Raw genomic sequence first — 230,686 nt, forward strand, 5'->3', positions numbered from 1 at the left:
AATTTCCTTTCCCCTGGACGTAGTACGGTTTATGCAGATATTCGTTTAGATGCGATTGAAATCGAACATGTCAAAGATTTAGCGGAAAACTATAATCCAGTCTATCGTAACTATACCGTGAATATTTTTGATGATTCTGGTTTAAGAATTGCTGAGGTACAAAAAACCGTATATATCCGTCGTAAAAACCCCCACCCCTTAAAACGCTAAACAAGATTAAAATCAGTCTTGCTAATGCGAAATATCAATAGGATGCCGCAATAGTACTAAGATGGTCAGATCTTTTAAGCTTAGATATGAATAGGGATAAAAAATAAGCGCATCACGTAATCAGCAATGCTAATACGTTGCGCTTATTTTTATTGAGTCTTGGGTTTAGACGCTTACTTATTTTGCTCAATAGCAGCACCAGCACCACCACCGATCGCGCCACCAATTGCAGCACCGGCATCACCGCCAAGAACACCCTTACCAAGGACTGAGCCAATACCCGCACCGATACCACTATAGGTTGCATTGCGATTTGAACCATTATTGGCTTTGCTTCCTACAGCAGCACCACCGCCTGCACCAACAGCAGCACCAACGCCATTACCTGCATGATTACCTACACCGCCACCAACAGCACCACCAAGGGCCGCTGAAGCAATACGCTTATCATTTGCTGACATGTTTTCACAACCTGTAAGCATCACAATAGGTAAACTCACACACATCATAGTCATTACTATTTTTTTCATGTTATTCATCCTTTCTATCTGAACTTACAAATGCAGTTGATTACCACTGATTGTATGAAAACACTAATTTATGGATTAAATTAAATTTTCATGTTGCCATTTGTAGTCTTTGATTATCAAAGATGCACCATCTAATTTAAATAACATTCATGTTAATAACAAATTATTAGATCGCTTTCATAAATCAAAAGATGATCATGTTGAGTGAATTATATTGGTATTGAAAGTCCCTTCTCGCTTTGGTAGAAGGCTAGGATGAGGGAAATTTCATGTTTATTTATCGTTTTAAAAAGGCGTTATGAAAAAAGCCTATCTTTGAGTAACCGCTTTCTAGTTAAAATTTTAAAAACAAGGGGTTAACCATCAAATACCTCAGAATGAATTTTAATTTTGTTTATTTAAATTTTTCTTTGAGAAAATGATAACTTGCATAAACAAGCATCAAGATTGCCAGCTGGCTGAATACCAAGAAAAGCATAAAAAAGAGTTCAGCAAAGACAACACCAAGTTGATAGTGATACAAGGATTGGAATAAATAGCCATTTCGACCTAAACCTATGGTCATATCTTGTTTCGCGAAATGCCATTGCATCATCGAAAAACTAAACCAGATAAACCCAAGAATACATACAACCACAAGCACTCCATCCCACAACTTAAACTGCGCTGTCTGGGGCGTTGTTTGAAGTGTAGTTTCACACTCTTCTTGCCAAATCATGCAAAATAAAAAAACGGCCCAAATGCTGCTCAATAGTGAAAAATATGCAGTCACCGATACAGTATAAAAAGCTAAGGGACCAAACCTTCCCGTTTGAATCTTTAATTTTTCTGTGATGAATTGAAATACATCGTGCTGCCAATTCATTTCTGGCTGAGCTGGTAAAAACATCAACAAGCAAACTGGAACGAACATGACTGCCAGTAAAACTATCCATATATTTCTAATTTTAACTGCCATTTTTAATGTTTGTGACTGAGGTCTACTCAGTATATAAAAAAAGACGCCCTAAGGCGTCTTCTTCATTTCAAAAGCTGTTTAACTTAGAAAGAATCTTCGTTTAAAGCTTGAGAGAATGCTTGATCAACTTCAGAGAAGTCATTTACAAGCTCATGCTCTGCAGCCTCTGCTTCTTGACGACGACGCTCTAAGTGGTATGCAAGACCAGTACCTGCTGGAATCAAGCGACCTACAACAACGTTTTCTTTCAAGCCACGTAAATCATCTTCTTTACCTGTTACAGCCGCTTCAGTTAACACACGTGTTGTTTCCTGGAACGATGCAGCAGAGATGAACGAGTCAGTAGAAAGCGATGCTTTGGTAATACCCATCAATTGACGTTCATACTTCGCAGGGAACTTGTTCTGAGCCAATACCGCTTGGTTTTCGCTCACAACGCGGATGTAATCCACTTGTTCGCCTTTGATAAAGCTTGTATCGCCACCGTCGGTAATGTCAACTTTACGCAACATTTGACGAACGATTACTTCGATATGCTTATCGTTGATTTTTACACCTTGTAAGCGGTAAACGTCTTGAACTTCGTTCACGATGTAGTTGGTTAATGCAACTTCACCTTTCAAACGCAAGATGTCATGTGGGTTTTGTGGACCATCAGAAATGGTTTCACCACGGTTCACATGCTCACCTTCAAACACGTTAATGGTGCGCCATTTTGGAATCAACTCTTCATAAATTTCAGAGCCATCATCTGGTGTAATCACTAAACGGTTCTTACCTTTGGTTTCTTTACCAAAGCTTACAACACCTGAGATTTCAGCAAGAATTGCATGTTCTTTCGGCTTACGTGCTTCGAACAAGTCAGCTACACGTGGCAGACCACCGGTAATATCACGAGTACGTGAAGTTTCTTGTGGCACACGACCAATAACGTCACCAACACCGATCGTCTCACCATCACGAACAGTTACGATCGTGTTTTGTGGCAAGAAGTAGAACTGTTCGCCGCCATCGGTTGTATCCAACACGATTGCAGGACGCAAATCTTTACCAGAAGCAGGACGTGCTGTTACAGGTAAAATTTCAACAGTGGTCATACCCGTTGCATCATCAGTTTTCGATGTTGCAGTTACGCCATCCGAAATTTGGCTGAAGCGTGCTTTACCAGCAACTTCTGTAACCAATGGATGTGTATGCGGATCCCAAGTTGCAACAATACCGCCACCTTCTACAGGTTGACCATCTTTAATCAAGATAGACGCACCGTATGGAAGTTTATAACGCTCACGTTCGCGACCTAAATCATCAGCGATACCGATTTCACCTGAACGTGAAACAGACACCAAGTGACCTTTGGCATGTTGAACAGTTTTAACGTTATGGAAACGAACTGTACCTTTGTTACGTACTTGTACGCTATTTGCAGCAGACGTTCGGCTTGCAGCACCACCTACGTGGAATGTACGCATGGTTAACTGTGTACCAGGTTCACCAATTGATTGCGCAGCCATAACACCGACAGATTCACCTGGATTCACCAAGTGACCACGCGCCAAGTCACGACCATAACATTTAGCACACACACCGAAAGTCGAAGCACAGTTTACAACTGAACGTACTTTAACTTCATCGACACCCGCATCTTCAAGATACGCCGCGATTTTTTCGTCAATCAATGTGTTACGTGGAAGCACAACTTCATCTGAACCCGCTTTTTTCACGTCTTCAGCAGTTACACGTCCTAATACGCGTACACTTAATGGCTCAATGACATCGCCACCTTGAATGAACGGAGTCATTACAAGACCTTCGAGCGTACCACAATCTGGCTCAGTAATAACCAAGTCTTGCGCAACGTCGACCAGACGACGTGTCAAGTAACCAGAGTTTGCTGTTTTAAGTGCTGTATCGGCCAAACCTTTACGCGCACCATGTGTTGAAATGAAGTACTGAAGTACTGTCAAACCTTCACGGAAGTTTGCTTTAATCGGTGTCTCAATGATCGAACCATCTGGTTTCGCCATCAAACCACGCATACCTGCAAGCTGACGGATCTGAGCTGCCGAACCACGGGCACCTGAGTCAGACATCATATAGATACTGTTGAATGATTTTTGCTTCTCGTCTTCACCCTGTTTGTTTTTAACAGTCGTGAATGACAAGTTGTCCATCATCGCTTTGGCAACTTGGTCGTTCGTACGCGCCCAAATATCGACAACTTTGTTGTAACGTTCACCCGCAGTTACGAAACCTTGCTCGAATTGTTGTTCAATTTCACGAACTTCAACTTCTGCTTTTTCGATAATTGCTTGTTTTTGTGGTGGAATCAACATGTCTTCCATACCCACAGAAACACCAGAACGTGTTGCTTGACGGAAGCCCAAGTACATCAATTGGTCAGCAAAGATAACTGTATCTTTCAAACCTAATTTACGGTAGCAAGAGTTAATCAACTTAGAGATGTTCTTTTTAGTCATCTCAACGTTGATTTGTTGGAAATCCATACCTTCAGGAACAACTTCCCAAAGTAAGCAACGACCAGGTGTCGTATCTACAACAATGGTTTGATGCTCACGGTTACCGTTTTCATCAATCACTGTTTGGTGTACACGTGCTTTTACACGCGCATGTAAGTCAACTTGACCTGTTGCAAGTGCACGGTTTACTTCGTGAGTATCCGCAAACACCATGCCTTCACCTTTGGCATTGATTGCATCACGTGTGATGTAATACAAGCCCAAGACAACGTCCTGAGAAGGTACGATGATCGGCTCACCGTTGGCAGGTGACAAGATGTTGTTCGTCGACATCATTAACGCACGAGCTTCTAATTGAGCTTCAAGTGTTAATGGAACGTGAACCGCCATTTGGTCACCATCGAAGTCGGCGTTAAACGCAGCACAAACGAGTGGATGTAAACGGATCGCTTTACCTTCAATTAGAATAGGTTCAAATGCTTGAAGACCTAAACGGTGAAGTGTTGGCGCACGGTTCAACATCACTGGATGTTGACGAATTACAGATGCAAGAACGTCCCAAACTTCAGGAGTTTCACGCTCAACCATTTTCTTCGCAGCTTTAATGGTTGTTGCTTGGCCAGAAGCTTGTAGCTTAGCAAAGATAAACGGCTTGAATAATTCAAGTGCCATTTTCTTCGGAAGACCACATTGGTGCAAACGTAAAGTTGGACCTACAGTAATTACCGAACGACCAGAGTAGTCAACACGCTTACCAAGTAAGTTTTGACGGAAACGACCTTGCTTACCTTTGATCATATCTGCCAAAGATTTAAGCGGACGTTTGTTCGAACCGGTAATAGCACGACCACGACGACCATTGTCCAATAACGCATCTACAGACTCTTGTAACATACGTTTTTCGTTACGTACGATAATGTCTGGTGCAGCAAGGTCAAGAAGACGTTTTAAACGGTTGTTACGGTTGATCACACGACGATAAAGATCGTTCAAGTCAGAAGTCGCAAAACGACCACCTTCAAGCGGGACCAACGGGCGAAGATCAGGTGGAAGTACTGGAAGTACATTCATCACCATCCATTCTGGCTTGTTGTTCGACTCTTTGAACGCTTCCATCAACTTCAAACGTTTAGAGGCTTTTTTAAGCTTCGTTTCTGAAGTTGTGTTCGGAATTTCTTCACGTAAACGAGAAATTTCAGCTTCAAGATCGATGTCTTTCAACAAATCTTGAACTGCTTCTGCACCCATTTTCGCGCTGAATTCGTCACCATGTTCTTCTAACGCTGTGAAGTATTCTTCATCGTTAAGAAGTTGGTACTTTTCCATTGGCGTCATGCCAGGATCAGTAACCACATAAGATTCGAAGTACAATACACGTTCGATATCACGTAAAGTCATATCAAGTAATAAACCGATACGGCTTGGTAATGATTTCAAGAACCAAATATGCGCAACTGGAGAAGCAAGCTCAATGTGACCCATACGCTCACGACGAACTTTTGCAGTTGTTACTTCAACGCCACATTTTTCACAAATGACGCCTTTATATTTCATACGCTTGTATTTACCACACAAGCATTCGTAATCTTTTACTGGACCAAAGATTTTGGCACAGAATAAACCATCACGTTCTGGTTTAAACGTACGATAGTTAATGGTTTCTGGCTTTTTAACTTCACCGTGAGACCATGACTTAATCATTTCTGGTGACGCAAGACCAATACGGATACGGTCAAACTCTACTGGAGCATGACCATCTGAATCCGTCTTTTTGCGCATGATATCGAGCAAGTCTTTCAATTTTTTTCTCCGTGTGTCGAAGCGCTTTTCAGGCTACGACTGGGTCACAAATATTGTTTTTTCACTGAATTTTAATCCCCCTTGATCCCCCTTTTTCTAAGGGGGAAAGTCCCTCTTTCATAAAGAGGGATTTAGTGAGATTCAATGGTGAAGTTTAGTCACCATTTTTCAGTTCAATGTTGATACCTAAAGAACGGATCTCTTTGGTCAATACGTTAAACGATTCAGGCATACCCGGATCCATATAATGGTTACCATCTACAATGTTCTTATAGATGCGAGTACGACCTTCAACGTCATCCGACTTCACAGTAAGCATTTCTTGAAGTGTATAAGCAGCACCATAAGCTTCTAGTGCCCAGACTTCCATCTCACCGAAACGCTGACCACCGAATTGTGCTTTACCACCAAGCGGTTGTTGAGTTACAAGTGAATAAGAACCAGTAGAACGTGCATGCATCTTGTCATCAACCAAATGGTTCAACTTGAGCATGTACATATAACCAACAGTTACTGGGCGGTCAAAACGCTCACCTGTACGTCCGTCATACAATACTGTTTGACCTGTACGTGAGATACCACCAAGCTCAAGTAACTCTTTGATCTGACTTTCTTCTGCACCATCAAATACTGGCGTAGCTAAAGGAACACCTTTACGCAAGTTACCTGATAACACCAAGATTTCTTCATCAGTTAAGCTATCAAGATCTTCTTGCTCGCCACCAACTTTGTTATAAATCTTGTCTAAGAAATCACGAAGCTCAAGAACGGTACGTTGCTCTTTCATCATCTTGTCGATCTTATCGCCAAGACCTTTTGCAGCCATACCTAAGTGAGTTTCAAGAATCTGACCCACGTTCATACGTGATGGTACACCCAATGGGTTAAGTACGACATCAACTGGAACACCATGGATGTCATGCGGCATGTCTTCAACAGGCAAGATGTTTGATACAACACCTTTGTTACCGTGACGACCCGCCATTTTATCACCAGGCTGGATACGACGTTTTACAGCTAAGTAAACTTTAACAACTTTCAAGACACCTGTTGTAAGCTCATCACCTGTAGAAAGTTTGCGTTTTTTCTCAGCAAATTTCTCATCAATCTCGTAGCTCTTCTCTTTCAAGAACACTTGAATTTGAGTTAAGCGTTCAGCGATGCCTTCGTCTGTTGGTTGAACTTCTAAAAGATCAACAAGCTCTAAACCAGACAATACATCTTCAGATAGCTTATCACCGCGCTTGGTCGTACCGCCGCCATTCGACTCTTGGCCTTTTAACAAACGGATAATACGTTCACGAGCAGCTTCTTCGAAGATTTTGAATTCTTCTTTCAAGTCTTTACGATAAGCATCAAGTTGCGCTTTCTCAATCGCTTGAGCACGTTCATCTTTCTCGATACCGTCACGTGTAAACACTTGAACGTCGATGACTGTACCTTTAACGCTTGAAGAAACACGTAAAGATGAATCTTTAACGTCTGCCGCTTTCTCACCAAAGATTGCACGAAGTAATTTTTCTTCAGGGGTTAATTGTGTTTCACCTTTAGGCGTCACTTTACCAACAAGAATATCACCCGCTGCAACTTCAGCACCGATATAAACAATACCTGATTCATCAAGTTTAGATAACGCTGCTTCACCTACGTTAGGAATATCGGCAGTGATTTCTTCCGCACCTAACTTCGTATCACGTGCAACACATGATAATTCTTGAATATGAATTGACGTTAAACGATCTTCTTGAAGAACACGTTCAGATAATAAAATCGAGTCTTCGTAGTTATAACCGTTCCAAGTCATGAACGCGACACGCATGTTCTGACCCAATGCTAATTCACCACCATCAGTTGATGGACCATCAGCAAGAACGTCACCACGGCCGACTTTATCGCCCATGCTCACAAGCACTTTTTGGTTAATACATGTGTTTTGGTTTGAACGCGTGTATTTGATCAAGTTGTAGATATCTACACCTGCTTCACCCGCGATCATTTCATCTTCGTTGACACGAATAACTACACGTGATGCATCTACAAACTCAATGCGTCCGCCACGTTTCGCGATCACACATACACCAGAGTCGTGCGCTACGTTTGCTTCCATGCCGGTACCCACAAGTGGTTTATCAGCAAGCAATGTAGGAACAGCCTGACGTTGCATGTTTGAACCCATCAATGCACGGTTGGCATCATCGTGTTCAAGGAATGGAATAAGTGATGCCGCGACAGATACAACCTGTTGAGCAGATACATCCATATGCGTCACTTTTTCAGGTGGCATACGAACGAAGTCACCTTGGTGACGTACTGAAACGAAGTCTTCTGTTAAATGTCCATCTTTATCCAATGCAGAATCGGCCTGTGCAATAACAGTACCTACTTCTTCAATTGCAGATAAATATTCAACATCATCTGTTACACGACCATCAACAACGCGACGGTATGGTGTTTCCAAGAAACCGAAGTTGTTCGCTTTTGCATAAACAGAAAGCGAGTTGATCAAACCAATGTTTGGTCCTTCAGGTGTTTCAATTGGACATACACGACCATAGTGAGTTTGATGTACGTCACGTACTTCAAAGCCCGCACGTTCACGTGTCAAACCACCAGGCCCAAGCGCAGATACACGACGTTTGTGTGTAATTTCTGACAATGGGTTGTTTTGATCCATAAACTGTGACAATTGGCTTGAACCAAAGAATTCTTTGATTGCAGCAGCAACTGGTTTCGCATTGATCAAATCTTGTGGAGACAAGTTATCTGTTTCAGCTTGGTTTAAACGCTCTTTAACAGCACGTTCAACACGAACTAAACCAACACGGAATTGGTTTTCTGTCATTTCACCAACAGAACGTACGCGACGGTTACCCAAGTGATCGATATCGTCGACTTCACCTTTACCGTTACGAATTTCTACCAATGTTTTCAGTACATCAATGATGTCATCGTTAGAAAGAATACCTTCTACTTCACGAGACTTCTGATCTGTACCTACTTCGTAAGGACGACCCAAACGACGGTTAAACTTCATACGACCCACAGGCGATAAATCATAACGCTCTGTAGAGAAGAATAAGTTATTGAATAAGTTTTCAGCCGCTTCTTTCGTTGGTGGCTCACCTGGACGCATCACTTTGTAGATTTCTACAAGTGCTTCTTCACGACCAGATGTTGTATCTGCACGTAAGGTGTCAGCAACAAAAGAACCACGATCGATGTCATTGGTGAACAGGATATTAAATTGTTTAATACCACCTTCAGCAATTCTGACCAAAATCTCATGACTTAATACAGTGTTAGCAGTAATTACTTCACCGTCTTTAAGTACGATATCTTCAGCAGTAATACGCTCATACAAATATTCATCTGGAACTGGAAGTTTAGTTAAACCAGCAGCTTCCATTTGACGTACATGGCGAGCATTAATACGTTTACCTTGTTCAACAATGGCTTTACCATCATTGTCCACGATATCAAATTGAGCCATTTCACCACGAAGACGTTCAGGCACAAGGTCAATCTGATAGCTACCCATATCAAGATATACAGGTACTTTTTCGTAGAACATATTCAGAATTTGTTCATTGCTATAGCTCAATGCACGTAACACAACAGTCGCAAGCAATTTACGACGACGGTCAATACGTACAAAGACTAAATCTTTAGCATCAAACTCAAAATCTAACCATGAACCACGATAAGGAATAATACGTGCTGAATAAAGCACTTTACCGCTTGAATGCGTTTTACCTTTATCATGGTCAAAGAATACGCCTGGTGAACGGTGTAATTGAGATACGATTACACGCTCAGTACCATTGATGACAAAGGTACCATTCTCAGTCATGAGTGGCATTTCACCCATGTACACTTCTTGTTCACGTACGTCTTTAATAGATTTCGTTTCACGATCTTTGATGATCAAACGAATTTTAACGCGCATTGGTGCCGCAAAGGTTGAGCCACGAAGAATACATTCGCGAACATCAAACTCTGGTTTACCAAGACTATACTCAACGAATTCTAAAGCAGCATTGCCCGAATAACTTTCAATAGGAAAAACTGAACGAAATGCAGCTTGGAGACCGATATCTTCGCGATTTTTTGGTGTTTTGCCGTCTTGCAAGAATGTTCTGTACGAGTCGACTTGAATCGAGAGCAGGTACGGAGCATGCATGACTTGGGGCAATTTACCAAAATTCTTACGGATCCGTTTCTTTTCGGTATATGAGTATGCCATCTGGAGTCCTCGGAAAGTAAACTAAGTCCGCCTGCAGAACGAACTTAGAAGGAATTACGCAGGTCGATATGACCACCACTTTTATACAAATGCTGCAAATTTCAGTGGTACAAAACGCTTAGCAATATTTTTAAAATGGAAAAATATTGCTAAGCGTTTGATTGTGTTTATTTATTTTTAAAATTGATGGTTTTTCTACCAATCAATCTAAAATCGAGCCGATTATTGTAACGCAAAAAGGCTGATGACCCAAGAGCCATCAGCCAATTTTTGGGGTCAAATTAAAATTCGACCCCTAGCGAAATTACTTAACAGTAACTGTAGCACCAGTTTCTTCAAGTTTTTTCTTAAGTTCTTCAGCTTCTTCTTTAGAAACGCCTTCTTTAAGATTTGAAGGAGCGCCTTCTACTAAGTCTTTAGCTTCTTTCAAGCCAAGACCAGTAACTTCACGTACTGCTTTAATTACAGCAACTTTGTTAGCACCGAAAGAAGTCAATTCAACATTGAATTCTGATTGCTCTTCAGCAACAGCAGCAGCAGGACCTGCAGCTACAGCTACAGCAGCAGCTGATACGTTGAATTTCTCTTCGAAAGCAGAGATAAGTTCAACAAGTTCAAGAACAGTTTTTTCAGCAACTGCGTTTAAGATTTCTTCGTTAGTTAAAGCCATGAGAATAACTCCAAATGGATATTGAATGGTGTGTGAAATTTATTAAGCTTATGCAGCTTCTGACTCGTTTTTCTCTTTGAGCGCTGTAATAAGGCGACCCAATTTCGAAATAGGAGCTTGAAGAACATTGGCAAGCATAGTAAGTGCTTTTTCTTGGTTCGGAAGATTCGCGATAACGCTAACGTCAGCACCTTGATAAAGTTTGCCGTCAAATGCAGCAGCTTTAAGTTCAAATGCTTTGTTAGTTTTAGCAAATTCTTCAAACAAGCGAGCAGCTGCGCCCATGTCATCTTCAGAAGTTGAAAAAGCTAGAATAGTTGGACCAACAAGGTTTTCGTCTAAGATATCAAATTGAGTACCTTCGAAAGCACGTTTAGCCAAAGTGTTACGCACGATACGTGTCTTAACACCTAACTTACGAGCTTCAACACGAAGTGTAGTCAATTGTTCAACTGTTAAACCTTGATAGTCAGCAACAACAGCAGCAAACGCGGTAGAAGCAACTTCATTTACTTCCGCAACGATCTGTTTTTTGTCTTCGATAAGAAGAGCCATTGTAAAACCTCCTAACGGTGATTTATGCAATCCACGGACTGCACTCCCAATTCGTAAATCAATCTCTTGACTTACACGCGGAGGAGGAATCAATCACACCACCGCGTCTACTCAGACTGGTATTTTAAGAAGCGAATCCGAAGACTCCCCTCGCCTGAGGTCTTTGACGCTGATAAATTTACATCTATCAATTCAAAGTCCGCCTGATGATCAACAAAGCCATGCTTTATCAATCCACAAGAAGAAAAGCTCAACCTCAATAGAAGCCATCACTCTTTCTTGCGTAAAATTTGAAGTAACACTTCAAATTTCACTCAGGACTTTAAAATTCTTTTATCGCAATATAATTATTGAAAAATAATTATTTAGAAACGTTTTGTACATCAACAACAAGACCAGGACCCATAGTTGAGCTCAAAGTGATCTTTTGGATGTAGATACCTTTAGAAGTCGCAGGTTTTGCTTTCTTAAGGTCAGCAATAAGCGCTTCAACGTTTGAACGAACAGCTTCAGCAGTGAAACCTACTTGACCGATCGCAGCGTGGATGATACCCGCTTTGTCTACACGGTAACGTGCTTGACCAGCTTTTGCATTTTTAACTGCAGTTGCTACGTCAGGAGTTACAGTACCCACTTTAGGGTTTGGCATTAAGCCACGTGGACCAAGGATCGTACCTAACTTACCAACAACACGCATTGCATCTGGAGCAGCAATCACAACGTCGAAGTCTAAGTTACCCGCTTGAATGCTTTCAGCAAGATCATCAAAACCAACGATGTCCGCGCCTTCAGCTTTAGCAGCTTCAGCAGCAGCGCCTTGAGCAAACACAGCAACACGTACAGTTTTACCAGTACCTGCAGGAAGTGTAGTCGCGCCACGAACAACTTGGTCAGATTTACGAGGATCAACACCTAGGTTTACCGCAACATCCAAAGATTCTTTGAATTTTGCAGCAGGTAGGCTGCTAAGAACTTGTACTGCTTCTTCCAAAGTATAAACTTTGTTTGCTTCAATAGCTGCAGCAATGGCTTTTTGACGTTTAGTTAACTTTGCCATGTCTTATAGCTCCACTTCCAAGCCCATAGAACGCGCAGAACCAGCAATGGTACGTACACGTGCGTCTAAATCAGCACCAGTTAAATCTGGTTCTTTAGTAGTCGCAATTTCTTCTAACTGAGCGCGAGTCAACTTACCAACTTTAGTTTTGTTTGGTACAGCAGAACCCTTTTGGATACCAGCAGCTTTCTTAAGAAGAATCGCAGCAGGTGGAGTTTTCATGATGAATGTGAACGACTTATCGTTGTACACAGTGATCACTACAGGAATTGGAAGACCTTGTTCAACTTTTTGTGTAGCAGCATTGAATTCTTTACAGAATGCCATGATGTTAACACCACGTTGACCTAGTGCAGGACCAATCGGTGGAGATGGATTCGCTTTACCAGCTGGAACTTGCAGCTTGATATAGCCGTCAATCTTCTTAGCCATTTCAAATTACCTCTGGGTACAAACGCCTTTTAGAGCTCCCCAACATTTCAAGTAACGATACCGTTACAACAACAATGCCCGATCCATAACAAATCGGGCGCTTTCAAACAGTGCAAATTAAATTGTTTTTTCGACTTGGCGAAATTCCAATTCAACTTGAGTTGGTCGATTAAATACATTAATCGTCAACGTTAAACGTGATTTTTCGTACTGAACTTCTTCCACCACACCTTTAAAGTCTGTGAATGGACCGTCAGTAACAAGTAATTCTTCACCCGGCTCAAACATCGTCTTAGGACGAGGTGCTTCACCTTTATTGTGTACACGTGCAAGAATCGCATCAGCTTCTTTTTGCGTAATTGGTGCTGGCTTTTCAGCTGTACCACCGATGAAACCTAATACTTTTGGACATTCTTTAACAATGTGCCAAGTTTCATCATTCATTTCCATTTCGACTAACACATAGCCAGGAAAGAATTTACGCTCTGATTTACGTTTCTTACCATCCTTCATCTCTACCACTTCTTCGGTAGGAACAAGGACTTCACCAAAACTATCAGCAACAGCGCTACGCTGGATTCGATCATTAAGTGAACGCATCACTTGTTTTTCATAACCTGAATAGGCATGAATAATGTACCAACGTTTCATAGCTCTCTTACCCGATAATAAACTTCATAAACCAACCGATGATATAGTCAAAACACCACAAAATAATTGCGGCAACTACAACAACGAGGAGAACTTGCCATGAAGTGGTTACTGTTTCATGTTTCGTAGGCCATGTAACTCGACGCAATTCGATACGAGAGTCTTTAAGCAAACGAACAAAGCCTTTGCCTTGATGGGTGGCGTATAATAAACCTAAAGCTACGATGATACAAGCTAAAATTACCCCAATACGCACCCAGACACTATTTGCAGGTGCCCAATACGCTGGAAGATATTGATTTGTCATCAACGCACCGCCAAATAAAGCCAATGCTATGATCCACAAAATAAAATCAAATGGAGAACTTGTCTTCACCATTTCAGCAGAATTGTTGCTTTGAGGAATTGCCGCGCCGCCCATTGCGTCACGTGATTTATCATTCGACATTTTTGTACTCGTCGTAGGTTTCGCGACTTATTATATGACCAGTTTAGCCGACATCAAGTTTTTTATTTAAAAAATGGCAGGTCAGGAGGGACTCGAACCCCCAACATTCGGTTTTGGAGACCGACGCTCTACCAATTGAACTACTGACCTATAAACAAACCGAGAGCCTAAACTCTCGGTTAGAACAAACATATTAGCGGTTATGCAGTTACTTTAGCAACTACACCAGCACCAACTGTACGACCACCTTCACGGATCGCAAAACGTAGACCTGGGTCCATTGCGATTGGGTGAATTAGTTCTACTGACATTTCAACGTTGTCACCTGGCATAACCATTTCAACGCCGTCTTGTAATTGGATTGCGCCAGTTACGTCAGTTGTACGGAAGTAGAACTGTGGACGGTAACCGTTAAGGAACGGAGTATGACGACCACCTTCTTCTTTAGAAAGTACATATACTTCTGCGTCGAATTTAGTGTGCGGCTTGATTGTACCTGGTTTAGCAAGTACTTGACCACGTTGTACGTCTTCACGCTTAGTACCACGTAAAAGAACACCACAGTTCTCGCCCGCACGACCTTCATCAAGAAGTTTACGGAACATTTCTACGCCAGTTACAGTTGTTTTAACTGTATCTTTGATACCAACGATTTCAACTTCTTCGCCGACTTTAACGATACCAGATTCTACACGACCTGTTACCACTGTACCACGACCAGAAATAGAGAATACATCTTCGATTGGCATCAAGAATGCTTTATCGATAGCACGTTCTGGTTCTGGGATATAAGAGTCAAGCGCTTCAACAAGTGAAAGTACAGCTGATTCGCCATATTGACCAGCATCACCATTAAGTGCAGCAAGTGCTGAACCACGGATGATAGGAGTGTCATCACCTGGGAAGTCATAAGTAGAAAGAAGTTCACGAACTTCCATTTCTACTAATTCAAGTAATTCTTCATCATCAACAAGGTCACACTTGTTAAGGAATACAAGAATATAAGGTACACCTACTTGGCGAGAAAGAAGGATGTGTTCACGAGTTTGTGGCATTGGACCATCAGTCGCAGCACATACAAGGATCGCACCATCCATCTGAGCAGCACCAGTGATCATGTTTTTAACATAATCGGCGTGACCTGGGCAGTCTACGTGAGCGTAGTGACGAATTGGAGAGTCGTATTCTACGTGTGAAGTATTAATTGTAATACCACGTGCTTTTTCTTCTGGTGCAGAATCGATTGCTGCGTAGTCTTTAGCTTCACCGCCGTAAGTTTTTGCACAAATTGTTGCAATTGCAGCAGTTAAAGTTGTTTTACCATGGTCGACGTGACCAATTGTACCCACGTTTACGTGTGGCTTATTACGTTCAAACTTAGCCTTAGCCATTTGCTCTTCCTCGTTTATGTCGAACACGAGTTAAACAACTCAGCATCGACAATCGTCTAAAAAACTAGACACCTAATACTTGAAAAGCAGACTAATAAGCCTGCTTTTGAGAAACTGGTGTAGAATAATCTACCAAATTGTATCTGGAGCTCTTATCGAGATTTGAACTCGAGACCTCTCCCTTACCAAGGGAGTGCTCTACCACTGAGCTATAAGAGCATCATCTTCGATGGAGCGGGAGACGAGGGTCGAACTCGCGACATGTAGCTTGGAAGGCTACCGCTCTACCAACTGAGCTACTCCCGCTTAATGTTGGTAATTACCACTTATCGAAGTAATGGTGGTGAGAGAAGGATTCGAACCTTCGAAACTTTCGTGGCAGAGTTACAGTCTGCTCCCTTTGACCGCTCGGGAATCTCACCTTTACACTTACTTTCAGTGTTGTTCTTCAACATTATAACACAAAACCTTAAGATGGTGCCGGCACACGGATTCGAACTGTGGACCTACTGATTACAAGTCAGTTGCTCTACCAACTGAGCTATGCCGGCGTTTCTTAGTGTTTCGTACGTTTCGTATCGGAACGGTGTGCAGTTTAGCAAAACTCAGAATCCTTGCAAGTGTTTTTTGCAAAAAAAACCTCAAAAACTCATAAAATCAATCCGTTTGACGATAATTCAACCGCTTTGATCACTGCGCGAGCTTTTATTTGGGTTTCATTCCACTCTGATTCAGGATTTGAGTCGACAACCAAGCCTGCGCCAGCCTGTACATAGACCTTATTTTCACGAATAACACAGGTTCTGATCGCAATCGACATGTCCATTTCGCCATGCCAGCCCAAATAACCCACTGCACCACCAAAAATTCCACGTTTTACCGGTTCAACTTCGTCAATAATTTCCATTGCACGAATCTTTGGGGCGCCTGAAAGCGTGCCTGCTGGAAAAGTTGCCTTAAAAACATCCAAAGCATCGACATCATCCAACACTTCACCTTGTACATTGGAAACAATATGCATGACATGTGAATAACGTTCGATCACCATTTGATCAGTCACTTGCACTTTACCGATTTTCGAGACACGCCCCACATCATTACGGCCTAAATCAATCAGCATTAAATGTTCCGCAATCTCTTTTTCATCAGAAAGCAAATCTTTTTCAAGCGCCAAATCTTCTTCTTTGGTTTTTCCTCGTGGACGTGTACCTGCAAGCGGACGTACAGTCGCGATCCCATTTTCGAGTCGAGAAAGAATTTCCGGTGAAGAACCTACGATATGAAACGGCTTTTGATCTAAAAGGGTCTGCCCTTGCACCAAAAATAAATACGGTGATGGATTGAGATGTCGTAATGCGCGATAAACCTGTAAAGGCTCACCATCAAAATCCGACACCATACGATGCCCAGGAACAACCTGCATCACATCACCAGCACGGATATATTCTTTAACTTTCTCAATTGACTCAAGGAATTTGTCATGCCCAGTCAGTGACTCAAAATGCGGAGCGGTATGTTTTTTAGCAACCAAGCTGATTGGCATAGCCAATAATGCCTCAATCTCATCCAGCTGTTGCTGAGCCTTGGCATAAGCCTCTGTATCATTAACATCTGCATGCACGATTAAAAACAAAGTATCTTTTAAGTTATCAAACACAATGACGGTTTTAGACAACATCATCCATAAGTCAGGCAGTCCAACGGGATCCGCCTCAGGCACATTCTTTAACCGTGGCTCAATATAACGTACTGCGTCATAGCCAAAGTAGCCCACCAAGCCGCCAGTAAAATTAGGCAGTGCGGGTAAATCTTGCTGGGTGGGTACTTTAAACTGCGCTTGAAAATCACGGATATATTGAAATGGATCTGCACATGGCTGGGTATCTATCGAGCCATCTGCCGATTTTATCGTGAGCTGTCCTGCATTACAGGAAAATACGATTGATTCACCCAGTCCAATAATTGAATATCTTGCCCAGTTTTCACCACCTTCGACAGATTCAAAAAGATAAGCTTGTTGATGCTGTTTTAAGCGTGCAAATACAGACAATGGCGTATCTGTATCGGCTAAGCGTTGGCGGTATACAGGGATAAGGTTATAACCCGCTGATTTTAGTTGTTCAAATTGCGCTAAGGTTGTCATCAGGAATTCTCTCTATTTTCGATAATACTAAGTATGGATGTCTCTGCATTTCACTTAGTGACGCCATCGAAAAGTGCGTTTGCTATTCATTCCTCTTCCCTTTTTTCGCAACAATTTAAATATACCGGAGTTAAGCCAAAAGCTCTGTTAAATCATCCACCACTTGTTGTGGCTGACAGAGTTGAATATCTTCACCGTGATTATAACCATAGCTGACCACAATACAATCAACCTCTGCACGGCGTGCAGCCTCGACATCATTACTTGAATCGCCAATCATCAAGGTTTTGTCAGTTGATGACTGATAAGTTTCAACACAATACAACAATGGTTTTGGATGTGGTTTACGCACTTCAAAACGATCACCACCTATTACATCGACAAAATAGTGATCCATTTGCAATTCTTCTAAGATTTTTCGAGCGGGCTGTTCTGGTTTATTGGTCACACAAATCAATTTCTTATTGTTTTCAATTCCCCATTCTAAAAATTCTAAAATTCCAGAGAATGGTTTGGTATCAACACAAGGTTCTGCATTGTAAATTTCCAAGAATGTATCCAAAAGCTGTTGATGCAGTACAGGATCCACTTCACCTTTTAAATACTTCAATGTACTTTCACAAAATAACGAGGTGCCTTTACCAATCCAAACCCGAACCTGTTGTTCAGTGACTTGGGGTAAGTTCAAACGCGCTAGACTTAAATTCATGGCACGATATAAATCAAATGCTGAATCAACCAAGGTCCCATCCAAATCAAATAAAATCAGTTCGCGTTGGTCTAGCTTTGCCACATTCATGATTTACACCTAAATCGAGTTTTAATTTTTAAAAACCAAAATACAAAAAACAAAGGCATGCGATTGCATGCCTTGAGTGTAGCGCATTCGCAAATTATTTAAACAATAGCCATGCAATAATTGCCAAAATGATCAAAATCACCAGTGTTGCCAAACCTAACTTTGCATTTTTCTGAGTTTCGACATGTTCTTCTGCAACAAGTTCAGGTGCTTTGACCTGCTCTACTTTTGGCTGTGTAGCCGCATGAATATCCACACCTTCTGGAATTGGCGCAGGTTTAGGGATTGCTACACCAGAAGGCATACCTTCACGATTGATTTGAACATTGCTATCACGTTCTGAAAGCTCAGGCATGCCCTGTTCATTCATCTGATCTGCCACTGTACGTTCTACTGGGGCAGCTGGTTTAATTTCAGCAGTCGCCACAGCTTCTGCAGGTTGTTGAACTGGCGTTTCTACTGAAGCTACAACCGGTTGAACTTCAACCTCAGGCGCTGCCTGTTCAGTTTGCAAAACAACAGGTTTTACTGGTGCAAGCACATTAAATTTAACACTGGCAAATTGAACAATATCACCGTCCATCAATAGTTTATCTTGATCGATACGGATATCATTCACAAAAGTACCATTGGATGACTTTAGATCTTGAACCCAAAGCGCATCTTCTTTTAATAAGAATGCGGCATGGCGACGTGAAATTTCCGCAGCTTGTAATAACAGGTCTGCATCTTGATGGCGTCCAACCAGCATATCACGGTCAATCGTGACTTCCTGCCCTTCTAACTCACCTGTAATTGCTTGTAATTTCCAAGTCATGATTATCTTCCCATTCTAATTCAAGTCTATCTTAGCATGACATTTCTACAGTGCTAAATCAGCGTAAAACCAAGCTTTATGTTGTCCACGCCACAACAGAACACACCACAATACTTTAACAAGCTATTTTAAATATCAAATAAAGCATGCGATTAGAAGCACTTGTTACGCGAAGCCCACAATGCTACTGCTTACGGATATCATTTGGTTCCTCTGCAACGGGTGTAGTCACTGCATTGCCTTGTACTGCACCTGTCTTGGCACCTGTAGGCACTTTTTGATACTGGCTTGATGGTTGTGCTGTCGGTTGTGGTTGTACCAGCTTAGGTTGCGAACTTGGTGTCGAGCTAAACGGTAGTCGTTGCTGAAAAACATCATCAACATTGGCTGGGAGTTTGGCAAAATTACCATCTTTATCCATCGCCAATTGCAGACTATACAGTTGATCATAACGTTGTTGAGATACACGGCGTATATCTGCATTATCACCAATTATCGTTGGGTGGATAAACACCAATAAGTTACGTTTAGCATTCGATTTGCCTTCCGCTCTAAATAAACGGCCTAAGCCCGGGATATCACCCAAGAATGGTATAGATTGGCGTGTATGAGCTGTATCATCTGAAATCAAGCCGCCTAACACCACAGTTTGACCATGATCTGCAAGCACAGAGGTCTTGATAGAACGTTTACTGGTGACCAAATCCGTTGCCTGCCCTTTATTTTCAGCAACTGCAGAGACTTCTTGTTCTACCTCTAAACGAATCGAACCGCCCTCACCAATATGCGGAATTACCTTTAAGGTCACCCCCACATCCTTACGTTCAATTGAGGTATATGGATTGACGGTGCCACCTGTCCCAGTACTGACTGAACCTGTAACAAATGGAACGTTTTGCCCAACGACAATATACGCTTCTTCATTATCCATTGTGACAATCGATGGTGTAGATAATAAATTTGACTTGGTATTGGCTTTTAAAGCCTGAATCACTGCACCATATAGTCTACGTGAACCGTCTGCACCTTCTTTATAATCTCCTAAGACAAGAGAAGCACCTGGACCAACAGCACCACCTAAACCAGCTGCACCACCTGATAGATAGCCTGCTGCCAATTTAGCTAAACTTGTACCCACTTTATCAAAGTTAATTAAACCTACACCACTGCTTAGATCACCCATTGCCCATTGCACACCGAGTTGATCAGTATCATTACCCTCAACCTCAATAATCGTCGCTTCAATCAATACTTGTTGACGACGTACATCGAGCTGTTGGATGGCAGCCTCTATTTCGCGCATCAGTTGTGGCTCAGCTTTAACCACCAACGCATTTTGAGCACCATCTGCAATAATGCTCACACCATTGGCATTAAAACTGGTGATATTATTTTGATTATTGTTATTTGAGTTGCTGTTTAAATTAATTGCTGGTGTTGAAATACTGCTTCCAGTGCTTGAGCCGGTATTCGATGATGAATTGTTATTATTAAAACTGTTGCTATTGCTGTTGTTAGAACTACTATTAGAAGAATTATTTGAACTAGAATTGACTGCCTGACCAGTAACCAAACCTTGTAAAATTTCAGATAAATTCTTTGCACTGGCATATTTTAATTTAAAGACTTTAAGACCGCCTAAACGATCTGCAGAAGGCACATCCAACATTTCAATCATATTGCGGATACGTTTACGCGTACCTGTATCCCCTTTAATCAAAATACGGTTGGTCCGTGCATCAGCAATAATACGAACCCTTGCCCCAGCAAAGTCTTTCGATGCGCCTGTCGAACTCATGGCATCCAATTGCTTAATGATCTCTTCAGCCTGACTCTGTTGTAAAGGAACAGCTTCAATATCATTTTGCCCAGTACCATCTAAGTTGCGAATAATGGTTTCAAGTTGATAAATATTCGCTGCACGATCAGACACAATTAACGCATTGGTGCCTTGTATTGCCGCCAAATGCGCAAATTGTGGCATTAAAGGACGTAATGCTGGGATCAAATCATTGGGGTTGGTATTTTCCAACCAGATCACCCGTGTTACAACCTGATCACCACGTGCATTATTGCGTGGGTCATAAGGTACACCCGAGTTTTTTACATTACTGTCTGGTACCAAGCGAATGGTATTCCCCGATGGAATAGCCACCACACCATTGACATTCAGCACCCCTAAAAATAGGTCATAAACTTCATTTTTATTTAGAGGTTTATTTGAAATAACCGTGACATTGCCACGTACACGGGGATCGACTGCAAAATTTTTGCCCGTAATATCTGCAACTTCGTTGATAAAAGCCGTGAGATCAGCATCGCGTAAGTTAATTTTCCACGTCTGTGCATGTGCTGCTGTACTGACCGCAACCATCATTGGTGCCGCTGCAACTAAAGCCCAAAGTGGTCGATTGTGATTCAAAAAAGCCATAACTTATTATCTATCCTAATTTTATTTGTAGTCCTAGCCACTTACAAACTTTGCTGAATGGTCATCACCTGATCACCACGCTTAATTTCAATTTTTACTTTGCCATCACGCTTTGCTTGTTCTAGCAGCTGAACATCACTCTGTCCTTGACCTACTGATTGTCCATTGAGTGAAAGAATACGATCTCCAGATCTTAGTCCCAGTTTATTTCGGAGCGCTGCGGGGGTCTGATCTGTCACTTCATAGCCTTGACCGCCACTTGCGTTAACCCCCATGTTCTTTAGGTATTCGTCCCGATTTTCATTCATCCTTTCAATCGCCTGCCCTAAAGCATTTTGGCTTGAATTTTGTTGTGGCGATGGCACAGGATTACTTGCTGGCGGGCTGGTATTTTGATCTGTAGATTGCCCTGGCATAGGCTGATACAAACTATCCAGCCCGGTAAAACGTAACTCTTTTCTGTTATTTCCATTTTGACTTAAAACAATATGATCCCAATATACTTCGGATAACTGATAACTGGTACCCTCAATTGGATCACCCACCGCATAACGATCCGCTGTTTCTTTGACTTTAATCACTGCTGAAGAAAAACGCGCAGGATAACTCACGACTACACCTTGCAAGACCATCGGAATACTGTCATCGGCAGTCGCACTAGAACCCACTTCCTCAAACAATGAAAAGCTTGAAATATTAGGAACTTGGATTTGTTGTGAGCCTAGACTCACTTGCTCTGGTTGCATGACTTGTGGTGGTGCAACCACCCACCAAAAAATCGAAGCCAGTTTCCAGCACAATGCTAAAATTAAAAGAAATAAAACAACAGGCGCAAGGTGCTCTGTTCTTTTCCAAGAAATATTTTCAAAGCGTTCTTTTATATTCATTAGAAACCACCTTGAATGAGTGGTTGTCTAGAACTAATCACAAAAGTATCTAAACCAGCCTTTCCATCATAGGAAGGCACATTGAGTAACATGCGTTGGGTTAATTGCACATCTAACATCATGCTTGGATCTAAGCTGATATTGGCCATCTTCTGGCTACGTTGATCTTGTATATCCAAAATCAGTTTACCCGCCTCATCTTTAAGTTGTGCATTTAAAGACGGGATATTCATTTGGTCTTGACGCTGACCAAAAGTATAACCAAGCTCGCCACCCCCCCAATGCAATTGACCATCTACATCACTAAATCCAGTGTCTTTTTTAAAACGTAGGGTCATATCTGAAATTTGAATTGCATTCGCTGGCCATTGCCAATTTGCAATATTCTTTAAAGTTTCTGGTGCAATCTGACCTTGCATCTGATTAATAATTATTTTTTTACCAATACCATAGCCGACAACCCCGTTTAGCTGAGTTTGCCCACTATGCACTTCAACATTTGCACCCACACGTAATAAAATCAGATCCCACGGGCGTGTTCTCCACGAAACGGACCCACGTAAATTACCCTTGCGCCAATCTGCTTGCCCTTGCCAAATATTTCCACTGACATTTTGTAAGGTTTGATTGTTCTTATAAAATTTAGAAATCAGCCATGTTGCAGGGACTTGCAAAAGTACAAAAATTAAAAAAGCGACAACTCCAGTAATCCACCACGTGATCTGTTTTGATTTTTTATTCATTCATCTTTACCATCATTCATTTATTCTTCCATGCAAGATGATGCCCTCTTGTTTATACATTATGCATAATTTTTGCATAACGCCAATTCACTCGTATAAAAAAACCAAGCAGATTTGCTTGGTTCTTTGATTTTAAGGTCTTTGAATGACACTTAGATGAAGATTAGATCAAGAAATCTTCTAATTTTGCACCTTTTTCGATTTCTGCAACCAACCAACGTGGTTGTTTACCGCGTCCAGTCCAAGTTTCAGAAGTATCTTTTTTATTGCGGTAACGCGGCTCAACAGCTTTACGCGTTGTCTTTTTACGCTTTTGCGCGCCGTATTCAATAAACTGTTCTAAAGTTAAACCAGCAGATTGCGCAATTTCAATAATTTTATTATAGGCATCTTCAACTGCTTGGTCTTTTTTACTTTCAATTAAAGCTTCTGCTTCAGCTGTTAACTTTCTTAACTCTTCAACCGATAAATTACTAATATCAGGCATCATTAACTCTCCACGTAAATTTCTTAATACTTATTTAAAATAACTTCATAGCAATAGTATTTTCATTTATTCCAATAAGCAATACATATATTCCCCAATAAACACATAAAACAACAAAAAGATTATTATAATTACCTCAAAGCGCTTATTTTTAACATCAAAATAAAGCGAATGCAAAAGAATATGCTGTCTTATGTTTTAAATATAATGATGATAACTGAGGCATTTTTATGTATTTGCCAAATCATTATGCACTGTAGCTTCTAAATCAATTATAACTTTTCGCAACTGTTGAGGAATTAATGCTTTTTTCATCGCTACTTTATCGACAAAAACAATAACTGCTTCTCCGTCCGCCACAATCTGCTGTTGTTGCTGACTGAATAATACATAATGCATGCGTATAGCACTATTTCTCATTTCTTCTACCCGCGCACCAATATGTAGCACATCTGGATAAAATACAGGTTTTAAATATTTGCATTGACTTGAAGCAACAACAGTTAAAACATCTTGGTCAAATACATTTAAACGATCAAAATATTCAATACGTGCACTTTCAATATAACGATAATACATCACATTATTTACATGACCAAAAGCGTCCATATCGCCCCATGCAACCTTTTGCTCATAAACGATCGGGAATTGTGTCAGTGGGTTCATGCTAGGTTCTCAAATTTTAAATTGAATATAATTGCTATCTTTTTCAAAAATTGAATTCAATTGTTGAATTAATTCATCATTTCCATTTAAAGTGGACTTGATTCTTAAATAATTCATTAGAATATCATTTGGATATAATGACAGAAGTTGATCTGCTTCATATTCCCGCTGTGTTGCAATATATATATGCCATTTAGCAAAGCAAAAAACAGGAATGTTCATATATTTAGATTCAAGATTTATAATCTGTTGCTCTAAATACTCATAATCTGGATTCTGTCTAAGCAACTGTTGCTGGAACCACAAATGGAATACATCTTGGTCAAATTTTTCATTAAGTATTTGAATCACCAGCTGCTGTTGTTGCTGAGCAAGTTCAGGTAAGCGGGTAATAATTTTTAGCCAAAGCACTTTTGTCTCATAAGGCATTTGATCCAGTTGCGATTCTATCTCTAAAAATTTTTGCTGTAATAGTTCAGTATCTTCAAAACTTGCTTGGTCATAACAACCTAAAAGCTGTATTAACCACTGCTGTTTAGTCGCCGTTTCTAATTGTCCAAATTGAGTTGAGTGTAAATATTGCCATGGATATTGCAGGGCAAATTGTCCCCATAATTTTTGCACGGACAATTTATAACTTTCTGAAAGCTGATTCAGCCACGGCGAAAGCTCATGTCCATTTAAAAACTCTAAATGGGTCAGCGCTTGTTGACTGTCCTGTTGGGCCAAATAAATTTCGATACGTAAAATTTCCGCCAATTCAAAAGCGGATGGAGAGCTAAGTTCTAAAGCGTTTAATGCTTCTGAATAATGCAGTTGTTTGAGTAATAAACGGGATTGCACAATCGGCTTTAATAAACCAGATTGATCAAAAATCGTTTGAATCACCTGCTCTTGTTCATCTTCACCATCTAATAACCACAACACACCAAACTGTTCAAATGGGTGCAACGTGTTAAAACTCAGTACTTGTTCTAATTTTCTTTTTTCTCGGCGAATATAACGATTGAGGAAATACCATGCCACATGCATCAAAAAACTGATGCCAACGCCAGCAAATGTTAACAACCATAAATTGGTTTGAACTTGAATATTGTGCCAGAGCACATAGACATAACCTGACCCTGCGGTATAACTCAATACACTCAGTACAGCCAGAATAATCAGGCTAATAAAGGCATAGATCAGAAAAATATGTTTCATCGATCTACCCCAAAACAGCCAAGCTATTCAGCTTAGGAATCGGCGGCTGCGATGTTTGCTTTATTTTTAATATTTTTTGCTTAATCTTCTGACTAGCAGCATCGGGTAATATATCCAATTGTTGAATCATTTGATTCAGCATCTCTTGGTATTCAGCAGTTTGCCCTTTAACTAATAATTGTTGTGCCAGTAATAATCTTAATTGGACTTCTTTTAAAATAAATTTACGGTTTGCCAATGCAGGAGTATTTGTTTCAACAATATCGACTTGAAACCATTTTTCCCAAAAGTATTGCGACTGATCTTGATCTGGTTTCAGTTGATTATTTTTCAATTCAGTGATGAGTGCTTGATCAACTTGTTTAAGTAAAGCCTCTAGTTGATCTCGCTGGGCATTTCGTTCAATCACAAAGTGTTGAATACTCTGAATATCTTGCGCAATGGTTTGATGTAGGCTTTGTTTTACTGCATCTGCCAACGCATACTGATCTAAAGATTGATTTAACTGAGTAAGATGCTCAAGTGCATACACAAACTGTTGTTGTTGCATAGCAAATTGCACCAACTCTAGTTGCTGTTTAACCACTACACTAGGATGAATACCAGCAATAGGCGTTTGAATCGAAGCGGTTTTCTTTGCCACCTCTTGAGTCGGTTCATCTGTTTGTCGTTTTACTGCCACCAATTGATCATTCAAACTGGCATTCTTTTGTTCACTTTTATGCAGCGTTTGTTGAATATCATTGAGTTGTTGTGAAACATGATAGAAGTTATAACTCAACTTAACGAGCCATCCTAAAGCGATCAACAATAAGACATAAATAAACTTCTTCATAACTTCCTTTGCAACTGCACTATGGTTTGTAGAATGGTTTCTGGCGCTAAATTTGAAATTTGAGTGCTATTCAAACAGGCCTGAGCTGCATTTTTACCATGTCTTAATAATTGATACAAACGCTCACCCAAAACTAAATAATGACAAGCACTCACTATCTCTTGATGATCTCGGGTCAAAGCCAGCCAATTGTGCCAACTGGCTTCACTGCTGATACAACTCCAATAGGGCTTTTCAAATTGCTCAATTTTGTTCACAAAATCTAAAAATTGTGCCTGAGTTTGTTGAGGAAATGCGCGGTCATATAAAACAAAGTTTAAAACATCAATATGACGCGCTTGGCATTGTTGCATCATAAATTGACGCCCACCTTCACCACGCCAAAACGCAATTCTCTTGAGCTCTTTTACCTGATTAAACAGCGGCAAGCTTAGCATGCCTTCGGATGTTTCCACCGCAGGAACATGGCTTTCCACCCCATAATCTAAGAGTCGTTGCGCAGTTTTTTTCCCTACAGCAATCCACTGAATATGCTGTATCTGCATAAGTGATAGACCCGATTGCTGAAGAAATTGCATACCAATCTGAACAGCTGTAGGACTGACCACAACAATAATTTGAGTCGATAACAGCTGTAAATAAAGTTGTTGTAATGTGTTGTTATATGGACGTGGTGTTAATGCCAATAATGGCAGATCAACCACGTCAAAACCTGACTGGCGCAGACATTCGGTTAACGGCTGAGCCCGATCGATGGGACGCGTATTAATAAATAGCATTGAAGCCTAAAAACTAAGCTTGATAAAGTGCTTTGAGTATTTCTCCAGCACCTTGTTGAAGTAGGTTTTGTGCAAGTTGCACACCTAACTGCTCTGCTTGATCTAGTGTGCCACTGACTTGGCTACATAATAGCGTTTGGCCGTCCGCACTCCCTACACGCCCTTCCAAAGACAATGTTTGATCCTTCAATGTGGCAAAACCTGCAATAGGCACTTGGCAGCCACCTTCTAGATAAGCATTAAAAGCACGTTCAGCACGGACACAGGCATTGGTTTCAACATGCATTAAAGGCATGATTAAATCCAAAATCTCTTGATCAGCTGAGCGGCACTCTAAACCCAGTGCGCCTTGACCTACTGCAGGTAAGCTAATTTCTGCTGGTAGCGTATGCCGAATACGATCGGAGAGTTCTAAGCGTTTTAAGCCTGCACTGGCAAGGATGATGGCATCATATTGACCTGCATCCAGCTTAGATAAGCGTGTTCCAACATTGCCACGTAAATCAATCACATTTAAATCAGGACGCTGTTTTAAAATCTGACATTTACGGCGTAAGCTCGATGTACCAAGTGTTGCGCCTTGTGGTAAATCTTCAAACTTTGCATAATGGTTAGAAACAAAAGCATCAAAAGGGTCTTCACGTTCACAAATGACCGCAAGCTCCAAACCTTCTGGTAATTGCATCGGCACATCTTTCATGGAATGAACGGCTAGATCTGCACGACCATCCATTAAAGCAGCTTCTAATTCTTTGACAAATAAGCCTTTACCACCAATTTTGGCCAAAGGTGTATCTAAAATTTTGTCACCTTGGGTTACAAAGGTAACCAATTCTACTTTTACATGCGTGTGTAATTGCTCTAAACGATCACGAATATGCTCAGCCTGCCACATTGCGAGCGGGCTCTGGCGAGTTGCTATTTTCAAGGTTTTCATCATTTCAGCTTTGCCAAACTTTTAAACACTCTAAACTTACCCTGCAATCGCAAAAATGCAAGTAAATTATCAAAATGATTTAAGCTTCCCATCAAACTATAAATTCTGCATCCGTTCGCGCAGTAACGGTAAGTGACGACGACTGACTGCCAAACGCTCGTCTAACTCACGGCATCGTACCTGATACTGCCCAGAGGATACCATTTCCAATCCATCTAAATAATCTAGAGAAATTAAAGCATTACGATGAATACGAATAAATCGATCTGCGAACTCTGTTTCTAAATCTTTGAGCGTTTCATCAATAAGCACACTGCCATTTTTATGACGCACGGTGACATATTTTTGATCTGCTAAAAAATAGTAAATATTTTCAACAGGAATTAGCTCCAAACCTCGATAGGTTTTTGCAGCAATTTGCTGTCTTTGCACTTTTTCTTCCATGAGTTCTTTTTTTTCTAAGTGAGTTAATTGAGCTTGAGTCAGTTTAGTGACACTCTCCAAAACCGTTTCCAAATCATCCTTGGCAATTGGTTTTAATAAATATCCTTTTGCTTGAGATTGAATGGCTTGCAAAGCATGTTCATCAAATGCCGTACAAAATACGATTGCTGGCGTCGGATTAAAATGTGCTAAATGCTGCGCACAGCTTAAACCATCCATTTCTGGCATTTGAATATCAAGCAACACTACATCTGGCTCGAACTGCTGAACCATTTCCAATGCCTGTTGACCATGTTGCGCTGTTGCAATAACCTGATGCCCAAGTTGCGACACCAATCGTGATAAGCGTTCCACTGCAAGCGGTTCATCATCACAAATCAGGATGTCCATTGCTCCTCCTTACCCAAATATATCGTCTTTATTTTAATGAATTTCCCAATCATCTATTTTTATACTGATATTGGATTACCATTGTAAATAATCCATTCCCTGCATAATTCCGAAAATAAACAGAATCGCCAAAATGTGCTTTTAGACGCTGTTTTACATTTTCTAAAGCAATTCCATGCCCTTCTCGTACTTTTATTCTATCTTGTAAAAATGGGTTGGTAATGACTATGTTGACTTGATTTTGCAATATTTCAACCAGTATGCCGATCTTGGCATCGATAATCTTTTGCTCAACCCCATGAAAAATACTGTTTTCAATTAAAGGTTGTAAGGTTAATAAGGGAATTTTGACCTGATCTAATAACAGCGGTTGTTGAATATTCCATTCCACATTTAAACGATCTCCCAAACGAATTTGCTCTATTGCAATATATTGTTGAGATAACTGTATTTCTTCTTTTAAGGTCACGAGCTTTAATTCTTGAAAACTGGCTCTAAACAATTTGGATAAATCTATCAGCATTTGTTCAGCTTTATCAGGATCAATCGCAATTAAACTCACCACGCTATTTAAACTATTAAATAAAAAATGTGGATGAATACGTGCTTGCATGGCCTGAATACGCGCATTTAATTCACTGTTTTGCTGCAATACTGCTTGTTCACGGATATACAAGTAGCGTAAACAAAATGCGCCCAGTAATACCCCATAGCTGACATGCAAAATAAGATTATGCGAAATGTCTTGGATGGAAATATTTTGTAAAGAAAAATGCGTTCCCCAATAATGAATAATATTTAAAACCAGTGTTGTACACAGCACAATCGCCTGTAAAAGGATAAAACTGAATATTGAAATAGATAAATAGGTATATTGCGATAGCCTCTTTTCAAATACATCCTGAAAAGCGGCAAAGGCCAATAATATCCAATTAATATATAAAATATATTCTAAAACATGCCAAAGATTTAAATTGCCCCATGATTGTGCTTCGGCCAATGCCAATAAAAAAGCCAATACATTACTAGAGATAAATAATTCGAATAAATACTTGCGATGCCCCATTTTGCTAAGAAAATAAGACTGATAAAAACCGCGCCCAGATTTTATTGATGAATGATTGCGCTTTACTTCGGCAAGTGAGGCTGAATTTGTTATACTGCGTTTAGTTCTACTGCTTTTTTTCCTACTGAGCCGATATGACCACATCTTCTAATTCCTCTAATCCGTCACAAGCCCAAACTTCAGGCATGTGGGGCGGTCGTTTCTCTGAAGCTACTGATGCCTTTGTTGCTGAATTTACTGCATCAGTTCAATTTGACCAACGCTTTTATAAACAAGATATTGCTGGCTCGATCGCACATGCGACTATGTTAGCAAAAGTTGGTGTCCTTACAGAACAAGAACGTGATGACATTATCAATGGTTTAAACACAATTAAAGCTGAAATTGAAGCAGGTCAATTTGAATGGCGCATTGATTTAGAAGATGTGCACATGAATATCGAATCTCGTTTAACTCAGCGTATCGGGATTGCAGGTAAAAAATTGCATACCGGTCGTAGCCGTAATGACCAAGTTGCCACAGACATCCGTTTATATGTACGTGACGAAATTGATGCGATTTTGACTTTACTGGAAAAATTACAAAAAGGCATCTTGGGCTTAGCAGCGAAGAATACTGACACCATCATGCCAGGCTTTACCCATTTACAGACTGCGCAACCTGTGACTTTTGGTCATCATTTGATGGCTTGGTTTGAAATGTTGGTGCGTGACTCTGAGCGTTTAATCGACTGCCGTAAACGTGTCAACCGTATGCCTTTAGGTTCTGCTGCGCTTGCTGGAACAACCTATCCTATTGATCGTGCTTATACTGCAGAATTGTTAAACTTTGAAGCCGTTGCTGAAAATTCTTTAGATGCAGTATCTGACCGTGACTTTGCAATTGAGTTCAATGCTGCTGCATCTTTAATCATGATGCATTTATCACGTATGTCAGAAGAAATGATTCTTTGGACTTCTGCACAATTTAAGTTTGTGAATATTCCTGACCGTTTCTGTACTGGCTCATCGATCATGCCTCAAAAGAAAAACCCAGATGTTCCTGAACTAATTCGTGGTAAAACTGGCCGTGTCTATGGCGACTTAATGAGTCTGCTCACCCTCATGAAGGGTCAACCTTTGGCCTATAACAAAGACAACCAAGAAGACAAAGAACCTTTGTTTGATGCGATTGATACAGTGCGTGGTTCATTGATGGCTTTTGCAGATATGATTCCTGCACTTGTACCAAATATTGAAATCATGCGTGAAGCGGCGCTACGTGGTTTCTCTACCGCAACAGACTTGGCTGATTACCTTGTAAAAAATGGCGTTGCTTTCCGTGATGCACATGAAATCGTAGGTAAAGCCGTGGCTTTAGGTGTGCAAGAATCGAAAGATCTTTCTGAGTTAAGCCTTGAGCAATTACAACAATTCTCAGATTTAATTCAAGCAGATGTGTTTGAAAAAGCTTTAACCCTTGAAGCATCTGTCAATGCACGTAATCATATTGGTGGTACTGCGCCTGCACAGGTTGCTGCTGCCATTGAACGCGCTTATATCCGTTTAGAAAAACTTTATGCATAAGGAGTTTTGATATGACTCGACAAGTATTTTGCCGTAAATATCAAAAAGAGTTAGAAGGTTTAGACTTTGCACCCTTTCCAGGTCCAAAGGGTCAAGTGTTATTTGACACAGTGTCTAAACAAGCTTGGCAAGAATGGTTAAAACACCAAACCACGTTAATCAATGAAAAACGTTTAAACGTGTTTGAACCAGATGCAAAAAAGTTTTTAGAAGAACAGCGTGAAAAATTTTTGGATAATGATCAATCATTGGAAATGGCGGAAGGCTTAAAGCCTGAGTAATGTCCACAGCCTCGCAAAGCAAAAATCCAAAAGTGATGTGCATCTTATGCACATCTAAAAAATCCCCGTCAGGGGATTTTTTTATTGCTCCATCGTACAAGATGACGCGATCACATGAGCTTATAAATTTAATCTTATATATATTTACTTTTCCCACGTATAAAAAAAGGAGTCTTGGAGACTCCTATAAAACTTAAAACACGGCAGTGGGTACATGCTGTGCAATCAATATACATCGATGGCATGACTTAATATTGACCAAAGATACCGAAAACGCTGACCAATCACGATAAATTCAAGCTTTCACACTACGCATCCAGTTCATTTCACTAAAGTTTTAAACAGTTCAGTAGATGTAATAAAATTCACGAAACCCAATTAGGCCACAGAATCGTTGAGCTTTTGCGTATTTTCCTCAACCAATAGCGGTTTTTTCTCTACCCATTTGGCTGGAAAATATTTTTCTATGCTGGATGATAACCAGTTTGCGATTGGCTGAGGCAATTTCACACCTAAAGGATTCTGCTCTTGCAGATCCGCAGAAGAAATCACCCGTGTTCCCATCAGATAATCAAACCAAGGCTTAGTGACACACCAATTGGCATCTTGGTTTGAGTTCATGTGGTGATCATAATGCCAAGGAATTTTCTTCATCGCCCAATCTGGCTCTAAATGTGCACGGCGATGGATATAATAATAATTACACGCACTATAAAGCGATGCAGCAACCATTCCTTTCGAAATCGGGTAGAAAATCAGACTTGCCGCACCAGCAACCACCGCCAAAGAAACGATTTCATTTTTGGTCCGCCAATTTGAAATCCCTTCTACATAGCCATCATCATGAAAATCTTGTTTACGCACTTCACGATGGTGTTCCCAATGCGATTTCATACTGCGCGGCACTGGACTGAAACGTGGTTTCCCTGGGCGATGTTGACCATGTAAAATATAGTTATGCGCAACCCATTCAAAACCATTTGCGACGACCAATCCGACTAAAAAACCTTTTAACATAATCAATCCCTCTTGCTTATTGTGAATATAAAACATGCTGGGAAATAGGTATTGACATCAAAAAGTATTTTCATTGACAAATTACGACAAACTAAAATAGTATAATGTTTAAACTACAGCTGACGTAGATCACACAATAACAAGATGTGTAAATGATGCAATTAAAGGACTATGCGGGCTCGATATATGGCGGGCTTGGACAATTACTCTATACTTTTAGTGAAGCTAAAAGTCTAAAGATCTCATCCAAACTACAACAGATTCAAAATGTTGAACGCTTTGACTATACCGTTTGGCGTGAAATCTTGGATGACATTCAATCACAAGTACAAAGCCCAGCTTTGGGTCTAGACATCTCTAAATATGTACAACCCAAACATATTGGTATCATTGCCTATATTGCACAATCTTGTGACACGCTTGGAGAGGCACTCACCCGCTACCATGATTTTCATCGATTGATTTATGATGGAAGCCCGCTGAAAGTTGAATATTATGATGAACAGCACATCTCGGTACGTTGGGAAAATCTACCCACCCATTTAACCACTCAAATTACTGATGAAATTGCGATGGCCGTGGTGATTCAGTTTTTAAGACAATTTATATCCGATGATATAACGCTGTATCAGGTTAATTTTATTCATCCTCAACCTAAAAACAGCATGCTGTATCACGCATTCTTTAAGTGTCCTGTGCTCTTTCAGCAAGAAAAAGTCGAACTGATCTTTCCCATCAGCGCACTTGCGATTTCCTTTAAACGCAGTGATCAAACCCTGCAAAAACTACTGATGCAACAAGCACAGGCCTTGCTTGAAAGCTTACCCAATGCCACCCAGTTAGATGAGCGCTTACAACAAAGTATTTTATTGGGATTACAAAAAAACAATTATCAAATCGAAGCGATTGCCAAACAACTGAATATGTCGATACGCCAGTTACAACGTCATCTACAAAGTCAGAACACCACTTATCAACAACGTGTTCAAGATGTCCGCCAATTATTGGCCTTTCAATATCTGCAAGATCCTCATCTAGGTCTGCATGAAATTGCCCTGCTTCTCAGTTACTCAGAACAAAGTGCTTTCCAACGTGCTTTTAAACAATGGACAGGCTTAACACCGCAACAATGGCGTCTTCAGCATCGAGAGTTTAAGTAATTGTGTATTAAATTTATAGATAAAAACAGCATGTTTCACCATTATCACCAGTCATTTGTTTAGCATTAAATAGCTGTAAAATATAATTTTTTAAAATAAAATCAGAACATTAGCCGATATTGATATGAATATTTTTTATTTGTGATTTTATTTTCATATTTTTAGACTATTATCTTTATACAGAAAATAAAAGTTGTATCCACCCCACGGTTATCAACTATCTAAAAATAGTCATATAACCCCATTCCGTTCAAAAAAATAATTTAGGAATCAATATGAATAAATATCTCGCAGAATTTATCGGAACCTTTTGGCTGGTGTTTGGAGGATGTGGTAGCGCAATATTTGCCGCTGCTTTTCCAGAACTGGGCATCGGTTTTGCTGGTGTTGCACTGGCATTCGGTTTAACCGTACTCACAGGCGCTTTTGCTTTAGGGCATATCTCAGGCGGGCATTTTAACCCTGCGGTCAGTGTGGGTTTATGGGTAGGTGGTCGTTTTAATGCCAAAGACTTAGCCCCTTATATTATTGCTCAAGTCATCGGTGGTATTTTGGCCGCATTTGTTTTGTATTTAATCGTACAAGGTCAGGCGGGATTCACAGGAACTGGTGGATTCGCCAGCAATGGCTTTGGTGATTTATCCCCTGGCAAATATTCTTTAGTCTCTGCATTGTTAATTGAAATCGTATTAACCGCCTTTTTCTTAATTATTATTCTCGGTTCAACAGATAAACGTGCACCTGCTGGCTTTGCCCCGATTGCCATCGGTTTAGCACTTACTTTGATTCACTTAATTAGTATCCCCGTTACCAATACTTCAGTTAATCCAGCACGAAGTACTGCTGTGGCTTTATTTGCTGAAACAGCAGCATTGAGTCAATTATGGTTATTCTGGGTGGCGCCAATTGTCGGTGCAATCATTGGAGCATTGATTTATAAGGTTGTGGGTAATGAGCCTCAATCCTAAATAGATTTTCAATGTAAAAAACCTGCTTCGGTAGGTTTTTTTACACATATAAACCAATGAATTAGAACATAACTAATTCAAAAATGGCTTAAAAATAAATATGGCCTTTAAAGAAATGGATTCTCTATTTCACCTTCGCTTTGACGCGCAAGCTGTTCTGGTAGATCACTTTGCTTCTCTAAACTTGCCACAACTTCATTGAGATAGCTCTGTAAAAGCTTAGCCGCTTTTAAGCCAGCTTGATCTTTGGTGATCTGTAAATTGCCATAAATACTGACACAATCAGTTTGATTTTCTAAGGTTAAATCATGAATTGAATGTGATTCGGTGCCATTCTCAAACGGTTTAAACATTTTTAATTTTCTCAATTTTTTTCGATCTTATTTACAGTATAAATAGATTCTCAAAAGATACTGCACCATCAGTGCTGAATTATTTCAAAATTTGTAAAATATATTGCAACAACGCTTCGACCAATTGTTTCACCAAAGCATCTTTGGTTTCAGGATCGACTTTCGGCAATTGCATATCCGATGTAGCGGTTGAACTACTTTTGGGTTGGAACTGCTTTTGCAGTGCGCTGATTTTATCCTGACTGACCTCTTCTGCACATTGACTTTCCGCATCCCAATGTGAGTATTCAATTTCTTTATTGACCTTGACCTGCTTTGCGTTCAAAGGCAATTTATACGTATTGCGCTTTTGTTCTTCGGTCAGTTGCGGAAATAAATTCATTCCCAACTGTTCTTCTAGATAGCATACGCTGACCACTTTAACCTGAAGTGAATCATTATTTGGCGCATAGTACGCACCAATGATCCCGTGTTTAGGCAAGTAAATCGCTTTATAGATTGCGGTTGGAACAATCACACCCTTTCCAATGGTTTTTAGTTTTTTGCCAGAAAAGACTGGGCCAGTGACCACATAGACATCTTTCTTTTGCTTGGTCACAATCGCGCGGGTTGCTTCTTCTAACTCACGCCAAACTTGTTGGTTATTTTTAGCAGCTTGCGGCACCATATTGGCCAAAGAAAAGCTGTCGAACTGTGATTCTTTGTTGGGCATATCGGCATTGGGTGACATATGACCACGGTCATAGCCTGAACCACGATAATCCGATAATAATGCACGATGTGTAGCGTTTACACGTGGCTCTTCATGAAAATTATCTTCACGCTTAATCTTTTGACTTAAGCGCTGTGGAGATAAATATTCTGCTGTCCATAACGGTGTTTTTGAAACACCCGAATACATTACATTAAACCCGTTAAAACATAAGGGATAACTGTTTTTCTTTAAACTTTCTTTGATTAAAACAGGTGGTTGCTCTCGATAGAACTGATTTAAACACGCCGCATTGTTTGCACCACTTTGGGTAAACGGCAGTAACTGAAAAATTTTCTCTTGGCCAAACGCAATCGCAAAACTTCCAGTAGCAACAACACCTAACACCATTTTAACTACTGAATTTTTCAACAAAGGCTTCCTAAACAAGGTTAAATAAACAATCCACTCAAAACCGATACAAATTAAGTTTTTGAATTTAAATAGCTTAACAAGTCAATAAACTGAAAGATATTGTGTCGATCTTCAACCGAGTAAAGCTTCTACGATTTGTGCTTAACTAAACAACATTCCATGTAACAATTTATTGTTTATTTCACAAAAAATGCTAGAAAATCAAATATCTTACAGATGCTTTATTGCACTTGCGGAGATGATTATGTCATGTTGCGCAGTGTTGTTCGACAGCCTTGCGACACAGTTTGTCGTATGAAATCGTTTTATACTGATGTATCACGATTAGCTAGGGAGAATTGAATAATAAAACGATTCAAACTCAGCATTCTAAAGGGTTTGATACTGTCTCAGTGCAGTATCAGCCTATCTACTTTTACGGGATCAAGAATACCGAATATAAGAATTCGTATTTTCAGGATTTAGAGAAAAAATCTTTACTAAAGATGAAGTGAATCAATGTAATACACCAACCCATAAAACCCATGGGAAAAAAAAGCCAGAAGGACTTCTGGCTTTTGATTGATATGAATTTAGATTTCGATCTGGCTACCCATTTCCACCACACGGTTTGGCGGGATTTGATAGAAATCACTCACCGGACTGGTATTGCGTTGCATCGAAATAAACAGTTTTTCACGCCATGGTGCCATTCCATCACCCACAGTATGAATCAAACGATCACGTGAGATGAAGAAACTGATATGCATCATGTCAAATTCAACTTCGAGTTGCTTATAAGCCAATTCTAGTGCATTTGGAATATCAGGTTGATCCTTAAAGCCATAGTAAACAAAAACACGTTGGAAGCGCTTATCTAACACTTCAACACGAATTCTTTCTTGGTCTGGCACATAAGGAACATCACGGGTAATCACCGTCACCATAATATTGCGTTCATGCAGGACTTTATTGTGCTTAATATTGTGCAACATCGCATGTGGAACAATATTTGGATTACCGGTTAAGAATACCGCTTGACCGGGTACAAACTGTGTTTCATCACTCAAACTGACACTTTTAATAAACAGATCCAACGGCAAGGCATCTTTTTCCAAACGGTTAAAGACAATTTCTCGCCCGGTTTTCCACGTCATCAGAATAGTAAATACGATTGCACCGATCAGGATCGGAACCCATCCGCCTGAAATAATTTTTAATGAAGTTGACCCAATAAAAATACTATCAATCACTAAAAATGGGATGGCGAACAATGCCACTTTCCACTTTGGCCAACGCCAAAAACCATATGCCAAGATTGAAATCAAAATCGTATCGCATAGCATGGTCATGGTGACTGCTACACCATAAGCATTGGCAAGATTGGCACTGTTTTGGAAAATCACAATCAATAAAAGAATCGAAACGTAGAGTATCCAGTTGATAAAGGGCAAATAAATCTGACCTTGTTCTACATCAGAAGTGTGGTGCACGGTTAATCTTGGCAAATAGCGTAGCTGAATGGCTTGGTTTGCCATTGAAAATACACCTGTAATGACCGCTTGTGAGGCAATCACCGCTGCCGCTGTGGCTAGGGCAATCATGGGGTATAAGCCCCATTCAGGTACAAGCAAATAGAATGGGTTTTCAATCGCACTTGGATTACGCAGCAATAACGCACCTTGCCCTGCATAATTTAATAACAGACAAGGCAGCACAATGATAAACCAGCCTAAACGAATCGGCAGCCGTCCAAAATGCCCCATATCTGCATAGAGTGCTTCACCACCCGTCACCGTCAAAATCACCGCACCCATGGTTAAAAACGCCACAAAGGGTTGATGAAAAATAAAGTTCAGCGCCCAATGTGGACTGAGCATGCTTAATACATAGGGGGTTTGGCTAATACTATGAATACCGATTAAACCGATAGAGGCAAACCAGGTTAAAGTGATTGGGCCAAAAAACTTACCCATGGTTCCCGTACCATGTCTTTGTACCAGAAACAGTGCGGTAAGAATCCCGATTGCCAAAGGCATCAGCCATTTGTTAAACATGGGTGTGGCAATACTCAGCCCTTCAATCGCTGAAAGTACTGAAATTGCTGGGGTAATAATGCCATCACCAAAAAACAGTGATGCACCAATAAATCCCAAAGCAATTAAATAGATTTTGCGATTATCTGCGATACGATTAGAGCGTAAGTTCAGCGCCAGCAAGGACATGATACCACCCTCACCATTGTTATCTGCTCGCATGATAATGGTGACGTATTTAAAGCTGATGGTGAGCATCATGCACCAGAAAATCAGTGACAAGATCCCAAGCACGGTCGCTTCGGTGATGGCAATGTGTGCAGTCAGAAAACATTGGCGTAGGGCGTACAAGGGACTGGTTCCGATGTCTCCAAATACCACCCCTAATGCTGCGAGTGTGATCGCAGGTAACGCGGCTTTTTTTGCAGTACTTTGCATAGATTCGTCTTCAAAAATTTAGACACTATTTTTGCGCAATCATATCACTGTGAAATTTTTTTTGCTCTAAATCAATTGTTGCTTGGCAGAAATCTTTTTTTTGGTTATTATCCCACGCCTTGGTGAAGTGTCCGAGTGGCTTAAGGAGCACGCCTGGAAAGTGTGTATACGTTTATAGCGTATCGAGGGTTCGAATCCCTCTTTCACCGCCAGAATTGAAAAAACTGCATGCCGATGCAGTGGGGAAAGGCTTAGATCTTAAGGGTTTAGGCCTTTTTTGTGTCTGAAAAATTGTATTTTAATATATGCAGTTTTTGTAGAAGTACTACATTGCTTATATATTCACGTTTTATAAATAAAAATCTAATAAAATCTATATCATAGCTGTTTAAAATTCTAGATTTTTATTTATACTCCATTATTCACTCTACCCCTGATAAAAAGAAATGATAAATGATGTTTCAAACTAAAAATTATTATCATGTTGAGTATTTAGGTGAGGCCGGCATTACACACACCTGCTTGCTGGCCCTTTGTAATCTCATACAAACTCATTCTGATCTCTCTTATGCATTACTTCTTACCAATGATCAATCGCATGCCTTGATCCTTAAAGATCAATCTGAAAGTTATTACATTATCCGTTCAGGCTTTACATCTGGTTATCCTGGCGAAGGTCCAAAAGGATTAGCGACAGCTCTAACCATATTAAATAAACATGAAATTGAAACCGAAGAAACTCTAATTACATCAAAAATGATGAAGAAGCTGAATAACTCATTACTAAGTGATGAGGATATTGATTTAATTTTTAAGCAGAAAATTATTCGTCCTATACAATTGCACGACTATATCTATCCTTTTAGAAATAAAGTTTCATCAACTTCTAGCCTAAAACGTTATTATCCTCTCGAGCTTCCCTATTCAATCATTGATGACAGAATTTTTGATTTAGCTTTGCTCTTTAAAAACGATCCAGATTCAGCGCTGTTAAAAGCATATAAACGCTTAGAAGATATTGTAAGAACAAGAACAGGACTAAGTGAACACAGCAGTAAATTGTTCTCTCAAACTTTTGCATCACCTAATGCCCCTCTTACTTGGGACTTACCAGATAAATCTGAAATTATCGGTCGTGCAAACTTATTTATTGGTGCATATCAGGCCTTTAGGAATGCACGGACACATAGAGAGAAGCCTGAAGAAAATTTAGTTCACCAATATCGTGAATTTTTATTGATCAATGAACTATATCTACTAGAAACAGAATCAAAAAATTTATAACTCAAATAAAGAAAAGGTCTTTAAGACCTTTTCTTTATTCTTATCAAGATAGTTCTTTACCATTACTTAAAATAAATGTTCGTAAAAGCTTCTCAACTTTCACATTGACTTTTAAAGTTGGGATTTTTACTCCTTCTTCTTGTTCAAAATACTGTTTAGCTTTTTCTTTATTAACATAATTCAACAGCTGCCCAAAGCGCCCAAATTCATCAATATTATTTTCATTCACATAGGCATTCATCAATTGTTTCAGTTTCACGTCACAATACCTAAAAGAATGAATAAAACATAAATGCCAATCGAGTACTGACTTATTTTTACTTATTATTATAAAGACTTAATGACTTATAAGTGAATATGATGAGTAGAGAGTGCTTTCGAGTAGGTGTAGTGGAACACTTGCAATATTATGTTTATCGCCTAATTGATCCTAGAGATGGGCAAACATTTTATGTTGGAAAAGGTAAAGGAAACCGTATCTTTAGTCATATTTATGACGAACAAATATCTAAAGAAGGTGATAGTTTATCAGATAAAATTCAACGTATCAGAGATATCAAGGCATCGGGGCTAGCAGTTCTTCATGTCATTCATCGCCATGCTTTGGATGAGAAAACTACTTTTGAAGTTGAAGGGGCATTAATTGATGCCTATTTAGGATTGTCTAATATTCAAAATGGTTCAGGGAACAGTGAAAATGGAGTCATGCATGTTCATGAAATCAACCAGAAATATGCAGCTATTGAAGCTGTCTTTGAGCATAAAGTTTTATTAATCTCAATCAATAAAGGAATTAAGAATAGCTCAATCTATGATGCTGTTAGATTTGCATGGAGAGTGAATAAAGATAGAGCTGGAAAAGCAGACGTTATCCTTGCTGTTGCTCATGGAATTATTCGTGGTGCTTATATTAATGCTACTTGGTTGGAAGCTACTACTGATAATTTTCCAATGCATTTCGTTCAAGAAACTGATTTGAACAGATTTGGTTTTATAGCTGATGAAGCTTCTGACAATATTAAATCTCTATACATAGGCAAAAAAATTCCTAAAGAATTTGAAAGAAAAAAAGGAGATATCTCCCCTATTAAATATACTTACTAGTGTACATTTAACAAACACAGTCGTTATACGAGCCAACATGTAACTCGAAAGTAAAAATGTCCGCTTTTAGAATATGCACTTTTGTGATTTTCTTAGCGGACGATTTGGACTAATACCTTCTTTCAAAAGATATGAATTACTGTTCTATCACCAGCACAAAATTTGGTAACACTACCCCTTTGTTGGTCTTTAACACACCTACACATAAATTTTCAGGCGCTGAAATAAAAGTGATACCTGAGAAATCGCCCGTTGATTTACATTTTTTCTGATCTACTTCACTGGCCGCCTCAAGATTTAATTGATGCTGTATATCTAATACAAGAACCTGTGCTAATGCGTCAAAAGCTTTATTTGCTTGTGTAAAAAAGACCGTATTATTATTTGCATCCCATTCAGTTAATGGTGCTTTTTTCTGGCTGATATAATTGTATAAACGCTTTGCAGACTTATTATTGTCAGCAGCATTTTTAAATTCAGCTTTCAATCCAAATACTGCCTTGACATCAGGTTTTTCTTTAAAAGAAAGCCGTGCAAATGGGACAATTTTAACGTCAGAAGCCTGATTTGAAGTCATTAGTTTAAGAGAAGTATCTGCTTGATTCTCCTGTAAAGCCGAGCTAATTTTTTTATTCACGATCTCATCAAATTTAATGGCTTGCTTTAAATTACTGTTAGAGATAGCTGCGCCATTATTTCGTTTATCAATCGCTGTAGCAACACCAACACCAATCAGTCCAAATGCATTTGATGCAGGGTTGGAAAGCGCATTGCTTGCATCCCCGACAGTAATTTGGCTTCCCTCAATAAAATGATCACCACCACCAGATTCCGTCATCGCTGAAATTTGTTCAGATGATACTGAAATTGTCGTGTTGCTGCCTTTTGCAGGGTATTGAATGGATTTGGTTGTTGTACACCCAGTTGCAATCATCGCAATGACGATTAAGCTTAAGAAAGACTTATTCATATGAAAACAGGCCTGAAGAATGGTTGATATATTAAAAACATGTGAATTTTTCGATATTGTTAAGGAATAATAAATAATTATTGTGACAAATGATACTGAGAATTATTCACTTTGCTCAGATAAAAATTGGTCTTATATTTGAGTACACTAATTTTTATTTTTTACTGATTAACCTTTCATTTTTTTAAATAAAATCTTTTAAATTCCCCCGTCCGAATTGGGTAATAGGAGAAATTACTTTTATTTCACTTCAAGCTATATCGTTGTTTAGGGCTTTTCGGCTTATCTGGAATGGTACGTTCAATAAGGTTTGTGTCTAACGCAGGATTGAGATAATTCTTTTGGAATGTTGCACGATGGGATAAATCTAATAACCGCATCAATTCAAACAAGCTATACTCTTTTTCCTGCATAACTGAAATTAAACGCTGAACTTGGTCGCTTACTTGTACGTCAACTTGAGCGCTATCTTGAGCGGTGTTATTTGAGTCCAATATCGCATCCAAAATCATCTGTAAAATAAACTCTATAAATGCTGCAGAATCAGTACGGTCTGTGCTGGCTTGTAAAGCCTCATAGTAGGCCTTTTGATTTTGATAAATCAGGCTCTCAACAGGAATATTTGCAAAAATAGTATTCCATCGGCTAAGTATCAATGTTTGCCAAAGTCTCCCCATACGTCCATTCCCATCAGCAAATGGATGTATAAACTCAAACTCATAATGAAATACCGAACTCTGAATGAGTGGGTGTTCTTGACTATCTTTAAGCCATTCCAGTAAATCAGACATTAAACGAGGAACCTGATTCGCTGACGGAGCCATATGCACCACTTGATCACCAGACATGACACCTACATTGGCATGACGGTATTGTCCAACATCATCAATCAAGCCTGTCATTAAAATTTGATGTGCTTGTAATAAATCTACTTCTTGGCTGGGTTGCCATTTTTGAAATGCTTCATAAGCTTTTATGGCATTACGTACTTCTTGAACTTCTTTAGGTGGTGCAATTACAGCTTTACCATTCAGAATCGCGGTAATTTGTTCTGTGCTGAGGGTATTTCCTTCAATTGCAAGCGAACCTTGAATTGTTCGGATACGATTGGCTTTTCTCAGTTTTATGTTGTGTTGGACTTCCTCTAAAGCACTCAAACGCCCTATATTCTCACTGATCTGCGCAATCAGATGAATAATTTTTGATGTGATGGTATAAGGCGGTTGATATTTCATGCCATTCCTAAACAGAAGTAAATACAAAGCACTGTTGATTAAACGCTAAAAGTTTTGTCTTTCATAGGTTATTGAATGCTTTCAGAAATGCCACCCTCTATTTAACCATAACCCTATAGTTGAAATAAAAAACAATCCTTTATCTCGACTCAGTTGGCATCACAACATCCACAGACTGACACACCTCTTGCCATTTTAGCTTAAAATCATTAATCGCTTTTTGTCGGGTTAAAGGTATCTGATAAATCGGTACACCCTTTGCATCGTCAATCATACCTTTTAACAATACCTGTTCTTTTGCAGACAATGCTTCAGGATTAAAATCAACATCATCCAACGATAAACCGTTTTGACGTAACTGCATTAACATTTCGGAGGTCTGTTCAAGTAACTGACATTCTTTAGGAGCTTCAGCATGTGCGACAGAAACCAATAATAATAAAATACTAAATCGTTTCATTCTCAATTGTTCTAGTTTTTACTTAACTTAGTTATACGATATTTGAGCTATTTTTTGAAGCAAATAGATACATATCCACTCAACTAAAAAGACAATTGACTATTTCAATTCAAACTTTCTTGAATTAGTATCAAGTGAAAAGAACTTCTAGCACGATTCAAAGGAGGTGAAATACAAAATAAAAATCATATAGATGTAACGTTCTCTTAAGATAATCATGATGCGGTACTTATTAGCGATTCAAACAAGTTAAAAGCATAAAACTGCTATTCGGGAGTGACAATGAATAACAGCGCCAATTATGTAAGACAAGTCAAAAATGCTAAACGTGGTGGATACACCCCAACTATTGCCAAAGATGTAAATAAGCATAAAATTCAGAAAGCTATCCAATTGATTGAGCAATGGAGAAAACTCGCAAACGAATTGAAACCCCAAATGCAAATAGATATGGCAATCACCCTAGAAGAATGCGCACAAGATCTGGATCATATTTTAAGGAGAAAATAAGTCTATATTTCAAAACTGATAAAGATTTATTGATTTAACCCCAAATACTCAAGGCTTACCCCTCCGTAAGCCTTTTTAATCGGAAGATTAAAGCGATTGCTAATCGTTACTCTAGTTGTCATTACTCTAATTGCCGTTACTCTAGCTATCTTTGCTATTTTGTCTGTCTACAAGTTAAAAGCGATAAAATCCTTTCTCTCTAAAAATCTAAGCATTCATAGCACACGGCATTATCAGCTTCAGGCCAATACCCGATCGCTAAAACTATAAATATTAAAGATTATTCAATTGTTTATTTTTTGGCTTGCAATCTTATAAATATTCTGTAAAATTCTCGCCACGTTGCCGGCATAGCTCAGTTGGTAGAGCAACTGACTTGTAATCAGTAGGTCCACAGTTCGAATCCGTGTGCCGGCACCATTTTTACTTAGCCTCGCTTTTTTAGTGAGGCTTTGTTGTTTCTGGCTTATGTGTTTACTTATAATTTTTTGATCTGCTTGATAGCGTCACAAATAATAAAAATCATGTTTTGACTGCGCTGAGCTGTATATATCGAACGATTCCCTCTTCAAATAACCTTTGACAAAGTTTTGCAGTCATTTGAATTTTTATTTGATCTAACCCTCCACGCTCCGTTTTCGTTCTTGTCGCAATATATTGACTAAAGCCAGCCAATACTGCTGTGGATATATCTTCAAGCGCGGATTGCTCAAGACCATGCTGTTGCAGTGCATGATTGATTTGGGTCGTGGTCATCAGTGATTTTAAATCGACATCAGCGGCTTTAAGTAGCCATTTATATTTCATTTTTTGTTTTGAATTTAAAACTGTGTCTGAAAGCATCAACGTATGAAAACCCAAACGACCTTTTGAATTTAAAATTGGAACGACTGAATTTAAAAATAAATTTAAATCGCTGTGGTAAGCCGCATCAATACACAACACCACATCAAAAGGTTGCGTAAATAAAAGCACATTTAAATTTAAAAAAGATTGGCAGTGAATGGCCTTAATCTGCGGGAGTTGTTTTTGAATTTTATCGACACACTGTTGTTGTAACTCAACCGCCTCTAAATCTTGAATTTGGTAATGTTCTAACCAGTATTTTAAACTGGCACCCTGACCACAGCCTAGGTCTAGTACCCGATCATGTTGATTAAGCTGTACCGCTTGTGCAAGCCGTTCAGCAAGTTGCTGACAGGCTTGAGGGTAAGAGGGTGTAGCTTCATCCCAATAGCCTAGATTGCTCCAAGCACACTCAGCATTATCTCCTAACATTTTTGCATCGATTGCATATTTATGTTTTGGAAGTTTTTGCTGAATCGCTTGAAGCCATTTCATTTTAAATCATTCACTTATTCAGTTATGAATTCATTAAACTTTATATGAATTCACTGGGCTTTAATAGCCAAGTTGCGGAGCCACCTCAACTTTAGGTTTTAATCCTACAAATGGCAATGGTGCACCAAAAATTTCTGCGATATGCATTGCAGAAGTTACCGCAGATTCAAGAATGGGCAAACCATCACATGACCATGAGCCACAATAGAATACTTTGCGGTTGGCGACTTTATGACGTGCTTGCAATTCGATGTTTAAAGCCACTGTTTCAGAATCCACCACAGCACGGGTTAAGGTCACTGTAGAAATGACTTTCTTCGGATCGATGCTGGTTACAGGACGCCATGTTTGGAACACTGGAGATTTACCCACCAGACTTGGTTCAATCGAGTTCAACCAAACTGTGAATTGTTGTTTGGTAAATTTACGGTCCATCATATAACTCAATACAGCCCAATCTTTACGATTTGGCGGCATCACTGATGCATCGGTATGCATAACCAACTCGCCTTGCTCAAACTTAAATTTTTGCAATAAAGCAATATCGTCAGCAAATTGTTGTTTATTTAAAAAGTTTTCTAATTTATTGGTCGGTGTTGCAACCACCACACGGTCAAATTGAAATTGCTCACCATGTGCATTTTCAACCAGAACAGCACTACCCTGTTCCTCAACTTTGGTGATTTCAGAACCGCTATGAATATCAATACCTTCAATCAATTTATCGACAAAAGCAGGCGTTCCACCATGTAAACGCAATAAAGCATCACCATCGGTTAATTGCTTTAAAAAGATTAAGAGCGGTTTTGCTGGCCATTCACCAATGGTTTTAGGGTCACAGGTGCAAATGGTATAAAGCACTGGCATTACTGCACCATGCCAAAATACCTCTTCAATGTCATTGTGATTGATAAAATCAGCAAGGGTAATATCTTGATTTTTAGATTTAAAAAATTGAGAAATGGCGGTTTTAAGCTGCAACATCCCTTTGACTAAACGCCAACCATACTGCTTAATCCCTTTACGGTTATTGATAATGGGGAAATTACCAATACGGGTACGTGATGTGGTCAACCAAGTTTCTGTTTTGTCTTCAAATAACCAACTGCATGCCATAAAGGTACGCACTGGAAAGGTTTTTATGCCAAGGTGTGTTGCAAGGCTCAGTGTATTTTTCCATAAATGCTGATTCATCACGCGCAAAGGTGCATCAATTAAACCACCTTCAAACTCAATGCTGTGACTATCCATACCACGACCAGGTAATGCTTCGAAGATGGTAATGTTATGACCTGCATCTTTAAGAATTCTTGCGGTGGCCAGGCCAGCCATACCACTACCAATCACTGCAATATCCAAAGTTATTATCCGTGCGTAACCATTTTTTTTATTATGAGCTATAGCCGATTAAATCGCGGTATTAAAAAGTTCCAGTTTTAACTTTTTTTGTTGGAAATTTTTTAGGAAAAATCTCCATTCCTCGGTGTTTATTTAATTTTAGTGGTTTTAGACCAAGCTCTTGTGCGACACTCTGCTTATACTTGATTGATATTTATATATATAAAAAAATACTGTTAAAAACATACAGATAATTTAACTATTTATTAAAAAAACATTTACAAATGCCAATTTATTAATTATTATTTACAGCATAAAAACGATAAATAATTCACATTTACAATAAAAACAAATAATTATGACAACACACACAATAAAAGAAACTACAGCATAAAAAGGATCTCTATAGTGTGGAATAGAGATCCTTTTTTTTACTTTGAATTTGCTTTTTAAGCAGATCAATTGCACCACTTGTAAAATGACGGCATACAAAAAATACTAAAACAACGGATATAAATTAACCAAATGAAATATATTGTGCTTTACTTCACATTTTTAATTAATTATGATGCGCGAATAACAAAACAGTCCAATCAAAACAAGACATAATCATCTAAAGAAAAAAACTACAGCGTAAGAGAGCTTCTGTTCAATAAGAGCAAAGCTCTTTTCTTTTTTTAAATTTCTGACCTTTTAGTGCTAAAAATTTTAAATATAAAAAAAGCGGATTTTACAATCCGCTTTTTGACTTCTCGATATCTCATACATGGCTGAACTTATAGGCTAAAGACATGAAAGGTATCCGTTATACACAAATACCTTTCATCAACATCAACTAAGCTTCCGCTACAATTTCACCAAATTTGCCATTATTGAAATCGTTAAACGCTTGCACGATTTCTTCTTTGCTATTCATTACAAATGGACCATAGCCTTGGATTGGCTCATTCAGTGGTTTACCTGTAAGGACCAAAAACTTAGCATCTTGCACTGCTTCAAGTTGAATTGCTGCATCGCCATCTTTTTCAAACATGACAATCGAACTGTCGAGCACCTTTTGTGTACCATTGAGCAACATTTCACCTTCGAGTACAACCACCAAAGTATTGTGATCAACTGGCACATGAATAATTTGCTCATGACCCGCTTTAAGCTGACCATCCCAAACATTGACTGGACTAAAGGTTGAAGCAGCACCTTGTTGTTCAGCATATTTCCCAGCAACCACACGTAAGTGGCCTGCATCATCATCAAAATGAATCACAGGAATATCTTGCGCAGAAATTGCTTGATACTTAGGTTGGGTCATTTTATCGGCCGCAGGTAAATTCACCCAAAGCTGAACCATTTCAAAGATTCCACCTTTTTCAGTGAATTCATGTGAATGGAATTCTTCATGAACCAAGCCTGCGCCCGCAGTCATCCATTGCACATCACCTGTTTTAATGGTTCCACCGCCACCATGAGAGTCTTTATGGGTAACTTCACCTTGATAGGCAATCGTTACTGTTTCAAAGCCACGATGTGGATGTGAACCTACACCGTGCTGTTCATGGCTAGGTGCAAAGGTATAAGGCGCTGCATAATCCAATAATAAAAAAGGACTAATCGCTTGACCTAAACGATCATAAGAAAACAAGTTTTTTACAGGAAAGCCATCACCGACCCAATGCATATTTTGATTGCGGTATACACCAATAATTCTTTTCATCTCAATACTCCTATCTCTAGGCTTTAATATGAATCCATTTTAGGTTTTTTAAAGTGATCAATACAGCAATCTACCAATACGCTGAATCCCAAATATAGGATATTCAACAGCCGAGGCTCAGTGTAGTTTTCAATCAATCATCTTATTTATGAGATTATTAATCTCAGTTTATAGGCTTAATTATCATGATTAAGCCACGTAACATGAAATCCATGCAAAATAATTTGTTTTGTATTTAAGCACAATTTAAATTTTAGTGACTTCAAGGATATAAAAAATGGGAAAACCTTACGTTCGTTTAAACAAAGATGATGCTGCGGTATTGTTAGTCGATCATCAAACTGGATTACTTTCTTTAGTCCGCGACATTGACCCAGATAAGTTTAAAAACAATGTTCTGGCATTGGCTGCGGCGGCTCAATATTTTAACCTTCCCACCATTCTGACCACCAGTTTTGAAGATGGTCCCAATGGCCCACTGGTACCCGAGTTAAAAGCGCTTTTTCCAGATGCGCCTTATATCGCTCGCCCTGGTCAAATCAACGCTTGGGACAATGAAGACTTTGTCAAAGCGGTAAAAGCAACAGGTAAAAAACAACTGATTATTGCGGGTGTTGTCACCGAGGTTTGTGTTGCCTTTCCTGCACTTTCTGCCCTTGAAGAAGATTTTGAGGTCTTTGTGATCACCGATGCTTCTGGAACATTTAACCCGCTGACACGTGACTCAGCTTGGGACCGTATGAGCAATGCAGGTGCACAATTAATGACTTGGTTTGGTGCCTCTTGTGAGCTACATCGCGATTGGCGTAATGATATTGAAGGTTTAGGTACGCTATTTGGTAACCATATCCCTGACTATCGTAATCTGATCAATAGCTACACACAAAACACTTCTCGAAAATAAGATAATCGTTGTCGCGAGGAATGTAAGTCTTTGCATTCCTCGCTTTTGTTTCTGCATTTTATTTGTACAAATTTTAAAATATTTTCCTATTAATGATACTATTTTATCATCAACACACCTGAGATGAAGCTGTGCACTCTTTTGATGATTACTATTATTTCTATCTGGTGGTAAAACATGGTGGATTTAGTGCTGCAAGTGAAGCCAGTAATATCACCAAGTCTAAACTGAGCCGACGTATTCTGGATTTAGAAGCCAAATTTAATGTGACTCTGATTCAACGCTCAACACGGCATTTTAAAGTCACGCCACTAGGACAAGAATTCTTTGAGGAATGTGCAAAGATTATTGAACAGGCGGATAATGCTCAGAATGTCTTATTAAAACAAGAAATTGAATTACAGGGATTGATTAAAATTAGTTGCCCACCGGTGATGATGGAACATCAAATTCGACCGATTCTAAATCAGTTTTTAAAAAAATATCCCAAAGTTCGGGTTGAATTGGCACTCACCAGTCGACGTATCGATGTGCTGCATGATGATATTGATTTGGCTATTCGTACTAACTTTTCAAGCAATGAAGACTCCAGCATTATCGTTAGAGATGTGATTAAAACCACGCACTGTTTAGTGATTAGTCCTGAACTTTTAGGCGATCGTGAAATTCAACATGTCACAGAACTTTGTGAATTTCCAACCATTGTATTAGGTACAGATAAACAGCACTATCATTGGCATTTACATCATATTCAGCAACGAGAAGAAATCGATATTCCGTTACAGCCTCGGGTCAAAAGCAATGACTTAATGGGCGCGTATTATGCGGTACTCGATGGCTTAGGCATTGCTGATCTTCCCTATTTAACGGTAGAACGAGACATTGCTTCAGGGCGTTTAATCCATCTGTTACCAGAGTGGTGTTCCAATATTGGTGTTGTACAGTTGGTCTATGCATCACGCAAAGGGCAACGCTTAGTCATGGAAAAATTGATTGAAGATTTAGTCGATGGTATTCGTGCCTACGCACCTAAACACGATGGTTATATTTTATAAAGCCAACAATCGAATAATAAAAAAACCAGAAGTTTAACTTCTGGTTTTTCAATTTTAATTCTATGCAATGATTAGATTTTACCGATCAAATCAATTGAAGGTGCAAGTGTTGCATCGCCTTCTTTCCATTTTGCTGGACATACTTCGCCTGGGTGTGCGTGTACATATTGTGCCGCTTTCACTTTACGCAGTAATTCTTGTGCATCACGTCCAATGCCACCGGCATTGATTTCAATAATTTGAATTTTACCTTCAGGATCAATTACGAAAGTGCCTCGATCTGCAAGGCCTTCAGCTTCAATCAACACTTCAAAGTTTTTTGCCAAAGCCCAAGTTGGATCACCCACCATTGGATATTGGATCTTTTTGATTTCATCTGAGTTGTCATGCCACGCTTTATGGGTAAAGTGTGTATCGGTAGAAACTGAGTAAATTTCTACGCCCATTTTTTGGAATTCAGCATAGTTATCTGCTAGATCGCCTAACTCTGTTGGGCAGACAAAAGTAAAATCAGCAGGATAGAAAAATACCACAGACCATTTACCCAAGAAGTCTTTTTCAGACACTTCGATAAATTCACCATTTTTATATGCAGTTGCGTTAAATGCTTTAACTTCAGTATTGATCAAACTCATTTGGTCTTCCTTCAATAGGTTTCAGGGATTGCTTATCTGTGAAATCACTATACGAAAAATTATTAAATCGGTAAAACTGGAGTTTTTAATAAAAGTAATCGGTATTATAGATTTATTTTTCCAATCTATTGGCTTGGTTTGATCGAAAATATTATTTCAAACTTTGCTTGACCTTTCACCGTTTACTCTATAGATTTTCTTTTTGAGTGGACTTTAAAAAATGACGTTCTCAATTCTTTTGGAGCAATTCCAAAACCTTCCTTTTGGTACAGACGCTTTTAAACAACTGAAAATAAACTGTGAATCTCAAATTGCTCATTCTGAGGCTGATTTTGAGAAAACGGCAATTTTTATGATTTATGGTTTTGCCAAAAACTATGTCTTACTTTATGAAGATCAAGCCATTACTGCTGAATTTGCGGCAAAAGCAAAAAACCAATTGCTAGGCTATATGCAGCAACTGGACACAGCAATTCAAACTCAAGATCGTGCAACCATTCTTAATCACTTAGATCAAGTCACAACGCACTATATGCAAAGCTCACGAATTTTTTAATCACAGTATCCGTGATTCAACAAGCTTGGTTATTCAACCTTGTTGTTGCTGATATACGCTTTCTAAACTGCACCAAGCCGCATGTGCCAATGCTGCTTGGTAAACTTTTGGCGTAGCTTTCACTTTACCTGACAACCATGCCCGACAATAACTTTCTGTCGATCCAACCATAAATGACAATAATAATTCATGGGGAATGTTCTCGATCACCCCATAATCGGGTTGCTGTTTCATCCAAGCCAATAAGTGCTGATTACGTAAATGATTCTGCTGTTTTAGCTGATCATGCTGAGAACTTTTAGAAATACTAAAATTGGCAGTATATAAAAATCTAGCGAAATCAGGATAATCCATCACCCAGTCTATATAGCTTGCTGTCATCACTTGAATACCCCGCTGTAGACTTTGTGCAGACAATAATGCTTGATCACGGCGTTCTGCTTGGTCTTCTATGGCTAAAATATACAGGGCGGCCACTAAACCTTCTTTATTTTTAAAATGGTGATAAATCGCTCCCACACTGGTTTGCGCACGTTCTCGGATCATTTCTATTGTTGTCGTTTCAATCCCAAATTCTAAAAAACAGGCTAATGCTTCCGTTAAAATCACACGTTTTAATTCTGCACGACGCCCACTATAACGACGTTCCAACAAACTTTGATTATTCATGTACAGCCTTTGATTTTATTTAAGCATTTCTATATGACATTTTACGCGATTCAAATCGTCTGTCGAGCCAACAACAGAATTTAATTCTGTATTAGAATAATATTCTGCAAACTAAATAATATTCTGTAAACTAAATAAGGAATACAACAATGAGCCAAACACTAAAACTGTGGAATAGATTTAAAAATAAGCCTGCTGGCAAATGGACATTTTCAAAATTATTATGCTTAAAAGCGCCTTATTTCAGCAGTATTTCACCTGTTTTTGAACGACTCGAAACGAATTATGCTGAAATTAAAATCAAAAAACACCGTGCTGTACTCAATCATATTGGCACAGTCCATGCAATTGCCATGTGTAATATGGCTGAACTTGCTGGTGGAACCATGACCGATGTAACCGTACCTTCCACGCACCGTTGGATTCCCAAAGGGATGACAGTTGAATATTTAAAGAAGGCTGAAACTGATTTAATTGCGATTGCCACACCTGTTGAAAGCAATTTTCAGTGGAATCAAGGTAGTGATTATTTGGTCAATGTGGAGGTTAAAGACACGCACAATGATCTGGTATTTAAAGCCGTGATTACCATGTGGGTTTCTGCGAAAAAGTGATTGTCTAAAACCAAATCATGAGGTTCATAAAAAAACCCTTTGTTTTCACAAAGGGTTTTGATAAAGCTTGACCGTTTTTATCAATTAAAACGGTAAGTCATCATCTAAATCCGCAGGGGCAGCAGTAGGTGCTGATGGTGTAGCTGCAGGTTTAGGCGATTGAAAACCTTGGTTTACATTGTTTCCGCCATTGCCATAGCCACCTTGTGGATTGGCATTGCCGTAACCACCACCTTGATTACCTTGATTCGCATAACCGCCACCGCCTTGGTTGTTGTTAAAACCACCTTGCTGGTTGTTATTGAAACGTGGTTGGTTATAACCACCATTGTCAGCAGCAGCGCCTTCACCTTGTTGACGGTTGTTATCAAGCATCTGCATTTGTTCGCCACGAATTTCAGTGGTATAGCGCTCTTGACCATTTTGATCCGTCCACTGACGGGTACGTAAAGAACCTTCAATATAAACTTTTGAACCTTTACGTAAATACTGCTGTGCAATCTCACCTAAACGGTTGTGCAATACAATACGATGCCATTCCGTTTGTTCTTTTCTTTCACCGGAATTTTTGTCTGTCCAAGATTCACTTGTCGCAATTGAAAATTGAGTGAGAGAACCCCCATTTGGGAAAGTTTTAGTCTCAGGATCACGACCTAAAGTACCAACTAAAATAACTTTATTTACACCACGCATTAGATGTTATCTTCCTATTCGATTCTATGTTTTACTTTATAAGAGTTATGTTTAAATGGCTACCTCTTTCCCAAACAACTGCGTTAAATGTTGTCGCGCAGCATCATCAATTTGCTGTTTATCAACTTTTATATACGCAACTTGCTGGTCAGACATAACCACAACTTCCTCAATACCACGAATTGACAACAACTGAGAAGTCCAATTATCGGTTTGTTTATCCTCAGGCAATCGTAATACGATTGATGTTAAATATCGTGGTTGAGCTAGCCCAAAACTAATGAGCAACCAAAGTATAGCAATAGCTGATAAGACACTCCAACCCATTGTTGTATTATTGAGCAAAATTAATTGTCCACCGAGTGTCCCACCAAAAAAAGCCCCTAAAAATTGGGCACTTGCATTAACACCCATTGCTGTTGCTTTGGATTGAATCGGTGCTGCTTTAGACAACCATGAAGGGAGTAAAGCTTCCATGACATTAAAGGCAATAAAGAACAATCCAAGGCCTAACAATAAGATATATTTGGATTCATAACCAAAAATCAGAACGACTAATCCCGCGATAATTCCCACAATTGCCGTTAGAAAAATGCTGCGCATTTTACGGTATTTTTCAGCCAGAATAATGCTCGGAAATGCAAAAAACAGACTGATAACCAACAAAGGCAAGTAAACAATGCCATGTTGCGCCAAAGGGATCCCAGCAAAATTGATCAATTGAGAAGGTACATAAACAAACATTGCGGTAAGCAATAAGTGCAGCGCAAAAACTGAAACATGTAAACGATTCAGATCGCCCATTTTTAAGACTTGTTTGAGCTGATGCAGATAACCTTGTTTAAAGTTTTTATGATGACGTGTGGTTTTAGGCACCATAAACAACATGAGAATTGCCAATAATCCCATGATTGTTGTTACCCAGAATAGCCCTGAAATCCCCACCAAACTGGTGAGCCAAGGCCCTAAACTAAAAGCCACAACAAAAGACAATCCGATACTCATGCCCATCACAGCCATGGCTTTGGTCCGATTCTCTTCACGAGTGACATCCGCCAACAAAGCCATAACAACCGCAGATACAGCGCCAGCGCCAGCAATCGCACGGCCAATGATGACCCCATAAATGGTTTCAGACATTGCCGCAACAGCACCACCCAAAGCAAACAGCAGTAAGCCAAAAACAATCAAAGGTTTACGACTAAAACGATCTGCCCATAAGCTAAAAGGAATTTGCAGAAGTGCTTGGCTGAGGCCATAAACGCCGACCGCTAAACCGATCAAAGCAGGTGTGGCATACTGATAAGACTGACCAACCACCGCAAACACAGGGATAATCATGAACAACCCCAACATGCGTAAAGCAAAAATACTACTTAATGCAAAGGTCGAGCGGCGTTCTAAAGGATTCATCATATCTACTGGCTTATCAAAACTGGCGAGCTAATTATCAAACACATCATCGCATATTGTGGCAACTTTGTGGAAACATTGAGCATAAAAAAGAGCACTGTTAAAGTGCTCTTGTATTGTAATCTCTTTTCTTAAAAAAGGATTAACTCTGTTGTTCAATTCGCTTGTTATATTGAATCGATGCAATGACTGCCCAAACAATAAAGGCAACACCAATCAAACCTGTTACCACCTCAGGTACATGTAAACCTGTACCGCTCGCAATCATGATAAATGCCAAAGCACCAATGGCATAATGCGCACCATGCTCAAGGTAGATATAGGCATCAAGTGTACCTTTATCGACCAAGTAGATTGTCATTGAACGAACAAACATCGCACCAATGGCCAAACCGAGCATAATAATGACAACATCAGAAGTAATCGCAAACGCACCGATCACGCCGTCAAAACTAAACGATGCATCTAAGACTTCTAGGTAAATAAAGCCACCAATACCAGCTTTGATCACACCTGTAGGTGCACCATTGGCATCATGACCCACAGCATTGCCGTCTTCATCCACTTCTGGCTCGCCACCCAGTAAATGACTGAGTACTTGTACACCGATATAAATCACGATGCCCCAGATACCCGCCATTGTAACCACAAGGCGTTTCGCTTCATCTACATTTGCAGCCATAATCAGCAATGCCACTAAAGCAAGGAATACCGACATTGCTGGTACATTGGCTAAGTTGGCTAAACGCTTTTCAATCCATTTAAACCAATGGGTATCTTTGCCTTCATCCAAGAAAAAGTTTAAAAATACCAATAACAAGAATGAACCACCAAAAGCGGCAATTTCAGCATGATGTGCCAATAATTTTTCTGAGTATTGAATTGGATCATTTAATGCCATTTTCACAACATCAAACATGCCCATATCCGCTGTGACTGCAACAATCACAACAGGAAATACCAGTCGCATACCAAACACAGCAATCAAAATACCAACAGTTAAAAAGATCATTTTCCAGAAATGATCCCAATTACGCAGTACAGATGCATTTACAACAGCATTGTCAAAAGACAGAGACACTTCCATCACAGCAAGAATTGCCGTAATGGTCAGTGCAGAGAGCATGGCTTGCACGCCTGCATTTGGACCATGGGTAAAGCCCCAATATGCAGAGATTGCCAAACACACGATCGTAAAAAATATTGAGAAACCAAAATGTTTCATCATGGGAATTCGACCTACGGAGAATAGTTTTTGAATCAGAAAACTGAAATAAAAATCGCGTTTTTAATGCGCACATTATGACGACTTTTTCACATTTATCCAAAGTTCTTTGTCATATTTTTATGCAAATACAGCCGAATTTTCTGCATTCAAATACCTAAAGCAATTTAGAGTTGTTATAGTCTTGCAAACTGAAATCATTTTATAACTTGAATCATAGCATAGGAAAATGACATGTCTTTTTCTCAAGACGTATGGCAACGTAATCTTGCTTTATATAACAAAACTTTAGCGCTTCCATTTAACCAAGAACTTGCGACAGGCTCATTAAACAAGGAAGCTTTTTGTCATTATGTGATTCAGGATGCGCATTATCTGGTGGCTTATGGTCGGGCATTGGCTGTCTGTGGCGCAAAAGCATTTGATGCTGACGATATCATCCAGTTTACCCAAGGTGCGAAAGAAGCGATTGTGGTTGAACGTAGCCTACACGATGGATTTATGAAAGATTTTGGGATTAGCAAAGCTGACTTTGAGAATACCCCGCTTACCCTTGCCTGCCATCACTACACTGCTTTTTTAACTGCGACGGCTTGGTCTGAAAGCTATCCTGTGGTTTTGGCTTCGTTACTGCCTTGCTTCTGGATTTATGCAGAAGTTGGAAAAGATATTGTGAGTAAATCTATTGCCAATAATCCATATCAAGCATGGATCGATACCTATTCAGGTGAAGAGTTTAACGAAGCAGTTAAAAATGTTTTAGCAACGATTGACCGTATTGCAGAACATTGCGATGCAGATACCCTTGAGAAAATGCATAAAGCCTATACCAAAGGCGCTGAATTAGAGTGGTTGTTCTGGGATAGCGCTTATCATCAAAGACAGTGGTTGGGCTTAGATCAGTAATACAATTTTATTGAAAATTGCCGATGTAGATAAAGATGAATAATTAAGCTACTTCATGTATCACATCTACAGCTATCCCTCATAAAACTGAGGGATAGCTTCAATAAAAAAGAGTGCCAAAGCACTCTTTACTCGTAACAGAATACATTAAACCGCTATTTTAAATTAATCTGATAAATTGCTGTACTGCCACTGACTTCATTGCCCACAATCAACATAGGCTTTGAATTTGGTGAATCTTTGGCAGAGACAAACGTCAGTCCTTCAGGACCTAAATCACTTTTCTCAATCAGAATCTGCTTGCCATCCTTGTTTAAGATCGGCTGACCTTGGGCATCTTTATAAACCTGATCCTGTTTAAAAGTACGATTATTAAAATACTGTATAAACACAGGCTTTTGTGGATTGCTAATGTCGTATACCATAATCCCACTTTGGCGCTCTAAGCCGATAAAGGCAAAGGTTTTTTTACCAATCGTACCCAGCGCTAAACCTTCAGGCTCAGGCCCTTTATTGTCACTTCGGTCATCAAAAGCCGCCGCTTCATGATCACTATTAAAATAATTTGGAAATAGCTCAGCAACTTTACGCTCAAACTCACTGCCTGAATCCCAAACTAACTTGCCTTGTACATCCCATATACTGAAAGAACGTGCGCCATAGCTATAAAGTTTACTATAGGTCAATAATCCATTGGCATCCAATTTTGGTGAGCCATCCGTGTTGGTTTGATAACCCATATTCCAAGCAATGTTTAAACGTCCTAATTGTGTATCATCACGGCACATGCCCGGATCAGTCGCTGTTGCACCACAATAGGCAAAAACTGTGGCATCTAGTTTGGCCCCTTTTACACCCGCAACAAGATTGGTCAAATGAGCAGGATAATCGCCTTTATTATTGAAACCTTTGACGTTGAATAAATGCTTCATTCGAATTGCTTCTGCAAAACCTTTACTTTGATCTCCAGCATAATAAGCTGTTGAGTCTTTTAGCCACTCACGTGAATCACCTTCATTGGCTGTGACTAAATAACTTGCCCCATTGGCTTGATAATGGGCAATTGAATCAGGTTGATACATCCCCACCAACCCCGGCCAAGCCTGAATATTAATTTTTCCATCTTTATCACTGACATCTAGCGCATTATTGGCAAGCCCATGATCTTTATAGCCTAATGGAAGAATATCAGTCACTTTTTTAGCAACGATATCAATTTTGGCAATGGCATTATTTTCTTGTAAGGTCGCCCAAGCGGTTTTCCCATCATTGCTGATGGTGATGTACTCAGGCTCTAGATCCTGAGCCACTGTCGCTTTAGGACCAAAAATGCGTACACCCGCTTTAATCAAATCGGCTTTTTTATCATTAAACGCTTTAAAATCGGCAAGGTTGGCGGTTGGTCGTTGAATATTGCTGATATCAATAATGCTGATTGAACCTTCAGGATCGATACTATAGTCATCATTGGGTTCAGCCTCATTTGCCACCAAAACAGTTTTACCATCTGGGCTAAATGTCAGCATATCAGGTAAAGCACCAACTTCGACCTTACTGATTAATTTCAAATCTTTGGCATTAAAAAAAGCCACAATACCCTTATCTGTTTTTTGTTTGGCTTGAACGGCAAGTGCCACAATGCCATTTTTAATCGCAACTGAATTTACTTCTGAATCAGCTAAAGCTTCACGTGCCGAAAGCTCACCAATATGCACAGGTGTTTCGGGTTTAGACACATCTAATACATCAACTAAACCTTTCTTGGCATTGACCACAAACACCCGTTTTGTTGTTGCATCATATGCGGGAATCTCTGCTGCACTTTCAGCAAAAATACCCGTTTCATAACGCCCCAATAAGCTTAAATTAATGCTTTCAGGTGTGGCTTCTTCAACCGTTGGCGCTGTTGTTTTATTATCATCATTACATGCCACTAAGCCAACAGAAAGCATTGCTAAACACAATGCTGAAACTTTTATGTTCATAAACAGTCCATTTTTTGTTTAATTTGGCTTAATGTATTCATCATGGGTGTAAGTTCCATGACAAGCAGATTACAGTTTTATGGCAATTTCTTGAACATTCAATTGGGTACTGCGTCTGATTCAATATAAAGCAACGATTTCATACAGATTTAGTCAGATGATTGTTTTAAAATATTCACAAAATGGGATTATTTAAGTTCTATGACGACTACGCCATCGCACAGTAAACTCCAACCTAAATTCTATTTATTGGTTTTTTTAGTTTCGATCGGCTTTTTCATGCAAGGCTTAGATACCACGATTATCAATACTGCTTTGCCTGCTATGGCAGAAAGCCTGCAAGAAAATCCATTAAAAATGCATGGCATCGTGATTAGCTATGTCTTGGCAGTTGCTGCATGTATTCCTTTAAGTGGTTGGTTGGCAGATCGCTTTGGGGTACGAAATATTTTCTTTGCAGCAATCGTGATTTTTACCGCTGCCTCATTGGGCTGTGCACTGTCCAATGACTTCAATCTGCTTATTGTATTTCGAGTTATTCAAGGTATCGGTGGCGCATTACTGGTTCCAGTCGGGCGACTCGCCATGTTAAAAATCATCCCTCGTGAGCAGTTTCTTTCTGCAATGAGTTTGATGAGCTTAGCGGGATTACTCGGTCCATTAATGGGTCCGATCTTAGGCGGTTGGTTGGTCGAATATGCCTCTTGGCACTGGATTTTTTTGATTAATTTACCCATCGGTATTTTAGGCACTTTTGTCACCTTTAAAGCCATGCCCAATGTGGCTGAAGCATCGGTAAAATCCTTTGATTTCAGTGGCTTTATTCTATTAGCAATCGCAATGGTGGGAATGGCTTTAGGGATTGAAAATATTGCCAGCAATGAAATCTCCAAAAGCCTGAGCTTAGGCTTACTTTTCGCAGGGATAATCTCAGCATTGGTCTATGCCTATCATGCCCATACCCATAAAAATGCATTGTTTCGTAGTCGACTGTTTAAAAATAAAATCTATACCATTGGTGTACTCGGTAATTTCTTTGCGCGCTTTGGTGGAAATGCGGTTCCCTTTATTTTGCCGCTGATGCTCCAAGTTGCATTTAAGATGGAACCTTTTATGACTGGGGTAATGATGACCCCAATTGTACTCGGTTCATTATTTTCTAAACCCATCATTCGCCCGATTCTACAACGTACTGGTTATCGTCCATTTCTACTGGTCAATACCTTATTGATCGGTGCATGTATTGCCAGTTTTGCCTTACATACAGCAGATACCCCGACATGGTTAGGTGTAGTGCATTTCTTTATTTTTGGTGTACTCAACTCATTACAGTTTGTGACCATGAATACCCTTACGCTTAAAGATCTCCCGCAACAGGATGCCAGTAGTGGGAATAGCTTTTTATCGATGATTATGATGTTATCAATGAGTATTGGGATTGCTTTGGCAGGTACTCTACTCAATGCATTTACAGGCTATTTTAGTGAAGCGCATATTACACAAGCATTTCACTATACCCTGATTTGCTTAGGTGCGATTAACATCATTACGGCGTTGATATTCTTTCAAATTCCCAAAGATGCGCAAATTTAAGTGTTGCAATTTTTATTCAGCCATCGTTTTTTAGAACCAAAGCACGTTAAACTGATCCATCTGGATATTTAGAAAAACCATGTCAAAATACGCTGCGAAAAAACACAAACAGCAAAAAATCACTCGCAATAGCTCAGTTTTAGCGATCGCACTTTTCTGCTGCGTCATACTCGGGACTTTGTTTTTTGTTCATAATAATGCTGCCTTGGCTGAAGCCTATCCGATTAAAGGTTTCGATGTATCACATCATCAAGGTGATATTGATTGGAAAAAAATCTCCCCGCAGCACTATCAGTTTGTCTATCTCAAAGCCACTGAAGGTGGCGATTATCAAGATGATAAATTTCAGCAGTATTGGTTAGAAGCACGTGAACGTGGTCTACGTGTGGGGGCTTATCACTTCTTTCGTTTATGTCGTGATGGTGATATTCAAGCACAAAATTTTATCAAAACAGTGCCAAATAAAAGCAATGCCTTGCCCCCTGTGATGGACTTGGAATATGACAGCAGTTGTATAAACACCTATACCAAAGAAAAATTAATCAAACACATCAAAAGTATGCATGATCAATTGCAAAAGCATTACGGTAAACAACCGATTTTTTATACCTCTAAAATCTTTTACAACATGGTTTTAACAGGTGAGTTTAAAGATACACCGATTTGGATTCGTGAATATAAAGATAAGCCTGATTTAAAAGACCAACGTGCATGGACATTTTGGCAACAGAGCAACCAAGGCAAAATTCAAGGCATCGAAAAAAATGTCGATTTAAATGTATTTTATGGTGATGCAGAACAATGGCAGCAGTTTTTACAGAAAAATAAGTTGAATTAAGCGCAATCAAGATCATTCATGACATAAGCTGTCGCATATTCTTTACAAAATTTAAATTCATCAATAGAAACAAATCAAGTTCGGTTAGAATAATCACACAGCGTTTCAACACTGTGTAATTCATGAGAAAAATCATCCATATTGACATGGATGCATTCTATGCATCTGTAGAGCTACTCGACCGTCCTGAACTAAAACACTTGCCTGTGGTGATTTCCTCACATCATCCTCGGGCTGTGATTGCTGCTGCATCCTATCCAGCGCGTCAGTTTGGATTACGCTCCGCCATGTCGATGTCACAGGCAAAAAAACTCTGCCCTCAAGTCTATGTGATTGAACCGAATTTTGAAAAATATCGCGATGTTTCTGTAAAAATTCATGAAATCTTTCAGAAATACACTGCGCTTATCGAACCTTTATCTTTAGATGAAGCTTATTTAGATGTCACTGAGAATTTACAAAATATTCCCAGTGCTACTGAAGTGGCAGAACGAATTCGAGCCGATATTTTTCAACAAACAGGGCTTACGGCTTCAGCAGGTGTGGCACCGAATAAATTTCTTGCCAAAATTGCCTCGGATTGGAATAAACCCAATGGCATTTGCATCATTAAACCGACCCAAGTTCAACATTTTATCCATGATTTACCCCTGAAAAAAATTCCCGGTGTCGGTAAAGTCACTCAGGAAAAACTGAAAACCTTAAACTTAGAGACTTTGGGGGATTTGCAAAAAATTGAAGAAAATATACTGATCCATCATTTTGGCAAATATGGTAGACAGTTGTTTTTATATGCCCAAGGTATTGATGATCGCCCAGTACAAGCCGAACGACAACGTCAGCAAATTTCCAAAGAAACCACATTTGATGATGATCTCAGCCTTGAACAGTGTTCAATCTATTGGGACAATTTAATTGAACGTGTTTGGCTCAGTTTAGAAAAAAAACACATGCAGGCTCGCGGTGTCACCGTTAAGTTAAAACTCAAGAATTTTCAGGTTTTACAGCACAGTAAAAGTTTTAAAACCGCACTTCAATCGCAACAAGAAATGGTTCAGGTCATTCAAATATTATTAAGCGAAATGCAAATTCCTGAGCATTTCCAATTCCGTTTAATCGGAGTGGGTTTGTATCAACTGACAGATCAGCAAGATGAAGCACAATTGTCATTATGGTAAACATAAATGAAAAAGACATGTGCGACTTCAGCTTAAATCTTTTACTTTATATCAGAAATAAAATCGTGAATTAATCTGGCCACTTGATTTGCGTGTACATTGGCCAAATCATGTTCCCCTTGTTCAATGATATGCAATCTGGAATGCTGAATTTTTTCATGCAAATATTTACCCACGCCCACAGGGCTAATGGGATCTGCATCTCCCCAGAGTAACAGGACTGGACACGCTATTTTGTATAATAAATCATCTAAATGGGATTGATGATCGACAAACCAATTGGGCACTGCAAATGTTTGCTGATAATTCCCTCGCCAATCCGCAACCTGAAAAGGGCTTAAATCAATTCCACCAGAGCTTGCAACCAAAACCAAAGCTTTGATCAATTCAGGTTTTTGTAATGCTGCTTGAACTGCAAAAACACCTCCCATAGATTGAGCAATCACAATACAGGGCTGTTGAATTTGGTCGAGAATATAGCCCTGTAAATCGTCAAAACTATCAATATGCGGATGCTCTGGATACCCAGCAAAACTTGGATAGGCCATCACTGTTTTTTGATGATCGGCTGAAAGCTGCTGCATAACAGGTTGCCAAAACGCTGTACTTCCCGATGCGCCTGGTAAAAAAATTAAATGCATTCACCCATCACCTTGATATACAAAATTTAATCATCACTCTTTAGTTTAGCGCGTTGAAAAGCAGGACGCTGCTGAATTCGTTCAGCATATGCAGCCAGTCGAGGGGTTTTATTTTTGGTTCGTTGTTGCATGGCAATCACGGGAAAACTCATTTGAATGTCGGCAAAAGAAAACTCACCTGCGGCATAGTCATGTTGACTAAAATAAGCTTCCAAAAAGGCTGCATGCTCTTTTAAACGAGGATTGCTAAAGCCGCCACGGACACCTTCTGAAATTTTCTTTGCAATAGGACGAATTAAAAAAGGAACATGTTTTGGCATATTGGTCATGACCAAGGTCATCAACAAATAAGGCATTAAAGAACCCTCGGCATAATGCATCCAGTAGTTATATTGCATTAAGTCTTTAGGATTCTGAGGCTTAAACTGATTTTTTGTATCATAGGTTGCTTGAAGATAATCTAAAATCACAGCAGATTCTGCAATAGTCAGGTCACCATCGGTCAATACAGGTGACTTTCCAAGCGGATGAACTGCTTTTAACTCAGGGGGTGCAGCAAAAGTAGGCAAGCGTTTATAGTGCTTAATCTGATATTCAAGTCCCAGCTCTTCTAAAGCCCAGATAATACGGAGTGAACGAGATTGATCTAGGTGATGTAATGTAATCATTGTATTGCCTCAGTTTTTATCCTTCGACTATAAATTGATCTCAACTTTTCAACAATTCTATTACTGTATTTAAATCATTTTTTTATCAACTTTGTTTATACTTTAGATTCAATATTGGTTATTCTGAGAATAAAAATGAAGTCACTTATCCCGTTAATTTTCTTCTTTATTTGTTCAAATCTATATGCATATCAACCCAAGCTTATGTTACTGGGATCTCTTGAGAATAAGGGTGAGTCCTTTATTGATGTAAATGCACATCAAAAAATTCGTGATTCGTTTAAGCAAGCTGTCATCTATGAAAAATATGCCAACCCTATTAAAGATGAGCAAGGTGCAACATATCAATCAGTTATTAAACAGCTTATTGTAGATTGCACAGGAAAAACCATCGCCATTCGGGGCGCTGATTACTTTGCAGGAAAAACATCAAACAGTAAATTAGTGAAAAAATTTGATGACATTACCTTGAGCCATGATGGTGAAACGGGAGCAGCTTTTTATTCCTTTGACGACTTAGAGTTTAAAGCCTTGAATCAAGATAAGTTCTATAACAAAATTTATGCAAACACCTGTAAATAAAATAATTTTTGAATAATCTTACTGGCAGAAAAAAAGATATTTTGTTTTTATACAAAATATCTTTTTACGGATCAGCGACAACGACCATATTTACATGGCGGTTTTTACATAGCCGTTTTTTAAATAATCGTGGTATTGATTTCCACACTACGCAATAAAGTCTTGGTCACTGGGGTTTTTTGGCAAATGTCTAACACTTTTTGATGCAACTCTTCAGACAACGGAGTGGCAAAAGACAAGCGACGCTCGACCCATTCTTTCCCCTCTTTATTGGCATTAAAATCAGCTTCAACTGTAAACTCACCCAAATCAAGCCCTTTGTGTTGCGCATACATACGCAAAGTAATCATGGTACAAGAAATTAAACCTGAACAAATAAAATCATAAGGTGCTAAGCCCTTGTCTTGCCCACCGAATGATTCTGGTTTATCGGTAATCAGTTGATGTTTTCCACTCACCACCTCACCTGACCATGGTTCTGGATAGGTTTTTACCTTTGCATTTGCAATAATTGCCATTTTATTTTCCTTTAATCTTTAAATTTTTAGTGAATGCCAGTTTAAATAAAAACTTGTAAACGCAACACTTGCGCTAAAGGATGATCAAGCACCTCTTTAACGCAAATTATTTAGTTTGAATCCCTGTCTAAAGATCGATAATGCGCAATGCAGCACATCACTTCGATGCTCGCATCTTGTCTGGGAATGCTGGTGCTTCTAAACGTGGACCATCATAATCAGGGATCGTTCCGAAACGGGCATCCTGATTTGCCCATTGCTCTGTTGCTGTTTTTAGTTCTTCCTGTGTTCTGCCCACAAGATTCCACCACAATAAAATAGGCGACTCAAAAGGTTCACCACCAATCAACAGTAAACGCGAGCCTTTTGGTAACTCAACCTCAATCTGTGAAATTCCAGGTTCAATCACCACCATATTGTCACTATTTAAATCATGACCATTTACTATTGCTTCACCTTCTAATGCCATAAATCCATATTCAAAATGAGGATTCAGTGGAATACGTGTCTTGGTTGATTCTTTTGCAAAAAAATCGATCCCCACTAATTCCGTATGCACTTTGACAGGAGATTTGGTATTCATGAATTCACCGACTAAAACTGTAAATTCGATATGGTCCTGCTCTACGAGGGGTAATTCTGGATAATGATCAAACTGCGGTGCCATATTGATCTTATCATCAGGCAATGCAATCCAAAGCTGTGCAGCATGCATTCTTGTTTCAGTATCGGGAGCAACTTCTGTATGGGAAATTCCATAACCCGCCGTCATTAGATTCACTTGTTTAGGACGAATCAATTGTTTAGAGCCGATGCTGTCTGTATGCATCATCGTCCCTTCGATCATCCAAGTGAAGGTTTGTAACCCAATATGCGGGTGCGGTCCAACATCCAATCCATCTCCCTGAGGAAATACGACTGGACCAGCGTGATCTAAAAAGCACCATGCGCCAATCATGCGTTTTTGACGACTGGGTAATGCACGTTTAATGACGGTGCCTTTGCCTATTTCTGCTGAACGGATTGGAAAATCTTGAATAAACTGATTCACATATTTTTCACAATCGTCAGAGTTAGAAATCTCGGTATAGTTGGTATTGGTCATTTTGTTATCCTAAATTTGTCCATCAGCTCAGGACGTTATTGCAACATCTACAATTTCATTTTATTTAGCTTATCGGTTTTATATACATCGACCTATAGCTATCTTAATACGCTGAATACCATGAATAGGACAATAATAGTTTGGTTTTTGTTATGCAGTTTCTGATTACAAGATCTGGGAACAATACTTTACCGAGTTAAATATTCACTTTGAAATGTTTATAGGCCCGTCATCGCATCATGATGTCTTCAAAGCCTTGATCGAATTAAGCAGAAGGTGGCGGTGTAAGATCTACAAATAAGCCTGTGAAACGGCGAACCAGAGGTAAAAAAATTAATACTGTGGGAAAGGCAATCATCCATGAAAATAGCCAGACGCTAAACCATTTTGCAAAAAATCCATCGAACCACCCCACATTTTTCCATAAATTAATCATGGAAATGGTCGCACTCATCAAAGCTGAGAGTATGAACGGCATAATCCACCCTGCATATTTTGCTGGTAATTTCGGAATTCCAGCAAAAATCATGGCAGGCTTATGTTGATCGCGTCTATTTTCGATCTTGATCTCTGGTTTTAAATCAGGCATTTTTCTTGACGTTCTGCTTTAGGTTTTTCATAAATTGTTTAACTGCGGGTTCAAAGTCTTGAAATAGCACATGATCACGGTGGGTAATCATGACTTCTAAAAAGAGTTTTAATCCTACCGCAAACGCTTTAGTGGTTTCTTCATCAAAAAACTCAGCAGCTTTTAAGCGCTCTACGATTTGGAAAATATCATCGTGATTGCCCACGTTAAATTCGATATTTTCATCGTAGGTTGACGGATGACCTTGCGCATCTGCAAGATGTTGAACAGTCACATAATATTGATGTTGTTTCATAAAATTTCTCTAACTTGTTAAATATACGGCTGGGTTTAATGTAGGGTCGTACTAAATTTAATATCCAAAACATCAATATCAAACGCTTGAAAAACCTGTTCCAGTGAAGCGATCAATGATGCTTTATTGATCTGGGTTAGGTCGGCACATTGGATATTGAGTGACTCCACTTCGGATAAATAAGGCAAAGCATATTTGGCTTCATCTCTGCCATGCAGATTTTGCGTAATCAAACCGACTTTCTCTAAATCGCTCACCACTCGATATATGGTCGATAAGCTGATCTGCTTATTTTGTACATATAACTGCTGATAAATCTGCTTTGCTGTCAGTTGTGTTTTTTGGTCCAACAGCGCTTTGAATACAATCACTCTTGCTTGGGTCACTTTTAAATTTGCATGCCGCAGCTTTTGTTGTACCTCAATACTCATGTCTCACCTAAACCTTCTATTGCCCTATTATTGCATTGTTATAAACGCCCAATTTCTACGGCGGCTTGATCAATTTTTTCAGCGACTTGTCTAACTTGTTCAGCATCAAAATCTTTACCCTTGAGCTTTAAGCGTAATGATGTTTTTAAGTTTTCCATCGCACGATGAATATCCAAATATTGGTCGTTTTCATGAATTTCGCGTCGAGTTTCCAAACGCTCTAATAAGTGTTGGATATGTGCATGCTGCTCTTTTAAATGTAATTTACCAGCATCAGTAATGTGATATTGCTTACGATCACCTTCTGTATTTTCAGCATGCACAAAACCAATTTCTTCAAGATAAGTTAGGGTTGGATAGATTGTGCCTGAACTTGGAGTATAGCCTCCACCGACCAGATCACTGATGGCTTTGATAATTTCATAACCATGCTTTGGCTGTTGCTGTATCAGATGTAAAACCAAAAGCTTCATTTTACCCGATTCAAACAACCGACCTCGTCGCCCACCATAGCCTCGTTCGGTATGCTGTTCACGATGCTCAAAATCATTTTGTGAATGATCATGTCGCTCTGATTTCATCTTTATTCTTCTCAAATCGATTAATTTATGCGTATTAAGATATATCTTAATAAGTCTTAAGGCAAGACGATAGAACAAAATCAATTATAATATTTTGATAAATAATGAATTAAATAATTTTAAATCGATCTATCTTAAAAATTTAAGATATAAAAAAGACCGATTAAAAGCCTTTAAACCGAATCTATTGGCTATTTTTATTGTTGTTATGGATTGCTTAAAGCTTGACTTAGTTACCCATTTTTTAAGCATCGTTTTTATATCTTGGGACAGCAAACTTTTAATTTTCAGATCTTTAGTCTTGACATAGAGATTAATTTACATACAATGCCATTTGTAACAAAAAATTAATATTTTTATAACAAAAGGGTCACACAATGTTTAAGAAAACTTTATTTGCTGCATTACTTGCTAGTTCTTTTGGGTCTGCACATGCATACCAGGCTGAAATCGGTGGTTCACTCGGTATTGTTGATCCAGATAAAGGGGATACATCTACTGGTTTTGCTATCGACGGAAAATATTACTTTAATCCTGTCCAAGTTAAAAACAATCCATTAAACGAAGCCGCTTTTTTAGATCGTGCAAGCAACGTAAATGGTGAGATTAGCTATATCGATTATGATCATGGTGATATCACAAGTTATGGTGTTGGTATTGAATATTTCGTTCCAAATACTGATTTTTATGCAAGTGCGACTATCGCTCGCTCTACAGATAAAGAAGATGGTTTTGAAGATTTTGACAATACAACTTACACTGCTGAAGTGGGTTATCTGCCAATCCCAGGTCTTTTGATTGCGGTTGGTTTAGCGGGCTATGACAATGATTTTAATGATGATATAGATCCAACTGTACGTGCTAAATATGTCACTCAAGTGGGTCGCTATGACATGAACTTTGAAGGTGGCGCAAGCTTTGGTGATACCGATGCTTACAGCGTAGGTACAGATTTATATCTAGATAAAACCTTGAGTGTCGGATTGGCTTATTCAGGTAGCCGTGCTGATGGGAATGATGAAGACACATTCACAATTCGTGCAAAAAAATTCTTTACTCAACAAATCAGCTTAGAAGGTTCTGTTGATTTTTCTGATGACTATAATATCTATGGTCTTCGCGCTGCTTACCGCTTCTAATTATTGGTAAACTTTAAAAAACCGCTCTCGTATGAGCGGTTTTTTATCTCTAAATTTACTGTTCTAAATGCAGCATTCTTAACTGCAAACTCACATTGCCATTAAATTGATTTTTATCCAATTCATAAACAATACGTACCCTATCTTGCATAGGATCAAAATTGAATTTATCGCGTACATTAAAGGCAATCGCATCAATCGGTTGGCCATTTTCCAAAGCTAAACGCAATTTCAGATGCACTTCTTTTAACCAACGATAATCGATGACTTTAAAACGCCCTTCAAATACCGGTGCAGGAAACTTTTGCCCCCACGGTCCCAATTGCGCCAAAGTATCTACAGTTTGCAGTTGAAATGCCTGAGCAGGTAATTCACCATCCGTCCACAACACCGCTTGGAATAGTGCATCATCTGATTGAGCAACCAACTCAGTAAACCGTTGTTTAAATTCTTCAAAATGTTGCTTTTGAATGGTCAAACCCGCCGCCGCCGCATGCCCACCAAAATGACTAATCAAATCAGGATATTGCTCTGCAACTTTTTCAATACTGTCTCGAATATGAATACCATCAATCGAACGTGCGGAACCTTTGATATGAATCCCATCTTTATCCGCCGCAAATACAATACTAGGGCGATGAAATTGCTCTTTTAAACGCCCTGCCACAATACCAATCACCCCTTGATGCCAATGTTCTTCAAACATGACCAGCGCTGCGGGCAAATGATCTTGATCAAGCTGTAGATTTTCCAGCGCTGCCAAAGCCTCTTGTTTGATCTCCGACTCAACTTGACGACGTTCTAAGTTTAAATCATTGAGCTGGCGTGCCAAAGCGTGAGCTGTCTGCGTATCGGCTGCCAAAAGACATTCAATACCAATGTCCATGGTTTCCATACGCCCTGCGGCATTAAGGCGAGGCCCTAACACAAAACCTAAATCAGAGGCTTTTAACTCAGCAGGATCACGCGCTGCAATGTCTAATAAGGCACTGATTCCTGCACGACATTGATTCTGTTGAATCCGTTTAACCCCTGCATCCACTAAGATACGATTGTTATGGTCGAGGCTAGCAACATCGGCATAAGTACCCAAAGCAACCAAATCCAAATATTGCGGCATTTTTGCAGCCGATTTTCCCTGTTTTGCCCGATGGCTACTTAACTTTGCCAATAGGTAAAATGCCACGCCAACGCCAGCCAAAGCCTTACTTGGAAATTCGCAACCTAACTGATTTGGGTTAACAACCGCTTCAGCCTGAGGCGTTTCCTTGGTCGTTAAATGGTGATCGGTGATAATCACCTGCATTCCATATGACTGCGCTTGTGCTACCCCGGCATGACTGGAAATTCCATTATCGACCGTAATTAATAGATCCGGCTGATATTTTTCAAAAGCCAAATCGGCAATTTTAGGGGTTAAGCCATAACCATATTTAAAGCGATCTGGAACGAGGTATTCAACATTGGCGCCCATTTCTCGTAAAGCCAGCATCATCAGTGCGGTACTGGTGGCACCATCTGCATCATAATCACCGACAATCACAATTTTTTTATTTTGATCTAAGGCTTGATCAATAATTTGAATGGCTTGCTCCAAACCTTTCATTTCTGGTGCAAGTAAATATTTAAGTTTTAAATCTAATTCTTGTTCAGATTGCACACCACGACGGGCTAAAATTTCAGCAATAAAGGGTAACACGCCCTGAAAGTTTTCAGGGCGTGTGATCAATGGTCGTTGTTTAATTTGTAATTTTTGCATTTATGGCATCAAACGTTGTATTGTCCAAGATCCACCTACTTTTTCATAAGTTAGGCGATCATGTAAGCGATTTGGGCGGCCTTGCCAGAATTCATAATACGTCGGCTCTAAACGATAGCCTCCCCAAAATTCGGGTTTAGCCAATTCATTTTTTTCAGCCACTTGATCATACAATGCTTGAAAACGCTGTTGTAAATGTTCACGACTTTCAATCACGCCACTTTGTGGGGTGCTGATATGTGCTGCAATTTGGCTATCACGCGGACGTTTATGATAATAATCAGTAGATTCTTGTTCAGATATTCTCTGAACTTGACCACCCACACGAACCTGACGTTCTAACTCAGGCCAATAGAATAGCAATTCTGCATAAGGATTTTCAGCTAAGTCTAAGCCTTTTTGACTGTCATAATTGGTATAAAAATCATAACCAGCCTCGGTAGCACCACGCAATAACACAGTACGCACATGTGGACGCCCTTGTGCATTTGCGGTTGCCAACGACATTGCATAGGGTTCATGCAGTTTTGCTTCTAAAGCCAAATTAAACCAATTGAGAAACTGCGCATGAGGATGAGCATCCACTTGCTCCTCATGTAGTTCACCTTTTTGATAAGTAAGACGAAGCTCACTTAAGTCTTTAATTACATCACGCATGAAGCAAAACCTTCTACAGACGATACAATATTTTAAGCCGCATTTTGACGAACAGCATCTGCCAAATGATTTGCCAAATCAGTTACTTCTTGCAGATTATCGCCTTCTACCATAACACGGATGATCGGTTCCGTCCCTGACTTACGAATTAAAATTCGCCCACGTCCTTTAAGTGCTGCTTCTACTTTATCAAACTCGGCAACCAATGCTGGCACTGCGAATGGGTCAAACATTTGTTCAAGGCGAACATTGACCAAAACATTGGGTAAAGTTTTAAAATCTGCAACCAATTCATCTAAAGCTTTATTCTGTTCGACCAATACTGTTAACACTTGTAGGGCTGCAATGATTGCATCGCCTGTTGTGCTCTTGTCTAAAGTCAAAATATGACCAGATGGTTCGCCACCAATCACCCAGTTGTTTTCTTCTAAATTTTGCAATACATAGCGATCACCCACTTTAGCACGTACAAAAGGAACTTTGGCTTTTTCAAGTGCTAACTCTAATGCCATGTTACTCATCACTGTACCCACGATACCCGCCGGTTTTTGAGATGCTTGGGTTGCTAAAATATACAGAATATGGTCGCCATCAATCAATTTACCAAAACGGTCAACCAAAACCACACGATCTGCATCACCATCAAAAGCAATACCTAAATCTGCTTGATGCTCAATCACGGCTTTTTGTAAATTTTCAGGATGCGTAGAACCACAATCCTTATTGATATTTAAACCATCTGGTTCGTTATAAAGCGCAATAACTTTTGCGCCTAATTCACGAAATACTGCTGGGCCGACGCTATACGCTGCACCATTGGCACAATCCACCACAATTTTTAAATGGCGTAAATTGAAATGATACGGGAATGTCGATTTGCAAAATTCGATATAACGACCATTGGCATCTTTAACACGCACACTCTTACCTAAGTTTGCGGTGTCTTCAATGATGATATCGTTCTCAAGCTCTCGGTTAATCGCATCTTGAATCGTATCTGGAAGCTTCTTCCCTTCATCTGAGAAGAATTTAATCCCATTATCAAAATAAGGGTTATGTGAAGCAGAAATCACGATCCCTAAGTTGGCATGCAATGCACGGGTTAAATGGGCAATTGCAGGGGTCGGCAGCGGTCCAAGTAAATGTACATAAACACCTGCAGCATTGAGACCCGCCTGTAAAGCTGCTTCAAGAATATAACCTGATAAACGGGTATCTTTACCTAAAACCACAATTGGTTTTGATTTGGGGCTAATTTGCTTTAATACTTTCCCTGCCGCAAATCCGAGTTTAAGTGCAAATTCTGGGGTAATTGGGAGTTCACCAAATTTTCCACGAATCCCGTCTGTTCCAAAATAACTCATCTTTTACCCACTTATTATGTGTTGTATAACAATCAATTTTTAACTTTTACTACTTTACACCAAAATAAAAAAGCCGTCATAAACTGACGGCTTTTTCCAATCAAAATATTACAAAAGATTAACCTACACGATAGTTCGGTGCTTCTTTGGTAATCGTTACATCATGCACATGTGACTCTTGCATACCTGCAGCGGTAATTTTCACAAATTTTGCATTTTGACGTAAATCTTCAATGGTTGCAGAACCGGTATAGCCCATAGATGAACGTAAACCACCCATCATTTGATGTACGATATTGCCCATTGGACCTTTGTACGGTACGCGGCCTTCTATCCCTTCTGGGACTAATTTTTCAGCGCCTGCTTTCGAGTCTTGGAAATAACGATCGGCAGAACCCGTTGCACCAGCCATTGCACCCAAAGAACCCATACCACGGTATGCTTTATAATAACGACCTTGGAAGAATTCAACTTCACCAGGCGCTTCTTCAGTACCCGCCATAAGTGAACCCACCATAATCGTGCTTGCACCAGCACCAATTGCTTTGGCCATATCCCCAGAGAAACGGATACCACCATCAGCAATCAATGGAATTTGGTCTTTCAATGCATTGGCAACACTGTCAATTGCAGAGATTTGTGGCATACCAATACCTGCAACGATACGTGTCGTACAGATTGAACCAGGACCAATACCCACTTTCACCGCATCTGCACCCGCATCAAGTAATGCCAAAGCAGCATCACCCGTTGCGATATTACCGCCAATCACTTGAACTTGAGGGAAGTTTGCTTTCACCCAACGTACACGCTCGATCACACCCGCAGAATGACCATGCGCTGTATCCACTACAATCGCATCAACGCCCGCTTCAACCAAAGCTTCAACACGACTTGGGGTTTCAGCGCCAGTACCCACTGCAGCACCAACACGTAAACGACCTAATTCATCTTTACAGCTATTTGGATAAGATTCCGCTTTACGGAAATCTGTAACTGTAATTAAGCCTTTTAGTGCATTGCTTTCATCAACCACCAATACTTTTTCAATACGGTGTTTTTGCAATAATGCTTGAATATTTTCTTTCGATTCATTTTCACGAACAGTCACAAGACGATCTTGTCCTGTCATGATATTGCTTACTGGTTGTTCCAAGTTCGTTACAAAACGAGTATCTCGGCCAGTTACAATCCCAACCACTTTGCCATCTTTAACGACAGGTACACCACTGATGTTGTTGGCTTGTGTAATTGCCATCAAATCACGGATCGTGGTTTCAGGTGTCACGGTAATTGGATCTTTCACCATTCCCGCTTCGAATTTTTTTACACGGCGAACTTCTGCAGCTTGTGCAGAAATATCCATGTTTTTATGTAAAATACCAATACCACCGTTTTGCGCCATTGCAATCGCCATACGTGACTCAGTCACAGTATCCATTGCTGCTGAAACCATAGGGATGTTCAGTTGAATGCCGCGTGTGAGGCGTGTCTTTAGAGAGACATCTTTTGGGAGGATAGTAGAATAGGCAGGGAGTAATAAGACATCATCGAAGGTTAGCGCTTCTTGAACGATGGTCAACATAACAGTCTCGCTGGTAATTTCCGTGAGCTATTATATACAAATTTCCGTTCAATTTTCATTTTTTATTGTGCGGATTTATCTTATTCTCGATCACACTTTATTTTTCAGTATCTTATTGAAATAAAAATGGGCTTTGAATATAAAATTATCGTGGATTTAACACCACAGTAGACTGTCGACTTACAGTCTCTGCCTTATATCCTAAATTTTCCCAATGAAGCGTTAACACACCTGATCAAAGTCTTCATCATTGCTGGGTGTAGCGACTTCTATTTCGATCAGGGGAATTAAACCATAGCCTTGTCTTGCTTTTGCACATTGTGAATCCCCAGCATGTACCTGTTTGCATGAAGAACTCCGTTGCTCATACATACTACAGCTGACTTGCTGTCCAATCTCACCCTTTAATGCCACACAACGTGGTTGCTTTTGATTGGTGCCCTGCATACAAGAATACACGGCTGTCAAAGGTTCAACATAATCTGGCGGCATGGCTTCTCCTTCTGCCCAATAAAATGAGACTCGGAAAAAGGCGCAACACGCCCCGCAAGTTAAGCACGCATCCTGTGCTGAGATTTGTGACAACATTTTTTTAAGATTCTCGTTATCAATTTAAAATTTTGGCAAGAAAATCCTAAAAAAAGTCGCACTCAAACTCAATATCTTTTTTGAATTTTTTATTGCGGACAGGTAAACACTGACTCATCCATCAAATCGACACCACATTGTAAATTTTCGATCCAGTCTAAAAACTGATGAATCATCTCTTTACCAATAAACGGCTTACCATGCTGCGGCACAATCATTTCAATATCCATTTGACGCACCATTTTCACCCATAAACGGATCACCCGATTGGTACACATATAGCGCTGATGAAAACCATGCATGGTTGGAATGTGCATTGCAAAATCTTCAATTGGTTTCGAGGCATCATCAACAATCGATGCACCCATATCACCTGAGAATAAAATTTTTGAAATTGGATCGTAAAACTGGAAATTTCCAACGGAATGTAAGAAATGCGCAGGAACCACGATAATGCGCGTTTCTCCCAATGGAATAGAGCCACCTTGGTCAGGCAATTCGATCAGACGTTCTAACCAGCCCCCTTTCATACGGTCACTCATAAATGCTGAGTTTAAATGAGGTAAAAAGCGTGCCCATAATTTAGATGCGACCACTTTGGCATCGGTATAGACCAACCAACGTGGCATTGAGGTAATAATGTCAGGGTCTTGGTGAGATGCCATGACATAGTCTAAATTTTGTAATCGGGTGTATTTATTAAGCTCCATGGTCAGGGGTACATAGGTCAAATCACCGCCTGGATCTAATACTGCTGCACGTTCATTATTTAAAATAAGAAACTGATTGGCTTGTACACCTTCACCTTTCACCAAACTGGTAAAACTTATACATTTATGAGTGCCATTATCAAACAAAACTTGCGACGTGGTGCGATCTAAAGCCATACCAGAAACCCCAAAACCTTTTTTAAAATAAATCTTTAGTTATCCCATACAACATATAAGGTTTTCTTCAAAGTTACAATAAATCTACAACCTAAGTTTAAAGATTATTTGTGTCATCATTCTCAGAATAATAAAAAACCCAACATTAAGTTGGGTTTTCAGCTTTAAAAATAGATGACTTTATTGATGTTAAATAAGCTTGGAGAATTGCGCTTAAAAAAAGTAATGCTGAACTAAAGCTGCGACACCAATAATAAAGAAGATTGCAGCTCCAATTTTATGAATCAACGCAATAGGTAATTTATCTGCCAATTTATTCCCAATAAATACAGCAGGTGCATTGACCAGCATAATCCCCAATGTCGTACCTATGGTTACCCAACCGATACTGTCAAAGCGTGCAGCAAGTGCCACTGTGGCGATTTGGGTTTTATCCCCAATTTCTGCAAGGAAGAATAATACAAAGGTTGCACCAAAGACCCCATATTTTTGCCATTTATTAATACTTTCAGATTCATCACCCAATTCATCTGGAATCAACATCCACCCGGCCATACCAATAAAGCCAAGTGACACAATCCAAAGTAACACTGTCGGGCTAAGGACCGTGGTAATCCACTGACCAAGCACTGCCGATACACCATGATTGACGATGGTTGCTAATAAAATTGCAATTAAAATAGGAATAGGTTTACGAAAACGTGCAGCAAGAAGTAATGCGAGCAGTTGTGTTTTATCGCCCATTTCGGATAAAGCGACAACCACTAAAGAGATGAGGAAGGCATTTAACATTTCAAAGTCTCTGGCTAGCAATATTTACCGATGACTTACCCCTCCTGCTAGCCAATATGAATAGTCGCCTATTCAACGCGGAGTGATAAATCAAAGGTCTTGCCAACAAAAGATAGCTGAGTAAACACCTTCAGCTAAATTGGTTCTTTGCTATGATGACCATACTCTGTTGAGTAATTATGTTGATCATCACCCATTTATCATCTCGCAGATGATAAACAGCGGCTACTCCCCAATGAAGTACAGCTATTCTACAACGCTTTATCAATCATTTTCAATTTTTAAAAATTAAAAAATTTAAAGCTCAGATAAACTTCAAAAAATATTGTGCCAAAGCATTTTTAATGCCCGCAGAGGATGAATTCAATTTCGTTTCTTCACTAATTTTCAACCCTAGATGGTTATCCTATCGTGGGGCGACATGGATGTCGCCGTTGGGCGGGGGTACAGGACGTACCCCTCGCCCATGAGCAAAAACAAAGTACGGCTTTGTTTGCAGCGCAAGGTTTGGCATCCCCCTACGAAAAGTGAAGCATCGCCTACGCAATGGTATTTAAACTTTGAATGTAAGGTGTGGCATTGCACGCTTTTTTATAATCAAATAATTTGTTTTTCATATAATTGATTTAATAAAAAATATTAATTAAGAGAAATTATATTCTTGTGCCTGAGTTTTTTGACAGATTGACTATATTGAATGATGACTTTAATGCAGGTTTGAAAATTATTGATAAAACAAAATTAGATCCATATAAAAAACCTCGCCTAAAGCGAGGTCTTCTATGATTTAGAACTTAAAGCAAGATGTTACGAATATCTGATAACAACTTGGTCAATTTATTGGTAAATCGCGCAGCATCCGCACCATTAATCACACGATGGTCATAAGACAATGACAATGGCAACATCAGTTTTGGATCAAAGCCTGAGCCATTCCATACCGGTTGCATCGTTGCAGGTGAGATACCCAAGATCGCAACTTGCGGCCAGTTCACCAATGGCGTAAATGCAGTACCACCAATTGAACCTAGGCTGGTAATGGTAAAATTTGCACCTTGTAAGTCTTTCGGAGAAAGTTTCTTATCACGTGCTTTTTTACTTAACTCACCTAATTCAATGGCAATTTGCTTAATCGATTTTTGATCAGGATTACGCAATACTGGAACAGTTAAACCATCTGGTGTCGCCACAGCGATTCCCATATGAATTTCTTTACGCAACAGCACAGACTTTTGATCATCTGCCAAGTGACCCGCAAAATAAGGCTCTTCTTTAAGTAAGAACGCCACCGCTTTTGCAATAAAGGCAAGGATCGTTAAGCTAATACCATCTTGCTTAAATTTCCCTTTTAACTCACCGCGCCAAGCTTCTAATTCAGTAATATCTGCTAAATCAAATTGTGTCACTTGTGGAATAAAATTATTTAATGACAATTGCGGTACAGACACTTGCTGTAAACGCGTCATTGGTGCAATTTCACTACCACCAAATGCACTGAAATCTGGTAATGCAGGCAATCCTGAAGCGGCTGGCACAGCGGCGGTTTGAGCTACTGCTTGTGGTGCAGTCAATTTGGCTTTAACAAAAGCAAAAACATCATCTTTCATCACACGTGCATGAGGACCAGAGGCCTCGACTTGTGATAAAACCACACCCAGTTCACGCGCAAGCTTACGCACGGCTGGACCAGCATAAACTTTGGCATTTTCAGCTTGTTGTGCTTTAGATAACTTTTCAGTACCCGCTTGAGCAACGGCCACTTCAGCTTTTGGCGCTGATGCTGTCGTTTTCGCGGCTGGTGCTGATGCAGCTTGTGATGCTTGAGCAGCTGGCTTTTCTTGTGGTGCTGGTGCAGTCTGACCCTGTGCTTCAATCGTCACCAAAGCAGTGCCCTGACTCACAGACTGATTCAATTCCACATGGATCGCCGTCACCGTACCTGCAACCGTACTTGGCACTTCTACAGAGGCTTTATCCGACTCAGCAACGCAAAGGCTTTGGTCTTTTTCAACTTGATCGCCTACGCTCACCAAGATTTCAGAAATTGTTGCTTTATCTACACCAAGATCAGGAACAGCAACTTCAACTTTACCCGATTGGGCTGGCGCTGATGCTTCTGGTGCCGCAGCTTGAGTCGGTGTTGCTGATACTTGTTGAGGTGCTTCAGCAGGTGCTGCCGCCGAAGTCGTTGCAGCGCCTACAGTTTTCACTGTAATCAGTACCACACCTTCTTTAACATTATCACCTTCTTTGACCACAACACTTTCAACCGTGCCGGCAACTGTACTTGGAACTTCAACCGTTGCTTTATCCGATTCCACTACGACGATGCTGTCATCTACCGCAATTTCGTCGCCCACTTTAACCAGAACTTCACCGACCAAAGCTTTTTCAACACCAATATCTGGCACTTGAACTTCAACTGTTTGAGATGAAGCTGGCGCGGATGCTGAAGGTGCAGCAGGCGCCACAGGTTCAGCTTTAGTTTCTACAGCAGGTTCAGTTTTTGCAGCTTCTTGAGCAGGCTGTGCTGAAGTTTCTGTCTCTGTTGCATCCGCTGATTCAACTTCGATCAACACAGCACCTTCTGAAACCTCATCACCTTCCGTAACAGCAATACTTTTAACCACACCCGCTGAAGTGCTTGGCACTTCAACAGAGGCTTTGTCTGACTCAAGTAGAACGATACTGTCATCAACAGCGATGGTATCCCCTACTTTCACCAAGATTTCTGCAACAGTGGCCTTATCAACGCCAATATCAGGAGTTTTAACTTGCATCATTATTTCTCCTCTGTCACTTCAGTATAAGCAGCAACTTCTTGTACAGATGGGTGCGCTTGCGGTAACCATGCAACTGGACGATCAACATCAAGTTCAAATGAAGAGATTGCATCTTTCACTAAACGTGGATCAACTTCACCTTCATCTGCAAGTTTTTTCAATGTTGCAACCACAATGTGTGCCGCATCTACACCAAAGTAACTACGCAAATTACTGCGTGTATCCGAACGACCATAACCATCTGTACCCAATGTTACATATGGACGGCTATCTGGAAGGTAAGCACGGATCTGTTCGCTATAGGCACGCATATGATCTGTTGCTGAAACAACAATACCATCCGTGTCACGTAATTGCTGAGAAACCCAAGACTCTTTACCATCTTCAAGTGGATGTAGGCGATTGTATTCTTCAACAGCCATACCATCACGTGCCAATTCATTGAAGCTTGTTACGCTCCATACATTGGAATGGATTTGGTATTCATCACGTAAAATTTGCCCAGCTTTAATCACTTCACGCAGAATCACGCCTGAACCCAATAACTGAACTGTGGCTTTTTCATCTTTATTGAACAAGTACATACCACGTTTGATGCCTTCTTCAGCACCTTCAGGCAATGCAGGTTGGTCATAGTTTTCATTCATGAGGGTCAAGTAATAGAACACACGTTCCTGATTCACATACATACGTTGTAAACCATCATGCACAATCACGGCTAACTCATAACCAAAGCAAGGATCATAAGCTACACAGTTTGGAATCGTACCTGCCAAGATATGAGAATGACCATCTTGGTGTTGTAAACCTTCACCATTTAATGTTGTACGACCAGCTGTTGCACCACACAAGAAGCCTTGTGCCTGAGAATCACCCGCTGCCCATGCAATATCCCCAATACGTTGGAAACCAAACATTGAGTAATACATATACATCGGAATCATTGGTAAGTTATTGGTTGAATAACTGGTACCCAATGCTGACCAAGCGCTCATTGCACCTGCTTCATTGATCCCTTCTTGCAACATGTGACCATCTTTTGCTTCACGATAGTTCATGAGCTGTTCTTGGTCTTCTGGGGTATAGTTTTGTCCATGCGCAGCATAGATACCCAACTGACGGAACATGCCTTCCAAACCAAAGGTACGCGCTTCATCAGGTACGATAGGTACAACACGGTCTTTAATGGCTTTTTCTTTTAACAATGCAGCAATCAAACGCACCATAACCATCGTGGTTGATTGTTCTTTACCACCACTGCCTTTAAGCACACCATCAAATACTGAAATCTCAGGAATCGCCAATACTTCACTGTCTTTACGACGTGCAGGTAAATAACCACCTAAAGCTTCACGACGTGCTTTCATATATTTCAATTCAGGTGAGTTTTCACCTGGACGATAGAATGGAAGCTCTTCAAGTTGCTCATCAGAGAATGGCAAATTAAAACGGTCACGTACATATTTCAATGAATCGTGTTGCATTTTCTTGATTTGGTGGGTTTTGTTGACGGCTTCAATTTCGTCAGACAAACCATAACCTTTCACTGTTTTTGCCAAGATTACAGTCGGTTGACCATTACTAGTCATTGCTGCTGCATACGCGGCATATACTTTGTATGGGTCATGACCACCGCGATTCAGATTATCAATATCCTCATCACTTAAGCCTTTCACCAACTCCGCAGCTTCTGGGTATTTACCAAAGAATTTTTCACGGGTATAAGCGCCGCCTTTTACTTGGTAGCGTTGGTATTCACCATCCAGCGTTTCATCCATACGGGCTTTTAAAGCACCTGAAGTGTCTTTATCGATCAAAGGATCCCAATGACGACCCCAAACCACTTTAATTACACGCCAGCCTGCACCACGGAACAGTGACTCTAGCTCTTGAATGATTTTACCGTTACCACGTACAGGACCATCTAGACGCTGTAAGTTACAGTTAACCACCCAGATTAAGTTGTCTAATTTTTCGCGACCCGCAAGCGAGATTGCACCTAAGCTTTCTGGCTCATCCATTTCACCATCGCCAAGATACGCCCAAACCTTACGATTTTCTTCTTTGATCAAACCACGATTCATCAAGTACTTTTGAATATGCGCTTGATAAATTGACATGATTGGACCAAGGCCCATCGAAACGGTTGGGAACTGCCAGTAATCTGGCATTAAATAAGGATGAGGATAACTTGAAAGCCCCTGACCACCCACTTCACGACGGAAATTACTCAATTGATCTTCAGTCAAACGACCTTCTAAAAATGAACGTGCGTAAATACCTGGTGCACAATGACCTTGGTAATAGATCATGTCGCCACCAAAGCTATCGCTATTGGCACGGAAGAAATGGTTAAAACCGACATCATATAGGGTTGCTGAAGACGCGAAACTTGCCAAGTGACCACCTAAGTCATCACCTGTTTTATTGGCACGTAGAACCATTGCCAAAGCATTCCAACGAATTAATGCTCGAATACGACGCTCCATATCTTGGTCGCCTGGCATCGCTGGAGATTCTTCAACTGGAATGGTATTTAAATAAGGGGTATTTAGACGCTGAATAGGTACATGCTTCGAAATTGCTTGTTGATATAATTTTTCTAATAAAAACGCAGCACGATCCGTACCCATATGCTGGAGCACTGAATCAAAGGCATCTTGCCATTCTTGTGTTTCCTGAGCGTCGCTATCACCATAATACGCCATTTCCCACTTACTCCTTGAATAGTTTTCTATATATTATATGTATCATGTTTTGGGCCTGTTAAGTTATCGTTACAGCCAAATGCAGATTGTAAGGATTATTTAGCAACTAAATAGTTGTTGACTAATTAACACTTAAAATAACAAAAAACCGCCAATAAAGGCGGTTTTTTATACAAAATAATTTTTTATTTGATGATAGTCTGAATACAGTATTTAATTCATCGCGACTACGAATTCAACCATGCATACAGAGCATCAGTCATAAGCTCAACAATCAAATGTTTAGCGTTATGGCAACATGGCTAAGTAAGAAGATGGATTTTTACGTTGACCATCTTTCACTACTTCATAATGCAAATGTGGACCTGTGCAACGACCTGTGCAACCCACGTTGGCAATATGTTCACCAGCCTTCACCTGATCACCTACACGGGCAATTAGACGTGAAGCATGCGCATAACGTGTGATATAGCCATTACCATGGTTAATTTCTACATATTGACCATAACCAGTGCCCCAACCAGACTTGGTCACAATACCAGGACCTGTTGCATAAATTGGTGTACCACTTGGTGCTGAAAGGTCTAAACCAGAATGATGTTCTGCACGACCACCCATTGTACGGCCACCAAAATCAGAGCTTACGCGCTTCATATCTGGAAGCGGATGAGTGACTAACCAAGAATATGGAGAGTTTGCAGTGTAACGAGAAGCAGAGTTTGCGCTAGAACCGTATTTTTTAGCGATACTTGCATTGTTTAACTCGATTGGTGCATCCTGGCTACGTAAAGTAATATTCATCTTTGCTGAAGCAGGAAGATCTAAATCATCTGGATTATAAGAGCCTTGAGATAAAGTCTTGGATAATTGTTCTAAACGATCTGGTGATTGAACCAAGTCTGCAAATGCAGCGGTTGCAGCGGAAGCTGCTAAAGTAAAAGCCAATAAAATACGTCGCGTGTGCATAAAAACCTCTTTAACTGTTCTTAGTCAAGTTTCTTGAGTGATCTCATCCTTGATATCTATCGAAATGAGCGCTTAAGATAAGACATAAATATGTAGGAACCATGTATGTCTGAACCCAAAAACGTCTTTCAACCAACAAGACAACACTTAAAAACAGGAAACTTATCGTTTCTTACAAAGCAAGTTGCCGAATGGCAAAAACTTACTAAATTAATTCAACCGCTACTTCCTCAACCTGAGAATTGGAGAGTTGTCTGTTATCAATACGGTATTTTGACCATCACCGGTGAAAATCAAGCCATGATTAGTCAACTCGGTTATCTTCAAAAACAGTATATTTCTCAATTGTCACAAATCAACGAACTTCGTGATTTACAAAAACTGCAAGTTCGTTTACGTATTCAAAACAGCAATACTGAAACACCCCCACAACTCCATAAAACTGTAAGAAGCATACAACCTGCAACATCTGAAATGTTACAAAATGCCGCTAGTTTTGTGAGCGACCCTAAGCTTAGCCAAGCTTTACTACGTTTGGCAAGCAATAAAAAGTAACCTAATTAGATTAAATTAAGATTAAAACTGGTTAAAATATGACAAATATCACACTTTTTATTGTTACATTATAACACAATGCCTAAAAGACAAAGACTTATGTCACATTGACAAAATGAATTGGGCACAGCTTCTCGTCATCAAATGTTACAATTTCATAGCTGCTTGGATCGCTTTTAACATTGCGTAAAAGTTGATTATTCAGTGCATGACCCGATTTATAGCCGTCAAATTTGGCAATAATTTGATGCCCAAGTAGGTATAAATCACCGACTGCATCCAAAATTTTATGTCGAACAAACTCATCTGCAAAACGTAGACCTTCTTCATTGACCACGCCAGTATCATCTAAACCAACAGCATTATCTAAGCTCGCACCCAATGCTAAATTATTGGCTTTTAAATAATCGAGATCTTTCATAAAACCAAAAGTACGTGCACCACTGACTTCATAGACAAATGTTTCTGTTGAAAAATCAATGGTCGCCGATTGATATTCTTTTGCAAAGGCAGGATGATCAAAGTCGATAGTAAAATTGATTTGAAAACCATCGTGAGGGGTAAAAATTGCGCGCTTATCTTCTATGAGTGCTTCAACAGGTTTAAGAATTCGAATAAATTTTTTCGGTGCGTCTTGTTCTACTAATTCGCCCTGCATGAGTAAATATATAAATGGACCTGCACTACCATCCATAATTGGTATTTCAGAAGCAGACACTTCTATAATCAGGTTATCTATACCCAAGCCAGCGATTGCACTGGTGACATGTTCAATGGTTCCAACCTTGGTTTCATGACTAACCAAATTGGAACACATGAATGCTTCTTGAATCAGCATAGCATCTGCTGGCAGATCGACAGGTGGATTTAAATCGATACGGCGAAATACAATACCCCCGTCCGCCACATGCGGTAAAAAGTTAATCATGACTTTTTGTCCGCTATGTAGTCCGATGCCACTCGCTTTAACGACTCGCTTCAGGGTACGTTGTTTCAACATGCTAATTCGGTCTTCATTCTCAAATCCGCTATACGTTAGCACATTTAGCCATTGATAAAAAACAAAAAAGGTAATGAATCTCACTACCTTTTTCGTTGATATTAATTATTTTTAATAATTATCAATCATTTACGCTGTTGATTTTTCAAATAATCTTGAATACTCATTGGCGTAGAACGACCGCTTGAACTTGGTGCAGCAACAGGTGCACCATCTTCTTGACGTTTATTGATCGCTGGAACGTCATCTTCATCAACCACAGTGTTGTGGCTAGCTTGCTGGCTATATGATTGCGCAACATTGCTGATATGGGTTCTGCGTTTTGCTTCAGTTGCATCACTGGCATTACGTGTTAAACCTGTAGCAATCACAGTGACACGGATTTCATCACGTGCGTCTGGATCAAATACAGTACCAAAGAACACTTCACCTTCTTCAAGGTCAACAATCTGGTTCACAACATCTGTAATCACTTCAGTTTCACGTAAAGTCACATCAGCACCGCCAGTGATGTTAATTAACACCCCTTTGGCATTCATGATATTTACATTATCCAATAAAGGACTACGGATCGCCAAACGTGCAGCTTCTTCAGCACGGTCTGGACCACTACTCTTACCTTCACCCATCATCGCATAACCACGTGTACTCATCGCAGTTTTCAAGTCAGCAAAGTCAAGGTTAATATGACCAGGACGAACAACCAGATCAAAAATACTACGTACCGCATTCAGCAACACGTCATCTGCTTTACGGTAAGCATCTTGCATAGAGATGTCACCATAAACGCTGAGTAAACGTTGGTTCGGTATAATAATTAAAGAATCAACATGTTGTTCTAATGCTTCAATCCCTTTTTCAGCCGAACGTTGACGACGACGACCTTCAAAGTTAAATGGCGTTGTCACCACACCTACAGTAAGAATACCCATTTCTTGAGCAATCTCAGCAACAACTGGTGCAGCACCTGTACCTGTACCACCGCCCATTCCAGCAGTCACAAATACCATATCCGCACCTTCAAGGTGTTGACGGATTTGCTCACGGCTTTCTTCAGCAGCAATTTGACCTACATCTGGATTAGCACCAGCACCCAAACCGCGTGTGCTTTGCTCACCAAGTTGCATTTTAAAAGGGGCATTCATGCGATCAAGGGCTTGCTTGTCTGTATTTGCACAAACAAATTTCACACCTTTAATGTCAGATTGCACCATGTGTTGTACAGCATTACCACCGCCGCCACCAACACCAAACACAGTAAAACGGGCTTGACCGTTGTTATCGGTTTGTCCATCGTCTAAAAATTCAAATGAGGCCATGACCTTTAGATTTCCTAATATAATTTGGCAGTCACTTAAGCCCGTATACTGCCTTGATCTTCAATAATAAAAATTGTTTTTAGGATGCTGTTCATTGCAGAGCTTGTCAAGTATTGGACAGAACACTTACAACTTCCTAACAATATTCCCCAAAAAACCACACCTAAAAAATACCTTTTAATTTGTTATTTAAGGCATTCCAACCATTCACAATCCGATCAAAGAATGGTCTTCCACCTTGAACTTCAGGTTCTTCAATCGCCTCTTGCATGTCACTTTGACTAAACAAAAGTAACCCTGCTGCTGTAGCATACATTGAACGACGTAAAGATGGTAAATTCTGATCATCGGTCACCACTTGTAACGGTGGATTGCCTAAGTGTGCAGAGATACCCAACATACGACGAGCCAATGTCACCATGCCTTCAATCTGGCAAACATCACCTGTCAGTACGACACCATGATACAAACTTTGTAGTGCACTACATTGTTCTAATTCGTATCGTACTTTACCCAAGATATCTTCATAACGTGCGATAATAATTTCAGTCAACTCAATACGACTAATGGTTTGTGGGCCATCAATTGCCTCAAACTGAATCATATGATCCGGTTTAACTTGGTGAATATCAACACAACCATGCAGTAGCTTAATCCGTTCAGCTTCTTCAGTTGTGGTTTGCAACACTGTTGCAATATCACGTGTGACATTTTCACCACCACATTGAATGGTATGGGCTAATGCCAAATGCCCTTCAATATAGACTGCAATATTTGTCGTTCCAGCACCAATATCGAGCAAACAAACGCCATATTCCTTTTCATCTTTAAGCAAACTGCCTTCTGCAGTTGCTAAACAAGATACCACCATTTTTTCAACTGAAATATTGGCGCCTTTCATTGCACGATCCAAGTTCTGCATAGTACTGATTGGCATCATCATCAATTGATAATGGGCTGTCATACTATTGGCAGATAAATTGATTGGGTTCTGTACCCACTCACTTGAATCATCCAGCTCAAAACCTAAAGGCACTGCACTTGCTAAGTAATGATCGGCTGTCATATGACTGGCTTTAGCAAGCTCTAATGCACGCACCACTTCAGTTGTCGTAATGGTATGTTCTGAATTTGAAATCGGCGTACGACCAATCGCATAATGGCTTTGTAATTCGGTGCTTGGAATAGAAACCCAAGCTGAATGAATACGACACTCAGCCATATCTTCAGCTTCTTGAACGGCTTGTTTAATTGCATTTGTGACTTTATCAAGGCTCACAATTTTGCCTTTATTCATTCCTTTATTGCGTGCGCTTGCCATGCCAATAACCTGAATATTATCAGGGGCATGTACTTTACCAATCAGTACTGAAACTTTATGTGTCCCAATGTCAATTGCAACAACTGAGGGAACAGCTTCATTCATCACTTTGCTACCATTATCTTCATTGTTTATGTTTGGCTATATGCCTCTTTTTCAAGCCACGTATTATGGCTGTGCAACCATCCCACCTGCAACGCTTATGTCATTACTGGTTACAACAAATTGACCATTCACAATTTTTGGTGAAATAGAATTTCTCCATTGAATTGCCAAACCATTTCGGTAGCGCAAATCAATGGCGGAAATATTCGACCAAGTAGGTTTCAAATCAGTTTGTGCCAAGTGACTTAAACGTTGTAGCTTACTCATGGTTTGATCTTGATCTACGATCACCCGTAGTCCCGAATCAAACTGCATAAACCAAGTCATACGTTCAGTGAGATAAAGCTCTTTTAAACGTAAGTTGACTGGGTGAAATAATTGATTAATTTCATTATAGCGACGCATCATCACTTTGGATTGGCTGAGCGGCCCATGAAGCAATGGCAGGTTTGAATAATTCTTCGCCACCGCTTCTGTATAGACATCTCCAGCATCACTCAGTAATCGCCCGGTTCCCCAACGAGCGATTGCATGACGTGGCATAATCCGCACGCGAATACCATTTGGCCATGCCCGTGAAACCACAACACGATCCACCCATGATACTTCTAGTGCTTTATCTCGAATCTGTTCTAAATCCGAGGTGAAATAATTATTTTTAACAACAGGTGCCAAATGTTGTGTAATCGCTTGTGATTCTACCGATGAGGTAGTACCTACCACTTGAAGTGTGGCCACCCGAGCATCGGTAATCACTTTATACAGACCATAGATTCCTGCAAATAGCACAGCAATAGCAATGACCATAAGCAACCAGCTTCCCACGTTGAGAAGCTTTTCCTGACGTGTTGGCGGCTTATCGTGTATTGATGTAATTGCCGCACGTTTGCGACGCATCGAAGCAGGAAGTTGAGCCATAAACTTAGTGTGCTTGTTCCGTGAGCGTTTGCGCTAAAATCGCAACACACAATTCATCAAAGCTATAACCTACAGCTTTTGCAGCTTTAGGAACAAGCGAGTGACTGGTCATGCCAGGTACTGTATTCACTTCTAACAACCAGAAATGACCTTGTTCATCTAACATCGCATCAATCCGCCCCCAACCACTGGCACCGACGGCTTGGAAAGCACGTAAACACAATTCTTGTAAGTTCTTTTCTTCTGACTCGCTTAAACCACATGGAATACCGTACTCCACGTCATTACGGTTATATTTTGCCTCATAGTCATAGAATGCAACATCAGCAGGCGGTTGCAAACGAATCACGGGTAATGGCAAACCATTGAGGAAAGAAATAGTGTATTCACGCCCCGTGATCCATTTTTCAGCCATCACCACAGCATCATGTACTGTAGCTTTTTCAATTGCAGCAGCAAGGTCTTCAGCTTTTTCAACCTTGCTCATACCAACACTAGAACCTTCATGTACAGGCTTAATGATTAATGGTAAGCCAAGGCTTTCAATCACTTCAGTTAAATCAGAATCTTTGGAAATAATACGATACGGCGCAGTCGGTAAATCTGAACCTTGCCAGATTTGTTTGGTCTTAACTTTGTCCATGCCAATCGCTGAACCCTGAACCCCTGTACCTGTATACGGTACATTCATCCATTCTAACGCGCCTTGGATTTGACCATCTTCACCACCACGACCATGCAATACAATAAATGCGCGATCATAGCCCACGAGTTCCGTCACACTACGCTCTTGTGGATCGAAGCCTTCAGCATTCACCCCCGAACGTAATAATGCTTCTAAAACAGCTTTACCACTATCTAATGACACCTCACGCTCAGCAGATTTCCCACCAAGCAATACCGCTACTTTGCCGAATTTAGAAGCATTTGACACGTTTAAATCCTTAAACTTATAAGTTAGTCAATTTAATTTCTAGGCTTTATTCAAATCCAAATTTAAACAAAGCCAAATCAATTATTTTAAATACAGTTGGTTTTGAGCCAATTCTACAGAAATTGCTCCCACGTTACCCGCACCTTGTGTTAATAACAAGTCATTCGCTTGTAACACTTTTTGTATCGCGTTCTGCAAATTGCCTTCCACTGGGTCAATCAAGATCGGTTCAACTTCGCCACGCAGACGAATACTCCGCGCCAAAGAACGACTATCTGCACCAACAATCGGTTTCTCACCTGCAGAATATACTTCTAACAACAACAATTGATCGACTTGTGACAACACATCTACAAAATCATCAAAACAGTCACGAGTACGACTATAACGATGTGGCTGGAACATCATCACCAAACGACGATCTGGATGGCTGGCACGTGCAGCTTTAATCGTCGCTTCAACTTCTTTCGGATGATGCCCATAATCATCTACAAGTTTTACAGTGCCTTCATCCAACTCAAACTCACCTTGAACTTGGAAACGGCGACCTACGCCACTAAAGCTTTCTAAGGCACGTGCGATCGCAGCATCAGAAACACCTTCATCTGTTGCAATACCAATCGCAGCCAGTGCATTTAGAATATTATGCAAACCCGGAAGATTAATGGTTAAACGTAATGGTTCACGACCTTTACGCAATACCGTAAAGCTTGACTGCATACCAACTTGTTCAACGTCAATTGCTCGAATATCATTGTCTTCATTAAAACCATAGGTCAGCACTGGGCGACCAATACGTGGCATGATTTCACGAATATTGGCATCATCACCACAAACTACAGCCAAGCCATAGAACGGCATTTTCTGTAAGAATTTGATAAAGGTGTCTTTAAGTACATCAAAACTACCGCCATAGGTATCCATATGATCTGCATCAATATTGGTAACAATGGCCGCCATAGGTTCTAGATGTAAAAATGATGCATCTGATTCGTCTGCTTCTGCGACAATGAAACGACTAGCACCCAACGCAGCATTAACACCGGTACGGTTTAACAGACCACCGATCACATAAGTTGGATCCATGTTTTCTTCTGCCAACATGCAGGTCACTAAACTGGTTGTGGTGGTTTTACCATGGGTTCCTGCAACCGCGACACCATGACGATAACGCATCAATTCACCCAACATTTCTGCACGGCGCACTACTGGTATACGATTTTCAATTGCTGCTTTTACTTCTAAATTTTCAGGGTCAATTGCAGTAGAAACAACCAGTACATTTGCACCTTTGATATTGTCTGCCGTATGTCCAATAAAAACTTTAATTCCGTTTTCTTCAAGTTGAACCGTTGTTTTTGATGCCTTAATGTCAGAACCAGAAACCTTATAGCCTTGGTTTTTCAATACTTCTGCAATACCACACATCCCAGCGCCACCGATACCCACAAAATGGATATGTTTAATACGGCGCATCTCTGGAATTTTAATTAGGTTTTTTGCTTTATCAGCAGGGCTTGTTGGAGACATAATCAACTCTAACTTACAAATCTTGAATTAAACCAACCACACGTTGTGTTGCATCTGGTTGAGCTTGTTGACGAGCTTTTACCGCCATTTCCATCAGTAATTGGCGGTTCATCAACGGTGTTAGTAAATCCTTTAACGAATCTGGAGTCATGCTCTGCTGCGGACAGATTTTCGCAGCACCTGTTTTCTCCAAAAATCGTGCATTGGCAGTTTGGTGATCATCCACCGCACTTGGTAATGGCACAAATACAGCCGCCACACCAGCAGTCGCCACTTCAGTGACCGTTAGTGCACCTGCACGACAAATAATTAAATCTGCGTTACTATAGGCCAGTGCCATATCTTCAATAAATTGCTGAACCTCAACCTGTATATTTGCAGGTGCATCCGCATATAAAGCCTGTGTGGCCTCTTGTTTATTTTGCCCACACTGATGAAATACTTTTAATGGAACATCAAATTGTTTTAAGGCTTGAGGTACACATTCATTCAGAGCTTGCGCACCCAAAGAACCACCGACAATTAAAATATGTAAAGGTTCAGCCGCATTTTCGCGTTCTTTATAACGAAAAGAAGGATTATAAATTGCGGTAATTTCTGCCCGTACAGGATTACCTGTTGTCACAATTTTTTCACTTTTCGGAAAAGTATCTGGAAATGCTTCGCAGACTTTTTTAGCAATTCTTGAAAGCTGGGTATTGGTAAAGCCTGCCACTGCATTTTGTTCATGAATAATCACAGGAATACCCAACAAACGTGCAGCCAAACCACCTGGTCCCGCAACATACCCCCCAAAACCAGCCACTGCATCGACATTGAGCTGTTTCATATAGCGCATTGCGCTCAAGGTTGCTTTTAAAATTTTAAAGGGTGCAGCTAATTTACGTACAATACCATTGCCACGTACACCTTGAATATCAATTTGATAGATTGGAATATCATGTTGTTTTAAAAGTCGATTTTCCATACCTGTCGGAGTCGCCAACCAAGACACTTGGCTGCCTTGTTGTTGCAATTCTTTTGCAACTGCCAGTGCAGGGAATACATGTCCACCTGTACCTGCCGCCATCATCATGATGTGTTTCGGTGTGCTTTGCTGGGGTTCGGTCACGGTCTAATTCTTCAATGCAAAAATAAATATTTAACGAATATCTTAAACAACCAATTGTAATCACAATCCGCTATGGGGAAAAGTTTATTTACTTTTTTTCACCAAGCCTTTCATTGTTTTTTTCTACTGATTTGAAAGTTTAAACTACTTTTATCATTAATCCGTTAAAAAAAGTGGAATTAAACGTTATTTTTTTATATTTCTCGATGATTTATCATTTTTATAGCCAATCGACAGCAAAAAAATAGAGCCGCGAACGACTCTATTTTTTAGTTGAGATTTAGAATGCAGTATCCCAGCTTAAATTAAACTGACTGACCTGCTTCTAGTACATTAAACAAATCATCTGCAATTGAAGTACCAAATTGATCATCAATTTCACGAATACAGGTTGGACTGGTGACATTGATTTCAGTGACATAATTTCCAATCACATCTAATCCGACAAAAACCAAACCCTTGGCTTTTAAGAATGGTCCAACTTTGGCTGCGATGGCTTTGTCATTTTCAGTCAATGGACGAGCTTCACCCAAACCGCCTGCTGCCAAATTCCCACGCACCTCACCATTTTGAGGAATACGAGCCAAGCAATAAGGTACAGGCTCACCATTAATCAGCAAAATACGTTTATCACCATCCACAATTTCAGGGATATAGCGTTGTGCCATAATTGGTTGTGTGCCATTTTCAGTTAAAATTTCAATGGTTGAACCAATATTGACGCCATCTTGATATAAACGGAAGATCCCCATTCCACCCATACCATCCAGTGGCTTAACAATAACGTCACCATGTTCTTTTAAGAATTCACGAATCAAACTTTGCTGTGAGGTCACTAAAGTGGGTACTTGTAGATCTGGAAATTGGGTCGCAAATAGTTTTTCATTACAGTCACGCAAACTTTGTGGTTTGTTAATAATCCACACGCCTTCACGCTCTGCCTGTTCCAAAATATAAGTGGTATAAACAAAGTTCATGTCGAAAGGTGGATCTTTACGCATCAACACCACATCATACGTTGCAAGCGACTCTTTGGCTTTTTCACCTAACTCATAGTAATGATCGTAATCTTCAAAAACCTGAAGCGGTGAAATCAAACCAAATGCTTTGCCTTGGTCAATATATAAATCTTGTTGTAATGCATAGCTTAACTCATGCCCTCGACGTGCAGCCGCCCATAACATTGCCATTGTTGAGTCTTTTTTCAGGTTTACACTTTCGATGGGATCCATCACAACAAGTACGCGCATATTGATGCTCTTATAAAATTTTGGATTGAATGCAGTATAGCGGAGAATCTGGTGTACTTTTTCGAAATTTCGCTAAACTCTTAGCAATTATTGTGAATATGATGATCAAAATGCAACAAGCCATTGTGGGATTTCATTTGGATGAGGAGCAACATTATGTTGCTGAACTTGCGTGTGGGCATCAACAACATGTACGTCATCTTCCGCCTTGGCAGAATCGTCCGTGGGTGTTAACAGAACAAGGACGGCAGGAAAAAATAGGCATGTTTTTAGCGTGTAAAACGTGTGATCTTCAACAAAATAGTTTATAAGTTGAATTAGTTTCTATTCGTCAATAAAAAGAGTTATTCAATGTCGAATCAACCTGACTCAGAGATTAAAAATTACTATAACAAACTTGCGCACGACTACGATAACAACCGTTTTAACAACAGTTATGGGCAATATTTAGACCAACAAGAGCGTGCTTTTCTCAAGCGTATTCTCAGTAAAACAGCACCTACACATTGTATGGATATCGGTTGTGGTACAGGTCGTTTACTCGATTATGCCGATTACGGTGTAGATTTCAGCCCTGAAATGCTGAAAGTCGCTAGAGAAAAATATCCGCATAAAATCTTGCTTGAAGGCTCTCTGACTGAAATTCCAATCGAAAACCATCAGCTCGATGTCATTTATAGCTTTCATGTGATCATGCATCAAGACCATACAACCACAGAACAGTTTCTGAATGAGGCGCAGCAAAAATTAAAAACCAATGGCAAGCTTATTTTTGATTTCCCCTCTGCCAAACGTCGACAAGCTGTAAAGCATCAACAACAAAGCTGGCATGCTGCTCATCAAATGACATTGGCAGAGATTGAAAAGCTGCTTGGCCCTCAATGGAAGCTGGTTGAAAGTCAGGGCTTTTTATTTTTCCCTATCCATCGTATTCCAACGATTTTACGCCCACTGTTTAGAAGCCTAGACAGCTTGATGTGCCGTTCATTTTTAAAAGAATATGCATCATACTTGGTTGTCGTTTTAGAAAAACAACCGTCAGTAAACAATTAGAATAAGCAGGTGGAATATGCGGCAATATTTACCCAAATCATGGAAACTGCTTTATCAGTTATTACGCAGGTATTGTCGTGAACACCTTTTCTCGAAGCTACAGTTTGCCTTAAAACATCAAACACTGTGGCAATCAGACCAGCAAATTTCAACCCAACAAAGCATCAAGATAAATCATTATTTTGAAAATAAAACCCATAACATTGATCTTGCGATTCAGAGCATAAACGGTTTGGTCATTGAGCCAAATCAAATCTTTTCATTTTGGCATTTGGTAACAGCCCCGACGTTAAACAATGGCTTTAAAACAGGGCGTAATCTGGTCAATGGAAAAATTTCAGAAGATCTGGGTGGTGGGATTTGTCAAATTTCTTGCTTGCTCTATATCAATGCGTTAAAAGCGGGTTTAACCATCACAGAACGACATTCACATTCGATTGATATTTATCAGGAACATGAGCGCTTTACCCCTTTAGGCAGTGATGCAACTGTGGTGTATGGCTATAAGGACTTACAGTTTCAAAATTGTTTAGATCAGCCACTGCAAATTCAAATTTTCAGACAGCATGACCAACTGGTCGCCAAGTTGGTTGCTCAGCAGTATTTAAAGGAATATGCACTCAAATTTATTGTTGAAGATTCTAAAACCCATCGAATTGTCCGCACCTTGCAAGATCAAAAACAGATTGAGCAAAGTATCTACTTGCTCAATTCGCATACTGCTTAAGCTTATTTTTCTTGAAATTGTTGTTGGCTATTTTCTATCAGGTATTGATGTGCAGTACGTGGATCACGCGGTAAAGCCAGTTTGACACGACAACCCAACTCGATATCATCTTTTTCAAACACAATGATTTCAGCATCTAGCTCGATCGGGCGACCAATTTCAAAATCGGTTTGATCTAGACTTTCTCCCAATAAGTCTGCATATTTCTTTTCTAAGTGCCCAATGGTTAAATCTTGAATCATGACTTTAATTGAGTATTGTTGTCTCGAACATTCAGGTTCACGTTGAATACGTGATTTCTTGATATAACTGTTCTCAGATGCTCTTAACATCAATTCATTGATTAATTTTTTCTGGGCGTGCACGTTGATATTTAAAACCAGCTCAAACTGTTCTAAACCTTTCCATTGAAATGGATATTGCCGAAAAAACATATCCCGCTCAAATTGGTAACGTTGCCAACGTCGTTGGTCGATATGTTTGACCAACATAATGCCAAGTACAGCAACTACGACGATTATCAATAGAATGAACATTAAAAATGGCACCTAATCCTTTATAGTCCATAAAAATAAGGAGCTTATGCTCCTTATCTTATCCTTTTTTTTAACTTATATACCATATTTCACACGGTAAGCTTCCATTTTTGCTAAAGCATCTTGCTCGCCTTTAGCATCTAGATAATCCATTAAGTCTTTCATGCTAATTAAAGCATGTACTGGAATCTCAAGTTCTTGTTGAACTTCTTGGATGGCAGACAATTGACCTTGCCCTTTTTCTTGACGATCTAGTGCAACCAATACGCCTGCAATTGTCGCACCTGCATTTTTAAGAATTGTGACAACTTCACGAATTGCGGTACCCGCTGTAATCACGTCATCAATAATCCAGACTTTTTTACCTTCTACTGAAGCACCAACCAATACACCGCCTTCACCATGGTCTTTGGCTTCTTTACGGTTAAAGCCCCAAGGCACACTTACACCATGTACTTGTGACAAAGCCACAGCTGTTGCTGCAACAAAAGGAATTCCTTTATATGCAGGTCCAAAGATCACTTCAACGTTGTTACATTGTGTTAATTTATCTGCATAACCTTGAGCTAAAAGCGATAATGCTTCACCATCGTTGAGTAAACCTGCATTAAAAAAATAAGGGCTCACACGGCCTGATTTTAAAGTAAACTCACCAAATTTAAGCACACCACGTGATAATGCGAGTTCGATAAAAGCTTGCGGGTTAAACTGAGCTGGCGTTGACATGAGGTGCTCCAAAATTCATACATTGAGGTTATGACTGCGCATGATACCAAAGAGTAGCTATCCAAGTGATCAAAAAATTTTAAGAGTTGTCTCAATTAACGTAAATGGCTTACGTTCATCCGTCACTAAAGGCCTACTTGAATGGATGGAAAAGTCAGATGCAGACGTGATCTGTATCCAAGAAAGCCGTATTACGCATGAACAATGGACCGATAAATTTAAACCCGAAGGTTGGTTTACCCATCTGTTTCCTGCGGAAAAATCAGGCTATGCAGGTACAGCAATTTACAGTCGCTTGCCGTTTAAATCGATCCAGAATGGTTTGGGTTTTGAACTTGCCGATAGCCAAGGTCGTTTTATTAGCGCGGAATTTGATGTCGGTTTAGCCAAACCTGTGCACATCTGCTCGCTGTATTTACCTTCAGGTTCATCAGGTGATGAAGCACAAGCTCGTAAAGATCACTTCTTAGAAGAATATCGAAAAATTTTAAAACAATGGCGTGATGAAGATAAGTCAATCATTGTATGTGGCGATTACAACATCGTGCATAAACGAATCGATATTAAAAACTGGTCAGGTAACCAAAAATCATCAGGTTGCTTACCACATGAACGTGCTTGGTTAGATCATATTTATGACGAACTGGGCTATGTCGATACATTTCGTGAAGTCCGTAAAGAAGCAGAACTGTATTCTTGGTGGTCGAATCGTGGACAAGCACGTGCGAAAAATGTTGGTTGGCGTATTGATTATCAAGCATGCTCACCAGACTGGAAAGATCGCACAGTCAATGCTTGGGTCTATAAAGATGAATGGTATAGCGACCATGCCCCTGTGATTATTGATTATCAAATTTAAACAGCCCTATGCTCAATTTTTAAATAAAAATTGAGCATTTTTGTGAACAAGTGTTCACTGATTACAAGGCAATAACTTACAAATTTTGTCGTGTTATCTTATATTTTCTTCATATCAACAAGCGCATTATACACGCACGGCACAGGGACATTGTCAGGATGACAGCAAAAGGATAGGACGCCGTAGGAAGAAAAGGAAATAAGTATTTTGAATATTTATTTTTCAAGGATGTGACATTGGACGTTGTAATGAGACCCGCATAATCAGGATGATTAGATGCGGGTTTTCTCTTTTTTTAATTTCAATTTTTTTTAGTTTCATTTTTTATTTTTAAATCATTTAGTCAGCCAGTCTGCTGCTCGCTTCAATAAAATATTAAGCGCAAATTGTTAAATTCTGATGACAGCAATCATGCCTTTTAAAATATTTTATCTATTCTTATACTGTACATATTGGCAATTTTGCTACTCTTTCTGTCAAATCAAACAATTGAATATTAGGTTAAGACATGTTGAAAATTTATGGAATCAAAAATTGTAACTCCATGAAAAAAGCTTTTGATTTACTGACTGAACTTGGCTTGAGTTATGAATTTCATGATTATAAAAAACAAGGCATAGATGCAGAGACGGTTAAACAATGGCTCGATCATATTGGGCAAGATCTTGTGCTCAATAAAAAAGGCACAACGTGGAAAAAACTCAGTGAACAAGAACAGCAACTGGCTTTGTCGAGTGAACAAGCACTGATTCAAGCGCTTACCACACACACCAGTTTAATCAAACGCCCTGTGATTGATCAAAATGGCCAATATGTAATTGGTTTTGATGAAGATAAAATTAAAGCTTTAAAACTTACAACATAAAAATAATCGAGCAACAAAAAGCCTGATCAATAGATCAGGCTTTTTGTTGCAGTGAATCAATCTGCTTAGTTTGCACGCACCCAAGTTTGGTTGCGACCTAAAGCAGAAATACCCATATAACCACGTAACTTTAACTGATTACCAGCAAGTTCACCTTTGAGTTTATAGGTCTTGCCATTTTTAGGATCTAGAATCGTACCATTGTCATAGTTTTTACCACCGACATTTTTTAAACCATTGACAATCGTCACGCCTTTCAATGATTTATTGTGGTAAGGGCCTTCACATTTGGTACAAGTATTTTCCTCACCTGGTGTTAAAATACTTTGAATTGTTGCCGTCAATGTTCCATTTTTTTGTTCAGTGAATTTCACAATTGCTTTTGGCTGTTTCGTTGTGTCATCAATTGTTTTCCAAACTGTTCCATTGAGTGGATCCGCAGCATTTGCAAGAACTGTTGCTGATAATAAGCCTAATGCAAGTACAATTTTTTTCATTGTTTTGTTTTCCCTAGTCTAATTGACACTTTATAGTATCAAAAATTTACGTCGATTTAGCAATTCTTGAATGTGACTATATAGTGTACCCTTGTAACAAATGTTGATAAATCAACAAAAATAAAGTCAAAAGTTTAACAATATGGAAGGAACATGAAGATTAACCCAGCTCTGAAACAATATCTTACAGAATCTATTCTTAAATCTAGCTTCAAATTTCCAAGTCGTTTCAATCTTCCCCCGGCAACTGCACGTTTTGGAATAGAACAACTTGCACGTGTTTTTCCACAACGTAAAGATGTACAGATCCGTTCTTTGCGCATTGCGGGGATTCGGGCAGAAGAAATTAAACCGCAAGCGCATGCGACTCAAATGATTTTTCATATTCATGGTGGAGCGTTTTTTGTCGGTTCTATCAAAACCCATCGGGCTTTTTTATCTGAAGTTGCTGCACGTACACAAATGCAAGTTTTACATGTCGATTACCCGCTCGCACCTGAAAGTAAATTCCCTGAAGCAAGTGATGCGATTTATGATATTTATCAGCAACTTTTAGATCAAGGCGTGCTAGCGAAAGACATTATTGTGTCAGGTGATTCTTGTGGAGCGAATCTGGCTTTGGCACTCGCCTTACGAATCAAAGAAGAAAATAAGCAACAACTCCCTAGCGCTTTAATCCTAATGTCACCCTTCTTAGACCTGACCTTAACAGGCGAGTCTTTACGCTATAATCAGAAGCATGATGCTTTACTGTCAATCGAAGCACTTGAATCTGGTATTGATTTTTACGTACCGAAAAACATGGATCGTTCTTTACCCCCACTTTCGCCTATTTTCGGAGATTTTGCAGGGTTGCCTCCAACCTTGGTTCAAATTGGTTCTAAAGAAATTCTTTTGTCAGATGCGCAACGTTTCGAAGAAAAAGCCAAAGCTGCTGGTGTCCAAGTCAATTACAAGCTATATACGGGAATGTGGCATAATTTCCAAATGTTTAGCCCATGGTTTGATGAAGCAAAACAATCTTTAGCAGATATTGCTGAATTTGCTCATAAAATTGACAAAGATTGATCCCAATATTGACCAAATAATGAACAACAGATGATTTTAAAAACCAAACTGTTGTTCATCTTTAAAAATAAAATAATCAATTTAAAAAATGAGCATTCACTAGAATAATAACCATACAATTCATTGAAACTATATTGCTTGTCAGATTTATGTTTAGTGCTTTTTCAAATTTCAACAGACTCTTAACCTATACTACAAAATTAATCACATTTTTTTAAATTATGTATATATCCTTCAAGTATTTACTTAAACTTTAGTTTGAGTTTAAGTCAATAAATTGCTACATTCTAGGCATCAACAATAAAAATCCAAGTGTGGATGGATTAGATTATGCGTAATAAAATTTATTCCGAAAAACGACGTAAAATTCATTCATTATTCAATCAAGTATTGAAACACTCATTTATTGCCAAATTAATATATAAAAACCAACTGAGTAACAGTTTGGAAATCGACCCACATACAGGTATTTATAATCAGTTTGCAATTAATACCTATTTAAAAGAATTACATCCTCAGACTGATTCTAACTTTGGTATCATTTTGCTTAGTGTTGATAACTTGTGTGAAATCAAGAACAAATACAATCTAAAAATTGCCCATAAAGCTTTAGCGGCTATAGCCCAAGAGTTATTACAAAATATCCGTGAAACTGACCTTGTTGGCCGCTATAGCGAATCTGAATTTATTTTAATTCTCAGTGATGTTACTCAGGATCAAGCACGTCATATCGCAGATCGTCTATCACGTTTAATTAATCATTATGATTTAAAGATCAACAACAAAGTCATCCCACTTCAAACAAGTTGTGGTGCATCTGTTTCTAAACATGACAGCATGAGTAATGCAGTGTTACAACAAGCAGATCAAGCATTATATATTGCGAAAACCAATCGTAAACCTTGTTATTCGGGCACAGGTGTTTTGTCTTAAAACATCTGTATATTTAAAAATTAATTACACCACTATTTACTTTATATTAATAATAAAATACCTGTTTATTAACAAATAAATGATAACAATTCTTTGTTTTAATAAATTTTAATCACTATAATTTAAAAAATTATTAATCAGTACTTAATGAATTACAGCTTGAAAAACCCTGGAATAATTATGAATGAAGGTATCGAATATAAGACTTAATCATTACTGGCAAAAGCTGAAACAACAATTAGATTCAAATATCATTATGAATTGGAGCAGTTTACATAAATGTATCTTGATTCTGTTCCTGACTGTTGCCCTTCATTTATCATGGATCGTATGGAAAATTTTTATCCTGTTAAATCCAGAAACTTGGCAATGGGTCAATATCTCCTTGATTCGTTCACAACTTGTGGTCAATGCTGGCTCAACCCTACTGCTTTTTTTTCTGATTGCATTTTGTTATTTCTTTCAAAATAAAAAATGGGCGAACACTATCCTCCCCCATATTGTCATCAGTATTTTTATTCTTTTAATGCTTGCTGATGGTTTCCTCGTTGGTATCTATAGTCCAGCTACTGTTTTTGCATTTGTTTGTATTTCTGGTGTGGGTTTAATCTTATTCAATAGAAAAATTATTTATCTGCAAATTAGCACTGCACTACTGTTCTATATTTCAATGATGCTTTGTACTTATTGGCGCATCATTCCGTATGCCCCAATTTTTAATACACATATATTAGAAAATAATCGGCATGATAACCCGTTCTGGGTAGGAACAATGCTATATTTTATTATTCCTATTTTAATTGTATGTTTGATTTTATGTGAGATTTTACTGTCTCAGTGGCGACATAGAGAGTCATTAATCAAAAAACTCAGTGAAATTGACCCACTGACCAATTTATATAATCGTCGTTTTTTTAATGAAAAGCTTGATGATATCCAAAATAAGCAAACCGAATATGCCATTATCTTGATTGATATTGATCATTTCAAAGAAATCAATGACTTATATGGACATCATTTTGGTGATGAAGCATTGTGTCAAGTTGCCAAATTATTATCATCTCACATTCGTCAGTCGGATATTGTGGCTCGTTATGGCGGTGAAGAATTTATTATTGCCTTACCTGAAACCTCTTTAAACATTGCTCAAGCACTTGCTGAACGCTGTCGATTGGCGATTCAAAACCAAGTGCTTGAATCCCTTGATCATCATTATGTTCAGCTGACCGCCAGTTTTGGTATTGCCACCTCCAGTGACGATGACAATATTAGTAAAATTATTCATCTGGCAGACAAAGCGCTATATCGGGCCAAACAGTCTGGGCGCAATCAAGTACAGCTCTACCGCGCTCAAATCAATGAAATAGCTTAGCAGTATTCAATAGATTAAACCTGACTGCGATATTGCTCTTCACATGCTACAAATCGAAATTCTGCTTGCGCTTCTGCTATCCATTGCTGTACAGCAGGGACGGCTAATATCTTGTCGATATAACGTTGACTGTTTGCTGATACTGCAATGCCATAACCCATAAACCGCATCACAACTGGCGCATAAAAAGCATCGACAATAGTAAACTCATCACCACATAAAAAACTGTCAGAGTCTGGTCGCTCCGACCATAATTGTTCAATCCGTTTTACATCTTGCTGTAGTTTTAAATTTTCCTGCCAAAGCTGTGCACCAATATGCTTTAAATCAGCATCTAAATTCATATCACAACAACTACGCAAAGCCATAAAACTACTGTGCATTTCAGCGGACATCGATCTTGCGCGTGCACGTTGTTTTACATCTTGAGGCCACAATTGTTTTTCAGGAAACTTTTCTGCCAGATATTCACAAATCGCCAAAGAATCCCAAACTAAAAAGCCATCGTCTACTAAAGCTGGGACTTTGCCAGTTGGGTTTATTTTTAAAATACTTTGTTTAAATTGGCTATCAAGGTCAAAGTGATCAAAAGGGATTAGGTGCTCTGTAAATGAAATATTAAAATGCTGAATCACTAACCATGGACGCATCGACCAAGTCGAGTAATTTTTATCACCAATAAACAGTTCTAACATTTTAATACTCCTGTGTTTATTGCTTATTTTGAACTCAGCATACACAAGATAAGACTATTCTAAAAGCATTTCGAAAATTGCTCGCTTTGAAAACAAATCAAGGAGTAGATCAACTACTCCTTGACGATGTATCAGACTGAATTGATTAGAATAAGAATGCCACACCTAAACCAGCTTTATAACTACGGTCTCGCCCTTCCAAATCGACACCCACACTTCCATCAAGTTGGGTACGCTCATTAACCGCATAGATCAAACCAGAGCCTAGACCATACTTATAGTTTTGGCTTTCTGTTTTTGAATAGACAAACTCAGAGAACCCTGAAAGGTTACCGGCAATTTTATAACCGACAGTAGGTACAGCGGTCACTGACCAATGCCCATCTTGCACAGCATAGTTCATGGTGATTCCAGTATTGACCAAATCGTTATACTGATAATCTAATGATGTGCCGATGCTATAAATATCATCTTCTTCACTAAAACCATCATTGCCCGTTGCAATCAAGGCTTGAGCCAAAATCGCCATGGATAATTTATCATCTTTTAAGTCGATGGCTTTTTTAATCCCAATAGAAACATCACCTAAGCCAGAGTCATCCTCTTTAATGCCTTTGTACTTGGTTTGTGTCCAAGCTGGACCCTGCCAGCCTAACTGTAACTCCATACTAGAGGTTAAACCGGTACGGAGCAGCATATCGCCATTGAGGGTTACAGTTTTTGCTTTTGCGCCATCTACCTTAGTTTCTGTATAGGTCGCACTTGGTAGACCATGCTCCCAAGCCAATTGACCCACTGGCGTGATTCCTGTTCCAAAACCAGTTCCAGGACGATCAAAAGAAAATTCTGCTGCCATTGCGCTTATACTTAGACTCGAAGCAAGGGCTAATGTGATTCTATTTAAAATTGCCATATGAAGACTCAAAATTTACGATAATTCTTTGGACATTTTCGCACCGCGACTACGTAGTAACTCTAAAGATTCTTTCTCTTCAGGTAAAGCCTGAGACCAATCTATTTGATCAAATTCACAATCAAAGAACAAATCACTGATCGAGGATAAAATGGTCTTACCTTCTTCATCTTTGGTGTTCGGGTCAACCTTATGATCTAAAAGCTTATGAATTGCAGGTACACAGGCTGCGCTTGCTGCATCCCACAGTGGACCATAGCACTCTTCAGTGTCCCACAAATAAAAGTTTGCTTTGGCACTAATTAAAGCATCCAAAATATCTAAATGCGGTTGTAAATCTTGTGCTTTTTGTTCTGCCGTTAAAGGATGACCTGCTTCATAGGCATCACAAATTTTTTCCCACCATTTAAACAATCCATCTGACCAAATTGAAACAGCTGGTCCTTTTTCAGGTTCCATAAAGTTAGGATCAAATCCATCTGCAAGCAAACGTTTGACTTGAGCAAGGTCTAAATCTTCTAAAGCCTGTATAAAGACTTGTTGTTGTGCTGATAACATTTTGATCTCACTATTCTATTCCTATACAACATTATGACGAATATTTTTAAAATAGCTTTGAAAAATTTTAATCGTGTCGCTTTTATTTTATAAATGGCATTTATTGTTCATTTATGACAAAGAAGACAATCAAGGACTGTTTTAAAACCATAAAATTGAAGACCATAAAAAAGCCCCGAAGGGCTTTTTATAAGATCATGCTTCATCTGCATCAGCAAGTTCTAGTTTTCCACCACGTGGATTTTCAATTTTTTCTAATACGTGCTCTAGGCTACGCTTTACGCGATCTATCGCACCGTGTAATGAAAGATCAATGTTTTTCGCTCGATGTTTTACCACGACTGGCTTCAAACCCGCTGCTTTGACCTCAATCATACACTGGATATCATCCGCCCCACCTTTGTCACCGTTCTCATCACTGATATGAACTGAAAACTGGGTAATACGTTCGCTATGACGTTGGAATTCTTGATTTAGCTCATCGCGTACGTAAGTAATTAAACGATCACTATTTCTAATATTTTTATCTGTACGGATTTCTATATTCATAAAAAACATCCTCTTTCTAATCAAAAAACGAGTGCAAAACTTATATTTTCGGCACACTTTGCGCCTGCTGTATAAGACAGCTTTTCACCTACAATAAATTGGAACCGTAACTCCTCTATTGCAAAGATGAACACTTTTAACGATCTGCAGATAGGTGTTCTTATACATTCAATATCAGGCCATATTGGAAAATATGCAAGTAGATTTTTAACTTTTTTATGAAAAGAATATGAAAAATGACATCTTGTTACGTTACTTTATAATTAAATGATTTAATTGATTTTTTAATGACTAATCCTGACTAAAAACATCAGCTATGTTTAATTCTTAAGCTTTTAATGGATATAAATTTTAAATCTTTGCTTTAAATATGCGACTCACGTTTTAAAACATTTCACCTCTTGATGTTTACATATTTATTTACGTTCCATCTAATTTTCGCTTTATTTTTATTTAAGAATCTGTATTCTTGAAGCGCTTTTCTTGGGGGAAAGGAAGAATTCATGAAACTTACACAAATTACGGCTATCTGCGCAATCGCTTCAACTGCAACTTTGGCTCAAGCTGCGCCTGTTTGGCAAGATTTTAGTATTACTGGTCTTTATGGTGAAAACTATGAACTAACACCAGATGAGAAACAATCTACCATTACTTTTGAGTATGCTGCCAAACTTAAATACGGTGATTTCTTTGCCTTTGCTGACCGTACCAACAGTGATGGTCAGTCGGATACTTATTTTGAGGTTTCTCCACGTCTTAGCCTAGGTGCTGTTTCTGGGAAAAAACTTGAATTAGGCCCAATTAAAGACGTATTAATTGCGACCACTTGGGAAGGTGGTAAAGATATGAACAACTACCTATATGGTGTTGGTGTTGATTTAGCCATTCCTTATTTTCAATATGCGCAATTAAATTTCTACCGTGCCAATAATGAAATCCAAGAAGATGACTATCAATTGACGTTTACTTACGGAATTCCATTTAAAATTGCATCTGAAGAATTCCTTGTAGATGGTTTCCTAGATTGGTCAACTGCAGAAAAAGATCAAGTTGCTCACTCAAGCGAGTTGAACTGGACGACACAATGGAAATGGAATGCAGGTAAACACATTTCTCCAGATACGCGTCTATATCTTGGTGTTGAACACTCTGTATGGCACAACAAATACGGTGTTCCAGGCAAAGACGAAAATAATGTCAGCGCTTTAATCAAGTACCATTTCTAAGACTGAGCTAAACCTATTAATCAAAAAGCAAAACTTTGGTTTTGCTTTTTTTATTGCCCTTAAAAATAATTCTTTTTAGAATACCCCTATCAATTTTCCATTGACCTGTATCCATGAATTTTCAGATCCGCCCTGCTCAAGCTTCTGACCTAACTGAGATTATGCGTATTTATAATCATGAAATTGCAACAGGTTTAGCAACATGGAACAGCCAATTAAAGACTTTCGCAGATTACCAACAGTGGTTTATAGAATTACAACAACAGCAATTTCCGCTTTTTGTTGCTGAAGAAACAACGACTCATGCCATTGCAGGCTATGCCGATTATGCAAGCTTTAGAGCAATCAACGGTTATCTATATACAGTTGAGCACTCTGTTTATATCGACCCAGAATTTACTCGACAAGGGCTCGGCAAACGCTTAATGCTGAAATTGATTGAACATGCTCAACAGCACAATATCCACGTTATGGTTGCTGCAATTGACCACGAAAATACTGGTTCGATTTATCTACACCAACAACTCGGATTTAAACAAACAGGTTATATGCCACAAGTCGGACAAAAATTTGGGCAGTGGCGTGATTTGGTGTTGATGCAATTAAATTTTGATTAAAATAGAGCAGTATTTATACAGCATCCGTCGTAAATTTTTTTTGTCGCTTTTTCAAAATCTGTTGTATAACCATAAACAATATTGCTGAACTTCAGAGCGAATATCGATGAATAAAATGATAATCAGTCTATTGGCACCATTTGCATTGATACTTAATACAGCAAGCCATGCTGCTGACTACGACTACGATGAACAAAATATAAAAAAGGGTTGTGCCAAACTCAGTCAATATCGTAAATTGGGACAAAAATTTTACGACCAGAAAAACTATAAAAAAGCGCTTGATCAGTTTCAAAGACAAGCATCTTGGAGTGCTTTTTGTCAGTCTGTGGGTGAAGAAGACACTGGCATTCGGGTTTCAGATAATGACATCGACATTGCCAATAATAATGTGGGTTTAACGTATAGCAAACTCAATCAACCCTTATGGGCAAGAGCGTGGTTTCAAATTAAACCCACAAAAACCAGTCAATTTAATTTAAAAAAGTTAGTAACACCAAAACCAAACAATGACTTAACAGGAGAATATGCCAGTTATGCAGGTTTTGGCGAATGGAATAATATCACCATTAAAAAACGTGATCAGAAATATCTCATTCAATTCACTGGTCTATGGATGGGTGCTCGAAGCCTACTTTATGGTCCAAATATTGGCGAATTTGAAACAGAAATCCCACTTCATGCCAAGAAAGCAAGCTATCGTTTTGAAAATTGTCAAATTGACATCAATTTCACCTATAACTCCTCTTTAGGCAATTTTATTAAAGTGAAAGAATTAAATGAACAAGCCGATTGTGGCTTTGGTATGAATGTTTCATCAACAGGCTATTATCAGAAAGTTGAGCCTCAATAATATAGGGTTTAACCACACCTCCCTTGACTCAGGGAGGTAAACAAAATGTTTTCACGATTCTGTTAAATCGCCACTAAATCACGAATCCCCTTTTCAGGCATTTCTTCACCGATGCCTTGTGCAACCACTTGACCACGTGCCATCACGGTATAGTTATCGGCCAGCTCCTCGGCAAAATCATAGAATTGCTCTACAAGTACAATCGCCATTTCGCCACCATCTGCCAATTTTCGAATCACTCGACCAATATCTTTAATAATCGAAGGCTGAATTCCTTCGGTCGGCTCATCTAAAATCAAAACTTTCGGCTCCGATGCTAAAGCACGTGCAATGGCTAATTGCTGTTGCTGTCCACCCGATAAATCACCGCCACGGCGATGTTTCATTTCGTCTAAGACAGGAAAAATTTCATATAAATGCTCAGGAACTTTACGGGTTTTTGCGCCTGAAAACTTCGCCATGCCGATCAAAATATTTTCCTCTACAGTCAGGGTTGAGAAAATATCACGCCCTTGAGGAACATAGGCCAAACCCGCGCGTACACGCTGTTCAGGGCTCATTTTAGCAATGTCTTTGCCATCCAATAAGATTTGCCCAGACTTAATCGGTAAAATTCCCATCAAACATTTTAATAAGGTGGTTTTACCCACACCATTCCGTCCCAAAACCACAGAACACTCACCAATCGGCGCAGTTAAAGTCACATCACGGAGAATGTGACTGCCCCCATAAAATTGATTGACGTCTTTTATTTCTAGCATATTGCTCCCCTTAACGTCCTAAATACTTTTCAATCACATCTTCATTGGCTTGTACTTCCGCCAAGGTTCCTTCTGCAAGAATGGCACCTTGTGCCAGCACAGTAACTTTCTCACTGATGGTGTCGATAAAGCTCATATCGTGCTCGACCACAATCAAGGTATGATTCTTTTTTAATTCCAAACATAACTCTGCTGTGCGTTCAGTTTCAGCATCGGTCATTCCCGCTACAGGTTCATCCAACAAGATCAGTTTAGGTCGTTGCATCAACAACATGCCAATTTCTAGCCACTGCTTTTGACCATGTGATAACAATCCCGCAGGCTTTTGAATAAACTCTTGTAAACGAATCTGTTGCAACGACTCATCCAAAGCCAACTGTGCATCGGGACTTAGCTTGCTAAAAAAACTTTTTTTCACGGTTTTGTCTTTTGGTGCAGCAAGGAGCAGATTTTCCATCACTGTAAAATTTTCAAATACAGTCGGTTTCTGAAACTTACGACCAATACCCGCTTCTGCAATTTGTTCAGTACTCATTTTGGCAAGATCATAGTTTTGACCAAAAAAGGCAGAACCTTCGGTAGGACGTGTTTTACCAGTGATCACATCCATCAATGTGGTTTTTCCCGCACCATTTGGCCCAATAATGCAGCGCAACTCCCCTTCTTCAATGTAAAGAGACAAATCATTTAAAGCGCGGAAAGAATCAAACCATACACTGACTTTTTCTAAGTAAAGTGCAATACCATGGCTGAAATCGGCACCTTCAGCTTTAGGACGACCATAGCCCTCACCGATTTGACCACCATGTTGCGAATTTAAGCCCAAATCTGACAATAGCTCTGACATTAGTGATCCTCCTTTTTAAAGCGCTCAAGCAATCCAATCACCCCTTTAGGGAGGAAGATGGTTACAACGATAAATAATGCACCAAGGATCAATAACCATATTTCAGGATATGCAACGGTAAAATAGGTTTTAACTCCATTGATCAGACCTGCACCTAGAATTGGGCCAATCAATGTGCCACGACCACCTGCTGCAACCCAAACCGCCATTTCAATCGAATTCACAGGATTCATTTCGCTTGGATTAATGATGCCTGCTTGTGGGACATACAATGCACCTGCAATTCCGGCAATCACCGCTGAAAGGACCCATGCCGACAGTTTGTACCACAGGGTACGATAGCCTAAATATTGCAACCGGTTTTCGCTATCACGGATTGCCCCCAACACTCGACCATAAGGCTTATTCATTAAACTACGTAAGCCGATAAAGCTCAGTAACAACACTAAGGCCGTAAGGAAACACAATGTTGCTCGCATAGAAGCAGAGGTAATATCCATCCCAAGAATGGTTTTAAATCCAGTAAAGCCATTGTTCCCGCCAAAACCTGTTTCATTGCGGAAAAACAACAGTGCAGCAGCAAAAGTCATGGCTTGGGTGATAATCGAAAAATACACACCTTTAATTTTGGAACGAAATGCAAAGAATCCAAAGATAAAGGCAATCACGCCTGGTACCAAAATCACCAAAGCCAAAGCCCATAAGAAATGCTGGGTTCCGACCCAATACCAAGGCAGCTCAGTCCAACTGAGAAAGCGCATAAAGTCAGGTAATTGCTCGCCTGCTGACTCTCGCATCAGGTACATACCAAAAGCATAACCACCCAAAGCAAAATATAACCCATGCCCCAGACTTAGAATGCCGGCATAACCCCAGACCAAATCCAAAGCCAGTGCAACCAAGGCGAGACACATGATTTTACCAATCAAAGTCACCCAATATGCTGAGAGGTGTAAGGCTGAATCTTGTGGTAACACATGAAACCACGGCAGAATCAGCATCACAGCGAAACATACAGCAATGGCAATTGCACTATAGGGTTTATCTGAAAGTAATGATGTGATTTTCATAGGCTTACTCCACAAAACGACCTTTGATAGCGAATAAACCTTGTGGGCGTTTTTGAATAAACAGAATCACAAGAACCAAGAGAATAATTTTGGCGAGCACTGCGCCCATACCAATTTCGAGAATTGTTCCACTCACACCTAAACCTAATGCGGCAAGCACAGCGCCCCAAACCTGACCAACGCCACCGACCACAACTACAAGGAAAGCATCAATAATATAGTTTTGCCCTAGGTCAGGTCCGACATTGCCAACTTGTGCCAAGGCACAGCCTGCCAGCCCTGCAAGTCCCGAACCCAGTCCAAAGGCCATCATATCGATTCGTGCAGAGCGAATACCGACAGCACGTGCCATCTGACGGTTTTGCGTCACTGCACGGACGAATAGACCAAATCGGGTTTTATTGAGCAGGTAAACCAGTAAAAGTAATACAGCGATGGTGAAGACGATGATCGCGATACGGTTATACGGCAGCATCAAACTAGGTGTAAGCGAAATCCCGCCTGAAAGCCATGAAATATTTGATACTTCCACATTCTGCGCACCAAAAATCATCCGGACCAATTGCATCAAAATAAGGCTGACACCAAAGGTCGCCAACAAGGTTTCTAACTGACGGCCATACAACGGGCGAATCACGGTTCGTTCTATCAACATGCCAATCAAAGCACTGACTAAAAACGCTGCTGGAATTGCTGCAATCAGGTACCAATCGACATAAGCACCCAAATGGGTTTTAAAGAAACTTTGCACCACATAAGTGGTATAAGCACCGATCATGATCAACTCGCCATGTGCCATATTGATCACACCGAGTAAGCCATAAGTAATCGCCAGTCCTAATGCTGCGAGCAATAAAATACTTGCGGTACTGAGGCCTGAAAAAACATGTCCTGTCCATTCACTGGCTTGAATGCGGGTTTTAATACTACTTTGCGCACTGACCAAAGCAGCCTTTAATTCTGGATTTAAGTTTGGCTGTGTTAGCGCTTGTTCGATGATCGCCAAAACATCAGGACGACTAGAATCTTTTAGGGTTTTAACCGCTTGAATTTTGGTGAGCGTATCTGGACTATTAAAATCAATTCGTGCTTTTAACTGGGCTAAACGTGCCTTCACTTTATTATTTTTTTCATTGAGATAAAGTTGGTTGATGACCTTAATATCCAGTTCATCTAAATTATTTTCCAAAATATCAATCGCAGCCAAACGCTGTGATGCATCTGGGGACTGTAACTTGATCTTCGCCTGACCAAAGCTCAAGGCTTTATGCAAGGTATTGACCAACGTCACTTGATTTAAATCAGCTGGCCAATCGGTAATTGCCTGTTCATCTGGATAACTGAACAGTTTATCGCCAGCTTTCATGATGTAGGTATTGCCCGAACTGTCGGTATAAAGCTCGTCGTTTTCGACATAGGCCACCAGCTTATCAAGCTCGTCTATACTTGCTGGCCATTGATTCAGCATCGCTCGACGCTTTGCAAAATCTGCACGTACAAATTTTTGAATGGCATCATCATGACTTGCCGCTGGCTGAGCGGATGACGATTGCGCACTATGCACAGATTCAGCAAAAATCTGTTGAATAAGAAATAATTGAGAGATCGTAAAAAAAAGTGCTGCGAGTTTCAGTCTAAGTGACATGTGCAACTCCCCCTATTTTTGTTTAAATACAATGACCTTTAAAGTTGAGTCATCAGTTAAGCCCACTATGCATATAGCGGGCTTTTGGGGTCGTAAAGCCTTTATTTAGGAATGTACGGGCTCCATGGTTCCGCTTTGATCGGTTGAGGGCTCTTGTAAACCACATCAAATTGTCCATCACCACGAATTTGTCCAATCATCACAGGCTTATGCAAGTGATGATTAGTAGCATCCATACTTAAGGTATAGCCAGACGGTGCTTTAAAGCTTTGACCTGCCATCGCTTCACGGACTTTATCTACATCCGTTGTTCCCGCTTTTTCAACGGCTTGTTTCCACATATTGATGCCAACGTAAGTGGCTTCCATTGGGTCATTGGTCACCAATTTACTGGCATTGGGTAGCTTATATTCCACTGCGTATTGCTTCATCTTATTGACGAATTCGGTATTCACTGGATTCTTCACAGACATGAAGTAGTTCCAAGATGCCAAATGCCCGACCAGTGGTTTGGTGTCGATCCCGCGTAATTCTTCTTCACCGACTGAAAAGGCCATCACAGGAATATCGGAAGCTTTTATGCCTTGGTTACCCAATTCACGATAGAACGGTACGTTAGAATCGCCATTGATGGTGGAAATAACCGCGGTCTTTTTACCCGCAGCGAATTTCTTAATATTGCCGACGATGGTTTGATAATTACTGTGTCCAAATGGTGTGTATTCTTCCATGATGTCTGCATCGGCAACACCTTTAGACTTTAAGAATGCACGTAAAATTTTGTTGGTGGTTCTCGGGTAAACATAGTCGGTACCTAATAGGACAAAACGTTGCGCCTTACCTCCCTCTTCACCCATTAAATATTCAACAGCAGGAATCGCTTGTTGGTTAGGTGCTGCACCTGTATAGAAAATATTTTTAGACTGTTCTTGGCCTTCGTATTGCACTGGATAGAACAACAGACCATTGAGCTCCTCTACAACTGGTAACACTGATTTACGAGAAACTGAAGTCCAGCAGCCAAAAATGACAGCGACTTTATCCTGAGTTATTAACTGGCGGGCTTTTTCAGCAAATAATGGCCAGTCTGATGCAGGATCGACAACAACGGGCTCAAGCTTTTTCCCCATCACCCCACCTTTGGCATTAATTTCATTGATTGCCATCAGTGCCGTATCTTTAAGCGACGTTTCAGAGATTGCCATGGTTCCAGACAATGAATGCAAGATGCCCACTTTAATTGTGTCACCGCCTGTAGCAGTTGCCGATTTATTTTCTGCTGCGGGTTTCGCTTCCGTTTTATCTGCGGGTTTTGAGCAAGCCGTCAGCGCAATGCTCCCCATCATTGCCACAGCGAGAAGTGTTTTTGAAAACATTTTTTGTTGGAACATCATCTTTTTCTCTCCAAACCTTTTGGTGCATTTTTGAATGCGCGATTTTGCTTTTACCTGACAGGCTTAATTCAATTTTTATGCCAAGTGGAGAATTTGTGATTTTATCGTTGAATATTTTTCCTGATAAAAAATAATAAAATCAAAATATTAGCTGCTATTATTTTTATATAAATTGAACACACATTGATAGGCATTAAATGCCTTTCAATCACTGGATATAGCCAGCACTTAGCAAGTGAAAATGCGAGATTAAAAGCCACACTGGTCAAATTAAGTGCGATTTTTTTTGTTTAAAATGAGCGATGAGAGTGCAAAAAATTTACCCAAAATTAAATTTTTAGGGCTTTCGGGATAAATTTTGCTTTACAGCACCAAACGATTTTTGACGGGATAATCCAATCCCTGAGATGTATGGCGTAGAGGCAAAAGAATAGGAGAAAAAAGAGAAAGATAATGCAGAAATTATTTGTACGACGAAGAATGTAATTCTGTTTGCATCAATGCGATGTTTCAGAGGTATCAAAAAAAATGATGCTCTGAGGCATCATTTTTTAAATATGAATGAGTTCAGCAATCAAACACTCAAATCAGCTAAATTACCTTTTTGCTCTAACCAGTCTTTACGATCACCTGACCTTTTTTTAGCAAGTAATTTGTCCAGTAAGCCTGTTGTGTGATGCGTGTCGTCCAAATCCAACTGCACCAAACGGCGCGTATTTGGATCTAAGGTGGTTTCACGCAATTGACTGGCGTTCATTTCACCCAAACCTTTAAATCGCGTAATTTGCGGGTTTTTAGATTTAACTCTCTTTAAGATAGCTTCTAACTCTTCGTTATCAAGCGCGTAATAAACATCTTTGGCATCATCGATACGGAACAATGGTGGCATTGCAACATATAGGTGCCCAGCATCGACCATTGCAGGGAAATGCTTGACGAAGAGTGCACAAAGCAAGGTCGCGATATGTAAACCATCTGAATCGGCATCGGCAAGAATACAAATTTTGCCATAACGTAATTCGGAAAGATCATCACTGCCCGGATCTACGCCAATCGCAATCGCAATATTATGCACTTCTTGAGAAGCCAACACCTCGTCAGAAGACACTTCCCAAGTATTTAAAATTTTCCCACGAATCGGCATGATCGCTTGGAAGTTTTTATCACGGGCTTGTTTTGCTGAACCACCCGCAGAGTCACCTTCGACAATAAACAGTTCTGATTCTTCAAGGGTATGACCGACGCAATCTGACAATTTTCCGGGCAGGGTTGGACCGGCAACAATCTTTTTACGTTCAACTTTTTTAGCTGCTTTTAAACGGCGACCCGCTTTCGCAATCACAATCTCAGCCAATTGCATGGCCACTTCAGAGTTTTGATTTAGCCAGAGTGCAAAAGCATCTTTGGCAATATTTAAAACAATGTTGGACGCTTCTCGGCTTGAAAGACGTTCTTTGGTTTGTCCTGAGAATTGTGGTTCTTGGAATTTAAGCGACAGAATATAATTGACCCCGTCCCAAACATCTTCAGCAGACAATTTGAGATTACGTGGCAACAAGTTACGTAACTCACAAAACTCACGCATAGCATCGGTAACACCTGAGCGTAACCCGTTTACATGGGTTCCCCCTTGTGCTGTCGGGATCAAATTCACATAACTTTCCTGAATTTGTTCACCACCCTCAGCATTCCAGCAAATTGCAAACTCAGCACTAGCACGTTCAGCTTCACCTGTTGCAACAAAGGCAGGATCTGGAATGATTTCACGATCTTGTAATTCATCCATCAAATAGTCGACGAGACCATTTTCAAACTGCCATTCAATTTTTTCGTCATTAATCTGGTCAATATAATTAATTTGTAGACCAGCAGCCAATACAGCTTTGGCTTTGAGATTATGTTTTAACGCTTTTAAAGCAAATTTAGGAGAGTCAAAATATTTCGCTTCTGGCCAAAAATGTACTGTTGTCCCCGTAGCACGTTTTGGCGCTTTGCCTTCCAAAACCTCTAAAGGCGCAACAGGTTCACCATGTTCAAACGCCATTTTATAAAGATTGCCGTGGCGTTGAACTTCAACTTCAACACGATCGGACAAGGCATTGACCACGGAAATTCCGACACCATGCAAACCGCCCGAAAACTGATAGTTATCGGTGCTAAATTTACCGCCCGCATGCAGTTTCGTTAGGATAATTTCAATCCCGCTTTGTCCATATTCAGGATGAATATCGACTGGCATACCACGTCCATTGTCTTCGACCGACAACGAACCATCTTTATATACCGTGACAGTAATTTTATTGGCATGTCCTGCAAGTGCCTCATCGACAGCATTATCAATTACTTCTTGCGCCAAATGGTTTGGACGAGTGGTATCGGTATACATACCTGGACGGCGACGTACAGGATCTAGACCAGATAATACTTCAAGTGATTGGGCCGTATATTGAGACACGTTGAGTTTTTTCCTTTTATTTTACGGAGTATGATAAAAATTCCAGAATCATGGGTATTTTATCTGCAAAATCTTCCATCGCATGATTACCGTGCATTTCTGTCATGATCAATGATGTGTGTGGAGCTGCACTATAATACCGTTCAGCGTCACGATAATCTAAAACTTCATCACCTTGTTGCAATAAGACCAGTATTTTGTCTGCATCTTGTACAAACGGCACGGCAATCGCTTCCAAGTAGTTAAGTTGTAAACGATCTAAAGTCCATTGTTCATTGATCTTATAGGGAATTTGTTCAATCCCAAATAAGTTACTGAACAATTGCCATGGTCGCATAGCTGGATTAATTAAAACAGCAGGCACACCATATTTTGCGACCAATTGTGTCGCATAAAAGCCACCAAAGCTACTCCCCACCAGTGCAACATCAGGCAATTTTTCAATGAGCGCTGAAATTTGATCTATAACCAGTTGCGGATGCTGGTTTAAATCAGGCAAATGCACACTATGCGATGAATAGCATCGACAATAATCATCTAGTTGTTGCCCTTTTATTGATAAAGGACTACTTTTAAAACCATGTAAATAAATAATATTCATTGAAAATAGTTTGCTTTTTTACCACCAATGTTTTAATTTTTAATGTGATTCAAATCACATTATTGTTTTAATTTGTATATGTCGGGATATTGTCCGACAAAAAACTAAAACTTAATCGCAATTATCGGTATTTTAAATAGCGTTCAGGATGAACAAGATAAGATGATTGCCTAGGGATTTATACATTGATCTACAGCAAAAATAAAGTCTTTGTTCCAGATCAATATGGATGAGGAAATAACAATGCCAAGCTTAACCCCTTTACACGAAACCTATTGTAAGTGGGATCGTTCGCCTCCAAGTCAGGCCGACGTATTAGAAGGTTTAGCGCAGTTAGTGAGTACGCCACTCAGTGGCATGGTTCAAGACTTCATCCAGTCGATTCAACGTGAAATGTTGCTGAGTATTTTTGGCTTAAGTAAACAAAAAGCCAAACGATTCCAATCCCGTCCAATTGTCGATAAATTCTATCAATTTGGTTATCACGCATTGCAAAATTATGGTAGCCACCTGATTGCTCCAATTTTACGTAAAACCATTGAACGTTTTCCAAATTTACATGATAAGCCATTGACCTCTCACATGACTTTTTTGGTCAGTGTTTTAAATGGGGTACTGGGCGATTATTTGTTGGCAACTCATAATCCGCTCGCACTGTCGCCTGTGCTCTATGATCATTATGGTTCATTACAGCAAGGTGATTTGGCTGGCCGTGTGGTGATTTTCTCTCACGGTTTATGTATGAATTATCAAGACTGGACCAATCGTAACAATGGCGGTATTGGTGAGAAACTCTTGGCGCAACGTGATCACAACACCATGTTGTATTTTCACTACAATACTGGACGCAGAATTTCAGCCAATGGACGTTCATTGGCAAATCTTTTAGAAGATTTAATCAAACGTAACCCTCGCATTACCAGCATTGATTTAATTGGGCACAGTATGGGCGGCTTGGTTTCTCGCAGTGCGCTGTTCTATGGCAAACAAAACATGCACCAGTGGTTCCACATGGTTGAGAATCTGGTTTGTATTGGTTCTCCGCATCATGGTGCGTTATTAGAACGTTTCGGATTTGCCATGCAAGAGAAAGTGGGTAATTTCCCGATTGTTAAAATGATCAGCCATATCGTCAATATCCGCAGTAATGGCATCTTAGACTTGCGTTATGGAAGTGTTCGAGATGATGACTGGGAGCATAACAATGCCCGTATTGGTTTGATGGATGACAACCGCAAACCAGCTCCGCTACCGTCGCATATCAATACCTTTTTAATTGCAGGTACCTTGGAATTTGAAAACCGCAAAAACCGCACCTTAAAAGTGATTGGCGACTATCTGGTCAGTGTTAAAAGTGCCTTGGGTGAACACCCGAACCCACGTTTCCAGTTGAAATTACCTGAATCGCATAAAGCTGTGTTTTATGGCTTAAACCATCTAGAGATTCAATATCATCCTTTGGTTTCGGAACAAATTGCCAAATGGTTTTATCCGCACCATGATGAATTGGCAGAAGAACAAATTCGCAAATATTTGATTAAATTAGAAAGTATGCAAGGGATTGTTGAGACCTAATTGCAAAAAAGCTGATCTTCAATCAGCCTTTTTTGCTATTTCACTTCAATTTGATAAGACTTGTTCTGCTGAGGATCAATCATGTCACCATATTCATCAAAGTTTGATTTTTCTGCACATTGGGTATCGATCAATAAGCGTTGATTTTTTGCAATAAAGCCTTGTTTTAATTCACAAGTCCAAGCTTTATTATAAAATTTTTGGCTGAGCTTTTTGCCTGTTAAATCAAATTGCGTCACCTCAATCAGCGACTGGGCAAGCGTTCTAGCAGGATGGCTCTGCGATACAGACAATACGTAGTATCTGCCACCATGTAATTGACAGTCTTCAATTCGACTTGAAAAATAATCTGGATCGACAATAAATTTTTTAAATGGCTGAGCACCCAATTTGATATAGGAAACATCGGCTGGAATGGTGTCATCAAATTTAGATTTAAACTGACAAGACACATCTTTACTGACCACATTGCTGGCTGGTTTTGCAGAGACTTGTGCTGTAGCCAAACAGACCAGTATGCCGATCCCGGCTAAATTTATTTTATGATTCATGATTTTGCTTGATTTATAAATAATTGAAGTTTATATGAAAAAAGAGCCAGTTTAGACTGGCTCTTAATGTTTTTAAATTAGTACTTTCTAAACAACTGCCACAGACTGATCAATGCCAATACACTGAAAAACAGTAATGACCAAACAGGTAAAGACTGTCCTAAGAAAGTCCAATCAACCATGGCACATTCGCCAGAACCCTTAAGCACATTTTCAAACACAGCCTTTAAAGGCAAAGTGTTGACCCAATAGTCCAGACCGGGACCACAACTCGGGACCTGATCTTTGGGTAGGTTCTGTAGCCACACATGACGAGCAGCAACACCAACTGACCAAGAAATCGCAGCTAAACCCAAAAAGCTATAAATGCGTTTAAATACATTTGTTTTTGGGTTATGCAAAAAGGCAATCAGTGAAATTAGCCCTAGACCAATCAATCCAATACGTTGAAATACGCATAGTGGACATGGCTCAAGGCCTTGTACATGCTCTAAATAGAGCGCAAATGACATACCAATCACACTTGCCAAAAATAAAAGACCACTTACGAAGCGATAACTACGCCATTGCATGGAACTTCCTCATTATCTAATCAATGCTTTATCTAAATTTACTCAGATAATCCTCGAAACTTATACTTGTATTTTGTTCAAGTTGCTGTTGTTCTGCGAGAGATGTTCGAGTAAGCCCCTCAAAATACGCTAAAGTTTCCGGACTTAATACATGTTGTTCGTAACTTTGGATATGTTGATTGGCCATATAGCCACCAAAATTCCATGTACCACCTTGCTCTACAGTATCGGCAATCACATGCGCTGATAGTGTTTCATCCACATCATCAATACGTGTTTGCATCACCGTCAATGCTTGACGATATAAATCTGTTGCATAGGATTGGTTGAGTAGATCTGCAAGTGGTTGCATGGCGGTGACATGCTGTTGAATCCACTCAAGTAATGGATATTCAACACCCGCTTCAATGATTTTCGCATTTGGCGCACGACCACGATTGACCACTTCAGCCTGATTTTGCTCAATAATATCTTGTTCTTCATCCCATAAATCTGGGCTTTCTTTAAGCAAGCAATACAACGCAACCACTTCCAAGAAGCCTGCTGTATCCTCATCGATGCCAATCGCACTGTATGGATTTACATCTACCGCGCGTAACTCAACATAGCCAATCCCACGATTTGACAAGGCCTGAGATGGCGTTTCCCCTGCTTGTGGCACTTGTTTTGGACGGACTAAGCTGTAGTATTCATTTTCAATTTGTAAGACGTGATCATTAATTTGAATCGGCTGACCATTGGCATCGTTTAAACCTAAATGACTAAACTGTGCATAAGGTGAATTGACTGCTTTTTGTAATTCAGCCACATAACTTTCTAAATTATTGTAATGAATACCCAATTGTTTTTGTGCAGAATTTTGATAACCAAAACGCCCCATACGCAATGCTGTGGCATAAGGTAGAAATAATGTGCCTTTGATTAAAGGCAACAATTGATGCTCACGCCCTGTCATAAAGCATTTACAGACTGAAGGGCTTGCCCCTACCAAATACATCACAAGAGGAGTTAAACGAATAAAGTTACGGATCAACCCAAGATAACGATGACTGCGATAATCTTGCAGGCTTAATGATTTAAGCGCTTGATTTCTTTCGTGTTGTTGTAATTGTTCAAATAACGCATCTGGGAAAGACACATTATAATGCACACCCGAAATCGTCTGCATACGGCGCCCATAACGAATGCCGAGCCCATGACGATATAAGGTTTTGAATTGACCAATATTGGATGTGCCATATTGCGCCAAACGGATATTTTCTTCTTTGTCATCCAGCATACATGGCATGGACAAAGTCCACAGCTTTTCATCATTTTCTAAATGACGATGAACAACAGCATGTACATCTGTTAAAAAGCTTAACGCTTCAGGAATGCTTTCTTTGGGAGGTGTAATAAACTCCATCAAAGCTTCTGAATAATCTGTGGTGATATGCGGATGTGTTAGGGCTGAGCCTAAAGACTGAGGATGATCAGCCTGTGATAAAAAGCCATTACTTTGCATACGCAGGCTTTCACGTTCGATGCCACGTAACATGCCTCTGAATAAGGTAGAATCCACCCAATTTGGTACTAAAGATTGGGAAATCGTTTCGGGTTGACTCATACTTACTCGCTTATCTTAAAGAATTTTTTAAAATAAAATGTTTTGATGCGCGCAGTATAACGTTATTTATCGATATACACGTATAAGCATCGTTGTTTTAAATGAATTATTCACTTTATTTCGGAAAAGTTTTTAACACAAACTACCTCTACAAGACATCTAAAATTTGTGATTTTATAGAAAAATTACCACTAAAGAATTGTAACTACTATGAATTATCAAGAAATTATCGATTTTTGGTTTAGTGAAGAAACTCAGCCATTTTGGTTCGCAAAAAGTGACGCATTCGATCAAACTTTGCACCAGCGATTTGCACATACCTTGGATCAAGCCAAACATTGTGAACTATGGACTTGGCGTGCCACAGCAGAAGGTCGCTTGGCTGAAATTATTGTTTTAGACCAATTCTCGCGTAATTTGTATCGAGATCATGCTGAATCTTTTGCACAAGATGCCTTGGCACTTGCGCTAGCACAAGAAGCAATTCAGCTAAATTTAGATCAGCAATTAAGCCCCGAACAGCGTTCATTTCTGTATATGCCATTTATGCACAGTGAATCAAAAATTATTCATATCCAAGCTTTACAGCTTTTTGAAGAGTTGGGCAATCCTCTCAATTTAGATTTTGAGAAAAAGCATAAAGTGATTATTGATCGTTTTGGGCGTTATCCTCACCGTAATCAAATTTTAGGGCGAAGCTCAACGGCAGAAGAAATTGAATTTTTAAAACAGCCGAATAGTCATTTTTAATCCTATTTATTTTTATCTCAACAGCTTATGCAGAAATATTTTGCATAAGCTGTTTGACCAGCGCATCAAAGCATACTGATTCATCAGAACAGCAAACGTTAGAAAACATAGCTGTGTTTAATAATGGTATTTTCAATCATTTCTGCATGTATGGACTTTAACTGCTGTTCATGCGAGTCAAAACTTGGAAATAGCGGTATGCCCTTTCCAAGAAGAACAGGCATGATAAAAACCTCTAAAGTATTGAGCAGCTTCTGTTCAATAAAAGTATTCTGCAATTGCGTTCCACCGACAATCCAGACATTGCCGTTATAATTCTGTTTGAGGTGCTCAACAAGTTCATCCACACCTAAGTTCCACCGCGAAAGCGAGGCATGAGTTAAAGCCAAATCAGGATTAGAAGTGACGATAAATCCTTTCTGGTTTGGATAAGGCCACGCCTCAGCAAAAGAACAAATCACTTCATAGGTTTTACGCCCCATAATCACAATATCGATATCTTGGATAAAATCATCATATCCACAGTCAATACTTTGAAATGGCGCTAAAAATGCTACAGACCCATCTGGTGTTGCGATATAGCCATCTGCGCTTGTTGCAATATAACCTTTAATTTGAATACTCATTCAACTCTACTCTCAACAGTCTTCATTTTTTATCATGGATCAAATACGCATAATACCGTGCTTATTGTTTAAACTTTACGTGAACAGTCATTTATCTTGTTGAGTATCATCCTGAATTAACAAAATTCTTCTTGAAATTCATTGTCAGTCCATCAATTTAGAGCAATATACTGAGGATTATAAATTCATTAAATTCCATCCAGAAGAATGGAAAGGAGAGACACATGAACAAAGTACTCATTGGTCTAACTATTGCAGTGGCGCTCACCATCACAGGTTGTGCGACGACACCAAGCAAACCACGTACCTTTGACCAACTTGGGCAATACACTACGGTTCCACTTAACGATCATAGCTATCGCATCAGCTTCCAAGGCAATAGCAATATGAGTTTTGGAACAGCTGAAGAAATTAATCTTGTTAAAGCCGCACAAACCACGCTTTTAAATGGATTTACCTATTTCAAGGTTTTAGATGACCCAAGCAATCGCACTCAGCAACCGCCTCGTAAAGCGGTAGTTTACCCATCATCAAACTACTATCCATATGGCTGGGGCTATCGTCGTCATCCAGTGTTCTGGAATGACCCATTTTATGATATGCCACAAGTGGTGACCATTGACCCTGTGCAAATTTCCTATACGATAGAATGTTATAAAGATAAAAAGTCATCGCCAAATGATGCATTTGACGCTCGTCTGATTTTGCAATCTTTAGGACAAAAATATGGTGTTAGTCCGACAGGACAAGTACTGCAACCACAGCCTGATGCGGTAACATCAACGAAATAAAAATGCAGAAATCTATTTAGGAAAATGAATGAGCGGAATTGAACAAAGTGAAGTTCTCAATGAAATTCCAAACTTAGATCGAAGCAAACGCTTTGCGACCATCGCCTTGGTGGTGGCTGTTGTCGCATGGTTTGCTTTGATCATTTCCGCCAAACTGATGCCTGAGTATGCTTGGTTTATTCATATTCTCATGCTGGGTGCTGAAGCTGGCGTGGTCGGTGGCTTAGCCGATTGGTATGCGATTACCGTGTTGTTTCGTAATCCCTTTGGGAAAATTCCCATTCCTAAATTTCTCAAAGATCACACCGAAATCATTCCACGTAATAAAGCACGTATTGCGGAATCGATGGGTAAATTTGTCCAAGAAAATTTTCTCTCCCCACAAATTGTTGAACGTAGTTTAAAAAGTATTGATCTTAGTTTTGCTGTCGGTCAATGGCTGGCCAATTCTAAAAATAACGGTCAAGTGGTGGACGTAATTCAACAGACTGTCCCTAAAATTTTCGAATTTGTCGGGCAAGACCAAATTGGACGCTTTATTCAAAACAACAGTGTGCAATGGGTTCGAAATACTCGAATGAACCAATTGGCAAGTGAAATGCTGCGTGCAGTTTTAGAAAATGATTTCCATCAAGATGTATTACAACGTGGACTAGATATTGCCCATGAATGGATGATGACCCATCCTGAAAAAACCCGTGAAATCACTCAAACCATGTTTAAAGAGCTTGGTGTTTCACGCCTTGCCAAAGGTGCCAGCTGGATTGGGATTGATGTTGAGCAACGGACCATTGATTCAGTGATTGAAAAAGTGGAATCCATGCTTGCTGATCAGGAACATCCTATTCGTCAAAAAATTGAAGAAGCTGCACATGAGCTTATGCTGCAACTGGCGGATAACAATAGTCATGCCAGCATAAGTTTAAATGAAACCAAGAATGCCCTTTTAGACAGCGAACCGGTACTCAACTTTATTACAGGTGCTGTGGTGATTTTGTGTGATGCGGCTAAATCTGACTTGCTTAAAGTAGACTCGGGCATTGCCATGAATTTACGTATCGCCATTCAACAGCTTGGTGAAAACTTGATGCAAAATCAGTCAGTACGTGAATTGCTGAATGATCGAATCAGCGGAATTGCCATCAATTTAAGTGACCAATATAGTGAGAAAGTGATTAAGTTTATTAGTCAACGTATCCATGAGTGGGACTCTACCGAAATGATCGCCAAGATTGAAAATGAGGTAGGCGGTGATTTACATATGATTCGTGTTAATGGTGTTGTGGTTGGTGCATTTATTGGTCTAAGTTTAGGTGTGATTCGTGCTGTGATTGATTTTGCGATTTAAGAATATAAAAAATGGGAGTCTAGCTCCCATTTTTTAACACTGCACTTTTATCAATTTAAATGCTGTATCAATCAATCGCATAATTGATGGTCACGACAACACGCGCAATTTTATTAATGGTAGCTTTGTCATAAGCACCGCCATAATCACTGTCATCATCAGAACCACTTTCAGGTAAAATATAAAACGCACCCTGACTTGCAGAACGCATTGCACCGACTTTTACCCCACCAACTTTTGCAAACTCATTGGCACGGCTATGCGCATTTTTAGTTGCATTGGCGATCAATGACATTTTTATTTCTTCTAGATTCGACACCAAATACTGCGGTTTTTGCTCGATGGCGATGCCTTTTTCATCTAATAAATACGCATCTTTTGCGGCTTTCTCAATCTTTTGAATATCACGACTATTTATCACTAGCGATTGCATCGCAGTATAGCCTCTAAACTCGCGAGTAAATTTTCCCTCGCCTTGATTCACTTCCTCATAATAGGGTTGAGAGCTTTTATTACCCAGTTTCATTTCTGTTGCTTTAAATCCATGCTCAATAAAGAAATCTTGTAGTGCTTTTATTTCTTGATCCAACAATTGATAGGCGGCTGAAACACTGTCGGAAGCACGACTGGTTTGCAGATGAATCTCCCAGCGCGCTAGATCTGCTTGTATGGGTTTTTCAGCCAACCCTTTGACCACTATTGAATTTTTTTCACCATTAAACTGCTTAAGTGCATAGCCCATGACACTTGCTGAGATAATGAATCCTAAACTTAGAATGAGTGCAAAGACCCATAAAGTTTTATATGTGATTGATTTATTTTCCATTATTGTAATATCGCTAAAATTATTATAAATAAGTTATAGTAAGGATCCTATGACAAGTCAACCCACTTTGACCCTATAAACAATATTGCTTTATGGTTTGCATCGCCTATAAAGATTAATCACGCCTTATAAAAATCAAAATAATTAATCCAATCATTATATGAAATCTACATGATCTGATGCAGTACTTAAAATGCGCTGCTAAAAGTGTATTTAAGCCATCTAAAATTGCTCTGAAACGAATGAAATTTCAGTTTAGATCTTGTGGGCTTAAAGAGAATAAAACTACAGGTGGAGCTATTACTGTGCCTCAGTACTACATGACTTACAACCACAAGAATGAGCGTACTGTTCGGGTTATCAAGCGAATGCTATTCAATATATTTATGATGAAAACAGTCATTTGATTGGTGAATATAATGCAGATGGTATTCCACAGGTTGAATATGTGTGGATGGATGATAAGCCTGTTGCTGCTATTTATGGTTCAGGTACTGCAACTAAAATTTATTGGATTGCAAGCGATGTTCAAAACACGCCTCGTCGTTTAATTAATGCTGCCGATGCTACAACAACGGTTTGGGCTTGGGACTCAACTACATTTGGTGTAGGACTTCCAAGTGTTCAGACGGTGAAGTTTAATCTACGCTTCCCTGGTCAATACTATGATGAGTTAACTAAACAGCATTACAATCATAACCGTTTCTATAATCCTGCTTTAGGGCGTTATGTAGAACCTGATCGTATTGGTTTAGAAGGTGGGTTGAATCCTTATATTTATGCGAATGGGAATCCTGTTAGCAATATAGATCCAAGCGGATTATATGCCTATATAAATGCAAAAAATGAATGGGTTGAAAATGGACAAAGTTTTTATTCCATTTCTGGTGGAGCATTTACTGATAAATTATCCTATAATTTTGCAAGTGATGTTGCTACTTTAGCACCTTTACCAAAATTTAGTTGGTTATCTAAATTCGATGATCTACTATTTAAGTCTGAATATGACAATGTCATTGACATGAGGGCTACAACTTTAGCTACAAATGAGAAATTATCTAAGTCATGGATTCTATCTCGACCAAAATTAGCCACTCCCCCACTCCCACCAAGTATTGCTAATCAAAACATTTTAGGAAGTAAAGTCCTACAATGGGGCAAAGGTGCTGAAGGTGCAGCTCTCCGCACTCAAAACATCACAAAATTCGAAGTAGCTACGATACAAGCTAAGGGTTTTAGTGAGCCAATGGCTAGACAATGGAGAACTTTCTACGCCAATGAGTTTTTGAGAAATGTTAATAATACAACTGCACGCAACAGAGTTCAGCTAATGAATCGTATTATCCAATTAATGGGAGAAATAAAATAATGAAAATAAAACAAAAGTTTCTTTATAAAAACTCAAGCAGTAATAAAATCAAATTAGTGCTTGAGCCCTGGGCGGAAGAATTTGAAGTTAAACCTGATTCTGAGGTTGAGATCATTATTGAAGGTGATCTTACAAAAGGATATTTGATGATTGAATCAGATAACAATAGTTTAATTATATATGGCTGGCAAGGTAGCCTTATTCAACTATATAAAGATGGAGAACTCATATACTAAAAGCAAATAATTTACAGGCTCTTAATCATTTTTTCTAAAATTAACATAATACCGCTTATGCGAAAGGCCCATGAATTGGGCATTTTGATCATTAATTTAACATAAAATCTCTTATACGAAGCCTACATCTGCCTTTAACTTATAGACCCCATCACATTCATACCAACTCAACTCCCCCAACATGTTATGTAACAAAACATTACCCCTCTAAATATTACTTTCTCTATCTTAAATTCCTACAGCACCTCTCCCTCTAACCAATAGATTGCTTCATCCTATTCAGCTCCTTAAAACGACCTGCTAAACTGCCACCAATGCATTTATAAAATTAGTCTGGTCATGATCGAAATCCACTCCAAACTCCCTGCTCAAGGCGTCACCATTTTTAGCATCATGACCACAATGGCACATCGTCTTAACGCTCTTAACTTGTCACAAGGTTTTCCGGACTTTGATGCACCACCAGCGTTGCTACAAGCACTGAGCCAAGCCACATTAGACGGTTTTAACCAATACGCTGCTGGTGATGGTTTATTAGCGCTGAGAGAACAACTGGCGCAACTTTTTTTAAAACGTGATCAATTACAACTTGATCCAGTCACAGAAATCACCATCACTCCTGGGGCAACGATTGGGATTTTTAGTGTAATTCAAGCCATCATTCATCATGGTGATGAAGTGATTATTTTTGATCCAAGCTATGACAGCTATGCACCAAGCGTGCAATTGGTCGGTGGTAAAGCCATTCATATCCCACTCAATGCGCCTGAGTTTTCTGTAGATTGGAATCAAGTTAAATCTGCTATTACAGATAAAACCCGTATGGTGATTGTAAATACTCCACACAATCCAACTGGCGCGATTTGGTCTAAACAAGACTGGCTAAATTTAATTGAACTGATTCAAGATAAAAATATTATTGTGCTTTCAGACGAAGTCTATGAGCATTTGATTTATGACGGCGAAAAACATTATTCAGCATTGTCATTTCCAGAACTCAGAGAGCGTAGTTTTGTGGTGGGTTCTTTTGGTAAGACCTTTCATGTGACAGGTTGGAAAACAGGTTATTGCATTGCGACACCAGAGCTTATGAAAGTATTCCGTCAAATTTATCAATTTGCCAACTTCTGTGGAGTAACCCCCGTACAAATGGCGCTGGCCAATTTTATGCAACAGCATCCTGAACATATTGACGGGCTATCAAGCTTTTATCAGCAAAAGCGTGACCTATTTATTTCAGGTATTGCGGATTCAAAATTTAGTTTAATTCCCTCTCAAGGCACATTCTTTCAAAATGTTGACTACAGCCAAATTCGCCCAGATTTAAATGATGTAGAGATGTGTAAATTCTTAGCGGAAGAACATAAAATTGTGGCGATTCCAGTTTCTGTTTTTTATAAGCAAGCCCCTAAAAACTTACGTTTAGTGCGTTTTTGTTTTGCTAAAAAGGAACAAACTTTGATTCAGGCCTGTGAAATTTTAAATCAAATTTAATCCCGATCCATACAGATCATCTCTGTAAAATTAAAGCCTGAGTTACTCAAATACTCAGGCTTTTTACTCAGCGTTTGTTATATTATCAATAAGATAAAGACACTCGAAATAGACAGTAGAATAAAAGATGCCAGCTCGTCCCGATATGCTTCACCAACCCAAATTCTGGAAGGTTTTTTTAATCTTCCTTGGCCCACTGATTCTAACCAATATTCTGCAAAATCTGTCTGGAACAATTAATACCATTTTTGTTGGGCAGATGCTCGGTGTAGAAGCGATTGCCGCAATTTCGGTATTTTTTCCGATTCTATTTTTATTGCTGGCTTTTGTGATTGGTCTATCAACAGGTGCAACTGTTTTGGTTGGACAAGCGTGGGGCGCCAAAGATATCGAAAAAGTGCGTACCATTGTTGGCGCATTGTTATTTATGACCCTCATTGGTGGATCAATCATTGCCTTTTTAGGGGTGTTTTTTGCCAAAGAAATTCTATTGCTTTTGGGTATAGATCCCAAAATCATGCATCTTGCACTGCCCTATGTTCAATGGATGTTAATGAGTAGCCCTTTTCTATTCATCTATATCACCTACACCTCTATTTTACGTGGTGTGGGTGACAGTACTACACCATTGATGGCATCAAGTCTGACGATCATTGTGGGCGTCATTGTAACCCCAGCCTTGATTGGCGGTTACTTTGGTCTACCTAAGCTTGGCATTATTGCTCCAGCAATTGCCAGTGGCTTAGGCTTTATTTCGACCTTAGCTTTTCTCTATATCTATTTGAATAAAAAAGATCATGCTTTAAGACCAGATTCAGCGTTAATCCAGCATATCCGCTATCACCCACAATTTAGTCGCAGTATTTTGCGTTTGGGCGTGCCGACAGGTATTCAAATGGTGACCAACTCGGTCGCAGGTCTGGTGGTGATTGGACTGGTTAACCAACATGGTGCACATGCAACAGCGGCATATGGTGCAGTCAACCAAGTGCTCAACTATATCCAATTCCCTGCATTATCGATTGCCATTGCAGGTTCCATCTTTGCGGCGCAAGCGATTGGTGCTGGGAAGTCTGAGCTGTTGGCAAAAGTGACGCGAACGGCACTGCTGAGTAATATTGTGATTACAGGTTCATTGGTACTCTTGGCCTATATTTGTTCAAAATATTTGATGGCGTTGTTTATTACAGATCCATCAGTGATTGAATTGGGTCAACAATTATTATTTATTGTGTTGTGGTCGATTATATTCTTTGGTGCAAGTGCAATTTTTGCCTCGATCATGCGGGCCAGCGGAACCGTGACTGTTCCTATGATTTTTAATATTTTATCCATCCTGCTCATTGAAGTTCCATGTGCTTATTTATTTAGTCAGTGGTTTGGTTTACAAGGCATTTGGTATGCGCTTGCACTGACCTTTTTCAGTCTATGCCTTATGCAAGGTTTGTATTACCAATTTGTTTGGAAAAAGAAAACGATTGAGATCTTAATTTAAATGAATGGATATTGAGTTCTTATTCAGCGCATAATTTCACAATGTATAAAATGAAAAAACCGTCAGCTTGACGGTTTTTTCATTTTATAAATCAATTATTTTGGTTCTAGCTTTTTACTAAACTTGGTCGCAAAACCTGTAATTTTTTGATATCCAGTCGGTAAAATACGCTGAATTAAATCCAAGGTTTTTGCATCATTCCCAATAAGTAAACGACGTTTGTCTTTTAGTACAGCATCCAACATTTGTTGAGCAGCATCTTCTGGTGGCATACGTAATAGTTTATTAAATGCTTTTGCTGATTTGTCAGGGTTCATTCCTAAAGAACGTAAACTGTCATTCATACGCGCATCATTTGCAATATTGGTACGAATGCCGCCTGGATGGACACATAGTGCCGATACACCACACTTTTCGATATCTAATTCTTGACGTAATGATTCAGTAAAACCACGTACCGCAAATTTAGATGCATTATATGCAGACTGAGTCGGTTGCGCGGTTAAACCAAACAAGCTCGAAATGTTGATGATATGCCCATCACCTGTTTTCTTGATATAAGGTAAAAATTCTTTTGTTCCGTATACAACGCCCCAGAAATTGATATCCATGATCCATTCTAGTTCGTCATAAGATGCGCCTTCTACGGTAGAACCTAAAGCCACACCAGCATTGTTAAAAATCATGTTTACAGAACCATGATTTTGCACTGTGTCCGCAGCCCAAGCTCGCATTTCTTCAACTTTGGCAACATTCACTTTCTTTGAGGTCACACGAACATTATACGCTTTGACCAGTTCAACGGTTTCAGCTAAACCTTTTTCATTCACATCACTAATGGATAAATGACAACCTGCTTTTGCCAATAAAATAGCAAGTTGTTGTCCCATACCAGAGCCAGCACCAGTAATTGCAGCGACTTTGTTTTTAAAATTTTTCATTGTCTATCCTTTTTTAAACCCGCACAAAGCATTCAGAGTGATGTGCAGCTCACTTGCTCAATATAATTTTGACAATCATTATTGTCAATATTATATTATGATTTAGCCGATGTTTTTTTATACAAAAATTCTAGAATAGGTTTCAATGGCTTTTATTGCTAAAATAAGCGCTTCTTTGTGACAATCAAATATGACACGAGTAATTTTTTACAATGAATGAACCACTTTCCACTGAAAAGAAAACTATAAATAAAGCTGCCAAAGAGCGTCAATTTAAAGGCATGTCCTTATCTGAGCGGAAACTTGCACGTCGAGAAAAGCTGATCGAAGCAGGAATTGAAGCTTATGGTACGCATGGCTTTTTTTCTGTCACCGTCAAAGATATTTGTAATGAAGCCAAGCTAACTGAACGTTATTTTTATGAGTCCTTTAAAAAAAGTGAAGAACTGTTCCAAGTCATCTTTCTACAACTGATTGAACAATTACAACAAACCGTGATGCAAGGCGTCATGCAAGCAGCACCTGATCCTAAAAATATGATCCGTGGTGGCTTAACTGCAATCTTTACCATGTTAAAAAATGATCCACGTGTGGCGCGTATTATTTATATCGATGCCATGCTGGTTCAAGAGCTGCATAATCATGCCACGATCCATGAAACGATGGGCCGTTTTGACCGATTAATTCACTCCTTTGTCACCCTGATGATGCCGCATATTGAACGTAGTGAACAAGAAATTTCCTTAGTAGCCACAGGTTTAAATGGCTATGTGACTCAAATTGCGGTTCGATGGGTCATGGGCGGATTTAAACAATCGCTTGAAGAAATTGTCTCAGCATGTGAAATTGTATTTATATCGCTGATTGATTCATTTTCATCTAAATAAGCTTTTTAGCCTGAATGACCCTGTCATAAAATCGTCACAAAACTATCAAATAGCGTATTTTTATGTTCAGTTTAAATAAATTTCTTTTCTCAAAATGGAACATTTATTTAAAAATGTCATGGATTATTCATCATATCGACGATTATTTGTCACATTTTTTTGCAAAAATTCGTCAACATCTTCTTTTTGCAATGATACTGTCATAATTAATCTTTGTAATAAGCCTGTCATAAATAAAAGACGGTACACCGTTCATACATAGGATATTGCGTTGTGAAAGATGACTATATATTAATCGTCGATGACGAACTTCCGATTCGAGAAATGATTCATACCTCATTGGATATGGCAGGTTTTCAATGCCTGCAAGCTGAAGATGCAAAACAAGCCCATCAAATGATTGTTGACCAACGGCCATCTTTGATTTTACTCGATTGGATGATGCCTGGCGGTGTGAGCGGTGTAGACTTATGTCGTCGCTTAAAACGTGATGAAAATTTGGCAGAAATTCCAGTCATCATGTTGACAGCACGTGGCGAAGAAGACCATAAAGTTCAAGGTCTTGATGCTGGTGCAGACGACTATATGACCAAACCATTCTCTACCCGTGAATTGGTTTCGCGTATTAAAGCTGTCCTTCGTCGTGCCAATGCACTCAGTGGCGAAAAAACCATTGATGCCAATGGATTAATACTTGATCCAGTGAGCCAACGCGTCAGTTTTAGTGATAATATTTTAGAAATGGGTCCAACAGAATACCGCTTATTGGCATTCTTTATGACACATCCTGAACGTGCTTATACACGTGCCCAGCTACTTGATCAGGTCTGGGGTGGTAACGTGTATATTGAAGACCGTACCATAGACGTACACATCCGCCGCTTACGTAAAGTGCTTGAACCTTATGGTGCTGATCGCTACGTACAAACTGTACGTGGAACGGGTTATCGCTTCTCTACCCGTGCAGATGTTGCTTTAGGTTAAGCATTCTCAAGGTAAATAAATTTCTATGTATGAACCCTACCCCGTCCCAGATCTTGCACGAGAACATAAAAAATTCCGTTACAGTAGCTTGTGGGAATTTGCAAAACAAGATTTACGCCTGCTTGGTTTTTTACTCATCATTGGCGGATTTATTGGTTTAGGGATAGGGTATTTTTGGATTTGTATTTCCATCGGTTTTGCTGTTTTTTTTCTGTTTCAATTACGCTCTTTATACTTGGTCAATGAGTGGATTTCGAATCGTCCTTACGACTCTCCACCCAATCTAGAAGGTATCTGGGGTGCACTGCTTTTTAATGTTTATCGTGCACAACGCCAAGAACGGGTTGTTCAAGCTGAAATGGTCGGATTGATTGATCGGGCGCAATCCTCACTGATAGCTTTAGCAGAAGCTGTTGTTTTAACGGATGAATTACATCAAATTGAATGGTGGAATCCTGCTGCGGAAAGACTGTTAGGCATTCAACCGCTAGATCGTGGTCGTAACATCTTGACTATTATCCGCCAGCCGAGCTTTATTGAATATTTTAATAATATCGACCAATCTCCAGATGGCATTAAAATAAAATCTTCGGTTTATGAAGAGCATTATGTACAGATTAAACTAACACGTTTTGGTAGTGAAAGCCGTTTGCTCGTTGCTTACGATGTCACACGTGTACATAATCTGGAACAAATGCGCAAAGACTTTGTCGACAATATTTCACATGAACTTCGTACCCCACTGACTGTACTCAGTGGTTATATCGAAACCTTTACCGATCAAGAAGATTTAAATCCGCGCTGGAAACGTGCCTTTGAACAGATGCAATCACAAACACGTCGAATGAATGCCTTGGTCAATGACTTACTCTTGCTTTCACGTTTGGAAGGCAATAAACAGGTCGCAAAAAATCAAATCATCGATATGCCGAATTTGATGAATCAGCTTTTTGATGATGCACAAGCCTACAATGTCGATTATGGCCATACTTTAAATTTAGATATTGACAGTCATTGTGACTTAATTGGTTCTGATGCAGAGCTTGCCAGTGCGTTTAGTAATTTAATCACCAATGCGATTAAATACACCCCTAAAGGTGGCACTGTTACAATCGGCTGGCATGATGACAGTGAACATGGTTATTTCACTGTTGAAGATACCGGGATCGGGATTGATCCAAAACATATTCCACGTTTAACCGAACGCTTTTATCGTGTAGACAGCGCACGAAGCCGCCAAACAGGTGGAACAGGTTTAGGGCTTGCCATTGTGAAGCATGTTTTAATGCAACATAATGCGTATTTAGAAATTGATTCTAAAGAAAATCGGGGGTCTATTTTTAGAGTGGTTTTCCCCAAAGAGCGCCTTGATTTTGCAGGTTAATATTTGATTTTTTGATTAATTCGAATGAAACTATTTCTAGATTGTGAATTTAATGGCTTTGGTGGTGAATTAATTTCGCTGGCATTGGTTGACGAGAATAATCAACATTTTTATGAAGTTTTAGAATGCGCAGACCCAATTACTTGGGTTAAAGACCATGTCATGCCTCGTCTAAATCAAAAACCGATTTCCTTAGCGCAATTTCAAAGTCGCTTACAGATTTATTTATCTCAATATACAAGTCTTGAAATTGTGGCAGATTGGCCAGAAGACTTTGCCTTGTTTACCCGTAGTCTGGTACTTTCTGCAGGAAAATGTATCCGAACACCTCCGCTGACCATGCAGTTATGGATGCAGGATCCAATCGAAACCCATGTCCCCTCTGAAAATCCACACAATGCCTTAGCAGATGCACAGGCTTTAAAGCTGTCTTATTTCAATGCCATAAGGCTTTAGACTCGGTGACTTTCTACAACAGAAAGTGCACCTCATCATAGAACACGCAAATTAAACGGTATGCCCTAAAGCTTCGCCCATCACCACAATAGAATTGGCTTTAAACTGTTCATCCCAAGTGATTTTATTCTGTTCAAACAATACAACTGCGGTTGAACCTAAATAAAAACGTCCAAGTTCAGCACCCTTTTCTAAGGCTAAATCATGCTGGTTTAACTCTAAACGCCCTGTTGGTTTTACTTTACCAGTCGCCACAGTTTCAATTCCTGCCACGATCATTGCACCCACGAGAACAACCGCCATACGTCCCAATTCGGTATCAAACAAACATACCATACGCTCATTACGCGCAAATAAACCAGGAATATTCTCTGCTGTCGTTTGGTTTACTGAAAATAACTCACCAGGGATATACAAAGTTTCTGTCAACGTTCCTGCAAATGGCATATGGACACGGTGATAATCACGTGGTGACAAATAAACCGTGGCAAATTCACCATTGATAAATGGTGCAGCCAATTGCGGATCGCCAATCAGTTTGTCTACAGAAAAACTTTGGCCTTTGGCCTGAAAGACATCACCATCTTTAATTTTACCCAACTGAGAAATTGCACCATCTGCTGGAGAAACAATACTGGTCTGATCTGCGTCAATTTCTCGAACACCGTCTTTTAAGGCACGGGTAAAAAATTCATTGAATGATTTATATTTTAAAGCATCACTTTGCTCAGCAATAGAAAGGTCTATCCCGTACTGTGCTTTAAATGCTTGAATCGCTAAATTTTTAACAATTGGATTTTCACTGGCTGCAACTTTACCAACAACACGGCTGAGTTGCTGTTGCGGAATGACTTTTTGTGCTTGGATAAAAATTTGTTTTTTTAACGTTGATGTAAGACTCACGCAGGTGATTCTCCAGTAATAATTGGACTATCGAGGCGATTGCCCCACTCGCTCCACGCACCATCATAGGCTTGAATATTCCAATCCAATAACCGACCCAAGATATAAGCCAGACCAGAACGATGATGTGACTGACAGTACACCACCACAGGCTGGTCAAATTGAAAGCCTAATTGTTCTAGACGTTGTTGCGTGCGTTCTAGAGGATGCAATTTTAAATGATTTTGACGATTAATTGCAGTACTCCATTCAAAATGTTGTGCACTTGGAATGTGACCGCCGCGTCGCGCTGCCAAACGCTGTCCCGTATATTCTTCTGAAGTTCGACAATCCCAAACTTGAATCGCTTGCTGTTCAACCTTTTGCAACAGTTTGGCATATTCAATTCGGTGTTGATCAAGATGTTGTAAATTGACAGTAACTAAGGGTTCAACTTTGCTAAAACTTTCCGCTTCAGCCGAAGTCGGATAGCCTGCTGCCAACCATGCATGAATTCCGCCATTGAGTAGGCTGGTATTATAAAAGCCAAGGCAATGTAAGTTCCAGATCAAACGTCCAGCCCAAGCACCACCTTCATCATCGTAGACCACAACATGATGTTCGGGAGAGATGTTTAAATACTCAATCAGCGCTTTTAAACCGTCCTCATCAGGCAATAACCCTGAAGCTTGTTCTTCCTGTCGAACCAACAGTTGTGGTTTAACATGTAAGGCATGTGGAATATGTAATTGATCATACACAGAGCTACGACTTAGATCGACAATACGAATTTTGTCATGCCCTAAAAATGGCACAAGTTGTTCCGCTTCTATGAGTAATTCGAAGTTAAAGGCTGATGTAGTCATACGTTTTTCTATTTTAAGACCTTGAGCACAAATGATCTTAGCACAGTGTTTTTTACCAATATGCTGATTTTTCACATTCTTTTAGCAAAAATTCAGATATCAATTTTCACTGCTTCGACAACTTCAGGTATTTCAAAGACCTGTCGTAAGTAAGCCAAGAAAGTATCGTTATCCGTCATGGTTTTTCCGGGACTATCTGAAATTTTCGCCACCGATTGACCATTACACTCCACCAGTTTTAACACAATATTGAGTGGTGTTTGCCCCATATCATTGGTCAAATTGGTACCAATACCAAAACTAACTTGAAAGCGATCTTTAAAGTATTGATACAACGCCCATGCACGTTCAATATCTAATCCATCACTAAAGGTTAGCATCTTGGTTTTAGTATCAATTTTTAGTTTTCGGTAGTGCTGATAAGCTTTATCGCCCCATTCAAATGGGTCACCACTGTCATGACGTAAGCCATCGAATAACTTGGCAAAATACAAATCAAAATCTTGTAAGAATGCATCCATACCGACCACATCGGTCAAGGCAATGCCCAAATCACCACGATATTCTTGTACCCAGGTTTCTAAAGCCGCTTTTTGAAAATCTCTTAAGCGGACATCTAGCGCTTGGAATGCTTGTAGAAACTCATGCGCCATGGTTCCAATTGGATGAATATTTAATTCCTTTGCCAAAAGGACATTACTGGTACCTCTAAACACATTGGGTACAGCTGCATGGAAGGTCTGGATCACATGTCTTTGCCAATCTAGGCTATAACGACGACGAGTACCAAAATCTGAGACTAAAAATGGAGGAGCTTGAGTGCCTTGTTGTTGTTCAAATTTCTTTAATAATTCAACTTTGGCTTGTAGACGACGTTCACCTTCAACATAAATGTCATCATTACGAATCCGGCTAAAATAGAGTTCATTGACAATCGCCAGAACAAAAATTTCAAACATCATCGCCTGAACCATTGGGCCTTCAACCCAAATGTCTAAACGACCTTGTTCATCAATACCCGCTTTAATAAAACGGCGTTTGAGTTGGAATAATTCTAAATAGTCAACAAAATCACTTTTGATAAAACGCATACTGCGTAAATATTGCAATTCATCTTCTTGGAATTTGAGTAAGCAGAGATGATCGAGCTGCTCGTTCAAATCATCCAGAATATCCGTCAGGGGATAAACCGTAGCATCTAGATTACGACAGCGAAAGTGATACACACTGTGCGTTTGAGGAAATTTATGTAGCACCACTTGTAACATGGTAAATTTATATAAATCTGTATCGAGCAAGGATTGGATGATTGGCGCCATATCTATTTTAATTTCGCTATGCTGTTTTTATTAAAGCATATTTTTCACTGAGATAACGTAATCATTTATAAGTGATGAACTATATTTTCAGTTAAGCTCAACATAAATCTCAGCAGAATTATTTTTTCAATTTATCTACTCATATGATAATTTTATAAATTCTATTCTTATTCAAAAGCTTATTAACAGCTTCAACTTTTCAGCAATGGCCTACTCGCATCAACTTACAGGGTTTTCCCTGTTAGAATAGCGCTATCGTATTTTAGTCTTATTGTTTATATGCGCGCATTATTACAAAGAGTGTTAGAAGCCAAAGTCGTTGTTGATGGTGAAACCACGGGAGAAATTCAAAAAGGAATTTTGGTTTTTCTAGGCTTAGCGAAGGAAGATAATTTTGAAAAAGGTCAAAAATTAATTGATAAAATTTTGAAATATCGTTTCTTTGATGACGAACAAGGCAAAATGGGCTGGAACGTCAGCCAAGCCAATGGCGGGATTTTATTGGTCTCTCAATTCACCTTAATGGCACAAACGCAAAAAGGCTTGCGTCCAGACTTTGGGCCAGCCATGCCGCCCGCTGAAGCCCAGGCACTGTATCAACAATTGGTTGATTATGCTCGATCACAATTTAAAAATGTTGAGACGGGTATTTTCGCAGCGGATATGAAAGTGCATTTGGTCAATGATGGGCCTGTGACCTTTAACTTGGAAGTTGAATAATTAAAAGCTGAATAATCAAAAGCTTGATCTTAATACCAATGTTTAAATCTTAAAAAGCCCGATCAGATCGGGCTTTTTAAGATTTTCGATTCGCTTAGCGTCCAATCTTCTCTTTTAAGAATTGACGTGCCAATTTAATTTTATCTTTTACTGGTTTTGGAACTTTTGGTGGAATCAGTTTAGCCACTTGGTTAAACCAGACCAACAAACTGAAATCGCCTTCCATTTTGATGCTGCCGTTTTGCATACCCGTCATAAAAGCTGTTGGATCGCCTTTTACCAAAGTTTTTACACCTTGCTCACTGTCAGCAAACTGTAAAACAAAATCAGCTTTTTGTTCAGCACCTGAAACTGTATCAATTTGACCATTGTTCACAATAATTTGGCGTGCCACGCCCAAGTCAGTACCAATCTGAATACGGAACTGACGGTCATGGGTCAATTCAATAAATTTTGGACTGGTACGAGCCAATTGTTTCATACGAAGTGCTAAACCCAATACAAGCAAATCCAGTGGATCTGTACTTGCATCAACGATTGGTAACTTCACAACTGGAATTGCAGAAAGTTTCATGACATTTAAGCCTGTTGTTTTTTAAATTAGATTCGAATTTGCTCATCCTAGCATAACTTGTCATTGCGTAGACATGGCTTTCAGAGCAAAGTATAAACTGAAAAAAAGGTATACCATTATGATATACCTTGGAATGTCTAAATTGATTTTTTTCGTGTAATTAAAGTCACTATTGTTATCTTAGCGTTCATATTGACTGAAGTTTTCACTCAAAACTTATTCATCTTCATAGACTGGGGTATGTTCAATATATTGGCGATTTGCCAATGCTTTTTGTGCACGACTGTCTTCACGCAATAAGAGAGCAATCAATGCAGACATCGCCAACATAATCGCGGTTAAATAGCTATATGCGACCGAAATATCAAAGATGTTCTGTACACTATAACGCATTGCTTCCAAGGTGCCCCAGAAGATCATGCCTGCAAACATAAACCCTAACCAATGACGATAAGGGGAAAAGAAAACGGTAGCCAACGCTGCAGCAATTAGACCGAATCCAATCAATGTTGCAAATGTTGTTGATACCATAACAACCTCCGTCAAAATGATGCCTTATAAAAAAACCGTTTAAATAGGTGTTTCACAACAATTTCAAGCTTTATAATTTTTCTTAAATCACCTTATAGAAGCTTATGCTTTGCATTATGTATAGTTTTTAAGAGAAGGAAAGCGCTGTTTTCTGCTTAAACGACACACTTTGTCGCAACATTCATTTGTCATTACATTTTTTAAGAATCCTGTTTTTCTCACAAACTAATTACCATCAATCATGCAGTGTCATTACAAAAAAATACACACAGCTTTTAATCCCTGAAAAACTTTTTTTAAGTTCTAAAACGAATATTTTTATCAAGCTGTTTTATTGAGCGCGAATGGCAGCAAAGTGATTCATTTTCAAATAAAAAATAGCGACTTAAAGTCGCTATTTGTCATGATTCTGCAATATAACCCATGTCATTTAAGCACGGGACAAATCTTTATCATGCACGCCTAAAAGATAAAGCACACCATCTAGACCTACACTTGAAATAGCTTGATTGGCATTTTGGCGAACCACAGGTTTAGCACGGAATGCGACTCCAAGCCCTGCAATTGAAAGCATCGGTAAATCGTTTGCGCCATCTCCAACCGCAATCGCTTGCTCAGGTGAAATCCCCATTTTTCCAGCCAATTCAGTCAAGAGATACGCCTTGCGCGCACCATCAACGATATGGCCTTTAACCTCACCTGTCACAACACCATTTTCAACATCAAGGATATTGGCATGCACTTCATCAATGCCCAATTTTTCTTGTAGATATTCAGCAAAGTACTGAAAACCACCAGATAAAATCGCAGTTTTATAACCCAATGATTTCAGTGTCGAGATTAACCGCTCGGCACCTTCTGTCACGGTTAGTCGTTCAGCAATTTGAGGCAATACTGTGGCATCAAGGCCTTTAAGTAAAGCAACGCGTGCACGGAAACTTTGTTGAAAATCCAACTCCCCTTGCATTGCACGTTCAGTGATTTCAGCGACTTTATCGCCCACCCCTGCTTCTTTAGCAAGTTCATCAATCACTTCTTGCTCAATCAGAGTCGAGTCCATGTCGAAGCAGACTAAGCGACGATTACGGCGATAGGCATTGTCTTCCTGCACCGCGACATCAATATTTAATTCAGCAGAAAGCCGTAAACATGCGGCACGCATCGCCTGTGCATCCAGCATTTGCCCACTCAAACCGAATTGAACACATGAACGTTTCAGTCCATCTTGGTGTCCATTACGCTCGGGACGCCCCGACAAGCGCGTCACTGTTTCAATGTTAAAACCTTGACTTGAAACAATATTGGTCACCGCTTGCAGATGTTCGGCTGTGAGCTCTGGTGCTAAAGCGGTCACGATATAACGTGTGCGCCCACCTTCACTCACCCATTGGTCATATTCTGCGCCTGAAATCGGCTTAAAACGAACAGTTAAACCAATATCATGTGCTAAAATAAGGATGTCTTTCATGGCTAAAGCTGTTGCAGTTTGATCGTTTGACGACACTACAATACCTAAAGTCAATTGATTATGGATGACCGCCTGTCCTACATCTAATATTTGCAAAGAATGTACGGACAACACTTGCATTAATCGAGTAAACTGATTGGGTTGGTCAGGTCCTAAAAATGAAATAAGAATGATTTCTCGCATGAATTGACTCGGGTCTGAGCTACAACAATTGGAAGAATCATAATCGAAATCGAAATTTTTTGCTTTGGAAGTTTACGTTGAATGCGCCAAGACAAGGGCTATTTGCTAGCCTACTTATTGTAAGTTTTGCATTTCATACCTTTTTATTGGTAGTTGCAACAACACATCAGTTGAATGAAAACCGTGCCAGCCAAGGCCAACTCATGACCAGCCAATTGGTCACGGACAGCCTATCTGAACTCGAACCCGCAAATACGGTGTCATTGGCGCTGTTGGCAAATCGCTATGCGACCAATCCAAGTGTGGCTTCGATTCGAATACTTGATGCTAAAAAACAAGTACTGGCAACCAGTGGTATGGCAAAAACGCGTCAAGGTGAAGTTTTTGTTCGTGATGCATTACAGAACGAGAAAAAAGTCGGCACTATTGAAATTACCTTGATCAAGCCAAGCATTGGTGAAATTTTACGTACCCAATGGCTGGCTATTTTAGTGTCCTTATTGATTCATACCTTCTTATGGTTGGCCTACCGTGCCATCGCTCGTCCAACACGTAGTGAATATTTGGCTCGCATCAACAATGAAGCCCGTTTAAAACATGAGATTCAACAACTGACAGAAGCACTTGAAGCTGAGAAAGCCAATCGCACGATTGCGATTGCCCAAGCTCAACAACAAGCGCAAGCCAAAGCAAAACCTGAACCCAAAACTCCTGTAACCAAGACACTGGAAAATGACCAAGAGATTTTGGCACTGAATATTCAGTACTATGATCCAAAGCAACTGATGAATACGGTCAACCAGTCGGTTTCACTGCCTTATTTTAATTTATGTCAGATTTTTCTGAATAAAAGTATTGAACTTTGCGCACAGCATTTCAAATTGAATGCAAAAGATTTCACCATTCATCAAGAATTTAATCAGAATGGTGCAATCCTGAGTATTGATGCTGAAAAACCCAATGCAGCACAATCTATATTAATGGTTGGTTCGGTATTTCAATTATTGTCAGAAGTTCTGTATAAACGTTACCGTGAAGATAAGCGCTTTGTGTTACAGACGCGTTGTGCGGTCACCACCTCAGTAGAGGCGATGCAACTTGATGCGTCTCAAGCGGCTGAGCGCTTGGTGAATCATTTAATTGCCAAAGAAATGGCATTGTATTTAAGCAATGATCAACTCAAGCATATTGGTGATTGTTATCAATTGGTTGCCTTGCCAAATCCAACCAATGTGTTGACCCGTCACTCATTTATGATCAATGGTATGAATAATGACTGTGCTGAACTTGCACAAAATATTCGTACTGAGATTTTAAAAGGTAAGAAAAATACACCGAATTCTGAAGCAATCTCAGAGAATTGAATATTTACCATCTATCAAGCCCTCCTCTTTTTTAAAGTGTGAGGGTTTTTCTTTTATTACGCTCAATTTCCGATAAGTTAATCTTATTTTTTTCGAAATGAGTGTCTGATCTTTATACTAAATCGCAATGTTTCAATTTTCTTCTCTTTTCATTGCCCTACAAGCTTGTGTATAACTATCTATCTCAAAGGAAGATGATAAGCATAGGCAAAATACGTAAAAACACGTTAGACTATGCTCCGAATGTACTCAATGAAAATGTCATACGACAGAACAAAAAGGTGAAGGTTGATGCCGCTCAATACTGTTGAAGAGCTTGTAGCAGATATCCGTGCAGGTAAAATGGTTATCCTCATGGATGACGAAGATCGTGAAAATGAAGGCGATTTAGTCATTGCTGCAACACACGTACGCCCTGAAGACATCAACTTTATGATCACCCATGCTCGTGGTCTTGTATGCCTAACACTGAGTCGTGACCGCTGTAAGCAACTCGATCTACCATTAATGGTCGACCATAATGGCGCACAACACAGTACAAATTTCACGCTTTCTATTGAAGCGGCAAATGGTATTACTACTGGTATTTCTGCCGCAGAACGTGCCCATACCATTCAAACTGCAGTTGCAGCACATGCCAAACCTGCTGATATTGTACAACCTGGACATATCTTCCCATTGATGGCACAACCGGGTGGTGTATTACACCGTGCTGGACATACTGAAGCTGGCTGTGACTTATCTCGTTTAGCGGGTTTAGAGCCTGCGTCGGTGATTTGTGAAATTATCAATGAAGATGGCACGATGGCACGTCGTCCTGATCTTGAAGTATTTGCTGAGAAACATGGCTTAAAAATTGGTACAATTGCTGATCTGATTCATTATCGTATGACCAATGAACAAACCGTAGAACGTTTGGATCAACAAAGTATAGATACTGAATACGGTACCTTTGATTTATACCGTTACCGTGAAATTGGTAATCCAGACATTCATTTGGCTTTGGTCAAAGGTGAACCGAAACAAGGGGTGACAACTGTCCGTGTACATGGTTTCAACCCTGTACGTGATTTATTGAAACTCAATAAAAAAGATGGTGAGCCTGCTTGGAACCTCGATAAAGCACTCAAAACGATTGCCGACAGTGATCGAGGGGTTTTGGTCTGGATTGGTCAACGTCATTTATCTGACTTAGGCCCTGCTTTGGCAGAACTTGGTAAGCCAAAACCAACAAAATCAAATGCTGCACTTTCACAGCAATACCAAACGATTGGTGTTGGTGCACAAATTTTACGTGATCTCGGTGTTGAAAAGATGAAACTTCTTAGCTCACCATTACGTTTCAATGCATTATCAGGCTTTAATTTAGAAGTGGTGGAATACATCACTGCTGACCAAAAAACGGGTCAATAATTTTTAATCAGACTGCATTTATTGCTCAATTAGGTTTTTAGTCGGGAAATAAAAGCAGTCGGTACAACCACTTATCTGTTAAATTATCGAGGTTGCCATGGCGATTCGCCGAATTGAAGGTTTATTACATCTCGCGAGCGAAGACCGTTACGCGATTTTAGTTGGTCGTTTTAACAGCTTTGTTGTTGAACATTTATTAGAAGGTGCAATTGATACATTGCATCGTCATGGTGTAAGCGACGATAATATCACTGTCGTTCATGCACCGGGCGCATGGGAACTTCCAGTTGTGGCTAAAAAATTAGCAGCTTCTGGTAAATTCGATGCAGTGATCGCACTTGGCGCAGTGATTCGTGGTAGTACGCCACATTTCGACTTCGTTGCAGGTGAATGTGCCAAAGGTTTAGGTGTAGTTGGTTTAGATACTGGCCTACCTGTAATCAATGGTGTATTGACTACGGACAGTATTGAACAGGCGATTGAACGCTCTGGTACAAAAGCAGGTAATAAAGGTGGTGAAGCTGCCCTTACTGCTATTGAAATGGTTAACCTGTTAAAGGCAATTTAAAGCATGTCGCAAACACTCCAAGCTACTTATGCAGCAAAACGTAAAGCACGTCGCTTTGCTGTACAAGGGATTTATGAATGGCAAATGAGCCACAACCCAGTGCATGAAATTGAAGCACGTACCCGTGTTGAAAACGCAATGCATAAAGTGGATCTCGGCTATTATCATGAGTTGCTCACAGCCGTGATCGCAAACCATGAAGCATTGGATGCTTTACTTGTTCCTGTTCTGGATCGTGAACTGAGTGCATTGGACGGTGTAGAACTTGCTACATTACGTTTAGGTGCATACGAACTCAAAGACCATCTTGAAGTCCCTTATCGAGTTGTACTCGATGAAGCCATTGAGCTGGCAAAACACTTTGGTGGTGCTGACAGTCATAAATACATCAATGGTGTATTAGATCGTTTAGCAACAAGCCTGCGTGAAGCAGAAAAGCAACAAAGCAAATAAGTTGTTTTTACATGGCTGAGTTTTCAATTATTGAGACCTATTTCAATCGTCAGCAGCAAACTGATGTTGATTTAGGCGTCGGTGACGACTCAGCTCTGCTCTCCCCGCCTTTGAATCATCAATTGGTGATTTGTACGGATACCCTTGTCGCTGGTCGACATTTTCCGCTAGAAACCTCTCCACATGCCATTGGCTGGAAATCTGTTGCTGTCAATCTGTCAGATATTGCTGCAATGGGTGCAAAACCCCACAGTATTTTACTCGCATTGAGCCTATCCCAAATTGATCATGACTGGCTAAAACAATTTAGTCAGGGTTTATATGATTGTTGCGATCAATTTGGCGTACGTTTAATTGGTGGTGATACCACACAAAGTCCACATCTCACTATTACCGTCACTGCACTGGGCTGGATTGAAACAGGCAAAGCCATTACCCGTTCTGGCGCACAAGTCGATGATTTAATTGTAGTCAGTGGCTCGATTGGTGATGCCGCTTTTGGGCTAAAACATTTAGGACATCCACTACAACAACGTCTAGATTACCCAACACCGCGCTGCGAATTAGGTGCTCTGTTAAAAGACTTGGCGTCCAGTATGATTGATGTTTCAGATGGACTTGCTCAAGATCTCGGGCATATCTTAGATGCCTCGGGTGTCGGTGCAAAAATAGATTTAAATCAACTCCCAATTCATCCAACTTTAAGGCAGCTCAGCAACAATGAGCAATGGAAATATGCTTTAGCGGGCGGAGATGATTATGAGTTATGCTTTACAATAACTATGCAAAATTATGCTAAACTTTTGCAATTAAAACCAAATGTAACCACTACAATCATCGGCCAAGTTACACAAAAATCTGGGATTGTATTTGAGAAAGATGGCTTAGACCATCCACTTCAACTTCAAGGGTACCAACACTTTGCATAAACCTCCGATTGTCTTTAAAAGTATGACATGGGCTGAACGCTTTATTGTGTTCTGCGGTGTGGGCTTTGGTTCAGGCTTAGCGCCTAAAGCACCAGGTACATTTGGCTCAGCATTTGCGCTTTTGTTTATTCCGATTTGGCTTGCAATTGGTTTTTATGGCTCCATATTGGCCATCATAATCATGTCATTGGTCGGTATTTGGATTTGTGGGAAAACCGCAGAGATTATCCATGTGCATGATGATGGGCGCATTGTTTGGGATGAGTTTGCTGGGCAATCAATCACGTTCCTGCCTTTAATTTATTTAGGACAAATGAATTGGATTTGGGCACTGGTTGGATTTGCACTGTTCCGTTTATTTGATGTCTGGAAACCATGGCCTATTCGTGTCATTGACCAAAAAGTCGATGGTGGCTTTGGGATCATGCTTGACGATATTATTGCAGGCCTCTGGGCAGCAATATGTATCGTGATTTATTTATATTTTAAAATGGCTTAAGCCAGATCTGTTAGGTGTGATATGTCTACAACTGTGATCATTCTTGCTGCAGGTAAAGGAACACGTATGCGTTCTAGTTTACCCAAGGTACTCCAACCTTTAGCAGGACGCCCACTACTCGGTCATGTGATTGAAACAGCAAAACAATTACAAGCAAAAAATATCATTACAATCTTTGGTCACGGTGGTGATCTAGTTCAAAATGCATTTGCACATGAAAATATTCAATGGGTAGAGCAAACCGAACAACTCGGTACGGGTCATGCCGTTAAAGTGACTTTACCTGTTTTGCCCCAAGATGGCATTTCTTTGATCCTTTCTGGTGATGTGCCTTGCGTACAACAAAGTACCCTACAACGCTTGGTTGATGTATCCAGTCAAACAGGCATCGGTTTAGTCACATTAACGCTTGATGATTCTACTGGCTACGGTCGCATCGTACGTAAGGATGGAAAAATCCAAGCGATTGTTGAACATAAAGATGCTTCTGATGAACAACGTCAAATTAAAGAAATCAACACAGGTATTTACTGTGTGAGCAATGCCAAATTACATGAATGGTTACCTAAACTCAGCAATGACAATGCTCAAGGCGAGTACTACCTCACTGATATCGTGGCAATGGCTTTAGCGGATGGTATGGAAATCGCATCCATTCAACCAGAATTGGCTTTTGAGGTTGAAGGCGTAAATGATCGTATTCAACTTGCAGCATTAGAGCGTGAATTTCAAAATTATCAAGCCAAATTATTGATGCAACAAGGCGTGCATTTGATTGACCCTTCACGTTTTGATTTACGTGGTCAACTCACTGCGGGTACTGACGTTCGTATTGATATTAATGTGATTATTGAAGGTCAATGTACTTTCGGAAATGGCGTTGAAATTGGCGCAGGATGTATTATCAAAAATACTCAAATTGCGGCAGGAACCAAAGTTCAACCGTATAGTGTTTTTGAAGATGCAGTGATTGGTGCAGATGTACACATTGGTCCTTTTGCACGACTACGTCCAGGTGCGAAATTGGCAGATGAAGTTCATATCGGTAACTTTGTTGAAGTGAAAAACACTTCTGTTGGTCTCGGTTCAAAAGCCAATCATTTCACCTATTTAGGCGATGCAGAAATTGGTGCGGGTTCAAACATCGGTGCAGGTACAATTACCTGTAATTATGATGGCGCCAATAAACACAAAACCATCATTGGTGATAATGCCTTTATTGGAACCAACAACTCACTGGTTGCACCGATTAAAATTGGGCATGGCGCAACCACAGGTGCGGGTTCAGTGATTACCCATGATGTAGCAGACAACAGTCTTGCATTTGAACGTGCAAAACAAATTTCGAAAGAAAATTATCAACGTCCCCAAAAGGTCAAGAAATAAGAGGATATTATTATGTGCGGTATTGTTGGTGGCGTTGCTGAACGAAGCATTACAAATATTTTAATTGAAGGCCTAAAACGTCTTGAATATCGTGGTTATGACTCTGCGGGTGTTGCTCTAGTTGATCAGGGGCAAATCTTACGTGAACGTCGTGTTGGTAAAGTTGCAAATTTAGAAGGCGCGGTTGCAGAGTCGAATATTTTAGGTTCTGTGGGTATTGCACACACACGTTGGGCAACCCATGGTAAACCAACTGAAAACAATGCCCATCCGCATATTTCTGGGCATGTTGCAGTGGTACATAACGGTATTATTGAAAATTACCAAGAGCTTAAAGATGATCTTGAAGCTTTGGGTTATGTGTTTACATCTCAAACCGATACTGAAGTCGTTGCTCACTTAATTACTGAAGCACTAAAATCATCGCCAAATTTATTAAAAGCCGTTGAAGAAATCGTACCTCAACTGAAAGGTGCTTATGCACTGGGGATTGTGCATACCGATTACCCAAATGAATTAATTGCTGTTCGTGAAGGCTCACCTTTAGTCATTGGTGTCGGTATTGGTGAGAACTTTATTAGTTCAGACCAATTGGCACTATTACCTGTGACCAACCGTTTTATCTATCTTGAAGAAGGTGATATTGCGCGTTTAACTCGTGAAACGATTGAAGTTTTTGTTAATGATCAATTGGTTGATCGTCCGGTGAAAGAGCTGGATGCAACCGTGAGTAATGCCTCTAAAGGTGAATATAAACACTACATGCTCAAAGAAATTTTTGAGCAACCTGAAGCAATTCAACAAACGATCTCTCAAGCTTTAAATGGCAATACATTACGAGAAGACTTTTTACAAAATGCTGAAATAGATTTTAAAAATGTTCAGCAAGTTCAAGTGCTTGCTTGTGGTACCAGCTACCATGCGGGAATGATTGCAAAATATTGGTTTGAACAACTGATTGATCTGCCTTGCCAAGTTGAAATTGCCAGTGAGTTCCGTTATCGCTCGCCTGTGATTGTAGATAACACCTTGTATGTTTGTATTTCCCAATCAGGTGAAACTGCAGATACCTTGGCTGCATTACGTGATACCCAAAAGCGTGCCAAAGCAAAAGGGGTGAATATCTATACCATGACGATTTGTAATGTCGCGACCTCATCTATGGTTCGTGAAACAAATCATCATTTATTAACCCTAGCTGGTCCTGAAATTGGGGTCGCATCAACCAAAGCATTTACCACACAGCTTGCGGCTTTGATGTTATTGACCCTTAAACTTGGTCAAGTTAAGCAAACCATTTCAGCTGAACGTATTGATGAAATCACTTCTGCGTTGTGGCATATCCCTAAAGTCATTTTAGATACCTTACAAAATGATGCAGAAATTTTACGTTTGTCTGTTCTGTTCAAAGAGAAACAGCATTGCTTGTTCTTGGGTCGCGGTACAGAATTCCCAATTGCGCTTGAAGGTGCATTAAAACTTAAAGAAATTTCATATATTCATGCCGAAGGTTATGCTGCGGGTGAATTGAAACATGGCCCACTGGCTTTGGTCGACAATGATATGCCTGTGGTGATTCTTGCACCGAATGATGACATGCTGGATAAACTTAAATCCAATATGGAAGAAGTCCAAGCACGTGGTGGTGAACTGTTTGTTTTTGCTGATGAAAATAGCGGTATCGTGGCTAAAGAACGCCAACATGTTGTCTATGTTCCAACGGTCAATACTTGGTTAGCGCCAATCGTTTATAGTGTACCTGTGCAATTGTTGTCTTATCATGTTGCGGTATTACGTGGTACTGACGTAGACCAACCTCGTAATTTAGCAAAATCAGTTACGGTTGAATAATCAATCAGTTACTTATTGTAGTGTATGAAATAAATTAAGTTTCATACACATATCAATAGCTCAAGCAATCCACACAAACCGTGCGATAAAATTGCATGAATGTGTGGATTTTTTATGCCTGATTTTTATAGATCCATCAATTTAAAAATAACCTGAACAAAAACCATCTTCTTAAACTTGAACCAACAAAATCCCTGAGCGAAAAATAGCCTCCTTTTTACTTCGTATCAAAGTAAATAAGCTCGAAAGTGAATCAGTTCGTTTTAAAAACTTTATTTCTATTCTGTTTTATTAAACCTAAGTGCCTTATGACATCAGATTTTTAAAATTTTTTGATTCACAATGCAATAAAAAATTAACATGAAGCTATTTGACAAAACAAACATATGAACATATATTCATATGTAAATAATCCAATTCAGAGGTCCTTATGGGACACAATCATAATCACCCCCATAATAGCCATAGTGATCACAACCACGCACATGTACCTGAAGCAACTACAGGAAATGAAAGAAAAATTCTGATTTCTTTCTTCATTATTTTCAGTTTTATGCTTGTTGAAGCTGCTGGGGGAATCATATCTGGTTCACTGGCACTGTTAGCTGATGCAGGCCATATGATGACGGATGCACTTGCATTAGGATTAGCATATGCAGCGTTTCGCTTTGGGCGTCGTACTGCGGATAAATCACGTACTTTCGGCTATATGCGCTTTGAAGTGATTGCAGGTCTGATCAATTCTCTAACATTGTTTGGGATTGTTGGATGGATCGTCTATGAAGCGATTGTACGCTTTCAATCACCTCAACCCGTACTTGCAGGACCGATGTTTATTGTCGCAATTGTTGGTATGTTGGTGAATATCTTTGTTTTATGGTACCTCACACGAGATGATACGAATCATGTAAATATCAAAGGTGCGATTCTGCACGTGATGGGTGACTTATTGGGTTCTGTTGCTGCAATTATTGCTGCAATCGTCATCTGGTACTCAGGCTGGACACCGATTGATCCTATTTTGTCTGTGCTTGTATCATTACTTGTATTGCGCAGTGCATGGTCTTTGTTTAAACAAACCATTCATATTTTATTAGAAGGTGCGCCTGCCAATGCGAATACAACAGATATCACCACTCACTTATTAAAATCCGTTCAAGGCATTCAGAAAATTAGCCATATTCATGTATGGATGATTACTTCAGGAAGAGCAATGGCAACATTACATGTCCAACCTGAAGCAGGTGTTGATATCAAGACACTCACCGAACAAATTGAACATGAATTAAAAACCAAATTTGATATTGAACATCCAACTGTCGCGATTGATTGGCAAGGTGATAGCAGCTGTAGCCTTGAAAAACCGACAAAAATTGATCCTCATGCTGGACATAGTCATTAAGATCAATATGGATCAAGCACAAAGTGCCACAAGGTCATTGATTGTTGCCTTGTGGCATCCACATTTTGAAATTCACTTTAGTTTTAAAATCGATTTAAAAAATAGAAAATTTAACCACACTGCTCTTCTGCAATATGTTTTGCCATATCAGACAGAACATGACTGACATGCGTATCAGCGATTTCATATAAGACTTGTTTGGCCTGACGCTCACTTTTCACCAAGCGTGCTGAACGTAATAAACGTAAATGATGACTAACCAAAGATTGCGACAAATCGAGTGCTTCACAGATATCGCCTACTGGACTAGGTCCACGCATACAGAATAAAAGAATTCTGAGACGTGAGGCATCTCCTAAAAGTCGAAAAGTTTCAGCCAGAATAATAATCTCGTCTTGCGATATTTCTGTTGAGCCGTCTTTAAAAGTCATATATTAATCACAATCGTTGTTCATAATTTTTCATCATAAAAGATTCTACTCTTGTGCTTCTCATAAGGACAAGACTTAATCGCGATAAAGTATTTTTCTGGAGATACGGTTTTATCAAGCTGAAATAAAAACCAATACTTTATAAAGATTGGTTGAGTTGTAGCTTCAGCTTTTTTCCACAGGCAATAATGGTTTTTCGATCGGCATCAATTGCGCCATAAGCAATCGCCATTACACGCATTTGCAGGGTAATATCATAATGCGGATAAGAGGCAGAGCGATGAAATAAACGGGCATCGATTTCCAACATTTGCGCAAAGTGATGTAATTCCTCCAGTGTATCTGCCATCAAATGACACCATTCTTGGCCTTTAAACGGAACTTTAGCACGATCAACATACACACTCATAACAAGATTCATTTTCCCTATTTCGGATTGATTATCCCATGAAATTCATCCATGATTGAATACAAATTCAAGGTATAGCAAAGCGTCATTTGATGACAAAATATAATGAAAATTTATCCAGCTACACCAATCCATCTCAAGCAACTCAATCAGCTTGCCTGCACCACATATCGCCAACATTTTGCTGATCTTTGGTCAGAACAAGGCCTACAAAACTTTCTCAATCAAAATTTTAGTTTAGAAAATTTGTCCGAATCTCTGCGAGATCCTGATCAAGTTTGGCTATTGCTTGAAAATGAACAAGCGCAAATTATTGGATATGCCAAGTTAAGTATCAACCAATATGAACCACATTTAGATATTACTGGTGCAGAATTACAGAAAATTTACTTGCTTAAAGAAGCGGTTGGGAAAAATTTTGCATCTTCACTTATGCAAAATGCGATTGATATTGCACGTGAACATCAACAAACTTCTGTATTTTTGGAAGTATTGAAAACCAATACCCGTGCAAAAAAATTCTATAAAAATTTTGCTTTTACAGAGAAATTAAGCATCGACTTTAAAACCGATTTATATGATATTGGTATGAATTTAATGCAACTCGAATTAACCTCAAGATAATGAAAAAATATCTGATTAGTGCATGTCTTGTGGGTGAAAATGTTCGCTACGATGCCAAGAACTGCCTACAACACAAGCTTAAACAACTGCTAGACAAGCAACAAGCCGTAGTGATTTGTCCTGAAGTTTCAGGCGGCTTAAGTACACCTCGGCAACCTGCTGAAATCGTAGGTGGTGATGGTTATCAAGTTTTAAAAGGGCAAGCCAAAGTAAAAGACGCCAATGGTGATGATGTTTCGGCTGAATTTATTTTGGGTGCAGAAAAAACCCTAAAACTCGCCCAATACCATCAAGTTACACATATTATTTTAAAAGCCAACAGTCCTTCTTGTGGTTCACAGATGATTTATGATGGATCATTTTCAGGGCATAAAATATCAGGCAAAGGGGTTACCGTAGCCCTACTCGAACAACATGGCTTTAGCGTACTCACTGAGGATGAGTTTTTAAAACAGTTAGCGTATGAATAAGCACTATAAATAAAAAGAGAGCCAAAGCTCTCTAAATGAAAGGTAAATTTTAAAATAGTATTATTGTTTATTTTCAGCCATTTTATCTGCTTTCGCTGCCCAATACGTGGCTAAAACAGGCCCTGAAATATTATGCCATAAACTAAAAATAGCACTTGGCACTGCGGTTATTGGAGATGCTGCAAAATGTATTGCCGCTAAGGTCACACCTAAACCAGAATTTTGCATCCCCACTTCAATCGCAACAGCTTTAGAGTCAGGATAAGATAGGTTGAATACACGACTTGCCCAATAGCCTAATAAAAAGCCTAAACCATTATGTAAAATCACCACACCCAAAATCAGCAAGCCCGATTGCAAAATTGAAGCCTTACTGGCTGCAATAATTGCTGCCACGATCACCACAATGGCAATCACAGAGATCAAAGGCATCACTTGAATATATTGCTCAGTCTTTTGTTTAAATAAGCTTCTTAAAATCACGCCCAAAATAATTGGAAAAATTACCACTTTAAGAATGTCGATAAACATTGAACCCGCATCAATCGGAATCCACTGGCTGGCTAACACATAGAATATTGCAGGTGTCAAAATAGGCGCTAAAAACGTTGAAACAGATGTACATGTGACGGATAAAGCAGTATTTCCTTTGGCCATATAGGTGATGACATTGGATGCTGTCCCTCCGGGGCAACAGCCGACAAGGATTACTCCTACCGCAATTTCGGGTGGTAAATTAAAAACTTTACAAAGAAAGAATGCCACACTGGGCATCACCACAAAATGTGCAACGACACCGATCACAACCGCTTTGGGATTTGACAAGACATTCTTAAATTCGTCCACGGTCATGGTCATACCCATTCCCAGCATGATAATCCCTAAAACCCATGGAATATATGCTTTCATCCAGACAAATGCTGCTGGAAAACATAAGGCAATAAAGGCAAACACCACAACCCATAGGGCAAAAGTTTTTTGTACAAACTGACTAAAACGTAAAATTGCTGACATTGTCCTTACCCAAGCAGATTGAGGATTTCGGCTTATCTTAAAACAAGATGTTCTAAAGCAGTAATATTTCTCAAATGATGCAAGTCTTTATGCTTATGCTGCGTTGAAAATCTCTTTTGAGATCACGCGTTTTACACCGACAGCCAGCATTTCCTGCCATGCGTGTTGTAAAGAACCATGTAAATCAATTGCTTTGGTCGCGTCCGAAATAACAAAGGCTTTAAAACCTAACTTAGCGGCATCCATGGCCGTCCATGCGACGCAGAAGTCTGTTGCAATCCCGACGATATACACCGTATCTATACCACGCTCTTTAAGATAGCCCGTCAAGCCTGTAGTGGTTTTATGATCAGCTTCCATAAAGGCTGAATAGCTGTCAATTTGAGAACGAAAGCCTTTACGAATAATCAGTTGTGCGGTTGGTATGTTTAGATCAGGATGGAATTCAGCATCTTGCGTCCCTTGTACGCAGTGTGATGGCCACAATACTTGCGGGCCGTAATCTAAGCTGATCAGGTCATAAGCTTTACGGTTGGGATGATTCTCAACAAATGAAATATGGTTTTCAGGGTGCCAATCTTGAGTCAATACAATATTGTCAAAATGTAGTGCCAATTGATTGATGGTTGGAATAATTTGCTCAGCATGGGCAACTTCTAAATTTCCCCCCGAAGTGAAACCATTTTGTACATCAACAACGATCAAGGCGCTACGCTCAGATTGCAACATTTCCCTACCCTTATATTGGCCAAATGACTATTATTTTAATCGTAAAAATTTAAATACTCGATGACTCAACATACAATAAAAAAGCCTACATTTGCGAGCATCTTATCAAAATCAATCGTGAAATCATCTAGAACGGTTCGCTAGATTCTAAACAGCGAGACTCAGCCGCCCAATAGAAAATTGTTTTCTAGCGAGGATAGATTTTACCCTGCATTTGGATTAAAACTGCATGCCGGTCATGTTTGATAAAAAAATGAAAATTAAAAAAATTGCTTGGAAATGTGAGTGATTTGTTGCTTTTGTTAAAGAATTTCCAAGCTTTGACTAAAGCATATTGTTCTGACACGCTGAATCAGTCATAATTTGCATAAGCATTAGGCAATCTTTAAGATGATTGTTTCACGCTCAAATCAAAATACTGCAACCATCCCAATCCTTGTTTACTCAAACGCATGTGGATGGAAAAATAGGATATTTTTTTAAAATGACTCAGCAAGCACAGACCATTCAAGGCTCAATTGTCGCAATCGTCACCCCTATGTTTGAAGATGGCAGCGTAGATTGGAAGGGTCTCGAGAAGCTCGTTGAGTGGCACATAGAACAAGGCACTAATAGTATTGTTGCTGTCGGTACAACTGGCGAAGCATCTACTCTTAGCATGGCAGAACACACAGAAGTAATTAAAGAAATTATCCGTGTTGCCAATAAACGTATTCCAATTATTGCCGGTACTGGTGCAAACTCGACACACGAAGCGATTGAACTCACCAAAGAAGCCAAACAACTCGGCGCAGATGCCGCACTTTTAGTTACCCCTTATTATAACAAACCAACGCAAGAAGGTTTATTCCAACACTATAAGGCAGTTGCTGAAGCTGTTGATTTACCTATCATTCTTTACAACGTACCTGGTCGTACTGGTGTAGATCTGCACAACGACACCGCGATTCGTTTAGCAGATATTCCTCAAATCGTAGGAATTAAAGATGCGACTGGCGATGTTCCTCGTGGTAAAGAGCTGATTGATGGTTTAAAAGGCAAAAACATGGTGGTGTATTCAGGTGATGATGCGACTGCGAGTGAATTGATTCAGTTAGGCGCCCACGGCAATATTTCAGTAACAGCAAATATTGCACCAAAAATCATGAGCGAACTTTGTGCCGCTGCAATTGCAGGTGATGCTGCAACAGCAAAAAGCAAAGATGACCAAGTTGCAAAATTAAACAATATTCTATTTTGCGAATCGAACCCAATTCCAGTGAAATGGGCACTTCATGAAATGGAATTAATTGGTACTGGCATTCGCTTACCATTAACTCCCCTAGCAGAACAATACCGTGCACCACTGCGTGAAGAACTCAAAGCAGTGGGTCTCATTTAATAAGAGCTTAGTATTATGCAATTACGTTTAGGTTTAACTCTTGCCATTTCAGCTTTAAGCTTGGCGGGTTGTAGTTCCCTTGGAATCAGTAATGGTTCTTTAGATTATAAAAACACGACCACTGTAGAGCCACTTAGCTACCCTGAAGGTTCAACAGTTAGACCTGCAACGCCAATGTATCCAGCTCCTATTGTTGACCCTCTTGCACTTCAGCATGCACCAAAATTTGAAAATAAACGAGGCAACCGTTACGAGGTTCCTCGTCCAGATGTTGCTCAAATCAGTGCACCTGCTGATGAAGTTTCTGCATCAACTGAAAGTGTTGGTCGTCCTCAAATTTTAACTGATGGAAATGGCAATCCACTGATCAAAATTGATGGAAATTCTGCTACAATTTGGCAGTACGCACTTGCGACCCTCAGTAGCTTAAATCATAAGGTTATCGGCCAAAGCAAAAATGCCAATGAGGCAACTGTAAAAATCGATAATTCAACTTATGTATTGAAACTTAATTCTGTAGGTTCAAGTAACACACTTGCTGTGTTTAACGCCGATAATAGCTTTGCAGACAAAGAAAAAGCTGCAGAACTATTAACCCAGATTTACCAAAACTGGCCAGCCTAGTCGTTCTAGGCAATTTTTTTTTGCAAAAGGTTCCCCCATGTTAAAACAAACCTTGCTCTATACTGGTAAAGCGAAATCTGTTTATGAAACAGATAGCGCGGATCATCTAATTCTAGTTTTCCGTGACGATGCTTCTGCATTTAATGGCGAAAAAATAGAGCAACTAGACCGTAAAGGTAAGGTGAACAACCGTTTTAATGCCTTTATCATGGAAAAACTGGCTGCAGCTGGTATTGAAACACACTTCGAAAAACTTCTTTCTCCAACTGAAGTTTTAGTGAAAAAATTGCAAATGATCCCTGTTGAATGTGTAATGCGTAATTATGCTGCAGGTTCATTATGCCGTCGTTTGGGTGTTGAAGAAGGTTTAGAGCTTGTTCCACCAACATTTGAATTGTTCTTCAAAGATGACGCTTTAGGCGATCCTATGGTGAACGAGTCTCAAGCAATTGCATTGGGTTGGGCAAATGCTGAACAATTGGCGCAAATGAAAGAATTGACTCAAAAAGTCAATGTTGTGCTGAAAGATTTATTCGCTCAAGGCAACATGCTTCTTGTTGATTTTAAACTTGAATTTGGCGTGTTCCATGACCGTATCGTTTTGGGTGACGAATTCTCTCCAGACGGTTGCCGTCTATGGGATAAAGACACCAAGAAAAAACTCGACAAAGACCGTTTCCGTCAAGGTTTAGGTGGTGTTGTTGAAGCTTATGAAGAAGTGGCTACTCGCATTGGTGTAGATCTTTCAGATATCTAATTTTAGATACTGATTCTTCAGAAACCGAGCTTTTTAGCTCGGTTTGTTATTTTAAGATGCTGATTTTTCTAATAGGTAATCATATAAATTTTCACCAGCTTTTTTCTGAAAGCGGTTTTCAAATAAAGGCACTAAAAACTCAGGATTAATTTGTGGGAAACTAATGTCCTCAAAATCTTCATCGGATGAGTCTGCATATTGAATAATGACAATAATTTCTTCACCCTGTTGGTTTTTTAATTTTCCTTGTGTTCTTAAATCTTGTAATGCTTGAATAATGGTCTTTTGATAGTGCGCTTGCAATTCGCTATATTGCTCATCTGTATAATCCTCTCCCAAGTCCTGATACAAAGCCGTGATTGCATCGTGAACACGATTATTGGCAGTACTTGAACAACTCCATTCTGAAATCCACCATGCTTCATAGACGTCTTCAAAGGTTTTTAATTGTTCTAATGTGCATCCTACATAAAAGAAACCACAGAAATCTTCAACCATTCCCAAACCAATAGCACATAAATGCTGATCTTGTGTAAGCTGCTGAATCTCAGCGAAAGCATCTTGAATGTCTTGGTAAATCACTGAATATAAATGGTCTTTGTTCATCATCATGTTCTTATCATTCACAATTTCAATGCAGAGTTTACTATCAAAGCATAAATTCTGTATATAAACCATTCGCCTATGTTGGCATTTAGCATTCGTAAAAAATTCAGCAATCGATGGCTTAAAAATACTGTAAATTATTTTTGAAAAAGCGTTGCGATGAAACTTTAAACATTAAAACTTGACCTTACAATTATGGTAAGGTTTATCTTAAGTTTAAGTCTTCTTAGAGCAGGGTGAGATATGGAATTTTATATTGAAAATATGACCTGTGGTGGTTGTGCACGTGGTGTAACCAAAGCAATTCAATCTGTAGATGAAAATGCTAAGGTGATTGCCGATCCACCAAGTCACAGTGTTAAAGTTGAAACAACAGCAACACAGCAACAAGTGGTTGATGCTTTATCAGAAGCGGGCTTTCCTCCACGCTAAGCTGATTGGATAAGGTGAAAAGGGCTATCAATTTAAGGTAGCCCTTTTGCATTAAAGCAAATATAAACTGATCAAACTGGGCTCTGTCATGGGATTTATTCGTCTGTATAGCATTGATCAAACCCAGCTTTTGCTGATGTAAATTGTTGATCATCACTATATTTCATCAACTTAATTCAATATCATCGCCTCATCACTGAGCCAATCAAAATCATACGCTTTATCAATAATTTCAAAAGATTGTGTATCAAACTTCCCATAAAACATCGCATGATAAAATCTAGATTTCTAAACTGAGAACACTTTAAATAACCATACACTTTGCAGATTTTATTCTATTTATATTTTTAAAAGTTGTTTTCTAAATAATCTCAAGCTCACTATGATCACAACAAACCGTTACAAAAAGAGCTACAAAATAGAGTTATGCGTACATTATCAAAACGATATTCATTAAGCCTGACCGCCAGCTTAGTTTTTACATTTCTGTATCCACATGCATACGCTGCGGAACAGATTCCAGCCACCCAAGAAGTTAAAAAACTTGATACCATTGTTGTCACAGGTACACGTTCGCTAAAACGTTCTAAAACAGATTCCTTACAACCGATTGATGTGATTAGTGCAGCGGAATTGACAGAACGTACAGGTTCAAGTGAGTTAGGTACGGCGCTGGCTAAAATTATCCCCTCGATTAACTTTCCTCGTCCAACCGTTGTCGATGGAACAGAACTCGTTCGCCCAGTGCAACTAAAAGGGCTTTCTCCTGATCAAGTTTTGGTTTTAGTGAATGGCAAACGTCGCCATACAGGGGCATTTATTAACCTTGGGGGCACCATTGGACGCGGTTCAGCACCGACCGATTTAAATGCCATTCCGATTTCTGCCATCAGCCGTATTGAAGTACTTAGAGAAGGTGCGTCTGCTCGCTATGGTTCAGATGCAATTGCTGGTGTCGTCAACATTATCTTAAAGTCTGATCCTAAAACAGGTGATGCAGGTATTCGCTACGGTATTTATGGCAAAGGTGATGGTGAACAAAAACAATCCTATGTTTCGGGCGGTACTCAACTGGGCAATTATGGTTATGCCATTTTTTCTGGTGAATGGCAGGACAATGAAGCAACCAATCGCGCAGGTTTAGACCTTCGTGATCCAAACGCCACTACATACGGACAAAGAACTTTTCGTTTTGGTGATCCAAAATCAGATGAAGTAAAAGCTTCTGTTAATGCTGGTTTTGACCTTAGTGATACTGTTGAATTATATGGTTTTTCAACCTATAGCCATCGTAATGCAGAAACTGCTGGGTTCTATCGTTTGAGTAATGCCTCGAACAATGTACCTGCATTATTTCCAAATGGTTATTTACCGCTGATTCGCGGTCAATTAGATGACTTTAGTGCCGTTGCAGGCTTACGTGGGGAAGTCGCAGATTGGCGCTATGATGTTTCAGCCAATTATGGCTTAAACCAATATGATGTAAATACAAAAACCATCAATGTCGATCTATACAAAGATACAGGTTCAACACCAAATTCATTCCATAATGGACAGTTAAAGAATACTCAAGCTGTTTATAATATTGATCTGTCAAAAGAATTTGAGATCTCTGCTTTTGCAAGTCCATTAAATGTCGCGTTTGGTGCTCAGTATTTAAATCAACAATATCAAATCAAAGCAGGCAATCCTGCCTCTTATTATAAAAGTGGTTCTTCAGGTTTATCAGGCTTTCGTCAAGCAGATGCCGGGAAATGGACACGTGACAGTTATGCTGGATATCTTGATTTAGAAACAGATATTACCCAAAAACTTTCAGCATCTACAGCCTATCGTTATGAGAAATATGATGACTTTGGGGACACCAATAATGCATCTCTTTCATTACGTTATAAACTTTTACCTCAAGTTGCGGTACGTGGCTCAGTTTCTACAGGCTTTCGCGCACCGAGTCTGGCACAACAATATTTCACCCAAACTTCTTCGCAATTGGTCAATGGACAGTTTGTTGAGGCTGGAACATTTCCAAGTTCTTCACAAGTTGCACAATTGCTCGGCGCAGAAGACTTAAAAGCTGAAAAATCAAAGAACTATAGCCTTGGCTTGGTATTTACCCCGACTAAAAACCTATATGTGACTTTGGATGCCTACCAAATTGATATTGATGACCGCATTAGCTTATCTTCAAATATCAATGCCAGCAGCCCCGCTGTTCGCGCTTATTTAGTATCTAAAGGGATTACCGATACCAATTTCAGCACGGTTCGTTTCTTTAATAATGCCAGTAATACCCGCACTCGTGGTGTAGATTTAGTTGCCAATTACCAATGGCAAAACCTGCCTTATGGCGAGTTAACCACATCTTTGGCTTATAATTTTAATCGCAATAAAGTCACCGATGTCGATAAAAACCCTGAGATTTTAAATGCCTTGGGTGTCAACCTCACCCGTTTGGATCGTCGTGAACAATATGGTTTATTGGCCGGAAGCACACCTGAACATAAATTCAGTTTAGCCAATGATTATAAAATTGGAAATTTTGGTATCAATACCAATATCACACGTTATGGAAGCTTCGAAACTTACAGTAACTCAGGTGCTGCCAGTGATCAGAAATTTTCTGCAAAATGGCTGTTGGATTTAGCACTGACATACCAATTAAACAATTGGAAATTTACTGTTGGGGGAGACAACATTACCAATGTTTATCCTGATAAAGATGTTTATGACATCAACAAACCTACTGGTGGAAGTTTGCAATACAGCCAGTTCTCACCGTTTGGCTTTAATGGTGCGTTCTATTACGGCAAAATTAATTATAAGTGGTAGAGGTTAAAGTTAACCAAGGGCTTCAAACCGAGTTGAATGACTCGGTTTTTTTATGTGTATCGTTATTGGGTATATCCTCAACCTGTTTAGAAACACATACACTAGAATATAATTTTTCTTCATTCATAATTTTAATTAAATCAATTTGCGTAGACGCTACCTAACTTTTCAGAGATGAACAGAGACTAGTTACAAAATTTCCTGTTGGATCAGCGAGTATCGGTAAGCTTTGGATTGCTGATGAACTTTTTTTAAGAAACTTATATACTCAAAACAAACGATATTCAGATTTAATCCAACATGATAAAAACAATTTATGCTGTCATTTTATTCTTGATCATTTTAAATCCTGCACAGGCGGAAGAGTTAAGCTGTCAGCAAGATTATCCTAAAATTATTGCGTCTGACTTAGATCAATTAGGACAAGATTTAAAGAAAAATGATTATTCATTTATGCAACAAAAAACCCATCCATCTCTGATCAATTATGTTGGTGGTGCAGAAGCTTATCAGCAGCTGCTTCAATACGCTCAAAATCTGCTTGCCAAATCACAGGTAGAAATTGTCAATGTACAATCAAAGCTGCCACTTTATAGCTATATCGTAGATCGTGAAGAAATTTGCTTTGTACCCAAAACCATCACCATGAAAGTTGCGGGTCAAATTCAAGCAGCATCACCCTCATTTATGGTCGCCATTCGTCCACTACAATCACATCAATGGACCTATCTGGACGGTGAAGGACTAAAGAATAATCCTCAGATGCTGTTTACACTTTTTCCAAATTTCCCCAAAGATGTGGAACTTCCATTTCAAACAGATGCCATAAAATAAGCTATTGGATGATGACTTTTATAGGGGCTGAAAAGATTTGATAGAAGTTTTGTGCATCGATCTGATATTTATAACCAGCCAAAACATATGCGGTGCCCTTTTCAGAGAAACTCAACTGACCATTTTTAATCTCATGTTTTGCAGAACCTGATAAAACGACAAAATTACTGAGTTGCTGATTGAGCTTCACGCCATCTTGCTGAACCAATTGCGCATTGAGTAATACCGGCTGTTCAACTTTTACTTTGACATTTTTGGGTGCTTGAATATCAACGATGTATTTCGCATAAAGTTGTGCAGAATTGGTGGTTATTCCGTAGGTCCCTGCAATATATAATTTTTTAAATGTTTCATCATTCAATGCCCAAGGCCAAAAACTGATTCCACGGTGCTTGGTCGTTTCTAAAAGATTGATCAAATCAGCACGATAAGCAGGGTTATACGTTGAATTATATTTCTGAACATCGGCATTGATTTGTTTGGCGGCAATTAAAGTATTGCGACTATTGGGCATGCTTCCAACCAATAACCCTCGGGGTATCTCAGACAATTGTGACTGTGCACGCGCAACTTGATCTGCATTAAATGAGGTCGTGACGACTTGATTTTCAACTTGGTACTTTTTAATTTCATCCTGCATTTTTGCAACCAATGCTGGATTGGCACTTTTCATTTCGATCATCAATACAAAGTTTGGATTGTGCTTAAATGTAGTGAAATATTCTGCAAGGGTCGGTATTGGATAAGCTTTGTTTTTAGATTTTAATTGCTGAACCTGCGCAAGGCTCATTTCTTCAATTTTACCTGTTGAACGCGTAGTGCGATCCACTGTTGCATCATGCATCACCACAAGATGCTGGTCTTTGGTTAAATAAATATCGTTTTCAACAATATCTGCACCCAAAGCAACTGCATGTTTTGCACTTTCTAAGGTATTTTCATCTTCTAAACTAGGTACACCACGATGCCCAATAATAAAGGGTTTACGCAATAAAGTGTTTTTTGGAAATTGTTTTAAGACACTGGCAAATAGCGTACTTTGCGTTGTAATAATCCCATTCACACCTGAAGTCAAAATACTGGCAACATCCTGCGGATCATATGCTGGTGTATCAACCCATACTGTCATTAAATGACGCTGAATAAAGCTGACACTCGATTTGTTGGCAAGGCGATGCGGAAGAACCACGATGCGTGCATAGGCCTGATTAGTACGACGCATAATTTCAGAAAAACCAACATGACTCTCCTTTAAATTTTCGTGACTTAAATCTAATGCTGTTCGAAGCGTAGGTACAATTTGATGCGCAGACTTGAGTAAATCATCACTTTTGGACAATACAGTAATATCGCTCATATCGTGAGATTTAGAGAGTAATTTTAAGGCTTCAATGCTTTTGGGATCTTTGATTTCTAAAACAGGAATGGTATTGCGCTGTGGATTGGATAAATATTGTTGTAATGTTTCAACCACCTGCCCTGTCTGATCAAGCAAGTTTAAATTGGCATCTAATTGATAATATAACTGATTGGTGGAATTTAATGGACTGCTGGTAGTTTTAACTTTTTGAATCAGCGTCGGTGCCAAACCAACATTAGTTTGAATTTCTTGCACTTGAGTGACTTTATTGGCTAAGTCTGGCAACGCACTGGTTTGTTCAGAGACTTGAATATTTTTAACTTTTAAGACTAGGCCTGTTGCTGAAAGCCCGATGCCACCTTTGGCAGATCCTTGGTCAAGTTCTACATCTTGCATCAACTGATGATTTAAATAATGCTGTACGCGTTGTCCAGAGACCACAATGCTGGCTTTATACCATTGATTTGCTTTGATGTTCTCCGAAAACGCTTTCGTTTCAGAGACCTCCCACTGCCCGTTACTTTTATGCCGACCAAACTCCGTACCATTTTTTGCAGTGGTGTCTGTTCTGAGGGTAAATTGATAATAACTGCTTGGAATCACCCCCTGAGTTTCTGTGACATCATAAATCACACTGCCCCAACGCGAGTTATTGACAGCTTGGTCTAAAGTAAATTCGAGATCAATGCGATAATTTTGCTGTTTTTCAAGATTTTGCGGTAATAAAATTGAGGTCGGACTGGCTGAATTTGCTCGACCATCAATATGAAGCATCCCATTCTCAACATAGACATTGCCCGCATTGTTGCCAGGAATACGCCAGCCTTGAGGAATTGTTTTTTGCTGAACAAAACTTTGTTGATAAAGTGTTTTAAGCTGCTGCGAAGCAAGTTTAGGCTGATTTTGGGTCGAAATTTTACTTGCAAGCTCAGCATGGCTCAACATCGGCAAAGAAATTAAAACAGCAAAAGATAAAACGGATAATTTCATAAAATTTCTAAACCATTTAGAAGCACTTTGATCAAGCGTATTTCTAAAATGATGTCAGCCTAATTTAAATTTTGCCGATATTTTAAACCTTTATATAAAATAGAACATCTATTTAAAAGATGCCTAAGCAAATAAACTTCACAACTACTGTTGCTGCTGTTCTTGTTGCCAACGACGTTGCTGTAAACGCTCACCTTCAACTTCACGCTTATTACGAGCAGACTCATATAATTTTGTGCCTTTCAATTCAGGTGGTAAATATTCCTGTAGCACAAAGTTTTCAGGGTAGTTATGAGGATAAAGATAATCCACACCATAGCCTTGTTGTTTCATAAGCTTGGTCGGTGCATTACGTAAATGGAGTGGCACAGGTAGGTTGGACGTTTTTTCTGCAAGTTCTAAGGCTTTATTGATCGCCAAATAAGTGCTGTTACTCTTTGCACTGGTTGCCAGATAAACTGCGCATTGGCCTAAAATAATTCGACACTCAGGCATGCCTATCGCTTGAACCGAGCGGAAACATTCGCCCGCTAAAAGCAAGGCATTTGGATTTGAGTTACCAATATCTTCTGAAGCAGCGATCAACATACGACGAGCGATAAAAACCGGATCTTCACCGCCTTTAAGCATACGTGCCATCCAATACAACGTTGCATCAGGATCACTACCTCGAATAGATTTAATAAACGCAGACACAAGATCATAATGCTGCTCACCTGATTTGTCATAGCGTGCAATATTCTGTTGCGCAACTTTGACCACGATCGCATTGGTCACAATATTTTCAATATCGGACTCAAAGGTACTGGCAATTAGATCGATTAAATTAAGTGCCTTACGTGCATCACCCGCAGCAAATTGAACCAATGCATCAAATTCTTCAATCTGGATATGGCGGTCTTTTAAAAATTTATCTTGTTGAATCGCGCGTAAAATGAGTTCTTGAATCGCCTCATTACTTAATCCATTTAAGGTATACACCTGACAACGAGACAGCAAAGCACTGTTGACTTCAAATGAAGGGTTTTCAGTGGTCGCACCGATCAGGGTAATTTTGCCTTTTTCAACCGCATTCAATAAGGCATCTTGTTGCGACTTATTAAAACGATGAATTTCATCAATAAACACCACCGGTGTTAATAAATCACCGCTGTCAGCAATCACCTCACGGAGCTCTTTTACCCCTGTATTTAAGGCAGATAAGCTAATAAATGTACGATCGACTGCTTGAGCCAATAACAATGCGATGGTGGTTTTTCCAACACCAGGCGGCCCCCAAAAAATAATCGAGGGTAAATGCCCTTGATCAATCATTTGACGGAGTGGTGCTGCGACACCGAGTAAATGATCTTGCCCAATAATTTCAGACAAATCACGTGGACGTAAACGTTCTGGAAGCGGAATTTGAGTGTCTGACATACTGCTTTTTTAATTGATGAATGCTGTCCTTAGTCTACTATGGAAAATCATCAATATTGCACTTTCAGCTTTAAAATAATCGATTCTGCAAAACATCCATTAATGAGGCCTGAAATACTTGACCATGACTAAGATGTGGATAAAGCATTAATTTGCCATCTACGCCTTTAGTGGCCAAATCTAAAACCAATTGACGGTTATTTTGAATCATGTCCCGATCTGCATTTGGGCTGATTGGTCCAGTTGTAGACTGAATAATGTCACCTTCCATCACCCATAATTTTTTATTTTTTAATTGCTCAGGTGGGGCTTTTTCAACGGCTTTGAGTAATCGAGAATCTGCCCATGTGAGAGATGGACTGGCTGAAAAATAGTGTGAAAACTTATTATCTATGCTTTGACTATTTAAAAGGGTATCTAAAACAAATAAACCACCATAAGAATGTCCCCATAATGCGGTACGTTGCTTATCCAGTTTTACTTGCGTATTGACCCACGGCATAATTTTTTCAAACAGCACCTGTCTAAATTGTGCACTTCCGCCTGCCATACGTTCAGGATTGCGTGGGTCAGCCGCCACTTTTCCAGATTCATCAGCAGGTGTGTAGTCTACAGACCGTGAAGCGGACTCAAACGGTAACTGGGTTTGATAGCCTATAGCCACCAACACGGGGCTGTCTTGTTCGGATAGTTTTTTTAACAGTGACTCATCTAAACGCGCCATAGCAGAGTTGCCATCTAACATGTAAACAGCAGGTAAGATCTTATTTTTATTAATATGTTTAGGAATACCGACCCAAACTTTATAATGCCGTTGTTGATCTACGGATTGAAAATTTTTTACTTGAAATTGATAATAACTGGAGCCTTGCTCCGCAATATTTGGCCCTAAAGCTTGCAAATCTGGTTTTGCATAAACATTGCAGTGAATACCGAAACTCAGGCTGATTGCACATAAACAGAATGCACTTTTTTTGAATAACCAAGATAAAGCAAACATTTTAAAACACATCAAACTGAAGAGTTTGCCTATCATATTACTATTCGATAATGATTATCAATTCATAATTGATTCAAATGATTTACCGCACCCATCTTACAATGTATTCATCAATTTCTTCTTCATTGACTTCTGTTTCGGAGATACAACGCCCAGCAGCAGATTTTCTAGCCTTAATCACATTGCTTCTTGAGCCTGTGATCAGATAGTGCCATGCCGGTAAATTTTTACCTTCATTCACCCGACGATAAGCACAACTTGAAGGCAACCAATGAATATTGGCTAATTTTTCAGGGCTTAATTGAATACAGTCAGGTACATAATCTAAACGATTAGGATAGTCAGAACACTGCGCGGTAGTACAATCGAGGAGTTTACAAGACACTTTGGTATAGGCTATTTCATGTGTGTCATCATCTTCTAATTTTACCAAACAGCACAGCCCACAACCATCGCACAACGCTTCCCACTCGGTCGGATTTAACTCAGACAGTGTATAATTCTTCCAAAACTGGGGGCGGATCTCAAAGGTCATGGCATAACATTAAAGTCATTTAAGGCGAAATAATTATATCAGTATATAAGCAGAAATTAGAAAATTTAAAACAGAACAAACCTTTACATATTGCTTTATTAATCACACTTTTTAAACACAACTTCACAAGTCCCTCAGATTTTTCTGCCTATACTGAAAAGACATAACAAAAAATATGGAGATGAATCTTATGTTTCGTTGGGCAATTATTTTCGCTGTGATCGCCTTAATCGCAAGTTTATTTGGTTTTGGTGGTGTTGCGGGAATGTCTAAAGACTTCGCAGTCATTCTTCTCGTTGTCGCGGTAATCCTCGCGATTGTTGGTTTTATTTCGAGAGGAAAAGTTTAGCTTTTCCTGATCAATTTTCATAAAAGAGAAGAACCTTGGTTCTTCTCTTTTTCATTTGAAAACGACCTTTTTCATTCATAAATTTTCACATTTCTATTGTAAATATTCGAAATTTAGTCATTTGAATCTTATATATTTATGCTTTAATCAATCTCATTCTCGCCGATACACAAGGATTAACAGATGACTCTTGCAATCAAAACTCGTGAAATTCAATATCAAGCAAAAGATGGAACAACTTTAATCGGTTATTTTGCTGCGCCTGAATCCGCACAACCAGTTGCAGGTGTGATTGTTGGTCCAGAATGGTGGGGCCGAAATGAGTATTCTGAACAACGTGCTCGAGAGTTGGCACAACATGGTTTTGCTGCGCTGGCAATTGATATGTATGGCGATAAAAAAACCACGGCTGTTGCGACTCAAGCCCATGAGTGGATGATGCAAACCTTCCAACATGAGCAGACCATTGTTGAGCGTTCAGCTGCGGCTTTGGCTGCTTTAGCAGCACAACCAGAAGTCGATGCAACGCGTTTAGCTGCGATTGGATTCTGTTATGGTGGTAAAGTGATATTAGATTTGGCACGCTCAGGTGCTGACTTAAAAGCTGCGATTACTTTCCATGCAAATTTATCTGCGCAAAAAGCAGCGGAAGCAGAAAAATTTAAAGCGCAAGTTTTAGTGCTACATGGTGAAAAAGACAGCATGGTGTCTTTGGCAGATGTCGAATCGTTTAAACAAGAAATGCAGCATGCTCAGGTAAAATCTGAAGTGATCATCCTGAAAGATGCTAAACATGGCTTTAGTAACCCACAAGCAGATGAAAAAGCAAAAGCCAATGGCGTAGATCTAGGTTATAACGCCGAAGCAGAAAAAGCCGGATTAGCAGCAATGTACGATTTATTAGATCGCACCTTGGCTTAACCTACTCTGGCTTAATTAAAATATGTTCTACGTTGATTAAGACAACAAAACGAGGGATTAGAAATGACTGAAAAAGTATGTCCTTATTGTGACTTTGAAGAATTTGATATCATTGATAAAAATGAATTTGGTGCAATTTTGCCTGAACACAACCCTTTGTCTAAAGGTCATTCAGTGATTATTCCTTTGCGCCATATTGCTTCTTTTTTTGAGGTTTCAGAGAAAGAACGTAAAAGCCTTTCCTCTTTATTGGAACTGGCACGTAACGAGCTTAAGATCCGCCATCAACCTGAAGGTTTCCATATCGCCTTTAATGATGGTCATGTGTTTGGTGAAGATCAAAGTGAACATTTCCATATTCACATTATCCCACGTTATAAAAACGAACCGCTTAAACTCGATAAGCGTTGGGGTATCATCAACGAAAACTGAGTTGTGGCTACAACGCATTTGAAAAGACGCCTTGGCGTCTTTTTTTATGCAGATTGCTGCTCAAGTTTAAGATAATTTTCCGCAATAAATTTATCTTGGTTATACTGAGCATCCAATTTTTACGCTAGATTGTTATGTCGCAATTTTCATTTTCAGATGCGCTATTGACTTGGTTTGATCAACACGGGCGCCATGATTTACCGTGGCAAGTGGCTGATGATCCATACAAAGTTTGGGTGTCTGAGATTATGTTGCAACAAACACAAGTCAAAACTGTACTGCAATATTTTGATAAATTTATCCAACGCTTTCCGACTGTCGATGATTTGGGTAAAGCCTCATGGGATGATGTTGCCCCCTATTGGGCAGGATTAGGCTACTACGCCCGTGCACGCAATTTGCATAAAGCAGCAGGCGTGGTCAGCCAGCAAGGGCATTTCCCACAAAGCTTAGAACAATGGGTGGAACTTTCAGGTATTGGTCGCTCTACTGGTGGCGCACTGATGTCGCTTGGCTTACGCCAATATGGCGTCATTATGGATGGCAATGTAAAACGTGTTTTGGCCCGTTTCTTTGCCATTGAAGATGACCTGAGTAAACCCATCCATGAACGAGCCATGTGGCAACTGGCGGAAAGTTTATGCCCAACTGAACGCAACCATGACTATACCCAAGCAATTATGGATTTGGGTGCAACCATTTGCACGCCCAAAAAGCCACTCTGCTTATACTGCCCTATGCAACAACATTGCCAAGCCCATCAACAAGGGCTAGAAACTGAACTGCCTTATAAGAAAGCTAAAAAGCCTGTTCCCGTTAGAACAGCCACAGTGTTATTAATTGAGTCAGATCAACAATGGTTATGGGAGCAGCGTCCTAACAGTGGTTTATGGGGAGGCTTATGGAGTTTACCGATTTTTGAAAATGAGCTCGCGTTTCAACAGCTTTGTCAAAGTCTAAAACTTATTTCAACTGTTGAACCTGTCCAAATCTCGCATAGCTTTACCCATTTCACATGGATTTTAAATGCGCATATTGTTCGAGTTGAATCAGACCAAAAAGAATATCTTCAGGCTGAACTTGGGGGCGAATGGTTAACACCACAAAAAGCTACACAAATGGGTATCCCTACAGCCATGAAAAAATTGATCTCAGCAGTAAAAATATGACATAGTCAGACACGGGTATTCTAAGCATATTTCAATTTTAATTTGCCCTTTTGAAACTTGAAAAAAAGGATTTCTCGTGTCACGTAGCATCCAATATTGCTTGATGGCCTTGCTTGCCATTATTTTAACTGCATGTACTACTGCACCTAAAAAGCCAAGCTCATCTAAGCCACAGCTTCCACAAGCTCAAATTAACCGCCTAAAAGCAATGTCAATGCCAACCCGATTGGCAATTCCTGTAGATGGAGTAAAACCACAAAACCTCACAGATACTTGGGGTGCATCTCGCAGTGCTGGGCGAGCACATGAAGGAATTGACATCATGGCTTCACGTGGAACCAAAGTTTATAGTAGTACTGAAGGTGTGATTGCCAGCTTAAAGAGCAATAATCTGGGGGGTAAAGTGATTTGGCTCATCGGACCAGGTGGTGTTTATCACTATTATGCTCATCTAAACGATCACAAACGTGGTCTACAAGAAGGCGATTACGTTAAAAAAGGTCAGTTAATCGGCTATGTGGGCAATACTGGAAATGCACGACATACTGCACCGCATTTGCACTATGGACTATACTTAAGAGGTAAAGGCCAAGGTGCAGTCAACCCCTACCCTTATTTACGTTAATTTTAGATTGAATCAATTTAGGAATATTCCATGTCAGAAGCATTGCTTGAGCGTTTAGTTGAATTTGCAGAATCAGGCAATCAACAAAAAATTGCCCTCAATGGACAAAATCATCAAGGCTGGATTATGGAAATCACCGATGAAGCATTAATGATCAGTACTGGCTTTGCAGACAAAGCGGGTAAAGATATTTGGGTAAATTTTAAAGATTTACAACATGCGCAACTTTCCTATTGGGACAACAAACAAGATCAATGGGTCGAATTTAAACTTTAGACAATTAAAACTTAAATCAATCAGAACAATGGTAGATCTTTTATGGCAAATAAACGCTGTGGTTGGTGTTCAGATGATCCTATTTATATTGAATATCATGATCAAGAGTGGGGTAAATCCAATCGAGATGAACAGCATTTATTTGAAATGCTTTGCCTAGAGGGGCAACAAGCAGGTTTATCTTGGATTACTGTTTTAAAAAAGCGTGAAAGCTACCGCGCCCAATTTTTTAACCACCCGATTCAAACCATCGCCAATTTTACTGAACAAGAGCTTGCACTAAAATGTCAGGATGCTGGGCTGATTCGCCATATCGGGAAATTAACGGCAATTCGTGACAATGCCATTGCATGGCAAAACATGAAAGCTCAAGACATCGATATGGTGAACTGGTTATGGGATTTCGTCGACCAGCAAGTACAACTCAATGATGTCCCTGATTATAAATTAGCACCGGCACAAACCGAAACCAGTCAAAAGCTTTCCAAAGCGTTAAAAAAGAATGGTTTTAAATTTGTTGGTCCAACCACTTGCTATGCCTTTATGCAAGCAGTGGGTATGGTCAATGACCATGAAAATGATTGTATATCCCGCTAAAAGTTTAACTGAGCAAACAGGAAGGATTCACATGTCAAATAATACGTTTCATGCTTATGCTGCCTTAGAGGCAGGTGCAGCACTTGTGCCCTATCAATTTGATGCAGGTGAATTACAGCCTCATCAGGTCGAAGTCAAAGTTGAATATTGCGGTTTATGCCATTCCGATGTTTCAGTGATTAACAATGAATGGGGAAATTCAGTTTTCCCAGTGGTTGGCGGTCATGAAATTATCGGTATCATCACTCAGCTGGGTTCAGAAGCGAAAGGATTAAAAGTCGGTCAACGTGTCGGTATCGGTTGGACTGCGGAAAGTTGTCAGCACTGTGATCCATGTGTTAGTGGTCAACAAGTGCTTTGCACAGGGGGTTCAGTTGCAACTATCGTTGGTCATGCAGGCGGATTTGCAGATAAGGTCCGTGCAGGTTGGCAGTGGATTATTCCTTTTCCTGAAGATTTAAACCCTGAAAGTGCTGGCCCTTTATTGTGTGGTGGTATCACTGTTTTTGACCCAATCTTAAAACATCAAATTCAAGCAGTTCACCATGTTGGTGTCATTGGGATTGGTGGCTTAGGTCATATGGCCATTAAAATACTCAAAGCGTGGGGTTGTGAGATCACTGCCTTTACATCGAGTTTGGATAAAACAGATGAACTTAAAGCGATGGGTGCAGACCATGTGGTCAATAGTCGCGATGCCAATGCTTTAAAAGCACAACGTGGCAAATTTGATTTATTGCTCTGTACGGTAAATGTGAGTTTGGACTGGAAAGCATATCTCAATACACTGGCGCCAAATGGCACAATTCATATGCTAGGTTTAGTCCTCGAACCGATGCCGATTCCAGCGGGTGCACTGATTGGCGGTGCAAAATCAGTGACTGGTTCACCAACAGGCTCCCCTTTTGCATTGCGTCAATTATTACAATTTGCCGCACGCAAAAACATTGCACCACAAATTGAAGTTTATCCAATGTCAAAAATTAATGAGGCTTTGGAGCGACTTCACTCTGGAAAAGCCCGTTATCGTATCGTATTAAAAGCGGATTTCTAATTTAAGTCTGACCATCCATCACGGTTTATCAAGAACCGTGAATGGAATAAGGCTGTCGGGCTATGCATTTGCTCACAAATCAGTTTAAGCCACACTCTTGGCTGACAATTCACCTCTTACCCAATCTGCCAATAACATAATTGCATCCTGAATTTCCTGAGACAATTCATGCCCTGCATTTAAACGAATACAATTGTTATAACGGTGATCCTCACCAAAAATAATCCCTGGTACAATATTGATACTGTATTGCTGTGCATAATAATACAACGCCAAGCTATCAATCTGCTCTGGGAACTGTAACCACAAGGCATAACTTCCTTGCGGTTGATTTAAACGGATCTCTACCCCATAAAAAGCATGTTGAATAAACTGTAGATATTGCGCAACTTGAGCCATCAACTTAGGGCGTAATTCACTCAAATGCTGACGATAGGCTCGGCTATAAATCAAATCGGCAAGCCCCAACTGCAATGGTGTATTGACCGAAACATTTTGTAAAATCAACTTGGCATGTAAGTGCTGTAAACGTTGTGGCAAACAGAACCAACCAACTCGATAAGAGGTCGACAACGACTTGGAAACCGATCCGCAATAAACCACATAGCCCTGTTGATCCCAATATTTAATCGGTAAAGGGCGTTTGGCATTAAAGCTACATTCAGCATAAATATCATCTTCAATCACGTAACACTGATACTTCGCTGCCAGCTGTGCGATTTTTTCTTTCTCGGCATTAGTCAAACAGAAGCCTAAAGGGTTTTGAAAGTTGGCGGTTAATAAACAGACTTTTGCGCCTGAGTTTTGCATCTCTTGTTCTAAACGCTCCAGATCAAAACCTTCGGTATTGGCAGGGATTTCAATAATTTTTCGTTTGAGCAACGCCAATAATTGCAACTGACCATTATAGTTTGGCGTGGGTACAATCACACTGTCACCGATTTGGCTAAGGCTTTGAATCATCACAGACAATGCCGGCATACAACCATTGCTGATATAAATATCTTCTTTGGCAATATAAAAACCATCTTCAGCCCAATGTGCTGACAATGCCTCTCTTAACTGAAGGTGCCCTTGGCGGTCATTATATAAAAAGTCTTCTGGCTTACTGTGCTTTAAAGCACGTTGTATTGAACGGCGTAAGGCCTCTACAGGAACTAAATTAGGCGATAACTGAATCGAACCTAAATGGATCAGTTTATTATTGATTGCTGCTTCATGAATTTGAATTTGTAAGTCTAGATTTGAAACCTCACGCGCTCTCGACTTAAAATCAGGATGGTCAGGTACAGCAATCTGTGGGGCTTTTTGCTGCGATTGAACAAAATAGCCAGACTTTTCTTTGACGTAAATCAAGCCTTGCGCTTCAAGCAATTCATAACAACTCTTTGCTGTATTGAGACTAATATTTTGCAATGCTGCAAATTTTCGCAAAGAGCTCAGACGTTGCCCAACGGCCAACTCTCCACAATAAATTTTCTGTGCAATTTGTTGTGCTAATGTTTGATATTGAAAAGCCATATCTGTACTCAAATTTTAATATTTGTTGTATCTGTATCTATAAAGTTAACAGATTTATGCTTCATTCACAGCCAATTTTTACAAACAAATTGATTTGAAAGGAGAAAAAAATGAGAACGATCGCTTTAATCAGTATTGTCTTTGGATTAACTGCTTGCCAGCCTCAGCAGGTCAATCAAGCTGCTCAGAAACAACATTTTGTATGTAAATCTTTGATTGAAGGCTTTTTAAAAACACAAAATTTAGCTGAGTATCAGCTTGATCATCTAGAACCCACCTTACACCAGACTGCAGCTGTGCGAAACTACCGCTACCATGCCAGTAGTGATCAACGGATGAAGATTAATATCCCGGTGCAAAAAGACTTGACGTTTAAATGTCTTCAGACAGCAACTGATCATTTTGAAATCCAATTGGTCAATCCACAAAAACCCAGTAGCCAAACTTTACTGAGTCTGGATTTACCACCACAAAAGACTATCGAAACTTTGACAGCTTTTGCGTTAAAAACTCAATAAATAAACGGACACGCTTTGGTAAATGTTCCTGTTGATAATACACTGCATGGATGTGTTGCTCATAAAGCTCTATTTGATCTTCAAATAGAGCAATCAAGCGTCCTTGCTTTATATCTTTTAAAATCTCAAACTCAGACAATCTCGCAATTCCATGCCCGCGTAAACACAGTTGACGGACAGTTTCACCACTGGATGCTTTGATTTTTGGTTTGACAGTAAGCCTTTCTCCATTGACTCGAATCGGCCAAGTATTTAAACGGCTGACTTTGCTAAAGCCAATTTGGGTATGATTTAAAATATCTTGCGGTGTTGCTGGATAACCATGTGTAGCTAAATATTCAGGACTGGCAACGATATATAATCGGCTTTTACACAACAAACGCGCATGTAAGCTCGAATCATTAAGATCACCAAAACGTATTGCAACATCTGTCTTATGTTCTAATAAATCGATGATCTGATCGTTACTGTTTAACTCTATTTCTATCTCAGGATACAACTGAGAAAACTCTTGCATCAACGGTGCAATCACATGTAATACAAAAGGTGTCGCGGAATCCACGCGAATCAGCCCAGATGTATCACTGTCAGATTTTAATAAAGCATCTTCTGCTTCATTGAGGTCATGCACAATTTTTCGGGCTTTTGCTAAAAATAATTGCCCCTCTTGGGTCAACTTAAGTTTACGTGTTGTCCGCTCTAATAAGGTGACATTCAGTTTAGATTCAAGTCGTTGCAAGGCTCGACTTACACCTGAAGTGGTTTGTTCAAGATGCGTTGCTGCTGCAACAATCGAACCACTATCGACAATATTAATAAAAGCCTGTAATTCTTCGAGTGTAGATTTCATTGCTGTCAGCGCTCTGTTTATTGTTGATTTCTAGTCAATAATATTTTGCATATTCCTGTATTTTTCCGCAACAATTAAAGTAGCAAAATACACTCAATCTCAGAAAATAAAGTGAAATCCAGCATGACAAACATCGTTCCTCAATTTGGTGTCGGTACTTTCCGTTTAACAGAACAAGCTGTGATTGACTCGGTCAAAACAGCCTTAGACGTTGGTTATCGTGCTGTAGACACTGCTCAAATCTATGGCAACGAAGCAGAAGTCGGTCAGGCCATTGCAGAAAGCTATATCCATCGTGATGATTTGTTTATCACAACAAAGATATGGACAGATCATTATCAAGCCGACAAACTTATTCCAAGTCTTAAAGACAGCTTACAGAAACTAGGTACTGATGCAGTCAACTTAACCTTGATTCACTGGCCAGCGCCAAGTCTCGGAATTTCTGTTGCAGAAATGATGCATAACCTGTTAGAAGCAAAAAAGCTGGGCTTAACTGAACATATTGGAATTTCAAACTTCAATATCGACTTATCGCAACAAGCCATTGCTGCTGTAGGACTTGAAAATATTGCCACCAACCAAATTGAACTTAGCCCTTATTTGCAAAATGATAAGTTGGTGAATTTTTTACAGTCACAAAATATTGATGTGACCTCTTATATGACTTTGGCGTATGGTAAAGTTTTAAATGACCCAACATTAACTGAAATTGCCAAACAGCATCAGGCTTCTAGCGCTCAAATTGCATTGGCATGGGCATTGCAGAAAGGCTTTGCTGTCATTCCGTCATCGACTAAACGTGAAAACTTAATCTCCAACTTAAAAGCACAAGAGATTCAGTTATCGGCTGAAGAAATGCAATTAATCGCGCAATTGGAACGTAATGGCCGTGAGGTTGATCCTGAAAACTTAGCACCTCAGTGGGATGTTTAATTCACTGCTGGAGTAAAAGTGATTTAAAGCAGCGCAAATCTTGGCTCAGGCTTTGATGAGTAAAGTTGGGTTGCTAGGTTTTTGCTTACTAGGCTTCGAAACAGGCTTTACCGCCTTTTGATCATGACTTAGATTGCTTCGCAAGATTATTTTCTTGCGAAGCTTTATTTTGTCAGTTCATCAAAATAGCGGGTGAAAAGTAAATGACCATCCTAGTGATTGACCAAATGCTGTTACACCCCATCATTTTCAATATGCTGTATATTTGAGATTCCTCATGAAATTAAATTTTCCCTTACTCGCATTAGCGATTGGTGCTTTTGCAATAGGAACAACTGAATTTTCCCCAATGGGCTTTCTTCCCCAAATTGCAGAAAATTTGAATATTTCAATCCCAACCGCAGGTATGCTGATCACCGCTTATGCACTCGGTGTCATGATTGGTGCACCGTTTATGACTTTATGGTTTGGACGGTTCCCACGACGTAAAGCGCTTATTCTGGCCATGATTATTTTTACCATTGGTAATATTCTTGCTGCAATTGCCCCCAATTATTGGAGCTTAATGGCCGCTCGAATCCTGACCAGTCTCAATCACGGGGTATTTTTCGGGATTGGTTCCATTGTTGCAACAAGCGTCGTACCTAAAGACAAACAAGCCAGTGCAGTTGCCACCATGTTTATGGGCCTCACCATTGCAAACATCGGTGGTGTGCCTTTAGCCACATGGGTTGGGCAGAATATTGGCTGGCGTATGTCATTTGCAGCAATCGCCTTACTCGGCGTGATTACTATGCTGTCACTATGGAAAGCCTTGCCTGAAGATAAAGCAAGCCAACGTCCTGATGTCAAAGCAGAATTAAAAGTGCTGACTCGGTTGCCTGTGGTTCTTGCATTGCTCACCACGGTGATGAGTGCAGGTGCAATGTTTACTCTCTATACCTATATTGCGCCTAGCCTACAAAACATCACCCATGCAAGCCCGATGTTTATTACCTTGATGCTGGTACTGATTGGAATTGGTTTTTCAATTGGTAATCACTTAGGTGGGAAATTTGCAGACTTGTCACTGACCAAAACATTGACCAGTTTCTTGCTGTTACTGATGGTGAGCATGTTGCTGTTCCCTATACTGGCTCAAACTCAAATTGGTGCAGCATTGGCACTGATTGTCTGGGGAGCAGCAGCCTTTGCCGTGGTCCCACCTTTACAAATGCGTGTCATGTCTGTTGCTCATGAAGCACCTGGATTGGCATCTTCGGTAAATATCGGGGCATTTAATTTAGGCAATGCTTTAGGTGCAACAGCTGGTGGAGCTGTATTGAGTATGGGCATGAGTTATGCTGCGGTGTCTATTGCAGGTGCGGTACTCACAGCTTTAGGGTTAGTGCTGGTTTTTATTCAAATGAAAATGAATAAAGCACCTGCTCAACAATATAGCCATTCAGCGTAGCGCTTAACAATCGCCACAAAGACTGCAAGTAACCTTTCTTTCTACATCAATACCTTGAGAAAGGTTACTTTCAATAGTTAAATGAGCGGAAAGATCTGCCAAGCATTATTTTTTCGAATATAGCGTTGTTTCGTCAATAAGTGATCTGCTTCAGGATTATTGATCAAACAATGCCTATTTTAAAATATCAGGCAAAGCTGTAAAGGGTTTATTCTTTGCCAATTCTGTTTTCATTTTCTGCAACATCTGATAAGGCTGCTGTTCGACCAAAATATTGGTTAAGCTTGCAGGAATGGAACCTTCTGGATTGGCGTGTCCAGAGGTGATGACTTTGACTTTATTGGCACCGAGTTTTTGAAAGGTCCAATCACCTGAATAATCTTTTAAACGAACATAGTCAGGATTTAATGCTTTACCTTGCTGAATCGCAGAATTTTTAATAAAAATACTGCCATTTGCATCTTTAGACATGGTTCCTTTAACCACCATATCGCGATCTTTTAACGGAAAGGGAAAATCTAAAACCATATAAATGCTGAATTCACCTTTTTTATCATCACGAGATAACACTTCAGCTTTGGCAACATTGGGGACCCATTTCGGTGAGTTTTTGACGTCCAATACCAAAGCAACAGCACGATCAATCGGCACGTCTAATGTTGTTTCAGCTTTATAAGACAACACAGAATTACTGGCATCCTTGTATGTCCATACCTGAATGTTATTTTTATTCAAACTCAATTTGGCATTGCTTGGTAAAGCAGCTTGTGTAGTCAGGCCAAAAGCACTGATTACACAAGCAAATAACATCACTGTTTTTTTCATTTTTGAATGTTCAAAATTTGACTAATTGTTTTAATTCTATCGCATCAGATTTTAAGCTTAAATATCATTTAAGCCTAAAACGTCTTTCATATCGTATTTTTTTGCATCTTTGCCGACAACCCAAGCAGCTGCACGTACAGCACCAGCAGCAAAATTCATACGATTCGTGGCTTTGTGTGTCACTTCCACACGCTCACCTTCGCCAATAAACATCACTGTATGTTCGCCCACAATATCACCACCACGAATCGTTTCAAAGCCAATGGTTTCACGTTCACGTGGACCTGTATGCCCCTCACGACCATAGACAGCAACTTTCTTTAAATCACGACCCAGTGTGTCAGCAACAGCTTCACCCATCATCAGTGCAGTACCTGATGGTGCATCTACTTTATGACGGTGATGTGCTTCAATAATTTCAATATCCACAGTATCGCCAAATACTTTAGCTGCCAACTCAAGTAATTTAATCGAAACATTCACACCCACTGAATAATTTGCAGCATAAACAATCGGTGTCTGAGTGGCAGATTGATTTAATAGCTCTTTTTGTTGATCCGAAAAACCAGTTGTACCAATCACCATCGCAACACCAGCAGCACTGCATAGTTTTAAATTATGTTCAGTGGCAACAGGCGCAGTAAAATCAATCACCACATCCACATCTTTGAGGATCTCTTCCAAGTTGCCAACCACTTTGATTCCCACAGCACCAATTCCTGCAAGCTCTCCTGCATCTGCACCAATTAATGTGCTTTCTGGACGCTCTACTGCAGCAGCAAGCTGAAAGCCTGCTTGTTGTACAGCTTGAATCAATGTACGGCCCATACGGCCACCTGCACCTACAATACCAATGCGTGGAGCTGCTGACATACGATCTTCCTAAATCTGAATTTGAAAATTTGGCTCTACTATAACAAAACTCGGTTCCAAGACGACGTTTCAATATAAAAAAATACTGTGATCTTTTTACTTGCTTTGGGATCTGTTGCGCTCATTGGTACAGAATAGCCTGAACGAATAAATAGATTAATTTTATAAAATATATCGGTAAAACTTTGAAAAATTTACAACTTTTCAAATCCATTTCATCAAAATGCAAGAATCCCACAGCAGACTACATGCCACGAATGAAAATAATATGGCTTATAAGGAGATCAATATGCATTCGAATAAAGTGGCTTTCGCTCTGGTACTCGGCATGATGATGACAAATGTTTGGGCTGAATCAGCGCCTGCAACAACATCAACGACAACTGAAGAAAAAACGCTTGCTCAACCCAATAGCAACACAGCATCTGAACCTCAAACAGAAGTTCGTGTCGAAGATATTGATGCACCAATCATCGAATAATAAGTACCTATTTTTCAGCGGTTGAGGGTATCTCCAATACCTTCAACCTCTCATTTTAAAAATAACTCAATTCAATTGTAATTATCATCATAAAAATTAGGCACTACAGCCAAACATCAACACTTATATTATTTTTAAATTATCTAAAAACTGCTTGAAATGTGTATTAAATTACAGCTAAAAATAACTAAAAAACAAAATTTAAATTTTTCAGATCTGTAAGGTCTGTTAATAATTCGTCTATGTTTGCGATTTTGCGTTTTTTTAACTGATACTAGGCACAAAATACCAAATCTAGTCTTTCTAAATAATGACAAACATCATTTCGCAAGATAACGATGTAGTAGCAAAAATACGCTACACTAAAAGCGCTTGGACGCAATCATAAAAAGCATATATCAAAGGAAATACCATGCAACTCAAAAAAATCATTTTAGGATTGATGATGACAACAACTGTTTCACTAGTTTGGGCCGAAGACACCACACCGCCTACCGCTCCATCATCAGAATCATCGACACCAGCAACACATCCCGCGGTGATACTCCCCCAAGATGATAATTCAATAGATGCTGCCCCGGATGACAACGAATTTGATTTATCACCATCGAATCAAGCATCAAAATAAAAAAAACGGAGCAACAAGATCTGTTGCTCCGTTTTTACATATTCAATGTTTAGCTTGCTAAATGAAAAGATCTAAACTCAATTAGTCAAATAAACGATCGAAGAAAGATTTTTTCTTCGGTGACGATTTATTGTCATCACTTTCCATCGTGGCTTGAAGTTCTTTCAATAGCTCACGTTGACGGCTGGTCAAATGTACAGGTGTTTCCACCACAATACGGCAAAGTAAGTCACCTTGCATACTGCTACGTACAGGTTTTACCCCTTTACCACGTAGTCGGAACATTTTACCGGTTTGTGTACCTTCAGGCACTTTCAAACTGACTCGGCCATCCAATGTTGGAATTTCAAGTTCTTTACCTAAAGCAGCATCTGCGATACTAACAGGTACATCCATATATAAGTCTGCACCATCACGTTGGAAGATATCGTGCTCACGTACTACGACTTCAACGTATAAATCACCAGATTGACCATCACGAATCGCTTCACCTTTACCCGTTAAGCGAACGCGATCACCATTATCAACACCTGCAGGAATAGTAACTTCAAGAGTTTGCTGACGATCTGATACACCTGAACCATGACATTTGCTGCATGGATTTTTAATAATTTTACCTTGTCCACGACAGGTACTACATGTCTGCTGAACAGAGAAGAAGCCCTGTTGCATACGCACTTGACCTGCACCATGGCAAGTCTTACAGGTTTCTACATCATTTGGATTTTTTGAACCTTTACCATCACACACATCACAAGGTGCTGGTGCAGTAAAGGTAATGGTTTTCTTAACGCCTCTCACCGCTTCTTCGAGTGTTAATTCCATGACATAACGCAGGTCGGAACCACGACGCGCACGTTGCTGACCACGGCCACCTCCGCCAAAAGCGCCACCAAAGATGTCACCAAACTGACTGAAAATGTCTTCGGCGCTGAAACCACCACCAAAGCCACCGCCGCCCATACCACCTTCAAAGGCGTTATGACCCATACGGTCGTACATGCTACGTTTTTCACCGTCAGAAAGAATTTCATATGCTTCCGCACATTCTTTAAACTTTTCTTCAGCTTCTGAGTTGTCAGGATTACGATCTGGATGATACTTCATCGCCAACTTACGGTAGGCTTTTTTAATTTCATCATCACTAGCGGTTTTAGCAACACCTAAAACCTCATAATAATCACGTTTAGCCATGATTGGCGATGCTCCACAAAATTTGATAATACTTCTATGCAGAGTAAATTGGGGGCGATGTTATTTTTTACAAGCGTGAAATGTGGTTTTTTTTAAAAAACAGCTTTTTTCTGTAAATATTTAGTAAAACCTTTGAGCCATGTATTGAGTAAATATAACCACGCAATGGCACTAAATACCACACCAGCCACAGTGCACGCTTTTACCCAAATGAAACTGTCCCAATAGAAAAAGATTAACGGAATAAACCATAGCGCAGCAAAAGCTGCCAAAATCAAAAAAATGAGAGCATTGCGCATAATCCACAACGCTTGCGCATGTATCCATACCTCTGCATTATCTGCCACTGCTACTTTACGTGCTAACCAATACGCCAACACGGCTGTAATCACCGTAAACAATGCAAGAAACATAAACAAATAAGAGCTCGTAATAAATTTACGATGCTGTTCTGGATTTGTTTGCCCCATGGGTGTTTTTGACCTCAAATTTATTGCATACCGATTTACTTATTATGCAATAAAATTTCCTATGTTATTTTCTGTTAAAGATTAAGTGCTACTATATTGAAGTTTTCAATTTTTCGCACCTAATATTCTCAACAATTTATGTATTTTCTGTAGTTTTTTTAATCTTAAACCAAGTCGCATACAGCGCTGGTAAGAAAAATAACGTTAAAAGTGTCGCAATAATTAAGCCACCCATAATGGCCACTGCCATTGGTCCAAAGAAAATACTCCGAGAAAGCGGAATCATGGCCAATACTGCTGCCAAGGCGGTGAGAATAATTGGACGGAATCGACGAACTGTAGCATCCAAAATTGCATCCCATTGATTCTGCCCTGATCGAATATCTTGTTCGATCTGATCAATCAGAATCAGTGAGTTACGCATAATCATTCCAGATAATGCAATGGTACCCAGCATCGCCACAAAACCAAAAGGCTTATTGAATAAGAGCAGGAATAAAACCACCCCAATTAAACCTAACGGCGCTGTCAAAAATACAATGAATGAGCGAGAAATACTCTTTAACTGCAGCATCAGCAAAGTAAATACCACCGCAAGGAATAATGGCATCCCTGCATTCACAGAGGTTTGCCCTTTTGCCGACTCCTCTACCGCGCCACCAACTTCTAGCAAATAACCACTAGGTAAGGTTGTACGGAGCTGATCCATTTTTTCAGCCAGCTCATTGACCACGGTTGCAGGCTGTAACTTGGTCCGAATATCTGCACGTACAGTAATGGTCGGTAATCGATTGCGGTGCCAAATTAAACCATCTTCAAATTTATATTGAAGCGTAGCGATCTGCGCCAAAGGTACGGTGGTACCTTTACTTGTTGGAACAGCAAGACTGGATAATGCTTCAACATTGACACGCTCAGCCTGATCACCGCGGATACGAACATCAATCAGCTCACGTTTTTCACGATATTGATTGATAATTGCACCCGATATCGAACTGTTTAAAAAATTCGCCAAATCTTCTGAGGTTACACCCATTTGACGGGCACGATCTTGATCAATCACCAACGAAATGATTTTACTTTGCTCACCCCAGTCCAAATGAACATTTGCGGTATTTGGATTTTCACCCACCAGTTGAGCAACTTTTTGCGCTTCCTGACGAACAATTGCAATGTCTTCACCCGATACACGAAATTGCAATGGATAGCCAACAGGAGGACCATTTTCTAATAAAGAGACTCGGATACGCACCTGCGGCAATAATTGGCGAATTTGCGTATCTAAGGATTTACGAATTTCATCACGATCATCCAGTGACGATGCTAAAACCACAAATTGTGCAAAACTGGCTTGTGGCATCTGTTGATCTAAAGGCAGATAGAAACGTGGTGTACCTGTTCCTACATAAGCAACATAATTATCAATACCCTTTTGCTTGGATAAAAATGCCTCGACTTTCTTCACGGCATCTTCAGTTGCAGTCAGTGATGCGCCTTCCTCCAATTTTAAATCAACCAAAATTTCAGCACGGTTTGAAGACGGGAAAAATTGTTGGGGTACAAACTTAAACATCACCACAGACAGGACAAAAACCCCAACCGTAATTGAAATGACGGTTTTTCTATAGGTCACGCACCAATTCACCAACTTTCTAAAGCTTTGATAAAATTTAGATTGATATGGATCAAAATGCTCACCAGTATGATGAATCACGGGCTGAGGTTCTGGTTGCTTACGTAATCTTGCAAGAAGACGCTGATACCACGGTGCTTTTTGTGGCACTTTGTTAAAATCTGGAAGTAACTTATCCCCTAGATAAGGAACAAAAACCACAGCAGCAATCCATGAGACAATTAAGGCAATGGTCACCACTTGGAAAATTGAACGGGTATATTCCCCTGTGCTTGATGCGGCTGTAGCAATAGGTAAAAAGCCTGCTGCGGTAATTAATGTTCCGGTCAGCATCGGAAATGCGGTACTGGTCCATGCAAAACCAGCTGCCTTCATCCGGCTATAGCCCTGCTCCATTTTGATGGTCATCATTTCGACGGCAATGATGGCATCATCGACCAATAACCCTAAGGCCAGAATCAATGCCCCTAGAGAAATCTTATGTAAGCCAACATCAAATAAATTCATCCCCGCAAAAGTCATCGCAAGCACCAGTGGAATCGAAAATGCCACCACCAAGCCTGTACGAAAACCAAGCGAAAAAAAGCTCACCAATAAAACGATAATGACTGCTTCTGCAAGAACTTTGACAAATTCATGAATACTGCGTTGAACAGCCACTGGTTGATCTGAAACTTTTTTCAGTTCCATACCTAAAGGCAGTGATTTTTGTAAGGTCTTAAATTCCGTTTCTAGGTTTTTGCCCAGTGCGATGATGTCACCACCTTTACGCATAGAAACCGCTAAACCAATTCCATTCTCGCCCATAAAACGCATGCGAGGTTGTGCAGGCTCACTAAATCCACGATAAACGTCAGCAACATCGCCCAATTGAATGGTTCTATTTCCCACCAACAATGGCATTTTTTTCAAGTCATCGACACTTTTTAAAGCACCACTGACTCGCACTTGAATACGGTCAGTGCCAGTTTCAAAAAAGCCAGCACTGGTCACACTGTTTTGCTTTGCCAAAGCTTCTTGGATTGCAGTAACTGGTACGCCCATTTGTACGGCTTTGGTGTTGGAAAGCTCAATCCAGATTTTTTGATCTTGTAAGCCCACCAGATTGACTTTACTGACATCTTTTACCCGTTGTAAGCGAAGCTGCAAACGGTCTGCATATTCTTTTAACGTTGCATAATCAAAATCTTTGCCTGTTAAGACATAGATATTCCCGAAGGTGTCACCAAATTCATCATTAAAGAACGGTCCCTGAACACCAGATGGTAACTGTGTTTTGATATCGCCTACTTTTTTACGCACTTGATACCAAACATCTGGAATTTGGTTAGATTTTAATGAGTCTTTTGCCATAAACATGACCATAGACTCACCTGGACGCGAGTAAGCCATAATCTTGTCATAGAGCCCTGTGCTCATCAGTTCTTTTTCAATTTTATCGGTAACTTGTAAAGAAACCTCTTGAGCTGTTGCACCAGGCCAATAGGTTTGTACCACCATGACTTTAAAAGTAAAGGGTGGATCTTCACTCTGAGAGAGTTTTGAATAGGAAAATAGCCCAACAATACCCAATAGGATCATAAAATAAAGTACTAATCCTTTATTTTTGAGTGCCCATTCTGACAAGTTAAAGGAATTAAATGGACTCATGATCATGCTCCTTTTTGAACAGTTACAGCACGATTTTCACGGTCTACCGGTTTTATTTTTTGCTTTTCACGAAGTAAATGTACCCCTCCTACAACCACCCATTGTCCAGGATTTAAGCCTTTCACGACAGTAACGCTGTCACGACCATAGCTGCCCAAAGTCACTGAAACTTTAGCAATCGTTTGGTCTGGATTCACCACCCAGATATAGGCTTGATTGTTATTTGCTGAGACGCTAGATAAAGGCACACTCAATACATTTTGAATATTTTGATTAAAGAATACCCGCGCACTTTGCCCAAGTTGAATTGCGGACTGTCCTTCTTTTAAAGCCACTTTAACCATAAATGTACGTGATTGATCGGCTGCTGGAGAAATCTCTCGAACATAGGCAGCAAATCGATCTTGAGGTTTAGACCATAAAGTCACCCATGCATTTTGTCCGACTTTAATCTCTGCAATGGCTTGTTCAGGTACACCTATCACCACTTCACGATCACCATCAATCGCCAGTTGATATGCCGCTTGCCCTGCTGAAATCACTTGCCCAGTTTCAATATTACGTTGGGTAATCACCCCATTTTTATTGGCAATCAATTGGTTATAACCCGTTTGATTGGCGCTCACATCATAATTGGATTGGGCTTGTTTTAAACTTGCCTGAGCAGCATCATATTGATTTTTCACTGAATCATACTGTGAACGACTCACGGCATTGATCGGTAAGAGCTGCTGAAAGCGTTTAAATTCATCTGCTGCAGCCTTAGCTGCAGATTGCGCACTTTCAAGTTGTGCTTTGGCTGAGTTCAATTGTAATTGGGCATCTTTCACATCAAGTTTTGCTAAGACTTGCCCAACTTTGACACGAGCCCCAACATCGACATAGCGTTCTGTAATTTGTCCCCCGACACGGAATGCCAATGCTGTTTGCTGTCGAGCTTGAACATCCCCCGCATAACTTTTTTGGTCTTCATGTGATGTTGTAGGTTGGGTCACCATCACCAAGGGAATTTGTTCCGCTTCAGGTGCTGGTTTGCTACACCCCACTATTGTTACACTACACAATACCAATAGGCTCGTGATCATTAAATTTAAACTACGCATAGGCAAGGCTCTTAATCAAATGCATTTTTTCGGGCAAAATAGAATGAGTATATTTATTTGCTCATTTTTTAATTAATATACTGCATGGTACAGTAATTGTGAATCATGTATAGAGTAATTGACCTATTTTTCTTTTTTTGGAACTTATTGTGCAAATAACAGCTGGACGTCCAAAGGACTTAGAAAAACGGAAACACATTTTGGAAGCCGCCAAAAAGCTATTTCTAAAATTGGGTTATCACGGTTCAAGCATGAATCAAATCGCCAAAGAAGCAGGCGTCACAAAGCTGACGGTATATAACCATTTTCAAGATAAAGAAACTTTATTTAGTTGTGCCATTGAAGCAACCTGTGAAGCGTCTATCGATGCTCGACCATTACGACTCAATCTTCAAAGTGATTTTTATGCACATTTTTTTCAGGCGTGTGAGTTGGCACTCACTGTCATTAGCTTACCTGAAGCCATTAAACTTGAGCATCTATTGTTAGAACTTGCCGCAGAAAAAAATCCTTTGGCTTTACAGTTTTATAATTCTTCCCATCAAAGAATGTGTGCAGTTTGGCAAGATTTTTTCCAACAAGCGGTCACACTTAAATTTATTCAAACGGATGATATTGAAAAACAAATTAATTTAATTTTGTCATTATTATTGGGTGTTCGACACCACGAGGTCTTATTGGGGATTCGCCCGATTCCTACGGAAGATGAAAAACAGCAAATCATCACCGAAAGTATTGATTTATTTATGATGAAATATAAAGCCAACTGAAATTATTTAAAAACAAAATAATGTCCAATTGTTGTTTAAGGCATACTCAATGCATATCGCATAGGCTTGTTGATATCAAAAGGGCAAAAACTAAAGCTAAATATCCAAATTAAAATTAAGCCAAAGTCGACTTCTTGCACAGTCATTTACATACTTTTGTAGGGAGTCTCTTGGATTGTGGTGGAATCACGTTATATTCGAGATAACAAGAACTGGAGAGTAACAAATGGTTCAACAAATTGATGCTCCGCTGCGTGAAGATGTACGCTTACTCGGAAACCTTTTAGGCGAAACGCTAAAGGAACATGCAGGACAAGATTTGTTTAATCAAATTGAACAAATTCGGGCTTTAGGTAAAGGCGCTCGAGATGGTCAAATTGAAGCAGAAAAACAACTTGAACAATTATTTTTAAATTTAAAAGATGATGAAATTCTGCCACTCACCCGCGCCTTTTCACACTTTCTAAATTTTGCCAATATTGCTGAACAATATCACGTTGTGCGTAGTCGTCGACAAAGTGAGTGTGATGAAAACTCACCATCCCCCAATGTGCTGGATCATTTATTTAGCAAATTCAAAGATCAGCAAATTTCAGCAGAAACGCTCTATAAACAAATTTGTGAATTAAAAATTGAATTGGTTCTCACAGCGCATCCAACCGAAGTCAGTCGTCGTACTTTAATCCAAAAATATGATGGCATTAATCATTGCCTGTCTACTTTTGATCAGCAAAAACTGACACCTAAGCAACGTGCAGATGTGTTAACCGATTTAAAACAACTGATCTGTTCTGCATGGCAAACTGACGAAATCCGTCAGCATCGCCCAACCCCGATAGATGAAGCAAAATGGGGCTTTACCACGATTGAACAGACTTTGTGGAATGCGGTTCCAAAATTCATCCGTGAATTGGATGACCTCGTTCAGGACAATTGTGCAAAAGCTTTGCCTTTGGATATTTCTCCAATTCGTTTTGCATCTTGGATGGGGGGTGACCGTGATGGTAACCCGAACGTCACCCATAACATTACTCAAGAAGTTTTGTGGTTGTCACGCTGGAAAGCGGCTGACCTTTATGTGCGTGATATTGAAGATCTTCGTTGGGAACTCTCGATTGAAGCCTATTCCAATGAGCTACTTCAAGCTTTGGGTTATAGCCATCCTGAACCTTACCGCGAATATTTGCGTGCGACCCGTGAACGCCTCAAAGCAACCCGTCAATGGTTGGCAGATAAATTACGTGGTCAGCATTCAGATGTAGATCGCAGTTTAATCATTCGCCATAAAGATGAATTATTACAACCGTTATTACTTTGCTATCGTTCACTAATGGCATGTAATTTACCTGAGATTGCCAATGGTAAATTGCTCGACTTTATCTATCGAGTAAATTGTTTTGGTATTGAGTTGCTTAAACTGGATATTCGCCAAGAGTCAGGTCGCCATCGCCAAGCTATCTCAGCAATTACCGAATACCTTGGTTTGGGTAATTTTGAGACATGGACAGAACAAGCGCGTCAAAATTTCTTATTGCAAGAATTACAAAGCAAACGCCCGTTATTGCCTAAACATTTAAATGAGCCTTCAGGTAGTCTGATTGAAAACCCAGATGTTCAAGAAGTCTTTGCAACCATGCGTACTTTGGCTGAACAACCCAAAGAAAGCTTAGGTGCTTATATCATTTCAATGGCGGAATATCCAAGTGATGTTTTGGCGGTATTGTTACTGCAAAAAGAAGCGGGAATTGAACATCCATTACGCGTTGTTCCTTTATTTGAAACCTTGAAAGACTTGGATGGTGCTGCAAGTACCATGAGTACACTGTTCAATATGCACTGGTATAAACAGCATATCCAAGCTAAGCATGAAGTCATGATTGGCTATTCGGATTCTGCCAAAGATGCTGGCTTTATGTCCGCAAACTGGGCCCAGTATCGTGCGCAAGAAGAACTGACTGCAATTGCCAAACAACATGGTGTTCAACTGACCTTGTTTCATGGTCGTGGTGGTTCAATCAGTCGTGGTGGTGCACCAACCCAACAAGCATTATTTTCTCAACCACCTGGCTCAATTTCAGGCGCAATCCGTGTAACTGAACAAGGTGAAATGATTCGCTTTAAATTTGGTCTAGAAGAAATTGCCTTACAAAATTTGGAAATTTATGCTGCTGCAACCTTAGAAGCGACATTATTACCACCACCTGTGCCAAAACAAGCATGGCGAGATTTGATGCACAGCATGACGGATTTATCTGTTCAGGTGTATCGTCAGACTGTGCGTGAAAATCCTCATTTTGTTAAATATTTACGCACCGTCACCCCTGAGCTTGAGTTACAAATGTTGCCGCTTGGTTCACGCCCTGCGAAGCGTAAAGTCAGTGGTGGAATCGAATCTTTACGAGCCATTCCTTGGGTTTTTGCCTGGACCCAAATTCGTTTAATGCTTCCTGCTTGGCTGGGTACTGGCGCAGCGATCAACCAAGTGATTGATCAAGGTCAAAAAACGGTATTGGATGAAATGTTAAAGGAATGGCCTTATTTCCAAACCTTAATTGATATGTTGGAAATGGTCCTCTCTAAAGCCGACTCAAATATTGCACTGTATTATGAATCTCATCTTACCGATGATGAAGACTTAAAAGTACTTGGTGCTGAATTACGTCAACGCTTGCATGATGCAGTACAAACCCTGTTGGCGATGAAAGGTGAATCGCAACTGTTAAGTTCCAATGATGTGCTTGATCAAGCCATGAAAGTACGTAAGCCGTATTTATTACCCTTGCATTTATTACAAGCCGAATTGATGAAACGTCGTCGTGCATACTTGGCTGAATGTCAGGCGGAACATACCCCTGTAGATCATGCACTGATGGTCAGTATTGCTGGTATTGCGGCAGGTTTACGTAATACGGGTTAAGTTCAAGTTTCTTTGAGGGGGTACATAGGTACCCCCTGCAACTTAGTGACCCTCGATAAAGTCATTTCTTTGATTATGGATATAGGCAGAAAAGCATTGGTTTCTTGTTTGGAAGCAAATATTAAAACTGCTACTCATCCAAGTATCGACTTGACTTTGTTTATAGAAAATTTCTGCAATAGGATGAAGATAATAATTAAACCCATCTGCTTGTTGCTCAAAAGAACTATAACTTCGTGCTTTGCTATACAAGTTGTTTAAATCTTGCGTTATTTCCTGAATATTTTGGTTAAAAAACCAAACGATTACATCGTTATTTTGAAATTCACGAGTTCGATAAACGCCTGTTTCATCACATTCAACAGCAAAAATTTTTGCACCTGAATCACTAAAGCTTGAATAGAGCAATTTGGATGATTGGATTTGCTCATGCTGACCAACCTCCATTTCACGAATTTGTCTGGATATATTTAAACATTCTGGTAATTTTTTAAGATCAGATTCAGCATTATTAATAAAAAGTCTTATTGCTTTATCAATGACATACATTTCACCTGTTCCCGTGATAACACCACCATCCCACCCATACAACTTTACATCGTCATATTCCTCAAAATCATTGATATTTTTATCTTTTAATTGAATGTTTTTGTTATCTACAGCAACCACTACACCATCCTCAAGTTGTATAGCAATGATAAAAGTCATATTGTTCATTTTTGTAAGATATGCTAAACATATAATATCAACAAACTAATAAATGGTATAGTCATGGCTGGTGGTTCACAAATCATCATTTCAAAAAATGGCATAACAATTAAAACACCAAATGATTTTAAAGTTTTTGCCGGGCAACATCAGTTTAAAACGGGAAGTCGTGTTAAAGCTGAAATTCCAACACTTCCTATCTTAAAAGAAGAGACTCTATTTAGTAATAAATGGGATTTTTATGATCTTTTTTACCAGACTGATTTTTCTAATGTGAAATATAAACTCATCAATAATAAAAATAACACCTATGTTTCAGGGACACTGGATCAGCATGGACGAACTCAAAGACTAAGCTCGGACCATAATGATGACTACGATATTCTCATTGGTACAGAAGAAGATTGGACCGTGTCTGTAGATGATGGTCTTGACGATGAGGACGCGTTTGAATACCTATGCCGTTCACATGACCAGCATGATCAAGAGGTTTAATGATGGATTGCTTAGCAAATATTAAATTTCTTGATGCATTAGAACAACCTATTCAAGGATTAGTCCATCAACTTTGGGTGGGGTCTTCTCTTATATCTGATCATGTTACTCCTGCCAGTGGTGAATCTGTTTGGTTTAAGCGACCTATAGGCACGATGATTGATGTGAGGATCAGGAGTAGTACATCTGGGGAATATCAATCTAAAGTCAAAATACAGCTGGTTGGAGAAAAAACAATTTTTATTGTTCGTAGCCCAAAAGTTTTACTGAAAGGCGTGAATCTTTCTACAAAGGATGTGGCAACTGGTACTTATCTAAGATCAACCTATATTGTGGCTGAAGGTGATTATTTATCTCGAATAGCGAATGATAATCAAACAACGACATCAGAATTGATCAAAATAAATAATTTAAAAAGTGATACAGATATTCATCCTGGGCAAGTGCTAAAAATCCCTGTCAAAAAAACAGCAACTCCTGAAAATAAAACTAAGCCAGTAGAAACAAAGCCTCGGCAGAAAGAAAAAACCACGATCATTGTAGTTCAGTATAAAGATACATTAACTTTAATTGCAAAGCTTACAGCTAATACGGTCGATGAAATTAAAAAGCTTAATGGGCTAAGCGATGATCATCTCCGTGAGAACCAAAAGTTAAAAGTCTATGACCGAAAAGTAGGGCTCACTCAAGCAAAAGCTAAAATTGAGAGCAAGAAAGATAAGAAGTCTACGCCACCAAAAGTAAAACAGAATGCTTCTCAAAACAAAGAAGAATCTCCTGTGACTGAAGTGGAAGCATCTGATCCTGTCAATACTAGTGGCTTATTACCAGAGGCATGTGGAGGAGAAAAGCATTATAAAAGGACTTTAGCGCGAATTGCTGAGTTACATGCTACCTACCAACCCTATGTTATTGAATTGATAAATACAGCATATGAACAGCTTGGCACCACTTGGGTTATTACAGATGGATACAGAAGCCCTGCTGCTCAAGGTTCTTTGTCTGGAGGTGTAACAAATGCAGGGCCATTACAAAGCTATCATCAATATGGTTTAGCTATAGATATTGTATCCGTGAGAGATAGTAAAATCACTTATCTTTCAGACGGCAAACAGTCTATAGCTGATAGTAAGGCATTAGGTTTAATTGGGGAGCAATTAGGCTTAGTATGGGGAGGTCGATTTAAAACAAAAAACGGGCCAGATTACCCACATTTTGAATTACATCCCAATGGAAAAACATGGCGTAACTTGAAACCACAGCTATTAAAACTGGGTGTGAGTAATTATAAGAAATTAATTTTTTAAAAGGAGACACTCTTGCATATATTTTTTAGACTTTTAACTATAGTTTTCTTTCTTATAAGCACAAATGTTGAGGCAAAACAAAAACTCTATACTGGTGAAGAAATAGCAAAAACTTATAAATTATTACAGTCAATCACAATACCCGCTATATATGAAAATGGAGTGGTACTTACTAAATATGCTAATTTTTATAAAGCAGATGGTGGAGAATGTATTATTGTTTCTAGATTAGATAATGAATCTAACTTTGGTGGGTACGAGGATGTCATATATTTTAAAAAAAGAATAATGTTGCGTAGTTCAAAACAAAGTTTTTTTTCCATTTTTTTAGATGATGATGCAAAGATAAAATCTAAAAAAATCGAATATAGCGATTATTTAAATGGTAAAGAGGTACAACAAGGCCTAAAAGAAGATTTCATTTTATATCGGGAAAAAATGAATAAAAACACATTAAATCAATGTTAAGGATGATTAAGATCAAACTATTAATAATATTATTTAATTATGCTGACACTGACTAATGTTAATTTAGAAGCAACTTCACACAAATAAAATGCCTAATTCATCAACAATTGCAAAAAAATCTCAATTTGAATGGAAAAAATTTAAGCAGTTACAAAATCCTGAATTATTCTTCTTTTTTATATCTATTTTTTTTAATACTTTGATTTTACGCACTAACATTATTTAATTATTTGACCAAATGGTACAAAACATCAATTTTCCCTAATAAATGCAAGTGCTTAGTTTGACTAAAATGATTAAAACTCTCGAAAAGAAAGCGTATGATGTGTCCAATTTGTTTTTTGAGTGCTCAATTTATGTCCAACTGGTTTCCCAAATGGCGTCCTTATTCTGGCAGCATTGATGCAAGGCCTGTCGGTACCAATGAGTATTTACCTCCTGCGCAAAGTGTCGTTTTAGGGATTCAACACGCATTTGCCATGTTTGGTGCAACTGTACTCGCACCCTTTTTAATGGGCTTTGACCCAAACCTTGCCATTTTAATGTCAGGGATTTGTACCATCTTATTCTTTATTGTTACGGGTGGTCGTGTTCCAAGTTACCTAGGTTCAAGCTTTGCCTTTATTGGGGTGGTGATTGCTGCAACTGGCTATGCTGCATCAGGTACAGGTACGCCAAATGCAAATTTAGCTGTTGCAGCTGGCGGGATCATGGCATGTGGTGTGTTGTATGCAATGTTCGGCTTGCTCGTCATGGCAACGGGGACCAAATGGATTGAAAAACTCATGCCACCAGTGGTGACTGGTGCAGTGGTCATGATCATTGGTTTAAACCTTGCGCCTGTTACGGTGAAAGGTGTCGCTGGCAATGACTTTAATATGTGGATGGCCTTGGTCACTGTACTGTGTATGGGTTCAATTGCTGTATTCACAAAAGGGCTATTACAACGCTTATTGCTCTTGGTTGGGTTGTTATTGGCTTATTTGATCTATTTCATTGTTGCAAATGTAATGGGAAATGGAACACCGATTAATTTCACGCCTATTCAACAAGCCGCATGGTTTGGTACACCCACTTTCCATTCACCTGTTTTTGATCTCAATGCAATGTTAATTATTGCCCCGATTGCTTTAATTTTAGTGGCAGAAAACTTGGGTCATATCAAAGCAGTCAGTGCCATGACTGGCGAAAACCTAGATCCACAAATTGGTAAAGCTTTTGTTGCAGATGGTATTGCAACCACGCTTTCTGGTGGTGTCGGCGCACCTGGTATGACCACCTATGGTGAAAATATTGGTGTAATGGCCGTTACCCGTGTTTATTCTACGATTGTTTTTGTCATTGCTGGTATTTTTGCAATTTTCTTAGGGTTTTCACCTAAATTTGGCGCAGTTATTCATACCATTCCAACGGCGATTTTAACAGGTGCTTCAATCGTGGTCTTTGGTTTAATTACCATTGCAGGTGCGAAGATTTGGATTGAAAATAAAGTCGATTTTTCTCAAAATAAAAACTTGATGGTTGCCGCAGTAACAATCATTTTAGGAACAGGTGACTTTGCCCTTCAATTTGGTGATTTCAACTTGGGTGGTATTGGTACTGCAACGTTTGCAGCATTGATTCTGAACTGGTTCTTTAGCTTAAAAGATAAATCATAATTATAAATTGAACCTATTTTAAGCAGCCAAAAGGCTGCTTTTTTTTATTTTATATAATGTGAGCATCTACCCACAAATAAACGTTTTTTATTTCTTGGAGCGAGGTCTTACTCGCTACATTTGGATGATCAAGTTCTTTTAACAAGTATTGAAACGCTGCTTTTTGTTCAGGATATACATCTATCGCTTGTGCCACAGTATCGTTTAAATTGCCTGGCCATCCTTCTATATTGTTCAATGTCAAAGGGAGCAGTCGTATTATCCGTTTAATTAAAGATTTTTTAAGGTTGATTAATTCTTTTGCTGTTTGATCAGATGCCTCTAATATACGTAAATAACCTTGTATATCTGCATCATAACCACTATTTATCGCCTTAATTACATCTCGATCAATCTGAACATCGTTAAAAAGCGCAGATAAATCTTCTCCATAAATATGCTGACAAAAGAATTTGATCCATGCTCCCCAACTTTGTAGGGAATGCTTATTTAAAACCTCGTCTAGAAAACCAATATCGACATCAACTTTAGGTAGAAATGGGTGTAAAACCTTAAGATTTGTGCTTATTTCAGCAATCTTTTCATTTAAATTTTTAGGTTTATTTTTAAAAATAACACAAAGGTCTAAATCTGACTGACCGATAATTGCAATGCCTTGAGCGACACTGCCATAAACATAGATACTATGTAAATCTTCGGCAAAGCTGCGACTAAAAGCGTTAATCACCTCTTCTAGCACGGGCTGAAATGCTTTTTGAATCCTCATTGATTGCAACATTCATCCATTTTTAAATTTTCTCAAACCAACATCATACTGCTTATATAATATTTATTTTGTATTTCAATATTAAAAAAGCCCAACTGTAATCAATAGACAATTGGGCTTGGGCGATTTTATCATTGGTTCTTAATGATTATTTTATAGACTGACCAACAAGGTTTTCTGTTTATTCACGTTCTAAAAAAGTCTTTAAACAAGGAGAAAAAAACAAATTCCCTTGATACATTCCCCGCAAAGTTTTGCTCATCACCATCACCCACAACATCATCAAAATTGCAGCAAATGCTAAGCCTGTATCTACAATAAAACTGAGATGTAATTGGTGACCTAAACTCAATATTGCCAAGGTAAATACACCCAGTGGGAAAGTTAGCCCCCACCAACCGAGATTAAATGGTAGCTCGGTTGCCGCATGTTTGAGTGTGGTTAGAACTGCGATTGCAACCCACCACACACCAAAGCCAAGCAAAATAAAACTTGCCACAATCCCAGCATTTTGAAAGAACACACCTAAATTTTCTAACTGAATCAATGCCAAAACTTGAGGAGCCTGAGCACCTAGAACCAAGAGTGCCAATGCACCTGTACCAATTGGCCCTAAAGCTAACCAGCTCGTAATTGCCAACTCTTTGCTCGGCAATTGATGTACAGCCAAACGTAACATCAGAATGGTGAGAATCCCAAAAGCAGGCAATACAGACATCCCCCACAGCATATAACTGGCGAATAAAATAGCCACTGCCTGTTGACTAGCATGCATATGCGCTAAAAGTAAGCCGCCTGATGTTGCTGCAACTTCACAGGCTACAATTGGCAATAACCACATTGCAGTCATTGTATGCAATTGATGATCTTGTTTATGGAACATACAAAACGGTACCAGCACCCCGATACCCACCGCTAAAACCACATCGACATACCACAACAACTGCGCAATTTGGAATGCAACATCACCATAAATGGCTATGCCATATTTTAAAAAGCCATTTAATACCGTTGCCAATCCCATTGGAATTGCACCTAAAAAGAGTGCCATTGCGGGATGGGAAAAAATCTGCTTCGCTTCTTGAGGATAGATGAGCCAGCGTAGAACATACAGTATGATAAATACAGTAAACAGTAGTGTGTTGAACTGCCATAAAATAGTTGCCAGCTGCCATAAAAAATCAGATGCAAACGGAAACTCAGGCAAGATCAGTGCAACAACCCCTGTTCCCATGGTCATGGTGAACCAGTTTGGCGTAAACTGTCGAATCACATCACCTGTTTGTTCAAGTTGGTAAAATGGCTTTTTCATCGCTTCATCCTCATTTCAGCAGATAAATTGATTATAAAAACACCTTTTAATAAATAAAATTGATTTTATTTCATAAAATGAATCAATTTTACTGATATAAAGGTATTCTCAGTCATTTTTTTCTGGATAAAAACACAACAACAAAGACGAAACTGTGAGATTATGGCAATATATAGTCCTTTCAAATTTTAAGCTTATTTTGAAACCATGCAGCTGTTACGTCTAAATGCCTTAGCACCAAATTTTCAATTGCCCCAAACCGCTGTGACGATTGGCAATTTTGATGGTGTCCATTTGGGACATCAGGCGATGGTTTCTCAACTCAAAGAAGTGGCTAAAGCCCAAAATTTAAAAACCTTGGTGATGATTTTTGAGCCGCAACCTTTAGAGTTTTTCAAAGGTTATGAAGCACCACCACGGATTTCATCACTCAGAGAAAAAGTAGAATATTTATCTGAATTGGGTGTCGATTATATTGCTATCGCTAAATTTGATAATCAATTCCGTAGCTTAAGTGCAGAAAACTTTGCAAGCCTGTTAAAAAACAAACTCAATGCGCAAAGTTTGATCTTAGGTGATGATTTTCACTTCGGCAAAGACCGTCAAGGCAATAGTGAATTTTTAAAACAATATGGTTTTGATGTCACCAATCTCAATACCATTGAATTTAATGGCGAACGTGTCAGTTCAACCCGTATTCGCCAAGTTCTCCAAGCGGGTGACTTATCACTTGCAGCAAAATTATTGGGTCGTCCATACAGCATGATTGGTCGTGTGCAATATGGTGATCAAATTGGTCGTACTTTGAATTTTCCAACCATCAATGTTCGACTTGGCCGTCATAAACCCTGTTTAAGTGGTATTTATGCCGTCGATGTTATTTGCGAAAGCATCTCATTGACACAGAAAGTTAAAGCTGAGAACCCCGATAAAATCGGTGTTGCTGGTTATCAAACAGATGCGTTATTTGGTGCGGGCCATGTGGGAACACGCCCTGCAATCAAACAAGAACATCCAGAATGGCGATTAGAAGTACATTTTCCAAATGTTTCTGCTAATCTGTATGGTCTGTTAATGCGGGTCACTTTCCTCGACTATTTACATGGTGAATTAAATTACCCATCACTTGAAGCGCTTCAGGCGGGAATTGATGATGATGTCGAGCGTTTGCTTGAGTTTCGCAAAAACACCCCCAAATTTCCTTTTTAACTTAAACTTTTATTGTAAAACGCGTCAGCAATGGTGCTGATAATATTGGATGACAACTTGCATGAGCGATAAGCAAACTTCTGAAAATGCAGTGGATTATAAAGCCACGCTAAACCTACCAGGTACTGAATTTGCAATGAAAGCAAATCTCGCAGTACGTGAAGCAAAATGGTTAGAAGAGTGGTATGCCGACAACATTTATCAGCAGATTCGTGCTTCGCGTATTGGCAAGAAAAAATATATTCTGCATGACGGTCCTCCATATGCAAATGGTTCATTGCATTTAGGTCATGTCGTCAATAAAGTTTTAAAAGACATTATTGTTAAAAGTCGCACTTTAGATGATTTTGACGCACCTTATGTTCCAGGTTGGGACTGTCATGGTCTACCAATCGAGCTCAAAGTCGAAGAAAAAATCGGTAAAGTTGGCGTAAAAGTTGACGCATCGACTTTCCGTAAAGCCTGCCGTGAATATGCATATACCCAAGTCGAATTACAGAAAAAAGACTTTGTTCGTATGGGCGTGTTTGGAGATTGGGATAATCCATATCTCACCATGAACTTCAAACAAGAAGCAGATATTGTTCGCGCGCTCGGTGAAATTGCCAAAGCAGGCCATATCGAACCTGGTCTAAAACCAGTGAACTGGTGTATGGATTGTGGATCATCACTTGCTGAAGCAGAAGTGGAATATGAAGATAAAAAATCTGATGCAATTGATGTGGGTTTCGGTGTTGTAAATCTTGCTGATTTGTCTGCAAAAGTTGGTGTCAGCGTTAGTAATCCAACAGATATCGTGATTTGGACAACGACACCGTGGACATTACCCGCGAACCAAGCAGTTGCCTTACATGCAGATATTGCCTATCAATTGGTGGAAGTTCAGTCTGAGCGTGGCACACAAAACTTAATCTTAGCCAAAGATTTAGTTGAATCTGCATGTGAACGTTACAAACTTGAACAACCAAAAGTATTGGCTGACTTTGTTGGTGCGACGCTCGAAAACTTACAATTACAACATCCATTGATTGTAGATCGTCAAGTACCTGTAATTTTAGGTGAACATGTCATCGCAACCAGTGGTACAGGTGCTGTGCATACTGCACCTGGACATGGTGTGGACGATTATAAAGTTGGCTTAATCTATAACTTAAAAGTAGAAAACCCTGTAAGTGGTAATGGTGTATATTTACCGACTGCGCCTCTTTTTGCAGGCGAGCACATTTATAAAGCCAATCCAAAAATTATTGAAGCATTAACAGATGCTGGCAAACTCTGGGCGCATCTGCCAATTAAGCACAGTTACCCACATTGCTGGCGTCATAAAACACCAATCATCTTCCGTGCAACCCCACAGTGGTTTATCAGCATGGATGCGAATGGGTTACGCCAAGATGCTTTAAATGCGATTGAAAATGACATCGACTTTGTCCCTGATTGGGGTAAAAACCGTATCAAGTCAATGATTGAAGGCCGCCCAGACTGGTGTATCTCTCGTCAACGGACTTGGGGTGTGCCGATTCCATTCTTTGTACATAAAGACACCAATGAATTGCATCCTCGTACCGCAGAGCTCATTGAAGATGTGGCGAAGCTCATCGAAAAAGAAGGCATTGATGGTTGGTATAACCGTGAAGCCAAAGCATTTATCGGTGATGATGCTGAACAGTACAATGCTGTTCGTGACACACTCGATGTATGGTTTGACTCAGGTACAACGCACTATGCAGTATTGCGTGAACGTGCAGAACTGCAAGATCCTGCTGATTTATATCTTGAAGGTTCTGACCAACATCGTGGTTGGTTCCAGTCTTCATTGCTCACGTCGATTGCGATCCATAAACGCGCACCTTATAAAGCCCTGCTTACGCATGGTTTTACCGTGGATGAAAAAGGTCGTAAATTATCGAAATCATTGGGTAACTTTATCCCACTTGAAGACATCATCAAGCAGTTAGGTGCTGATGGTTTACGTTTATATGTTGCATCAAGCGATTATCGTTATGAAATTGCCGCAAGTAACGAAATCTTTAGCCGTGTAAGTGACAGCTATCGTCGTATTCGTAATACTTTACGTTTCTTATTGGCAAACTTGAACGGCTTTAAACCATCAACAGATGCGTTACCTGTAGACCAATTGATTGCATTGGATCAATACATCTTACAACGTGCAGCAGACGTACAGAAAACCATTCAACAAGCTTATGAAGATATGAACTTCCATGTCGTCACCAATGCTTTGACTAGTTTCTGTATCAATGATTTGGGTGGTTTCTATTTAGACATCATCAAAGACCGCCAATACACCACTAAAGCAGATTCAACAGCACGTCATTCTGCTCAAACTGCGTTGTATCATTTGGTTCAAGCCTTTGTTCGTTGGATGAGCCCTATCTTAAGCTTTACAGCACAAGAAGCGTGGCCATTGATTCCAGAACAAACTGAAAAATATGTATTTACTGCGCATTGGTATGATATTCCAGTGGCATCAAGCACCAACTTGATCTCTGAAGCAGATTGGCAAACCTTAATTGAAGTCAAATCTGCGGTTAATAAACAGATTGAGACAGCGCGTAATGCGAAATTGGTCGGTAGTAACCTGTCTGCTAAAGTTGAACTTTGGGCAAATACAGACCTACAAAACGTCTTGAAGCAATTGGGCGATGAGCTTCGTTTTGTCTTGATCACCTCTCAAGCAATTGTTTATGACTACGCTGAGCAAGGTGAAGCAACAGAGCTTGAAGGCCTACGTGTTAAAGTTTCTGCTGCTGAAGGCGAAAAATGTGCACGTTGCTGGCATGTCCTTCCAGATGTGAATACACATCATGCACATCCAGGGCTTTGTTCTCGTTGTATTATTAACCTTCCTACAGGTCAAGGTGAAGAGAGAAAATATGCCTAATCCGCAAAATAAAAAGGGCTTATTACAGTTTTATCCGCATAATTTGATGTGGCTTGGACTTTCTGTCCTTGCCATTATCATTGACCAATGGACAAAAAATATTGCAAGTGCAGAGCTGACTTATGCTCAACCTGTACCTGTACTGCCCTTCTTAAATTGGACATTACTGCATAATTACGGCGCAGCATTTAGCTTCTTGTCTGATGCGGGTGGTTGGCAGCATTATTTATTCACAGGCCTTGCAGGCGTTGTATCGATCATCTTTATTTTTTGGCTTATGCGTATGCCAAAAACCACGCTGATCTTACCTGCTGCAATCGCATTGATTCTTGGCGGCGCATTGGGGAATTTAATTGATCGGGTAACATTAGGTTATGTGGTCGATTTTATTCATTTGCATTACCAAGGCAGTAGTTTTCCTGCATTCAACATTGCCGATAGTGCGATCACTCTCGGTACGATTTTATTGTTAATTGATACCTTCTTTTTAGAAAAGCATCGTATTCAACGTGCGGAAGCGCAAAATGACTGAACAAATGATTAACCCCAATGACGAAACGCGTGTTGCGGATGGCTCAAAAGTAGAACTGCATTTTTCTGTTGCTATCGAAAGTGGTGTTGAAATTGATAACACACGTAGCCGTGAAGAGCCTGTAAGCTTAGTGATCGGGGATGGCAGTTTATTGCCAGGTTTTGAAAAAGCCTTATTTGGTCTTCGTGCAGGTGACCGTCGTACTGTTAGCCTTCCACCAGAAGATGCTTTCGGTCCGTGGAATTCTGAAAATGTGCAAAAATTCGATACAGTAAAATTCGAACAACGCCCTGTTGAAGGCCACATGATTGAGTTTGAAGACAAAGCCAAACAAAGTCTATTTGGCGTGGTTAAAACTGTCGGTGAAGACATCACTGAAGTGGATTTCAACCATCCACTCGCAGGTAAAAATATCACTTTTGAAGTAGAAATCTTCAAAGTTACTCCTGCGGGTCAACAAGGTGTGAAAATTATGTAAGCCTTTGCTTATATAGTATTTAAAGCTCCTCCGGGAGCTTTTTTGTTGATACAAATACCCGCTTCAAAAAGGTCAAGACAAAGTAAAATCCACAGCAGCTTGCACATGGATCGACGTTGTATCAAACAGCGGAACAGAAAACTGAGTATCTCCAATGAGCATACAAATTTCTGTACATCCCAGAATAATGCCTTCAGCACCCTCTAATATTAGCTGCTCAACAATATGGATGTATTTCTGACGAGATTCTTCCTTGATCACACCTAAACACAATTCATCATAAATAATATTGTGAACCATCTGTCGATGCGCTTGGTTAGGCACCATTACATTGATGCCTTGTTCTTCTAACCGATGCTTATAGAAGTCTTGTTCCATGGTAAATTGAGTACCTAACAAACCAACTTTGCCAATATTCTGATTTAAAACTTCTTTTGCTGTTGCATCAGCGATATGAATAAATGGAACTGAGACCGAGCTTTCAATAGCAGAAGCAACTTTATGCATAGTATTGGTACACAGTAAGATCCCTTCTGCCCCTGCTTTCTCCAACTGAATTGCCTTCTCTTTTAAATACAGTGCTGCATCGTCCCATAAACCTTGACGCTGTAATATTTCTATCTCAGCAAAATCAACACTGATTAAAACAATTTTTGCAGAGTGTAATTTTCCTAATTTTTGTTGAACGCTTTTATTCAGCTGTTGATAGTACAAGTCTGTAGATTCCCAACTCATTCCACCTAATAAAGCAATCGTTTTCACTTTTTTTACTCGCTTAGAATTTTCATCTTTTCTAGGGTGTTTTGAGATTTCATAAATGGTTTGCGTTTTAGACTCAAATTGGGCAAGTCAGGCATATGATCAATATCAATCAAGTTACTTATGTTTCAAACCTATATATTTTCCAATACAAGCACTTTAAATATCCAGTGACTATCGTACGATATCGTCGTGATCAAGCCTTCATTGTTTCAATTTAAATCTCGTCTTACTCATCGTTGAAACAATCTACACGATATCGCATATTTGTATGATTATTCAGCTATACTTTGATCTCATTTCAGCTCTTTATGATTCGCATGCGCCTAGACTTCTTCGATTTGCAACTGTTTATCAATATCGTGGACACAGGAAGCCTCACCAAAGGCGCAGAACGCTCGTCGATTTCACTACAGGCAGCCAGTGAACGTATTAAAAAACTCGAACAACAATATGCCACAAGCCTTTTTACCCGGCATGCCTCTGGGGTCAAACTCACAATTGCAGGTCAAACTTTTGCAGAACAGGCTTTACGTCTAATACAACAAAGTAAACAGCTTGAACAAGCGATGTCACCCTTCGCAAAAGGTCTAAGCACACAGATGACTTTGTGGTGTAATTCATCTGCACAAAGTGAATATCTGCCCTTATTACTTCCTCAGTATTTAGTTGAAAACCCCCATATTCAGATTGATCTACAGGAAGCTGAAAGTAATGAAATTATTCAGACCCTTGAAAAAGGCAATGCAAAAATCGGCTTAATTTCGAGCTTTTTTAATGCACATCAATTACAAACTTTAGCCTTTTCAGATGATCCGTTAGTGCTGATTTGTCCATCAAATCATGAATTAAGCGAGCGAACAGAGCTCAGACTGGTCGATACTCTGAACTATGCCTTTGTGGGTTTAATGCAATATCACTCTCTACAGCAGTCGATTGAAAACCAAGCCAAATTGCTCAATTGTGCAATTCAGTATCGTTTAAGATTGCCAAATTTTGCTGCGATCGCTCAAGTGGTTGCGAGTGGTGTCGGCATTGCCATTATGCCCAAACGGGCAGCAATGCGACTCAATCAACTCTATGCATTTGATCAGATTGAGCTGGTTGGAGAATGGGCAAAACGCCAACTACAATTGGCTGCTCAAAATTTTGATGAACTTCCAACAGCATATCAACACTTTGCCCAATTTTTAATTTCACAAAAATCGAAACTGATTTTAGCTTAAAGACTTAAGCACCACGCTGATATTCATTTTTAAAACTAACTAAATCGCTATCATCTGCTTTGATTTTTTCAGTTTACCCAATATGGTCATAGCTTCACATTTGCGGAAAGCGTGATTAAACGACCATTTAAGTCCACGAATTAGATCACGCCAAATTGATGCAATACTGAATATAAGCCAAAAATCACCAAGCCACAGAAGAAAACTTTACGAAATTTTTGCTCTGGAATACGATAACGAATTTTTGTTCCCACCCACATTCCTATTAATGCAGGCACCAAAGCAATAAGAGATAACTGATAATCAATTGGCGTATCTTCAACAGGATTTTGATGTAAGAAAACAGCAAGGCACAGTGTTGAAACGGTAAATGCTAAACCTAAAGATTGAACCAAATCATCACGCTTTAACTGCAAAGATTGTAAATAAGGGACCACAGGAATCACCACCACTCCCGTGGCAACAGTTAAAGCACCGCCTAAATATCCAATGATTGGCGAAAGCCATTTTTCATGCGGTGCAAGATTTGGCATACGTTTGGAAAACAAACCATAGAGTCCATACAATGCCAGCATTCCCCCCAGTAATGCTTCACTATGAAAACCACCACTAGAGTGCCCTAAAGTGGGGAAAACACTCCAAATTGAACCGATCATAATCCCCAATAATAAGGGATAAAAACGGCGAACCAACCGCCATACATGACCTTCAGCAAACAATTGCCAAAAGTTGGTCACCATAGATGGAATGATCAATAAAGTTGCGGCTTGGAATGGGCTAATCACAAGGCTTAAAAGTCCCATTGAAACGGCAGGCAAACCGAGACCAATTGTGCCTTTAATCATGCCTGCAATTGCAAATACACCAATTACAAATCCCATCATGTCCGTTTTACCTCAATATTCTGAGGCAATGCTACGCCAAAGCTTTGCTTTGAAATATCACTGTTTTTAGGATAGAGCCTCAAGCAATAATTGAGGCTTGATGTTGAGTGTTTTGGTTAAGCGTTTAAGAAAAGAATTTACGATCATTTTACGTTACTCAAGTAAGCAAGCTTTCTATAATTTTTTTACCTCATTTGGATCTATTCACAATGAATATGTCGCTTGCCAGTTCTACAAAAATATTCCCCACAGCACTGATCTTAGAAAATCAGGACATGCATGATTTCAACAAAGAAATTCAACAATATTTAGAAGATTATCCAGAGACCCAGTTTATTGATATCTGCTTACATGATCTCAATGGTCATCTTCGCGGTAAGCGTATTGAAGTAAATGCCCTCCATCAATTGCAGAAAGGCTGTTACTTTCCGTTGTCTATTTATGCGATGAGCTTGGATGGTCAAGTGGTTGAAGAAAGTGGGCTGGGGAAATATATTGGTGAACCCGATCGCTTATGTATGCCCGTCTTGGGCAGTCTAAAGCCTTGTGCAGATCAACCCCATCAGCATGCCCAGCTGCTATTAACCATGAAATCCGATGATGGTTCAGATTGTGTGATTGAGCCTCGCAATATATTAAAAAGAATTTTATTGACACTGCATCAGATGCACTATTTTCCAATGATGGCTGGTGAAATCGAATTTTATTTGTCTGAAAATATCCAAGATGCCCCGTTTTCTCCCCAATCTGATCCGCTTTCTACCCAATGTTTCGATGTTGATACCCCACATAATTTTCAAACCGTTATTCAACAAATTGAATTAGAAGCAAAACGACAAGATATTGATTTAACAGGTGTTGTAGCTGAAAGTGCTTCTGGACAATTTGAATTGAATATTCAGCACAGTGACAACATTTTAAAACTGTGTGATGACATCATGTGTATTAAACGAATGATTCGTCAAATTGCGATGCAACATGGTTTAAAAGCCAGTTTTATGGCGAAACCAAATATGGCGAAAGCAGGCAGTGGCATGCACTTTCATATGAGCATACGCAATCAATGGCAAGACAATCTTTTTAAAATAGATCAGTTAAAAAATCCAAACCCCATCATGCAGAACGTGATTGCAGGTTTACTTGACTTAATGCCCGCATCCATGGCTATTTTAGCACCCAATATTAACGCATTTCGCAGATTCCAACTTGGCAATCATGTTCCACTCGAAGCCAATTGGGGCTTCAATAATCGCAATGTTGCGATTCGCATCCCCTGTTCAGATCAGGACAATCAACGCTTGGAATATCGTGTTGCGGGTGCAGACGTCAACCCTTATTTGTGTGTTGCAACCATTCTGACAGGTGTACTGCATGGCTTACATGCATCACTGGATTTACCTCAATCAATCCAACAAGTAAAAGTGATCAACTCACAGCATTTCTTACCCTCTCATCAGCTTGAAGCACTGCAATTATTTGAAAAACATACAGTCTTTAAACAATATTTTGGTTCAGATTTTATCCAATTATGGTGTGCATGTAAAAAATTTGAATATCAATCTGTCATCAATAAAATCACAAATGCAGAATTGGAATGGGGCATATAAAGGGCTAATTCAAGAATGAAAATGCCTAAATCAAAATATAGTCAACTTGTCAAAAACGCATACACAAGAATATAATTTCTCTTAATTGATATCTTTAATTAAATCAATTATATGGGAAAATAAATTGTTTGATTATAAAAAACGTTCATTGCCACATTTTGCTTTGAAAGTTTGAATAAGTTTGTGTAGGCGATGCCTAACTTTTCAGAGATGAAAAGTAACAAAAATCTTCTGTTGGATGAGAGGTACGTCCTGTACCTCCATCCAACGGCGACATCCATGTCGCCCCACGATAGGATAACCATCTATGATTCAAAAGTACAAAAAACGAATTGATAACCAATAGTTTCTAAGAGTTGATACAAGAACATAAGTTCATTTATGATCAATGACTTGATGCAAATCATTTATATGAATAATTAGGTGGTTTGGCTATAGTATGATGATCATAAATTAACAATGATCAATAAAAAATCCCTTTTATATAAAAGGGATTTTAAGCAGCTTAGACTGAATTGCCTTAAAGCTGATTATGCTTTAAGCATTGAAATAAATAACAATTTAGAAACTATTTACACACGACTTTAAAAAATGCCAGATTAATTTCATCATCATCAATATCACTTGGATCTGAATCTTGCGGATCGCTATTGATCAATTGACCATTTTTTTTATAATCTTCAACCAAAGTGATATTTGTCGTACGATCAGCACATTGGTCTAAATTATGAGAAAGTGTATAGTCACCTTTTTTCATATCCAGTTCTTCACTGTCTGCATCAGCAACAAACTTAGCCCAATAATTTACCGTTTTGTCTTTTTTCACAATACGATCGGTGTCTAGATAAAAACTACCATCCTCATCTTTGACAATAAATTTCCAATTTTCTGCAAGTGCATACTGACTCAACATTGTTGTAATGCAGATTAAAATAATTTTTTTCATACCGTTCTCTAAAATAAATATTTTTATGGGTGAAATTGAAATCACATCACCGTTATGGACGGATTTCTTTTAATTCTCTTTGGATAAAATGCTGGATCATTTCCCGATAGAGCATTTCCACCAAATCAGGGTTGGTGCCAACATCTATGGCTTTCTGACGTACTTTATTAATCACTTGTTGTACACGCTCTGGAGACTGTACGTCATCTACATTACGTTTAAATCGGACAGCTTGATCAACATAAAATTGGCGGGTTGCAATCAGCTCAATCAGTTCCTGATCCAACTGATCGATTCGATCACGTACTTGTTCTAATGATTCACATTTCTCTTTTTTAATCATCTGTTTTTTCTGCATCCTGTGCTTCTATATGATGTTGAGCGCGTTCCAACTCATTCTCGGCTTTATACTTCTGTTCTAACACATTACTAAAAATACTTTCAATCATCCAAACCCGATATAGGCTATTAAAAACGTAACGCTTTCCTTCAATGCGCAATTCTAAAACAGGAAAATCAGGTTGATGCTTCTCTGCACATTGCTGATCATTGGCTGCTAATAAAGCTTCAACATCAGTATCGGTTAGATTTTCAATCCCTAAATCATGTTGCATTTGCTGTAAATGCGGCTTGAATGATAAATCACGCCCTTTGGTCCAAACCGCTTGTAAAATGTCATACATCACATCTACACGTTGCTCTTCTGGTACGCTGTAATAAAGCTTTGCCATATTTAAGGTACTTTCAGCAGTCGGACGACAGAACGGGGTAAATTTCACTTCTGAACGCTTGGAAAGACGGGTCGCCAAACTCCAATCAAAAAAGTCCCGACCGTGATAACTCAGTGGGAATAGGTTCAATTGAATATTATAATAATTTGCGAGTTCTTCTTTGATATATGCCAATAATAACCAACTGATTGGGTCTTCTAAGGCAATATATAAATCAAGTTCAGGATGCATGGCCTGAATTTCAGCAAGCTCTTCCGCATCACTCATCAAATGCTCACGCCATTCAATGTGATTGATCAGAAAAATAGGGTTATCAATCAATAATTTTTGTTGTTTTAAACGACGAGTCAACCGTAATAAATCATCCACTGCATGATATTTACGTCCACCAAATTCAAAATAGCTTTCTAAAATTGGGCTTTGACCAAAAACACGTTCTGGAAAATTTTGTGGTTTTTGATGCTGACTAGCCATCACGAATAAAGTGCGCAATTTGCCATACTGCTGTTGCCACAGCATATGGAATACATCTTCGAGTAAATAAAGAAAATTTTGACCGGTCAGCGGTGTATTTCTAAGGATTGTTTCCGCTTGTTGTAATGCTTCTTGAGTTGGTTGTTCTGGTTTTTCATCATCATAACTAAAGCGATGTTGATTGGCTAAGATTTTGGCGTCTTCTAAACTATAATTGCGCCATTCCTCTATAGTCATGCCATTGGGGGGTTCTGCTGCGGTATTGGAAATAATCACCTTAAGTGGCTTTAAATCATCACTTAAAAGATCTTCCAATTGGGTCAGTTGCTGTACAGCAAGATAACTATAAACATCATCTAAACGCAGATAAATACTCAGTCCCTGTTCCGTAGATAACACCTCTTGACGAATCGGCTTTTGGTAAAACCAACTCGATCGGATTGGATCAAACCAACGGCGTAACAGTGACATGCGTAGAGCCTCGAAATAAGCACTGAAAAATAAAAGAAAATCTGATTGAAACTCGCTCAAGCATACCATTCATTCACGGGTGATGCTGAGAAAATTAATTCTAACCAGTCATAACAAAACTTATAACAATTTGAATCTGAATGATCAATATCCCAAAACTCGATAAAATTTAAATCGTTAGGTCAATGCAATAAAAAGCACCCAATCCATGAGTGCTTTTATTTTGTTTGGGAATCGTATTTTAACGCTTAGATTTCACGCACCGCACCTTTCGACGCACTGGTGGTATGCATAGCATAAGCTTTTAATGCTTTTGAAACCTTACGTGGACGTTCTTCAGCTGGCTGCCAACCTTTTTCGTCTTGAACTTTACGGCGTGCAACTAAGGTTGCATCATCAACAGCGAGATGAATTGTACGATTTGGAATATCGATTTCAATCAAATCACCATCTTCAACCAATCCAATAACACCGCCCTCAGCAGCTTCTGGCGATACGTGACCAATGGAAAGACCTGAAGAACCACCAGAGAAACGACCATCTGTAAGTAAAGCACATTCTTTACCTAAGCCTTTCGATTTTAGATAGCTGGTTGGGTAAAGCATTTCTTGCATACCCGGACCACCGCGTGGACCTTCATAACGGATGACAACCACATCACCAGCTTTGATTTCATGACCAAGAATTGAATCTACAGCAGCATCTTGGCTTTCAAAGACACGAGCCGTACCATTAAATTTCAGGATCGAATCATCTACACCCGCAGTTTTTACAATACAACCATCTACAGCGATGTTTCCGTACAGTACAGCCAAACCACCGTCTTTAGAGAATGCATGTTCAGCATTACGGATCACACCTTTTTCACGGTTACCATCTAAAGTTTGATAATAACGGTTTTGTGAAAATGCTGTTTGAGTCGGAACACCGCCTGGTGCTGAACGGAAGAACTCGTAAACCTCTGGATCTTCGGTACGAATAATATCCCATTTATCTAAGGCATCTTTCAACGTATTTTCGTGTACGGTATAGACTGATGTATCCAATAGGCCTGCACGATCCAATTCACCTAGAATTGACATGATACCGCCTGCACGATGGACATCTTCCATATGGACATCTTGTTTTGCAGGCGCAACTTTACACAACACAGGCACTTTACGCGATAAACGATCAATATCGTCCATGGTAAAATCAACACCTGCTTCATGTGCCGCAGCCAATAAATGCAATACGGTATTGGTTGAACCACCCATTGCAATATCTAGCGTCATCGCATTTTCATAAGATGCTTTGGTCGCAATTGAACGCGGTAATATGGTGTAGTCATCTTGTTCATAATGGCGCTTTGCCAACTTAACAATCAATTGACCGGCTTTTTCAAATAATTTTTGACGATTTGCATGGGTTGCTAAAGTTGAACCATTACCAGGTAAAGATAAACCGAGGGCTTCTGTCAAACAGTTCATTGAGTTGGCTGTAAACATACCTGAACATGAACCACAAGTTGGGCAAGCTGAACGCTCATATTGTTTTACTTCTTCATCGGTAAAACTATCATCAGCAGCAACCACCATTGCATCAACGAGATCAATCGCATGTTCTGTACCACGGATTTTAACTTTACCCGCTTCCATTGGACCGCCAGACACAAATACCACTGGAATGTTCAGACGCATTGCCGCCATTAACATTCCTGGTGTGATTTTGTCACAGTTAGAAATACATACCATGGCATCTGCACAATGCGCATTGACCATGTATTCAACAGAATCAGCAATCAAATCACGCGAAGGCAATGAATACAGCATGCCGTCATGCCCCATTGCAATACCATCATCGACTGCAATCGTATTGAATTCTTTTGCCACGCCACCCGCTGCTTGAATTTGTTCAGCAACCAGCTGACCTAAGTCTTTCAGATGTACATGACCAGGTACAAATTGAGTAAATGAGTTGACTACCGCAATAATCGGTTTACCAAAATCTTCATCTTTCATTCCTGTTGCACGCCATAAGCCACGTGCGCCAGCCATATTTCTTCCATGTGTCGATGTTTTTGAACGATAGTCAGGCATTTGTATTTCCAACATTGTTTGAGCTTGAAATGAATATCAATTCACTCTGGCTAAATAAAACTGATGATATAGCAATAAATCAGTCGAAATATGAACACATCATACTATAACTTAGCATATAACCAATGATCTTGAGCATGATCTTTTTTTAAACAAGACGTGTCTATTGATATTCCAACAAGCTTTGTAGATAAATAAAACATTAGAATTTAATATAACGCTATCGTGTTGGATAAAATACAAAACTTCTATGAATAATTTTTTATTTTTTAATAAAAAATATTTATCATTTAACAAAATTCACTAAATTTTATTTTATAAAAGGCTTCAAAAAGAAGCCCGTTCATTCATTTTTGCACAGATTATTTCTGTTTAATCAAATATAAGCCTGTACATTGTTTGCCTTCACGGTCTGTACAAAGCTCCGCTGTTTTGGCAGATATCCATTTTAAACTTAACCGGATATCAGTATTACTATAATCCACAGGCGCACCACCACAACCGGCTTTTTTGTTGTCTAGCTTAACTTTCATGGCTAAAACATCTAAAGCCTGAGCATTCTCATTTCTTAATATTGCAAAATCACCTGTCATCCGTTTTTGCTTTGTGGTGTAAGTAAATTGGTCTGGTTGAGTAAATTGATAGCTTTCGGTACATTGGGCCTTCGCATTGTACACAGTCCAAGTTCCCCAAAAATCATTGGCCAAATTCACCTGAGTTTTATCAAAGGCCTGTGTTTGCATAGCAAACCCAAAACTAAGCAACGCTAATACTATCTTCTTCATCATTTTTATACTCAATACATTCAAATTAGATTTTAGAGCCAAGTTAAGTGAATAGTTTAATTCTTTTTAAAGCATCTCATTAAAAAATTTGATTAAAGGCTTTCTTTAAAAAGTGTGTTATTGATGCTCCTAATTAGTCAACTTGGCAATCGATCTCACCTGATCGTTTATGATTTATTTCAAAACAAATCATCATTGTAGAAGCAATAACTATGAATAATTTAAAAGGCCCGATGAAGTTCATCGGGCCTTTGCCTGCAAATAAGGCTCAACCTATTTGAGGTATAAGCAGCTTCTTTTAAGCTGAATGTATTTAATTATGCATTCAGTTTTACCAAGTGATGTTTACTCGGCGATTAGGCGCTAAACACTCGACCAATTGAATTTTTTTGTTCATTCCATTGCATTTCTGATACACGTCAGTTTTATTTTCTGCTGAAAATTGAATTTGATCAGCAGGAATTCCCTGTTGTTTCAACAAATTTACAACGGTATTGGCTCTCGCTGCTGATAAACGTTGGTTATACGGAAATGAACCTAAACGGTCAGTATAACCTGCAACAAAAATTTTACTGTTCCCATCAGTTTGCTTAATCTGATCGGCAATTTTGCTAATCACTTCAGGATTTTTTACCCCACTTTTATCTGAATGATCAAAATAGAATAAAACACTGGCTGATTGACCTGTAGAGGATAGAGCCGTTTGTTCTGTCGCGGATTGGTTATTGATGCCCCAAGCCATCAGACCTTGGCACTGTTCACCTTTCCAATATAGATTTTCTGAACGGTAGTGCTTATCAAAGTCTATGCGCAACTGGCAACGTTTATATTGATTTGAGCTCGGCTCTCGAACATCCAATACGTAGTTCCAAGTTTTAACAGCAAAAAGGCCTTCAGAAAATTGTGGATTCCCCAAAACATGGCGAATCTGATCTTTGCTTAAACCTTTATCTAAACGTGCCACGTCATCATATTCATAACGATTCACTTGCTTTAAATAACTGTCTTTCACTTCAGGAAAATGAATTTCTTGGGTATTTGATGTTTCAACTTCAGCAGCATGACTCAATGACATCACAAGACCACTGAATACACTGAACATAATTTTTTTGTTAAATGCTTTCATTTTTTCTCTCTTAAAAATTTGCGAAGAAAAAGGAAGACCGTTCGATCTTCCTCGTCTCGTGATTAGTCAATTACACCACTGATACCAATACGAACACTTGGGTCGCCTTGAGATGCTGCCGCAACACCACCTGTAATCGACCAACGTCCATTGTCTGCAGTTTTACGTAAGGTCACACCTACCGCATTCTCACCACCATGGTATGCCGCACCTGCAGCATAGGTATACTTACCTGGAATATATGGTGCTGATTCAAGTGCCATTGCTGCTGCAATACCCGCATTGGCTTTTTTCTCAACATCATCAATCCGGTTATTGGTAATACGGAAAGCGTTGTCTAACTTGTTGCTGACATTGTCAATTTTGCTATTCAATGCTTGATCCGCTTGGTTCAATGCATCGATTGCACCACCGACATTGTTATACTTAGAATCACCTACATTGTAAGTAGGTGCAGTGAAGCTACCCGTAATATTGTCATAGCCTGCACCGCCACCAAGATAATTCACAACTGCTTGGTTGGTGGTATTCAATTGGCTACCGTTGACTGCATCTTTTGATGTTGCATTCACTGCCCCATCTTTAACACCTGTCACAACACGGTTACCATCTTTACCCGCCACACTCACACTGGTACCACCAGTATCTTTCGCAACTGTAACTGTTGCATCCTGACCTGCTTGTTGAACTAAGCCGACACTACCATTGTTAATATCATTTTTGATATTGCTGATATCCGTTGAGTTTTGATCAACTTGTTGCTGAACATTCCATAATTGACCACCATTTACAGCATCTTTAGACCCTTGAGTGACTGCACCATCTTTTACATTGCTAATGGTTGTGCCATTTGCACCACCACCAAGTGTGATCTTATCTTTTGATGCATCGTCATATTTAACAGCATTATTAGCTAGCTCATTGACATTGTTATTCACAGTACCAATTGCGCTATCTAACTGCCCTTTATTAACTGCATCTGTAGCATTTACAGCATTTGCCACGTTGGTAATTGTTTTATTACCCGCGTTAATACCTGCCACCGTTACACTTGGTCCACCGGCAATGGTTAATCCTGTGTTGTTTATCACAACCGCATTATTACCAATTGAGATTCCAGTATTATTGAGAACCGTATCACCTGCTTTCACAGAATCAACTGTTAAATCTTTTGCTGTTGATACTTCATAGTTGTCTGAACCATCAGCATTTTTGCTCTTATTCACAACAATATTCTGACCATTAGAAACAGTCGTTTTAGATGTTGTTGCTGCAGAGCCAATGGCTTTATCCAATGCTGTTAAAGCATCTCCAACATTCGACTGATTACCTTGTGCAACATTATAGGTTGGTCCTGTAATGGTGCCGTCAGCATTGACTTTCGCATTACCGCCCAAACCATTTACAAGTGCGTTTTGAGTGGTAACAACTTGGTTTCCAACAGCTTTTAACTGCGCTACGTTTACAGCATCAGCATCTGCGCTACCCGCTGCAACACCAGTAATTTGACGATAAATACCGCTTGCCGCATCACCAACTGCTACTGCACCAGTTGTTGATGTTGTATTGCTAATTGCTGTTTTGTCTGCACTTGTTGCAACTGACAACGCATAACCTGTAACACCTGCACCAGTCGTCGCCGCTGAGCCATTACCTAACACAACTGAACCAGCAACTGTTTTGGTCACATTGTTTCCAAGTACAAAAGTATCATCTGTAAGCACTTGGTTATTATTACCCACAGAATAACTGTTCGCACCATCCACAATGGTCGGGTCACCAATGGCACCAGAATGGTTACCTTTCACTTTATTGCCCGAACCAATACTAATTGATTGAGTACCTAATGCTTCAGCACCATAACCAATTGCAATGGATTGTTTGCCTACAGCTTTTGTATTGTGACCTAAAGCAACTGAACTATCCGCGCCACTTGCAACAATTGCATTTACACCAATCGCTGTAGAGTTTAAACCACCCGCACTTGAGTCATTAGTTGTTCCCAAATCACCTTTCGACATATCGGCATTGGTATGGAAGAACTTAATACCATCGGTATTCATCTTCTGCACTGTTTGACCAATCGTCAAACGATCTGTGGTCTCCTGACCTTGCTTATCATAGGTTAAGAACAATGAATCTTGGTTCTTATTGTCAGGTTTTGTATTTACAACTTGATCAATAATATTCACTTTGTTGCCATTACCATCCACAACTTCAGTGATGTTTTTCGTGACAGCTTGCTTCAATTGTTCTTCAGTCGCTGCTCTACCTTTAGTCGCAAAATCACTCGCTGTAAGATCTTTATTACTCAATCCTTCAATTGTGTCACTTGCCTTATTAACAACAACATTACCTACAGTCACTTTGTCGAAGTTTACGTCTTTCGCTGTTGCAACTTGATAGTTACTTGAACCATCTGCATTGGTACCAGCAGTCACAACAACATTGTCTCCAGCCGTAACTGTGCTCTTCGCTTTGGTTGCTGAATCTTTAATGCTGTTGATTGCACCATCAATTGTGTTTGAACCCGTGCCACCAATGTTGCTTGTCGTAATGATACCAGTCGTTGCATCTCTCGTGGTCAAACCGCCAATTGCATTTTTCAGACTATTACCAACATCGTACAATTGACTACCGTTGATCGCATCAGTTGATGTTGCGTTAATAGCGCCTGCTTTAACGTTGGTGATCGTGGTTCCACCTGTACCTGCAAGGGTTACGTTGTCATAGTTTGCACTACCATCAGCATTCTTGTCGTACTTCACGGCAAACTTATCAGTTTCACCTTGCGATGCATTGAGAGTATTGATTGCTTTGTTGATGCTAGTTTCTGTGTTGCCACTACCATCTTTAACCGTCAACGCTGTGTTATCTAAACCTACAATCGTATTGCCTGAACCATCTTTAACTGAGATACCATCTTTACCGATCACAGTAGAACCATTTGTACCATTGATTCCATCGTTCACTGTAATGCCAGTTAAATTATTGAGGTTTTTATTTAACTCAATCGCAACTTGACCATTTGCAACCTTCGTAGTGATGTTGCTATCTGCACCGACAACTTCAACCGCTTCACCTAACTTCTTGTTAACTGTATTGCCATCTGCTGCTTTTAAGCCAAAGCCAGTATTAGTAAGACCTGTACTTAAGCTATCTAACTGACCTTTGTTGACCGCATCGCTTGCTGCTGTCGCATCTGCTACATTTTCAACTTTGTTGCCATTCGCATCTAAACCATTTGCTGTCACTTTGCCTGCAAATACTGGTGCGTCTGCCAACTGGATATCTAGCGTATTGCCAGTGATCACTGTCTTGATGTTGCTGTTCGAACCTGCGCCTGTTAAGCCACCGGTAATGTTCAGCGTCTCTCCAAGTTTACGATCAACTGTGCCACTGTTACCCGTGAAGGTCACTGGTTTAACCACTTCAGTATTGAGGTTCGTTAATGCATCACCCACGTTGTTCGCTGTTGTGGTCGTGCCATCAGTTTTTGTAGTGACATAGCTTGGCGCGCTGATTGCACCTGTGCTGTTGTCATATTTTGATCCACCGCCCAAGTTGGTTGCAGTGCTATTACCCAAGGTATCGGTCTTACTGCTTGACGCTGTAGTCGCTGCATCCAACTGACCTTTGTTGACCGCATCGCTTGCTGCTGTCGCATCCGCTACGTTCTCAACTTTGTTGCCATTCGCATCTAAACCATTTGCTGTCACTTTGCCTGCAAATACTGGTGCGTCTGCCAACTGGATATCTAGCGTATTGCCAGTGATCACTGTCTTGATGTTGCTGTTCGAACCTGCGCCTGTTAAGCCACCGGTAATGTTCAGCGTCTCTCCAAGTTTACGATCAACTGTGCCACTGTTACCCGTGAAGGTCACTGGTTTAACCACTTCAGTGTTGAGGTTCGTTAATGCATCACCCACGTTGTTCGCTGTTGTGGTCGTGCCATCAGTTTTTGTAGTGACATAGCTTGGCGCGCTGATTGCACCTGTGCTGTTGTCATATTTTGATCCACCGCCCAAGTTGGTTGCAGTGCTATTACCCAAGGTATCGGTCTTACTGCTTGATGCTGTAGTCGCTGCATCCAACTGACCTTTGTTGACCGCATCGCTTGCTGCTGTCGCATCCGCTACGTTCTCAACTTTGTTGCCATTCGCATCTAAACCATTTGCTGTCACTTTGCCTGCAAATACTGGTGCGTCTGCCAACTGGATATCTAGCGTATTGCCAGTGATCACTGTCTTGATGTTGCTGTTCGAACCTGCGCCTGTTAAGCCACCGGTAATGTTCAGCGTCTCTCCAAGTTTACGATCAACTGTGCCACTGTTACCCGTGAAGGTCACTGGTTTAACCACTTCAGTGTTGAGGTTCGTTAATGCATCACCCACGTTGTTCGCTGTTGTGGTCGTGCCATCAGTTTTTGTAGTGACATAGCTTGGCGCGCTGATTGCACCTGTGCTGTTGTCATATTTTGATCCACCGCCCAAGTTGGTTGCAGTGCTATTACCCAAGGTATCGGTCTTACTGCTTGATGCTGTAGTCGCTGCATCCAACTGACCTTTGTTGACCGCATCGCTTGCTGCTGTCGCATCCGCTACGTTCTCAACTTTGTTGCCATTCGCATCTAAACCATTTGCTGTCACTTTGCCTGCAAATACTGGTGCGTCTGCCAACTGGATATCTAGCGTATTGCCAGTGATCACTGTCTTGATGTTGCTGTTCGAACCTGCGCCTGTTAAGCCACCGGTAATGTTCAGCGTCTCTCCAAGTTTACGATCAACTGTGCCACTGTTACCCGTGAAGGTCACTGGTTTAACCACTTCAGTGTTGAGGTTCGTTAATGCATCACCCACGTTGTTCGCTGTTGTGGTCGTGCCATCAGTTTTTGTAGTGACATAGCTTGGCGCGCTGATTGCACCTGTGCTGTTGTCATATTTTGATCCACCGCCCAAGTTGGTTGCAGTGCTATTACCCAAGGTATCGGTCTTACTGCTTGATGCTGTAGTCGCTGCATCCAACTGACCTTTGTTGACCGCATCGCTTGCTGCTGTCGCATCCGCTACGTTCTCAACTTTGTTGCCATTCGCATCTAAACCATTTGCTGTCACTTTGCCTGCAAATACTGGTGCGTCTGCCAACTGGATATCTAGCGTATTGCCAGTGATCACTGTCTTGATGTTGCTGTTCGAACCTGCGCCTGTTAAGCCACCGGTAATGTTCAGCGTCTCTCCAAGTTTACGATCAACTGTGCCACTGTTACCCGTGAAGGTCACTGGTTTAACCACTTCAGTGTTGAGGTTCGTTAATGCATCACCCACGTTGTTCGCTGTTGTGGTCGTGCCATCAGTTTTTGTAGTGACATAGCTTGGCGCGCTGATTGCACCTGTGCTGTTGTCATATTTTGATCCACCGCCCAAGTTGGTTGCAGTGCTATTACCCAAGGTATCGGTCTTACTGCTTGATGCTGTAGTCGCTGCATCCAACTGACCTTTGTTGACCGCATCGCTTGCTGCTGTCGCATCCGCTACGTTCTCAACTTTGTTGCCATTCGCATCTAAACCATTTGCTGTCACTTTGCCTGCAAATACTGGTGCGTCTGCCAACTGGATATCTAGCGTATTGCCAGTGATCACTGTCTTGATGTTGCTGTTCGAACCTGCGCCTGTTAAGCCACCGGTAATGTTCAGCGTCTCTCCAAGTTTACGATCAACTGTGCCACTGTTACCCGTGAAGGTCACTGGTTTAACCACTTCAGTGTTGAGGTTCGTTAATGCATCACCCACGTTGTTCGCTGTTGTGGTCGTGCCATCAGTTTTTGTAGTGACATAGCTTGGCGCGCTGATTGCACCTGTGCTGTTGTCATATTTTGATCCACCGCCCAAGTTGGTTGCAGTGCTATTACCCAAGGTATCGGTCTTACTGCTTGATGCTGTAGTCGCTGCATCCAACTGACCTTTGTTGACCGCATCGCTTGCTGCTGTCGCATCCGCTACGTTCTCAACTTTGTTGCCATTCGCATCTAAACCATTTGCTGTCACTTTGCCTGCAAATACTGGTGCGTCTGCCAACTGGATATCTAGCGTATTGCCAGTGATCACTGTCTTGATGTTGCTGTTCGAACCTGCGCCTGTTAAGCCACCGGTAATGTTCAGCGTCTCTCCAAGTTTACGATCAACTGTGCCACTGTTACCCGTGAAGGTCACTGGTTTAACCACTTCAGTGTTGAGGTTCGTTAATGCATCACCCACGTTGTTCGCTGTTGTGGTCGTGCCATCAGTTTTTGTAGTGACATAGCTTGGCGCGCTGATTGCACCTGTGCTGTTGTCATATTTTGATCCACCGCCCAAGTTGGTTGCAGTGCTATTACCCAAGGTATCGGTCTTACTGCTTGATGCTGTAGTCGCTGCATCCAACTGACCTTTGTTGACCGCATCGCTTGCTGCTGTCGCATCCGCTACGTTCTCAACTTTGTTGCCATTCGCATCTAAACCATTTGCTGTCACTTTGCCTGCAAATACTGGTGCGTCTGCCAACTGGATATCTAGCGTATTGCCAGTGATCACTGTCTTGATGTTGCTGTTCGAACCTGCGCCTGTTAAGCCACCGGTAATGTTCAGCGTCTCTCCAAGTTTACGATCAACTGTGCCACTGTTACCCGTGAAGGTCACTGGTTTAACCACTTCAGTGTTGAGGTTCGTTAATGCATCACCCACGTTGTTCGCTGTTGTGGTCGTGCCATCAGTTTTTGTAGTGACATAGCTTGGCGCGCTGATTGCACCTGTGCTGTTGTCATATTTTGATCCACCGCCCAAGTTGGTTGCAGTGCTATTACCCAAGGTATCGGTCTTACTGCTTGATGCTGTAGTCGCTGCATCCAACTGACCTTTGTTGACCGCATCGCTTGCTGCTGTCGCATCCGCTACGTTCTCAACTTTGTTGCCATTCGCATCTAAACCATTTGCTGTCACTTTGCCGGCAAATACTGGTGCATCCGCCAACTGGATATCTAGCGTATTGCCAGTGATCACTGTCTTGATGTTGCTGTTCGAACCTGCGCCTGTTAAGCCACCGGTAATGTTCAGTGTCTCTCCAAGTTTACGATCAACTGTGCCACTGTTACCCGTGAAGGTCACTGGTTTAACCACTTCAGTGTTGAGGTTCGTTAATGCATCACCCACGTTGTTCGCTGTTGTGGTCGTGCCATCAGTTTTTGTAGTGACATAGCTTGGCGCGCTGATTGCACCTGTGCTGTTGTCATATTTTGATCCACCGCCCAAGTTGGTTGCAGTGCTATTACCCAAGGTATCAGTCTTGCTGCTTGACGCTGTAGTCGCTGCATCCAACTGACCTTTGTTGACCGCTTGATCATCTGTAGTTGCATCAGCAACATTACTGATATTTTTGTTTGCTGCATTAATACCGCTGCTCGTAACACTTGGACCACCTGTAATCGTCAACCCACTGTTATCTAACTTGCTATTGCCTGTAATGACACTGCCAGCTGCGCCTAAGTCTAAGTTTGGATTTAACTTAACTTGTACGCCATCAGTAGTCGCAACTGTACTAATATTCGTGTCACCAGTGATGGAAACCGTATCACCTAATTTCTTCGTAGTACTCGTCGCTGCGGTATCACCTTTAAAGGTTAAGCCCGTATTATCAACTGCCGCTTTCGCTGCAACACCTTTAGCAATGTCTGTTTTAGTCGCTGCTGCAAGATCTACTTTATAGTCAGTAACATTGTTTGCATCTTTAGTTCCTGCAGTCACTGTGACAGCTGATGAACCTGCTGATGCAGTTGTACCATTGGCATTAACGGTGTAAACATCTTGACCATTTGCACCTGTAGTTTTTACGACATCTGCGATATTGCTTCCACCTGCAACTTCAGTTTTTGATGCCGCAGCTTTAGAGTCAACATAGGTTTTGTTGGTCGCATCTGTACCTGCTGTTGGAGCATTGTTGACTGTTACTTTATTTGCAGTAATCCCTGCATTGTTAATAACAGTTGCACCTGTAGTGACACTACCAGCTGTGCCTAAATCCAATGCATTCGATAACGCAACTTCGACTTTACCTGCATTTACTTTAGTCGAGATATTGCTGTTTGAACCTACAATATCAACTGCTTCACCTAACTTCTTGTTAACAGTCGTGCCGTCCTGTGCTTTTAAACCAAAGCCCAAGTTCGTCAATGTTGAACCAGCATCATCTACATACTTTTTATTGGCTGCATCTGTATTGTTTGTTGGCGCAGCAACATTGGTAATTGCCTTACCACCAGCATTAATACCTGCACTCGTAACGCTTGGACCACCTGTAATCGTCAATCCACTGTTATCTAACTTAGAATTACCTGTAGTGACACTACCAGCTGTGCCTAAGTCTAAGTTTGGATTTAACTTAACCTGTACGCCATCAGTAGTCGCAACTGTACTAATATTCGTGTCACCAGTGATGGAAACCGTATCACCTAATTTCTTCGTAGTACTCGTCGCTGCGGTATCACCTTTAAAGGTTAAGCCCGTATTATCAACTGCCGCTTTCGCTGCAACACCTTTAGCAATGTCTGTTTTAGTCGCTGCTGCAAGATCTACTTTATAGTCAGTAACATTGTTTGCATCTTTAGTTCCTGCAGTCACTGTGACAGCTGATGAACCTGCTGATGCAGTTGTACCATTGGCATTAACGGTGTAAACATCTTGACCATTTGCACCTGTAGTTTTTACGACATCTGCGATATTGCTTCCACCTGCAACTTCAGTTTTTGATGCCGCAGCTTTAGAGTCAACATAGGTTTTGTTGGTCGCATCTGTACCTGCTGTTGGAGCATTGTTGACTGTTACTTTATTTGCAGTAATCCCTGCATTGTTAATAACAGTTGCACCTGTAGTGACACTACCAGCTGTGCCTAAATCCAATGCATTCGATAACGCAACTTCGACTTTACCTGCATTTACTTTAGTCGAGATATTGCTGTTTGAACCTACAATATCAACTGCTTCACCTAACTTCTTGTTAACAGTCGTGCCGTCCTGTGCTTTTAAACCAAAGCCCAAGTTCGTCAATGTTGAACCAGCATCATCTACATACTTTTTATTGGCTGCATCTGTATTGTTTGTTGGCGCAGCAACATTGGTAATTGCCTTACCACCAGCATTAATACCTGCACTCGTAACGCTTGGACCACCTGTAATCGTCAATCCACTGTTATCTAACTTAGAATTACCTGTAGTGACACTACCAGCTGTGCCTAAGTCTAAGTTTGGATTTAACTTAACCTGTACGCCATCAGTAGTTGCAATTGTACTAATATTCGTGTCACCAGTGATGGAAACCGTATCACCTAATTTCTTCGTAGTACTCGTCGCTGCGGTATCACCTTTAAAGGTTAAGCCCGTATTATCAACTGCCGCTTTCGCTGCAACACCTTTAGCAATGTCTGTTTTAGTCGCTGCTGCAAGATCTACTTTATAGTCAGTAACATTGTTTGCATCTTTAGTTCCTGCAGTCACTGTGACAGCTGATGAACCTGCTGATGCAGTTGTACCATTGGCATTAACGGTGTAAACATCTTGACCATTTGCACCTGTAGTTTTTACGACATCTGCGATATTGCTTCCACCTGCAACTTCAGTTTTTGATGCCGCAGCTTTAGAGTCAACATAGGTTTTGTTGGTCGCATCTGTACCTGCTGTTGGAGCATTGTTGACTGTTACTTTATTTGCAGTAATCCCTGCATTATTAATAACAGTTGCACCTGTAGTGACACTACCAGCTGTGCCTAAATCCAATGCATTCGATAACGCAACTTCGACTTTACCTGCATTTACTTTAGTCGAGATATTGCTGTTTGAACCTACAATATCAACTGCTTCACCTAACTTCTTGTTAACAGTCGTGCCGTCTTGCGCTTTTAAACCAAAGCCCAAGTTTGTCAATGTTGAACCAGCATCATCTACATATTTTTTATTGGCTGCATCTGTATTGTTTGTTGGCGCAGCAACATTGGTAATCGCTAACCCGCCGGCATTAATACCTGTTGTTTTATTGATAACAACTCCACCAACTGCAACCTGATCTGCTGTAACACCTGCATTGTTAATAGTGGTATTACCCGTTTTAACGCTACCAGCTGCGCCTAAATCTAAGTTTGGATTTAACTTAACTTGTACACCATTCGCTGTCGCGACTGTACTAATGTTCGTGTCACCAGTAATGGAAACCGTATCACCTAATTTCTTAGCAGTGCTTGTCGCTGCGGTATCACCCTTAAAGGTTAAGCCCGTATTATCAACGGCTGCTTTCGCTGCAACACCTTTAGCAATGTCTGTTTTGGTCGCTGCTGCAAGGTCTACATCATATACTGTATTGTTATTTGCATCTTTTGTACCTTTAGTAACAGTTAATGCACCTGCGGTTGATGTCACGCTTGATGAATCAGCGTCTACAGTATAAATATCATTTTTATTTGTGGCATCTACAGTTTTACTAACAGTCGTATTTTTACCTTGTTGTACTACAGTCTTCGCTGCGGCTGCGGCTGTAGTCACATCTCCAATATTCGCTGCATTGGTTGATGTCGTACCACCACTGGCAAGACCTGTGATCTGTTTACTATTAAGATTTGCCCCACCATTTAAATTGCTTATACCTGTAACAGTCTGAGTCCCACCTATCGTACTATTTCCTGTAATAGCACTTGCACCATTTACTTGTAAACCTGTAGAGGTCACTGTTCCTGCAAAGTTAGGAGCATCCGCTATTTGAACACTAAGAACTGATCCTGTTACTGCCGTCTTAACATTATTGCCGCTGTATGTTCCTGCTGTTGAGCCAACACCACTAATCGTTACAGTACTTCCTAGCTTATTTGTCGTTGAACCAGTATTACCAGAAAATGTAATTGGTTTAACCACTTCAGCATTTAATGCACTCAATGCAGCACCAACATTATTAACTGTTGTTGTTGATGCATCTGTTTTGGTGATTGTATAACTTGGAGCAGTAATACCACCTGCCGCTGTACCTGCTGCAGCCCCACCGCCTAAAGCCGTCGCTGTATCTGCTGCTACCTTAGCCAACTCAGTATTAGTATTAAATAATTGGCTACCGTTAATTGCATCTGTACTAGATGCTGTAACCTGACCCGCTGCGACATTTTGTATTTGTCTTTTTATTGTACTTGAACCAACGCTCACAACACCTGTGCTCGCTGTACCCGTTGCAGTGTAAGATTTACCATTAATCGTTTGAGCGGTGCTGTTTACGGATGCTGATGTTGTCGTACTTGCTCCCAGTGCTGTACTACCAGCAATAGATGCATTTGCCCCATCACCTATAGCAACAGCGCCACTCGCAGTTGCATTCGTTCTTGCACCTAAAGCAACTGCACCTGTTCCTGCCGTTGAGACTGCAGACTGTGCACCTATTGCAACAGCATCAGTTCCAGCAGACTGCGCACCTTTAACCGCATTACCACCAATAGCAACGGCGCCACTAGCAGAAGCGGTAACTGCATTAGCAACTGATAAAACATTTCCATTAGCAGTACCTGTAGCCGTTCCACCTAATGCTACAGCATTTTGTCCTGTTGACTGGCTGCCTTCACCAAGTGCAGTACTACCTACTCCTGTTGCTCGACTCTCTACACCCACAGCCGTGCCAAAAGCATTGGCTTGGCTATTATGACCGATAGCTGTTCCTGCATTACCTGTAACTTCTGAAAACGCTCCATATGCAGTTACAGCCGAAAGACCATTACCTTTAGCATTACAACCAGCAACAGTAGAGTATGTACCAGAACCATCCGTTGCCTGGCCACCAGTCGTTCCAGGATTTATAGTACCGACAATCCCATTAGAGCCAGTTATACAATTATTTGAATCTGTGTTTATAACATTCGCAGTTACATCAGATGAAAAAGTGATCATCAAGCTAACTGTTGCTGCCCCGACAATTCCCGTTACTTTAGATGACTTGGTTTTCCCTTTTGCCAATTCAGAAACTGCAACCCATGCCGACAAAGTCGCATTCCAAATCACTTTGTAGATCTTATTCATATTACTTTTCCTTTAGGAGGTGCATTACAGCCGCTGATTTCGCATCAATAATGCATATAAAATGTACAATTTTTTTTATTTAACAATTTACATACATTTAAAGCAATAGAAAAATTGAGATATATTTCACTTATTTTGTTTTTTTAAACACATGGTCTAAACTTTTAAATAAAAAGCAAAATAATCACACATTTTATAAATTTTATACCTATAAATCAGCAATTTATATATCAATCAAAAAACATTAAGATTTATTAAATACATATTGTTCTTAAATTGAGCATGTGACAAAATTTGTCACATTTATCAAAATAATGTGAGACTTAGTTTACATTTGACAAATTGTTAAATTCCGATTAACTGCCTATGCTTATTCAGTTAACAATTTTTTACTGCGAAATTTGTCACAATAACTCCAGTTTCAATTTCTAAACCATCTGTTTATTTAGATTAAGTTAAAAATAAGATCTGTTTCTATCAATTTAAAGTGAAAAATTTTATTTTAAAAAGTGATATTTATTTTAAAAATGGATATTGGTTAATTTAGACTTACGCGAATTTTAAGGGTATTGTAAAAGGCATCTGCTGACTGTTTTCAAAGCAGATAGATGATCTGAACAAAATATACAATTGATCGTATTTTATTTTTTACATAGAAAAACCCGTATTTTCATTTGAAAACGCCACCGCATAATCAGGTTTGCTATAATTCAATTTAAAATTTAATCTGAGCATAACCTTTGAAGATCATTTTTGCAGGTACACCCGAATTTGCAGCTTCTGCTTTAGCAGCACTCATTGAAACTGATCACGAAATCGTCGCTGTGTATACTCAACCCGACCGCAAATCAGGTCGTGGACAAAAAATGACAGCTTCAGCCGTGAAACAACTTGCGCTCGCAAACAACTTACCCGTCTATCAACCACTTCATTTCAAAGCATCGACAGACGAAGGCTTAGCGGCTCAACAAGAATTAGCAGCTTTGGGCGCAGATGTAATGGTGGTTGCGGCTTATGGTTTAATTTTGCCTCAAGCCGTATTAGATACACCGCGCTATGGTTGTTTAAATATTCATGGTTCTTTGCTACCACGTTGGCGTGGTGCCGCTCCGATTCAGCGTGCCATTGCAACAGGTGACACTGAAACCGGAGTAACAATCATGAAAATGGCGGCTGGACTAGATACAGGTGATATGATCTTTAAAACAGTGTGCCCAATCACAGTAGAAGAAACCTCAGCGACTTTATATGACAAACTTGCGATTCAAGGCGCTGAAGCAATTTGCGTGGTATTAGAGTCAGAACAAAAATTACAACAATATTTAGATGCACGTGAAGTGCAAGATGAACAATTTACGGTATATGCACATAAACTCACAAAAGCTGAAGCGCAAATTGATTGGACTAAATCAGCAGTTGAACTTGATCGCAATATTCGGGCATTCAATCCTTGGCCAGTCGCCTTTACACCAATAGATGAAAGCAATAATTTACGTGTATGGAATTCTCAAATTTCAGACCTTACAGCCAATGGCGAAGCACCCGGAACGATTATTGAAATGAACAAACAAGGTGTACATGTGCTGTGTGGAGATGGTGTGATTTGTCTGACTAGCCTACAATGGCCAGGTGGTAAAGCCATTAACCCTGTACAAATTATACAAAGCCATAAACTTTCAGTAGGAAATATATTCGCATGAGCCAAATTCAATCATCTGCAAAAAATTTGAATTTGCGCGCACAAGTGGTTAAAACACTTTTAGCTGTTCAAAATGGACAGTCTTTGGCTTCCGTTTTAAACCAACATATCAATATTGTTTCTGAACGTGATCGTGGTTTATACCATGAGCTTACTTTGGGCTGTTTACGTCAGTGGTATTCTTTAAAAGCAATTACCTTACCCTTGCTCACAAAACCGTTAGACAATGAAGCACTAGAAAGTTGCTTATATTTGGGTTTATACCAGATTTTATGCACCCGTATTCCTGCACATGCGGCGATTTCAGAAACTGTAAACGCAGCGAAGCAATTAGGTTTTGAACCGATGAGTGGTTTGGTCAATGCCATCCTTCGTCGTGTTTCACGTGAAACAACTGAGTTTCAAACGGCTTTGAATAATACCCATGGTTTACCAAGTTGGCTGTTCAAACGACTTAAAAAAGATTGGGCTGATCGACTCCCTGAAATCTGTCAAAACTTAAAACAAGTCGCTCCACTAACACTTCGTGTCAATGAACGTCAAATTAGTCGTGATGAATATCTTGATATTTTAGATGAAGAACAGATCGATGCTCGTCCTTGTACACTTTCAGATGTTGGTATTGTTCTGGAACAAACGGGCAATATTACTCATTTACCAGGCTTTGAAGAAGGCGGGTTCTCTGTTCAAGATGAACATGCTCAATTGTGTGCAACACTGTTACCCAACTTAGATGACAGAGTCATTATCGATGCTTGTGCAGCACCGGGTGGTAAAGCAGCTCATATCTTAGAGCGCTTCAATCCTAAAAAATTAATTGCGCTTGATCATGATGCTAAACGATTATTGCGTGTTTCAGAAAACTTGGAACGCCTTGAATTAAATGTTGATGCAACAGTTGAAATCATCACAGCAGATGCTACAACATGGGTGCCTAAAGAGTTGGTCGATTGCATCGTATTGGATGCACCATGTTCTGCTATTGGTGTTATGCGTCGTCATCCTGATATCCGCTTATTGCGTCAATCTACAGATATTCAGCAAGTGGTCGATCTGCAAACGCAAATTTTAAAGCATATGTGGCAGCAGCTTAAAGTTGGTGGAACATTACTTTATATTACCTGCTCAATTCTGAAAGTTGAAAATGAACAGCAGATGGTCGAGTTTTTTGCTGAGCATGCAGATGCTGAAGAAATCAAGATTGACGCAAACTGGGGAATAGAACAAATTCATGGTCGTCAATTGTTGCCTGAAGCGCATCATGGTGATGGTTTCTATTATTGCCGAATTCATAAAACGGCTTAAAAAATGCATTAAAAAAGCAGGCTAATTCGCCTGCTTTTTTTTGACTCAAGTTTAAAGCGTATGGTGATCTTTTACTTCTTCCAGAACTTCATCCAGTTCTTCAGGATTTTTCATCAAATGTAGGATCGATAAAATCAACCCACCCCATAAAAATACCATTGAAATAATCATCATCACGATTGCAGAAGTATTCATTTTGACGCTCCTATCGATCTTTCATTTTGCTAAGGACTAAAGCAATAACAGCACAGAAAATCACACTGCCCCAACCAAAGAACATCAACATACTTGAACTATAGGTATCGTATCCATTTTTAATCAAGCTAAAAACTGTCATAGTTAAAGTGACCAGCAAAATTAAAGATGTGATTACAGTTAAAGTGAAATCCCAACCTTTACCAAGTTGCACGGTTGAAATACGATTCACATGATCTCGTAACTCCATCAATGCCGAACGTTTAAACCATGCTATCGAAATAATTGACAATAATGCACCACCAATAATCCCAATGTTATTGATAAAGTGATCGACGATATCCACCAGTTTAATCGAGTTCACGCTAGAGAATAAGAAAATTGAAACCAGTGCACTACCACCGCCAATGATGCTTACGGCTTTTTTACGTCCCCATTTTAACTTATCTTGCATCGCTGCAATCGGCACTTCAAGGATACTCACCATTGAAGAAATACCCGCAACAAATAAAGAAGAGAAGAACAGTAAACCGAATAAATCCGCACCAGTCCCTAAACTAGAAATGATTTTAGGGAAAGCAATAAATGCCAAGCCGATACCACCACTGACTACTTGGTCTACAGGTTTTCCAGCTGAAAATGCCATAAAGCCCAGTGCCGCGAAGATACCAATACCTGCAAGGATTTCAGTAGACGCATTGGCAAAACCAACAATGAGGCCCGAGCCTGTTAAATTGGTTTTTGGTTTAAGATACGAGGCATAAGTCACCATGATCCCAAAGCCAACAGAGAGTGAAAAGAACGTATGACCAAATGCTGCAAGCCATACTTTATAATCCCACATTGCAGCCCAGTTCGGTGTAAAGAAAGCATTTAAACCTTGGACCGCTCCTGGTAAACGCAAAGCTTGAATAACAAGAATAGTAAACAGAATAAACAGTAGAGGCATGAAAATTTTATTGGATAATTCAACCCCTTTTTTCACACCACCAAATAAGATGATCAGTGTTAATGCCCAAATTCCCACAATTGGCCAAAATAAATGACCAACAAACTGAAAATCAAAATTTGTTGATTTTGAAGTTTGTAAATAGGTATTGAAGAAGAAGTTTTCAGGATCACTTCCCCACAATTGACCTACAGAAAAATAAACATAACTGCCAGCCCATGTCAGTACGCTGGCATAATACAAACCAATAATGATACAGACACAGACTTGCCACCAACCTAAAGTTTCACCCCCTTTAAATAAAGCACGATAGGCTTTAGGAGGTGAAGAATTACTTTTATGCCCTGTCGCATAGTCTAAAAATAACAGTGGCAAACCTGCCGTAATAAGTGCAATTAAATATGGAATTAAAAAAGCGCCACCACCGTTTTCATAAGCAATGTAAGGAAAGCGCCAAATATTACCTAAACCGACAGCCGATCCAACAGCTGCGATAATAAAACCTGATCGTGATGTCCAGTTTTCACGAGATTCTGTCATAAAACACCTAATTCTGTAGATGTCCTCAAATGCTGCTTTTTTTCATTGTGATCTGCGAGCAAAAGAAGTACCAATTTTAAATTTTGTTGTTTGAATAAAACAGCACCTTTTGGGTCCTTTGTTATTATTCCAAACCAGTAACTTTGCAAACTTCTCGGTTAAAGTGCATCAACAAAATTACTGTTTAATGTTGTAACAATACTCGTTTTGCAGCGCTTTTTCTGTAATTTGTGTCCATTTTCCCATGTTTTTTTTACTTTTCGTCACACATGGTTAATTTTTAGCTATTTTGCTTGGAATTGCCTATTTCTAATTGACCCTCTTGGGTAG

Annotated in this window: 213 protein-coding genes, 7 tRNA genes and 1 riboswitch (2 of these 221 running past the window's edge); of the genes, 89 read left to right on the forward strand and 131 right to left on the reverse strand. The window is 39.7% G+C overall.

Features of this window, described 5'->3' with window-relative positions; all coding sequences use genetic code 11:
- Positions 1-210 carry the 3' portion of a PaaI family thioesterase gene (locus CQZ96_RS12370; RefSeq protein ID WP_004718468.1) on the forward strand. Its footprint begins 279 nt before the window's first position, so only the last 210 of its 489 coding nucleotides appear in the window; its start codon lies beyond the left edge, outside the window; its stop codon occupies positions 208-210.
- Between the two features lie 173 nt (positions 211-383).
- Here the strand turns inward: CQZ96_RS12370 and CQZ96_RS12375 are convergent, their stop codons facing one another.
- The 30 genes from CQZ96_RS12375 to CQZ96_RS12520 form a co-directional block, all read right to left on the reverse strand.
- Positions 384-740: a hypothetical protein gene (locus tag CQZ96_RS12375; protein ID WP_004718470.1), complete on the reverse strand. Its 357-nt coding sequence runs from the start codon at positions 738-740 to the stop codon at positions 384-386.
- A 394-nt stretch (positions 741-1,134) separates the two neighbouring features.
- Positions 1,135-1,698 carry a hypothetical protein gene (locus tag CQZ96_RS12380; RefSeq protein WP_105714608.1) on the reverse strand — a complete coding sequence of 188 codons (564 nt, stop codon included), beginning with the start codon at positions 1,696-1,698 and terminating at the stop codon, positions 1,135-1,137.
- An 83-nt stretch (positions 1,699-1,781) separates the two neighbouring features.
- Positions 1,782-5,975, reverse strand: coding sequence for a DNA-directed RNA polymerase subunit beta' (gene rpoC, locus CQZ96_RS12385; protein WP_105714607.1), 4,194 nt, complete (start codon positions 5,973-5,975; stop codon positions 1,782-1,784).
- Positions 5,976-6,129: 154 nt separating this feature from the next.
- Positions 6,130-10,218, reverse strand: a complete 4,089-nt coding sequence (rpoB, locus tag CQZ96_RS12390) for a DNA-directed RNA polymerase subunit beta (RefSeq protein ID WP_004718475.1) — start codon at positions 10,216-10,218, stop codon at positions 6,130-6,132.
- A gap of 304 nt (positions 10,219-10,522) precedes the next feature.
- On the reverse strand, positions 10,523-10,888 hold the full coding sequence (gene rplL, locus CQZ96_RS12395) for a 50S ribosomal protein L7/L12 (protein ID WP_004718477.1): 366 nt from the start codon (positions 10,886-10,888) through the stop codon (positions 10,523-10,525).
- Positions 10,889-10,936: 48 nt separating this feature from the next.
- Positions 10,937-11,443, reverse strand: coding sequence for a 50S ribosomal protein L10 (gene rplJ, locus CQZ96_RS12400; protein WP_004718479.1), 507 nt, complete (start codon positions 11,441-11,443; stop codon positions 10,937-10,939).
- Positions 11,444-11,804: 361 nt separating this feature from the next.
- Positions 11,805-12,500, reverse strand: coding sequence for a 50S ribosomal protein L1 (gene rplA, locus CQZ96_RS12405; RefSeq protein ID WP_004718482.1), 696 nt, complete (start codon positions 12,498-12,500; stop codon positions 11,805-11,807).
- 3 nt (positions 12,501-12,503) lie between these two features.
- A complete protein-coding gene (gene rplK, locus CQZ96_RS12410) occupies positions 12,504-12,932 on the reverse strand; it encodes a 50S ribosomal protein L11 (protein WP_004718484.1) in 429 nt (142 codons plus the stop codon).
- A gap of 117 nt (positions 12,933-13,049) precedes the next feature.
- Positions 13,050-13,583 (reverse strand): transcription termination/antitermination protein NusG, encoded by a 534-nt coding sequence (nusG, locus tag CQZ96_RS12415; RefSeq protein WP_004718486.1) that lies wholly within the window; start codon positions 13,581-13,583, stop codon positions 13,050-13,052.
- 7 nt (positions 13,584-13,590) lie between these two features.
- Positions 13,591-14,031: a preprotein translocase subunit SecE gene (gene secE, locus CQZ96_RS12420; RefSeq protein ID WP_004718489.1), complete on the reverse strand. Its 441-nt coding sequence runs from the start codon at positions 14,029-14,031 to the stop codon at positions 13,591-13,593.
- Positions 14,032-14,105: 74 nt separating this feature from the next.
- A tRNA-Trp gene (locus CQZ96_RS12425) sits at positions 14,106-14,181 on the reverse strand.
- 50 nt (positions 14,182-14,231) lie between these two features.
- Positions 14,232-15,422 carry an elongation factor Tu gene (tuf, locus tag CQZ96_RS12430; protein WP_004723653.1) on the reverse strand — a complete coding sequence of 397 codons (1,191 nt, stop codon included), beginning with the start codon at positions 15,420-15,422 and terminating at the stop codon, positions 14,232-14,234.
- A 144-nt stretch (positions 15,423-15,566) separates the two neighbouring features.
- Positions 15,567-15,641: transfer RNA gene (locus CQZ96_RS12435), tRNA-Thr, on the reverse strand.
- A gap of 11 nt (positions 15,642-15,652) precedes the next feature.
- Positions 15,653-15,728, reverse strand: a tRNA-Gly gene (locus CQZ96_RS12440).
- 32 nt (positions 15,729-15,760) lie between these two features.
- A tRNA-Tyr gene (locus tag CQZ96_RS12445) sits at positions 15,761-15,844 on the reverse strand.
- A 53-nt stretch (positions 15,845-15,897) separates the two neighbouring features.
- Positions 15,898-15,973 (reverse strand) — tRNA-Thr (locus CQZ96_RS12450).
- A 98-nt stretch (positions 15,974-16,071) separates the two neighbouring features.
- Positions 16,072-17,565 (reverse strand): anthranilate synthase component I, encoded by a 1,494-nt coding sequence (gene trpE / locus CQZ96_RS12455; RefSeq protein WP_105713860.1) that lies wholly within the window; start codon positions 17,563-17,565, stop codon positions 16,072-16,074.
- A gap of 130 nt (positions 17,566-17,695) precedes the next feature.
- Positions 17,696-18,364 (reverse strand): HAD-IA family hydrolase, encoded by a 669-nt coding sequence (locus CQZ96_RS12460; protein WP_004718496.1) that lies wholly within the window; start codon positions 18,362-18,364, stop codon positions 17,696-17,698.
- A 94-nt stretch (positions 18,365-18,458) separates the two neighbouring features.
- Positions 18,459-19,181: an FHA domain-containing protein gene (locus CQZ96_RS12465; RefSeq protein WP_105713861.1), complete on the reverse strand. Its 723-nt coding sequence runs from the start codon at positions 19,179-19,181 to the stop codon at positions 18,459-18,461.
- Between the two features lie 184 nt (positions 19,182-19,365).
- Positions 19,366-21,612, reverse strand: a complete 2,247-nt coding sequence (gene gspD, locus CQZ96_RS12470; RefSeq protein ID WP_105713862.1) for a type II secretion system secretin GspD — start codon at positions 21,610-21,612, stop codon at positions 19,366-19,368.
- 41 nt (positions 21,613-21,653) lie between these two features.
- Positions 21,654-22,499: a type II secretion system protein N gene (locus CQZ96_RS12475; RefSeq protein WP_105713863.1), complete on the reverse strand. Its 846-nt coding sequence runs from the start codon at positions 22,497-22,499 to the stop codon at positions 21,654-21,656.
- A complete protein-coding gene (gene gspN, locus CQZ96_RS12480; protein ID WP_105713864.1) occupies positions 22,499-23,242 on the reverse strand; it encodes a type II secretion system protein N in 744 nt (247 codons plus the stop codon). The genes CQZ96_RS12475 and gspN overlap by 1 nt, the downstream gene beginning before the upstream one ends.
- 163 nt (positions 23,243-23,405) lie before the next feature.
- A complete protein-coding gene (locus CQZ96_RS12485; RefSeq protein WP_004718506.1) occupies positions 23,406-23,732 on the reverse strand; it encodes an H-NS family nucleoid-associated regulatory protein in 327 nt (108 codons plus the stop codon).
- Between the two features lie 225 nt (positions 23,733-23,957).
- Positions 23,958-24,395: an acyl-CoA thioesterase gene (locus CQZ96_RS12490; protein WP_004718508.1), complete on the reverse strand. Its 438-nt coding sequence runs from the start codon at positions 24,393-24,395 to the stop codon at positions 23,958-23,960.
- A gap of 9 nt (positions 24,396-24,404) precedes the next feature.
- On the reverse strand, positions 24,405-25,598 hold the full coding sequence (locus CQZ96_RS12495; protein ID WP_105713865.1) for a hypothetical protein: 1,194 nt from the start codon (positions 25,596-25,598) through the stop codon (positions 24,405-24,407).
- A 4-nt stretch (positions 25,599-25,602) separates the two neighbouring features.
- Complete coding sequence (locus CQZ96_RS12500) at positions 25,603-26,433, reverse strand: hypothetical protein (protein WP_105713866.1); 831 nt, start codon at positions 26,431-26,433, stop codon at positions 25,603-25,605.
- The gene (locus tag CQZ96_RS12505; RefSeq protein ID WP_105713867.1) at positions 26,430-27,212 is read right to left on the reverse strand and encodes a uroporphyrinogen-III synthase; all 783 of its coding nucleotides are present in this window, start codon (positions 27,210-27,212) and stop codon (positions 26,430-26,432) included. The genes CQZ96_RS12500 and CQZ96_RS12505 overlap by 4 nt, the downstream gene beginning before the upstream one ends.
- A gap of 13 nt (positions 27,213-27,225) precedes the next feature.
- Positions 27,226-28,149 carry a hydroxymethylbilane synthase gene (hemC, locus tag CQZ96_RS12510; RefSeq protein WP_218619758.1) on the reverse strand — a complete coding sequence of 308 codons (924 nt, stop codon included), beginning with the start codon at positions 28,147-28,149 and terminating at the stop codon, positions 27,226-27,228.
- Between the two features lie 96 nt (positions 28,150-28,245).
- On the reverse strand, positions 28,246-28,983 hold the full coding sequence (locus CQZ96_RS12515) for a LytR/AlgR family response regulator transcription factor (protein ID WP_004818489.1): 738 nt from the start codon (positions 28,981-28,983) through the stop codon (positions 28,246-28,248).
- Between the two features lie 49 nt (positions 28,984-29,032).
- Positions 29,033-30,193: a sensor histidine kinase gene (locus tag CQZ96_RS12520; protein ID WP_228722720.1), complete on the reverse strand. Its 1,161-nt coding sequence runs from the start codon at positions 30,191-30,193 to the stop codon at positions 29,033-29,035.
- Here CQZ96_RS12520 and argH point away from each other — a divergent pair.
- Positions 30,184-31,614, forward strand: a complete 1,431-nt coding sequence (gene argH / locus CQZ96_RS12525; protein WP_171287929.1) for an argininosuccinate lyase — start codon at positions 30,184-30,186, stop codon at positions 31,612-31,614. The genes CQZ96_RS12520 and argH overlap by 10 nt on opposite strands.
- Before the next feature lie 11 nt (positions 31,615-31,625).
- Positions 31,626-31,895, forward strand: a complete 270-nt coding sequence (locus tag CQZ96_RS12530; RefSeq protein ID WP_004818487.1) for an oxidative damage protection protein — start codon at positions 31,626-31,628, stop codon at positions 31,893-31,895.
- A 378-nt stretch (positions 31,896-32,273) separates the two neighbouring features.
- Here CQZ96_RS12530 and CQZ96_RS12535 read toward each other — a convergent pair whose 3' ends face one another.
- Positions 32,274-32,912, reverse strand: a complete 639-nt coding sequence (locus CQZ96_RS12535; protein ID WP_004718523.1) for a sterol desaturase family protein — start codon at positions 32,910-32,912, stop codon at positions 32,274-32,276.
- 152 nt (positions 32,913-33,064) lie between these two features.
- Between CQZ96_RS12535 and CQZ96_RS12540 the strand changes: the two genes are divergently transcribed.
- Positions 33,065-34,072, forward strand: a complete 1,008-nt coding sequence (locus tag CQZ96_RS12540; protein WP_105713869.1) for an AraC family transcriptional regulator — start codon at positions 33,065-33,067, stop codon at positions 34,070-34,072.
- A 275-nt stretch (positions 34,073-34,347) separates the two neighbouring features.
- Positions 34,348-35,040: an aquaporin Z gene (gene aqpZ, locus CQZ96_RS12545; protein WP_105713870.1), complete on the forward strand. Its 693-nt coding sequence runs from the start codon at positions 34,348-34,350 to the stop codon at positions 35,038-35,040.
- Positions 35,041-35,147: 107 nt separating this feature from the next.
- On the opposite strand, the gene CQZ96_RS12550 is transcribed toward aqpZ, so the two are convergent.
- From CQZ96_RS12550 to CQZ96_RS12560, 3 genes are all read right to left on the reverse strand, one after another.
- Positions 35,148-35,393 (reverse strand): hypothetical protein, encoded by a 246-nt coding sequence (locus CQZ96_RS12550; RefSeq protein WP_004818484.1) that lies wholly within the window; start codon positions 35,391-35,393, stop codon positions 35,148-35,150.
- Positions 35,394-35,472: 79 nt separating this feature from the next.
- The gene (locus CQZ96_RS12555; RefSeq protein WP_228722810.1) at positions 35,473-36,495 is read right to left on the reverse strand and encodes a DNA/RNA non-specific endonuclease; all 1,023 of its coding nucleotides are present in this window, start codon (positions 36,493-36,495) and stop codon (positions 35,473-35,475) included.
- 596 nt (positions 36,496-37,091) lie between these two features.
- Complete coding sequence (locus CQZ96_RS12560) at positions 37,092-38,972, reverse strand: potassium transporter Kup (protein WP_004718533.1); 1,881 nt, start codon at positions 38,970-38,972, stop codon at positions 37,092-37,094.
- Between the two features lie 121 nt (positions 38,973-39,093).
- Here CQZ96_RS12560 and CQZ96_RS12565 point away from each other — a divergent pair.
- A tRNA-Ser gene (locus CQZ96_RS12565) sits at positions 39,094-39,184 on the forward strand.
- A gap of 244 nt (positions 39,185-39,428) precedes the next feature.
- Positions 39,429-40,256, forward strand: coding sequence for a TIGR02391 family protein (locus CQZ96_RS12570; protein ID WP_105713872.1), 828 nt, complete (start codon positions 39,429-39,431; stop codon positions 40,254-40,256).
- A gap of 43 nt (positions 40,257-40,299) precedes the next feature.
- Here the strand turns inward: CQZ96_RS12570 and CQZ96_RS12575 are convergent, their stop codons facing one another.
- A complete protein-coding gene (locus CQZ96_RS12575; RefSeq protein ID WP_004718536.1) occupies positions 40,300-40,515 on the reverse strand; it encodes a hypothetical protein in 216 nt (71 codons plus the stop codon).
- A gap of 98 nt (positions 40,516-40,613) precedes the next feature.
- On the opposite strand from CQZ96_RS12575, the gene CQZ96_RS12580 reads away from it, so the two are divergent.
- Complete coding sequence (locus CQZ96_RS12580; protein ID WP_228722811.1) at positions 40,614-41,360, forward strand: LEM-3-like GIY-YIG domain-containing protein; 747 nt, start codon at positions 40,614-40,616, stop codon at positions 41,358-41,360.
- Positions 41,361-41,496: 136 nt separating this feature from the next.
- On the opposite strand, the gene CQZ96_RS12585 is transcribed toward CQZ96_RS12580, so the two are convergent.
- From CQZ96_RS12585 to CQZ96_RS12595, 3 genes are all read right to left on the reverse strand, one after another.
- Positions 41,497-42,330, reverse strand: coding sequence for a hypothetical protein (locus CQZ96_RS12585; RefSeq protein WP_004718541.1), 834 nt, complete (start codon positions 42,328-42,330; stop codon positions 41,497-41,499).
- Between the two features lie 245 nt (positions 42,331-42,575).
- Positions 42,576-43,565, reverse strand: coding sequence for a Fic family protein (locus CQZ96_RS12590; RefSeq protein WP_105713874.1), 990 nt, complete (start codon positions 43,563-43,565; stop codon positions 42,576-42,578).
- A 139-nt stretch (positions 43,566-43,704) separates the two neighbouring features.
- On the reverse strand, positions 43,705-44,025 hold the full coding sequence (locus tag CQZ96_RS12595; protein WP_105713875.1) for a hypothetical protein: 321 nt from the start codon (positions 44,023-44,025) through the stop codon (positions 43,705-43,707).
- 282 nt (positions 44,026-44,307) lie between these two features.
- On the opposite strand from CQZ96_RS12595, the gene CQZ96_RS12600 reads away from it, so the two are divergent.
- Complete coding sequence (locus CQZ96_RS12600; RefSeq protein WP_004718547.1) at positions 44,308-44,535, forward strand: hypothetical protein; 228 nt, start codon at positions 44,308-44,310, stop codon at positions 44,533-44,535.
- A gap of 344 nt (positions 44,536-44,879) precedes the next feature.
- Positions 44,880-44,955 (forward strand) — tRNA-Thr (locus tag CQZ96_RS12605).
- A gap of 102 nt (positions 44,956-45,057) precedes the next feature.
- Here CQZ96_RS12605 and CQZ96_RS12610 read toward each other — a convergent pair.
- The 3 genes from CQZ96_RS12610 to CQZ96_RS12620 form a co-directional block, all read right to left on the reverse strand.
- Positions 45,058-45,876, reverse strand: a complete 819-nt coding sequence (locus CQZ96_RS12610) for an SAM-dependent methyltransferase (protein ID WP_105713876.1) — start codon at positions 45,874-45,876, stop codon at positions 45,058-45,060.
- 60 nt (positions 45,877-45,936) lie between these two features.
- A complete protein-coding gene (locus CQZ96_RS12615) occupies positions 45,937-47,235 on the reverse strand; it encodes an FAD-dependent oxidoreductase (RefSeq protein ID WP_105713877.1) in 1,299 nt (432 codons plus the stop codon).
- A gap of 814 nt (positions 47,236-48,049) precedes the next feature.
- A complete protein-coding gene (locus CQZ96_RS12620; RefSeq protein WP_105713878.1) occupies positions 48,050-48,925 on the reverse strand; it encodes a pirin family protein in 876 nt (291 codons plus the stop codon).
- Positions 48,926-49,202: 277 nt separating this feature from the next.
- On the opposite strand from CQZ96_RS12620, the gene ycaC reads away from it, so the two are divergent.
- The gene (gene ycaC / locus CQZ96_RS12625; protein ID WP_105713879.1) at positions 49,203-49,829 is read left to right on the forward strand and encodes an isochorismate family cysteine hydrolase YcaC; all 627 of its coding nucleotides are present in this window, start codon (positions 49,203-49,205) and stop codon (positions 49,827-49,829) included.
- Between the two features lie 131 nt (positions 49,830-49,960).
- Positions 49,961-50,884 carry a LysR substrate-binding domain-containing protein gene (locus CQZ96_RS12630; RefSeq protein ID WP_004718559.1) on the forward strand — a complete coding sequence of 308 codons (924 nt, stop codon included), beginning with the start codon at positions 49,961-49,963 and terminating at the stop codon, positions 50,882-50,884.
- Between the two features lie 71 nt (positions 50,885-50,955).
- Here CQZ96_RS12630 and ahpC read toward each other — a convergent pair whose 3' ends face one another.
- Positions 50,956-51,519 carry an alkyl hydroperoxide reductase subunit C gene (gene ahpC / locus CQZ96_RS12635; protein ID WP_004718560.1) on the reverse strand — a complete coding sequence of 188 codons (564 nt, stop codon included), beginning with the start codon at positions 51,517-51,519 and terminating at the stop codon, positions 50,956-50,958.
- 220 nt (positions 51,520-51,739) lie between these two features.
- On the opposite strand from ahpC, the gene CQZ96_RS12640 reads away from it, so the two are divergent.
- Positions 51,740-52,075, forward strand: a complete 336-nt coding sequence (locus CQZ96_RS12640) for a hypothetical protein (RefSeq protein WP_105713880.1) — start codon at positions 51,740-51,742, stop codon at positions 52,073-52,075.
- A gap of 33 nt (positions 52,076-52,108) precedes the next feature.
- Here CQZ96_RS12640 and CQZ96_RS12645 read toward each other — a convergent pair whose 3' ends face one another.
- The gene (locus CQZ96_RS12645; protein ID WP_105713881.1) at positions 52,109-52,744 is read right to left on the reverse strand and encodes a TetR/AcrR family transcriptional regulator; all 636 of its coding nucleotides are present in this window, start codon (positions 52,742-52,744) and stop codon (positions 52,109-52,111) included.
- Positions 52,745-52,893: 149 nt separating this feature from the next.
- Between CQZ96_RS12645 and CQZ96_RS12650 the strand changes: the two genes are divergently transcribed.
- Positions 52,894-53,358: a hotdog fold domain-containing protein gene (locus CQZ96_RS12650; protein ID WP_056517210.1), complete on the forward strand. Its 465-nt coding sequence runs from the start codon at positions 52,894-52,896 to the stop codon at positions 53,356-53,358.
- Between the two features lie 84 nt (positions 53,359-53,442).
- Here the strand turns inward: CQZ96_RS12650 and ssb are convergent, their stop codons facing one another.
- The 3 genes from ssb to CQZ96_RS12665 all read right to left on the reverse strand — a co-directional run bounded on the left by ssb (position 53,443) and on the right by CQZ96_RS12665 (position 56,689).
- On the reverse strand, positions 53,443-54,051 hold the full coding sequence (gene ssb, locus CQZ96_RS12655) for a single-stranded DNA-binding protein (RefSeq protein WP_105713882.1): 609 nt from the start codon (positions 54,049-54,051) through the stop codon (positions 53,443-53,445).
- 51 nt (positions 54,052-54,102) lie between these two features.
- A complete protein-coding gene (locus CQZ96_RS12660) occupies positions 54,103-55,467 on the reverse strand; it encodes an MFS transporter (RefSeq protein ID WP_105713883.1) in 1,365 nt (454 codons plus the stop codon).
- A 139-nt stretch (positions 55,468-55,606) separates the two neighbouring features.
- The gene (locus CQZ96_RS12665) at positions 55,607-56,689 is read right to left on the reverse strand and encodes a DUF475 domain-containing protein (protein ID WP_171066888.1); all 1,083 of its coding nucleotides are present in this window, start codon (positions 56,687-56,689) and stop codon (positions 55,607-55,609) included.
- Between the two features lie 234 nt (positions 56,690-56,923).
- Between CQZ96_RS12665 and tenA the strand changes: the two genes are divergently transcribed.
- Positions 56,924-57,595: a thiaminase II gene (tenA, locus tag CQZ96_RS12670; protein ID WP_004818427.1), complete on the forward strand. Its 672-nt coding sequence runs from the start codon at positions 56,924-56,926 to the stop codon at positions 57,593-57,595.
- Positions 57,596-57,750: 155 nt separating this feature from the next.
- On the opposite strand, the gene CQZ96_RS12675 is transcribed toward tenA, so the two are convergent.
- Positions 57,751-59,580 (reverse strand): choice-of-anchor I family protein, encoded by a 1,830-nt coding sequence (locus CQZ96_RS12675; RefSeq protein ID WP_105713884.1) that lies wholly within the window; start codon positions 59,578-59,580, stop codon positions 57,751-57,753.
- Positions 59,581-59,781: 201 nt separating this feature from the next.
- On the opposite strand from CQZ96_RS12675, the gene mdtD reads away from it, so the two are divergent.
- The 3 genes from mdtD to dinB all read left to right on the forward strand — a co-directional run bounded on the left by mdtD (position 59,782) and on the right by dinB (position 63,189).
- Positions 59,782-61,173: a multidrug transporter subunit MdtD gene (gene mdtD, locus CQZ96_RS12680; protein ID WP_105713885.1), complete on the forward strand. Its 1,392-nt coding sequence runs from the start codon at positions 59,782-59,784 to the stop codon at positions 61,171-61,173.
- A 79-nt stretch (positions 61,174-61,252) separates the two neighbouring features.
- Positions 61,253-62,011, forward strand: a complete 759-nt coding sequence (locus CQZ96_RS12685; RefSeq protein WP_105713886.1) for a GH25 family lysozyme — start codon at positions 61,253-61,255, stop codon at positions 62,009-62,011.
- 122 nt (positions 62,012-62,133) lie between these two features.
- Positions 62,134-63,189 carry a DNA polymerase IV gene (gene dinB, locus CQZ96_RS12690; protein ID WP_105713887.1) on the forward strand — a complete coding sequence of 352 codons (1,056 nt, stop codon included), beginning with the start codon at positions 62,134-62,136 and terminating at the stop codon, positions 63,187-63,189.
- Between the two features lie 41 nt (positions 63,190-63,230).
- Here the strand turns inward: dinB and CQZ96_RS12695 are convergent, their stop codons facing one another.
- Together CQZ96_RS12695 and CQZ96_RS12700 are read right to left on the reverse strand one after the other, a co-directional pair.
- Positions 63,231-63,830 (reverse strand): alpha/beta fold hydrolase, encoded by a 600-nt coding sequence (locus CQZ96_RS12695; RefSeq protein ID WP_105713888.1) that lies wholly within the window; start codon positions 63,828-63,830, stop codon positions 63,231-63,233.
- Between the two features lie 26 nt (positions 63,831-63,856).
- Positions 63,857-64,498, reverse strand: a complete 642-nt coding sequence (locus CQZ96_RS12700) for a glutathione S-transferase family protein (RefSeq protein WP_004718584.1) — start codon at positions 64,496-64,498, stop codon at positions 63,857-63,859.
- 135 nt (positions 64,499-64,633) lie between these two features.
- Between CQZ96_RS12700 and CQZ96_RS12705 the strand changes: the two genes are divergently transcribed.
- Complete coding sequence (locus tag CQZ96_RS12705; RefSeq protein WP_004718586.1) at positions 64,634-65,080, forward strand: surface-adhesin E family protein; 447 nt, start codon at positions 64,634-64,636, stop codon at positions 65,078-65,080.
- Positions 65,081-65,199: 119 nt separating this feature from the next.
- On the opposite strand, the gene CQZ96_RS12710 is transcribed toward CQZ96_RS12705, so the two are convergent.
- From CQZ96_RS12710 to CQZ96_RS12735, 6 genes are all read right to left on the reverse strand, one after another.
- Positions 65,200-65,598, reverse strand: coding sequence for an OsmC family protein (locus CQZ96_RS12710; protein WP_004718587.1), 399 nt, complete (start codon positions 65,596-65,598; stop codon positions 65,200-65,202).
- A 157-nt stretch (positions 65,599-65,755) separates the two neighbouring features.
- Positions 65,756-66,703 carry a pirin family protein gene (locus CQZ96_RS12715; RefSeq protein WP_105713889.1) on the reverse strand — a complete coding sequence of 316 codons (948 nt, stop codon included), beginning with the start codon at positions 66,701-66,703 and terminating at the stop codon, positions 65,756-65,758.
- Positions 66,704-66,968: 265 nt separating this feature from the next.
- Positions 66,969-67,292 (reverse strand): DUF2798 domain-containing protein, encoded by a 324-nt coding sequence (locus tag CQZ96_RS12720; RefSeq protein WP_004818412.1) that lies wholly within the window; start codon positions 67,290-67,292, stop codon positions 66,969-66,971.
- A complete protein-coding gene (locus CQZ96_RS12725) occupies positions 67,285-67,587 on the reverse strand; it encodes a DUF3861 domain-containing protein (RefSeq protein WP_004818410.1) in 303 nt (100 codons plus the stop codon). The genes CQZ96_RS12720 and CQZ96_RS12725 overlap by 8 nt, the downstream gene beginning before the upstream one ends.
- Before the next feature lie 35 nt (positions 67,588-67,622).
- Positions 67,623-68,018, reverse strand: coding sequence for a Fur family transcriptional regulator (locus CQZ96_RS12730; protein WP_056517184.1), 396 nt, complete (start codon positions 68,016-68,018; stop codon positions 67,623-67,625).
- Positions 68,019-68,056: 38 nt separating this feature from the next.
- Positions 68,057-68,599, reverse strand: a complete 543-nt coding sequence (locus tag CQZ96_RS12735) for a PadR family transcriptional regulator (RefSeq protein WP_105713890.1) — start codon at positions 68,597-68,599, stop codon at positions 68,057-68,059.
- Between the two features lie 377 nt (positions 68,600-68,976).
- Here CQZ96_RS12735 and CQZ96_RS12740 point away from each other — a divergent pair, with 377 nt between their 5' ends.
- Positions 68,977-69,738, forward strand: coding sequence for a putative porin (locus CQZ96_RS12740; protein WP_105713891.1), 762 nt, complete (start codon positions 68,977-68,979; stop codon positions 69,736-69,738).
- Positions 69,739-69,793: 55 nt separating this feature from the next.
- On the opposite strand, the gene recJ is transcribed toward CQZ96_RS12740, so the two are convergent.
- The 10 genes from recJ to CQZ96_RS12790 all read right to left on the reverse strand — a co-directional run bounded on the left by recJ (position 69,794) and on the right by CQZ96_RS12790 (position 83,827).
- Entirely contained in the window at positions 69,794-71,497 is a 1,704-nt protein-coding gene (gene recJ, locus CQZ96_RS12745; RefSeq protein WP_105713892.1) for a single-stranded-DNA-specific exonuclease RecJ, read from the reverse strand.
- Entirely contained in the window at positions 71,498-72,154 is a 657-nt protein-coding gene (gene pdxH, locus CQZ96_RS12750) for a pyridoxamine 5'-phosphate oxidase (RefSeq protein ID WP_105713893.1), read from the reverse strand.
- Positions 72,155-72,186: 32 nt separating this feature from the next.
- Entirely contained in the window at positions 72,187-73,518 is a 1,332-nt protein-coding gene (glmM, locus tag CQZ96_RS12755; RefSeq protein ID WP_004718603.1) for a phosphoglucosamine mutase, read from the reverse strand.
- A 118-nt stretch (positions 73,519-73,636) separates the two neighbouring features.
- The gene (guaB, locus tag CQZ96_RS12760; RefSeq protein WP_004718605.1) at positions 73,637-75,103 is read right to left on the reverse strand and encodes an IMP dehydrogenase; all 1,467 of its coding nucleotides are present in this window, start codon (positions 75,101-75,103) and stop codon (positions 73,637-73,639) included.
- 222 nt (positions 75,104-75,325) lie between these two features.
- Positions 75,326-75,691, reverse strand: coding sequence for a YkgJ family cysteine cluster protein (locus tag CQZ96_RS12765; RefSeq protein WP_105713894.1), 366 nt, complete (start codon positions 75,689-75,691; stop codon positions 75,326-75,328).
- An 89-nt stretch (positions 75,692-75,780) separates the two neighbouring features.
- The gene (locus tag CQZ96_RS12770; RefSeq protein ID WP_004718609.1) at positions 75,781-76,578 is read right to left on the reverse strand and encodes an MBL fold metallo-hydrolase; all 798 of its coding nucleotides are present in this window, start codon (positions 76,576-76,578) and stop codon (positions 75,781-75,783) included.
- A gap of 213 nt (positions 76,579-76,791) precedes the next feature.
- Positions 76,792-77,370, reverse strand: coding sequence for a TMEM165/GDT1 family protein (locus tag CQZ96_RS12775; RefSeq protein ID WP_004718610.1), 579 nt, complete (start codon positions 77,368-77,370; stop codon positions 76,792-76,794).
- Between the two features lie 89 nt (positions 77,371-77,459).
- Positions 77,460-77,616: riboswitch (yybP-ykoY riboswitch) on the reverse strand.
- 548 nt (positions 77,617-78,164) lie between these two features.
- On the reverse strand, positions 78,165-80,150 hold the full coding sequence (locus CQZ96_RS12780) for a 2-oxo acid dehydrogenase subunit E2 (protein ID WP_171287933.1): 1,986 nt from the start codon (positions 80,148-80,150) through the stop codon (positions 78,165-78,167).
- 2 nt (positions 80,151-80,152) lie between these two features.
- Positions 80,153-82,861 carry a pyruvate dehydrogenase (acetyl-transferring), homodimeric type gene (aceE, locus tag CQZ96_RS12785; RefSeq protein ID WP_004718613.1) on the reverse strand — a complete coding sequence of 903 codons (2,709 nt, stop codon included), beginning with the start codon at positions 82,859-82,861 and terminating at the stop codon, positions 80,153-80,155.
- A gap of 288 nt (positions 82,862-83,149) precedes the next feature.
- A complete protein-coding gene (locus tag CQZ96_RS12790) occupies positions 83,150-83,827 on the reverse strand; it encodes a M23 family metallopeptidase (RefSeq protein ID WP_004718614.1) in 678 nt (225 codons plus the stop codon).
- Between the two features lie 105 nt (positions 83,828-83,932).
- Here CQZ96_RS12790 and CQZ96_RS12795 point away from each other — a divergent pair, with 105 nt between their 5' ends.
- Positions 83,933-84,382, forward strand: coding sequence for a hypothetical protein (locus tag CQZ96_RS12795; protein ID WP_004718616.1), 450 nt, complete (start codon positions 83,933-83,935; stop codon positions 84,380-84,382).
- A 97-nt stretch (positions 84,383-84,479) separates the two neighbouring features.
- On the opposite strand, the gene lpxC is transcribed toward CQZ96_RS12795, so the two are convergent.
- The 8 genes from lpxC to gshB form a co-directional block, all read right to left on the reverse strand.
- Positions 84,480-85,382: a UDP-3-O-acyl-N-acetylglucosamine deacetylase gene (gene lpxC / locus CQZ96_RS12800; RefSeq protein WP_016539103.1), complete on the reverse strand. Its 903-nt coding sequence runs from the start codon at positions 85,380-85,382 to the stop codon at positions 84,480-84,482.
- A 125-nt stretch (positions 85,383-85,507) separates the two neighbouring features.
- Positions 85,508-86,701: a cell division protein FtsZ gene (gene ftsZ, locus CQZ96_RS12805; RefSeq protein WP_004718620.1), complete on the reverse strand. Its 1,194-nt coding sequence runs from the start codon at positions 86,699-86,701 to the stop codon at positions 85,508-85,510.
- Positions 86,702-86,864: 163 nt separating this feature from the next.
- A complete protein-coding gene (gene ftsA, locus CQZ96_RS12810; RefSeq protein WP_105713896.1) occupies positions 86,865-88,127 on the reverse strand; it encodes a cell division protein FtsA in 1,263 nt (420 codons plus the stop codon).
- A 63-nt stretch (positions 88,128-88,190) separates the two neighbouring features.
- Positions 88,191-89,045, reverse strand: a complete 855-nt coding sequence (locus CQZ96_RS12815) for a cell division protein FtsQ/DivIB (RefSeq protein ID WP_004718624.1) — start codon at positions 89,043-89,045, stop codon at positions 88,191-88,193.
- Between the two features lie 4 nt (positions 89,046-89,049).
- Positions 89,050-89,979, reverse strand: a complete 930-nt coding sequence (locus tag CQZ96_RS12820; protein ID WP_004818390.1) for a D-alanine--D-alanine ligase — start codon at positions 89,977-89,979, stop codon at positions 89,050-89,052.
- Between the two features lie 81 nt (positions 89,980-90,060).
- On the reverse strand, positions 90,061-91,509 hold the full coding sequence (gene murC, locus CQZ96_RS12825) for a UDP-N-acetylmuramate--L-alanine ligase (RefSeq protein ID WP_105713897.1): 1,449 nt from the start codon (positions 91,507-91,509) through the stop codon (positions 90,061-90,063).
- A gap of 13 nt (positions 91,510-91,522) precedes the next feature.
- Positions 91,523-92,620 (reverse strand): undecaprenyldiphospho-muramoylpentapeptide beta-N-acetylglucosaminyltransferase, encoded by a 1,098-nt coding sequence (murG, locus tag CQZ96_RS12830; protein WP_105713898.1) that lies wholly within the window; start codon positions 92,618-92,620, stop codon positions 91,523-91,525.
- A gap of 305 nt (positions 92,621-92,925) precedes the next feature.
- Positions 92,926-93,870, reverse strand: coding sequence for a glutathione synthase (gene gshB / locus CQZ96_RS12835; RefSeq protein ID WP_105713899.1), 945 nt, complete (start codon positions 93,868-93,870; stop codon positions 92,926-92,928).
- Positions 93,871-93,980: 110 nt separating this feature from the next.
- Between gshB and CQZ96_RS12840 the strand changes: the two genes are divergently transcribed.
- From CQZ96_RS12840 to CQZ96_RS12850, 3 genes are read left to right on the forward strand one after another with little or no spacing between them, the layout of a single operon-like run.
- Complete coding sequence (locus CQZ96_RS12840; protein WP_035371612.1) at positions 93,981-94,181, forward strand: DUF3565 domain-containing protein; 201 nt, start codon at positions 93,981-93,983, stop codon at positions 94,179-94,181.
- Positions 94,182-94,221: 40 nt separating this feature from the next.
- Positions 94,222-94,923 (forward strand): class I SAM-dependent methyltransferase, encoded by a 702-nt coding sequence (locus tag CQZ96_RS12845; RefSeq protein WP_105713900.1) that lies wholly within the window; start codon positions 94,222-94,224, stop codon positions 94,921-94,923.
- Between the two features lie 16 nt (positions 94,924-94,939).
- Positions 94,940-95,650, forward strand: a complete 711-nt coding sequence (locus tag CQZ96_RS12850; protein ID WP_105713901.1) for a VanW family protein — start codon at positions 94,940-94,942, stop codon at positions 95,648-95,650.
- A gap of 2 nt (positions 95,651-95,652) precedes the next feature.
- On the opposite strand, the gene CQZ96_RS12855 is transcribed toward CQZ96_RS12850, so the two are convergent.
- Both CQZ96_RS12855 and pyrE read right to left on the reverse strand, forming a co-directional pair.
- The gene (locus tag CQZ96_RS12855) at positions 95,653-96,186 is read right to left on the reverse strand and encodes a hypothetical protein (RefSeq protein WP_004718640.1); all 534 of its coding nucleotides are present in this window, start codon (positions 96,184-96,186) and stop codon (positions 95,653-95,655) included.
- 75 nt (positions 96,187-96,261) lie between these two features.
- A complete protein-coding gene (gene pyrE, locus CQZ96_RS12860; RefSeq protein ID WP_004718641.1) occupies positions 96,262-96,912 on the reverse strand; it encodes an orotate phosphoribosyltransferase in 651 nt (216 codons plus the stop codon).
- A 40-nt stretch (positions 96,913-96,952) separates the two neighbouring features.
- Between pyrE and CQZ96_RS12865 the strand changes: the two genes are divergently transcribed.
- Both CQZ96_RS12865 and CQZ96_RS12870 read left to right on the forward strand, forming a co-directional pair.
- Positions 96,953-97,771, forward strand: coding sequence for an exodeoxyribonuclease III (locus tag CQZ96_RS12865; RefSeq protein WP_004818376.1), 819 nt, complete (start codon positions 96,953-96,955; stop codon positions 97,769-97,771).
- Positions 97,772-98,279: 508 nt separating this feature from the next.
- The gene (locus CQZ96_RS12870; RefSeq protein ID WP_004718643.1) at positions 98,280-98,636 is read left to right on the forward strand and encodes a Spx/MgsR family RNA polymerase-binding regulatory protein; all 357 of its coding nucleotides are present in this window, start codon (positions 98,280-98,282) and stop codon (positions 98,634-98,636) included.
- Positions 98,637-98,701: 65 nt separating this feature from the next.
- Here CQZ96_RS12870 and CQZ96_RS12875 read toward each other — a convergent pair whose 3' ends face one another.
- The gene (locus tag CQZ96_RS12875; protein WP_004718644.1) at positions 98,702-99,133 is read right to left on the reverse strand and encodes a DUF2147 domain-containing protein; all 432 of its coding nucleotides are present in this window, start codon (positions 99,131-99,133) and stop codon (positions 98,702-98,704) included.
- A gap of 153 nt (positions 99,134-99,286) precedes the next feature.
- Between CQZ96_RS12875 and CQZ96_RS12880 the strand changes: the two genes are divergently transcribed.
- The 3 genes from CQZ96_RS12880 (at position 99,287) to CQZ96_RS12890 (ending at position 102,506) form a co-directional block, all read left to right on the forward strand.
- Positions 99,287-100,201, forward strand: a complete 915-nt coding sequence (locus CQZ96_RS12880; RefSeq protein ID WP_056517147.1) for an alpha/beta hydrolase — start codon at positions 99,287-99,289, stop codon at positions 100,199-100,201.
- A 330-nt stretch (positions 100,202-100,531) separates the two neighbouring features.
- Positions 100,532-101,134 (forward strand): GGDEF domain-containing protein, encoded by a 603-nt coding sequence (locus CQZ96_RS12885; RefSeq protein ID WP_004718646.1) that lies wholly within the window; start codon positions 100,532-100,534, stop codon positions 101,132-101,134.
- 184 nt (positions 101,135-101,318) lie between these two features.
- Positions 101,319-102,506, forward strand: coding sequence for a GGDEF domain-containing protein (locus CQZ96_RS12890; protein WP_004718647.1), 1,188 nt, complete (start codon positions 101,319-101,321; stop codon positions 102,504-102,506).
- A gap of 14 nt (positions 102,507-102,520) precedes the next feature.
- Here CQZ96_RS12890 and CQZ96_RS12895 read toward each other — a convergent pair whose 3' ends face one another.
- From CQZ96_RS12895 to CQZ96_RS12910, 4 genes are all read right to left on the reverse strand, one after another.
- Positions 102,521-103,201 (reverse strand): glutathione S-transferase family protein, encoded by a 681-nt coding sequence (locus CQZ96_RS12895; RefSeq protein ID WP_004718648.1) that lies wholly within the window; start codon positions 103,199-103,201, stop codon positions 102,521-102,523.
- Positions 103,202-103,346: 145 nt separating this feature from the next.
- Positions 103,347-104,114 (reverse strand): transporter, encoded by a 768-nt coding sequence (locus CQZ96_RS12900; protein ID WP_105713902.1) that lies wholly within the window; start codon positions 104,112-104,114, stop codon positions 103,347-103,349.
- A 15-nt stretch (positions 104,115-104,129) separates the two neighbouring features.
- Complete coding sequence (locus CQZ96_RS12905; protein WP_105713903.1) at positions 104,130-104,672, reverse strand: ankyrin repeat domain-containing protein; 543 nt, start codon at positions 104,670-104,672, stop codon at positions 104,130-104,132.
- A 195-nt stretch (positions 104,673-104,867) separates the two neighbouring features.
- Positions 104,868-105,221: an HPF/RaiA family ribosome-associated protein gene (locus CQZ96_RS12910; protein ID WP_004718651.1), complete on the reverse strand. Its 354-nt coding sequence runs from the start codon at positions 105,219-105,221 to the stop codon at positions 104,868-104,870.
- Positions 105,222-105,724: 503 nt separating this feature from the next.
- Between CQZ96_RS12910 and CQZ96_RS12915 the strand changes: the two genes are divergently transcribed.
- The 3 genes from CQZ96_RS12915 to CQZ96_RS12925 all read left to right on the forward strand — a co-directional run bounded on the left by CQZ96_RS12915 (position 105,725) and on the right by CQZ96_RS12925 (position 107,917).
- Positions 105,725-106,447, forward strand: coding sequence for an outer membrane protein OmpK (locus CQZ96_RS12915; protein ID WP_105713904.1), 723 nt, complete (start codon positions 105,725-105,727; stop codon positions 106,445-106,447).
- A gap of 113 nt (positions 106,448-106,560) precedes the next feature.
- Positions 106,561-107,064, forward strand: coding sequence for a GNAT family N-acetyltransferase (locus CQZ96_RS12920; protein ID WP_105713905.1), 504 nt, complete (start codon positions 106,561-106,563; stop codon positions 107,062-107,064).
- 106 nt (positions 107,065-107,170) lie between these two features.
- Complete coding sequence (locus tag CQZ96_RS12925; protein ID WP_105713906.1) at positions 107,171-107,917, forward strand: hypothetical protein; 747 nt, start codon at positions 107,171-107,173, stop codon at positions 107,915-107,917.
- A gap of 62 nt (positions 107,918-107,979) precedes the next feature.
- Here the strand turns inward: CQZ96_RS12925 and urtE are convergent, their stop codons facing one another.
- From urtE to CQZ96_RS12960, 7 genes are all read right to left on the reverse strand, one after another.
- Positions 107,980-108,678: an urea ABC transporter ATP-binding subunit UrtE gene (urtE, locus tag CQZ96_RS12930; protein WP_056517139.1), complete on the reverse strand. Its 699-nt coding sequence runs from the start codon at positions 108,676-108,678 to the stop codon at positions 107,980-107,982.
- 10 nt (positions 108,679-108,688) lie between these two features.
- Entirely contained in the window at positions 108,689-109,525 is an 837-nt protein-coding gene (urtD, locus tag CQZ96_RS12935) for an urea ABC transporter ATP-binding protein UrtD (protein WP_034611198.1), read from the reverse strand.
- On the reverse strand, positions 109,525-110,595 hold the full coding sequence (gene urtC / locus CQZ96_RS12940) for an urea ABC transporter permease subunit UrtC (protein ID WP_004718664.1): 1,071 nt from the start codon (positions 110,593-110,595) through the stop codon (positions 109,525-109,527). The genes urtD and urtC overlap by 1 nt, the downstream gene beginning before the upstream one ends.
- Before the next feature lie 4 nt (positions 110,596-110,599).
- On the reverse strand, positions 110,600-112,240 hold the full coding sequence (urtB, locus tag CQZ96_RS12945; RefSeq protein WP_105713907.1) for an urea ABC transporter permease subunit UrtB: 1,641 nt from the start codon (positions 112,238-112,240) through the stop codon (positions 110,600-110,602).
- Between the two features lie 101 nt (positions 112,241-112,341).
- Positions 112,342-113,631, reverse strand: coding sequence for an urea ABC transporter substrate-binding protein (urtA, locus tag CQZ96_RS12950; RefSeq protein WP_034611328.1), 1,290 nt, complete (start codon positions 113,629-113,631; stop codon positions 112,342-112,344).
- Between the two features lie 577 nt (positions 113,632-114,208).
- On the reverse strand, positions 114,209-116,089 hold the full coding sequence (gene parE / locus CQZ96_RS12955; protein ID WP_004718669.1) for a DNA topoisomerase IV subunit B: 1,881 nt from the start codon (positions 116,087-116,089) through the stop codon (positions 114,209-114,211).
- Between the two features lie 16 nt (positions 116,090-116,105).
- Entirely contained in the window at positions 116,106-116,690 is a 585-nt protein-coding gene (locus CQZ96_RS12960; RefSeq protein WP_105713908.1) for a YqiA/YcfP family alpha/beta fold hydrolase, read from the reverse strand.
- 243 nt (positions 116,691-116,933) lie between these two features.
- On the opposite strand from CQZ96_RS12960, the gene CQZ96_RS12965 reads away from it, so the two are divergent.
- Positions 116,934-118,265, forward strand: a complete 1,332-nt coding sequence (locus CQZ96_RS12965; RefSeq protein WP_004818342.1) for an alpha/beta hydrolase — start codon at positions 116,934-116,936, stop codon at positions 118,263-118,265.
- Positions 118,266-118,300: 35 nt separating this feature from the next.
- Here the strand turns inward: CQZ96_RS12965 and CQZ96_RS12970 are convergent, their stop codons facing one another.
- The 3 genes from CQZ96_RS12970 to gshA all read right to left on the reverse strand — a co-directional run bounded on the left by CQZ96_RS12970 (position 118,301) and on the right by gshA (position 120,994).
- Complete coding sequence (locus CQZ96_RS12970; RefSeq protein ID WP_105713909.1) at positions 118,301-118,816, reverse strand: hypothetical protein; 516 nt, start codon at positions 118,814-118,816, stop codon at positions 118,301-118,303.
- A 77-nt stretch (positions 118,817-118,893) separates the two neighbouring features.
- Complete coding sequence (locus CQZ96_RS12975) at positions 118,894-119,388, reverse strand: disulfide bond formation protein B (RefSeq protein WP_004718679.1); 495 nt, start codon at positions 119,386-119,388, stop codon at positions 118,894-118,896.
- Between the two features lie 28 nt (positions 119,389-119,416).
- On the reverse strand, positions 119,417-120,994 hold the full coding sequence (gene gshA / locus CQZ96_RS12980; protein WP_105713910.1) for a glutamate--cysteine ligase: 1,578 nt from the start codon (positions 120,992-120,994) through the stop codon (positions 119,417-119,419).
- Positions 120,995-121,204: 210 nt separating this feature from the next.
- Here gshA and CQZ96_RS12985 point away from each other — a divergent pair, with 210 nt between their 5' ends.
- The gene (locus tag CQZ96_RS12985; protein WP_004718682.1) at positions 121,205-121,744 is read left to right on the forward strand and encodes a DUF924 family protein; all 540 of its coding nucleotides are present in this window, start codon (positions 121,205-121,207) and stop codon (positions 121,742-121,744) included.
- 98 nt (positions 121,745-121,842) lie between these two features.
- Here the strand turns inward: CQZ96_RS12985 and CQZ96_RS12990 are convergent, their stop codons facing one another.
- On the reverse strand, positions 121,843-122,370 hold the full coding sequence (locus tag CQZ96_RS12990; RefSeq protein WP_105713911.1) for a dihydrofolate reductase family protein: 528 nt from the start codon (positions 122,368-122,370) through the stop codon (positions 121,843-121,845).
- A gap of 224 nt (positions 122,371-122,594) precedes the next feature.
- Between CQZ96_RS12990 and CQZ96_RS12995 the strand changes: the two genes are divergently transcribed.
- Both CQZ96_RS12995 and CQZ96_RS13000 read left to right on the forward strand, forming a co-directional pair.
- Positions 122,595-123,161, forward strand: coding sequence for a CC0125/CC1285 family lipoprotein (locus CQZ96_RS12995; protein ID WP_105713912.1), 567 nt, complete (start codon positions 122,595-122,597; stop codon positions 123,159-123,161).
- Positions 123,162-123,189: 28 nt separating this feature from the next.
- Complete coding sequence (locus tag CQZ96_RS13000) at positions 123,190-124,509, forward strand: DUF445 domain-containing protein (protein WP_105713913.1); 1,320 nt, start codon at positions 123,190-123,192, stop codon at positions 124,507-124,509.
- 67 nt (positions 124,510-124,576) lie between these two features.
- Here the strand turns inward: CQZ96_RS13000 and CQZ96_RS13005 are convergent, their stop codons facing one another.
- Entirely contained in the window at positions 124,577-125,335 is a 759-nt protein-coding gene (locus CQZ96_RS13005) for an SIMPL domain-containing protein (RefSeq protein WP_105713914.1), read from the reverse strand.
- A gap of 403 nt (positions 125,336-125,738) precedes the next feature.
- On the opposite strand from CQZ96_RS13005, the gene CQZ96_RS21880 reads away from it, so the two are divergent.
- The 4 genes from CQZ96_RS21880 to CQZ96_RS13025 all read left to right on the forward strand — a co-directional run bounded on the left by CQZ96_RS21880 (position 125,739) and on the right by CQZ96_RS13025 (position 129,929).
- A complete protein-coding gene (locus tag CQZ96_RS21880; RefSeq protein WP_416377028.1) occupies positions 125,739-126,704 on the forward strand; it encodes an RHS repeat-associated core domain-containing protein in 966 nt (321 codons plus the stop codon).
- Positions 126,704-126,940: a hypothetical protein gene (locus CQZ96_RS13015; RefSeq protein WP_105713915.1), complete on the forward strand. Its 237-nt coding sequence runs from the start codon at positions 126,704-126,706 to the stop codon at positions 126,938-126,940. Before CQZ96_RS21880 ends, CQZ96_RS13015 begins: the two co-directional genes overlap by 1 nt.
- Before the next feature lie 339 nt (positions 126,941-127,279).
- Entirely contained in the window at positions 127,280-128,434 is a 1,155-nt protein-coding gene (locus CQZ96_RS13020) for a methionine aminotransferase (protein ID WP_105713916.1), read from the forward strand.
- A gap of 127 nt (positions 128,435-128,561) precedes the next feature.
- Positions 128,562-129,929: an MATE family efflux transporter gene (locus tag CQZ96_RS13025; RefSeq protein ID WP_004718718.1), complete on the forward strand. Its 1,368-nt coding sequence runs from the start codon at positions 128,562-128,564 to the stop codon at positions 129,927-129,929.
- Between the two features lie 95 nt (positions 129,930-130,024).
- On the opposite strand, the gene CQZ96_RS13030 is transcribed toward CQZ96_RS13025, so the two are convergent.
- The gene (locus CQZ96_RS13030) at positions 130,025-130,870 is read right to left on the reverse strand and encodes an SDR family NAD(P)-dependent oxidoreductase (protein WP_004718720.1); all 846 of its coding nucleotides are present in this window, start codon (positions 130,868-130,870) and stop codon (positions 130,025-130,027) included.
- A 212-nt stretch (positions 130,871-131,082) separates the two neighbouring features.
- Here CQZ96_RS13030 and CQZ96_RS13035 point away from each other — a divergent pair, with 212 nt between their 5' ends.
- The 4 genes from CQZ96_RS13035 (at position 131,083) to CQZ96_RS13050 (ending at position 134,581) form a co-directional block, all read left to right on the forward strand.
- Positions 131,083-131,757 (forward strand): TetR/AcrR family transcriptional regulator, encoded by a 675-nt coding sequence (locus CQZ96_RS13035; RefSeq protein WP_004718721.1) that lies wholly within the window; start codon positions 131,083-131,085, stop codon positions 131,755-131,757.
- A gap of 273 nt (positions 131,758-132,030) precedes the next feature.
- Positions 132,031-132,741 carry a phosphate regulon transcriptional regulator PhoB gene (phoB, locus tag CQZ96_RS13040; protein ID WP_004718724.1) on the forward strand — a complete coding sequence of 237 codons (711 nt, stop codon included), beginning with the start codon at positions 132,031-132,033 and terminating at the stop codon, positions 132,739-132,741.
- A gap of 25 nt (positions 132,742-132,766) precedes the next feature.
- Positions 132,767-134,125 carry a phosphate regulon sensor histidine kinase PhoR gene (gene phoR, locus CQZ96_RS13045; RefSeq protein ID WP_004718725.1) on the forward strand — a complete coding sequence of 453 codons (1,359 nt, stop codon included), beginning with the start codon at positions 132,767-132,769 and terminating at the stop codon, positions 134,123-134,125.
- Between the two features lie 24 nt (positions 134,126-134,149).
- A complete protein-coding gene (locus CQZ96_RS13050) occupies positions 134,150-134,581 on the forward strand; it encodes a hypothetical protein (RefSeq protein ID WP_056517080.1) in 432 nt (143 codons plus the stop codon).
- Between the two features lie 51 nt (positions 134,582-134,632).
- Here the strand turns inward: CQZ96_RS13050 and asd are convergent, their stop codons facing one another.
- The 3 genes from asd to pncB all read right to left on the reverse strand — a co-directional run bounded on the left by asd (position 134,633) and on the right by pncB (position 137,648).
- Positions 134,633-135,484, reverse strand: a complete 852-nt coding sequence (gene asd / locus CQZ96_RS13055) for an archaetidylserine decarboxylase (protein WP_105713917.1) — start codon at positions 135,482-135,484, stop codon at positions 134,633-134,635.
- On the reverse strand, positions 135,481-136,329 hold the full coding sequence (locus CQZ96_RS13060; protein ID WP_035371610.1) for a sulfurtransferase: 849 nt from the start codon (positions 136,327-136,329) through the stop codon (positions 135,481-135,483). The genes asd and CQZ96_RS13060 overlap by 4 nt, the downstream gene beginning before the upstream one ends.
- 92 nt (positions 136,330-136,421) lie before the next feature.
- Complete coding sequence (pncB, locus tag CQZ96_RS13065) at positions 136,422-137,648, reverse strand: nicotinate phosphoribosyltransferase (RefSeq protein ID WP_004718736.1); 1,227 nt, start codon at positions 137,646-137,648, stop codon at positions 136,422-136,424.
- A 279-nt stretch (positions 137,649-137,927) separates the two neighbouring features.
- Here pncB and dtd point away from each other — a divergent pair, with 279 nt between their 5' ends.
- A complete protein-coding gene (gene dtd / locus CQZ96_RS13070; protein WP_004818319.1) occupies positions 137,928-138,368 on the forward strand; it encodes a D-aminoacyl-tRNA deacylase in 441 nt (146 codons plus the stop codon).
- A gap of 94 nt (positions 138,369-138,462) precedes the next feature.
- On the opposite strand, the gene CQZ96_RS13075 is transcribed toward dtd, so the two are convergent.
- The 3 genes from CQZ96_RS13075 to serB all read right to left on the reverse strand — a co-directional run bounded on the left by CQZ96_RS13075 (position 138,463) and on the right by serB (position 141,124).
- On the reverse strand, positions 138,463-138,942 hold the full coding sequence (locus CQZ96_RS13075) for an SCP2 sterol-binding domain-containing protein (RefSeq protein WP_004718739.1): 480 nt from the start codon (positions 138,940-138,942) through the stop codon (positions 138,463-138,465).
- Between the two features lie 216 nt (positions 138,943-139,158).
- Complete coding sequence (aciT, locus tag CQZ96_RS13080) at positions 139,159-139,473, reverse strand: ciprofloxacin tolerance protein AciT (protein ID WP_004818318.1); 315 nt, start codon at positions 139,471-139,473, stop codon at positions 139,159-139,161.
- 430 nt (positions 139,474-139,903) lie between these two features.
- Positions 139,904-141,124, reverse strand: a complete 1,221-nt coding sequence (serB, locus tag CQZ96_RS13085; protein ID WP_004718743.1) for a phosphoserine phosphatase SerB — start codon at positions 141,122-141,124, stop codon at positions 139,904-139,906.
- A gap of 77 nt (positions 141,125-141,201) precedes the next feature.
- On the opposite strand from serB, the gene CQZ96_RS13090 reads away from it, so the two are divergent.
- The 9 genes from CQZ96_RS13090 to CQZ96_RS13130 all read left to right on the forward strand — a co-directional run bounded on the left by CQZ96_RS13090 (position 141,202) and on the right by CQZ96_RS13130 (position 150,989).
- Complete coding sequence (locus CQZ96_RS13090; RefSeq protein WP_105713918.1) at positions 141,202-142,488, forward strand: hypothetical protein; 1,287 nt, start codon at positions 141,202-141,204, stop codon at positions 142,486-142,488.
- 291 nt (positions 142,489-142,779) lie between these two features.
- Positions 142,780-143,901: a bifunctional 3,4-dihydroxy-2-butanone-4-phosphate synthase/GTP cyclohydrolase II gene (gene ribBA / locus CQZ96_RS13095; RefSeq protein WP_004818315.1), complete on the forward strand. Its 1,122-nt coding sequence runs from the start codon at positions 142,780-142,782 to the stop codon at positions 143,899-143,901.
- 97 nt (positions 143,902-143,998) lie between these two features.
- A complete protein-coding gene (gene ribE / locus CQZ96_RS13100; protein ID WP_004718750.1) occupies positions 143,999-144,469 on the forward strand; it encodes a 6,7-dimethyl-8-ribityllumazine synthase in 471 nt (156 codons plus the stop codon).
- Positions 144,470-144,472: 3 nt separating this feature from the next.
- Positions 144,473-144,922, forward strand: coding sequence for a transcription antitermination factor NusB (nusB, locus tag CQZ96_RS13105; RefSeq protein WP_004718751.1), 450 nt, complete (start codon positions 144,473-144,475; stop codon positions 144,920-144,922).
- 11 nt (positions 144,923-144,933) lie between these two features.
- Entirely contained in the window at positions 144,934-145,851 is a 918-nt protein-coding gene (gene thiL, locus CQZ96_RS13110) for a thiamine-phosphate kinase (RefSeq protein ID WP_105713919.1), read from the forward strand.
- Between the two features lie 22 nt (positions 145,852-145,873).
- The gene (locus CQZ96_RS13115) at positions 145,874-146,350 is read left to right on the forward strand and encodes a phosphatidylglycerophosphatase A (RefSeq protein ID WP_016539097.1); all 477 of its coding nucleotides are present in this window, start codon (positions 145,874-145,876) and stop codon (positions 146,348-146,350) included.
- A 21-nt stretch (positions 146,351-146,371) separates the two neighbouring features.
- Positions 146,372-147,736: a bifunctional UDP-N-acetylglucosamine diphosphorylase/glucosamine-1-phosphate N-acetyltransferase GlmU gene (gene glmU / locus CQZ96_RS13120; protein WP_105713920.1), complete on the forward strand. Its 1,365-nt coding sequence runs from the start codon at positions 146,372-146,374 to the stop codon at positions 147,734-147,736.
- Between the two features lie 12 nt (positions 147,737-147,748).
- Complete coding sequence (gene glmS, locus CQZ96_RS13125; RefSeq protein WP_056517067.1) at positions 147,749-149,587, forward strand: glutamine--fructose-6-phosphate transaminase (isomerizing); 1,839 nt, start codon at positions 147,749-147,751, stop codon at positions 149,585-149,587.
- Positions 149,588-150,017: 430 nt separating this feature from the next.
- Positions 150,018-150,989 (forward strand): cation diffusion facilitator family transporter, encoded by a 972-nt coding sequence (locus CQZ96_RS13130; RefSeq protein ID WP_105713921.1) that lies wholly within the window; start codon positions 150,018-150,020, stop codon positions 150,987-150,989.
- 110 nt (positions 150,990-151,099) lie between these two features.
- On the opposite strand, the gene CQZ96_RS13135 is transcribed toward CQZ96_RS13130, so the two are convergent.
- Positions 151,100-151,420: an ArsR/SmtB family transcription factor gene (locus CQZ96_RS13135; RefSeq protein ID WP_004718782.1), complete on the reverse strand. Its 321-nt coding sequence runs from the start codon at positions 151,418-151,420 to the stop codon at positions 151,100-151,102.
- 139 nt (positions 151,421-151,559) lie between these two features.
- Positions 151,560-151,829: a DUF4031 domain-containing protein gene (locus CQZ96_RS13140; RefSeq protein ID WP_004718783.1), complete on the reverse strand. Its 270-nt coding sequence runs from the start codon at positions 151,827-151,829 to the stop codon at positions 151,560-151,562.
- Positions 151,830-151,934: 105 nt separating this feature from the next.
- Between CQZ96_RS13140 and CQZ96_RS13145 the strand changes: the two genes are divergently transcribed.
- Together CQZ96_RS13145 and CQZ96_RS13150 are read left to right on the forward strand one after the other, a co-directional pair.
- Positions 151,935-152,453, forward strand: coding sequence for a GNAT family N-acetyltransferase (locus tag CQZ96_RS13145; protein WP_105713922.1), 519 nt, complete (start codon positions 151,935-151,937; stop codon positions 152,451-152,453).
- Positions 152,453-152,923: a DUF523 domain-containing protein gene (locus tag CQZ96_RS13150; RefSeq protein ID WP_228722722.1), complete on the forward strand. Its 471-nt coding sequence runs from the start codon at positions 152,453-152,455 to the stop codon at positions 152,921-152,923. The genes CQZ96_RS13145 and CQZ96_RS13150 overlap by 1 nt, the downstream gene beginning before the upstream one ends.
- A gap of 60 nt (positions 152,924-152,983) precedes the next feature.
- On the opposite strand, the gene CQZ96_RS13155 is transcribed toward CQZ96_RS13150, so the two are convergent.
- Positions 152,984-153,937, reverse strand: coding sequence for a bile acid:sodium symporter family protein (locus CQZ96_RS13155; protein WP_105713924.1), 954 nt, complete (start codon positions 153,935-153,937; stop codon positions 152,984-152,986).
- Between the two features lie 93 nt (positions 153,938-154,030).
- Positions 154,031-154,666, reverse strand: coding sequence for a bifunctional nicotinamidase/pyrazinamidase (pncA, locus tag CQZ96_RS13160; protein ID WP_105713925.1), 636 nt, complete (start codon positions 154,664-154,666; stop codon positions 154,031-154,033).
- 484 nt (positions 154,667-155,150) lie between these two features.
- Here pncA and dapA point away from each other — a divergent pair, with 484 nt between their 5' ends.
- From dapA to purC, 3 genes are read left to right on the forward strand one after another with little or no spacing between them, the layout of a single operon-like run.
- Positions 155,151-156,047: a 4-hydroxy-tetrahydrodipicolinate synthase gene (gene dapA / locus CQZ96_RS13165; RefSeq protein ID WP_004718795.1), complete on the forward strand. Its 897-nt coding sequence runs from the start codon at positions 155,151-155,153 to the stop codon at positions 156,045-156,047.
- Positions 156,048-156,062: 15 nt separating this feature from the next.
- Positions 156,063-156,671, forward strand: a complete 609-nt coding sequence (locus tag CQZ96_RS13170) for a hypothetical protein (RefSeq protein WP_004718797.1) — start codon at positions 156,063-156,065, stop codon at positions 156,669-156,671.
- A gap of 37 nt (positions 156,672-156,708) precedes the next feature.
- Positions 156,709-157,428: a phosphoribosylaminoimidazolesuccinocarboxamide synthase gene (purC, locus tag CQZ96_RS13175; RefSeq protein WP_004818291.1), complete on the forward strand. Its 720-nt coding sequence runs from the start codon at positions 156,709-156,711 to the stop codon at positions 157,426-157,428.
- Between the two features lie 51 nt (positions 157,429-157,479).
- Here the strand turns inward: purC and CQZ96_RS13180 are convergent, their stop codons facing one another.
- Positions 157,480-158,040, reverse strand: a complete 561-nt coding sequence (locus tag CQZ96_RS13180) for a DUF4303 domain-containing protein (protein ID WP_016539551.1) — start codon at positions 158,038-158,040, stop codon at positions 157,480-157,482.
- Between the two features lie 237 nt (positions 158,041-158,277).
- Here CQZ96_RS13180 and CQZ96_RS13185 point away from each other — a divergent pair, with 237 nt between their 5' ends.
- The 3 genes from CQZ96_RS13185 to CQZ96_RS13195 all read left to right on the forward strand — a co-directional run bounded on the left by CQZ96_RS13185 (position 158,278) and on the right by CQZ96_RS13195 (position 162,129).
- Positions 158,278-158,466 (forward strand): heavy-metal-associated domain-containing protein, encoded by a 189-nt coding sequence (locus CQZ96_RS13185; RefSeq protein ID WP_004818287.1) that lies wholly within the window; start codon positions 158,278-158,280, stop codon positions 158,464-158,466.
- Between the two features lie 426 nt (positions 158,467-158,892).
- Positions 158,893-161,295: a TonB-dependent receptor plug domain-containing protein gene (locus CQZ96_RS13190; protein ID WP_105713926.1), complete on the forward strand. Its 2,403-nt coding sequence runs from the start codon at positions 158,893-158,895 to the stop codon at positions 161,293-161,295.
- 300 nt (positions 161,296-161,595) lie between these two features.
- Positions 161,596-162,129, forward strand: coding sequence for a hypothetical protein (locus tag CQZ96_RS13195; protein ID WP_105713927.1), 534 nt, complete (start codon positions 161,596-161,598; stop codon positions 162,127-162,129).
- A gap of 1 nt (position 162,130) precedes the next feature.
- Here the strand turns inward: CQZ96_RS13195 and CQZ96_RS13200 are convergent, their stop codons facing one another.
- The 4 genes from CQZ96_RS13200 to CQZ96_RS13215 form a co-directional block, all read right to left on the reverse strand.
- Positions 162,131-164,479 carry a glycerophosphodiester phosphodiesterase family protein gene (locus CQZ96_RS13200; RefSeq protein WP_105713928.1) on the reverse strand — a complete coding sequence of 783 codons (2,349 nt, stop codon included), beginning with the start codon at positions 164,477-164,479 and terminating at the stop codon, positions 162,131-162,133.
- Positions 164,480-164,623: 144 nt separating this feature from the next.
- On the reverse strand, positions 164,624-165,898 hold the full coding sequence (locus CQZ96_RS13205; RefSeq protein WP_004718810.1) for a replication-associated recombination protein A: 1,275 nt from the start codon (positions 165,896-165,898) through the stop codon (positions 164,624-164,626).
- Positions 165,899-165,968: 70 nt separating this feature from the next.
- Positions 165,969-166,898, reverse strand: coding sequence for an alpha/beta hydrolase (locus CQZ96_RS13210; RefSeq protein ID WP_171287930.1), 930 nt, complete (start codon positions 166,896-166,898; stop codon positions 165,969-165,971).
- Between the two features lie 82 nt (positions 166,899-166,980).
- Positions 166,981-167,433: a YcgN family cysteine cluster protein gene (locus tag CQZ96_RS13215; protein WP_004718814.1), complete on the reverse strand. Its 453-nt coding sequence runs from the start codon at positions 167,431-167,433 to the stop codon at positions 166,981-166,983.
- 190 nt (positions 167,434-167,623) lie between these two features.
- On the opposite strand from CQZ96_RS13215, the gene CQZ96_RS13220 reads away from it, so the two are divergent.
- The 8 genes from CQZ96_RS13220 (at position 167,624) to ahr (ending at position 172,856) form a co-directional block, all read left to right on the forward strand.
- On the forward strand, positions 167,624-167,782 hold the full coding sequence (locus CQZ96_RS13220; RefSeq protein ID WP_004718815.1) for a DUF1328 domain-containing protein: 159 nt from the start codon (positions 167,624-167,626) through the stop codon (positions 167,780-167,782).
- Between the two features lie 183 nt (positions 167,783-167,965).
- Positions 167,966-168,703: a dienelactone hydrolase family protein gene (locus CQZ96_RS13225; RefSeq protein WP_105713930.1), complete on the forward strand. Its 738-nt coding sequence runs from the start codon at positions 167,966-167,968 to the stop codon at positions 168,701-168,703.
- A gap of 63 nt (positions 168,704-168,766) precedes the next feature.
- Entirely contained in the window at positions 168,767-169,135 is a 369-nt protein-coding gene (locus tag CQZ96_RS13230) for an HIT family protein (protein WP_004718818.1), read from the forward strand.
- A gap of 134 nt (positions 169,136-169,269) precedes the next feature.
- Positions 169,270-170,304: an A/G-specific adenine glycosylase gene (mutY, locus tag CQZ96_RS13235; RefSeq protein ID WP_004818258.1), complete on the forward strand. Its 1,035-nt coding sequence runs from the start codon at positions 169,270-169,272 to the stop codon at positions 170,302-170,304.
- Positions 170,305-170,380: 76 nt separating this feature from the next.
- Positions 170,381-170,929, forward strand: a complete 549-nt coding sequence (locus CQZ96_RS13240; protein WP_004718822.1) for a M23 family metallopeptidase — start codon at positions 170,381-170,383, stop codon at positions 170,927-170,929.
- 30 nt (positions 170,930-170,959) lie between these two features.
- Positions 170,960-171,205 (forward strand): hypothetical protein, encoded by a 246-nt coding sequence (locus tag CQZ96_RS13245; protein WP_056517037.1) that lies wholly within the window; start codon positions 170,960-170,962, stop codon positions 171,203-171,205.
- Positions 171,206-171,247: 42 nt separating this feature from the next.
- Positions 171,248-171,802 carry a DNA-3-methyladenine glycosylase I gene (locus CQZ96_RS13250; RefSeq protein WP_004718824.1) on the forward strand — a complete coding sequence of 185 codons (555 nt, stop codon included), beginning with the start codon at positions 171,248-171,250 and terminating at the stop codon, positions 171,800-171,802.
- A 31-nt stretch (positions 171,803-171,833) separates the two neighbouring features.
- Positions 171,834-172,856, forward strand: coding sequence for an NADPH-dependent aldehyde reductase Ahr (gene ahr, locus CQZ96_RS13255; RefSeq protein ID WP_105713931.1), 1,023 nt, complete (start codon positions 171,834-171,836; stop codon positions 172,854-172,856).
- Between the two features lie 84 nt (positions 172,857-172,940).
- Here ahr and CQZ96_RS13260 read toward each other — a convergent pair whose 3' ends face one another.
- On the reverse strand, positions 172,941-174,377 hold the full coding sequence (locus CQZ96_RS13260) for a PLP-dependent aminotransferase family protein (protein ID WP_004718828.1): 1,437 nt from the start codon (positions 174,375-174,377) through the stop codon (positions 172,941-172,943).
- Positions 174,378-174,487: 110 nt separating this feature from the next.
- Here CQZ96_RS13260 and CQZ96_RS13265 point away from each other — a divergent pair, with 110 nt between their 5' ends.
- Positions 174,488-174,895, forward strand: a complete 408-nt coding sequence (locus CQZ96_RS13265) for a hypothetical protein (RefSeq protein ID WP_004718830.1) — start codon at positions 174,488-174,490, stop codon at positions 174,893-174,895.
- Here CQZ96_RS13265 and CQZ96_RS13270 read toward each other — a convergent pair.
- Positions 174,855-175,745, reverse strand: a complete 891-nt coding sequence (locus CQZ96_RS13270) for a LysR family transcriptional regulator (RefSeq protein ID WP_004718832.1) — start codon at positions 175,743-175,745, stop codon at positions 174,855-174,857. The two genes, CQZ96_RS13265 and CQZ96_RS13270, sit on opposite strands and share 41 nt — an antisense overlap.
- A gap of 123 nt (positions 175,746-175,868) precedes the next feature.
- Between CQZ96_RS13270 and dkgB the strand changes: the two genes are divergently transcribed.
- Positions 175,869-176,681 carry a 2,5-didehydrogluconate reductase DkgB gene (gene dkgB, locus CQZ96_RS13275; RefSeq protein WP_105713932.1) on the forward strand — a complete coding sequence of 271 codons (813 nt, stop codon included), beginning with the start codon at positions 175,869-175,871 and terminating at the stop codon, positions 176,679-176,681.
- Between the two features lie 277 nt (positions 176,682-176,958).
- A complete protein-coding gene (locus CQZ96_RS13280; RefSeq protein WP_105713933.1) occupies positions 176,959-178,134 on the forward strand; it encodes an MFS transporter in 1,176 nt (391 codons plus the stop codon).
- Between the two features lie 174 nt (positions 178,135-178,308).
- Here CQZ96_RS13280 and CQZ96_RS13285 read toward each other — a convergent pair whose 3' ends face one another.
- Positions 178,309-178,959 carry an START domain-containing protein gene (locus CQZ96_RS13285; RefSeq protein WP_004718837.1) on the reverse strand — a complete coding sequence of 217 codons (651 nt, stop codon included), beginning with the start codon at positions 178,957-178,959 and terminating at the stop codon, positions 178,309-178,311.
- Positions 178,960-179,016: 57 nt separating this feature from the next.
- Complete coding sequence (dapB, locus tag CQZ96_RS13290) at positions 179,017-179,832, reverse strand: 4-hydroxy-tetrahydrodipicolinate reductase (protein WP_004718838.1); 816 nt, start codon at positions 179,830-179,832, stop codon at positions 179,017-179,019.
- A 289-nt stretch (positions 179,833-180,121) separates the two neighbouring features.
- Here dapB and CQZ96_RS13295 point away from each other — a divergent pair, with 289 nt between their 5' ends.
- Entirely contained in the window at positions 180,122-180,313 is a 192-nt protein-coding gene (locus tag CQZ96_RS13295; RefSeq protein ID WP_105713934.1) for a hypothetical protein, read from the forward strand.
- A 412-nt stretch (positions 180,314-180,725) separates the two neighbouring features.
- Positions 180,726-180,941, forward strand: a complete 216-nt coding sequence (locus CQZ96_RS13300; RefSeq protein ID WP_105713935.1) for a hypothetical protein — start codon at positions 180,726-180,728, stop codon at positions 180,939-180,941.
- Positions 180,942-181,022: 81 nt separating this feature from the next.
- Here CQZ96_RS13300 and dnaJ read toward each other — a convergent pair whose 3' ends face one another.
- The 4 genes from dnaJ to CQZ96_RS13320 form a co-directional block, all read right to left on the reverse strand.
- Positions 181,023-182,135, reverse strand: a complete 1,113-nt coding sequence (gene dnaJ / locus CQZ96_RS13305; RefSeq protein ID WP_004718844.1) for a molecular chaperone DnaJ — start codon at positions 182,133-182,135, stop codon at positions 181,023-181,025.
- A gap of 92 nt (positions 182,136-182,227) precedes the next feature.
- The gene (locus CQZ96_RS13310; RefSeq protein ID WP_004718846.1) at positions 182,228-182,605 is read right to left on the reverse strand and encodes a hypothetical protein; all 378 of its coding nucleotides are present in this window, start codon (positions 182,603-182,605) and stop codon (positions 182,228-182,230) included.
- 136 nt (positions 182,606-182,741) lie between these two features.
- Positions 182,742-185,888, reverse strand: coding sequence for an efflux RND transporter permease subunit (locus CQZ96_RS13315; RefSeq protein WP_004718847.1), 3,147 nt, complete (start codon positions 185,886-185,888; stop codon positions 182,742-182,744).
- A 2-nt stretch (positions 185,889-185,890) separates the two neighbouring features.
- Entirely contained in the window at positions 185,891-186,991 is a 1,101-nt protein-coding gene (locus CQZ96_RS13320; protein WP_056517017.1) for an efflux RND transporter periplasmic adaptor subunit, read from the reverse strand.
- Between the two features lie 149 nt (positions 186,992-187,140).
- Here CQZ96_RS13320 and CQZ96_RS13325 point away from each other — a divergent pair, with 149 nt between their 5' ends.
- Both CQZ96_RS13325 and ppc read left to right on the forward strand, forming a co-directional pair.
- Positions 187,141-187,761 (forward strand): TetR/AcrR family transcriptional regulator, encoded by a 621-nt coding sequence (locus tag CQZ96_RS13325; RefSeq protein ID WP_004718853.1) that lies wholly within the window; start codon positions 187,141-187,143, stop codon positions 187,759-187,761.
- A 226-nt stretch (positions 187,762-187,987) separates the two neighbouring features.
- Positions 187,988-190,678: a phosphoenolpyruvate carboxylase gene (gene ppc / locus CQZ96_RS13330; RefSeq protein WP_105713936.1), complete on the forward strand. Its 2,691-nt coding sequence runs from the start codon at positions 187,988-187,990 to the stop codon at positions 190,676-190,678.
- Between the two features lie 42 nt (positions 190,679-190,720).
- Here ppc and CQZ96_RS13335 read toward each other — a convergent pair whose 3' ends face one another.
- Positions 190,721-191,386, reverse strand: coding sequence for a hypothetical protein (locus CQZ96_RS13335; protein ID WP_171287931.1), 666 nt, complete (start codon positions 191,384-191,386; stop codon positions 190,721-190,723).
- Positions 191,387-191,449: 63 nt separating this feature from the next.
- On the opposite strand from CQZ96_RS13335, the gene CQZ96_RS13340 reads away from it, so the two are divergent.
- The 4 genes from CQZ96_RS13340 to CQZ96_RS13355 all read left to right on the forward strand — a co-directional run bounded on the left by CQZ96_RS13340 (position 191,450) and on the right by CQZ96_RS13355 (position 195,314).
- A complete protein-coding gene (locus tag CQZ96_RS13340) occupies positions 191,450-191,881 on the forward strand; it encodes a hypothetical protein (RefSeq protein ID WP_004718858.1) in 432 nt (143 codons plus the stop codon).
- Positions 191,882-191,883: 2 nt separating this feature from the next.
- On the forward strand, positions 191,884-193,188 hold the full coding sequence (locus CQZ96_RS13345; protein ID WP_105713938.1) for a LysM peptidoglycan-binding domain-containing protein: 1,305 nt from the start codon (positions 191,884-191,886) through the stop codon (positions 193,186-193,188).
- Positions 193,189-193,200: 12 nt separating this feature from the next.
- Positions 193,201-193,656 carry a hypothetical protein gene (locus CQZ96_RS13350; protein ID WP_105713939.1) on the forward strand — a complete coding sequence of 152 codons (456 nt, stop codon included), beginning with the start codon at positions 193,201-193,203 and terminating at the stop codon, positions 193,654-193,656.
- A 356-nt stretch (positions 193,657-194,012) separates the two neighbouring features.
- The gene (locus tag CQZ96_RS13355) at positions 194,013-195,314 is read left to right on the forward strand and encodes a solute carrier family 23 protein (RefSeq protein ID WP_004718863.1); all 1,302 of its coding nucleotides are present in this window, start codon (positions 194,013-194,015) and stop codon (positions 195,312-195,314) included.
- Between the two features lie 49 nt (positions 195,315-195,363).
- Here CQZ96_RS13355 and CQZ96_RS13360 read toward each other — a convergent pair whose 3' ends face one another.
- Together CQZ96_RS13360 and CQZ96_RS13365 are read right to left on the reverse strand one after the other, a co-directional pair.
- Positions 195,364-196,080 (reverse strand): nucleotidyltransferase domain-containing protein, encoded by a 717-nt coding sequence (locus tag CQZ96_RS13360; RefSeq protein WP_004718864.1) that lies wholly within the window; start codon positions 196,078-196,080, stop codon positions 195,364-195,366.
- Positions 196,081-196,261: 181 nt separating this feature from the next.
- The gene (locus tag CQZ96_RS13365; protein WP_004718867.1) at positions 196,262-197,392 is read right to left on the reverse strand and encodes a TDT family transporter; all 1,131 of its coding nucleotides are present in this window, start codon (positions 197,390-197,392) and stop codon (positions 196,262-196,264) included.
- A 207-nt stretch (positions 197,393-197,599) separates the two neighbouring features.
- On the opposite strand from CQZ96_RS13365, the gene ribF reads away from it, so the two are divergent.
- The 4 genes from ribF to CQZ96_RS13385 all read left to right on the forward strand — a co-directional run bounded on the left by ribF (position 197,600) and on the right by CQZ96_RS13385 (position 202,513).
- Entirely contained in the window at positions 197,600-198,601 is a 1,002-nt protein-coding gene (gene ribF / locus CQZ96_RS13370) for a riboflavin biosynthesis protein RibF (RefSeq protein WP_105713940.1), read from the forward strand.
- Between the two features lie 61 nt (positions 198,602-198,662).
- Positions 198,663-201,503, forward strand: coding sequence for an isoleucine--tRNA ligase (gene ileS / locus CQZ96_RS13375; protein ID WP_105713941.1), 2,841 nt, complete (start codon positions 198,663-198,665; stop codon positions 201,501-201,503).
- On the forward strand, positions 201,496-202,035 hold the full coding sequence (gene lspA / locus CQZ96_RS13380) for a signal peptidase II (protein WP_004718873.1): 540 nt from the start codon (positions 201,496-201,498) through the stop codon (positions 202,033-202,035). Before ileS ends, lspA begins: the two co-directional genes overlap by 8 nt.
- Positions 202,028-202,513, forward strand: coding sequence for an FKBP-type peptidyl-prolyl cis-trans isomerase (locus tag CQZ96_RS13385; protein ID WP_004818226.1), 486 nt, complete (start codon positions 202,028-202,030; stop codon positions 202,511-202,513). The genes lspA and CQZ96_RS13385 overlap by 8 nt, the downstream gene beginning before the upstream one ends.
- 72 nt (positions 202,514-202,585) lie before the next feature.
- Here CQZ96_RS13385 and CQZ96_RS13390 read toward each other — a convergent pair whose 3' ends face one another.
- Entirely contained in the window at positions 202,586-203,275 is a 690-nt protein-coding gene (locus CQZ96_RS13390) for an aspartate/glutamate racemase family protein (RefSeq protein ID WP_105713942.1), read from the reverse strand.
- A gap of 317 nt (positions 203,276-203,592) precedes the next feature.
- Here CQZ96_RS13390 and CQZ96_RS13395 point away from each other — a divergent pair, with 317 nt between their 5' ends.
- A complete protein-coding gene (locus tag CQZ96_RS13395; protein ID WP_016539542.1) occupies positions 203,593-204,498 on the forward strand; it encodes a LysR family transcriptional regulator in 906 nt (301 codons plus the stop codon).
- A 140-nt stretch (positions 204,499-204,638) separates the two neighbouring features.
- Here the strand turns inward: CQZ96_RS13395 and CQZ96_RS13400 are convergent, their stop codons facing one another.
- Positions 204,639-205,382, reverse strand: coding sequence for a sulfite exporter TauE/SafE family protein (locus CQZ96_RS13400; RefSeq protein WP_004718879.1), 744 nt, complete (start codon positions 205,380-205,382; stop codon positions 204,639-204,641).
- A 209-nt stretch (positions 205,383-205,591) separates the two neighbouring features.
- Between CQZ96_RS13400 and CQZ96_RS13405 the strand changes: the two genes are divergently transcribed.
- The gene (locus CQZ96_RS13405; RefSeq protein ID WP_105713943.1) at positions 205,592-206,989 is read left to right on the forward strand and encodes a glutamine synthetase family protein; all 1,398 of its coding nucleotides are present in this window, start codon (positions 205,592-205,594) and stop codon (positions 206,987-206,989) included.
- A gap of 568 nt (positions 206,990-207,557) precedes the next feature.
- Here the strand turns inward: CQZ96_RS13405 and CQZ96_RS13410 are convergent.
- The 7 genes from CQZ96_RS13410 to CQZ96_RS13440 form a co-directional block, all read right to left on the reverse strand.
- Positions 207,558-207,935, reverse strand: coding sequence for a surface-adhesin E family protein (locus CQZ96_RS13410; RefSeq protein ID WP_004718881.1), 378 nt, complete (start codon positions 207,933-207,935; stop codon positions 207,558-207,560).
- 52 nt (positions 207,936-207,987) lie between these two features.
- A complete protein-coding gene (locus CQZ96_RS13415) occupies positions 207,988-208,278 on the reverse strand; it encodes a chorismate mutase (RefSeq protein ID WP_016539541.1) in 291 nt (96 codons plus the stop codon).
- Complete coding sequence (locus CQZ96_RS13420; RefSeq protein WP_105713944.1) at positions 208,271-209,611, reverse strand: hypothetical protein; 1,341 nt, start codon at positions 209,609-209,611, stop codon at positions 208,271-208,273. The genes CQZ96_RS13415 and CQZ96_RS13420 overlap by 8 nt, the downstream gene beginning before the upstream one ends.
- A gap of 248 nt (positions 209,612-209,859) precedes the next feature.
- Positions 209,860-211,689 carry a dihydroxy-acid dehydratase gene (gene ilvD, locus CQZ96_RS13425; RefSeq protein WP_105713945.1) on the reverse strand — a complete coding sequence of 610 codons (1,830 nt, stop codon included), beginning with the start codon at positions 211,687-211,689 and terminating at the stop codon, positions 209,860-209,862.
- Positions 211,690-212,051: 362 nt separating this feature from the next.
- On the reverse strand, positions 212,052-212,477 hold the full coding sequence (locus CQZ96_RS13430) for a hypothetical protein (RefSeq protein WP_105713946.1): 426 nt from the start codon (positions 212,475-212,477) through the stop codon (positions 212,052-212,054).
- Positions 212,478-212,805: 328 nt separating this feature from the next.
- Positions 212,806-213,600 carry a trimeric autotransporter adhesin/peptidogylcan-associated protein TpgA gene (tpgA, locus tag CQZ96_RS13435; RefSeq protein WP_105713947.1) on the reverse strand — a complete coding sequence of 265 codons (795 nt, stop codon included), beginning with the start codon at positions 213,598-213,600 and terminating at the stop codon, positions 212,806-212,808.
- A 62-nt stretch (positions 213,601-213,662) separates the two neighbouring features.
- On the reverse strand, positions 213,663-225,668 hold the full coding sequence (locus tag CQZ96_RS13440; protein WP_178283380.1) for an ESPR-type extended signal peptide-containing protein: 12,006 nt from the start codon (positions 225,666-225,668) through the stop codon (positions 213,663-213,665).
- A gap of 740 nt (positions 225,669-226,408) precedes the next feature.
- On the opposite strand from CQZ96_RS13440, the gene fmt reads away from it, so the two are divergent.
- A complete protein-coding gene (gene fmt / locus CQZ96_RS13445; RefSeq protein WP_105714786.1) occupies positions 226,409-227,368 on the forward strand; it encodes a methionyl-tRNA formyltransferase in 960 nt (319 codons plus the stop codon).
- The gene (gene rsmB, locus CQZ96_RS13450) at positions 227,365-228,672 is read left to right on the forward strand and encodes a 16S rRNA (cytosine(967)-C(5))-methyltransferase RsmB (RefSeq protein ID WP_105714787.1); all 1,308 of its coding nucleotides are present in this window, start codon (positions 227,365-227,367) and stop codon (positions 228,670-228,672) included. The genes fmt and rsmB overlap by 4 nt, the downstream gene beginning before the upstream one ends.
- A gap of 51 nt (positions 228,673-228,723) precedes the next feature.
- Here rsmB and CQZ96_RS13455 read toward each other — a convergent pair whose 3' ends face one another.
- From CQZ96_RS13455 to CQZ96_RS13465, 3 genes are all read right to left on the reverse strand, one after another.
- Positions 228,724-228,867, reverse strand: a complete 144-nt coding sequence (locus CQZ96_RS13455) for a methionine/alanine import family NSS transporter small subunit (RefSeq protein WP_004718897.1) — start codon at positions 228,865-228,867, stop codon at positions 228,724-228,726.
- A 10-nt stretch (positions 228,868-228,877) separates the two neighbouring features.
- Positions 228,878-230,356, reverse strand: coding sequence for a sodium-dependent transporter (locus tag CQZ96_RS13460; RefSeq protein WP_105714788.1), 1,479 nt, complete (start codon positions 230,354-230,356; stop codon positions 228,878-228,880).
- Positions 230,357-230,665: 309 nt separating this feature from the next.
- Positions 230,666-230,686, reverse strand: the 3' portion of a protein-coding gene (locus CQZ96_RS13465; protein ID WP_105714789.1) for a DUF1287 domain-containing protein. 567 nt of this gene lie beyond the right edge of the window; the window shows 21 of its 588 coding nt (coding positions 568-588); its start codon lies beyond the right edge, outside the window; the stop codon is at positions 230,666-230,668.

Origin of the sequence: Acinetobacter sp. MYb10 (assembly GCF_002980175.2) — a bacterium.
Lineage (GTDB): Bacteria > Pseudomonadota > Gammaproteobacteria > Pseudomonadales > Moraxellaceae > Acinetobacter > Acinetobacter guillouiae.

What these genes read in the sequence shown, in the direction of transcription:
- CQZ96_RS12375 (WP_004718470.1), bottom strand. Translation starts at nt 740, where the DNA reads ATGAAAAAAATAGTAATGACTATGATGTGTGTGAGTTTACCTATTGTG.
- CQZ96_RS12380 (WP_105714608.1), bottom strand. Translation starts at nt 1,698, where the DNA reads ATGGCAGTTAAAATTAGAAATATATGGATAGTTTTACTGGCAGTCATG.
- rpoB (WP_004718475.1), bottom strand. Translation starts at nt 10,218, where the DNA reads ATGGCATACTCATATACCGAAAAGAAACGGATCCGTAAGAATTTTGGT.
- rplL (WP_004718477.1), bottom strand. Translation starts at nt 10,888, where the DNA reads ATGGCTTTAACTAACGAAGAAATCTTAAACGCAGTTGCTGAAAAAACT.
- rplJ (WP_004718479.1), bottom strand. Translation starts at nt 11,443, where the DNA reads ATGGCTCTTCTTATCGAAGACAAAAAACAGATCGTTGCGGAAGTAAAT.
- rplA (WP_004718482.1), bottom strand. Translation starts at nt 12,500, where the DNA reads ATGGCAAAGTTAACTAAACGTCAAAAAGCCATTGCTGCAGCTATTGAA.
- rplK (WP_004718484.1), bottom strand. Translation starts at nt 12,932, where the DNA reads ATGGCTAAGAAGATTGACGGCTATATCAAGCTGCAAGTTCCAGCTGGT.
- nusG (WP_004718486.1), bottom strand. Translation starts at nt 13,583, where the DNA reads ATGAAACGTTGGTACATTATTCATGCCTATTCAGGTTATGAAAAACAA.
- secE (WP_004718489.1), bottom strand. Translation starts at nt 14,031, where the DNA reads ATGTCGAATGATAAATCACGTGACGCAATGGGCGGCGCGGCAATTCCT.
- tuf (WP_004723653.1), bottom strand. Translation starts at nt 15,422, where the DNA reads ATGGCTAAGGCTAAGTTTGAACGTAATAAGCCACACGTAAACGTGGGT.
- trpE (WP_105713860.1), bottom strand. Translation starts at nt 17,565, where the DNA reads ATGACAACCTTAGCGCAATTTGAACAACTAAAATCAGCGGGTTATAAC.
- CQZ96_RS12460 (WP_004718496.1), bottom strand. Translation starts at nt 18,364, where the DNA reads ATGAATGTGGCAAAGCTAGACCAACGCGAACTGATTTTATTTGATTTG.
- CQZ96_RS12465 (WP_105713861.1), bottom strand. Translation starts at nt 19,181, where the DNA reads ATGACTTGGAAATTACAAGCAATTACAGGTGAGTTAGAAGGGCAGGAA.
- gspD (WP_105713862.1), bottom strand. Translation starts at nt 21,612, where the DNA reads ATGGCTTTTTTGAATCACAATCGACCACTTTGGGCTTTAGTTGCAGCG.
- CQZ96_RS12475 (WP_105713863.1), bottom strand. Translation starts at nt 22,499, where the DNA reads ATGAATATAAAAGAACGCTTTGAAAATATTTCTTGGAAAAGAACAGAG.
- gspN (WP_105713864.1), bottom strand. Translation starts at nt 23,242, where the DNA reads ATGAATAAAAAATCAAAACAGATCACGTGGTGGATTACTGGAGTTGTC.
- CQZ96_RS12485 (WP_004718506.1), bottom strand. Translation starts at nt 23,732, where the DNA reads ATGATGCCTGATATTAGTAATTTATCGGTTGAAGAGTTAAGAAAGTTA.
- CQZ96_RS12490 (WP_004718508.1), bottom strand. Translation starts at nt 24,395, where the DNA reads ATGAACCCACTGACACAATTCCCGATCGTTTATGAGCAAAAGGTTGCA.
- CQZ96_RS12495 (WP_105713865.1), bottom strand. Translation starts at nt 25,598, where the DNA reads ATGAAACATATTTTTCTGATCTATGCCTTTATTAGCCTGATTATTCTG.
- CQZ96_RS12500 (WP_105713866.1), bottom strand. Translation starts at nt 26,433, where the DNA reads ATGAAGAAGTTTATTTATGTCTTATTGTTGATCGCTTTAGGATGGCTC.
- CQZ96_RS12505 (WP_105713867.1), bottom strand. Translation starts at nt 27,212, where the DNA reads ATGCTATTTATTAATACGCGTCCCATCGATCGGGCTCAGCCGTTAACC.
- hemC (WP_218619758.1), bottom strand. Translation starts at nt 28,149, where the DNA reads ATGAAAACCTTGAAAATAGCAACTCGCCAGAGCCCGCTCGCAATGTGG.
- CQZ96_RS12515 (WP_004818489.1), bottom strand. Translation starts at nt 28,983, where the DNA reads ATGGACATCCTGATTTGTGATGATGAACCGCTTGCAGTGGAACGCTTA.
- argH (WP_171287929.1), top strand. Translation starts at nt 30,184, where the DNA reads ATGACCACATCTTCTAATTCCTCTAATCCGTCACAAGCCCAAACTTCA.
- CQZ96_RS12520 (WP_228722720.1), bottom strand. Translation starts at nt 30,193, where the DNA reads ATGTGGTCATATCGGCTCAGTAGGAAAAAAAGCAGTAGAACTAAACGC.
- CQZ96_RS12530 (WP_004818487.1), top strand. Translation starts at nt 31,626, where the DNA reads ATGACTCGACAAGTATTTTGCCGTAAATATCAAAAAGAGTTAGAAGGT.
- CQZ96_RS12535 (WP_004718523.1), bottom strand. Translation starts at nt 32,912, where the DNA reads ATGTTAAAAGGTTTTTTAGTCGGATTGGTCGTCGCAAATGGTTTTGAA.
- CQZ96_RS12540 (WP_105713869.1), top strand. Translation starts at nt 33,065, where the DNA reads ATGATGCAATTAAAGGACTATGCGGGCTCGATATATGGCGGGCTTGGA.
- aqpZ (WP_105713870.1), top strand. Translation starts at nt 34,348, where the DNA reads ATGAATAAATATCTCGCAGAATTTATCGGAACCTTTTGGCTGGTGTTT.
- CQZ96_RS12550 (WP_004818484.1), bottom strand. Translation starts at nt 35,393, where the DNA reads ATGTTTAAACCGTTTGAGAATGGCACCGAATCACATTCAATTCATGAT.
- CQZ96_RS12555 (WP_228722810.1), bottom strand. Translation starts at nt 36,495, where the DNA reads ATGGTGTTAGGTGTTGTTGCTACTGGAAGTTTTGCGATTGCGTTTGGC.
- CQZ96_RS12560 (WP_004718533.1), bottom strand. Translation starts at nt 38,972, where the DNA reads ATGCAAAGTACTGCAAAAAAAGCCGCGTTACCTGCGATCACACTCGCA.
- CQZ96_RS12570 (WP_105713872.1), top strand. Translation starts at nt 39,429, where the DNA reads ATGTTTCAAACTAAAAATTATTATCATGTTGAGTATTTAGGTGAGGCC.
- CQZ96_RS12580 (WP_228722811.1), top strand. Translation starts at nt 40,614, where the DNA reads ATGATGAGTAGAGAGTGCTTTCGAGTAGGTGTAGTGGAACACTTGCAA.
- CQZ96_RS12585 (WP_004718541.1), bottom strand. Translation starts at nt 42,330, where the DNA reads ATGAATAAGTCTTTCTTAAGCTTAATCGTCATTGCGATGATTGCAACT.
- CQZ96_RS12590 (WP_105713874.1), bottom strand. Translation starts at nt 43,565, where the DNA reads ATGAAATATCAACCGCCTTATACCATCACATCAAAAATTATTCATCTG.
- CQZ96_RS12595 (WP_105713875.1), bottom strand. Translation starts at nt 44,025, where the DNA reads ATGAAACGATTTAGTATTTTATTATTATTGGTTTCTGTCGCACATGCT.
- CQZ96_RS12600 (WP_004718547.1), top strand. Translation starts at nt 44,308, where the DNA reads ATGAATAACAGCGCCAATTATGTAAGACAAGTCAAAAATGCTAAACGT.
- CQZ96_RS12610 (WP_105713876.1), bottom strand. Translation starts at nt 45,876, where the DNA reads ATGAAATGGCTTCAAGCGATTCAGCAAAAACTTCCAAAACATAAATAT.
- CQZ96_RS12620 (WP_105713878.1), bottom strand. Translation starts at nt 48,925, where the DNA reads ATGAAAAGAATTATTGGTGTATACCGCAATCAAAATATGCATTGGGTC.
- ycaC (WP_105713879.1), top strand. Translation starts at nt 49,203, where the DNA reads ATGGGAAAACCTTACGTTCGTTTAAACAAAGATGATGCTGCGGTATTG.
- ahpC (WP_004718560.1), bottom strand. Translation starts at nt 51,519, where the DNA reads ATGAGTTTGATCAATACTGAAGTTAAAGCATTTAACGCAACTGCATAT.
- CQZ96_RS12640 (WP_105713880.1), top strand. Translation starts at nt 51,740, where the DNA reads ATGACGTTCTCAATTCTTTTGGAGCAATTCCAAAACCTTCCTTTTGGT.
- CQZ96_RS12645 (WP_105713881.1), bottom strand. Translation starts at nt 52,744, where the DNA reads ATGAATAATCAAAGTTTGTTGGAACGTCGTTATAGTGGGCGTCGTGCA.
- CQZ96_RS12650 (WP_056517210.1), top strand. Translation starts at nt 52,894, where the DNA reads ATGAGCCAAACACTAAAACTGTGGAATAGATTTAAAAATAAGCCTGCT.
- ssb (WP_105713882.1), bottom strand. Translation starts at nt 54,051, where the DNA reads ATGCGTGGTGTAAATAAAGTTATTTTAGTTGGTACTTTAGGTCGTGAT.
- CQZ96_RS12660 (WP_105713883.1), bottom strand. Translation starts at nt 55,467, where the DNA reads ATGATGAATCCTTTAGAACGCCGCTCGACCTTTGCATTAAGTAGTATT.
- CQZ96_RS12665 (WP_171066888.1), bottom strand. Translation starts at nt 56,689, where the DNA reads ATGAAACATTTTGGTTTCTCAATATTTTTTACGATCGTGTGTTTGGCA.
- tenA (WP_004818427.1), top strand. Translation starts at nt 56,924, where the DNA reads ATGTCTTTTTCTCAAGACGTATGGCAACGTAATCTTGCTTTATATAAC.
- CQZ96_RS12675 (WP_105713884.1), bottom strand. Translation starts at nt 59,580, where the DNA reads ATGAACATAAAAGTTTCAGCATTGTGTTTAGCAATGCTTTCTGTTGGC.
- mdtD (WP_105713885.1), top strand. Translation starts at nt 59,782, where the DNA reads ATGACGACTACGCCATCGCACAGTAAACTCCAACCTAAATTCTATTTA.
- CQZ96_RS12685 (WP_105713886.1), top strand. Translation starts at nt 61,253, where the DNA reads ATGTCAAAATACGCTGCGAAAAAACACAAACAGCAAAAAATCACTCGC.
- dinB (WP_105713887.1), top strand. Translation starts at nt 62,134, where the DNA reads ATGAGAAAAATCATCCATATTGACATGGATGCATTCTATGCATCTGTA.
- CQZ96_RS12695 (WP_105713888.1), bottom strand. Translation starts at nt 63,830, where the DNA reads ATGCATTTAATTTTTTTACCAGGCGCATCGGGAAGTACAGCGTTTTGG.
- CQZ96_RS12700 (WP_004718584.1), bottom strand. Translation starts at nt 64,498, where the DNA reads ATGATTACATTACATCACCTAGATCAATCTCGTTCACTCCGTATTATC.
- CQZ96_RS12705 (WP_004718586.1), top strand. Translation starts at nt 64,634, where the DNA reads ATGAAGTCACTTATCCCGTTAATTTTCTTCTTTATTTGTTCAAATCTA.
- CQZ96_RS12710 (WP_004718587.1), bottom strand. Translation starts at nt 65,598, where the DNA reads ATGGCAATTATTGCAAATGCAAAGGTAAAAACCTATCCAGAACCATGG.
- CQZ96_RS12715 (WP_105713889.1), bottom strand. Translation starts at nt 66,703, where the DNA reads ATGACCAATACCAACTATACCGAGATTTCTAACTCTGACGATTGTGAA.
- CQZ96_RS12720 (WP_004818412.1), bottom strand. Translation starts at nt 67,292, where the DNA reads ATGCCTGATTTAAAACCAGAGATCAAGATCGAAAATAGACGCGATCAA.
- CQZ96_RS12725 (WP_004818410.1), bottom strand. Translation starts at nt 67,587, where the DNA reads ATGAAACAACATCAATATTATGTGACTGTTCAACATCTTGCAGATGCG.
- CQZ96_RS12730 (WP_056517184.1), bottom strand. Translation starts at nt 68,018, where the DNA reads ATGAGTATTGAGGTACAACAAAAGCTGCGGCATGCAAATTTAAAAGTG.
- CQZ96_RS12735 (WP_105713890.1), bottom strand. Translation starts at nt 68,599, where the DNA reads ATGAAATCAGAGCGACATGATCATTCACAAAATGATTTTGAGCATCGT.
- CQZ96_RS12740 (WP_105713891.1), top strand. Translation starts at nt 68,977, where the DNA reads ATGTTTAAGAAAACTTTATTTGCTGCATTACTTGCTAGTTCTTTTGGG.
- recJ (WP_105713892.1), bottom strand. Translation starts at nt 71,497, where the DNA reads ATGCAAAAATTACAAATTAAACAACGACCATTGATCACACGCCCTGAA.
- pdxH (WP_105713893.1), bottom strand. Translation starts at nt 72,154, where the DNA reads ATGCGTGATGTAATTAAAGACTTAAGTGAGCTTCGTCTTACTTATCAA.
- glmM (WP_004718603.1), bottom strand. Translation starts at nt 73,518, where the DNA reads ATGAGTTATTTTGGAACAGACGGGATTCGTGGAAAATTTGGTGAACTC.
- guaB (WP_004718605.1), bottom strand. Translation starts at nt 75,103, where the DNA reads ATGTTGACCATCGTTCAAGAAGCGCTAACCTTCGATGATGTCTTATTA.
- CQZ96_RS12765 (WP_105713894.1), bottom strand. Translation starts at nt 75,691, where the DNA reads ATGTTGTCACAAATCTCAGCACAGGATGCGTGCTTAACTTGCGGGGCG.
- CQZ96_RS12770 (WP_004718609.1), bottom strand. Translation starts at nt 76,578, where the DNA reads ATGGCTTTAGATCGCACCACGTCGCAAGTTTTGTTTGATAATGGCACT.
- CQZ96_RS12775 (WP_004718610.1), bottom strand. Translation starts at nt 77,370, where the DNA reads ATGTTAAATGCCTTCCTCATCTCTTTAGTGGTTGTCGCTTTATCCGAA.
- CQZ96_RS12780 (WP_171287933.1), bottom strand. Translation starts at nt 80,150, where the DNA reads ATGCAAGTTAAAACTCCTGATATTGGCGTTGATAAGGCCACTGTTGCA.
- aceE (WP_004718613.1), bottom strand. Translation starts at nt 82,861, where the DNA reads ATGGCGTATTATGGTGATAGCGACGCTCAGGAAACACAAGAATGGCAA.
- CQZ96_RS12790 (WP_004718614.1), bottom strand. Translation starts at nt 83,827, where the DNA reads ATGCACACGCGACGTATTTTATTGGCTTTTACTTTAGCAGCTTCCGCT.
- CQZ96_RS12795 (WP_004718616.1), top strand. Translation starts at nt 83,933, where the DNA reads ATGTCTGAACCCAAAAACGTCTTTCAACCAACAAGACAACACTTAAAA.
- lpxC (WP_016539103.1), bottom strand. Translation starts at nt 85,382, where the DNA reads ATGTTGAAACAACGTACCCTGAAGCGAGTCGTTAAAGCGAGTGGCATC.
- ftsZ (WP_004718620.1), bottom strand. Translation starts at nt 86,701, where the DNA reads ATGGCCTCATTTGAATTTTTAGACGATGGACAAACCGATAACAACGGT.
- ftsA (WP_105713896.1), bottom strand. Translation starts at nt 88,127, where the DNA reads ATGAATGAAGCTGTTCCCTCAGTTGTTGCAATTGACATTGGGACACAT.
- CQZ96_RS12815 (WP_004718624.1), bottom strand. Translation starts at nt 89,045, where the DNA reads ATGGCTCAACTTCCTGCTTCGATGCGTCGCAAACGTGCGGCAATTACA.
- murC (WP_105713897.1), bottom strand. Translation starts at nt 91,509, where the DNA reads ATGTCTCCAACAAGCCCTGCTGATAAAGCAAAAAACCTAATTAAAATT.
- gshB (WP_105713899.1), bottom strand. Translation starts at nt 93,870, where the DNA reads ATGCGCGTACTTGTTGTGATGGATCCCATCGAAAGTGTAAACCTGAAA.
- CQZ96_RS12840 (WP_035371612.1), top strand. Translation starts at nt 93,981, where the DNA reads ATGCAACAAGCCATTGTGGGATTTCATTTGGATGAGGAGCAACATTAT.
- CQZ96_RS12845 (WP_105713900.1), top strand. Translation starts at nt 94,222, where the DNA reads ATGTCGAATCAACCTGACTCAGAGATTAAAAATTACTATAACAAACTT.
- CQZ96_RS12850 (WP_105713901.1), top strand. Translation starts at nt 94,940, where the DNA reads ATGCGGCAATATTTACCCAAATCATGGAAACTGCTTTATCAGTTATTA.
- CQZ96_RS12855 (WP_004718640.1), bottom strand. Translation starts at nt 96,186, where the DNA reads ATGTTCATTCTATTGATAATCGTCGTAGTTGCTGTACTTGGCATTATG.
- pyrE (WP_004718641.1), bottom strand. Translation starts at nt 96,912, where the DNA reads ATGTCAACGCCAGCTCAGTTTAACCCGCAAGCTTTTATCGAACTCGCA.
- CQZ96_RS12865 (WP_004818376.1), top strand. Translation starts at nt 96,953, where the DNA reads ATGATACCAAAGAGTAGCTATCCAAGTGATCAAAAAATTTTAAGAGTT.
- CQZ96_RS12870 (WP_004718643.1), top strand. Translation starts at nt 98,280, where the DNA reads ATGTTGAAAATTTATGGAATCAAAAATTGTAACTCCATGAAAAAAGCT.
- CQZ96_RS12875 (WP_004718644.1), bottom strand. Translation starts at nt 99,133, where the DNA reads ATGAAAAAAATTGTACTTGCATTAGGCTTATTATCAGCAACAGTTCTT.
- CQZ96_RS12880 (WP_056517147.1), top strand. Translation starts at nt 99,287, where the DNA reads ATGAAGATTAACCCAGCTCTGAAACAATATCTTACAGAATCTATTCTT.
- CQZ96_RS12885 (WP_004718646.1), top strand. Translation starts at nt 100,532, where the DNA reads ATGCGTAATAAAATTTATTCCGAAAAACGACGTAAAATTCATTCATTA.
- CQZ96_RS12890 (WP_004718647.1), top strand. Translation starts at nt 101,319, where the DNA reads ATGAAGGTATCGAATATAAGACTTAATCATTACTGGCAAAAGCTGAAA.
- CQZ96_RS12895 (WP_004718648.1), bottom strand. Translation starts at nt 103,201, where the DNA reads ATGTTAGAACTGTTTATTGGTGATAAAAATTACTCGACTTGGTCGATG.
- CQZ96_RS12900 (WP_105713902.1), bottom strand. Translation starts at nt 104,114, where the DNA reads ATGGCAATTTTAAATAGAATCACATTAGCCCTTGCTTCGAGTCTAAGT.
- CQZ96_RS12905 (WP_105713903.1), bottom strand. Translation starts at nt 104,672, where the DNA reads ATGTTATCAGCACAACAACAAGTCTTTATACAGGCTTTAGAAGATTTA.
- CQZ96_RS12910 (WP_004718651.1), bottom strand. Translation starts at nt 105,221, where the DNA reads ATGAATATAGAAATCCGTACAGATAAAAATATTAGAAATAGTGATCGT.
- CQZ96_RS12915 (WP_105713904.1), top strand. Translation starts at nt 105,725, where the DNA reads ATGAAACTTACACAAATTACGGCTATCTGCGCAATCGCTTCAACTGCA.
- CQZ96_RS12920 (WP_105713905.1), top strand. Translation starts at nt 106,561, where the DNA reads ATGAATTTTCAGATCCGCCCTGCTCAAGCTTCTGACCTAACTGAGATT.
- CQZ96_RS12925 (WP_105713906.1), top strand. Translation starts at nt 107,171, where the DNA reads ATGAATAAAATGATAATCAGTCTATTGGCACCATTTGCATTGATACTT.
- urtE (WP_056517139.1), bottom strand. Translation starts at nt 108,678, where the DNA reads ATGCTAGAAATAAAAGACGTCAATCAATTTTATGGGGGCAGTCACATT.
- urtD (WP_034611198.1), bottom strand. Translation starts at nt 109,525, where the DNA reads ATGTCAGAGCTATTGTCAGATTTGGGCTTAAATTCGCAACATGGTGGT.
- urtC (WP_004718664.1), bottom strand. Translation starts at nt 110,595, where the DNA reads ATGAAAATCACATCATTACTTTCAGATAAACCCTATAGTGCAATTGCC.
- urtB (WP_105713907.1), bottom strand. Translation starts at nt 112,240, where the DNA reads ATGTCACTTAGACTGAAACTCGCAGCACTTTTTTTTACGATCTCTCAA.
- urtA (WP_034611328.1), bottom strand. Translation starts at nt 113,631, where the DNA reads ATGTTCCAACAAAAAATGTTTTCAAAAACACTTCTCGCTGTGGCAATG.
- CQZ96_RS12960 (WP_105713908.1), bottom strand. Translation starts at nt 116,690, where the DNA reads ATGAATATTATTTATTTACATGGTTTTAAAAGTAGTCCTTTATCAATA.
- CQZ96_RS12965 (WP_004818342.1), top strand. Translation starts at nt 116,934, where the DNA reads ATGCCAAGCTTAACCCCTTTACACGAAACCTATTGTAAGTGGGATCGT.
- CQZ96_RS12970 (WP_105713909.1), bottom strand. Translation starts at nt 118,816, where the DNA reads ATGAATCATAAAATAAATTTAGCCGGGATCGGCATACTGGTCTGTTTG.
- CQZ96_RS12975 (WP_004718679.1), bottom strand. Translation starts at nt 119,388, where the DNA reads ATGCAATGGCGTAGTTATCGCTTCGTAAGTGGTCTTTTATTTTTGGCA.
- gshA (WP_105713910.1), bottom strand. Translation starts at nt 120,994, where the DNA reads ATGAGTCAACCCGAAACGATTTCCCAATCTTTAGTACCAAATTGGGTG.
- CQZ96_RS12985 (WP_004718682.1), top strand. Translation starts at nt 121,205, where the DNA reads ATGAATTATCAAGAAATTATCGATTTTTGGTTTAGTGAAGAAACTCAG.
- CQZ96_RS12990 (WP_105713911.1), bottom strand. Translation starts at nt 122,370, where the DNA reads ATGAGTATTCAAATTAAAGGTTATATTGCAACAAGCGCAGATGGCTAT.
- CQZ96_RS12995 (WP_105713912.1), top strand. Translation starts at nt 122,595, where the DNA reads ATGAACAAAGTACTCATTGGTCTAACTATTGCAGTGGCGCTCACCATC.
- CQZ96_RS13000 (WP_105713913.1), top strand. Translation starts at nt 123,190, where the DNA reads ATGAGCGGAATTGAACAAAGTGAAGTTCTCAATGAAATTCCAAACTTA.
- CQZ96_RS13005 (WP_105713914.1), bottom strand. Translation starts at nt 125,335, where the DNA reads ATGGAAAATAAATCAATCACATATAAAACTTTATGGGTCTTTGCACTC.
- CQZ96_RS13015 (WP_105713915.1), top strand. Translation starts at nt 126,704, where the DNA reads ATGAAAATAAAACAAAAGTTTCTTTATAAAAACTCAAGCAGTAATAAA.
- CQZ96_RS13020 (WP_105713916.1), top strand. Translation starts at nt 127,280, where the DNA reads ATGATCGAAATCCACTCCAAACTCCCTGCTCAAGGCGTCACCATTTTT.
- CQZ96_RS13025 (WP_004718718.1), top strand. Translation starts at nt 128,562, where the DNA reads ATGCCAGCTCGTCCCGATATGCTTCACCAACCCAAATTCTGGAAGGTT.
- CQZ96_RS13030 (WP_004718720.1), bottom strand. Translation starts at nt 130,870, where the DNA reads ATGAAAAATTTTAAAAACAAAGTCGCTGCAATTACTGGTGCTGGCTCT.
- CQZ96_RS13035 (WP_004718721.1), top strand. Translation starts at nt 131,083, where the DNA reads ATGAATGAACCACTTTCCACTGAAAAGAAAACTATAAATAAAGCTGCC.
- phoR (WP_004718725.1), top strand. Translation starts at nt 132,767, where the DNA reads ATGTATGAACCCTACCCCGTCCCAGATCTTGCACGAGAACATAAAAAA.
- CQZ96_RS13050 (WP_056517080.1), top strand. Translation starts at nt 134,150, where the DNA reads ATGAAACTATTTCTAGATTGTGAATTTAATGGCTTTGGTGGTGAATTA.
- CQZ96_RS13060 (WP_035371610.1), bottom strand. Translation starts at nt 136,329, where the DNA reads ATGACTACATCAGCCTTTAACTTCGAATTACTCATAGAAGCGGAACAA.
- pncB (WP_004718736.1), bottom strand. Translation starts at nt 137,648, where the DNA reads ATGGCGCCAATCATCCAATCCTTGCTCGATACAGATTTATATAAATTT.
- dtd (WP_004818319.1), top strand. Translation starts at nt 137,928, where the DNA reads ATGCGCGCATTATTACAAAGAGTGTTAGAAGCCAAAGTCGTTGTTGAT.
- CQZ96_RS13075 (WP_004718739.1), bottom strand. Translation starts at nt 138,942, where the DNA reads ATGAAACTTTCTGCAATTCCAGTTGTGAAGTTACCAATCGTTGATGCA.
- aciT (WP_004818318.1), bottom strand. Translation starts at nt 139,473, where the DNA reads ATGGTATCAACAACATTTGCAACATTGATTGGATTCGGTCTAATTGCT.
- serB (WP_004718743.1), bottom strand. Translation starts at nt 141,124, where the DNA reads ATGCGAGAAATCATTCTTATTTCATTTTTAGGACCTGACCAACCCAAT.
- ribBA (WP_004818315.1), top strand. Translation starts at nt 142,780, where the DNA reads ATGCCGCTCAATACTGTTGAAGAGCTTGTAGCAGATATCCGTGCAGGT.
- ribE (WP_004718750.1), top strand. Translation starts at nt 143,999, where the DNA reads ATGGCGATTCGCCGAATTGAAGGTTTATTACATCTCGCGAGCGAAGAC.
- nusB (WP_004718751.1), top strand. Translation starts at nt 144,473, where the DNA reads ATGTCGCAAACACTCCAAGCTACTTATGCAGCAAAACGTAAAGCACGT.
- thiL (WP_105713919.1), top strand. Translation starts at nt 144,934, where the DNA reads ATGGCTGAGTTTTCAATTATTGAGACCTATTTCAATCGTCAGCAGCAA.
- CQZ96_RS13115 (WP_016539097.1), top strand. Translation starts at nt 145,874, where the DNA reads ATGACATGGGCTGAACGCTTTATTGTGTTCTGCGGTGTGGGCTTTGGT.
- glmU (WP_105713920.1), top strand. Translation starts at nt 146,372, where the DNA reads ATGTCTACAACTGTGATCATTCTTGCTGCAGGTAAAGGAACACGTATG.
- glmS (WP_056517067.1), top strand. Translation starts at nt 147,749, where the DNA reads ATGTGCGGTATTGTTGGTGGCGTTGCTGAACGAAGCATTACAAATATT.
- CQZ96_RS13130 (WP_105713921.1), top strand. Translation starts at nt 150,018, where the DNA reads ATGGGACACAATCATAATCACCCCCATAATAGCCATAGTGATCACAAC.
- CQZ96_RS13135 (WP_004718782.1), bottom strand. Translation starts at nt 151,420, where the DNA reads ATGACTTTTAAAGACGGCTCAACAGAAATATCGCAAGACGAGATTATT.
- CQZ96_RS13140 (WP_004718783.1), bottom strand. Translation starts at nt 151,829, where the DNA reads ATGAGTGTGTATGTTGATCGTGCTAAAGTTCCGTTTAAAGGCCAAGAA.
- CQZ96_RS13145 (WP_105713922.1), top strand. Translation starts at nt 151,935, where the DNA reads ATGAAAATTTATCCAGCTACACCAATCCATCTCAAGCAACTCAATCAG.
- CQZ96_RS13150 (WP_228722722.1), top strand. Translation starts at nt 152,453, where the DNA reads ATGAAAAAATATCTGATTAGTGCATGTCTTGTGGGTGAAAATGTTCGC.
- CQZ96_RS13155 (WP_105713924.1), bottom strand. Translation starts at nt 153,937, where the DNA reads ATGTCAGCAATTTTACGTTTTAGTCAGTTTGTACAAAAAACTTTTGCC.
- pncA (WP_105713925.1), bottom strand. Translation starts at nt 154,666, where the DNA reads ATGTTGCAATCTGAGCGTAGCGCCTTGATCGTTGTTGATGTACAAAAT.
- dapA (WP_004718795.1), top strand. Translation starts at nt 155,151, where the DNA reads ATGACTCAGCAAGCACAGACCATTCAAGGCTCAATTGTCGCAATCGTC.
- CQZ96_RS13170 (WP_004718797.1), top strand. Translation starts at nt 156,063, where the DNA reads ATGCAATTACGTTTAGGTTTAACTCTTGCCATTTCAGCTTTAAGCTTG.
- purC (WP_004818291.1), top strand. Translation starts at nt 156,709, where the DNA reads ATGTTAAAACAAACCTTGCTCTATACTGGTAAAGCGAAATCTGTTTAT.
- CQZ96_RS13180 (WP_016539551.1), bottom strand. Translation starts at nt 158,040, where the DNA reads ATGATGATGAACAAAGACCATTTATATTCAGTGATTTACCAAGACATT.
- CQZ96_RS13185 (WP_004818287.1), top strand. Translation starts at nt 158,278, where the DNA reads ATGGAATTTTATATTGAAAATATGACCTGTGGTGGTTGTGCACGTGGT.
- CQZ96_RS13190 (WP_105713926.1), top strand. Translation starts at nt 158,893, where the DNA reads ATGCGTACATTATCAAAACGATATTCATTAAGCCTGACCGCCAGCTTA.
- CQZ96_RS13195 (WP_105713927.1), top strand. Translation starts at nt 161,596, where the DNA reads ATGATAAAAACAATTTATGCTGTCATTTTATTCTTGATCATTTTAAAT.
- CQZ96_RS13200 (WP_105713928.1), bottom strand. Translation starts at nt 164,479, where the DNA reads ATGAAATTATCCGTTTTATCTTTTGCTGTTTTAATTTCTTTGCCGATG.
- CQZ96_RS13205 (WP_004718810.1), bottom strand. Translation starts at nt 165,898, where the DNA reads ATGTCAGACACTCAAATTCCGCTTCCAGAACGTTTACGTCCACGTGAT.
- CQZ96_RS13210 (WP_171287930.1), bottom strand. Translation starts at nt 166,898, where the DNA reads ATGTTTGCTTTATCTTGGTTATTCAAAAAAAGTGCATTCTGTTTATGT.
- CQZ96_RS13215 (WP_004718814.1), bottom strand. Translation starts at nt 167,433, where the DNA reads ATGACCTTTGAGATCCGCCCCCAGTTTTGGAAGAATTATACACTGTCT.
- CQZ96_RS13220 (WP_004718815.1), top strand. Translation starts at nt 167,624, where the DNA reads ATGTTTCGTTGGGCAATTATTTTCGCTGTGATCGCCTTAATCGCAAGT.
- CQZ96_RS13225 (WP_105713930.1), top strand. Translation starts at nt 167,966, where the DNA reads ATGACTCTTGCAATCAAAACTCGTGAAATTCAATATCAAGCAAAAGAT.
- CQZ96_RS13230 (WP_004718818.1), top strand. Translation starts at nt 168,767, where the DNA reads ATGACTGAAAAAGTATGTCCTTATTGTGACTTTGAAGAATTTGATATC.
- mutY (WP_004818258.1), top strand. Translation starts at nt 169,270, where the DNA reads ATGTCGCAATTTTCATTTTCAGATGCGCTATTGACTTGGTTTGATCAA.
- CQZ96_RS13245 (WP_056517037.1), top strand. Translation starts at nt 170,960, where the DNA reads ATGTCAGAAGCATTGCTTGAGCGTTTAGTTGAATTTGCAGAATCAGGC.
- CQZ96_RS13250 (WP_004718824.1), top strand. Translation starts at nt 171,248, where the DNA reads ATGGCAAATAAACGCTGTGGTTGGTGTTCAGATGATCCTATTTATATT.
- ahr (WP_105713931.1), top strand. Translation starts at nt 171,834, where the DNA reads ATGTCAAATAATACGTTTCATGCTTATGCTGCCTTAGAGGCAGGTGCA.
- CQZ96_RS13260 (WP_004718828.1), bottom strand. Translation starts at nt 174,377, where the DNA reads ATGGCTTTTCAATATCAAACATTAGCACAACAAATTGCACAGAAAATT.
- CQZ96_RS13265 (WP_004718830.1), top strand. Translation starts at nt 174,488, where the DNA reads ATGAGAACGATCGCTTTAATCAGTATTGTCTTTGGATTAACTGCTTGC.
- CQZ96_RS13270 (WP_004718832.1), bottom strand. Translation starts at nt 175,745, where the DNA reads ATGAAATCTACACTCGAAGAATTACAGGCTTTTATTAATATTGTCGAT.
- dkgB (WP_105713932.1), top strand. Translation starts at nt 175,869, where the DNA reads ATGACAAACATCGTTCCTCAATTTGGTGTCGGTACTTTCCGTTTAACA.
- CQZ96_RS13280 (WP_105713933.1), top strand. Translation starts at nt 176,959, where the DNA reads ATGAAATTAAATTTTCCCTTACTCGCATTAGCGATTGGTGCTTTTGCA.
- CQZ96_RS13285 (WP_004718837.1), bottom strand. Translation starts at nt 178,959, where the DNA reads ATGAAAAAAACAGTGATGTTATTTGCTTGTGTAATCAGTGCTTTTGGC.
- dapB (WP_004718838.1), bottom strand. Translation starts at nt 179,832, where the DNA reads ATGTCAGCAGCTCCACGCATTGGTATTGTAGGTGCAGGTGGCCGTATG.
- CQZ96_RS13295 (WP_105713934.1), top strand. Translation starts at nt 180,122, where the DNA reads ATGCATTCGAATAAAGTGGCTTTCGCTCTGGTACTCGGCATGATGATG.
- CQZ96_RS13300 (WP_105713935.1), top strand. Translation starts at nt 180,726, where the DNA reads ATGCAACTCAAAAAAATCATTTTAGGATTGATGATGACAACAACTGTT.
- dnaJ (WP_004718844.1), bottom strand. Translation starts at nt 182,135, where the DNA reads ATGGCTAAACGTGATTATTATGAGGTTTTAGGTGTTGCTAAAACCGCT.
- CQZ96_RS13310 (WP_004718846.1), bottom strand. Translation starts at nt 182,605, where the DNA reads ATGGGGCAAACAAATCCAGAACAGCATCGTAAATTTATTACGAGCTCT.
- CQZ96_RS13315 (WP_004718847.1), bottom strand. Translation starts at nt 185,888, where the DNA reads ATGAGTCCATTTAATTCCTTTAACTTGTCAGAATGGGCACTCAAAAAT.
- CQZ96_RS13320 (WP_056517017.1), bottom strand. Translation starts at nt 186,991, where the DNA reads ATGCGTAGTTTAAATTTAATGATCACGAGCCTATTGGTATTGTGTAGT.
- ppc (WP_105713936.1), top strand. Translation starts at nt 187,988, where the DNA reads ATGGTTCAACAAATTGATGCTCCGCTGCGTGAAGATGTACGCTTACTC.
- CQZ96_RS13335 (WP_171287931.1), bottom strand. Translation starts at nt 191,386, where the DNA reads ATGACTTTTATCATTGCTATACAACTTGAGGATGGTGTAGTGGTTGCT.
- CQZ96_RS13340 (WP_004718858.1), top strand. Translation starts at nt 191,450, where the DNA reads ATGGCTGGTGGTTCACAAATCATCATTTCAAAAAATGGCATAACAATT.
- CQZ96_RS13345 (WP_105713938.1), top strand. Translation starts at nt 191,884, where the DNA reads ATGGATTGCTTAGCAAATATTAAATTTCTTGATGCATTAGAACAACCT.
- CQZ96_RS13355 (WP_004718863.1), top strand. Translation starts at nt 194,013, where the DNA reads ATGTCCAACTGGTTTCCCAAATGGCGTCCTTATTCTGGCAGCATTGAT.
- CQZ96_RS13360 (WP_004718864.1), bottom strand. Translation starts at nt 196,080, where the DNA reads ATGAGGATTCAAAAAGCATTTCAGCCCGTGCTAGAAGAGGTGATTAAC.
- CQZ96_RS13365 (WP_004718867.1), bottom strand. Translation starts at nt 197,392, where the DNA reads ATGAAAAAGCCATTTTACCAACTTGAACAAACAGGTGATGTGATTCGA.
- ribF (WP_105713940.1), top strand. Translation starts at nt 197,600, where the DNA reads ATGCAGCTGTTACGTCTAAATGCCTTAGCACCAAATTTTCAATTGCCC.
- ileS (WP_105713941.1), top strand. Translation starts at nt 198,663, where the DNA reads ATGAGCGATAAGCAAACTTCTGAAAATGCAGTGGATTATAAAGCCACG.
- lspA (WP_004718873.1), top strand. Translation starts at nt 201,496, where the DNA reads ATGCCTAATCCGCAAAATAAAAAGGGCTTATTACAGTTTTATCCGCAT.
- CQZ96_RS13385 (WP_004818226.1), top strand. Translation starts at nt 202,028, where the DNA reads ATGACTGAACAAATGATTAACCCCAATGACGAAACGCGTGTTGCGGAT.
- CQZ96_RS13395 (WP_016539542.1), top strand. Translation starts at nt 203,593, where the DNA reads ATGCGCCTAGACTTCTTCGATTTGCAACTGTTTATCAATATCGTGGAC.
- CQZ96_RS13400 (WP_004718879.1), bottom strand. Translation starts at nt 205,382, where the DNA reads ATGATGGGATTTGTAATTGGTGTATTTGCAATTGCAGGCATGATTAAA.
- CQZ96_RS13405 (WP_105713943.1), top strand. Translation starts at nt 205,592, where the DNA reads ATGAATATGTCGCTTGCCAGTTCTACAAAAATATTCCCCACAGCACTG.
- CQZ96_RS13410 (WP_004718881.1), bottom strand. Translation starts at nt 207,935, where the DNA reads ATGAAAAAAATTATTTTAATCTGCATTACAACAATGTTGAGTCAGTAT.
- CQZ96_RS13415 (WP_016539541.1), bottom strand. Translation starts at nt 208,278, where the DNA reads ATGATTAAAAAAGAGAAATGTGAATCATTAGAACAAGTACGTGATCGA.
- CQZ96_RS13420 (WP_105713944.1), bottom strand. Translation starts at nt 209,611, where the DNA reads ATGTCACTGTTACGCCGTTGGTTTGATCCAATCCGATCGAGTTGGTTT.
- ilvD (WP_105713945.1), bottom strand. Translation starts at nt 211,689, where the DNA reads ATGCCTGACTATCGTTCAAAAACATCGACACATGGAAGAAATATGGCT.
- CQZ96_RS13430 (WP_105713946.1), bottom strand. Translation starts at nt 212,477, where the DNA reads ATGATGAAGAAGATAGTATTAGCGTTGCTTAGTTTTGGGTTTGCTATG.
- tpgA (WP_105713947.1), bottom strand. Translation starts at nt 213,600, where the DNA reads ATGAAAGCATTTAACAAAAAAATTATGTTCAGTGTATTCAGTGGTCTT.
- CQZ96_RS13440 (WP_178283380.1), bottom strand. Translation starts at nt 225,668, where the DNA reads ATGAATAAGATCTACAAAGTGATTTGGAATGCGACTTTGTCGGCATGG.
- rsmB (WP_105714787.1), top strand. Translation starts at nt 227,365, where the DNA reads ATGAGCCAAATTCAATCATCTGCAAAAAATTTGAATTTGCGCGCACAA.
- CQZ96_RS13455 (WP_004718897.1), bottom strand. Translation starts at nt 228,867, where the DNA reads ATGAATACTTCTGCAATCGTGATGATGATTATTTCAATGGTATTTTTA.
- CQZ96_RS13460 (WP_105714788.1), bottom strand. Translation starts at nt 230,356, where the DNA reads ATGACAGAATCTCGTGAAAACTGGACATCACGATCAGGTTTTATTATC.